Origin of the sequence: Halorubellus litoreus, from assembly GCF_037081675.1 — an archaeon.
Classification (GTDB): Archaea; Halobacteriota; Halobacteria; order Halobacteriales; family Natrialbaceae; genus Halorubellus; species Halorubellus litoreus.
The window spans coordinates 114,348-339,175 of sequence record NZ_JAZAQL010000003.1 but is presented as its reverse complement, the minus strand read 5'-3'; the positions used below and the strand labels follow the sequence as shown (position 1 = coordinate 339,175).

The following is a 224,828-nucleotide window of genomic DNA, read 5'->3' as shown; positions in this document are numbered from 1 at the left end:
CGCCGCGATGAGGTACGGTTTCAGTGCGGCGGTCGACGTGTGGAGTATCTCGGCGAGGATGACGTCCATCCCGGCGATCGAGGCCACCATCACGAACGTCACGCCCGCGATACCGACCGCGGTCGGGAACGGGCGCTCCAGGGGGTTCGCGGTGAAGTGCACGGGTTCGGGTTCGCGGTCGACGAACGGCCAGACCGCGACCGCCGCGAACACGAGCCCCGGGAGCGCGAGGCCGCCGACGAACTCCGAGCTGACGTGGACGCCGAGGACGTCGAAGCTCAGCCACGACGGCGTGAGCTTCAGGAACCCGTACCCCCACATGAGGAACCAGTCCGGCATGATGAGGCTCGGCGTCGACGCCGGATCCTGCGGGCCGTACTCCGCGATGTTGTGCACCGGGAGGAATCCCGCGAGCAGCGAGAGGGTGGCCATCGTCAGGAAGAACACGACCGCGCTCACCGCCGTCTGGTTCGGGAACGCCGGCAGCCCCACGACGACGGTGTCGTCGTCGCGGTCGACCCTGGTCGCGGTCCCGCCGTCGCTGGCGGTGGCGTCGCCGCCGGTCGCCCCGTCGCTCGCGGCGGCCGGTTCGGGCCCGACGACGTCCTCGTCGCGCTGGGCCTCCGTGTGCTTCTGTTTCAGGAGGATGAGCATGTGGACGCCGATGAGGCCCGCGATGACGACCGGGATGACGAGCACGTGCAGGAAGAACAACCGCGGGATGGTCGCGCTCGACGGGAACGACCCGCCGAAGACGATCTGCGCGAGCGGGTCGCCGACGAGCGGGATGGACTTCGCGACGTTGAAGCCGATGCCGACCGCGGTGCTCGCGAACTCGTCGAACGGGAGCGCGTACCCCGTGTACGCCGCGAACATCGACATTCCGGCCAGTCCGGTCCCGACGAGCCAGTTCGGCTCGCGGGGGTTCCGGTACGCGCCCGTGAAGAACACGCGCAGCATGTGCAGCGCCATGGAGGCGACGAACAGGTGCGCCGCCCAGTGATGCATCCGCCGGATGAGCATCCCGAACGGGACGTCGTACGTGATGTTCAGGACGCTCTTGAACGCCGCTGGGAGCTCCTCGCCCTGGTACTGCGCGACGCTGCCCTCGTACTCGACGGCGGTCGTGCTCGGCTCGAAGAAGAACCCGAGGAAGACGCCGGTGGAGACGAGGACGAGGAAGCAGAACAGCGCGACCTCGCCGAGGAGGAACGAGTCCTCGGCGGGGAACGCCTTCCCGAGGTAGTCGCTGGCGTCGTCGAGGTCGAGCCGGGAGTCCGCCCACTCGTAGGCGGCTTCGAGTCGCGACATCGCTACCCACCTCCCGCGCCGACTGGCGCGTCGAAGTCGCCGGTGGCGACCAGGTAGCCGTCGCTCGACACCGTGATGGGGAGTTGCGGGAGGCCGCGGGGCGGCGGGCCGCCGACGACGCTCGCGCCCGTGGTCGGGTCGAACCGCCCGGAGTGACACGGGCAGACGAGGACGTCGCCGTCGCGGTCCGCGACCATGCAGCCGGCGTGCGTGCACACCTTCGAGAACGCGGCGTACCCGCCGACCGTGTACTCGCCCTTGACGTCACCGCCGTAGACGTCCTCCTCGAACCGCACGAGGATGGTGGGCGCGTCCTCGATGCCCGGCCGAGCTTCGGGGAACACCGTCAGTTGCTCGCCGGGCTTCAGCCGGCCCTCCTCGATGCGGTTCCCGTCCGCGTCGACGAGCGCGATGCCGTCGGAGTACACGGGGCCCTCGTACTTGCGGTCGAACACCTGCGTCAGCCCCGAGACGGGCGCGACGAGGCTGCCGAGCGCGGTGAACCCGCCGACGGTCGCGAGGACCTTCGCGTAGTCCCGGCGGCGAAGTTCGGCGCGAGCGTCCTGCCAGAATCGCTGGTAGATGCTCGGCTGAATACTCGAACCGTCGCCGTGCGGGCACGCGTCGCAGTCGCCGCCTTCGCTCGACGCGAACGCGCTACCGTCGGCGTCCTCGCCATCCGGGCGGGGGTACGATTGGTCGAGGAGGTGTTCGCGAGTCGGTTCCGGCGCGTCCGCGTGGTTGTCTTCAGTCATCAGTGATCCCTCCGTTCTGCGACCTCGACGTGCGGCATGAACCAGGCGTAGTACGACACCGTGAGCCCGGTGAGGCTCATGAACATCCCGAAGACGTAGATGCCGAAGAACTGGGTGCGGGCGAGCGTGAGGTACTCGGCGGTGAACAGCGCCGCGAACGTGATCGCGAGCACCGTCAGGCCGCCCATCGCGACGAGGCCTTCGATGGCGTCGCTCGGCGCGTGGTACTCGACGACCCAGCGGTCGCGCGTGGCGAGCCACGGGAACGTCGTCTCGGTGCCGCCGTCGGCGGCGGCGACGTCGGTCGTCGCGGGCTCGGTGGCATCTGGCCGCGCGGCGTCGTTCATGAAGCGGTGGAAGAACGCCAGGAGGGCGACGAGCGCGAGCAGCGCCACCCACACGATGACGCCGACCTGGCTCGGCGAGAGCTTGTTCGGGGTGTCGACGAACCCCTCGAGGGGCCGTATCTCGTTCACGCTGTGGTCGATGCGTATCTCCTCGCTCGGCGGTTCGCCGTGCGCCGCGACGTACCACGTCGGCGCGAGCACGGCGAGCACCACGAGGACGATTACGAGCGTTCGTCTGTCCATAGGTCTGAGTGTGTCATTGGTGGTTGGCGAGCGGTCCGCGACCACGTCAGTGCGACGTGGTGGTCCTCGTCGCGCCGCCCTCGGACGCCCTCACACCGGACTCGTGTCCGGTCGTGACGCGTGAGGGCCGGGTGGCGCGACGTCCTGCGTGCGTTCGTACACTCGCTGCCGTCGGGTGTTGGAGATGGGACCGCACTATCGCGGTGTTTTATAAGCGCTCACGCGTGGTCGTGCGCTCGTCGGGTGCTCGAACGACTGTGCCGTCCGCGGGTTTCTCGACCACCTACGGGTAGACGTCGGGAGCGAGACCCCGTCGGTCTCTCGGCGAACATCTTCGGCGGAACGCCCGTGCTCGACGGCACACGACATGGAAGTATGTTCGGTATCGGCCGCGAGCGCGACGACGACACGTTCGACCGCGCGGACGTCTTCGAACCGGCGCACCTCCCCGACCCGGGGTCGTTCCTCGGCGACGTCGACGTCCTCGTCGGCGACGAGCACCTGGCCGTGCATCGGCTGGCAGCCGAGCTCTTCGAGGAGCGCGGCGTCTACGACGTGACGTTCGGGTACAACCTCGCGCGACTGAACCGCGACCGCCGGCATCCCGACGCCGGGTTCCGGTACGGGACCGAGGTCCGTCGCGCCGATGGCACCGCGGACGACGGCGACGAGTCCGCGGACGACGCCACCGTGAAGGGCGACGACGCGGCGCCGACGCGAGTCCTCCGCGCGGAGTTCACGCCGACGACCGAGTTCTGTCCGCAGAGCGAACAGCTCGCGACCGGCGCGTTCCGGGCGTGGAACGGCCTCGGTGAGCGCCACGAGTTCGACGTGGTCGTCGTTCGCGTCGACGGCATGCACCAGGAGAGCGCGCGCATCAACGCCGCGCTCGCCGAGTTAGACCCCCGGAGCGTCGACGCGAACGCACCGTCGACGGCGAGTGCGGACGGCGGACGCGACGGCGAGTCGTCGCCTGCAGGCGGGTTCGAGTCGCCGTTCTAACGCTAGGCAGGTTCGAGTCGCCGTTCTAACGCTAGGCAGGTTCGAGTCGCCGTTCTAACGCTAGGCAGGTTCGAGGCGGCGTTCTAACGCTAGGCAGGTTCGAGGCGGCGGTCTAACGCTAGGCAGGTTCGGGTTGCCGTTCTAGCGGTCGGTATCGACCTCGCCGCGGGTTCGTCGTGGCGCGAGCGCACCGAGGACGACGGCGTGGACGCCGCGGGCGGCGTGGTGGTGGACGACGCCGACGAGGTTGCCGGCGAACGCGAGCACGCCGACGGCGGCGAGCGTTCCGGCGAGTGCGACGAGCGCGTCGGGGACTGTGAGGACGCTGGCGGCGAGCGCGCCGAGGAGTGCGACGACGACGAGCGCGAGTTCGCTGCGCGCGACCCGCGCGTCGTAGAGGTCGTCGATGCTCGGCACGGGCTCGTACCCGAGGCGGTCGCTGTAGCGTTCGACCCAGACGAGGAACGGGACGACGTGATAGCTCGTGCCGGCGACGACGAACCCGACTGCTGCGACGAGCAGGAGCGGGCCGACGTCGGGTGCGCCGAGGAGCGCGTCGGGCGCCGTCGGGTCCGAGAGCCACGCCGGGGCGCTGGCGGCGGCCCAGGCTGCGAGCGCGAGCGCGGCGACGGCGTACCGGCGCTGGAGGGCACCGGGCTCGACGCGAGCGTGCCAGAGCCGACGCGCGAAGACGACGGCGAACGTGAACGCGCCGAGGACGACGAGGACACCGCCGATTCGGGCGACGACGACGGCGTCCGCGAATCGACCGGCGGCGAGCGCGAGCACGCCCACGGGATGTGCGACCGACTCGACGCGGCGGCAGCGGTGGTCGAGCGCGTCGAGGTCGGACTGCGTGAACATCGGCGCGAGCTGGTAGAGCGCGCCGTAGACCGTCGTGAGAATCGCACCGAACACCGCGAGGGCGACGTGCGCGCCGCGAGCGGCGGCTTGGTCGACGCCGAGCGCGGCGAGGACGCCGGTCGCGTAGTTCCCGGCCATGAGGACGCCGAGCGTCGAGAGGAGGACGAACGCCACGAGTGCGACCGCGAAGTGGCCCTCGGTCGTCCCCGGGTCGTCGACGGTCAGGAGCGTCCGCGCGAGGTTGTACGCGAACGCGAGGAACCCCAGCCACATCGCGAGCGCGCCGGCGAGTAGGAGCCACCACGAGGTCGTCGCGAACGCCACCGCGAACGTCGCCACGCCACCCCCGACGAGGACGAGTTGGAGGTTCGCGAGGCGTCGCGAGTACAGCGTCGTGCCCGCCCACACGGGGACGAACTGCGTCATCGCACCGAGGATGGTTATCGCGATCCAGCCGACGAACAGGAGGTGGACGTGCGCGAGGTGCGCTACGCCCGGAACCGCACCGGCCGCGTCCGCGGCGCCGACGAGCACGCCGGCGACGAGGAACGCGAGCGCGACGACCACGTGCCGGAGCGGTACGGCGGTCGGCGGCCCACGCGTCGCGTCCACGGACCCGAGTATCGCGCTCATGTACCACGGTACGCTCGCGACGACCCTCCCGGTACTCCCGAACGCGTTCGGCCGCAGCCGGCGATTCCACCACGAGCCCCGGTCGTCGTGGACGCCAATCGCCGCAACCGCTACCTGCCTGCGGTTCAGGTTCGAAATCGACCCATGGGTTTAACCACGTAATTGATAAGCGGCGACGGGCTAGCGGCGCACCACATGCGACACACAGGCCTGAAGGTACGGATGGCGGTCGTCGGAACGCTCCTGTTCGCGTTCTACGCCGCCGCCGGTGCAGTCGTCTACGCGATGTTCGGACAGGGCGCGATACCGCTCGTGCTCGTCGGCTCGGTGGTCCTCATCGGGTTCCAGTACAAGGTCGGGAAGTGGGCGGCGCTCCGGAGCGTCGGCGCTGAGGACATGCCCGAGAGTGGCGAGTACGCACGCATCCACCAGCAGGTCGAATCGATGAGTCGCGACATGGGCATCGACAAGCCGCGGCTGATGGTCGCGGACATGGGCGTCCCGAACGCGTTCGCGGTCGGCCGCAAGGGCGCGGGGACCGTCGTCGTCTCCCGCGAACTCCTCCACCTCCTGGAGGACGACGAGGTCGAGGGCGTGCTCGCGCACGAGCTCGCGCACATCGCGAACCGCGACGTCGTCATGATGGTGCTCGGGCAGGGCATCGCGAGCATCGTCGGGCTCGTCGCGCAGTTCGTCGTGCTGCTCGCGGGCGACAACGACCTCGCGGACTTCTTCCTCGCCATCATCGTCGGGAACGTCGTGCAGTTCATCGTGATGCTGTTCGTGCTCGCCATCTCGCGGTACCGCGAGTACGTCGCCGACGCGGACGCCCGCCGCGTCATCGGGAGCGGCGACCCGCTCGCGCGAGCGCTCTCGAAGATCAGTCGCGGCGCGGAAGGCCGCGAGTCGAAGATCGACGAGGACGTCTCCGCGCTCTGTATCTTCGGCACGGGCGGCGGGTTCCTCTCGAAGCTCGTGTCGACGCACCCGCCGATGGAGAAGCGCATCGAGCGGCTCCGTAACTGATGGTCGAACCGGGTCTCACGGAGGCGCTGTCGGCGGTCCTCGGCGTCGGGTTCGGCGCGTTCATGATCGCGAAGCCAGGGATCGTCCTCGCGGTGCAGACGGCGGGGACGCGCCCGGACCGCCAGCCTGGGCCGAGCGGCGACGCCCCGAGCGAGGGCAGCGTCTGGGAGACCCTTATCCGCGTCGCCGGCGTCGGGTTCGTCCTCGCCGGCCTCTACTTCGCGTCGCTGTTCCTCTGACGACCCACCACCCCGTCTTCGGGGAGGCCTTTCTCGGTCGGCGAGGCCCGCGTCTCACGGTCGGCGAGCGTGCCGTCCCCCGCTCGGCGAGCGTGCCGTCCCCCGCTCGGCGAGCGTGCCGTCCCCCGCTCGGCGAGCGTGCCGTCCCCCGCTGGCGCGTGCAGGGGTTGCACGCTGTGCACGGGGTGCACTGAAACGCCGTCGGTTCCTTCGTCGGGGTGCGGGCCACGAACGGGGACCCGGCCCGACGAGGGGGGAGTGTCGATTGAACGGGCTTGAAGCGCCGCGTCGGGGTTCGGGGGAGCGCCGACGCAGCGGCACTTGGTCGGTCGGCTCGGCGTCTGGTTACTCGCGGAACGAGTCTATCTTCGCTCGCGCCCAGTCGCGGACCGCGGGCGTGGTCGACTCGATGAGCGCCCGTGGTTCGCCGTCCTCGTCGACGCCGACCTGCACCACGTCGTCGAGGACGCCGACGTAGAACGGGACGTCGGCCGGCGCCCGTGACAGCGTGAACCCGTCCGCTGCCTGGAGATCCGCCGCAAGTGCGGCGTACCCGGGGGCTTCGAGGAGGGTCTCGACGACCCGTGGGCCGGCGACGAGTTCGACGGTCGCGTCGCCGTCGACGACGGACTCGTGGACGGCCTCGGTCGCGTGCAGGCCGAGGAACGGGACCGCGGCGAGGACGTCGGTGCTGCGTTGTATCGCCGCGACGTGCGCGTTCACCATCGCGAGCGGATCGCCCGGTTCCGTGACGGTGACGGTTGCCTCGTCGAGGAGTCCGAGGTCGACGTCGAACGCGTCGTCGTCGACGTGCTCGAGGAACGGCCGGAGGCGGTCCGCGATGCCGACCGTCGACTCGAGGTCGAGGAACCGGTCGACGATAGCGTCGGTGCCCGGAGTCAGCGCGTACTCGCGGTCGGTCGCGCGCACCCAGCCGCGGTCGCAGAGCGCATCGAGGTTCCGCGAGACCGTGGTGCGCGACGCCGAGAGCGCCTCGCGGAGGTCCTCGCGGGTCGCCGGCCCGCGTTCCCGGAGCGTCTCGAGCAGTCGAATGCGAGTGGTCGACCGGGCCAGGAACTCGACGTCCTCGATCCTCGCTGTCCGTTCGTCCATGGTCGTTCCAAACGTTCGGAGTGAGACCTATCAGTCCTGCGGCGTGTTGCAGCGGGTGCGACGCGGGGCGGCGAGTGCGATAGCGTCGTCCAACCCGGGAGTTATGCCGTCGCCGCGAGTAGCGCCGTGTATGCTAGTGGTATCCAACAGGTTCCACGTCCACGAGGACCACGTCGAGGAGTTCGAGGAGCGCTTCCGGAATCGCATGGGCGAGGTCGAGTCGATGGACGGGTTCGTGCGCTTCGAGTTCCATCGCCCGGTCGACCACGGCCACATCGACACGGGGACGCACGCGGCGGTGACGTACTGGGAGTCGATGGACGCGTTCGAGGCGTGGACGGAGAGCGAGGCGTTCCGGGAAGCCCACCGGAATCCGGCGCCCGAGGAGTGGTTCGAGCAGGAGGGTAACGTGGAGATACACGAGGTCGGGTTCGACGCCGGCGGCGACCGGTAAGCGGGTTCGACAGCGGACGCGAGCGCTAGCGAGGCGGTCGGTCCTCGCGGACGTCGAGTGCGGCGGCGAGGACGTCGGCGTGGTCGAACCCGAGTTCGGGCGGGTCCCGTGGGTCGAACGTCCCCACTTTCGTCGCCTCCTCGCGTGCTTCGGGGGTCGCGTCCGGGTCAACGGGCTCGCAGACGTAGGCTGCGCTCGCGGTGTGTCGCGGGTCGCGGTCGGGTGCGTCGAACAACCCGACGAACGCGGTCGGTTCGACCGCCATCCCGGTCTCCTCCTCGACCTCGCGCGCGGCGGCGGTCGCGGCGGTCTCCTCGGGTTCGACGAACCCACCGGGGAGCACCCACGAACCCTCGTCTGGCGGGTGGTTGCGTTCGAGCAGGACGACCGCGTCGTCGACGAATACGACGCCGTCCGCGGTGAGTGCGCGCACGTCGTGACTCATGCGTCGGCGTTCGCGCCGACGAGCGTAAAAGACACGTCATCGAAACCGTCTTTCCCGAGCGCCGTATCGGTCTGGTTCCATGAGCGAACGCATCAACGAGGGGTTCGTCGACAAACGGACGGGTGCGCTCCAGGAGCGGTACGGCGCGGTGGACGTCGTCGAATCGACGATGGAGGTGCCCGCGGCGAAGTTCGACGAGTGCGTCGCGAACGCCCGCGACGGCTACGTCGGCGGGGCGTACGCGTGGGTGTCCCGGGAGCCGGAACAGGCGGGCTACCCGAGCGAATCGTACGTCGGCGACGGGATAGAGCGCGAGCAAGCGCTGCTCGTCCTGCCCCGCGGCGACGACGAGTGGGGCATCCCCGGCGGTGGCGTCGAGGACGACGAGTCGTTCGAGCGCGCCGCCCGCCGCGAGACCCTCGAAGAGACCGGCGTCGGGTGCGAGATTTCTGGACTGTGGCTGCTCGACCGGAAGACGTGGCAGAGTACCGATCCAGATGAAGACCGCGAGACGGTGTCGCTGCACGCGTTCTTCGACGCGGACTACGTCGGTGGCTCCATCACCGTCCAGCCCGGCGAGGTCGACGGCGCCGCGTGGTTCGCCGAACCGCCCGCAGCGCTGATGGAGGAGACCGCGATGCGTGCCGACTCGTTCTTCTGAAGAGGGTCACGCGACCGGTATTGGTCTCCACGCACCGACGTCACTCGCCGCTACCAGCGATCAGGTGCCGGCGTCGGTCGACGGCGCACTCCACGGCATCGCAAACGGCACCGCCGCTACCGCACTCCCGCTCGACGCGGTCTACAACGAGTTCCTCGCGTAGCCGTGGTTCGGGAGACAGCCCGAAGGCTCGAAGCAGCCCGAAACAGCCAGTAAGCGCCCCGATTACGCAATATCACCTTATCCACCCAGGGCGCGACTAGAAGCAGTGAGAACCATCATGAAGCAATTCAAAATGAACGTCCTCGATTGGATCGTACTCGCCCTCGTCATCGTCGGTGCGGTCAACTGGGGGCTCGTCGGCATCGGGTACTTCGTGGACTCGGCCGCGAACTGGAACCTCGTGAACATCGCGCTCGGGTCGATTCCCGAACTCGAGTTCCTCGTGTACGCCATCGTCGGCCTCGCGGGCATCTACGGCATCTACTTCGCCACCCGCATCTCGGGCGTTCGCGTGGACGACATCGACGAGATGACCGACGAGATGACCGAGCGCGTGTCCCCGAAGTAATTCGGGCTCGAACGGTTCACGCGGATTTTTCCAACTCGACTCCGACTCCGTTTTTCGTCGGTATCAGTCCGTAGAGCGAACGCGCCCATCCAGCGGTTCGTGGCTAGTGGTTCGTGGCTAGAAGTTCTCGACGTGCGGGCGGACGTCCAGTTCGAGCGTCCACGACGACCGGTCCTGCTCGACGAGGTGCCAGTACTCGGCCGCGATGCTGTCGGGGTCGAGGTAGGTGTCGGCGTCGCCGTCGGTGTCGCGGCCGGCGACGTCCGGCGGTCGTATCTGGCCGTCGATGACGACGTGGGCGACGTGGACGCCGTCGGGGCCGAGTTCGCGCGCCATCGACTCGGCCATGCCGCGGGCGGCGAACTTCCCGGCGCTGAACCCGACTGCACCGTCGCGGCCGCGGACGGCCGACGTCGCGCCGGTGAAGATGACGGTGCCGCCGTCGCCATCGAGCATGTCGCCGACTGCCTCCTGTGAACACAGCAGCGCGCCGCGTGCTGAGACCGCGAGGGCGTCGTCGAACTCGTCGACCGAGATGTCCTCGAGTCCCTTCCACGCGCCGCCGCTGGCGTGATTCACGAGGACGTCGACGGGCCCGAACGCGTCGCGGACCGTCTCGAACCCCTCGCTGACTGCTCCGGGGTCGGTGACGTCGACCTGGACGGCGATGGCGGCGTCGCCGAGTTCGTCCGCGAGCACGTCGACGTAGTCGCTGGACCGGGCGAACAGGGCAACCTGGCAGTCCTCGTCGACGAATCGTCGAGCGAGCGACGCGCCGAGACCCGGGCCGACGCCCGCGATGACGACAGTACGTGTCATGCGTTCACGCAGGACCGCCAGCGGGAAAACGCTGTGCGTGGCTCGCACGCACCCGGTGGTGTCCGGTCTGCCCTGACCCCTGGTTCGGTCGCTGTCGGTTCCTACGTCGACGTGACGCGGTCGACGAAGTCGAGGGTGTGCTCGACGGTGCGTTCGAACCAGGGGTCGTCGGTGAAGAAGAAGTGGTCGCCGGGCGGCGTCTTCAGTTCGACGTCGACGCCCGCGCAGTTGAGGACGTCGCGATAGGCGCGAGTTTCGCGACGCGTGAGCCACTCGTCGTCGTCCGCGTGATAGAGGAGCGCGGGTGGATGCTGGCCGTCGGCCTGCTCTCGCGGCGAGGCCGCTCGGTATCGGTCGGGGACGTCGGTCGGATCACCGCCCACGAAGTCCGCGGTCTCGCTCCCGGGTTCTGCACCGAAGAGGTCGTAGGGGCCGTCGAAGCAGACGACGCCATCGACGGCGGTGGATGCCTCACCGTACGGGTCGGTGGGCGTTGGCGAGTGCGCCGGCTGTGACGCTGTCGCGGCGGTGAGGGCGGCGAGGTGCGCGCCCGCGGAGTGGCCGACGAGGACGACGGCCTCCGGGTCGAATCCGAGCGGACGTTCGCTACGAACCCACCGGACTGCGCTCCGGACGTCCTGGAGGGCGGCGGGGTACGTCGCTTCGCCGGAGAGCCTGTAGTCGACGGTGACCGCCGGGAGGCCGCGGGCGGCGAGTGCACGACAGCGGTCGTCGAAGAACTCGCGGTCGCCGCGATTCCAGACGCCGCCGTGGACGTGCACCGCGACCGCCCCACGTTCGAGGTCCTCGCTCGACGCACTCGGACGGAAGCAGTTCGCGTGGAGGTCGCGTTCGGGCGTCGACTTGAACGAGACGTCGCGGTCGACGATACCGGAGGGCATAGCCACCACGTCGAATTGACTGGTTGTAAGCACCACGAACATCGGCGATTGCGCGGGGACGGACCACGGGCCAGCGGTGGAATCGCACGGCCAGCGGTGGAATCGCACGCGTCGTTCGCTTCGACTGGTCCCGGGCTCTGGAGACATGCTTTTGGGGCCCGCGAGAGTGGTCGGCCGTGATGGCAGACGGCGACGCGACGTCGACCGACGACCGTCCCGCAGCGGGCGGTCTGGACGTCCTCGACCCGTTCCGGCAGTTCCTGTCGCTGCGCCGGGACGTGCTCGTGTTGTCGGTGGCGATGCTCGCGTTCAGTCTGGCGTTCCAGATGACGAGTCGGTACGTCCCGGAGTACATGCGCGTCCTCGGTATCAGTCCGGTCCTCATCGGCGTGTACCTGAGCGTCGGGAACCTCGTGAGTGCGGTCTACCCGTACCCGGGCGGGTGGGTGAGCGACCGCGTGGGATCGCGGACGGCGCTGACGGCGTTCGGCGTGCTGTCGACGCTCGGGTTCCTCGTGTGGTACGCCGTGGAGTCGGTGTCGGCGTGGACCCCACTCGGGTTGGCTTTGCCGGCGTTCGCCGTGATGACTGTCGGCCTGCTGTTCACGCAGGCGTGGAAGTCCTTCGGGCTGGGTGCGACGTTCGCGGTCGTCAAGCAGGCGACCGAGCCCGAGCACCTGGCCGCGGGGTTCGCGAGCACGGAGACCTTCAGGCGGATCGGGTTCCTCGTCGGGCCGCTGCTCGCGACGGCGCTGCTCGCGGCGACGACCGGGTTCGTCGAGGGGTTCCAGCGCATCCTCCTCGTCGCCGTGGCGTTCGGCGCGGTCGCGACCGTCGCCCAGCACTACCTGTACGACGCGAGCGAGGACACCGTCGGGGACTCGTTCGCGGGCGTCTCGCAGGTGCTCGCGGACCTCCGCGGCCTCCCGGACCTGCTCCGACCGCTGCTCGTCGGGGATACGTTCGTCCGGTTCGCGAACGGGATGGTGTACGGGTTCTTCGTGCTGTTCGTCACCGACGAACTCGGCGTGGGATTCCGGGCGTTCGGGGTGGCGCTGCGGCCGGACGCGTTCTTCGGTGTGCTGCTCGCGGTGGAGATGGTGGTCGCGCTCGCGTCGATGATTCCGGTGGCGACGCTCGCGGAGCGCGTGGGCCTGAAGCCCGTTGTCGCGCTCGGGTTCGTCGTGTACGCGGTCTTCCCGACGCTGCTGGCGTTCTCGCCGGCGGACCAGTGGGCGCTCGTCGCGCTGTTCGCGTTCTCGGGGCTGCGGTTCGCGGGGCTGCCGGCGCACAAGGCGCTCATCGTCGGGCCCGCGGAGGCGGACGCTGGCGGCCGCGTCACGGGGACGTACTACTTCGTGCGGAACGTGGTCGTCATTCCGAGCGCGGTGCTCGGTGGCGTGCTCTACGAGGTGTCGCCCGCGCTGGCGTTCCAGGTGGCGTCGGTCGTCGGCCTCGTCGGGACCGGATACTTCCTGCTGCGGGGCGGCGAGTTCGAGCCGTACGCCTGACCGGCCGCGCCCAGCTATGGATAATTCCCCGGCCCCTGGAGAACGTTTAGATTCCCCTATAGATACCGTTAATATGATAAAGTTTGGTTATGTAATTTATATCTATGTCGAGTATGGGGCACGTTCGCGCCGACGACGACGAGAGTCGCGTCGCCGTGTCGTCGGACGGCGTGCAGGTACGGAAGTGGGTGGCGACGAACGCGGCGGCGGTGCCGGTCGTGAAGTACGAGCTCGCGTCAGCCAGGGACGACGCGGTGGCGGTTGCGGTGAACGACGTCGTCCCGGACCACCTCGACGCGGACGACGTCGGGTTCCACGACGACCACCACGGCGACTGCTGGACGCGCCCGGGACCGGACGCCCTCCGGTTCGAGGTGACGCTGGACGGGGGCGAGGAGGTGACGACGGTGTACGGCATCCGGCGGGATTCCGTCGACGACCCGGCGCCGTACCTGGACCGACCGTCGCTCGACGTGACGGTCGATCCAGGCGTCGAGGACGCGAGCGACGATGACGCGTCGACGTCGGCGGCGTCGCCGGACGCGGTCGACGAACGACTCGAGCGGGCGCTCGAGGATGCCGCCGCCGCGTCCGAGTCGCCTGAGACTCCGGGCGGCGCGGACGACGGGTCGGCGTCGAGTGACGCTCAGGCCGAAGCATCGGGGAAGTCGGACGAGGAGCCGACGGAGACGCTCTCGCTCGCGGACCCGAAGGCGAACGAGGCGGCGGACGACAGCAGCGAGGAGGCCACGGCCACCGACTCGGGTCCGGTGTGGGAAGGTGGCGAACCGGAAGCGGCGCTAGCGACGGAAGACCCCGTCGCGCTGGCGACGAACGACGCGTCGACCACCGTTGCGGCCACCGAGGAGGACCCGGAGGACGTCGGCGAAGCGGACCCAACGGCCACGGGAACAGCTGCTCCGACGGACTCGGCCGCTGACGCGACCGGCGCGAGCGCTGACGCGACCGTCGGGTCCGAGGACGCCGCAGCCGCGGTCGGGAGCGAGAGCGAGGGCGTGGTGGCGTCGCTCGCGACCGAGTTGCAGTCGTCGGACGTGGACGCCGAGACGAAGGAGGCGCTGGCGCGCGAACTCAACCTCCAGTTGTCGGCGTCGTCCTCGCAGTTCGTCGAGCACCTCCAGTCGCGGATGAAGGAGAAGCGCGGCCAGCTCGAGGCCGACATCGAGCGGTTGGAGGACTCCATCGCGGAGCTCTACGGGCTGAAGGCGGACTCGTCGACGCTGTCGTCGGTTCGCGCGGAGAAGGCGGACGCCGAACGGGTTTCGACGCTATCGGAGTCGGTGTCGGCGCTCGAGGACGCGAAGGCGGACGCTGCGGCGGTGGCGGCGCTCGAGGAGGAGCTGGCGTCGGTGGAGTCGACGGCGGCGACGACGACGGACCTCGCGGACGCCCGGTCGTCGCTCGAGGACCGTATCGCGGCGCTCGACGCGACGCTCTCGAACGTCGACGAGCGCGCTGCGAGCGAGGCCGGCGTCGAGGAGCTCGCGCGCGGCGTGCGGGACCTGGACGACCGAACGCCGAGTACCGACGCGTTCGAGACGCTCCAATCGGACCACGAGACGCTGCGCGAGGACCACGAGCAGCTCCGCGACGCGCACGAATCGCTCGCCGAGGACGCGGCGAGGGACGCGGACCTGGCGGGCGTGGAGCGGGAGCTCGCGTCCCTCGACGAGTCGCTGTCGGCGGAACTGGAGCGCGTGACGTCGCGGCTCGAGGACCGCGTCGACGAGGAGGCGACGATGCGGGCGGACGCGGTGGCGGACGTCGAATCGGAACTGGAGCGCGTCGAGTCGACGAGTGCGACGGCCGAGCGCGTCGGGAGCGTCGAGGCGGACCTGGAGCGGCGGTACGTGACCGAGGCGGACATCACGGACGCGCTGGAGTCGCGGTTGCGGACGAGTCTGTTCGCGCGCACGCTCCTGCTGGGGGCTGGTGGCGCGGTCGGTGCCGGTGGTGCGTTGCTCGCGTCCGGAACGACCGGTGGCGTGGTGCTGGTGGTGCTCGGGCTCGCAGCGCTCGCGTACTGGTGGTGGTTGAACGACGGGGAGCTCGGCGAGGGCACCGACGAGTAGCGCACGGGAGCAGTAGCGCACGGGAACGGTCGTCCAGGCGGACGAGACGCGGATGGGTGGCGACGTTGGCTGCGAGTTCGCGGCTTCGACGGACCGGAGCACGCGTTTCGAAAGTTATCTCGCAGATTTAGTTTCGCATCTGAACGTATCGGGTATCTAATCGGCAAGATGATAACAGTGCATTCGGTAATTACCGTAGATGAGTGGGTCAGAGCACGCGTCCGTCGACGCGGACGACGACAGGGTGGCAGTCACCGCAGGTGGCGTCCACGTCTCGAAGTGGATGGCCGAGACGGGGTCCGCCGTCCCGATAGTGAAGTACGAGATCAGATCCGTTCGCGAGGACGACGTCCGGGTCGCCCTCACGGACCGCATCCCGGACGGACTCGACCTCGACGACGTCGGGTTCCACGACGAGTACCGCGGCGAACACTGGCAGCACGCCGGAGCGAACGCGCTCCGGTTCGAGACGGAGCTACCGGCGGGAGAGACGGTTACGACCGTCTACGGTGTCCGGCGAGAAGCGGTCGAGGACCCGTCGACGTTCCTCGCTCGCCCGGAGCTCTCCATCTCCTCAAGCGCCAACGTGACCGACGGCGCCGACGAGGACGCCACTGGTGGTGATGACGCGGCCGGTGCCGACGACGACGGCGAGAACGCGGCCGGGGACGACGACGACGAGAACGCGGCCGGGGCCGACGACGGCGAGAACGCGGTCGACGGCTCGGACGCGACTGCTCCGTCCGTCGACGCTGTCGTGCCCGAGGACGACAGCGAGTCCGGAGCGGAGTCCGACGAAGACGAGGACGGCTCCGGGGGCGGCGACGGCAGTCCGCGGTCGACGCTCTCGCTCGCCGACCCGACGGCCGAGGGGGCAACCGCCAGCGACGCCACGACCGATGGGGACGACGACGGCGGCGGCGACGAAGCGCTCGACGACGAGAGGGGCCCGTCGATTCTGGAGACGTCGACTGCGGACGAGGAAGAGAGCGACGACGCCGGTACGGCGGACGCAGCCGCGGACGAGCCCCCGGGCCGCGAAGGCGCTGGTGACGGCGACGCGGCGGTGGTGGAGCGGTTCGTGGCGGCGCTCGAGTCCGAGTCGGTCGACGAGGAGACGCGTGCGGCCCTCGGGCAGGCGCTGAACGTGCAGTTGTCGGCGTCGACGTCGCAGTTCGTCGAGCACCTCCAGTCGCGAGCGAAGGAGAAGCGCGGACAACTGGAATCGGACCTGGAGTCCCTCGAGGACTCGGTCGCGGAACTGTACGGAACGAAGGCGGACGCGTCGACGGTGGCGTCGCTCGACTCGCAGAAGGCTGACGCGGACACCGTGGACGCGCTCGCGTCGGACGTGACGGCGCTCGCGGACTCGAAGGCCGACGTCGAGGACGTAGAGCGGGTCCGTGACGCGCTGGAATCGTTGGACGACGCTGCGGCGATGGAGAGCGACCTCGAAGCGACCGAGGACGCGTTCGACGAGGAAGTGGACGCGCTCCGCGCGGACTTGGAGGCGCTCGAAGCGTCGGCGGCGACCGCGGACGCACTCGAGAAGCTCGGCGAGGACGTGGAGTCGCTGGACCGGCGGACGCCGGCGCTCGACGCGTTCGAGTCGCTGCGCGCGGACCACGACGACCTCGAATCGGTCGTCGACGACGTCGAAGCGACGCTGGAGGCGGACATCGAGACGGTCGCCGACGACCTCGAAGCCGAATCCGCGTCGCTCGCGGACGACCTCGAAGCCGAGTCCGAAGCGCTCCGTTCGGAGGTCGACGACCTGGAGACGCTCCTGTCCGACCGCATGGAACGCGAGCGCGCCGAGGTCGACGACGAGTTGGGGGAACTCGAGGAGTCGAAGGCGGACGCTGCGGCGTTGTCGGACACGTCGAGTCGCGTTGACGACCTCGCGGCGTCGAAGGCGGACGCGGACCGGGTCGCCGCCGTCGAGTCGACGCTCGAGGACGAGTACGTGACGGAGGCCGACATCACGGACGCGATCGAGGCGCGGATGCAGCGGTCGTTGCTCTCGCGCACGCTCCTGGTCGCGGGTGGCGCCGCAGCGGGCGGTGGGACCGCACTGGTTGCGACGGGCGTCTCGGCCGGCGGCGGTCTCGTCGTCGCCGCACTCGTCGCGTTCGCGGCCTGGTACTGGCTGCACCGCCGCGAACTCGCACCGCAACCGTCTACCGAGCCCGTTCTCGATGACCGCGACGGGGCGGAGACGGAGGAGGCACCACCGGAACTCGCCGCAGCAGAACACACCGAGACCGCTGACGCCGAGGCGACCGAATCCGACGACGCAGACGAGACCGAATCCGACGACGCAGACGAGACCGAATCCGACGACGCAGACGAGACCGAATCCGACGACGTCGAGGGCGACGGCGAGCCCTCCGAGGCCGTCAACGCCGACGACTGACGGCACCGACGACTCCAGGAACTCCTTCTCTGCCGAGAGCGAGCCCATCGCTGAGCGTCGAGCGATCGCGTCGCAGTCGTCCCCTGGGACCCGTCGAAAGAAAGACTGGACGTCAGCGGAAGTGGGAGGGCCGCACGTCAGCGGAAGTGGGAGGGCCGCACGTCAGCGGAAGTGGGAGGACTCCACGTCAACGGGGGCCTATCGAGGGAATCGCGGCTGTGCGCCGTCAGACGGGGTGGCGTTCGAGGGCGGGCTCGAACCCGCCCGTGACGAGGGAGGTGTCGGGGTCGACGGCGCGGGACTCCCATTCCTCTCGCTCGTGCGCGGTGAGCGTGTGCCAGCGCTCGCGGAGCCGGCGGTTCGACGTCGAGAGCGCGCCGCGTTCGTCGCGCACGAGCGCCTTCCCGAGTGCGACCGCCTCGGCGGCGGGTGTCGAGCGCGCCAGGCACGCCCGGCGGACGACCGTGTGGTTCGCGCGGCACGACGGCGCGTCCTCGATGCGGTCCGAGAGCACGTGCCGCGTCCACGCCTCGCGGCCCGTGAGCGGCAGTCGCTCCACGGCGACGCGCGGGTCGCACGTCCACGTCGGGAACTGCGGTGCCTCCCGATACGTGTCGCCGAACGTGCCGAGGTCCTCGCAGCACCGCGTGGACAGTACGTCGTAGCACGGCTCGCAGACCGCGACGAGGTTCGAGAGCGCCCACTCGGGCTCGCCCTCGGCCGCGACCGAGTGCACGTACCCGAGCGACGTCTCCTCGTCGGACTGGCGCGCGACCTTCGTCCCGCAGCGACCGCAGCGGTGGCCGTAGAACGCGAGGATGGCCTCGCGGCGCGCGGGATAGTCGACGGGAGCGTCCCTGTCGGAATCGACTGCTCCGGTGTCGCCGTTGCGGTCGGGTGCTGCCGGTCCGTGGTCGCGGTCGCGGTCCACGTCGTACTCGTGGTAGAGGTGCGACCGGTCGTCGACGAGGTACGCGACGTTGTACGGCGCTACGCTCGGGTCTGCGATGAACGCTGGCTCTGACATTGGATTGGTGACTTGCTGGTGTGCGGTCGGGCGACGCGATTCCCCTCGTGTATCCACCAGCGGGCGCGAGGGCCGAGGCTGGTGGATACAGGGTTCGCGGGTCGACGCGGGCGGGCGTCGACGGTCAGAGCTCGATGAGGATGCGTGACGTGACCGCCGGCTCGTCGCCGTGTGCGGCGTACTGGTGGTCGCCACCAGTGCGGGCCTCGTTCCGGGTGGGAGCGCGGCGGGTCATCTGTATTCTCACATTGTGAGACTGAGTACTTAATTTTTACTATTATGACCCCCGTTCGGAAGCATACGGCTGTCGATTGGTTTCATTCTCCGAGAATCGTCAGGTTCCAGGAGAGATAAGCGGAGATTCCGGTAGCAGCCTGCTACGGCGCGGAGCGGTCGATAGCGAGGGCGGCGCGGGCGGCGACAGCGGCTCAGGCGTCGGGTCACCGACTCGGTCAGGCGCCGGGTCACCGACCCGGTCAGGCGTCGGGTTTGATGCGGCCGAGCCGGAGGGCGTTCCCGGTGACGCCGAGGGTCATGCCGGCGTCGCCGACGAGGACTGCGAGCGCGAGACTGACGTTCACGTACGGGACGGCGACGCCGACGGCGAGCGCGGCCTTCACGCCGAGGCTCGCGTAGATGTTCTGGCGGATGACGCCGTTCGCGCGATGCGAGAGGTCGTAGAGGTACGGGAGCTTCGCGACGTCGTCGCTCATCAGCGCGATGTCCGCGGTCTCGATGGCGGTGTCGGTGCCGGCGGCGCCCATGGCGACGCCGACGGTCGCGGTGGCGAGCGCGGGCGCGTCGTTCACGCCGTCGCCGACCATCGCCACGCCGCCGTCGTACTTCGCGTCGAGCTCGCGGACGGCGTCGACCTTGTCCTCGGGGAGGAGACCGGCGCGGTAGTCGTCCACGCCGACCTGTTCGGCGACCGCGGCGGCGGTGCGCTCGTTGTCGCCGGTGAGCATCACGACCTCCAGGCCGAACGATTGGAGTGCGCTGACGGCCTCGCGAGCGCCGGGGCGGACCTCGTCGGCGACCGCGACCAGGCCCTCGAGTTCGTCCTCGGTCCCGACGAGGATGACGGTCTTCCCCTCGCCCTGGAGGCGCGGGATGGTCTCCTCGGCGAGGTTCAGGCACCCGTGGCGGTCGCAGAGGTCCGTGACCTCCGCGGAGACGCCCGCGCGGCCGTCGTCGCCGCTGGCGCCGGCGGTGCGTTCCGCGCCCTCGGCGCCCTCGGCGCCCTCGGCGTGCTCGCTGGCGGCGTCGACGACGTGCGCGTGCTCGAGTTCGAACCCGAGGTCGTCGAACCACGCGGGCTTGCCGGCGTAGTGCGCGGTGCCGTGGAGCGCGCCCGTCACGCCTTTCCCGGTGACGGACTGGAAGTCGTCCGCGCCGGAGCTGTCGGCGTCGACGCCGACGGTGCCGTCGGCAGCGGCGACGATGGCGTCCGCGATGGGGTGCTCGCTCTTCGCTTCCAGGCCGCGCGCGCACCGGAGGACGTCCGCTTCGGTGCGGTCGCCGAGCGGGACGACGTCCGTGACGGTGAGTTCGCCCTTCGTGAGCGTCCCGGTCTTGTCGACCGCGATCGCGTCGACGGCACCCATCGCCTCCAGGTGGTTCCCGCCCTTGACGAGCACGCCGTTCCTGGCGGCGGCGGTGACGCCGGAGACGACGCTGACGGGCGTGGAGATGACGAACGCGCACGGGCAGGCGAGGACGAGCATCGTGATGCCGTTCACGAACCATTCGGTCCACGGCGCGCCGAACGCGAGCGGCGGGACGACGGCGATACCGATGGCGAGCGCGACCATGACGGGCGTGTAGTAGTTCGCGAACCGCTCGACGAACTGCTCGCGCTCGGTCTGGTTCGCCTCCGCGTCCTCGACGAGCGAGACGATGCGCGAGAGCGTCGAGTCCTGGGCTTCGGCGCGGACCTCCACCTCGACGTAGCCGGCCTCGTTGATGGTGCCGGCGTACACCTCGTCGCCGACGGTCTTGTCGACGGGGACGCTCTCGCCGGTGACGGGCGCCTGATTGATCGCGGTGTCGCCGTCGACGACGACGCCGTCCGCGGGCACCTTCTCGCCGGGTTTCACGACGACGACGTCGCCGACCGCGAGCTCCTCGACGGGAACGGTCTCCGTCTCGCCGTCCGCGCGTTTGACCGTCGCCTCGTCGGGGGAGAGTTCGACGAGTTCCTGGAGGCTGTTCCGGGTTCGGTCCATCGCGTAGCCTTCGAGGAGTTCGCTGACGCTGAAGAGGACGGCGAGCGTCCCGGCTTCGAGGTAGTAGTGCTCGCCGAACCCGACGCTCGCGGTGATGGCGGCGACGATGGCGGCGCTCATCAGGAAGTCGATGTCGAGCTGGGTGTTCTTCGCGGAGTAGTAGCCGCCGCGGAGGATCTCCTGGCCGGCGGCCGCGGTGGCGGCGAGGAACGCGACGTCGGCGACGGTGAACGAGGCGCCGAGGACGGTCGCGACGGTGGCCAACCCGTCGAACCCGAACTGCGCGAGTAGGCCGACGGCGAGGAAGGCGGCGCCGGCGTAGGTCTTCTTCGCGCGGGTGCTCCGCCAGACGCTCCGGTCGTCGCCGCCGTGGTCGTGCGCGCCGTCGCCGGCGTCGTCCTCGGTAGCGTCGCTCCCGGTGACGTCGTAGCCGGCGGATTCGATGGCGTCGCGGAGCGCGGTTACGGCGGTGTCGTCGTCGTACTCGATGCGGACGGTCCCGGACGTGGGGCGCGTGCTCACGTCGAGGACCCCGGCGCGGCCGTCGAGTGCGGCCTCGACCTTGTCGGCGCACGACGAGCAGTCCATGTCGGGGACGTCGAACGTGACCGTCGAGACGCTCGTGGCGGCGACGTCGTAGCCTGCTCCCTCGACGCCGCTCGCGACGTCGTCTGCGGTGGCGCGCGATTCGTCGTAGGTGACGGCGACCCGGCCCTGGGTGGGACTGGTCTCGATGCGTTCGACGCCGTCGACCCCGGAGACGCCGGCTTCGACCTTGTCGGCGCACGACGAGCAGTCCATGTCGGGGACGTCGAGGTCGACGGTTCGACTGGTCGAGGGCCCGTCCTCGCGCTCGTCGGGTGGTTCGTCGGGTGGTTCCGAGGCGTCCGCACGTGTCATATGCGAGGGTAGACGACGACCGTATATTAATCCCGCTACTACGAGAGCGCCGCTGATGGCCAGATATTAACAACTCGACGCCCGTAGGTTAGTAACGTCGGGCGCAAGCGCCAAGTGAACGCGTTGCTAGTTTCGAGTATGGGAGACGCCGTCATCGTCGACGCCGTGCGGACGCCCTTCGGGGACCGCGACGGCGCGTTCAGAGACACGCACCCGCAGGACCTCGCCGCCGCACCGCTTTCCGCGCTCGAATCCCGCGTCGGCTTCGACCCCGCGACGGTCGAGGACGTCGTGTACGGCTGCGTGACGCCGAAGGGCGACCAGGGGAGCAACATCGCTCGCATCGCGCCGCTCGTCGCGGGCTGGGGCGAGGACCTCGGCGACGACCCCGAGGCCGGGGACTCTTACTCGGGGCGGCACGGCCCGCCGGGCGTCCAGCTGAACCGGATGTGCGGGAGCGGCCAGCAGGCCGTGAGCTTCGCCGCCGGCCAGGTCGCGGCCGGGTTCCAGGACGTCGTCGTCGCCGGCGGCGTCGAGCACATGACCCGCGAGCCGATGGGGAGCGACGGCGGGTCGATGGCGGACACGTACTTCGAGCACTTCGAGGAACTGATTCCGCAGGGCGAGTCCGCGGAGCGCATCGCGGAGCGCTGGGGGTTCTCGCGCACGGACCTCGACGAGCTCGCCGCGGAGTCCCAGTCGCGCTGGAAGGCGGCGTGGGACGCCGGCCGGTACGACGACCAGGTCGTGCCCGTGGACACCGACCTCGACGGCGAGGCCGTGACCGTCGAGGAGGACGGCCACCCGCGCCCCGAATCCACCGTCGACAGTCTCTCCGGGGTGCCGCTCGCGTTCCGCGAGGAGGGCGAGGGCGTCGTGCACGCCGGGAACTCGTCCGGTATCGTCGACGGCGCGAGCGCGCTCCTCGTGACGAGCGAGGCGACCGCCGAGGCGAACGACTGGGAGCCGCTGGCGCGCATCGTGGACACGCAGGTCGTGGGCGTCGACCCGACGACGATGCTCACGGGACCGATTCCGGCGACCGAGCAGCTCCTGGCGGCGAACGACCTGGGCGTGGACGACGTGGACCGCTACGAGGTGAACGAGGCGTTCGCGAGCGTGCTCGCGGCGTGGCTCGAGGAGACGGGCGCGGACTGGGACCGCGTGAACGTCGACGGCGGCGCCATCGCGCACGGCCATCCCCTCGGCGCGACCGGCGCGGCACTGATGACGAAGCTCGCGCACATGATCGACCGCGGCGACGCCGACACCGCGGTGTCCACGATGTGCATCGGGTTCGGGCAGGGCGTCGCGACGCTGCTGGAAGCGCCGTAGGCACGACCGAGCGTCCACGGCGGGTCGTCGGTCCCGGGGAACCGACGGGCCGAAGCGTACTTGCCTCGGTCCGCCTATTCAGCTGACATGAGTGACGCGTCCTGGTTCGCGTTCGGCGTCTGCCTGTTCCTCTACGGCGCGTGGCTGGTGGCGAAGCCGCGAGCCTGGGCGAACTTCAGCGAGCAGCTCGACGCGATCGGCAGCGACCGCGACGGGACCGACGTCGAGGCCACGGAGTCGCACGTGACGGCGAACCGGTACGGCGGGTACGCGTTCGCGCTCGTGGGGCTTGCGATGATTTCGAGCGTGGTGTTCTGAACGCCGCTGGGAACGCGGGGCTTTTGTCCGCCTCGGCCGTCTCGTCGCGCATGACGCTGTCGTCGCTCCCGGACCGCCCGATGACGGGCGGGGAGGTCCAGTCGCTGAACGAACAGGACAACGAGCTGTCGGTGGCGCCAGCGAACTACGTGCCAGAGCAGGACCGCGTGTTCGCGGTGTACTTCATCCGGAGTACTCGTGGGCACGCGGTCGTGTTCGACGAGGGCGAGGAGGGCTGGCGGGTGCTGGAGGCGGTGGACGACGACGTGGAGAACGCGTTCGCGGTCCTCCAGGACGCGGTTCGCGAGTGGGCTGACGACGCCGAGTTCGACGACGAGTACGTCGAGGGCGAGACGACGGTGGACTTCGACGACCCGGACGCGGTCGTCGACGACCTGGACGAACGGTAGCGCTCGCGGCCCGGTCGCGGGGTGTCACCGCTCGGACACCGAAGACGTTTCAGTGAGGCTGAACGAAGGGAGGTATGGTCTCACCGGACGGCCTCGCGTACGGGCTGGCGACGGCGGTTCTCGGCGGCGGAGTCGTCCGGTTCGCGCACGTCATCTCCATGCTAGCGGGCGTCCTCCCGGTCGTGGAACCCGAGGGCGATGCCAGGACCGCGACGGGGATGCGGACGCTCCTCCTGAAGGGCACGGGCGTGTTCGTGGCCGGGGTCGGCGTGCTCGTCACGCTCCTCTCTGTCGGGAACTGACCGGGCGAGGTCGTCGGTGGAGACCGCACGACTGCGGTCCGACGGATGCGAACGTTCAAATTCGACGACCGACTAGGGCGAGCATGAACTCGCTGCTGAGTGTCGTACTCGGGTTCGCCATGATCGTCGGCGGGCTGCTCGTCTATCGGTACGCCGACGGTATCGCCGGCGTGCGGACGCGAGCGCTGCCCGCTGGCGTCGCGGGCGCCCCCGGTGACGGACAGGAGTTGAAGGTCGCACTGAACCGCGCGTTCGCGCTCGGTGCGGTCGTCCTCGGCGCCGCGACCGTCCTCGTCTCGCTGACGTGACGCCGCGGGCGGCAACGGCCTCGTCTCGCTGACGTGACACCGCGGGCGGCAACGGCCTCGCCTCGCTGACGTGACGCCGGTACCGGTCTCGGCGGTCGCCGACGGCTTCTTGCGGGTTCGGGTTCGACGCTTCGTGCATGAGCGATAGCGACGTGGTCGCGCTCGCGGACGCGCTCCGCGACGCGCGGTCGGCGGTGGCGTTGACCGGCGCGGGGCTCTCGCGGGCGTCGGGCGTGCCGACGTTCCGCGGCGAGGACGGCCTCTACGAGGAGTTCGACGAGTCCGCGTTCGCGCTCCGTCGGTTCCGCGCGGACCCGGACGCGTTCTGGCGGGACTGGCTCGCGCTCCACGAGCACTTCTTCGACGAGACGGTCGCGCCGAACGCCGCGCACGACGCGCTCGCGGCTCTGGAGCGCGACGGATTCCTCGACGCGGTAGTGACGCAGAACGTCGACGGGCTGCACGTCGCGGCGGGCAGCGAGTCGGTCGTGCACCTGCACGGGACGGGGTCGACCGCGACCTGCGAGGGCTGCGGCGACGAGGTCGACGTCGAATCCGCGAACGCGGTCGTGGAGGCCACTGACTCTGCTCCCGAGTGCGACTGCGGTGGCGTCTACAAGCCCGACACCGTCCTGTTCGGGGAGCGACTGCCGGAGGCCGCGCTCGCCGAGGCCCGGCGACGCGCTGCACGCGCGGACGTGCTCGTCGCCGCCGGCTCGTCGCTCACCGTCGACCCCGCAGCGGGTCTCCCGGCGGTCACGCAGCGCGAGGGCGGGACGGTCGCGGTCGTGAACCTCGACGCGACGCGGTACGCCGACCGCGCCGAGTTCGTATTCCGCGACCGCGTCGAGGACGTCCTCCCCGCGGTCGTCGACGCGCTCTGAAGCACGAGCGCGCGCCGCACCGACGACCCGGACACCACCGCGTCCGCAGTAAACCACGGGCGGTGGAGCCGGGGCCGGGCTCGTCAATCGAGGACCGACTCCGTCCGCCGAACGAGCACGACGTCGTACGCCTCGTCGCTCGCGACGCTCGTCCCGACGCTCTGGAGGCTCGTGACGATGCCGCCGGCGTCCGTGCTCCCGATGAACACCATCGTCGCGTCGACGTCGCGAGCGAACGCGCGGATCTCGTGGCTTATCTTCCCCGTCGGCGCGTACCGGTCGACGGTCGTGTGCTGGAACGACACCGCGTCGCTGACGTCGTGCGCGCGCTCCTGGAGCCGCGAGACGACGAGTTCGTTCCCCCAGGACTCCCCGGGGTCGAGGAGGTCACGCTCGCGCGCCCACTCCCCGTGCTTGCGCGGGACGACGCTGAACGCGACCACGCGCACCGACCGCGGCGCCAGCTCGACCGCGCGTCGGATACCGACGCACGACTGTTCCGTACCGTCGAAGGGAACGACGAAGCTCATGGTCGACGCTTGGACACCGACCGGTAACAATCGCTCGGCCGTTCTCGAAACCGAGGAAGCGGCCGGGTTTCGCGCCGCGGTGCGACGGCACGAGAGGGACAGCCGTCAGTACGAGTACGTGTCGACGGTGGTGCCGGCGTCGTCGGTGAGCGTCGCGGTGTCGCCGCCGTTGTTCCAGACCGCGGACTCGTAGCCCCAGTAGAGGTCGGTGCTCGTGTCGGTGCCCTTCCCCGTATGGACTTTCACCGTGGAGTTTACGTCTAACGTAAACCCACTCGGGAACTGGTACGTGTAGCCGGCGGCGTCCGAGAGCGTCCACCCGCTCATGTCGACCGCGCTACTGCCGCCGTTCTCGACGACGACGTACTCGTCGTTCAGCGTCGCGCCGTCCTCGCTGACGTTCGTGATAGCCATCCCGCTCGGGGACGTGCCGCCGTCGTCGCCCGTGTCGTCGAAGCCGTCGTCCTCGTACGTCACCGAGAGGACGGTCGACCCGGCGTCGTCGACGACCGTCACCGTGTCGCCGGTGTTGTTCCAGACGCCACCGCTCTCGCCCCAGTAGACGTCAGTGCTCGTGTCGGTGCCAGAACCGGTGTGGAGCGTGACCTGCGCGCCGGCGTCGAGCGAGAACTCCGAGAAGACGTACGTGTTGTCGGCGGCGTCGCTGACCTCGTAGTTCGTCAGGTCGACCGCGGCGTCGCCGACGTTCTCGAACACGACGTACTCGTCGTTGAGGTTCTCGCTCTCCGTGCCTTCGGCGTCCGCGTGCACCTTCACGAGGTCGACGTCGCCAGTCCCGGTACTGCCGCCGCTCGTCTCGAGCGCGGAGAACAGCGGGAACGACGTGTCGAACCGCGTGGTCGTCGGAACGGTCGCGTCCGAGTTCACGTTGTTCGTCGCGTCCTCCACCTGGTCGTCGCTCAGGCGGAGGTCGCTCCCGAGCGCGCTCGCGACCTCGTGGAGGTTCGAGCGCGCGGTCGCCGTCGTCTCGCTCCCGCCGACGAGGACGACCGCGCCGCCGTTCGCGGCGAACGACGAGAGCGCGTCGAGTTCGCTCGACGTGAACGCCTGCGGCGGGGAACTGACGACGACGGCTTTCGCGTCCGCGAGGTTCGTGCTCGTGACGTCGTTCACCTGGTCGTAGTCGGTGTCGACGCCCTCGAGGAACCGCTGGAAGTACGCGGTCTCCTCCGCGGAGAGCGCGTAGCCCGCGGAGAACTGGCCGTGCCCGCCGTCGACGACGACCTTCCCGGACTTCGAGCCGAGGTAGTTCGCGAGGTTCGCGGTGAACACGAAGTTCTCGTACGTGCTCGTGTCGACCGCGTAGTCCTCGGCCTGCTCGTATGACTCGTCGACGAGGGGTGCGCCGACGAGCGCGACGTTGTTCGGTTCGTCGAGGCCGGCGAGCGGGACGTCGCTATACGTGACCGACGGACTCCCGGTCTGGGTCGCCTCGCTCTCCGCGACCACCGGGACGCGGCTCGCGTCGATGGCGCCGCTACTGGTGCGGACGCTCGCCGCGGTCGGGAAGAACAGGTCGTCCGCGTCGCGGTTCCGGATGGGGTCCGAGGCGTCCGGGTCGCTCGCGCCCCAGACGTTCACGGCGTCGGCCTGCGCCTGCGATTCCGCGCTCATGAACGCGTCGTGCTTGCTGAACGACGACGAGTACACGCGAGCGTACCCGTTCTGGACGGTGCGGAGGTTGTAGAACTCGCTCCGGGTGCCGTCGCCCGTGCCGTCGTAGTAGATGTACGCCAGAAGGCGGTCGAACTGGTCGAAGATACCGGGTTCCGCGTCGTCGAACGCGATCTCGACGGTCTTCCCGGAGAGCTCGCCTTTCGCCCAGTCGGTCGCGTTCGCGCCCCAGTCGGCGAGGTACGTGAGCGACTCGAGGCCCTCCCACTCCTGGGTGCGCTCGTACTGCTGGTACTGCTCCTTCTCGGGCGTGTCCAGCCCGAGGACGCGGATGTTCTCGCGACGGCCGCTGTCGAACTCGATGTCGACCGTGTCGCCGTCGGTGACGTCTTTCACGTCGACGACGTGGTTCGCGTTCGGGTCGATCTCCATGCCCTTTCGGTCCGCGAAGAAGTCGAACGTCGCGTCGAACCGCGTCGTCTGCACGCGGTAGGACGTCCCGTTCGTGTTCGACTCGGTGTCGAGCACCTGGTCGTCGTTGAAGCGGAACGCGAGGTCGAGACCGTTCGCGAGGTCGTTCAAGTTCTGGGTCTCGTCGAAGTTCGAGTAGTCGGCGGTGTCGTGGACGAACGCGACGCCGCCGTCGTCCACGAAGTCCTTGAGCGCCGATTGCTCGCTCGCGGTGAACGCCGCGGACGGGCTCGTTATCCAGACGGCGTCGGCGGTGGAGAGGTCGTCGGCGAGCGTCGACGTCGCCGAGACCGCGTAGCTCTCCTGGGTCTCGGCGTAGTTCGCCATGTTCGAGAACGTCGTGAGGGTGTCGTACTGGTCGTGGCCCTCGTCGTAGAGCACGGTGCCGGAACCGCCGAGGTACGCGTCCCAGACGTTCAGGAGGAACTCCTCGTTCCCGCTCTGGAAGTTCGCGCCGTCGCTGACGAGTTCCGCGCCGAACCCGACGACTGCGCCGCCGCCGCTGCGTTCGTCGACGGCGACCAGCGGGATGTCCGTGGAGCCGTAGTCGACGGCGTCGCCGTTCCCGTCGTCGTCGACGTTGAACGCGGACGCCTCCGCTTTCACGGCGACGAGCGCATCGTCCGTGAGCAGGTTCCGGTTCGCGTCCAGCAAGCTCGCCGAGGAGTCGAACTCGAGGAAGTCGACGGTGCCCGAGGCCGCCGCCGCTGGCTGACTGCCGAGTGCCCCTGTCAGCCCGAGTGTGGTTGCAGTGCCCGATAACGACGCCAGGAAGGTACGTCGTCGCATACCATCAACCGGAACGCGAGGATTAAAATTCTTGGTAATTACTTTTGGTATCCCTCCATAGCCAAGGTTCGGCCGGTTGACCAATCAGGATAAGTAAAACCACGTCGGGGCAGGGTGGGCGCCCGGACGCTCCACGCCCCGCCCTCGCACACGGAACATCCTCGCACACGCCCCGGCCTCGCTACCGCCGCGCCGACGCCGCCCGTCAGTTCCCGCGAACCACGCCCGCCGTCAGTTCCCGCGAACCACGCCCGCCGTCAGTTCCCGCGAACCACGCCCGCCGTCAGTTCCTCGACACTCCCCGTGGTCGACCACGCGGGCGTGTCGACGCGCAGTCGCGTCTCCGGGGTGACGTCGACGAACTTGCAGTGGAGCGCGAACGAGCCGTCGGCGGCGACGTTCGTCGATTCGAGCTGGTCGGAGTCGACGGGCGTCACCCACGCGTTCTCGCCGGCGTGCTTCGCGTGGACCTCGCCGCGGACGACGAACTCGCTGATACCACCGCTGTTCCCGGTGACGGGATACCCGCGGTCGGTCCACTCGAAGAACCCCTCGTCGATGACGTAGACGTTCTCGAAGCCGGCGTTGATGAGCTGGCTCGCGCGGATCGAGGAGAGGTGGTGCGGGCACCCGCAGTAGCAGATGATGCGGTCCTGCTTCCCCCACTGCTTCGTCGGGTCGTCGCTGTCGCGGAAGCGTTCGGCGGCGGAGCTGAACACGGCGCCCTCGATGTGGCTGTTCTCGTACTGGTCGGGGCCGCGCGCGTCGGCGAACCGAGCGCGCCTGTACGCCCACCAGACGTGCGCGTCGTCGACCGGCAGGAGCGGGACGTCGACGCCGTTCTCGGTGACGGTCTTCAGGTTACTCGTGTCGACCTCGCGGTCCTCCGGCTTGGACTCGACCTCGTCGGGGTAGCCATCGACGTCCGCGGGTAGGCCCGAAGCCGTCCCCGGCGACCCGCCCGAGCCGGAGGAGCCGTCGTCGTTCGACCCGCTCGTCGTCTCGCCGCCCAAGCCGAACTGGCCGCCGAGGCAGCCAGCCAAGCCCGCGAGCGACCCTGCGGCCGCCGTTGCGAACGTGCGTCGCTTCATAACTTCGCCTAGGAATCGATGTGAAAAGAGGGTTCTGGTACGGGAACCGAACGGTTCGACCGCTGACAACCGTCCACCCACCCCACCGCGTCCGGAGTTCTCGCCGCGCCGTCGCGCGCCGAGTCCGACGTCAATCCGTCCGGGCGAGCGCGCCGTCGTCGACCTCCCGAGCCGCGTCGTACCCCGTGAGCGCGAGCGAGAGGTCGAGGTCCGCGCGGACGTTCGAGACGACCGCGCGGACGCCGTCCTCGCCGTCGACGGCGAGCCCGTAACAGTACGGGCGCCCGAGGAGGACGGCGTCCGCGCCGAGCGCGAGCGCGACGAGCGCGTCGGCGCCACGACGAATCCCGGAGTCGAACAGGACCGCGGCGTCCGGGTCCGCGTCGCGCACGGCGTCGGCGACCGCGGGGAGTTGGTCGAGGGCGGCGACGGCGTCGTCGACCTGGCGGCCGCCGTGATTCGAGACGACGACGCCGTCCGCGCCGGCGTCGATGCACCGGCGGGCGTCCTCGGGGTGAAGGACGCCCTTGCAGACGACGGGGAGGTCAGTGCGGTCGAACAGCCAGTCGAGGTCGTCAAATTCGAGCGTCGGGTCCGCGAAGACGTCCACGAACTCGCGGGCGGCCTCCCTGGGGTTCTCCTCGGGGTCCGAGTCGAGTCGGTCGCGGAACGCGGGGTCGGTCGTGTAGTTCGCGATGCCCTTCCCGTCGAGGAACGGGAGGTAGCCGCCCTGGAGGTCGCGTTCGCGCCACCCGAGGTGTGGCGTGTCGAGCGTGAGGCAGATGGCGTCGTAGCCGGCGTCCTCGGCGCGGTCGACGAGCGACGCCGTCACGTCCCGGTCCTTCGACCAGTACAGCTGGAACCAGGTCGGCGGGCCATCCTCGCTCCCGGCGTCGAGTTCCGCGGCGACGTCCTCCAGTGGATAGCTCGATTGCGTCGACGTGACGTAGGGGACGCCCTCGGCGGCGGCGGCGCGGGCGCTCGCGAGGTCGCCGTCGTCGTGCATCACGCCCTGGACGCCGATGGGGGCGAGCGCGAACGGCACCGGCCACGTGTCCCCGAGGACGTCGACGCGGAGGTCGCGCTCGCTCGTGTCCCGGAGGACGCGCGGGACGAGTCGATGGTCGTCGAACGCGCGGCGGTTCGCGCGCTTCGTGGACTCGCCGCCGGCGCCGCCCGCGACGTACGCGTACGCCTCGTCGCTCATCGCGTCCTCGGCCGCGGCCTTCAGGTCCTCGTAGGCGACCGGGACGTCCGGCGTGTCGCCGGTCAGCATCCCGGTCGTGAACACCTCCGTCTGTCGGTATCGACCGTACGGCGTGGACGCCTCGAAGTCGTCGTCGCTCATGGCTGGCCTCTCACGGCCGAGCGTGTTGGTTGTTGGCATGACGGCAGCGTGCTGCGCGCAGTCGTGCCAGGGCAGCGTCGCCGGTCGTTTTCATCGAGTAGGAATCACCGCCTGGTCGTTTATATACCGGACGCGTAGGGAGGAATAGGTGAAACAGGATGTACCAGGACTCGGCCACCGGAACCCGGACGCCCCAGACCCAGCAGACGCAGTCGACCGAACGCACGGAGAGCCCGCTCCCTGACGTCCCCTTCATGGGCATCGCCGCGTTCCTCGGGTTCCTCGTGCTCGTGCTCATCGCCGCGGCCGCGTACAGCCTCTCGTCGAGCCTCCAGGGCTTCACGGTCGACCCGCAGCTCTGGGCGCCCGCGGCCTTCATGCTCCTGGTCGCAGCCCTGTTCTGGGGCATCGACCGCTACCAGCCCCGCTCGCACACCCGCTGAGAGTCCCGATCCTTCAGGCTAACACGTCATAGAGCCAGGGTCTCGAACCGTACATCACGAACCCGACTTCTCCGACAGCTATCCCCTCCACGGAGCGTCAGCAGCGGCCGCGGCGAGTCACGCGAGGACGATAGGCCAGAGCGTGTAGCCGAGCAGGAGCGCCATCGCCGTCGCGAGGACGACGACGACGACGTCGAGGAGGACGCCGGCGCGCAGCATGTGCTCGCGTTCGACGTACCCGGCGCCGTACACGATGGCGTTCGGTGGCGTGGCGACGGGGAGCGCGAACCCGTAGCTCGCGGCGACCGCGCCGGTGACCGCGAAGAGGACGGCGGCGAGGTCGTTCGTGGTGCCGAGCGCGCTCGCGTACGTCGGCCCGACCTCGACGAGGAGCGGGGCGAGGATGGCGGCCATCGCGGTGTTCGACGCGAGTTCGCCGACGAGGACGACGAGCGCGACGACGCTCAGGAGGACGACGACGATGCCGGCGTCGCCGAGCGCCACGAGGGTGACGTCCGCGAGCCACGCGGTCGCGTTCGTGTCCTTGAGGGCGTTCGCGAGCGAGATGCCGCCACCGAGGAGGAGGAGCGTCCCCCAGTCGACGTCGAGGAGGTCGTCGAACTCGTTCGCGCCCGTGACGACGAGCGCCGGGATGGCGAGGACGCCGACGAGGACGTAGAAGAGGACGCCTTCGTGACCCGTGGTGCCGAGGGCGTTCGCGCCGTCCCCGCCGAAGACGGTGACGTACCACTCGGTGGGGAGGACGCCCGCGAACGCGAAGTCGAAGCCACCGAGCAGCCACAGGCCGGCGGTCGCGACGAACACGGCCACGGTGCGTTTCGCGGCCGGTGACAGCGCGCCGAGTTCCGAGCGGCGTTCGCGCGCGGTCTCGCGGGCCGCGGAGACGTCGTAGGACTCGGGCGGGTAGACGACGTACGTGAGGAGCGCCCACGCGACGGGGAGCGTGACCGCGACCATCGGGAGGCCGATGGCGAGCCAGTCGACGAACGATATCTCGACGCCGACGAGGTCGTCGAGCTGGCCGACGACGATGGCGTTCGGTGGCGTGCCGACGAGCGTGCCGACGCCGCCGAGGCTCGCGGCGTACGCGACGCCGAGGAGCATCGCGATCTGGAGGTTCGACGCGGCCGCGTCGGAGTCGGCGGCGGCGTCGGCGCTGGTGAGGTCGGTGACGCTGTCGACGATACCGAGGACGATGGGGACCATCATCGCGACCGTTGCGGTGTTGGAGACGACCATCGAGAGGAGCGCGGTCGCGACCATGACGCCGCCGACCAGGCCGCGCGCGCTCGTGCCGAACCGGACGAGGACGACGAGCGCGACCCGGCGGTCGATGCCGTGCGCCTGGAGCGCTTCGGCGAGCACGAACCCCGCGAGCAGCAGGAAGACGACTGGGTCCGCGAACCCGGCGACGGACTGCGCGAACGACGGGTAGACGCCGAGGACGGTGAGCGAGACCGGGACGAGGAGCGCGGTGAGGGCGAGCGGGAGTGCGCCGGTGACCCAGAGCACGGCGGCGAACGTCATCGTCGCGAGCGCGTACTGCCCGGCGAGCGTCAGCCCGGCCGGCGTCGGGAGGCCGGCGACGACGACGGTCGCGAGGACGGCGCCGAGGAGCGAGAGCGTGCGAGTGCGCGAGAACGACACCAGTGAATCCTCCGAACGGGCCGTCGAACGCGTCCGCCTTCAGCGTATCCCTCCCCGAGAACGCGACCGCCTCACGCGGTGGACGACGCCAGCGGTCACACGACGAACGACGGGAGGTAGAGGAGGAAGCAGACGACGGCGGCTCGCCGGTCGATACCTCGACGCCAGTAGAAGAGGCCGAGGACGACGATGGAGACGACGAGCATGTACACGAGCGACGGCTGGAGCGCGGCGACGTCGGTGACGACGACGTCGAAGAACACCGCGCCGATACCGAGCGAGAACACGGGGTCGGTGATGTTGCTCCCGAGGATAGAACCGACGCTGATGCCGCCGCGGCCCTCGTGGGCGGCGATTCCGGCGACGACGATCTCGGGGAGCGTCGTCCCGAGCCCGGTCAGCAACCCAACGACGTACTCGGGGATGCCGGCGAGTCGGGCGAGCGCGACGCCGTTGGTCACCATCAGTTGCCCGCCGACGACGACGAGAACGAGCCCGACGACGATGAGCGGGACCGCCTCGCGCGGGGACTTCCGATCCTCGACGACCTCCTCGGCGATCTCCTCGCCGCCCTCGTTCGTGTAGAGGACGTAGACGAACTGGACGTACGCGAGCATCATCAGGAAGCCCTCCGAGCGGCCGACGACGCCGTCGTCGAGCGCGAGGAGCATGACGATCATCGCGAGCAGCATCGCGCTCCCGTAGACGAGGACGTTCCGTCTGTCGGTGACGAACGGCGCGACGAACGCGACGACGGCGATGGCGAGCGTTATCTGCGCGGTCTCCGAGCCGACGATGTTCCCGACGACGAGGTCGCCGGCGCCGTAGTACGCCGCGTAGACGCTCGTCACCATCTCCGGGACGCTCGTGCCGACGGAGATGAGCGTGACGCCGATGAAGAACTGCGAGACGCCGTAGTAGAGCGCGAGGTCCGCGGCGGCGGTGACCGCTCGGTTCGCGCCGGCGACGAGCGCTGCCAACCCTACGGCGAAGAGGATGGCTTCGAGGTACACGGTCCGTGGTTCGTCTGGTGAGCGCGTAAACCTGATGCGTGAGTGCTCCTGGCGGTTCCAGAGGTCCGAGTGCGCACGTCCACGGTCTCGGCGGGCGTGAAGCGACTAGTCGACGGTCGCGAGCGCGGTGACGGCGACGAGGTAGACGACGGTGGCGGCGTCGTACGCGGCCCCGCCGACGCCACCGGTGGCGCCGAGCGCACCGGTGAACCCGACCGTGACGCCGGTGCCGCCGAAGACCGCGAGCAGGCCGGAGACGCCCGCTGCGACGCACCCGACGCACGTCGCGGGTCCGAGGACGGCGGCGGCGAGCCCGCGGGTCGCTCGCGTGAGCGCGACGTACGTCAGGTACGCGAGCGCGGCGTAGCCAGCGACGACGAACGGGACGACGCTCGCGCCGACGGGGCCGACCATGAGCGTCACGATTGGCGCCCACCCGGGGAGGCCGCCGAAGGCGGAGAGCGAGTACATCCACTCGGGCATCACGTAGACGGTGCCCGTGAACCAGAGGAGGACGGCGAGGTACGCGAGTGCCACCGCGGCCGCCAGCGCGCGCCGGCGGCGACTCCCGGCCGCGCTCGGGGCGTGCCAGACCGCTGCGGCGCCGACCGTGAGCCACACGACGGGGTAGAACGCGTACCGTGGTTCGGTGACGGCGACCTCGGCGACGACCGCGTACCCGAGGACGACGACGAGCTGGACGACCGCGAGCGCGAGCCACGGCGTCGACGCCGCGAGCGCGCTCGCCGCGCGGTCGAGGACGGCGGCGACGCGGTCGGTCGAGTCCGTCCGGGCGTCGCTCACGACGCCCGCACCTCCGGCGTGTCCGCCGTTCCGTCCGCGACCTGTGCCGCGGTCTCGTCGCCCGCGCGGCCCGCGGTGTCGTCCCCGTCCGCGGCGCTGGACGCGTCCGCGGCTGCCTCGTCGTCGAGGCCCCAGTCGCGGCGCGTGTTCGCGACGACGAGGAGACTGCTCGCGGTCATCGCGACCGCGGCGACGAGGGGGTTCAGGAGGCCCGCGACGGCGACGGGGATGGCGACGGCGTTGTACGCGAACGCCCACGCGAGGTTCCCGCGAACCCGGCCGTGGGCCGTGGTCGCGAGGTCGAACGTCGTGCCGACGGACGCGAGGTCGTCGTCGACGACGACCGCGTCCGCGGCGTCCGCGGCGAGCGCGGTCCCGGAGCCCATCGCGACGCCGACGTCGGCCGCGGCGAGCGCGCCCGCGTCGTTCGAGCCGTCGCCGACCATCGCAACGTCACCCTCGCTCGCGAGCGCCCGGACGATCTCCGTCTTCGACTCCGGGCGGACGTCCGCGTACACGTCGCTGACGGCGTCGTGGCGTTCGAACCGCGAGGCCGCGGCGTGGTCGTCGCCCGTGAGGACGACGACGTCCCGGCCGTCGTCGGCGAGTCGCTCGCAGGCGCGCTCCCAGCCGGGTCGCGGGTCGTCGTGGACGACGACGAGCCCGTGGGCTTCGTCGCCGCGAACGACGAACACGGGGAGGGCGCCGTCGTCGCGAGCCGCGTCGGCCGCGTCGGCGAGCGCGCTCGGGAGCGCGACGTCGTGTTCGGCGAGCAGGTCGCGGTTCCCGACGAGCACGCGCTCGTCGTCGACGCGACCGGCCACGCCGCGTCCCGGGTGGCGTTCGACGCCACTCGCCGCCGGAATCCCGTCCAGGTCGGTGGCGTCGTCGGCGCGGTCGACGATGGCTTCTGCGGCGGGGTGGTCGGCGTACGTCTCCAGCGCCGCGGCCGACGCGAGCACGTCGGCTTCGGTCGCGTCGGGGGTCGCGACGACGCGTTCGGCGGTCATCTCGCCGGTCGTGAGCGTCCCGGTCTTGTCGAACACGACGGTGTCGACGTCCGGGGCGCGCTCGAAGACGCTGGCGTCGCGGACGACGACGCCGCGGTCCAGGCCACGAGAGACCGCCGAGGCGACCGCGAGCGGCGTCGCGAGCCCGAGCGCGCACGGACAGGAGACGACGAGCACGGCGAGCCCGGTGAGGAGCGCGGTGGCGACGTCGCCGGTCGCGTACAGCCAGTACGCGGTCGCGAGCACCGCCGCGGTGACGACGAGCGGGACGAACACGGCCGCGAGCTTGTCCGCGAGGCGCTGCGCGCCCGAGCGCGACGCGGCGAGGTTCCACGTCGTCTCGACGAGTCGGTCGAGCGTGCTCGCCGTATCGGGGTCCGGTTCGAGGACGACGCCGCCGTCGACGACCGTGGACCCGCCGACGACGCGGTCGCCCGGCGCCTTCGCCACCGGCTTCGATTCGCCCGTGAGCAGGGACTCGTCGACCGCTGCCTCGCCCTCGACGACCGTGCCGTCGAGGGGCACGCGGTCGCTCTGCCCGACGACGACCGCGTCGTCGGCGGCAACGGCTTCGACCGAGACCGTCTCGGTCGACCCGTCCTCGCGGCGGACCGTCGCCTCGGTGACGCGCTCCTCGGCGAGCTCGCCGACGCGGTCGGCGGCGCGCTCGGTCGCCCGCCGTTCGAGGTAGTTCCCGATGGAGACGACGAGGACGATGGCGACCGTGACGTCGAAGTACACCTCGGTCCGGCCGAGGAGGAGCGCCGCCGTCGAGTACACGTACGCGTTCACCGCCGCGATGGAGACGAGGAGGTCCATGTTCGGTTTCCCGGCGGCGAGACTGACGTACGCGCCGCGGAGGATGGGGTAGCCGGTGTACGCGAGGACGATGGTCGCCATCACCCAGACGTTCGCGAGCAGGTACGTGCCGGCGCTCCCGCCGACGTCGAGGAAGGAGACGTCCCACCCGAGGTAGTCCGGGTAGAGGAAGAGGACGTACCAGAGCATCGTCATCATCCCGAAGAACCCGCCGACGATGAGGCGGCCGCTCGAACGCTCGACGTCGTCCGCGTCGTCCATCCCGCGAGCGCGGTAGCCGTACCCGGTCAGGCGCTCCGGGAGCGCGTCGGCCGCCAGCGCGCTGGAGTCGTACGCGACGCGGACGAGCCGCGAGCCGTAGGACGCGTCCGCGGCGGCGACGCCGGGTTCGCGTTCGGCGACGCCCTCGACGAACGTCTCGCACGTCGTGCAGTGCATGCCGTCGACGCGCAGGTACGTCTCCGCGTCCGCTTCCGCATCCGCCATCGCGTCAGCCCCAGCACCCCCCACCGCGTCCGCTGTTCCGTCAGCGTCCGATTCGGGTGCAGCGGCCCCATCGAGCGCACTCGCGACGTCCCCGGAGTCGACGGGCCCGTCGACGGCGACGTCGCCGACGGTCTCGTGCACCTGCTTGCAGCCCTCGCAACAGTACGTTCCGTCCGGACCCGAAACGGGCGCGTCGGGGACGTCCAGCCCGCAGAGCGTGCAGGTCTCGTCGTCGCCGACGGGAGGCCGGGTCTCGTTCACGGCATCACCCACGGGTGGAGCGGATGCATCGGGACGTCGACGCCGAGCGCGGCGAGCCCGGACAGGAGCGGCATCGTCCCGAGCGCGACCATGAGGACGCCGAGGACGCGGTGGAGTTGCTGGCGACGGGACGCACCGATGGAGCCAAGCGCCGCGCCGTACGCGAACACGAGCGGGAACGTCCCCAGACCCAGTGCCGCGAGTGCGAGGCCGCCACGCGTCGGCGACCCCGTCGCGAACGCGTACGCGAACGCCGGGTACAGTATCGGACACGGGAGCGCCGCGTGCGCCGCACCGAGAACAGCCACCTTCGGCCCACGAACCCACTCGTCGAGCCGCTCCGCGCTCGCCCCCACGACCCGCTGGAACACGCCCGTCGACGGCACGTGCCCGCTGACCTGCCGACCGAGCACGTACCACGCGCCGACGCCGACCACGAGGACGCCCGCCAGGACGCCGACGAAACCGCGCGCCGCCTCGCCGACGACAGCGACGCCACCAGCGACCACGAACCCACCGAGGAGACCGAGGACTGCGCCGACCGCGGCGTACGCCACCGTCCGCCCGGCGTTGAACAGGAACTGCTGGCGGACCGCGAACCACGACACGTCACCGCGGTCCCCGACGCGGTCGGCGTACAACGTCACGACGGGGCCACACATCCCCAGGCAGTGCACGCTCCCGAGCACGCCGAACGCGAAGAACCCGACGAGCTCCAGCGACGGCAGCGAAGGCGCCGCCATGCAGTCAGTGCTTCGCGCCGCTCGTATCCGGTTCCGTCCCGTCGAAGAGATACCACATGAACACGCCGATGACAGCGATACACGCGAACGTCCCCAACGCGAGCCACTCGCCGTTACTCACGAACAACGCCGCCGGCAGGGCCGCCAGGAGCGCGATGGCAGTCGCCATGATTCCAGGCCGGAGATTCATACGGGTCCCTATCGGTCGAATCCTCCTTAAACCCAATCCCGTTCCCATCCCGCGAGAACGCCGGGTTACAATTATTAACCACGGCTCAAACATCGCATCCGTAATGGTATCTGGCGTCTACCTTCCAGGGAGGTTGGGGTAAGATGAGTACAGACACGGAGACTCACGACGCAGAGTCGTTCGATCCCATCGGGACTGCAACCCTCATCGGCATCTACATGGCTATCGTCGTCCTGATGTGGATCTTCACGTACTTCATCGAGTTCCTCGGTCGTGGACTGACCATCGTGGGGTGATCGAGACGTGCACATTCATCGGTTCGAGAAGGTCTGGCTCGCGCTCGCGCTCGTGTTCATCCTCGGCCTCATATCGAGTATCGTGTACGGTGCCGTCGGCCCGGGCATCGAGATGATCGACGCGGAAGGCGGCACGGTCGACCCGCAGAACCTCGACGAGACGGAGTTCGCCGACCCCGGCGTCGAGCAGGTCGGCGAGAACGAGTACGAGGTGTACGTCGTCGCGAAACAGTTCTCGTTCGACCCGGGGACGCCAGCGAACGGCGTCATCCGGGTGCCCGCGAACTCCGAGGTGACGTTCTACGTGACGAGTAGCGACGTCGTCCACGGGTTCGAGGTCGTCGGCACGAACCTGAACACGATGGCGATCCCGGGGCAGGTCAGCAAGATGACCGTCGAGTTCGGTGACCCGGCGACGTACGGCATCGTCTGCAACGAGTACTGCGGCGCCGCCCATCACGCGATGGAGGGCCGCATCGTCGTCGTCCCCGAGTCCGAGTACGACGGCCCCGGTGCGACGAACGCGACCAGTGGGAACGAGACCACGACGAACGCCTCGGTCGCAGCGACTCCCCAGATAGTCGGGAGCGCCACGGAGGTGACGGCATGAGCACCGAACGCATCGAGGGGGAACTCGGCGCGTTCCGCGACGAGTACCCCCAGACCGCGAACGTCGTCCGGAAGCTGTTCGCGGTGTCGTTCGCGGCGCTCGGCGTCGGCGGCCTCTTCGGCCTCATCCAGGCGCTCCACCGCACCGGCGTCTTCCGGTTCATCCCATCGAAGGACTACTACACGGTCCTGACGGGGCACGGCGTCCTGCTCGCGCTCGTGTTCACCATCTTCTTCCTCTGCGGGATATTCACGTGGTCGATCGTCGACAGCCTCGAACGACCGCTCGAGAGCGTGACGTTCACGAAGACGTGGGTGGCGATCATGAGCGCCGGGTCGACGATGGCGGGCGTCGCCATCCTCGCCGGGTTCGTCGGCGAGATCCCGTTCCAGGCGGACGTCCTGTTCACGTTCTACCCGCCGCTGCAAGCGCACCCCATCTTCTACATCGGCCTCGCGTTGTTCATCATCGGGACGTGGCTGGCGGGCATCGACTGGTTCCGCACGTACTGGAACTGGCGCGGCGACAACCCGAACAAGTCCCCGCCGCTGCGGACGTTCATGGTCCTGATGACGATGCTGATGTGGTACCTGAGCACGCTCGGCGTCGCCGTCGAGGTCGTGTTCTTCCTCATCCCCTGGAGCCTGGGTCTCATCCAGACCGTCGACCCGCTCCTGATGCGGACGCTGTTCTGGTACTTCGGGCATCCCGTCGTGTACTTCTGGCTGATGCCCGCGTACCTCATCTGGTACACCATCCTCCCGAAGCTCGCGGGCGGCCGCCTGTTCAGTGACCCGCTCGCACGCATCGTCTTCGTCCTCTTCCTCGTGCTGTCGACGCCGGTCGGGTTCCACCACCAGTACATGGACCCCGGCATCCCCGAGGGCTTCAAGTTCCTCGCGATGTCGAACACGATGTTCCTCCTGCTTCCGAGCCTCCTGACGGCGTTCACGGTCGTCGCGAGCATGGAGTACGGCGCCCGGAAGAACGGCGGCACCGGGTACCTGTCGTGGCTCCGGAACCTCCCGTGGGGCGAACCCGCGTTCGCGGCGATGGCGCTCGCCGGCCTGATGTTCGCCGCCGGCGGGTTCAGCGGGATGGTGAACGCCGGCATGAACGTGAACTACCTCGTGCACAACACGCTCTGGGTGCCGGGGCACTTCCACCTCACCGTCGGCACCGCGGTCGCGCTCACGTTCATGGGCGTCACGTACTGGCTGTGGCCCCAGCTCACCGGGAAGCGCCTCCAGCATCGGACGCTCGCGACCATCCAGCCGTACCTGTGGTTCGTCGGGATGACGCTGATGTCGAACGCGATGCACCGCGGCGGCCTCGCGGGCATCCCGCGTCGCACCGCGGAACCGCAGTACGAGAACTTCGAGTTCGAGGCGCTGTTCGGGACCATCGGCGAGATCCGCTGGCAGATCGCGCTCGGCGGCATCCTCTTGACGCTCTCGCTCACGCTGTTCCTGATCGTGGTCGTCGGGACGTGGCTCGTCGACCGGAGCGCCATCGCGGTCGACGGCGACCTCCCGCCGGCGCTCTCGGGCCCCGAGGAGGCGCCGAAAGCGATCAACAACCTCCGCCTGTGGCTCGTCATCGCGGTCGTCCTCGTCGCGCTCGCGTACGGCCCGCCGCTGTACACGATGATACAGGACGGCCTGTTCTACCCGGGACAGCCGCCGCAGCCGACGGCGCTCGAACCGCTCTGGGAGGTGCTGCCGTGAGCGAGGACGCGCCCGAGCGGTCGGGAGACGACGCAAGCGCCGAGCCTGGCGAAGCCGACCCTGCCTCGCGAGACGCCTGGACGGACGGCGGTCAGCCCGTGCAAGCCGGGCAGATGTCGAGCGACCGCCGGAAGTACCTGAAGTACCTGATCGCGCTCGCGGTCGGCATCCCGGTCGCGCTCGAAGCCGGGACGTTCTTCGGGCTGCTGCAGGGACAGGTCGGCGACGAGCAGGGGCTCTCCGTCGGCGAGGACCTGCTCGCGGAGACCAGTCGTCCCGAGACCGTCGACACCCTGGCAGTCGCGGGCGGGACGTTCGAGCTGTCGGTGACCGTCGAGAACACCGGCGACGTCGACTATGGCGTCTCCATCTCCGAGGTCAAGCTCTCGAACGGCGAGACGCTCAGCGGTGACGCGTCGGTCGGCCCCATCGCCCCCGGCGACACCGCGACGCTCGCCGGCGAGTGGTCGCTCCCGGACGGCGTCACGCCGACCGCGCTCGTCGTCACCGCCCGCGAGTACCGCGACGGCACCGCCGAGGTCGTCGCCGCGAGCACCGTCGACCTCGCGTTCGACGGCTAGCGACGCGGGCAGCGGCTTCTCCGAATCGTCCGGATCAGTCGTCTTCGAGGCTCGGGTGCGTCTCCTGCTCCTCGGGATGCGGCTTGGCGAACCGTTCCCGCATCACGTCGAGCGACTGCTGCTCGCGGTCGGCGCGCTCGGCGTCGTCGATCTCCTCACAGCCCGGCGGGAGGTCGCGGCCGCGGTCGGTGAAGTAGCCCTCCGGCGCGACCCAGTCGTGGTAGAACGGCCGGTCGTCGTCCTCGAGGAGCGTCACGGCGACCTCCGCGCCGTGGCCGGCGCAGACGATCGCCTGATGGGGTTTCTCGGCGAGACGCCCCGCGGCGTAGAGGCCGTCGACGCCGGTGCGGCCGCGTTCGTCCGTGTCGACGTACGCCTTCCCGCGGTCGATGACGCCGACGCCGTCGACGCCCCGGAGGTACCCGACCTCGTTCTTCGTCGCCGCGACGACGTACTGCGACCGATAGCGCTCGCCGTCACCGGCGCCCTCGCCCGCCTCGGCCTCGCCGCCCTCGGTCTCGACGGCGAACCCGTCGTCGGTCGTCTCGACGCGCTCGACGGTCGCCGTGACCTGCTCTGCGCCCGCCTCGCTCGCCTGTTCCTCCAGGAGGTCGAGCAGTTGGCGGGCGTTCACGCCCGCGGGGAATCCCGGGAAGTTCTCCAGGTGCGCGTTCCGCCGGAGGATGGACTCCCCGGCGTCGACGACCAGCGTATCGAGTCCGTGGCGCGCGGTGAACGTCGCCGCGGAGAGCCCGGCGACGCCGCCACCGACGACGACCACGTCCTTCGGGACGGTGCTCGACATCGGTCAGACCCCCTCCGTGTCGATTTCCGCCGCTCGGTCGCGGTAGCCCCCCCGGCAACGGGTGTGGGACTGGGCGCGAGTGCGGGCGTCCGTCCACGAGTCCGCCCGTGGGGCGGCGTTCCCGTCGTCGTGCGTGCGTCGTTCGATGTCGGCGTTCGATTCGCTGACGTCGTCTTCCATGGACGCTAGGCGCCCGCTAGAGCTGAAAAGCCCTTCGGAAATTAGGCGGACCTAAATATTCGGTCGCGTCGGGCGGGAACGCGCGAGCGGAGACGACCGCGCTCGACGAGACCACCACCGAAACCGCTAGCGTGATGACCCCGGCGCGAGTTCGTGCTGGTATGCTGGATGCGTTCTCGCACGCGACAGGCGCGCACTGCGGGTCGACGTCGCTGCACGACGTCGCGACGTACGGCGCGTGGGACCTCCCCGAGCCGGTGTGTTTCGGTATCGGTGGCGGGCTGGGGTTCAGTTACTACGAGCGCGACCGCTCGCCGAGCCGGGAGTTCGTCGGACGGACGCCGTGGCTGGAGACCGCGTTCTTCGACCACCTCGGGGTCGACGTGGACGAAGGACGAGGCGACGACGCGGAGACGGCGTTCGCGGACCTTCGAGCGTACGTCGACGGTGGGCGTCCCGTCGTCGCGTTCGTCGACATCTTCTATCTGCCGTACTTCGACTCGGACGTCCACTTCAGTCCGCACGTCGTCGTCGTCGTTGACGCCGACGAGGACGGCGTCTCGCTCGCGGACAGCGAGTTCGACGACCTCCAGCGGGTGTCGCGCGAGGACTTCGACGCGGCGTGGAGTAGCGACGTCGGCTTCTACGGACCGCTGGACCGCCGGCGGATGGTCGCTCGCGGTGAACCGGACGCGACGAAGGCAGCGGCGATGCGCGCCGGCATCCGCGCGACCGCCGACGGCCTGCTCTCGCCTGGCGATGCGTACGACGGCATCCCGGACGCCGGCGACGGCACGAACGGCCTCGACGGGATGCGCGCGATGGCGCGGGACCTCCCGGAGTGGCCGGCGCTCGAGGACGCCGACTGGTGTACGCGGTTCGCGTACCAGAACGTCGAGAAGCGCGGCACGGGCGGCGCGGCGTTCCGCGGGCTGTTCCGGCCGTTCCTCGAGACCGCGAGCGACGTCGTCGACGGCGTCACGGACGCAGACGTCGAGGCGATGCGCGACGTCGAGGACCGATGGCACGCCGTCGGCGAGGACCTGAAGCGCGCCGGGCTTGCCGACGACCCGAGCGATGCGCAGGCCGCGTACGAGGACGCCAGCGACGAACTCCTCGCGGTCGCCGACGAGGAGGAAGCGCTGTTCTCGGGGCTCCTCGAGCGCGTCTGAACGCGACGGAGCTACTCCTCGCCGGGCGCTTCCTCGTAGGGTTGCACGACCACGAACCCGCTGGTTCCGTCGAAGCTCATCTGGTAGGTCTCGTCGCTCGACGTTCCGATGGCGTCGCCCAGACTCGTGTTCCGCGAGATGCTCGGCGAGAGGTCGCTGCTCCAGGCGACCGTCGCCTGCGGGTCCGTGTTGACGGGCGGTGAGAGCACGAGCGGGTCACCGTGGGTCGTGATGGCGACCATCCCCGGTCCCGTGAGGTAGACGTTCGTCAGCCCGCCGGCGGCGGCGCCGCCGATGCTCCCGATGGTCTTTATCTCGTAGTCGACGGCGTTCTCCCAGGCGAGGACGTCCGGGCCGTTCACGGAGATGGACTCGCCGCCGTCGAGCTTCAGGAGCTGGACCCGTTTGCCCTGGTCGGCGACGTAGAGGTGGCCGTTGCCCTCGACCTCCATCACGGGGCTGCCTTCGCCGGTCGCCTTCTGCTTGATGAAGCCGGTGAGGCCGCCTTCGGCGTTCGACGTCCCCGTGAATTTGAGGTCGCCGTCGTACGCGACCATCGCGCCGGCTTTCGTCATCACCGACCCGTCGACGTCGATGTCCAGTAGCTTGCTGTTCTCGAGTTCGAACGTCTCTGTACTCTCCTCGGGCGCGTTCTCGTTGACGAATCGTTGAACGTCCATGGTGGTATCACGAGCCACGGTCTGGCGGCTCACTGCCTCGGTTCGCCCACCTGCAGCATAACTTTCGTCGCGAATATCTGACACTTTCTCGGAGGGCGCCGGACCGTCAGCGGGCGGTGTCGCGGTCGGTGTCACCACCGGCGTCGTCGAGTTGCGTCTCGACGAACGCTCGTGCCTGCTCGGCGTACGCCTGGACGTCCTCCAGGTCGACGCCGTCTTCGGGGTCGCGTTCCCCGGCCCCCCAGAAGTACGGTTTCGCGGGTGCGAGCTCCTCGACGAGCTTGTAGTTGAGCGCGGCTCCTACCAGGAGGGCGACCGGGAACAGCCAGTGCGGGAGGACGATGACGAGCAGGACGGTCAGGGGCGCGTACGCGAAGTACGACACGAGCTTCACGGGCGAGGACACGACCGGGAGCGCTTCGACGTAACAGTAGACGCCGTACGCGCCGAGGAGCAAGCCGACGTCGAGGTAGAGCCCCACCCAGAGCGCGCTCTCGTCCGCGAACAGGACGTGACTGAACAGCGCGAGCGCGCCGGTGATGGTCGTCAGGCGGTTGACGTACGTTCGTTCGAGGAGGACGCCGACGACGAGGAGCGAGAGCTGGAGGAGTGGCGCGCCGACCCACTGGGGCAGGTTCTCGGCGACGAATACGGGGAACATTTCGCCGTGTCAGGTCGGAACCTCGCCCGCCGACCGCTAAAGCGTTCGTTCGAACTCAGCGTTCGATACGCGGAGCGTCGACGACGCCAACCACGGTGACAGCCCCTCGACCACAAGAGGTTAATTTTATCAACACACATTACTGAATAGTGAGTAGTTATGTGTATGTCCCACCGATCCAGAATCGGCGGTGAGCGACGATGAAGTCGACGACCGTCACCGTCGAGAAGATGGACCTCCTCTTCCTGAAGTGGAACTCCCACATCAACGCGTCCGGACTCTACCGCGAAGCGATCCGCGAAGTGATGCAGGAGCACGACGTCACGCCGCACGAACTCCGCGAGCTCGTCGAGCGCGCCGAGGACGCCGGGTTCGACCTGGACGACATCGTCGAGGAGACCGACCGGTTCGACGACCTGGAACGGCTCGTCGAGGAATCGCAGGAGATTGCCTGATAAGTATACGGGCGACCGCGTGGCGCGTGGCCCGCTCGTTCCGTGGTAAGCGCCGTCTACGGGTTGTTCGGGCGTTCGTGTGAGAACGAATAACAGCACCTTTTATATTGGTCGGGAAACTATCGAACTTCAACATGAGGCGACGGCGTCTTCTGGGGGCACTCTCCGCGAGCCTCGTCGCGACCAGCGGGTGCCTCAGTACCGTGGAGACGCCGTCGTTCCGCGGCGAGGAGTCCAGGCCGCCGCTCGCTCGCGAGGACTTCGTCACCGACGACGAGAACGCACAGCGAGATGCCGTCGTGCCGAACATCTCGCTCCTTCCGGTGTCGACGGCCGCGGGCGGCCCGGACGATGAGACGGCTCGCGTCGCACCGGCGCCAGGGACGGAGACGGTCGACGAGGAACGGGCCGCGGCCACGTCGGGGAACGAGTCGACGTCGTCGACCACACCTCCGCCCACGGTCGACGCTCCGGACCGCGATCTCGGGAAGCAAGGCCTGTACGTGACCGACGACTTCTGGCGGTACCGCACCCACGTGCATCGGTACGCGCTCGACGAGGTGACGACGACGGTGTTCCCGACGGAACCGTCGACTGACACGCCGGTGAAGGTGGTCGTCGCCGCGTCGGTGTATCCGCGCGGTGGATTGGTCGATAGCGCGTCGAGCGACCCGGTCCGTCCGGAATCGTCCGCCCAGCAGGTGACGGTCCCGATGGACCTCTCCGCGGCGCCGGAGGGCGTTCCGTTACAGTACACCGCCGCGGTCGTCCCGGAGAGCGTCGACCGCACTGACGTCGAGCAGGACGACCTGTACGCGTTCATGGAGACGGACCCGTTCGTCGTCACGGACGACCACATCGAGCGAGCGGACCGACGCGGGCAACTCGACGCGGCGTCGGGGAGCGCGTTCGAGCGGGAGCCGGTCGAGGGCGGATACGTGCAGACGCTGCGTGGACGGACGAACGGTCGGTCGTGGGCGGTGAGTTACCTGGCCTTGGAGAGCGCGTACGCGGCGGCGTCGCTGCGGTCTCGAGGGCGGGCGCGAGCGGAGTACGTCTCGTTCGAACTCCTCGAGGGGGCGGCGAACGAGATCGCGGAGTTCCTCTACGAGGCCGCGGAGAACAACGGGTTCACGGGCGAGTTCGAACGCATCCAGTTCGCGTTGAGTTTCGTGCAGCGCCTGCCGTACGTGGAGGATTCGGTGTCGAGCGGGTACGACGACTACACGCAGTTCATCATGGAGACGCTCACGATGCTCTCCGGTGACTGCGAGGATACGAGCATCCTGTTCGCGTCCATCCTCGAGTCCGAGCCGTTCAACTACGACGCCGTCCTCCTGGAGCCGCCGGGGCACATGGCGGTCGGACTGCTGATGCAGAAGGACTTCGACGGGTTCGCGTACATCTACGACGAGCGCAAGTACTACTACGTGGAGACGACGACGGAGGGCTGGGGTATCGGGCAGATCCCGGACCAGTACCGCGAGTCGAAGGCGAGCGTCTACGACGTCTGACGGCGCGTCCGAGCCATCGGCCGTTCCGCGTCGCCACGACGCGTCTTCGTGTAGGGAAAGATACAACCTGTGGGGGTGTCTGTCTGCGCGTAATGAAGCCGGGTGCCTGGGTGAACGTCGATGAGTGAGACGCGGACGATCCGCGTGGGGGAGACGGTCGACGGCGACGCCGTCGAGCTACCGGTCGTGGAGCTGTTGACCGGTCGCGGGTTCGTCACCGGGAAGTCCGGGAGCGGGAAGTCGAACACGGCGAGCGTCGTCTGCGAGGAACTCCTGGACGCGGGGTTCCCGATGCTCATCATCGACTGCGAGGGCGAGTACTACGGGTTGAAGGAGGAGTACGAGCTCCTGCACGTCGGCGCGGACGAGGAGTGCGACATCCAGGTCGCGCCCGAGCACGCCGAGAAGGTCGCGGACCTCGCGCTGAACGAGAACATCCCGGTCATCCTCGACGTCTCCGGGTACCTCGACGAGGACGTCTCGAACGAACTCATCCTGCAGACCGCCAGACACCTGTTCGCGAAGGAGAAGAAGCTCAAGAAGCCGTTCCTGCTCGTCTGCGAGGAGGTCCACGAGTACATCCCGGAAGGCGGTGGGATGGACGAGACGGGGAAGATGCTCATCAAGATCGGGAAGCGCGGCCGCAAGCACGGCCTGGGCATCGTCGGCATCAGTCAGCGGCCCGCGGACGTCAAGAAGGACTTCATCACGCAGGCGAACTGGCTCGTGTGGCACCGGCTGACGTGGGAGAACGACACGAACGTCGTCGGGCGCATCATCGGGTCGGAGTACGCCGACCGCGTGACGGACCTCGACGACGGGCAGGCGTTCATGCAGACGGACTGGGCGGAAGCGGACCTGCGGACCGTGCAGTTCCGTCGGAAGCGGACGTTCGACGCGGGCGCGACGCCGGGGCTCGACGACTTCGAACGCCCGGAGTTGAAGTCGGTGAGCGACAACCTCGTCGGCGACCTCCAGTCCATCACGGAGGACAAGGAGGAGCACGAGAACCGCATCGCGGAACTCGAAGCGGAGATCGAGAAGAAAGACCAGCGGATCGCGACGCTCGAGGACGAACTCGAGGACGCCAGGGACATCTCGCAGGCGGCGAACAAGATGGCGGACGCCATCGCGGGGAACACCGGTATCACGGCGCCGAGCGACGACGACCAGCAGACGCTCGACGAGGTCGAGGGCGACAAGGAAGACCACGAGAAGTCGAACGCGGAGATCGAGCACGAGCGCAACGAGTTCCGGAAGCGAGCGCGCGAACTCGAGGAGCGACTCGACGACCTCGCGACGACGAAGGCGGACCTCGAGGACCGCGTGGAGGCGCTCGCGGCCGAGAAGAGCGAGCTCGCCGACGAACGCGACGAGTTACGCGCGGAGCGCGACGAGCTGGCGACGCGCGTGGACGAACTGGAAGCGGAGGTGGAGTCGATGCACGCGGAACTCGGGGACGAACGCCAGAAGACCGAACAGCTCGAGTCCGAGACGGACGAGGGCGAGGTCATCTCCGACCAGGCCGACCGCATCGCGTTCCTCGAGATGGCGCTCGAGCAACTCCAGCGACGGCTGTCGGACGACGACGGCGCGGGCGGCGACCTGGAGTCGGTGTCGACGATCGACCTCCTGCACGAGGACCCGATCGAGGAGAAGGTCGAGGCCGCCATCCGCGAGTCGAACTGTCGCCGCGAGCACGCGTGGGACGTCATCGCGGTGCTCGCCGACCGCGGCCCCATCCGGACGCGCGACGTCGAACCGCTCGTCGATGCAACCGGCCATCACATCTCGAGCGCCATCATCGAACTCCGGAAGGTGAACGTCCTCGAGCGCGACGAGAAGGGCCGCCACGAGATCAACCGCCGGTACGTCGAAGGCATCCTGGAGACGAAAGCCGAACGCGAAGGGCTGGCGGCGTTGAAGAACCGGTCGCGGCAGTAGTCGGTCGTGCTCGAGTGGCGTCGATACTGCGTTTCGTCAGGCGCCGCCGCTGACGCTGTGGAGGCCGACGATCCCGCAGACGATGACTGCGATGAACCCCATCCTGGCAAGCGACGCCGGTTCGTCGAAGAGGACGACGCCGAGCGTCGCGGTGCCGACGGCGCCGATACCCGTCCAGACGGCGTACGCTGTTCCGATGGGGAGGTTCTGGACTGCTTTCGCGAGGAGCACCATGCTGATGACGAGCGCGACCGCGGTCGCCGCGGTCGGGACGGGTTTCGTGAGGCCGTCGGAGTACTGGAGGCCGATTGCCCACGCGATCTCGAACAGGCCGGCGACGACGAGGAGCGTCCAGGACACGTTCGTTGGTTCGCGACCGTCGGCTTCAGTCCTGCGACGTCGCTGCTTCGGGTGACCCTCGCAGTCCAGGGGTGACTTCGCTCGTAATCGCCCGTCACCGTTATGCCCTTGCCGTCGTTCGTTCCGCTCGAATGAGACGACGTGCGTTGCTCGGGGCGCTCGCGGTGGGGGGAACGGCCGGCTGTCTCCGGCTCGAAGGGGGCAGTGGGACGACGAACGCGACGGGCACGGACGGTGCAGGAATGGGGACCGTCGAGACCGCCACGGCGACGGCGACGGCGACCGAGACCGAACCGGAGACCACGACGGAGCGCGGCGACCCGACGTATCCGTTCGGATTGAGCGACGACGGCGTCGAGTCGTACCTGTACTCGACGTGTGATTCGGCGGTCGCGGAGCTGTCCTACCGCGCGCAGTACACGAAGGTCGACGTCGAGAGCGGGAGTCAGAAGTGGCATCGCGAGTACGAGGCCGCGGACGGTATCGCGCTCGGGCACTGGAATCGGAAAGGTGGTGGACCCGTCGACGCGTTCCATACCATCGGCGGCGACATGCTGTGGCGAGAGGAGGTGGCCGACGGCGATACGTACGGGTTGAGCACGCGACCGTCGTTCGAGGAGATATTCTGGGCCGAGGAGATCCAGCCGCTCCTGAAGGGGCCGGCGTGGGGGTCGCCCGAGCGCGTGAACGACGATCGGCCGGCCGTGTGGGAGGTGCGCGCCGATTCGGTCGGGGAGACCGTGCGGTCGCCGGGCCACAGCGAGGGAGAACTGAAGTCCATCGAGGGCGCGCGGATGCGCGTCGACGAGAACGGTGTCATCCGACGAATAGAGGCGGTGTACGACTCGTCGAACTTCGAGGGTGAGGTGCGCCGGCATCGGTTCCGGTTCGAGGTGTCGGACGTCGGGGCGGTGTCGCTCTCCGCGCCGTCGTGGGTGGAGACCGCACGAGAGGAACGACCTGACTTCTCCGCGCAGTTGACCGACGACCGGAAGTACGTCCGCCTGACGATGGAGTCGGGGTCGATAGCGTCCGACTCGCGCATCTCGGTGTTCCAGCAGCCGGACGCGGCGCGAAAGTACGTCGCGCGCACCGACCGCGAGGTGTCCGCCGGTGACGAACTCTACATCCACGCGAAGACGGATTCCGGGAAGTTCAACGAGGCCGGCATCGGGTACGGGACGCGGTCGTCGGTCGGAACGCCGCCGACGCTCGACGAACGGTATCACGTGGTCGCGTTCCGCCGAGACACGAAGTACGAACCCGGCGTCGACGTCGCACCGCCGAGCTAGGTCGCTACAGCGGTCGCGGTCGTCGCGGTGGTCGTCGACGGCTCAGTACTCGTACTCGACGACGGTCGTGCCGTTCGGGGTTTCGACGTAGACGACGTCGCCGTCGTTGTTCCAGATGGGGCTGCTCGCGCCCCAGTACAGCGAGTCGGCGGTCGCGTCACCGCTGCCCGTGAACAGCGTCAGTTGCTCGCCGGGGCGCAGCGCGACGCCGTCGGGCACGGTGTACGCGTGGTTCGCGTCGTCGCGGACCGTGTACCCGGAGAGGTCGATGGTGCGGTCGCCGCGGTTCTCGAGGACGACGTACTCGTCGTTGAGGTTGTCGCCGTCCGGGCCGTCGGCGTCCGCGTGCACGGTCGCGACCGCGAGGCCGCTGTCGCCGACGGCGCCACCATCGTCGCTGGCGGCGCCCGCGCCGTCCGTGTACGCCCAGAGGCCGGCGTTCTGGGATTGCGCGCTCGCTTCGAGGCTCGCGAACCGGTCGCGTTCCGTGAACTCGCTGTCGTACATCCGCGCGTACCCCTGCTCGAGGAGTTCGGCGTTCACGTTCTCGCCGTCGACGTAGACGTAGACGAGGAGGCGCCCGTACGAACCACGGCGGTCGGCTTCGGGGTCGGTCGCGATGCGGACCTCGGCGTCGGCGACGCGCTGAATCATCCACTCGCTGGCCCTGTGCCCCCAGTCGCGGAGCCATTGGCGGCCGTCCTCGGTCTCGGGAATGCCCTCGAACTCGTCGGGCGTGACGCCCGTGTGGACCTCGGGGGTGTCGACGCCGAGCAAGCGGACGTTCTCGACGCGACCGTCCGGGAACTCGACCTTGAGGGTGTCGCCGTCGACGACCTCGACGACCTCGACCGTCCACTCGGTCGCCGTCCCGACACCGCCTCCGTTCGCGTCGTTCGAGCCGCCAGCGCTCGCGTCGATACCAGCGGAGAGACAGCCACTGAGAGCGACGAGAACGACGAGGGCGACGACGATGACGGACCGCTGATGCATGTACGGATGGTGGTCCCCTCGCGAGATGAGTGTACCGCCGACGCGACCGGTACGCGTCTTCCCGCCGACGCGGCCGAGGCGCCCATTCCCGCCGACGCGGCCGAGGCGCCCATTCCCGCCCACGTGGCCGAGGCGCGTCCGCAGTCGCGGGAAGTACTGCGGACGCGGTGGTGTGGCCGAGCCGCGATTCGCGGGGTATCCCGTCCTCTGCTGTGGGTTTTCTCCGGACGTGGCGGGGTGGTGCGTTCGCTGGGCGGCGTCGAACCGCGGACCGGGCGGTGTCGACGGGCTACTGGCGTGGAACAGCGGACGGGGTGGGGGTCGAACCCGTAACGGGCGTCCCCGTGGCGCGCGTGAAGAACCGTGTGGAACAGCGGACGGGGTGGGGGTGGGAGTGAGGGTGGGAGTGGGGGTGGGACGGGGAAGGTTCCTTGTCGCTGCACGCCCTCGGTACGCTCGTGCCTACGTGTAGCGAGGAAGACTGCGAGCGTGGTGCGGCGTTCGAACTCCACGTCCCGTGGGCCGAGAACCGTCTGGTCTGCGCGCCGCACGCTCGCGTGCTCGCTCGCCAGGACGGCGTCGTCGCGGACGCCCTCCCCGACGCGAGCGACGAGCTTCCCTGAGCGGTCGCGGCCGCCCAGCCGATGCGGTCGCTCTCGTGCAACCTCCGAAAGAAGTCGTTCGACCGTGGTCGCCCGATCGCGTCAGACGAGGTGCTTCGCCATCATGACCTCGTCGACGTACGCGTCGTCGATCTTGTAGTGGTCGTCGCGGACCGCTTCGGTCTGCCAGCCCTGGCCTTCGAGGAACTCGATCGCGCCCTCGTTCGTCGCCGGCACCGAGTTGTAGAGGCGTTCGTAGCCGCGACTCGCCGCCCACTCGACGCCTCGCTCCAGCAGGTGCGAGCCGATGCCGTGCTCGCGGTACTCCTCGAGGACGCCGACGGTGAGTTCGGCGGTGTGACTGAGTTTCTCGACCTCCGGGTGGTCGATGTGCACCCAGCCGACGACCTCGTTGTCGACGCACGCGACGAAGAACATCCGCGTCTCCAGTTCGTTGCGTCGGAGGAGGACGCCTTCCTCCTCGAGGATGTGCGCGACGGATTCCGCCTCGACGTAATCGCCGCCCTCGACGGTGCGACGCATCGCGCCGACGAGCCCCGTGAGGTCCTCCTCGCGCGCCTGCCGGATGGTGAACGCCACCTCGCCGCTCTCGTACTCCTCCTCGGCGCCGGACTCGTACGCGATACGGAGGTGGTCGCGGTCCGCCTCCTCCAGGACGCCGTTTCGCTTCAGGATGGCGATGTGGTGCCCGAACGCGCGCTCGTCGAGCCCGACGGACTTCCGGAGCTTCTCGTAGCGGACGGTGCCGTGTGACTCCACGTAGTCGTAGATCGCCTCGCGGTCCGCGTGGTCGAACTCGAGCTTGCCAGTCAGTTCCATGCCATCTGGTACCACCCCGCAGTACTTAATGGTTGTTCGGAATACTACGACGTGAAACCGGCGACAACTACTTGATGCGGGCGGGCGACGCGGCAACCATGCCCGCCGCCCCCGTATCACCACCCCGTCGGTGGTGGCAGTGGTAGACGCCGTCTTCTGGGCGCTCGTCGCGCTCGCCACCGTCACGAGCCTCGTCACCGCGTGGGCGCTCGGCGCGAACTCGAACTCGCCACCGTTCGCGCCCGCCATCGGCGCGAACGCCATCTCCACGATGCGCGCCGCGTTCCTCATCGGCATCCTCGCCGCCCTCGGCGCCCTCACGCAGGGTGGCAGTATCTCCGAGACCGTCGGCAGCGGCCTCGTCGACGGCGTCGCAATCACGAGCCTCGGCGCGACCGCCGGCCTCCTCACCGCCACCGGCTTCATGGCGTTCGGTATCTACAGCGGCTACCCGGTGCCCGCGGCGTTCGCGACCACGGGCGCGATGGTCGGCGTCGGCCTCGGGCTCGGCGGCGACCCAGCCATCTCGACGTACCAGCGCATCGCGACGTTCTGGGTGCTCGTTCCGCCCGTCTCCGGCGGGCTCGCGTACCTCACCGCGACGCTCCTCCGCCGCGACGACGTCCCCGACACCGTCGGCATCCCGCTCCTCGCGGCCGTCGTCGGCGGCATCGTCGCGAACGTCCGGCTGAGCATCATCCCCGCGCCAGGGGACGCGACCCAGGGGAGTCTCGCCGCATACGGCGCGAGCTTCGTCGACACACCGAGCGTCGAAGGCGTCGACGTCCTCGTCGTCGTCCTCACGCTCGCGTTCGCGGCCGCGAGCTTCCAGTTCATCCGCCGCCGCACGCAGGCGTCGGTCGACAAGGGCGTGAAGACGTTCCTCCTCGTGCTCGGGAGCATCGTCGCGTTCTCCAGCGGCGGCAGCCAGGTCGGGCTCGCCACCGGGCCGCTGGAGAACCTCTACGGCGTGGAACTCGGCCTCCCGAGCATCGTCCTCCTCGGGCTCGGTTCCGCCGGCATCCTCGGCGGCGCGTGGATGGGCGCGCCGCGACTCCTCCAGGCGACGAGCCGCGAGTACGCCCAGCTCGGCATCCGACGCTCCATCGCCGCGCTCGTCCCCGGTTTCATCATCGCGCAGGCCGCGATCGTCCTCGGCATCCCCATCTCGTTCAACAACATCATCATCAGCGGCGTCATCGGCGGCGGTCTCGCCGGCGGGAGCGCCGGCGTCTCACGCCGGAAGCTCCTCACGACCGTCGTGTTCTGGCTCATCACGCTGTTCTCGTCGGTCGCGGTCGGGTTCGGCGTCTACACCGCGTTCGCCACCGTCCTCGGGTAGCGTCGAACCCACCCGGACGAGACGTGCCGGCGGGTAGGCGCGCTCCAGCGTCCCGATTGCTACGCGCGCTCCAGCGTCCCGATCGCCATCTCGACGCCCGGACTGTAGTGGACGAGCGACGGCTCGCCCGCGGGGTCGATACCGGCGGCGTCGAGGAGCGAGCGTTCGGTGACCGTCGCGTCCGCGGGCTGGACCGGCCACGGTGGATGCCCGACGGACCCGACGAGCCGCGAGCCCAGCGGGCCGGTCGCGACGTACCGCTCCCGCTCCACGAGGAACGACGAGAGCGTGTCCGGAGCCGTCCGCCCCGGTTCACCCGCGGGCGTGAACGTCACCGCCAGTCGCGCCCGGTCGTCGCCGCGACGACGCGTGAGGACCTCCGTGCGGTCGCCCTCCTCGCGACGCCCGACCGACGCGTGGTGCGCTGGCAGTCGGAACAGGTTCCGCATCGCGTCCGCCACGAGCCGGTCGTTCACGTCCAGTGAGAGGAAGTGTATCGCTCGCTGTCCCGCCGGCGTGATGACGTACGTCCGGAGGATGACCGCCTCGACGTCTCGCCGCACCGGGAACCCGAACGCGTCGAACCGGTCGATAGAGACCATGATCGCCGAGACCCACGCCGAGTCGTCGAAGCGATCGGGTTCGGTCCAGTCCGGGATTCGACTGCGGATCGTCCCGGTGGACACCGGCCAGTGCGCCAGACAGGCGTCGGAGAGCGCGAGCGAGAGCGGCCGGACTGCTATCGGCATACTCCACCTATCGGGTTCCAGGGGCTTGAGGTATCGGCCGCGCGATCGGCCGGTTCCACGTTCGAGTGCGACGGTACGCGCGGTGATCGCCGGCCCTCAGTCGCGAACGACGGTGACGGTCGTCGGCGCTTCCGCGACGACGGTGGTCGCGACCGTGCCGAGGAGTCGGCTCGCGAGCCCGGAGTTCCCGCCGTGGCCGCCCATCACGACGTGGTCGATCGCGTGGTCCTCGGCGTACTCGACGATCGTCTCGGCGGGGTCGCCGGATTCGACGACGGTGTCGACGTCGCGGCCCGCTTCGGCGGCCGTGTCCCGAGCGCGTTCGACGAGACGGTCCGCTCGCTCGCGCGCCTCGACCTCGCGGTCGCTGTCGGTGACGTCCTCGAGGATGCCGCCCTCGCTCATCGGCGCGTCGATGGGGACGACGACGTTCAGGACGGTGATCTCGCAGTCGAACGTCTCCAGAGCGTGTGCGAGCGCCGCGTCCGAGAGCGGAGACCCGTCTAGCGGGACGAGCACGTTCGAGGGAGCCATTTGTTCTTCATCCGAGCGGACGCGCTAAGTAACCTCGCCCTCGCGCTCGTCGGCGACCGGTCGGGCAGCGACCCCTCGAGCGTTCCGCGACCGACCCCACGCCCGGACCAAACACCGCCCAGACCAGACACTTCCCGGATACGATTGCGAATTTCGAATCAACACCCGGTTTCTCAAAGCCATAAACCAATATACTAGGAGGTATATTTGTATAATCGAACCATCGAGGCGTTTTCAGATGAGAGACAAACCAGCCGACCACCGGCTCGACGACATCGACCGTCGCATCCTCCACGCGCTCATGGGAGACGCGCGGCACACGACCGCCGCGTCACTCGCGGACGCCCTGAGCGTCTCGGGCGCGACGGTTCGAAATCGCATCGCGAAACTCGAGGAGAGCGGCATCGTCCGCGGTTACCACGCGCAGGTCGACTTCGAGCGAGCCGGCGGCAAACTCACGAACCTCTACATCTGCAACGTCCCCATCCCCGAGCGGGAAGCGCTCGCACGCAAAGCGCGGTCGGTGGCGGGCGTCGTGAACGTCCGCGCGCTCATGACGGGACGGGGGAACCTCCACGTCCTCGCGGTCGGCGAAACGACCGCCGACCTCCAACGGATATCGCGGACGCTCTCCGGGTACGGCATCGAGATAGAAGACGAGGACCTCGTTCAGGACGAGTTCCACTCGCCGTACGAACCGTTCGGGCCGGACACCGAGCGCGCGGACGCACCGACCGACTTCATCAGTCTCACCGGCGAGGCGGATGTCCTCGAAGTGGGCGTCCACGCCGATGCCCCCATCGCAGGCCTCTCGCTCGCGGCCGCGATGGACCGCGACGTCATCGACGAGGACACCCTCGTCATCGGCATCGAGCGCGACGACAGGGAACTCACGCCCCACGGCGACACGGTCGTGTCCGCCGACGACATCGTGACGGTCCTCTCCCGGAGCGCGTCGCCCGAACCGGACCTCGACGCGTTTCGCGCACGACCAACGACGACCGGGGACGGGTGAGTTCGAGATGCGACACCTCCTGCGTCGACTCCTCGGCGCCACGCGCGACGTCGTCGTGGTCTCCGAGTGTCGGAACTGCGGAACGACCGTCGAACCGACCGTCGAACGCTGCCCGGTGTGCGGAACCCGAGATATCAGTCACTACGAGATTCACTGACCATGCCCGAATCACTCACCGGCCGCGTCGTCGTCCCGGTCGCCAACGAGGACGACGCGCGCGAGACCGCGACAGCACTCGAACCGTACGACATCGGCGACGTCACCGTCGTGCACGTCGTCGAGAAAGGCGCCGGCGTCCCGGACAAGACGCCGGTCGAGCAGTCCGAATCCGTCGCCGAGGACGCCTTCAGCGCGTTCCGGAGCGTGCATCCCGCGGCTCGCACGCGGACCGCGTACGGCCGTGACGTCGTCCAACGGATCGTCGACGTCGCGGACGACGTGGACGCCACCGCCATCGCCTTCCTCCCCCGGGGTGGGAACCGCATCGTCCAGTTCCTCGCCGGCGACCGCTCACTCAGGCTCGTCACCGAAGCCGACCACCCCGTCGTATCACTCGCCAGACCAGACGCTTCGGACGATGCATGAGCACGCCCGACTAATTTCGGTCGACGGACGCGAACGCCTCGTCCTGTCGACCACGAGCGTCGACGCGACGTTCGACGACGGACCGCACCCCCGCATCGAACTCCAGCGATGAGTGCCGCGACCGAGATCGTCGGTATCGTCGTCACGATAATGGGCGTCGGGGTGGCCGCGCAGGTCCTCGCGGACCGACTCCGAATACCGAGCGTCCTCTTCCTCATCCTCGCGGGCGTCGTCGTCGGCCCCGAGGGCCTCGGCCTCGTCGACCCCGCCGTGTTCGGCGACGCTCTCCCGGCAATCGTCGGGCTGAGCGTCGCCATCATCGTCTTCGAGGGCGCGTTCCACCTCCACGTCGACCGGCTCCGGGAAGCACCCCGCGAGACGCTTCGGCTCGTCACCGTCGGCGCCCTCCTCTCGCTGGTCGGTACAGCCGTCGTCGTCCGGTTCGCCCTGGGGACTTCGTGGGCGCTCGCATTGCTCGTCGGGGCGCTCCTCGTGGCGACCGGGCCGACGGTCATCACGCCGATCATGGACGTCGTCCCAGTCCGGGATCGGGTGGCGTCCGCCCTCGAGACCGAGGGCGTCGTCAACGACGTGACCGCGGCGATACTCGCGCTCGTGACGTTCGAGTACCTCCTCCTGGGTTCGAGCGGCCTCCCCACGCTCGTCGGGATGTTCGCGACGCGACTCGCGCTCGGGGTCGCCGTCGGGTGTCTCGTCGCAGCCGTCGTCTGGTACCTCCTCAACGACGTCGGTCTCTCCGTCGAGAACGCCCCGCAGAACGCGCGCCTCATCGTCCTCATCGCGGCGCTCGGCGCGTACGGAGTCGCGGAGATACTCGCGGCGGAGCTGGGTGTCGCCGGCGAGCTCGGGTCCGAGTCCGGGATCGCCGCAGTGGCCGCGGCGGGCTTCCTCCTCGGGAACGTCTCGCTCCCCTACCGGGAACAGATAGAGCAGTTCAAGGGCGACCTCACGCTCGTCGTCCTGACGTTCGTGTTCATCACGCTGGCGTCGCTCCTCACGCTCGACGACCTCCTCGCGCTCGGCGTCGGAGGTATCGTGGCCGTCGTCGCCATCACCGCCGTGGTTCGCCCGGCGCTCGTGATGCTATGCACGGTCGGTGACCGGTTCGCGTTCGCGGAACGACTCTACATGAGCGCCATCGGCCCGCGAGGTATCATCCCGGCGAGCGTCGCGACGCTGTTCGCGCTCGAACTACGCCCGGCGAACCCGCAGGCGGCGACGACGCTCGTCGGCGCGGTGTTCCTGGTCATCCTCGTGACCGTCGTGTTTCAAGGGGGACTGGCGCGTCACATCGCACAGGGTCTGAACGTGATTCCAATGCGAGCTATCGTCGTCGGCGGCGGGCGAGTCGGCCGCGCGCTCGGCGAGCGGCTCGAGGACCGCGGCGAGGAGGTCCTCCTCATCGAGGCCGACGGCGACGTCGTCGAGAGCCTCCGCCAGGACGGGTTCTCCGTGCACGACGGCGACGGCAGCGACAGGGACGTCCTCGACCACGCTGGGGCGGACAGCGCGAAGGTCATCGCGGCGGCGACAGGCGACGACGACGTGAACCTCCTCGTCGGACAGCTCGCGAAGAACACCTTCGGCGTGGACACCGTCGTGGCGAGGGTCAACGAACCGGACAACGTCGAGGCGTTCGAGAACCTCGACATCGAAGTGATATCCACCGGGATGTCGGTGGCGTGGTCGATGGACAACGTCATCGAGCGACCCGGTATCGCGCGTTGGATGACGGAACAAGACCGCGAGGGGGACGTCCAGGAGGTCGAGGTGACGAGCGACCGAGCGGTCGGGCAGTCGGTGGCGGAGCTCCGCGCGGCGCTCCCGAACGACTGTCACCTGGCGTTGGTCACGCGCGGCGGCGACAACCGACTCCCGGAGCCGGAGGACGTCGTCGAACGCGGCGACCACCTGACGTTCATCGGCGGGAAGGCGGCCGTGCGAGAGGCACAGGACTACTGCGACGACACCGGCGTCCTCTGAGCGTCCTCGGCTCAGTCGTCCCGCCAGGTGACGTCGACGTCCGTGAGGACGGCCGCGGTGTCGACCGCGTCGTGCGTGTCGAGCAGGGTCTCCGCTGCCGTTCGGGCGGTGACGTCGGGGTTGCAGTCGACGCCGTGGCACGCCGCGAACAGTTCGAGATACGTGTTCAGTCCGACTTCGAGCGCGTCCCAGGCGTCGGACTCGAAGTACACCCACGAATCCTCGGTGCGAGCTTCGATGTACGTCGCCGCGGCTTCGCCGACGCCGTCGCGAGCGAACGCGAGCGCGCGCTCTTCGTCCGGGGGCGCGGTGGGCGCGCTGAACTGCTCGCGCGCCGTCGTCGCGCGCTCGCGGAGCGCGACCGCGCGAGCCTCGTAGTCGCGGCGCTCACTCGACCGCGCGTCAGTCCACTCGTCTCGCGACGCGTCGGCCACGCTCGGTCACCCCTGCTTGAACTCGACGCCCTTGTTCCCCGCGGGATGATTCCAGTCGGTGTCCGCGACGACCGCGCACGTCCCGCACTCGACGCAGGGCTGCGTGTCGAGACTGACGACCCGCTCCTCGCTCCCGTTCGTCTTCACGGTCTCCGAGCGATAGCAGCCACCGCCGAAGTCCTGCGCGCTCACCGGACACGCCGACACCGCAGCGCCGCTGGCCGCGTAGGACTCGTCGAGCAGTTCGATGTGCGGGTCGCCGACGTCGTACGTGAGGTCGCCGATGCGGTCGTCGAGCGCCGGCGGCTCGATGGTGTTCTCGCCGGTGACGCGGTCGCCGAGCGTCTCCCCGATGACCGTCGGGAGCGTCACGTACGGCGTCTTCGTGTCCGGCATCAACATCGACATGAACGGCGACGAGTACGCGCGCTCGACGACGCCGAGCGAATCCGCGACCTTCAGCCCGACCTTCCCGACCGGCGACTGGAGCAGTGAATCCGTGATGTCCGTGACGGCGTCGCGCTCGCCGAGCGCGGCCGCGACCTCGTAGCGCTTCGGGCGGAGCTTCCCCATCACGCCCTCGGTCTTGAGCTTGCGCTCGTAGAGTTCGCCCGCGGTCGGCTCGGACTTCCGGCTCTTGCGAGCACGGGACTCCACGAACGCCTCCGCGGCGAGCGCGCCCGCGGTGACGGCGTGGTTCATCCCCTTGATGATGGGGCCCTGCGCCTGCATCTGCCCGGCCGCGTCACCGACGAGCACGAGTCGCCCGCGATGGGGCGAGGTGTGCGCGACCTTCTTCGAGTCCGGCACGAGCTTCGCCGAGTACTCGAGCTCGTCGTACTCGCCGTCGAAGTACTCGTCGAGCATCGGGTGCGTCAGGAGCGCGTCCAGCAACTCGTGCGGTTCCGCCTCCTCGGCGACGAGACTGTCGAGGTGGAAGACGGTGCCGACCGAGAGCGTGCTCTCGTTCGTGTACACGAACCCACCGCCGCGGACGCCCTCGAAGAGGTCGCCCGAGAACAGGTGCGCCGCACCCTCGTCCTCGCCGATACCGAACCGGTCCTCGACCGCGCCCTCGGGGAGGTCGACGACCGCCTTCACGCCCTGGAACCACTCCTCGGGCTCCTCCCAGTCCATCAGATTCGCCTCGCGCGCCAGCTCGCTGTTCACGCCGTCCGCCGCGACGACGAGGTCCGCCTCGATGGGGTCGAGCTCCTCGCACGTCACGCCCTTCACCTCGCCGTCCTCCTGGATGAGGCCGTCCACGTGCACGCCCGTGACCACGCCACCGCCGGTCTCCCGAGTCCGCTCGTGCACGCGCCGCTCGAGCCACGAATCCATCTTCCGACGCAGGACCGCGTCCGACCACTCCGTGTCGTGGTCGTGGAGGTCCGTGATGTCGTAGCTCTTGACCTTGTCCCCGGCGACGTTGTGGATGTGGTACTCCGTGATCGGTCGCTCGCTCGCGTACTCACGGAATCCCGGGTAGAGGTCGTCGATCGTGTACGGCGCCGACTCCTCCGCGTAGATGAGCCCGCCGGAGACGTTCTTCGACCCGGCTTCGACCCCGCGTTCGAGGACGAGCGTCTCGACGCCGTTGTCGGCCAGTACCGCCGCCGCCGCGGCGCCGCCGGGACCGCACCCGACGACGACCGCCTCGTAGTGTTCTCTGTCGTCAGTCATTGTAGTCAGTCGTCTCCGGCCGCTATCTCCTCAAGTCGTAACTCGCCCGATTCGACCGCTTCGGTCAACCGCGGGAGGACCTCGAAGAGGTCGCCCTGAACGTAGTAGTCCGAGAAGTCCCGGATGTCCGCGTCCGGCTCCGTGTTTATCGAGATGATGACGTCGGACTCGTCCATCCCGACCTTGTGCTGGATGGCGCCGCTGATGCCCGCAGCGATGTAGACGTCGGGTTCGACCACCTGGCCGCTCTCACCGATCTGGCGGTCCTCGCCGATGTACTGCTCGACGTGCCCGTCGAAACTGTACGAGGACGTGATGACGCCCCGCGAGAGCCCGAGTTCCGCGTCCTCGAACGCGTCACGCAGTTCGAGGCCGAGTTCGATGCCCTTCGTCGGGTCGTCGCCGATGCCGCGACCGAGCGCGACGACGACGTCGTACCCGGTCAGGTCGATGCCTTCCTCGAGCGTGTCGAAGTCCTGGACGTCCACGCGGAACCACTCGTCGGGCGCCTCCAGGTCGCTGTGCACGACCTCGCCCTCGCGCTCCGCGTCGGCCTCGGGTATCTCGAAGCTCCCGGGGATGACGCTCCCGCCCTGCGGGTGGAAGTCCCGATGCGGTTTGTCCAGACAGAGGATCGTCGAGTACTCGAACCCGGAGAAGTCCGGGCGCTTCATGTGGAGGACGCGCTCGAACTGGCGCTTGCCCTCCCCACCCGTCTTCGCGGGGTTCGAGATGACGGTGTCCTCGATGTACAGCCCCGAGCAGTCGCTCGCGAGCCCGGAATCCAGTTCCGCCTGCACCTGCGCGGACAGGTCCCGGCCGTTGTTCGTCGCCGGGAACAGCACGTACCGCGGTTCGTCGTAGTCGTGCCAGTCGCGCTCCTCGCGGTCTTCGCGGCCGAACTCGTGGCCGTCGCCGCGCGCCACGTCGCAGAACACCTCCGAGTACGCCTTGTGCTGGAAGCGCGCCATGCGTTCGTCCTCGTGAACGACCACGAGGTCCGCGCCGTACTCGATACAGGTCTCGGCGTGCCCCTCGACGTCGTCACCCATGAGGACCGCGACGACGCGCTCCTCCTCGTCGTACTGGTCGTTGTAGTCGTCCATCAGCTGGCGAGCCTTCCCGAGCATCTCCAGGCTCACGTCGACGAGGTCGCCCTGCTGGGTCTCGCAGTACACCCACATGTCGCGGTACTCGCCGTCGTCGATACCGTGGACGTACTGCTTGTCCGCCGTCGGATGGTCGAGTTCGGGGTACTTCTCCTCCGGCGGCACGTACTCCTCCTCCTCGCCGTCGTCGTCGCTCGACTCCAACTGGTCGAGACGCGACTGGATGCGGTCCTTCGCCGTCGACCGGTCCTCGCCCGCTTCCTCGCGTTCGAGCATCCCGCGGAGCGCGTCCGCGTCGTCGACGTCGCGCACGAGGTTCGCCATCTCCGCGACCGTGTACTCGCCGGGGTCGAGCGCCTCGTAGTCGATTGCGTCCTCGTCCTCGTCGTGGAGCTTGTCGATGCGGCTCTGGACGAGCGTCTTCACCGCGTCCCGGTTCTTCCCCTCCTTCTCGCGTTCGAGGACCTCCTCCAGGTCGTCGGCGTCCTCGACGTCCTTCACCTTCGGGCCGAGTTCGCTGATGTCGAAGTCGTTCGGGTCGAATACAGCCATGGTCAGTCACCTCCCGCGTACGGCGCGAGTTCCTCGACGACCTGCTCCATTCCCTGAGAGTCAGTGGGGTCGACGTCCGTCGCCTCCCGCTCGCTCGGCGCCTTCGGGATGGGGTCGACGCCGCCGACGATCGTCGGCGACCCGTCCAGCCCGATGTAGTCCGGGTCGAGATTCAGGTCCTCGTGGTCCCACACCGTCATCACGGACTCGTGGTCAGCCGCGCGCGCCTGCGTCTCCTCGCGGAGGTCCTTGTGCTTCAGGCGGTGCTCGGCGCGCCGGTACGTCGGCTCGAACTCCGGGTCCGTGACGACGAACGCCGGCAGCTCGGCCTCGACGGTCTCGATCTCCTCGACGTCGCCCTGCACGAGTCGCTTCGCGCGGACGACGCCCTCGTCCTCGTCGACGTCCAGCGAGATCACGTGCGTGAGGATCGGCCAGTCCATACACCACGCCGCCTGCGGGCCGGTGTGGCCGGTCTCCCCGTCAGCGGTCTTGAACCCCGCGAACACGAGGTCCGGTTGTTCCTCTAACTTCTGGATGCCGGTCGCGACCGTGATCGCGGTCGCCCACGTGTCAGCCGCCGCCATCTCGCGGTCCGAGAGGAGGACGCAGTCGTCGCCGTAGACGTCTTCCATCCCCTCCCGGAGGACGTCGCCGTACCCCGGCGGCCCCATGCTCATGAGTGTCACGTCGCCGCCGTGGCGGACCTTCGTCTGGAGCGCCGCGCGCGCGGCGTGCTTGTCGTTCGGGTTCATCACCGTGGGGGTCTCCCCGCGCTCGAGGTGGCCGTCCTCGTCGAACGACACCACCCCCTCGCGGAAGTCGGGGACCCCTTTCGTCAGTACGACTGAATACATGCTATCTATCACCGAGGGTGTGTTCGACTAGCAAGGCGGAGGGAGGGATTATCACTGTGTCGGTGATTATCACGTGACGCGACCGTTCCGTCGGCTACGAGAGGACACGGCTCGAAGCCGCGTCCGCTTCAGGCCCGCAGAACGTACAGCGTCCGCTTCACGACGTCAGTAGACGCACCGTTGCGACGACCGACCGGTGGTCGTGCACGCCGTCGAACCGATCGGAGAGGGCGGCAGGATAGCGTCCGTCAGCTCCGACCGGCGCGCCCGGGGTCGACGTCGATGGCGTCGACGGGGCAGACGTCGACGCAGAGCATGCAGTCGATGCACTGGCTCTCGTTCGCCGGGTCCGCCTTGATCTCGCTCTCGGGGTGATCGGGCGTGTCAACCCACTCGAAGACGTCCACCGGACAGTCCTCGACGCACGCGCCGTCGGCGATACAGATGTCGAAGTCCACGGCGACGTGCGTCCCGTGGATTCCGAGTTCCTCGGGTTCGTCCACCGGCCCCCACACGTCGTGACCGTCGTGCTGCTCCACGACGTCGCGATTCTGCTCGAAGTTCGGGTCTATGGCCATTGGTACCCTACACCACTCAGCCCTAGTACTTAAAACTTCGACCAGGAACATCCCGTGACCGCAAGCAAGCGCGGCGGCCGAATCAGTTCGGGTGGCGAATGTCGGCGGACCGTTCGTACACGTCCCTTCGCGTCCACCACCCTGAACCTCACGGTTCCACCGCCACGCACACCGTCGGCGGCGCGGACTGACACGCGAACCCCACGGACTGACACGCGAACCCCACGGACTGACACGCGAACCCCACGGACTGACACGCGAACCCCACGGACTAACACGCGAACCCCAGACCCACTGCCGAATCCGGAACGACCGTCCGCCGAGACAAGCCTTTACGGCCGTCGCACCTACGTTCGGGTATGAGCGAGACAGCGACGTTCGGCGGCGGTTGCTTCTGGTGCGTCGAGGCCGCGATGAAGGAACTCGAAGGCGTCCACGAGGTCACGTCCGGGTACGCGGGCGGGCACGTAGAGAATCCATCGTACCGCGCGGTGTGCTCGGGCGATACCGGACACGCCGAGGTCGTTCGCGTCGAGTTCGACCCCGACACCATCGCGTACGAGGACCTCCTGCGCGTCTTCTTCACCATCCACGACCCCACCCAGTTGAACAAACAGGGCCCGGACGTCGGCACCCAGTACCGCTCCATCGTCCTCTACGAGACCGACGAGCAGCGCGAACTGACCCAGACGTTCATCCAGGGGCTCGCGGACGAGGACGTCTACGACGACGACATCGTCACCGAGGTCGAGCCACTGGAGACGTTCTACGAGGCCGAAGCGAAGCACCAGGACTACTACGAGAAGAACCCGAACGACCGGTACTGCACGTTCCACGCCGACCCGAAGATCAAGAAGGTCCGCGAACAGTTCCGCGACCAGGTCAAAGCGGACTAACAACGCGGCCGCGTCGAACCGGCTGCTGTGGGCCAGCCGCTGGCAAGCGGTCACGGCGGCGAGCGTTTCTCTCAACCCGAGAACCACTCTCTCTTTATATGGGGACGGGTATCGTCTCTCTACTCGTTGAACTAATATGGCATCCATCCCCACCACCAAACAATCCGCGAACAAGTTCGAGAGCACCATCGGCGGCATCACCGTCAACGGTCAAGCCCACTCCCTGAGCGCGTGGTTCGTCCTCGCACTCCGACTCATGTTCGGCTACGCGTTCCTCAGCGCCGGCCTCAGCAAGGTCCTCGAGGGCGCCTGGACCGCACAAGGCTACCTCGCGTTCGGCGCCGCAGCGAACGGCAACCCCCTCGCGGGGATGTACGCGTGGATGGCTGACACCACCTGGTTCCTCGCGTTCATCGACATCGCCGTCCCGTTCGGCCAGATCGCGATCGGCCTCGGCCTCATCGTCGGCCTCCTCGTCCGCCTCGCGGCGTTCTTCGGGGCCTTCATGATGACGATGTTCTACTTCGGGAACTGGGCCGTCGAACACGGCTTCGTCAACAGCGACATGGCGTACGTCCTCGTGTTCCTCGCCATCGCCGCGTTCGGCGCCGGCCGCATCATCGGCCTCGACCGCTACGTCGAGACCTACGAGTTCGCGGACGGCCAGACGCTCCTCGAGAAGTACCCGCGTCTCGACTACATCCTCGGCTAAGTCGCCGAGTCTTCGTTCGGCTCTTTCGGCCCGTTTTCAGCTCGCTTCACTGACCGTCCTCGAGCGGCCGCTCTTTCACTCCGAATACAGCGAGTACGTGATGATAGCGAACCCGATGGCCGTCAACGCCGACTCGATGACGAGCGCGGTATTGCGCTCGAATCCGGTCGGGAACTGGTCGAACACGCCCGCGAGCAGCGACCCGAGCGTGATGACGCCGAACCCGAGCGCGAGATAACCGAGTGCTCGCGCGTCCGTCCGCCGGTACGCGCGATACGAGAGGTACGAGATGAGGCCTCCGAGAGCCAGCGTGATTGCTTTCAGTGCGACGACCAGAGCCGGTGTGTGACTGCTCATGTTTCCTTACGTACCTCGTTCCAGAGTTGTGCGAGTTGCTCGTCCGCCGACTGCGCGGGCCGCGAGATATCGACAGCGAACTCGCGGTCCTCGGTCAACCCGATCTCGACCGCCTCGAACGCGAGCACGTACTTCGTCGTATGGTGGCCGTCTGACCGGATCTCCGTGCGTTCGTCGAGAATCGACGCCTCCGTCAGGAGGTCGAGTTTGCGGTACGTCGTCGACAACGGGATGTCGGTCGCGTCCGACACCTCGTTCGCCGTCATCGCCCCCGACATCGCCTGGACTATCTTCCGACAGTTCGGGTCGTCGAGCGCGTCCAGGACCGCCTGCAGGTCCGGCTCGGCGTCGTCAACGAACGGGTCCCGCACCATCTGTTTCGGCCTCCTCGGGGAGTCCTCAAAAACCTGCCGACGTCCCGCCCCGAACGCGTCGGCCGAATTCACCACCTCGCGACGCCGGTTCCACGACCTTCCCGGGGTCGAATCCGAACGGGTTCGGGTCGGCACCCCGCCCGTTCCAATCTCGTGAGAACGGTTTTTCGGCGTCGAGAATCAGCGAAGCCGGGTTCAAGTAGGGGTCGATAGGTGTAGGTGTACAATGACGGAACGTATCGGCGCTCCCGGCACTGGCGTATCGCGACGCGAATTCGTAGCGGCGACCGGTGGCATGGGCGCGGTCGGCCTCGCAGGGTGCACGACCGCGTTCGAAACTGACCAGACGACGACCACGACGAACGACGTCGGCGCGACGACCGCGGACCTCCCGGAGACCAGTCCGCCAGAGGTCGTGAACGTCGACGAACAGGGCGGGGCCGTGACCATGAAGTCCCAGCCCGCCGTTCACAAGCCCCACCCCGGCGACGCCATGGGTGGCCCCGTCGAATTGCCGCGGGTGTGGGCGTTCTCCGCCGACGACGGCGACCCGAGCGTCCCCGGCCCCATCCTCCGCACTACCGAAGGCGAGGACATGGCTGTGACGCTCGACAACACGGACGGAAAGCGCCCGCACACGCTGCACTTCCACGGCGTCTCCAAGAAGTGGGAGGACGACGGCGTCCCGACGACCACGGGCATCCGCGTCGACCCCGGCGAGAAGCACACGTACACGATTCCCGCGAACGTCCCCGGCACGCACATCTATCACTGCCACTACCAGACCCAGCGGCACATCGAGATGGGGATGTGGGGGATCTTCCGCGTCGACCCGAAGGGCTACGAACCCGCTGACAAGGAGTACTTCCTCGGGTTCAAGGAGTGGGATTCGCGGCTCTCCCGCCAGATGGCGGGCGAAGACGTCCAGTACGACCCACGGAACCGTAGACCCGACGTGTTCACCGTGAACGGGAAGTGCGCACCGCGCACGCTCCACCCCGAGGACGGAAGTCCGATAATCGTCGAACAGGGCGACACCGTCCGCCTCCACCTGGCCAACGGCGGTTACATGAGTCACCCGATGCACATCCACAACCATCGGTTCACGCGCGTGGAGAAGGACGGCGGGACGATTCCGGAAGCGGCCCGACACGAGATGGACATCACGAACATCGCGCCCGCTGAACGCCACACCATCGAGTTCGAGGCCGACGCCGACCCCGGCATCTACCTGATGCACTGTCACAAGGTCAACCACGTGATGAACGGGAACTTCTACCCCGGCGGGATGCTCGGCGGCCTCGTCTACAAGGAGGCGATGGGGACGGACATCTTCAAGCAACTGATGGAGTACGCCGGCTACGACGGCTGAACGCGCGTCGTCCGCGACGCTCCACGCACACCTTCGAATCACGGAACGGGACGCCCACCACGGACCAAAGAAACGGACCAGAACTCAACTGATGACCGACGAATTCACTGGCCGCGCAGCGCGGTACGACAGACGCACCGTCATGAAAGCAGGGCTTGCAGCGGCCTCGACAGCTGCCGTCGGCGCCGCCCCGGCTGCCGCGAGCGGCGGATCCGCGAGTGCGAGCGCGGACGCCTCGCTCGAGGATTGGCTGAAGAACGTCGGGAACTTCGACGGTATCGTCGACGAACGCGGGAAGTCGACGGTCACCGTCGAGGTCGGTGCGAAGGGGAACAACGGCTCGTACGCGTTCGGACCGGCCGTCGTCCGCGTCGACCCGGGGACGACCGTCGTCTTCGAGTGGACCGGGAAGGGCGGGTCGCACAACGTCGTCGCGGAGGACGGCAGCTACGAGTCCAAGATGCAGGGCAACGACGGTGATACGTTCGAGCAGACATTCGAGGAAGCCGGCGCCAGTCGGTACTACTGTGGGCCGCACAAGCCGATGGGGATGAAGGGCGCCGTCGTCGTCGGTGACGTCGAGGTCGCGGTTCCGTCCACGGGCGGCGCTGCGAGCGACGCCGAGAACGGTTCCGGTGCTGGGGACGACAGCATCGACTACGACGGGTGGTTCGAGAACGTCGCGAACTTCGACGGGACGGTCGACCGTACCGGCGAGAGCGAGGTCACGATAACGGTCGGTGCGGAGGGGAACAACGGTGCGTACGCGTTCGGGCCCGCGGCAGTCCAGGTCGACCCCGGAACGACGGTGACCTGGGAGTGGACCGGCGCCGGCGGGTCGCACAACGTCGTCGCGGAGGACGGCAGCTACGAGTCCAAGATGCAGGGCAGCGAGGGCACTACGTTCGAGCGGACGTTCGACGCCGCTGGCATCTCGAAGTACTACTGTGGGCCACACAAACCGATGGGGATGAAAGGCGCTGTCGTCGTCGGCTCCCCGAACGCCGCCGGGGGACAGGAGAGCGACGGTGCTACAGACGGCGGTGACGACCTCTGGCTGTACGGTCTCGTCGCTGGGTTAGTAGGCGCACTCCTCTCCCCGCTCCTCTTCGGTGCGTTCCTGCACGCGAAAGACGACGTCACGGAGACGTCCGAACCACCCCGGGGCCACAGGTCGCACTGACGTCCAAGACTACTGACCGCACTGACGTATGAGCTCTTCGAGGGACCGTATGAGTCCGTCGTGGGACCGTATGAGTCCGTCGAGGGACCGTATGAGTCCGTCGGGGAACCTGTGAAATCGTCTGATGAATCGCGATCGCGCGCGGTTCGCGGGCCGTGGTTCCGGAGCGGTCGAACCACCGGCGGACGTCGAAGTAGTTGCTAGCTACTCGATTATTTCGATTCCCGGTCATTCGAACGACGGTGAAAGAGGACCACCTGCTGGTCGGTTCCTCGCCGACCGCGTCTCGCGTTCTTCGACGGTCCGAGCTAACCGTACAACGCGAGCTCGCTCCGCTGTACAGCACGAGCGAGGTCGTTCAATGTGGGCTCGTATACCGTGTCCGAGAGAGCACAGATGGCGATTCCGTGACAACTGTCCTGGATTCCTCCTCAGTCGTCGGTATCCAGCCAGTATGAGGTACTTACTCACGTAGGTAGAGCAACAATCGAGGGACATGGCCGACCAATCGTTCGTGAAGCAGTGGGAGCCGCTCTCCCGTCCAGCCATCCCGTTCGTCGTCGCGTTCGTCGTCCTGGCGATCCGCTACCTCGCCGGTGCAATCACTGGCAGCCCCGCGCACGGCGTCACCATCGTCGGAATCGTCGCTGGGACCGTGGGCGCAGTCATCGCATCGGGCTTCTTCAAGCACCAGTACCCCGATGGAGTGTCACCGACCGAACGGTTGGTCGCTCGCTACGTCGGCGGTGTCTGGAACGACGCTCGCGGGAACGTCAGTTACGCGGTTGCGCTCGTCGCCGGCGCGCTCGCTGGCGGCGTCTTCCCGACGCTCTTCCACGGCGTCTTGGGACTCGAGAGTCAGTACATCACGCATCTGTACTACGCCCACCTGACCGCTGTTCTCTGGGGAATTGGACTCTTCTTCGTCACGTACGAAGTCTACGAAGCCCTGGGGGCGTTCCCGAGAGAAGACGCGGCATCGATCGGTGTGTTCGCCAAGCGAGTCGCGGTCTTCACCGTCGCGTTCGCGGTCATCGTCGGCTTCTCCCAGTTGCTCTGGCTCCCCTTACTGGGGTACTGAGGCACTGCCTGCTCGATTGTTTCCTGTCGCTGTCGAGTCGCGCTTCGACCATCACCTGTCGAGTTCCCATCCAACCACCACCCCCCACCGCGTCCGCTGTTCCACGTTGGCTGGCGGTGTAGGAACAACGGACATCGTGGGGTGTCGGCTGGGATCGCACAGCGATAACTGCGGACGTCGTGGTGTTATTGCGGATATCGTGGTGTTATTCGATCGTTGGTGCAACCGGTCGTGCCGGATGGATCGCGTTCGCGTCCGGCGGAAGCTCCGGCCGCGACGGAAGGTTCCGCCTGCATCAGCGAGAAGGAGAGCGGATTCTGGAGCGTAGAACGATATCGAGCAGCGCTGAGAGGACGGTTCTGCCGTTCACTCGCCAACGCCCGTTCGTAGCGGGTCACCGTTCGTCCGACCCCGAGGTCGACCGGGTGACGACAGCTGACGTCCACCTGGAGTCACATCGCGGGCGACTGGATTGTCGACGAACGACTTCTGACACACCCACCCCACCATGTCCGCAGTTCTCGGTGAGTGGAGTGGGGGTGGGGTGCTGACGTTGCGTTCGTACAGGACGACAGCAACGAAACAGGACGGGGACGTGAAAACAGAAAGACACTTCCTGCCGTTAGCTGCTAGCTCTCTTACCATAACTTCTTATCATAAAACTGGATTTGGAGAGGCTACGGACCAATAGCCTAGCAGGGGTAATAAACTTTACCGTCATTCAGAGTTCCTCTATGACCCCTCCCCCCACCTCTCCCACCGACAACAGCGGACACAGTGGGGGGAGTGTGTTCGCGGGGCTGACTTAAAGAAACGAGAACAGCGGAAACCGCGGACACTCCGGACACGGTGGTTTTATGGTATCCCCTCACATCCTTCCGTGTAAGATGGCGCTGTTCGAGCGAGACACGAACATCTACACCGACCGGGATGCGCTCCGGGAGGACTACCAGCCCGAGGAACTGGTCGGACGGAGCGACGAACTCGACACGTATCAGGCAGCCCTCCAACCCGTCATCAACGGAGAACAACCTGACAACATCTTCCTCTACGGGAAGACCGGCGTCGGGAAGACCGCCGCGTCCCGATACCTCCTCGCGCACCTCCGAGAGGACGCCGCCCAGTTCGACGACATCGACCTCACCGTCGCGATGCTGAACTGCGACGGCCTCACCTCGTCGTACCAGGTCGCAACTCGACTCGTCAACGAGTTCCGCGACGAGACGAACCAGATCTCGACGACCGGGTATCCGCGAGCGTCCGTCTACGAGATGCTGTGGAGCGAGTTCGAAGAAGCCGCCGGCACCATCCTCGTGGTCCTGGACGAGGTCGACCACCTCGAGGACGACTCCATCCTCTACCAGCTCCCGAGAGCGAGAGCGAACGGGAACCTGGAGACCGCGAAGATCGGTATCATCGGTATCTCGAACGACTTCTCGTTCCGCGACGACCTGTCACCGAAGGTCCGCTCGTCGCTGTGCGAACAGGAGATCCACTTCCCGGCGTACGACGCGAACGACCTCAGACAGATCCTCTCGCAGCGCGCGAACGTCGCGTTCCACGACGACGTCCTCGCGGACGAGGTCATCCCGCTCTGTGCAGCTTATGGTGCGAAGGACGCCGGGGACGCTCGCCAGAGCCTCGACCTCCTGATGAGCGCGGGCGACATGGCGCGCGAAGCAGGGACGGAGACCGTCACCGCGGATCACGTGGAGGCTGGACGGGACGAACTGGAACGCGGCCGCATCCAGGAGGGTATCGGTGGCCTCACCGAGCACGGGCATCTCGTCCTGTACGCGCTCGTCACGCTCGACCTCGAGGGCGATACGCCGGTGCGGTCGAGAGACGTCCGCCCGCGGTACACGCGGTTCGCCGAGCTGGCGAACCGCGATCCGCTCGTTCCACGCCGGATGCGCGATCACCTGAGCGAGCTCGCGATGCTCGGCATCATCAGCGTCACGGAGCGGAACGAGGGGCGTCGCGGCGGGACGTACCGCGAGTACGCGCTCGACCTCGACCCCGCACTCGTCCTCTCGGCGCTCGAGGAGACCGTCGAATCGGTCGGTATCCACGACTCAGTGATGGACTTCGTCGACATCGACCCGCGCGAGGTCGTGACCGACGGCGAGAACGCGACGCTCACCGAGTACTGAACGGGCTCTCGAGAGAACCGCGGTGTTCTGGATGCGAGGGCGTCACCGGAGGATGCGAGGGCGTCACCGGATGGTGTTCGGCGGGCGACGATACGTGTCGTCGAGGTCGGCGCCGCCGAGTGCGGTGTAGAGGTCGACGAGGTCGGCGACGTCGCTCCGACAGTAGTCTTCGAGAAGGCGAGTGAGTTCCCTGTGGACGCTGGTCGCTTCGATGCCGGCGGTGACGTTGTCGACGTAGCGTTCACCTATGACTCGACCGATGTGTTTCCCCTGCATGGCGTTGCCGTCGATCTCGTCGAGGTACGTGTCGGGGAACTCGTAGTCGTCGTACCAGACGCTGTCGTTGTCGATGCCTGCGAGGTCGTATGCTTTCCAGTCGGGGAGGATGTGTTGGTCGTCCCAGAGTTCGTCGGCGTACTCGTCGGCGGCGGCGAGTGCGACGTCGACGTGATTCTCGAAGAGGCGCTCGGTTCGGGCGTGTATCTCGTTGTCGGAGGTCGCGTCGAGGTCTGCGGCCCAGTTGAGGAGGTGCTTGGCGTCGAACCACGCACCGTTGTACGTGAGGACTCGGTCGACGGTTCGCTGTTCGCAGTAGTCGAACAGTCGTTCGAAGAGGTCGGTCGTGTGGGTGTCAGCCCAGTCGCCGCGGCGGAACAGGACTGCGGTCTCCGGGGTGTCGTCGAGGTCGTCGACGTACGCGAGTGCGACGGCGAACCATTCGAAGTACCGCGTCTCGTTCGCGTTCTCGGGTGGTTCTTCGAACGGGCTCGCGGTCTCGATGTCAAGTACCAGTGTTCCCATTGGCGGTTCAGTCCTACGCTGTCGTTCGGTTCGGGCGTAGATGTGACTTTGCATCCGGTCCGTCGTAGCAACCGGGGGACCAATCCCGTTGTTCCGGTCGAATCGGGAACGGGGTGTCTACTCCTTCGAATCCGTCGGCGTGGTGTCGCGGTCGAGCACGACGTCGGCGAGTTCGGCCCCGCTGACCGCTCTTAGTGCCTGGTCGAGCCGATGGAGACCGTCTGCACGCGCATGTGGGTCGGCCGTTCGGAGCGTGTTCGCGGCTCGCGAGAACGTCCGCACCGCTGAGTCGTCACCCCGAACTGAGTCGTCACCTCGATCTGAGTCGTCACCTCGATCTGAGTCGTCACCCCGAACTGAGTCGTCACCTCGATCTGAGTCGTCACCTCGAACGAGTCCGTCGGCACGCGCCGTCTCGAGGGACTCACGCACGGCGTCGACGCACGCGGAAACCGTGGAATGACGCTGCGCGTGCGTGGTTCGTTCGACCACCACGTCGGCGTACGTGGCTTCGAGGAACTCGCCGGGTTCATCGAGGTCCGCTCGTTCGGCGTACGTGTGGAGTTCGGCGTCGAGACGTCGACGCCACGCGTCGTTGCTGTCGTCGACCGCGTCCCCGTAGGCACGTGCGATGACGTTCGCGACGAACGCAGCCGGGTCCTCTGGTCGCTCGCGGCTCGCGGTCGCTACGAGGCGCTCGACGACGACGTCCAACCATTCGGCGACGTTCACGTGCTCGCTGTTGGTGCGACCGACGACCACGAGTGCCCGTGCGTACACTCGCTCGAGAGCGTCCACGCTGTCGTCGGTGAGGCGCTCCATGGTGTCTTGGTCCTCGAGGCTATCGAGGACTGCTGTGACGCCGAACCTGACCGATTCGGCGTTCGTTTCGACCGCGAGCGCGAGCGCGGTTCCGAAGACGGTACTGACGTACGCGACGGGATGTGGAGGGTTGTCCACGGCGATCGCCGCCGTCCGAACCAGTTCCAGGACGCGTCGTCTCAGTCGGTCGGCAGTCCGTTCGCCGACGTCGGTTCGCGCCAGTACCGCTCGGAGGACGGCTGCGTCGGTCTCGGCGAAGGCGTCGAACCACGCCACCTTCGAGGGCCCGTCGATCCGCCAGCGGCACTCGCGGAACGCGGCGACGAGGGAGTCGACCCACTCCTGAGTCCGACTCGACGCCCCGTCGCCCGCCCAGTTCGCTGCCGCACCGCCGAAGACGTCACCGAGGAACGTCACGGGATCCCCGACCGCGGTGGTCGAGACGGCGGTGGATTCGATGCAGTCGGTGAGTGCGTCGAACCAGACGCGCTCGCCGCGCGGCGAGATGCCCGTCGTGGAATCGTCGTCGAACCCACTGACGTGCGTCGACAGCGCCCCGCGATAGACGGCGGCCAGGGCACGGGTGGCCGGCTGCGTACGGGTGGCCGGCCGCGTACGGATGGCTGTGGTACTGGTTCCACGCTCCGGACTCGCACCGGTATCCACCGACCGTCGTAGCGCTCGGTCGTACGCCTCGATCCAGTCCTCGACTCCCGGGGCGTCGGGGAACGGCAGTGCGCCCGAGCCGAACGCGCTCTCGCCGGCGCCGTCCGGGTCGTCCCGTTCGACGCGAGCGAACGCCGCGAACGCCGCTGCGTGCAAGCGCACTCGAGCGTCCTCCTCCGGCTCGAACGGTCGAGATTCGTCCGCTGTCTCGACGAGTCCCGAAGCCGCGAACGCGTCCGCGAGTCGCTCGGCCGCGTCGAACAACGACTCCGCGCGGTCGCGCTCTCGGGAGTCGACGACGCGACGGATCGCCTCCTCGTGGACGTCGACGACGAACGAGGCGGGGTCCTCCGGGGCAGCGGTCGACGCAGAACGGCAGAGGTCCGAACCGACCGCCTCCAGCCACGGTTCGAGGCGGTCGCCGGGACCGTCGTACTCGAATGCCCAGCCCCCGATAGCGTCCGCGTAGGCGGTTCGGAGGAGTCTCGTTCGGTCCTCCTGTCGCTGCACGAACGCGACCGATTCCCTGATTCGCGCGCCCACCGCGTCCACCCACGTCGACAGGTCCTCGGGGTTCGCGGACGACCCGGCAACGGCGCCGAGCGTCGAGCCGAGACTGGTCCCGATGACGAACGCCGCGAACCGGTCGTCGTTGGTCGCAGCTGCCTGCTGCACGAGCGCCGCGACCGGTGCGAGCGCGCGCTCCGCGGTCGACGCGTCCCCCACGTCATCGACGACCTGTCGTGTCAACTCGCCGTAGACCCTCGCGAGCAGCGTCAAATCCGGCTCCTCCGTGAGTGCGCCAGCGTCGACCGTTCGATGCAGGACGTGGTCGACGCACGCGAGCGCACCGTGCTTCGGTCCCGTTCCGTCCGTCGGCCGTGCGAGCGTCCGCAAGGCGAGCGCGAACGCGTGCACGAACGGCTCGCGGTCCCCGCCGACGGCGTCGCGGCCGTGCGGGGTCGCCGTCTCGTTCGTCAGCGCGACCGCGCGGTCGGCGACTGCTCGAACCCACTCGTCGGTCGTCGCGTCCGCCGCCGCCACGGCCGCCATCGCAGTCCCGTAGACCGACCCTCGGTACGTGATGGCGCCGTCGGAATCGCACCGGTTCCGTCCGACGTCCGCGACGAGGTCATCGACCAGTTCGAGCCACGTCGCTGCGGCGGTCGGTCGAGCCGTGCGCGCGACGACGCGGATGGCGTCGGCGACCACTCGACCCACGAACGACGGGTCGAGAGACGCGTCCGGGATGCCGACGATCGCCGCGAACGTACTCTGCGCGGCAACGCCGTCGACGTCGACCGTGTGGCGAGACGGGTGCGTGGTCGTCGGCCAGTCCATCGCCGACAGCAGGTCGTCCGCGACGGACCGAGGAGTCCGCGCGGCGTCACCCGCAAGCTGGGCCAGCGCGAACTCGCTTCGGTCGCGCCAGCTCGCGACGTCACCACAGTCGGTGCGTTCGACGGCAGCGGCGAGCTGCTCGCGGTACTCGTCGTCACAGATGAGTAGCGCGCCGGAGCACGTTCCGTCGGTCACCCAGTCCGCTAGCGCTCGAACGCCCGCCTGGTTCACGATCTTCGCTGGTTCGGCGCCGTACGTTGCGACCACGACCGCGTCGGGCGTCGCATCGACGGCAAGCGCGATACGGTCGGGCTGGCGGAGGTCGGGGAGTCTGACCGTCGAACCCCTTGCAGCGAGTGCCGTGGTGACGCGCGCCGCGAGGCGCCGCTTCCCGCTCGCGTTCGGCCCAGAGACGACGACCAATCCGCCATCGAGGGCGTCGACTACCTCGTCGACGGTCACCCCTCCCACGCCGTCTTCATCCGGGTCGTCGACGTCAGGGTCAGGGAAGGCTCGGGCTTCGGCAGCCGCGTGTAGCGCGTCGGGGTCGTCCCAGTGCCAGGCGGCAACGAGCGGCCACGAGCCGTACTCGTCGGGGCCTATCGCACTCTCGTCGAGCGTGGCACCGACCGCTCGCATCGCCGCTCGAACCGCGCCGACCGCTTCACTCGCATCTGCGAGCGCGCTCTCGCTGTCGTCGGGGGGACACTCGCTGGTTGCGTGGGCGGCGAGTCGCGCTTCGATACTCGCCCGCGTCGATTCGGCGCCGAAGGCGCGGAGCGCCGCGACCGTTCCCGGTGCCAGGCCGACGGCGTCCTCGATCGCTTCGGCAGCCCCGGCCAACGGTCGATGTCGAACGAACGCGTCGAGCCACGCGGTATCGTCCGCGAGTATCGAACTCGCGACGAGCGCGAGCGCTGTGGCGTCCGCCGACCACCGTCCACTCCCCGGGCGTCGCTCGCCGTCGGAACGCGGATCGAGCGCGGAGAGGGCGTGGAACGTCGCTTCGTCGACCGGGTCGACGGTGACGTCGTGGTCGTCGACCGCTGCTCTGATGTCCGACCCGACGAGGACCGTCTCCGACCCGTGCTTCGAGAGCGACAGGAACGCCGCGGGGACGACCGTCTCCTCGACGACGCCGACGCCTTCACGGAGTTGCTCGTCGACGAACGCGTACCTGGGGTACGTGGCCCGTTCGACGAGTGCGGACCGCTCCGCCGGCGTCAGTCCAGGAGGGCTTCGCTCGCTGAGACGGTCCCGGATCTCGTCGACCGCCTCGTCGCTGTCAGCGGGCGGCGTCCGCACGACGAGCACCGTGTCGAGGGACTCGAGCAGGGCGCTGGAGTCGATGAGTCCCCGCTGGCACAGCCAGTCGAGGCTCCGGGGGCGCGTCACGAGCACGACGCCTCCCGGGTGAGCGAACGCGGTCCGCAGCTCGGACCGCGCTTCGTCGACCGACCACGGGACGTCGCGGGGACGCATCACTGCGGAGGCGAGGTCGTCGACGATACCGAGTTCGTCGTCGTCCACGGCAGTCAACGCATCGAAGCGCTCGACTGACGCGCCGAGACCCCGCAATCGATACGACTTCCCGACCCGCGGCGCCCCGAGGACGAGCGTCGCCTCGCCGGGGGTGACCGCCTCGCACAGTTCCGCAGGTGTAACCGTCTGTATGATGCCTTCCATGACTCCTCCGCGACCGACTCCGTCACGCGCGCCGACCGGACGGAGCCCGCCGAGTATATCCTTCGACATCTCCGCCACCGAATATAACTGTTCGCTGTTCCGCGTCTCCGCAACTCGGATTGGACCGAACCGGGTCGAATGGTGGCGAACCGGATCGAAGGGTGGCGAACCGGATCGAAGGGTGGCGAGCGGGGCCGAACCGGGTCGCGAACGGGAGGGCGTCCGCGTCTCGATGTCGTTGCCGGCGATAGCTTATGTCGGTGGAGGCCAGTACTGCCGACATGACGTGGTGGCGCAATCCCGCGACCCGGACCACCGTGTCCGGGTCGTTCACGCGAGGCGATGGTCGCTGTGAGTGACCGGCTTCCCGCTGAGTACCTGCCGCCGCTCCCGGCGGAGGTCGACGCGGTCCTCGCAGCCGTCGGCTACGAGCTGGCGACGGCCATCGATGCGATCGACGACGCGGTCCCCGGATACGGTGGGTTGTTCGACCCGGGGACCTCGCACAGCGAGCTTCGGGACGCCCTCGACGACTTGCAATCGACGGACCTCGCGCGACCGGCGGTTCCCGAAGCGACGGGTGACGCGTTCGTCCTGTACGTCGACGGGAGTTCGCGTGGGAACCCGGGGCCGGCGGGAGCGGGTGCCGTCATATTGGACGCCGAAGGCGCGGAACTCGCGCGACTCGGCCGACCTGTCGGGTCGCGAACGGGGAACAACACCGCCGAGTACGTCGCACTCCAGCTCGGCCTCACGGAGCTCATCACGCGCTACGACCCGCGGAGCGTGGAGGTCCGCATCGACTCGATGACGGTCATCCGCGACGTCTGGGGCGGCGACGACCCGACCGAACCCGGCGTGGATGCGTACAGCGACGCCGTCACCGAACTGCTCGCGGGCATCCCCGACCACCACTATACGCATCTCGCGGATAGCGACCCGAACCCCGCTGACGCGCTCGCAACGGTCGGCGCCGACATCGCAGGTCTCGGCCCGCAGTGAGGCGAGTGCGGGCAGTGTTGAGTGGGAGTCGGTTCGACCGACCGCATTCGGAACCTCGTCGAGGGGGCGTCCGCGAGGACTGCTTCAACGTCGGACCCCCACCGCGTCCGGAGTTCTTCTCGTCGCCGTCACTCGTCGCTCCGATACGGGAGTGCGACGCCCGCGACGCTCGCGAAGCCGGTTGGAATGACGCTGAACGGGCCGAGGGCTGCCGCCGACGAAATGGGCCGAGGGCCGACGACGACGCAGGCTCTGGCGCTCGTGACGAGGACGAGAAACGCCACGAGTGCGGTCGCCGTGCGGGAGCCGTTCGTGGCTCTACGCCACCCGTCTTGGGGACGCCCTCGGTCGGTGAGAGGGGTACAGCGAGATCGGCGAGGGGCCGGTGAGGGGCCGGTGAGGGGCCGGTGAGCGGACGGTGAGGAGACGGCCGCGAGTCGGCCGAAAATTCGGCACGGTTCCTGGAGCAACCGCACTCGCGTTTCTGCGGACGCGGTGGTGTTCGACTCCAGCGCCGGCTGGGGTCGTGCCGGTCAGACGACGCCGGTCGCGTCGTCGGCGTCGACCTTGTCGCCGTCTGCGTCCCTGACGAACGAGACGGTCTGGGAGCCGTAGACGTCGTCGACGTACTTCAGGTAGCCGCTGGTGGAGACGTAGACCACCTCGCTGGACGCGTCGCCGTCGACGTCCGCGATGGTGACGGGTGCCTTCGCCGCGTCGACGCTCGGGATGGTCGTCTTGCCCTCGCCGCCCTGTGCGGTGGGTTCGCCGACGACCTTGAGGTCGTTGCTGCCGTCGATGGTGACGACGGTGACGACGCCGTCGTCGTCGAAGTCGGCGACGGAGCCGGAGCCGATGCCGTTGTTCGACCCGGTCTGGCCGTTGTCGACCTTCTCGACGCCACCGCTCGGTTCGACGTACCGGAGCTGTTGGCTGCCGTCCGCGAACAGCAGTTCGCGGTCGCCGTCGCCGTCGACGTCGCCGGGGCCGAGCACTGCTTGTGCGCCGTCGCTGGGGCTGGCGACGACGGTCGGGCTCTCGCCGGGGGCGACGCGGTAGATGGTGTCGTGGTTCTCGTCGACGAAGTAGACGCTCGGGGTGTTCCCGTTCCACGCGGCTGCGGTGACGCGCGTCTTCGCGCCCTCGATGGTGCCCGAGATGTCGCTGCTGGTCGCGAGCGTCGTCGTCTCGTTCGTACCGTTCGTGATGGCGATGGCGTCGCCGGTGGTCACGTACGGGACGTCCGAGCGGCCGTCGCCCGTGACGTCGACGTCCGCGGTGCCGAGCGCGTCCAGGCTGGACGTGGCGCTCAGCTCGATGGGGTTCTCGCCGGGTCGGAGGACGGTGATGTGACCGCTGGCGTCGCTCGTGAGGACGGTCCCGCTCGTGCACGCCCACCCGCTGGTGACGCTCGGGTCGACCTCGAACGTCCGGAGGACGTGGTCGGTGTCGCCGTCGGGTGCACTCCAGACGACGCGGACGGTCGATTCGGTGGGGTCGACGGCGACGGCGTCCTCGGCGGCGAGGCGTTCGCCGGCGAGCGCGTCCGGGTCGTCGAGCCCCTGGACGGTGATGCGGTCGCCGTCGAGGCGGTCGCCGCCGCGGTGCGTGAGTTCGAACTGGCAGGACCCTGTCGGTTCGAGCCGGAGTCGTGCGGTCGGCGCGGGCGGTTCGTCGTCGGCGATACCGAAGACGATGGCGCCCGTGACGGTCGCGAGGAGGACGACTATCGCGACGAGCAGCGCTCCGCCGACGACGGGAGAGATGGCACGCTCGCGAGAGAAGAGACCAAGGCGACGCGACATATCAGCAAGCAACTGATTCGTGCGGGTATGTCTTACGGGCGAGGACGAGTTCGGGCGACCAGTAGGGCCGCCGAGACCCGGTTTGAGAGTGTGCGGGACGCGTGCCGCCCGTCGACCTGTTCGATACCAGTAGCGTCGTGGGTGTCCCGCTCGTAGGTGGCGGGGAGGTGGTGTGACGACACCATCGCGGTGACACCACCATGTCCGCGGAAGCCCCGAAGGGTTATGGTCGACGAGCGAGCACGACGGCACATGGTCCACTGTCCGGAATGCGACACGACGCTCGACTCGATGGACGACGTCGCGTTCGACGACACGGAGTCACGGATCGGGATCGTTCGCGCGTCGAAGCGGTTCTACGTCGTCGAGTGCGCGCATTGTGGGTACTCGCTCGGGAGCGGCGTCGCCGGTGCGGGCGGCGGTGGCGGCGGGGCGGCGGGCGCGCACTGACGACAAAGCATTTGTATCAGGTGCTGGAACGGTTTCCTATGGTTCACTGTCCGGAGTGCGACGCGACGCTGGAACGACAGGAGGACGTCGAGTTCGCGGACATGGGTGCAGAGACCGGGTTCTTCAAGGCCTCGAAGCGGTTCTACCTCGTCGCCTGCGGCGACTGCGGCGCGGCCATCGGGAGCGGCGTCGCGGGCGCGCGCTGACGTCCACGATTCGATCGTCGACGGACCAACCCGACCGTCGGAAGACTCGACCCGACCGTCGAGGTACTCGATTCTGAATTGCGTACGTTCAAGAGTGGGGCGCGTGCACTCGGAGGTATGCCTCGCGTCTCGCTCCCGGACATCGAGGCGGCGCGCGCCCGCGTCCGGGACACGCACATCGTCGAGGAGACGCCCATCGAGTACTCGCGGAGCCTCTCGGAGCGCGCGGACGCGGACGTCCACCTGAAGATGGAGCACCTCCAGCGGACGGGGTCGTTCAAGACGCGCGGTGCGCACAACAAGATCAGTCTCCTCGCCGATGACGACGCGTTCTCGGGGCGCGTGGTCGCGGCGAGCGCGGGGAATCACGCGCAGGGCGTCGCGTTAGCAGCAACTACTAACGACATCGAGTCCACGATCGTGATGCCGGAGACGGCGCCGCAGGCGAAGGTGGACGCGACGCGGAGTTACGGAGCGGACGTCGAACTGGTCGGGCAGACGTTCCAGGAGGCCGTCTCGCACGCACGAGACCTCGAGACCGAGCACGGCTGGGAGTTCGTGCACGCGTACGACGACCCCGCCATCGTCGCGGGCCAGGGGACGCTCGGTCTCGAACTCTACGAGCAGTTCCCGGACGTCGACACGGTCGTTGCACCCATCGGCGGGGGTGGTCTCATCTCCGGGGTCGCCACCGCGATCAAGGAGCGTGACCCGAGCGTCCGCATCGTGGGCGTGCAGGCCGAGGACGCGGCGACCGTCCCACAGAGCCTGTTGAAGGGTGAACCGGTCGGGAACGACGACCCGCAGACGATCGCGGACGGCATCGCGACCGGCGGCATCTGCGACTTGACCTTCGAGCACATCGACGCGTACGTCGACGAGGTGGTGACGGTGAGCGACGACCGCATCGCGCAAGCCATCCTCCTCTTGCTTGAGCGCGCGAAGCAACTAGTCGAGGGCGCGGGCGCGGTGAGTACCGCCGCGTTGCTCTCCGACGACCTCGACGTCGCGGGCGAGACGGTGATACCGCTCCTCTGCGGGGGGAACATCGACGTGTCGGCGCTCCAGGGAGTCCTCACGCACGCGCAGGCCGCACGCCACCAGCTCCTGCATCTCCGCGTCCGCATCCAGGACCGCCCGGGGAAGATGGCGGAGGTGTCGCGGGTGCTCGCTGACCAGGGCGCGAACATCCGCTCGGTCCGCCACGAACGCGCCGTCGACGACCTCAACGTCGGCGAGGCGTACCTGATGTTCCGCGTCGAAGCGGCCGGCCGCGAGCACGCCGACCAACTCCTCGCGGGCATCCGCGACGCCGGGTACGACGTCGAACGCCTCGCGCATCCGGAGTGAGGGGCGGGACGACTCGCGACCCGGTGGGTCGTCGTGGCTTCGTCCCTCGGTTCGTTTAACCGGTCGCCCGTCCTCGGTGGTTGTATGCGTTCGTCTCCGGGGTCGCGGCTGGCTGTCGTCGGGCTGCTCGCCGGGAACGCGATCCCGCTGGTCGGCGTCGCTTTCTTCGGGTGGGGGGTGCCGGCATTGATGCTCGTGTACTGGCTGGAGAGCGCGGTCGTCGGTGTCGGATCGGTCGCGAAGATACTCCGCGCAGCGGGCGAGGACGACCCGGCGGAGTTGCCCGAGATGAGCTTCAACGACCGGTCGGTCGCGTCGTTCGTCGGACGGTCGAAGCGGTCGGTCGCGGGGTTCTTCGTGCAGCATTACGGCGTGTTCTGGCTCGTCCACGGCGTGTTCGTGCTCACGGTCTTCAGGGGGTTCGCGCCGCTCGTCGACGGCGAGTGGGCGTCGGTGGTGATTCCCACGGTCGGGTTCGTCGGGTATCACGCGCTCTCGTATCGGTTGAACTTCGTCGGGTACGGCGAGTTCGAACGAAGTGGTCCGGTGACGTTGATGGTGGAGCCGTACCGGCGCGTACTGGTCCTCCATCTGACCATCGTCCTCGGCGCGTTCGCAGTCGGCGGGGTGGGCGCCCCGGTGGGCGCCGTCGCCGTGATGGTGCTCGTGAAGACCGTGCTCGACCTCCGCGGGCACTGGCGGGCGCACGACCGGGCGAACCGGCGCTCGAGTTCGACGACGGCGACGGGCGTCGAGTGACGTTCTCGACGATGTCCGTCGTGTCGCTCCGCGCGGCGGACGCTCGCTGGGTCGACGACCCGGTGGCGCCCTGGGTCGATGGGCCGCAGACGGAGTCGGCTGGCTGCGGGGGAAGTCGGCTGGCTGCGGACGGAGTCGCGGGGCCGCGGACGCGTCGTTCACGTGCGCGGGCTGGCGGTGCGGGCGTTCCCGACCCGTTCAAATAGGCCTCTAGTTATAAATCACCGCCGGGTGAAGGTGGCTTTATGCATCGTGTACTCCTTCCGGTTCATCTGAACGTCGAACGGGCACTCAGTCAGGCGAACTTCGTCGCGTCTCTCGCTGACGACGGTATGGACGTGGAAGCGTACGTGCTGTTCGTGTTCACGGGCCGCGAGCGCTCGCCGGATACGCCCGACGAGATGAAGCGGTTCGATTCGCCGACGCGCATCGACGCGGTTCGACGCGTGATGGAGGTCCTCGACGAGGCGGGCGTCGACTATCACATCCAGGAGGACAGTGGCGAGGTCGCCCAGGACATCATCGACGTCGCGGACTCGGTGGACGCGGACCAGATAGTTCTCGGTGGACGGAAGCGGTCGCCGGCGGGGAAGATCCTGTTCGGGAGCGTCACGCAGGAGGTCCTCCTGAACACGGACCGGCCGGTGACGGTGACGACGGCCGAGGAAGAGGAGGAGTAACGCGCGGAGCCGTTCCGCGGGGGGCTGTCGGCGGTCGCGCATCAGCGGGTGCGTCGGCGGTAGAATTCGCGGGTACGTCGGGGGTAGAGGACGACGAGCACGGCGTCTGACCGGTCAGGGGTCGCTGTCGGGCGCGCTTCTCTTCTAGATCGACTCGGGCGAAGCTCCGTGGCTGTCCCTGGGACGTTCCGGGGGAGCGTTTTTGAGGGCTCCGGGAGTTGGGGGAGTCATGTTCACACGACGCACGCGATGCGGTGGTGGGTGGCGGTGACGCGGACGACGGACGTCGTCGTCGAGGCGTTCGAGGCGGCGGGCGTGGAGACGGTGTTCGGATTCCCGTGCGAGCAGATGGACCCGTACTACGCGAGTCTCGCCGAGAGCGACCTCCGGCACGTCCTCGCGCGCAGCGAGGCGAGCGCGGCGCTGATGGCGGACGGGTACGCGCGGGCGGCGCGGACGCTCGGCGTCGTCGACGGCGTGAGCGGGCCGGGCGCGGCGTACATCGGCGCCGGGCTCTCCGAGGCGTCGGGCGCGTCGTCGCCGGTGCTCGCGCTCACGGGCGGGAACGACCGGGCGACGCGCGGGAACGGCGTCATCCAGGACGCGGACAACGAGGCGGTCCTGGAGCCGTGGACGACCTCGACCGCGGACCCGGAATCCCCGACGCGAGCGGTCGAAGCCGTCCAGCGCGCCGTCCGCACCGCGACCGCGACCGTCCCGTCGCCGGCGCACGTGAACCTCTCCGAGGACGTCCTCGGTGGGGACGTCGCATCGAACGAAGCGGCGGACGACGCGAGCGACGAGCCGGCAGCGAGTTCGTTCCTGCGCGGTGACGTCGACGCGTCGTATCCGCGCGAGCGCCCCGAGCCGAGCGCTGACGCGGTCGTGGACGTCCTCGACCTGCTCGCTGGCGCGGAGCGTCCGGTCGTGGTCGCGGGCGAGGGCGTCGTTCGCGCCGACGCGACGGCGGCACTCGCGCGGTTCGCGAGGACCGCGGACGTGCCGGTGGTGACGTCGATGAACGGGAAGGGCGCGGTCGCGGAGACGGAGCCGCACGCCCTCGGTGTGGTCGGCCGCTGGGGGTTCTGTCGGGTGGCGAACGACGCGCTCGCCGACGCGGACCTCGTGCTCGGGTTCGGGACGCGATTCGGCGAGCTGACGTCGGTCGGGTGGTCGCTCGTCCCCGAGGACGCGCCGCTCGTGCACGTCGACCTCGACCCGGAGTGGCTCGGCCGGAACTACGAGCCCGCGGTCGGTATCCGCGCGGACCTGCGGGCGACGCTCGACGCGCTCGCGGACGCGGTCGACGCGGACGCCCCGGCTGGCGCCGACGCTCGCGCGGACCGGGTCGCGTCGCTCGCCGCGGACCGCGAAGCGTGGCGCGAGGAGCACCGCGACGACCTGACGAGCGACCGCTCGCCGATCCAGCCCCAGCGCGTCGTCCACGAGTTGAACGAACGGATCCCCGCCGAGGGCGTGCTGGTGAGCGCGACGAGTTTCCCCGGGTTCTTCTCGGGGGCGTTCTACGAGACCGAGGAGCCGGGACTGCGGTACCTGCAGGCGCGCGGGAGCGACGGCATCAACGCCGCGCTGCCCCAGGGCCTCGGGGTGCAGGCGGCGCGCCCGGACGCCCCGGTGGTCGTGCTCTCCGGGGACGGCGGCATCGGCTACCACATTGCGGACCTCGAGACGGCGGCGCGCGAGGACCTGCCCGTGACCGTCGTCGTGACGAACAACGAGTCGCTGGGGTCGTCGAAGATGAGTCAGATGGCGACGCACAGCGTCGACCAGTCCACGGACTTCGACCCGAGCGTCGACTACGCGCAGGTCGCGCGCGGGTTCGGCTGCGAGGGCGAACGCATCGAGGACGCCGAGCGCGTCGGGCCAGCCATCGAGGACGCCATCGCGTCCGAGGAACCGACGCTGCTCGACGTCCACGTCGACCCGTTCGCCGCGCCGCCGCTGCTCGTCGATTGAGCCCCGCGGCGTCGTGGCACCTCAGAATACGGCGTCGTACACGGCCGCCTCCGTTTCCTCGTATCGGGCGTCGAGGACGTCGCGGAGGTAGTCGGCGCCGAACGTCGCTTCCAGATCGAACGGGCCGACGTCGCCCCCGCTGCCGCGCTTGAGGACGTCGTTCACGGTGTCGCGGTCGCCGACGCCGTCGTCGACGAGGCGGTGCGCTTCGTTGACGAGCGCGGCGAGCACGGGCGTGACGTCGTGCGGGTCGTCGACCTCGGGGAGGAGGCACGTCTCGCCGTCCCACTCGAAGAACCCATGGCCGCTCTTCTTGCCGAGGTCGTCGCGGTCGACCATCGCGTCCATGCGTTCGCGGACGGATTCGGGCGGCGCGTACCGGTCGCCGTACGCGTCGGCGAGGTTCTCGACGGTGTGCAGGTGGACGTCGACGCCGATGAGGTCGACGAACTCGATGGGGCCGCGGTCGAACCCGACGTTGCGCGCGCCGCGGTCGACGGCGGCGGGGTCGGCGTCGAGCAGCTCCCACGTGCCGGCGCACTTGATGCTGGCGGAGAGCCTGCTGAGGCAGTTCGCGCGGTACTCGGCGCCGAGGACGACGGGATGGCGGTCGATGGCGTCGGCGACGGCGCGGGCGACAGCGATGGCGCGGTCGGTGGCGTCGTCGCCGGCGATCTCGACGAGGTCGCGGGAGAGTGCGGGGTTCGCGAAGTGGAAGAGGACGACGCGCTCGGGGTGGGTGGCGTCGGCGGCTATCTCGCCGGGCGTGAGCGAGGACGTGTTCGTGCCGACGACGGCGTCCGCGTCGAGGACGCGTTCGAGGTCGGCGAGCACCGCGCGCTTGAGGTCGAGTGTCTCGGGGACCGCCTCGACGACGAACCCGCAGTCGGCGAGTGCGTCGACGTCGGTCGCGTACTCGATGCGGGCCGTGAGGTCGTCGTCGGGGTCGAAGCCGCCGGCGCGGAGCGCGTCCGCGAGCGCGGTCTCGTGGTAGTCGCGGGCGGCGTCGAGGGCGTCGGAGTCGACGTCGACGAGCGTGACGTCGAACCCGGCGTTCGCGAGGAGGCCGGCGACGTCGCGGCCCATGAGGCCCGCGCCGACGACGCCTGTTCGTTCGAGGTCGAGTGCGTCGGTGTGTCTCTGTTGTGTCATCGGTGTCGTGTGGTGTCAGTCCGCGTCTGGGTCGGTCGTGAGTTCGGTGCGACTCGTGCTGGCCGTCCGGGTGCGGACGAGGTAGTACCCGCCGAGGACGGCGAGTGCGGCGAGCCACGCGACGAACAACGTGGGCGATTGCGTGGCGAGGAGGGCGAGCAGGAGGCAGTTGAGTGGGACGGCGAGCGCGGCCATGGCGGCGAGTGCACGGCCGGGGAGGGGGAGGGTGTCGGCGACGTCCTCCGGGTGGTCGCGGACGGCGACGATGGCGGCGAGCATGACGGGGACGACGAGGGCGGCACCGCCGAACCCGAGGAGGGCGCCGAGGTCGGCGATGGGGAGCGGGGAGACGAGCGCGGCCGCAGAGCACGCGTAGACGAGCGCGGTCGCCCAGTGTGGGGTGCCGAAGCGGTCGTTGGTCGCGGCGAGCGCGTTCGGGGCGAGGCCGTCGGCGGCGAGCGCTTCGAGGTACTTCGGGGTGATGATGTAGACGGCGTTGATGCTGGTCGCGATGGCGAACAGCGCGCCGCCGACGACGAACAACTCCTCGAAGCCGCGGGGGAGGATGGCTTCGGCGGGGACGGCGAGCGTCGCGCCGGCCATGGCGTCCGCGCCGACGGTCCCGACGGCGACGAGCCCGATGCCGGCGTACGTGACGAGGACGAGTGGGACGGACACCGCGAACGACTTCGGGATGGTGACGGTGGCGTCGCGGACGTCGCCGCCGACGTCGACGACGAAGTTCGCGCCGAGGCAGACGAAGTAGAGGACGCCGGCGGCGGTGAGGACGCCGACGGTGCCGCCGGGGAACGCGGGCGTCAGGTTCGCGGGGTCGACGGCGGGGATGCCGAACGCGACGAACGAGGCGAGGGCGGCGACGAGTCCGACGAACATGACGAGCTGGGCGGTGGCGGCGGGACGGAGCCCGAGGAGGTTCACGGCGAAGAACAGCGTGAGGAGCGCGAACCCGACTGCGGTGGGGCTGACGGGGAGGAGGGCGTCGACGTACTGGCCGGCGGTGAGCGCGTACAGCGGGAGCCCGCCGGTGAACATGCTGACGCCCAGTCCCATGGCGGCGAGGAACGCGAGCGGCCGGGAGACCAGGGCGGCTGGGTAGCGGTAGTTCCCGCCCGTGGTGGGGTAGGCGGCGCCGAGCATCGCGGTGGGGAGGAGGCCGAGGATGGCGATGCCGAACGCGACGCAGAACGCGAGCACGACTCCGGGGCCGGCGAGACCGACGGCGACGCCCGTGAGACTGAAGAGTGCGCCGCCGACGATGAGGCCGACCTCGATGCTCACCGCGTGCAGCAGGCCGATGTCACCGTCCCCACCCTCGGTTCGAGCCATTCGGTATCACGTCTCATGCGGGTGCGGGTGAAAGTAGTTTTCCCGCGACGAGCGTCTCGCCGGGGGGCATCGAGCGGAGCGTCGAACCGGGGCGTCGGCGTGGTCGTTCGTACTCGGGCGCGGGGCCTGGTCGGACGCGCTCAGGCGCGTGCCTGCTCGACCGTGTCGGTTCGGTTGTCGGCGTCCCCGCTGCGGCCGTCGAGGACGACCGCGTTGTAGGTCGCGCCGAGGAGGAGGACGACGCCGGTGAAGTACAGCCACGTGACGAAGAGGAGGATGCTCGCGATGAGGTTGCTCTCCTCGCCGCCGAGCGAGGCGTACACCTGGAACCCGATCTGGAGGAGCGTCCACCCGACGGCCGCGATGACCGTCCCGGGGAGGGCGTCGCGTGGTTCGTGGTCGACGTCCGGGAAGAGGTAGTACATCGGGAGGAACGCGAGGACGAGCGCGCCGAGGAGGACGAACGGGACGAGGAGCCCGAGGAACGGGATGGTGGAGATGAACGAGACGACGCTGGTTGCGCCGACCATCGCGACGACGCCGAGCGTGAGCGTGGCGAGGACGAGCAGGCTCTTCTTGATCTGGTCGAGGAACGTGTCCTCGGCGGTCGTCTCGTAGATCGTGGAGAACGCGGTGTCGAGCCCGCGGAACACCTTGATGGCGCCCCAGACGAGGACGAGCGCGCCGATGACGGTCGCACCGAGCGTGGACCCGGTGCTGGCGTCGCGCTGCGAGTCGATCATCACCTCGATGACGCCGCCGACCGCTGGCGAGACGCTCTGCGTTGCGACCTCGACGATGCGAGCCTGGAGCTCGGGCGCGCCCAGGACGGAGACGACGAGGAAGAGGAAGAGCAGGAGTGGGACGAGGGAGACGAACGCGCTGTACGCGATGCTGCCGGCGAGAAACGTGACGTTCTTCTCGCCGAAGACGGTCTTCACCTCCTTTGCGCGTGAGACGACCAGGTCGAGGTCCATGGGTACAGTATGGTCGCGAGGCGCCGTAATGCCATGGCTTCAGTGGGGTGGTCGCGACTCAGGGGGTGGCGTACTCGCTGAGGGTGCGGTTCTCGTAGTTCCGGTTGGCTTTCCCGATGGCGAGGAGTTCGAAGTCGTGGACGTCGACGCCGCTTCGGTCGCGGATGTCTGCTTTCGCGGTGTCGGGGAGCGAGACGGTGTCGACGACGGTGAGCGCGTGGCCGTGGAGGAAGTAGGAACTCGCCATACTGGTCGCCCGGAGCCCGAGGACGGCGTCGCTGGGCGTCGATTCGAGGATTCGTTTCGCGTCACGGCGCTGGTAGACGTCGCACGGGAGGTCCTCGACGGGGAAGACGCTGGACGCGGCGCCGTGTGGAATGCGCGTCCCGACCAACTTCTGATGCTTCTCACTCATACAAGGAAACAATAGTATGCTTCCTGCTTATTTCTTCTGGTGGGTGGTCGTCCGCGACGCGGCCGCCGTTCCCGCGAGCGTCCAGGCTCGGGCTCGGATGGCGGATTGCGAAGGAAGGAGCGCGGGGCAGTGACCGCTCAGTTCGACTGGTCGCTCGCCGCATCGAGGGACGCGAAGAACCCGTAGTGAGCGACGACGCCACCGGCGAGCGTCAGGTGGTAGACCCACCGCGGGCCCTGCAGCACGTCGAACAGGAGCGTGACGACGGCGACCCAGACGACCGCGAACGCGAGGTCCGCGAGCACCGTCTCCCGGTTCTCGACGACGTGGTCGCGGACGCGGTCGAGGCGGGACGTCGCGGTCATTCGCCGTCGCCTCCGCGGTCCTCGGCGTCCTCGCCGGCGTGCCCGGTGTCGACGACGAGCACCGACTTGTGGGTCTCCCGAAGGACGTGCTCGGTGACGCTCCCGAGGACGACCCGGGAGAGGCCGCTTCGGCCGTGGCTCCCCATCACGATCAGGTCGACGTCCGCGTCGTCCGCGAAGTCCGCGATGACCGACGCGGGCCGCCCGGCGCGTGCATGCTCTTCGACGTCGACGCCGCGTTCGCGAGCGCGCTCCGCGACGTACGCGGTCGCGTCGCTCGCTCGCGCCTCGAGGTCGTCCATCTCGCCGAACCGCCCCTGGCGGATGCGGTCGACCTGCTCCGCGCCGAGACTGATACCGACGGAGTCCGTGTCGACGACGTACAGCGCCGACACCGTCGCGTCGAACCGCGAGGCAACCTCCAACGCTTCGTCGACCGCGTGTTCGGACGTCTCGCTACCGTCGGTCGGGATGAGTACGTGCTCGTACATCGGTCACACCTCCTCCGTCGCCGCGTCGTCGTCGGTGGCCGCGTCACGACTGCCGTCGGTCGCGGCGTCGCGGCCACCGTCGGTCGCCACACCACCGTTTCCGCTGTTCCCGACGACGTCCTCGGCGGACTGCTGTTGCCCCATCGGTTCGGGGCTGTGGCACTGCCGGACGATGCGCTTTATCTCCTCGCTCGGTTCCTCCGTCGCGTACGACACCGCGATGGTGACCGCGAACACGACGGGCGTTCCGGCGAGCGCGGCGCCGATGGCGGGGAACACGTCCGCGTAGACCGGGACGATTGCGCCGGCGTCTCCGGCGGCGTCGCCGAGGAACCCGACGTAGTTCGGGAGCACCTCGTTGATGATCGCGGTGAACCAGATGAGGAGGCCCGTGGTCATCCCGGCGAGCGCCCCCTGCCGGTTCGTGTTCTCCCACCAGAGCCCGAGGAAGAACATCGGGAACAGCACGAGGCCGGCGAGCGAGAACGCGTACGCGACGAGTTCGCCGACGAGCGCGGGCGGGTCGAGCGCGGTGACGGTGACGACGGCGCCGAGCGCGACGATGGTCGCGCGACCGACGAGGAGCTGCTGGCGCTGGGTCGCGTCGGGATTCACGATGTTCGTGTAGATGTCGTGCGCGGCGGCGGAGGACGCGGCGATGAACAATCCGGCGGTGGTCGCGATGGCGGCGGCGATGCCGCCGGCGGCGACGAGACCGACGAACCACGTCGGGAGGTTCGCGAGCTGGCTCGCGATGACGACGATGACGTCGCCTTCGGCACCGCTCATGCCGTTCGCGCCGTAGACGGCGCCGACGTTCTTCGCGTAGAGGTCGGTGCCGAACGCGGCGAACGCGGGCGCGGAGAGGTACAGCAGGCAGATGAAGAACAGCCCCCAGACGGTCGACCAGCGCGCGGTCCGCTCGCTCTCGACGGTGTAGAACCGCACGAGCACGTGCGGGAGCCCGCACGTCCCGACGATGAGCGAGAAGGCGGTCGCGATCCAGAGGTAGTAGCTACCGGAGGTGAACGGTTCGGTGAACTCGCGGCCGAGCTGGTCGAGGAGCATCCCGTACTCGACCTGCGGGAGCACCGTCGAGTACCCTTGCGTGAACCCGACGGCGTAGAGGCCGGCGAGGAACGCGACGATGAGGATGACGTACTGGACGGCCATGTTCTTCGTCGCGCCGAGCATCCCCGACAGGGCGAGGTACCCGACCGTGATGGCCATCAGGAGGACGACCATCGTCGCGTAGTCGCCGCCGAAGACGTAGATGCCGACGAGCCCCATCCCGCGTGCTTGCCCGACGGCGTACACGAACCCGATGAGGATGGTGGTGAGGGCGGCGATGGCGCGGGCGGTGTCGGAGTCGAAGCGGTCGCCGACGAAGTCCGGCGCGGTGTACTTCCCGAACCGCCGCATCTGTGCGGCGAGGAAGATGAGGAGGATGAAGTACCCCGTCGACCAGCCGACGACGAACGCGAGCCCGTAGTACCCCGAGAGGGCGATGAGCGCCGCCATCCCGAGGTACGACGCGGCGGACATCCAGTTCGCGCCGATGGCCATGCCGTTCTCGACGTTCCCGATGGAGCGCCCGGCGACCCAGAGGTCGTCGGTGTCGGCGACCCGGAACGCGTACCCGATGCCGAGGAACAGCAGGAGCATCCCCGTCACCATGATGGCGGGGACGAGCTTGAACGAGCCGTTCAGGGCGTCCGGGAGGAGCTGGAGCGGCGTCGCGGTCGCGTCGAGCGCGAGGCTGGCAGCCGCGGCGGTCGGTGCGGTGGCGAGCGTCATTGTTCGACCCCACCGTCGGCGGCGGTCGGTTCGGCGGGTGCGTCCTCCTCGCTCTCACCGGCGGCGTCCGTGCCGTGGTCGATGCCGTACTCGTCGTCGAGCTGGTCGCGCTTGCGAGCGTAGACGAACGAGAGCACGAGCGCGCCGGTGGGCGCGCCGATCGCAGTGGTGATGTAATGCAGCGGGAACCCGATGACCGTGATGCTCGTCATCGCGTCCGGCGCGAGCGCGGTCGCCGTCACGGGCCCGAAGACGACGACCGCCCACGCGGCGAACATCGCCCAGACCACGCGGAGGTGGTCGCGCATGAACGGCGTCGACGGCTTGAAGATGTTCACCTCGCGTTCGAGGTAGTCGACGTCCTCGCCGCTGTCTGTGGCGGGTGTGTCGGTGGTGACGGTGCCGCCGTCGGTCCGCGGGTGCGGTGCGGCCGGGTCGTGGGGGTGTTCGGTCGGCGCGTCGGTGGCTGCGGCGTCGCCATCTTCGGTGGCTGCGCCGTCGCGTTCTCCGCTCGATGCGTCGGTCGTAGTCGAGCCGCGACCCGTGGTCCGGTCGCGGGCCGTGGTCGACTCGCGTTGTGAGTCAGTGTCTCTCATGCTGTGTGCGTTGTCTGGTCGGTGGTCGGTCTGCGGTCGTCGCGGAAAGCGTCGGGGGTCGGCTGTCGATTCTCCTGGGGCTGCGGCGCGTGACGGGGCGAGCGTGCGCTCCTCGGTCAGTCACCTCCCGCGTCCACGGCGGCCTGGATGTCCTCGACGATGCCGGGGTTCCGGAGCGTCGAGGTGTTCCCGAGGTCGTCGCCGTTCGCGATGTCCTCCAGCAGGCGCCGCATGATCTTCCCGGAGCGCGTCTTCGGGAGTTCGGGCGTGAAGACGACGCTTTCGGGGCGGGCGATGGGGCCGATGGCGTCCTCGACGCCCTCGATTATCTTCCCGCGGAGTTCGCTCCCGCCCTCGGCGTCGTCCTCGGTGATGACGTACGCGTGCACGGCCTCGCCCTTCACCGGGTGGTTCCCGCCGACGACGGCGGCTTCGGCGACGCCTTCGACGCCGACGATGGCGCTCTCGATCTCCATGGTGCCGAGGCGGTGCCCGGAGACGTTGATGACGTCGTCGACCCTACCGAGGACGGTGATGTAGCCGTCGTCGTCTATCTTCGCGCCGTCCTCGGGGAAGTACGTCCAGTCGTCGGGGTCGTCGCTGTCGGTGTCCGAGTACTCCGCCCAGTACTCCTGGACGTAGCGTTCGTCGTTCTGGTAGAGCGTGCGGAGCATCCCCGGCCACGGCTTGTCGACGGTGAGGTAGCCGGCCTCGCCGGCGTCGACCTCGTCGCCGACGGCGTCGACGACGTTCACGTCCATTCCCGGCAGTGGCGGGCCCGCCGCTCCCGGCTTCATGTTCTTCACGCCGGGGAGCGTGGTTATCATCATCCCGCCGGTCTCGGTCTGCCACCACGTGTCTACGACGGGACAGGATTCGTCGCCGACGTGCTCGTAGTACCACTTCCACGCCCGCGGGTTGATGGGTTCGCCGACGGTCCCGAGCAGGCGGAGGCTGGAGAGGTCGTGCTCGGCGGGATAGCGCTCGCCCCACTTCATGAACGCGCGGATGGCCGTCGGCGCGGTGTACAGCTGCGTGGTCTCGTACTCCTCGACGATGTCCCACATCCGGTCCTTCTCGGGGTAGTCGGGCGTCCCCTCGTACATCACCGTCGTCGTCCCGAGCGAGAGGGGCCCGTAGACGATGTAGGAGTGCCCCGTGATCCACCCGATGTCCGCCGAGCACCAGTACGTGTCCTCGGGCTTGACGTCGAGCACGGCCTGGCTCGTCCACGTGACCCACGACAGGTACCCGCCCGTGGTGTGCTTCACGCCCTTCGGCTGGCCGGTCGTCCCGGACGTGTACATGAGGAAGAGCATGTCCTCGGCGTCCCGACTCACGGGGTCGACCTCGGCGCCCGCGTGGTCGTCGACGAGCGCGTCGTAGTCGTGGTCGCTACCGGTCGCACCCCCGTTCCCGCCGTCGCGCATCGGGTGGTCGTACGCGTCGCCGAGGCGGTCGACGACGACGCCCGTCACGTCGTGGTCGACGCCGCCGAGCCCGTCGTCGGCCTTCGCCTTGTGCTCCAGGGCGTCGCCGCGACGGTAGTAGCCGTCGCACGTCACGAGGTACTCGCTGTCCGCGCTGTTCATCCGCGTCGCGAGCGCGTCCGCGGAGAACCCCGCGAACACGACGCTATGGGGGGCGCCGATGCGAGCGCACGCCAGCATCGCGACCGGGAGTTCGGGCACCATCGGCATGTACATCGTGACGACGTCGTCTTCGCCGACGCCGAGGTCCCGGAGCGCGGCCGCGAACTCGTTGACCTCGCGGTGGAGTTCGCGGTACGTGTACGTGCGGTTCGCCTCGTCAGTCGGCTCGCCGATCCACTCGATGGCGGCCTCGTCGCCGCGCTCGTCGAGGTGGCGGTCGAGCGCGTTGTAGCTCGCGTTCAACTCGCCGCCGGTGAACCACTCGAAGAACGGCGGGTTCGAGTCGTCGAGCACCGTGTCGTACTCGGTGTCCCAGTCGAGGAGGTCGGCAGCCTGCTCCCAGCACTCGGGCCACTCCGATTCGAAGTCGTCGTATATCTCCGGGTCGGTGACGTTCGCCTGCTCGACGAACGACGCCGGTGGTTCGAACTCGTCGGCGTCCGCGATGCGCGCCTCGATGCTATGTTCGGTCTCGCCCGACATACCTCGCACCGCGACACCCGACGTAAAAAGGACGGTAACTAATCCGAGGAACGACCGTGATGGAATCCCGGAAGCCGCGAGAAACGCAACGAAACGGGCTCGACGTTGGGGAACGTGCGTTCTCGATGGCGACCATGGTCGGCCGGCGTGGTCGACGGGACGCGACGGCCGCGCCTAAACAGATAGTCACTCGTTCGCGGCGGTCGCCGGTGGCGTCCCGCGAGCGCTCAGGATTCGAAGAACGCGTCCAGGAGCTTGCGTTGGGCGACCCGGAGGTGGTTGTGGAGCGTCGGCGCGGCGACGTCCAGCGAATCGGCGAGTTCCTCGCCCGTGGACTCGCGAGGCCACTGGAAGTACCCGCCGTGGTACGCGGACTGGAGAACCGCGAGCTGGCGGTCGGTGAGGTCCTCGCGGAGTCGGTCCTGGAACCCGCGGGCGTGCTCGACGGTTCGTTCGACGGTCTCCTGGCCGACGAGCGCCGAGTCCGGCCACGCGTCCCGGACGCGGTCGCGGACGGCTCTGACGTCGGCGTCCGCGGGCACGACGGCGGTCAGTCGACCGCCGTCGGCGTCGACGCGGTAGGACTGGACGCGTGCGTCGAGTTCGACGAGCGTCCGCGCCGGCGAGTCCTGCACGACGAACTCGAAGACCGGGCCGTCGTCGCCGTCGTCGACGTACCGGACGCGAGCCACGCCGGCCGCGTCCTCGTCGTCGGCCGCGTCGACGACGTCCTTCGGTGCGACGTCGGCCACCTCCGCGTACAGCACGAGCCCGGGGCCGCCCGGGACGACGCCGGTGACCTCGACCGTGGTGTCGAGCGAGTCGGCGAGCGCGACCAGGACCGCGTCCCGGTCGTGGACGTCGAACCGGAGTTCCGTGACGACGTCCGCGACGAGCCGCCGGCGGCGACGGGTCGCCTCGAACGCGCGAGCGACGAGCGCGCCGAGCGCATCGTGGAGCGCGGCGACCGTCCCGGCCGCGTCGGGGACGTGCTCGACGCCGAGGCCGAGCGCGTACGCGACGCCCTCGAACTCGCCGAGAGGGAGCGTGAGGACGCCCCCGCGGTCGCGGTCGAAGCTGCGGACGCCACCGCGCTCGCCACCGGCCGGTTCACCGTCCTTCGCGGTGCTATCGCCACCGCCGGCGTCCCGGATTTCGGCTGCTGCGACGGCGGCGTCGACACCGGCGTTCGCGACGACCTCGGCGGTCGCGTCGTCGTCGGTCCACCGGCCGACCCACGCGTACCGGTAGCCGTCCGTGCTCGCGACCCGTTCGACGACCGCGTCGAACAGCGCCTTCGGTGACTCCTGGTCGCCGAGTGCGTCGCCGACGGCGGCCAGCAGGCTCGCGGCCTGCCTGACGGGCTCGGGCGTCCCGTCGTCGGCCGCGACTGCCGCGGCGTCGTCGACCGCGGCCGCGACCTCCGCGGGGCTCGGGTCGTCGAGGTACGGTGCGAGGCCGGCGACGCTCTCGAACCCAGCGACCGCGGCGACGACGCGAACGTCGACGCCCTGCCGGAGGAGTGAGACGACGAAGTGCTCGCGGAGCGACCGCGAGTCGACGTCGGCGAAGCGGTCGTCGCCGGTCGCGGCCGCGGCGCGGTCGGCGACCTCGCGGACGAGCATCTGGACGCGCCGCGCGGAGACGTCGACGAGCGATTCGCTCTCACCGACGTCGTTCGACGCGGCGTACTTCTCGACGTCGTGCGCGACCGCTGGCGGGAGCACCGTCGCGTGGTCGTCGACCGACGCCACCGTCGTTCCATCCACCGAACCGACGTCGCCGGGGCTGAGGGACGCGATCTCGGCGGGCCGCAGGCCCGCCTCGCCGCAGAGGCGGACGACGAGGTCCTCGCGGTGCGTGCGGGCGTGCCGGCGGAGCCGCGCGTAGTCGGCGTCCGAGAGCGGGTCGACCACGTTTCGCGCTAGCAGACGAAGCGCAATAGTTCTAGGGTTCAAAAACTGCTATCCTGGCGTTCGAGAGCGGGACTGCTCGAATAGATGCGCCGATTTGTTTCGCTTCTCTGTTGACCACGAAACGATGGGTGGGGGGCGGGGGGTCGGCTCGCTGGTCGTCGAGAAACGTGTCCGAAGCGAGGAGGCCGGCCGTGAGAACGTGGTTCTCGGCGTCGACCGTCGTCAGTCGTCGTGGCGCGCTTCCAGTTCCCCGACGACCTCGGGGTTCCGGAGCGCGCTCGTGTCGCCGTAGGACTCGCCGTTCGCGATGTCCTCGAGGAGGCGACGCATGATCTTCCCGGAGCGCGTCTTCGGGAGGTCCGGCGTGAACACGACCTGGTCGAGGCGCACGCCCGCGCCGATGGCGGCCGCGACCGCGTCGTCGAGCGCGTCCCGGAGCGTCGACACGTCGGTGCGGTCGTCGTCGGTCGTGACGTACGCGACGAGCGCGTTCCCCGAGTCCGGGTCGTCGCGCGCGATGACCGCCGCCTCCGCGACGCCGTCGACCTCGACGAGCGCGTGCTCGATCTCGCCCGTACTGAACCGACGCCCGTCGACGTTCACCACGTCGTCCGCGCGACCCAGCACCGTCACGTACCCCGCGTCGTCCACGACCGCTTCGTCGCCGACCCGATACCACCACCCGTCGGCCGCGCCGCCGCCACCGTCCTCCTCGGAGCCCGCGTCCCCGTCGTCGAGCGCGCCCGACTCCACCGCCACGCGCTCGCCCCACGCCGTCCCGGTCGCGAGCTCGCGCGCCATCGCGGGCCACGGCCGGTCCACGGTCAACCAGCCGCGAACGCCCGGCTCGACCGGGTCGCCCGCACCGTCGCGGACGGAGACCGACACGCCCGCGAGCGGCCGCCCCACGGACCCCGGTTTCGCGTCGTCGACGCCCGGGAGCGTCGACAGGAGGACCGCGCCCGTCTCCGTCTGCCACCACGTGTCCACGACCGGACAGTCGCCGCCGCCGACGTGCTGGAAGTACCACGCCCACGTCTCCGCGTCGAACGGCTCGCCGACGCTCCCCAGGACGCGGAGACTCGAGAGGTCGTGCCGCTCAGGGTACTCCGCGCCCCACTTCGCGAACGACCGGACGACCGTCGGCGCGGTGTAGAACACCTCCACGTCGAGGGCCTCGACGAGCGCCCACGGGCGGTCGCGGTCGACCGCGTCCGGACTCCACTCCGTCAGCACCGTCGTCGCGCCGAGCGCGAGCGGCCCGTACACGCCGTAGGAGTGCCCCGTGATCCACCCCGGGTCCGCCGTCGACCACACCGTCGTGTCCGCAGTAACGTCGAGGACGCGCCCGGTCGACCACGCCACCTGCGCGAGGTACCCGCCCGTCGTGTGCGTGACGCTCTTCGGCTCGCCGGTCGTCCCCGACGTGTAGATGCGGAACAGCGGGTCCGTCGCCGCGCGCGCCACCGGCGCCACGGTCGCGTCGCGGTTCGCGTCCACGAGCGCGTCGTACGCGTACCGGTTCTCGCGGTCGACGTCCGGGTCGGTCCCGAGGCGGTCGACGACGACCGTCGCGTCCAGGTCGTACGACAGCGACATCGTCGCGTTGTCAGCGCGACGGCGCTGGTCGACCGCCTCCCCGCGCCGATAGTAGCCGTCGCTCGTCACGAGGTACCGCGAGTCCGCGCGCTCCATCCGCGTCGCGAGCGCGTCCGCGGAGAACCCCGCGAACACGACGTTGTGGACCGCGCCGAGGCGAGCGCACCCAGCATCGTCACGACGACCGCGGGCACCGCCGGGAGGTACGTCGTCACCACGTCGTCCTCGCCGACACCGAGGTCGCGGAGTCCGGCGGCGACCGCGTTCACCTCGCGGTGGAGCTCGCGGTACGTGTACGTCCGGGACTCCCCCAGGTGACCGTTCCACTCCAGCGCGACCGCTTCACCGCGGTCGTCGAGGTGGCGGTCGACGCAGTTCGCACACGCGTTCAACTCACCGCCCTGGAACCACTCGAACGGCGGGCCGCCGTCGGCGGCCGAGGAGAGAACGCGCTCGTAATCGACGGTCCAGTCGAGCGCGTTCGCGGCCGTCGCCCACGCGTCCGGCCAGTCCGCGTCGAACGACGCCCTGTCGTCCGAGGTCGGCGTTACACGCCCCTCGAACGCCGCCGGTGGCGGAACGAGCGTCCGGTCGTCGGGCGAAGAGCCGTCGGATGCCGTCATCACTCCTGCTTACTCGCTCGCTCGCTTAAGGATTGGCCTCCCTCTGGCGATACGGCTCGCGTTCGGCCGCGAGACCCGCGGGTATCGACGACGGGTAACGACGAAGAGTGCGGTCGCGTCGACGCGGCGGGCAGGGCAAGTGCGCCGCGTCGACGCGGTGTGTCAGACAGGCTGGTGCTCCGTCTGGCCGAGGCGTCCTGGCAGGCGCCCCAGCCGCTTCCCCCGGAGTCGATGGGCGGTCGACTCGGGCGTGCGGCCGGCAGCGATGGGCTGTCGCGCCGGCGATTCGGTCAGGCGGACCGAAGCACCACCTGATGCTACCACGGCATCTCACTTCAAGGACACGTTCACTCAAACGGTCGTTTGAGTCCGCTCGTCCCGACGGACGGCGGGAACGGGTGTCGAACGAACGACCGCCTCGTGGCGGTCACGTCATCGCGTCGTTCCCGACGTGCGGATGCCGTCGGACGTAGTCGACGAGCCGGGGCGCGTACTCGCGGAAGTCCGGGCACTCGATGCCCTCGTCGGCGAGGACCGCGCTCGCTTCGGTCGTGTCGTAGCGCGTCGGATGCGTGAAGTAGTCGACGATAGCGGGGTCGATACCCGTCCAGTCCCGGAACGCGTCGACCTCGCGGAGCAACCACTGGAACGCGGCCTTCGAGAAGCGGACGTCGACGGTCCACGTGTTCGCCGCCGCGGCGAACGCGGCCTGCATCTCCGCGACCGAGGGCGGGTCGGGGTCCGCGAGCTGATAGACCTCTCCGCGGGTGTCCTCGCGCGCGCTGATGGCGTCGATGGCGTCGACGACGAAGTCCCGGGGGACGACGTTCACCTCGACCGCACCGGGGTCACCGAACTCGGGGACGACCGCGACCCCGGGCTGGTCGAGGAAGTACCTGATGACGTGATAGGGGCCGTCGTACTTCTGGGTCTCGCCGGTCTCGCTGTCGCCGACCGCGATACTCGGCCGGTACACCGTCGCCGGGAGGCCGTCGTCCATCGCGTCCTGTACGCGGACCTCCGCGAGGAACTTCGTGGACTCGTAGTGGTTGTTGAACGATTGCCCTTCGACGAGCATGTCCTCGGTGAACTCACCGGGATAGCGGCCGCTGACGTAGCACGTGGAGACGTAGTGGAGTCGGTCGAAGGGGTCGCAGGCGCGACAGAAGTCGAGGACGCGCTCGGTGCCGTCGACGTTCACGGCCATCGCGAAGTCGCGGTCGACGCCGAGGTCGTAGACGGCCGCGAGATGATACACCTCGGTCGTCCGGTCCGCGAGCGCGTCCCGGGCGAACTCGCCGTCGTCGGGGAGTCCGAGGTCGGGCTCGGTGATGTCGCCTTCGACGAGCGCGATGGCGTCGTCGACGCCGTGCTCGCGTTCGAGGTCGTCGCGGCGGTCCTCGGCGAGGTCGCGGAACTTCGACTGGACGAGGCAGGTGACGTGCTCGCCGCGAGAGAGGAGACGGTCGACGAGCGCGCTCCCGAGGAATCCCGGGAAACCGGTGAGGAAGACCGTATCGTCTGACATGGCCGTGTCGTCGGCCGCCCGTGTGAAGGGTCTGTCGCCGGAACCGCGTCGACGCCGCCGACCGCGGAGGTGCTGTCGCCGGAACCGCGTCGACGTTACTGCGCGGACCGGAACGAACCGAGCGCCTTCAGGGCCGTCCCCTGCGTGGTCGCTGCCGTACTGTACTTCGGCCCACCCCAGTTGTACATGACGAGGCTCACCGGCCACGAACCGTCGTCGCGCTGCGTCTCGAGGAGGTAGTTCACGCCGTGCTGGACCGCGTCCGAGTTCGGTGACACGCCCGCGGCGAACAACGCCTGGAGCGCCCACGCAGTCTGCTCCGGCGTCGACTCGTCCGGCTCGTACGGGACGTCCATCGGGTCGTCCTGTTCCGCCGCGTAACTGCTCTCCTCGCCCCATCCACCGTCGTCGTTCTGCTTCTCTCGGAGGACCGAGACGGCGTCCTGTACGACGTCGCGGTCCATGTCGACGCCGACCTCGCGGAACCCGCGGAGCACGCGCGCCGTCCCGTACGTGAACGCCTGCCCCCAGATGGCGACCCACATCCCGTTGTCCGAACGCGCGTCCTCCAGCCACGAGACCGCGTCGCGGACCGCCTGCGAGTTCCCGACCGTGTACCCGAGTTTCCCGAGCGCCGAGAGCGCACCGCCCGTGACGTCCGTCGCTCGGTTCCGACCGAAGAACCGCCGGAAGACCGCGGGATGCAACCGGTCGCGGACCGCGTCCTCCACGGCGTCGTCGAGCGGGTCGAAGTCCTTCGCGAACGTCGACCAGCTCCCGTCGCTGTTCTGGACGTCAAGCAGGAACTCCGCGTCAGCGCCCATCTGGGGCGCCATGAACGGCGCGAGCGCCTCCATGCACATCGACGTCGTGTCCCAGTCGCTGTAGATGTTCTCCCGGTACCCCCAGCCGTCGCCCTGGTGATTCCTGTACGTCGCCATCGGCCGGTCGAGCTTCGCGTTTATCGGTTTGGCGGCGTGTTCGGGGACGCGAGCGTTGTACAGCCACTGTGCGGCCTCGCGGACGCGCTCGTCGTCCGTGTCCAGTCCGGACGCGAGGAGCGCGTCGATGACCTTCGCGGTGTCCCACGTCGGGAGGTTCCATATCTCCACGCGGCCCGCGTCGGTCACGCGGTTCCGCGCGATCCAGTCGACGGGATACCGGACGGCGTCCTCGCCGGCAGGCGACACGCCGGTCTCGCGGAGCGCGAGGATCGCGAGAACCGACACCATCGACGTCGCCCACACGCCGCTACTGAGGCGGCGACTGATGAGCACGCGCTTCAGGAGCGGGCGGAGCTTCCGGTCGCGTTCGCTCAACGACCGCTTCTTCTCCGAGGCGATGAGGAAGTGCGCGCAGATGGCGGCGACGAACGACTGCCGGAAGCTCTGACCGGTCGCAGAGATGGTGTCACCGTCGAACGCCTCCGTGTACGCCATGAGTCGACCGATCTCGAGGGGTGCGTCGAGCGGAAACAGCTCCTCGTAGCTGTACGCGTCGGAGAGCGCCGCGTACATCACTCGCATGTCGTAGGTGAGTCCGGTGTCGACGTCGTCGCCGTCGGACACCGTCGGCGCGAACTCGAACCCTTCGCGTTCGTTCTCCGCTTCGATGTCCGCGACCACGTCGTCGTACCGCGAATCGTCGGCGAGGTCGAACAGGAGCAGCGCGCCGTAGTTCGTCGTGACGTCCCCCCAGCCACCGCCGTCCTCGCGAGCGTCGAGCAGGAACGAGATGCAGCGTTCCTTCACGTCCTCGCGGCGGTCGAGATGCTCGAGCAGTATCGCGTAGTACAGCGTCTGTCTGTACTTGCCGTTCTCGTTGAGGCCGAGGATGTGGGTCTCCCAGTGGCGGAACGTCCGTCCGCCCAGCTGGTTCGTGCCGCGACGGTTCGAGAACAGGTACTCGTGCGAGGCTTCGATGGCGTCCGCGACGTCGCCGTCGGAGACGTCGACCGACCCGGTCGGTCCTCCATCGGCGGTCGTGTCGTCGTCGGTCCCCTCTCCTTCGAACGTCGCGACGTCGACGTTCGGGATCGTGGTCGCGACCCCGCCGAGGAACGCTCGCCGGGGGATGCGAGGTGCGTAGTGCATGCCGCGAACATTTCATAACGCAGCAAATAACCTTACGATTACGCTCTGCACTATGAATAAAAACTCAGAGGGGGCGCGTTGGCGGTCAGACGTCGGGTCCGAGGTCGTCGAGGACGGCGTCCACCAGCTTCGCCTCCGCACGCTGGAGGTGGTCGCTGGCGGCCGCCGGCGAACAGTCGAGCTCGGCCGCGACGTCCTCGTGGGTCGCGCCGCGTGGCTGCCCGTAGTACTCCAGGCGATGCGCGGCCCGGACGGCCTCGAGCTGGCGGTCGCTCAGCGCGTTCCGCGGGTCGTCGAGCACTCCACGGAACGACCCGACCTCGTCGATGCGGACCTCGAACGCGTCGGGCGCGACGTCCAGTGCAGCTTGCAGCGGCGCCGGGTCGCCGACCGCGCGACACTGGACCTCGCCGTCGCGGTACACTATCGGCGTCCGGATGACGAGCCCGGCCTGTGGACCGAGTCGCTGGAGCGCGCCGAACAGCGGCGTCTCGGCCGGCCGCATGACGACGAGCGCGTACGCCCACTCGCCGTCGCTCGAAGCGACCTCCACGGACTCGATGCCCGGCGAGTCGGTGGCCTCGCGCTCGAACGTCGACGTGTCCCCGTCGATGGCGAACAGGAGCGTCTCCACGCCGTCCATCGTCGTGTTCACGTCCAGAAGCCGTGCCTCGTCGACGTCCCGCGAGTTCGCGAGGAGGTTGTAGAACTTCGGTGCGTCCTCGGCAGCCATCCGGGCGGTTGCTCGCAGGCGCTTCATCGCTGCCACCCACGAGAGACGTCCTTAAAAAACCGGTTTCTATGCCTCGCAGAACGTTCTCGTATCCCGAACCGATACATTATTCCAACAGATGGCCGACCAAGAATTAATGACTGGGACGAACGACACCGACCGCCCGACCGACGAGGCACCTGCCATCGACGTCGAAGACCTCACCTTCCGGTACGCCGACGGCACGACCGCCGTCGACGACATCACGTTCTCCATCCCGGAAGGCGAGTTCTTCGGGTTCCTCGGCCCGAACGGCGCCGGGAAGACGACGACGATAAAGATACTCGCGACGCTACTGGAACCGACCACGGGCACCGTCCGCGTGAACGGCTACGACGCGACCGAGCAACGGACGGCGGTACGAGGGTCCATCGGGTACATGGCCCAAGCGGTCAGCGTCGACGAGGAACTGACCGCCCGCGAGAACCTCCGGTTCGCGTGCGAGGCGTACGGCGTCCCGAGCGAGCACCGCGACGACCGCATCGACGAACTCCTCGCGCTCGCCGACCTCGCGGACGTCGCCGACCGGCCAGCCGAACAGTTCTCCGGCGGCATGAAGAAACGTCTCGACGCGGCGACGGCACTCGTCCACGACCCCGAACTCGTGTTCCTCGACGAACCGACCACCGGCTTGGACCCGAAGGCCCGCAACCGCCTCTGGGACTACTTCCGGCGGATCAACGACCAGGGGACGACCGTGTTCCTCACCACGCAGTACCTCGAGGAGGCGGACTCGCTGTGCGACCGGCTCTCGGTCATCAAGGACGGGGAACTCGTCGAGGACGGGTCGCCGGAGTCGCTCAAGCGCCGCGTCGGCGGGCAGGTGCTCCGCGTCGACCTGGCTGGTGACGAGTCATCGGTCACGGCCGCGGCGGACGTCGCCCGCGACTGCGACGTCCTGGACGCCGACTCGACCGTCGAGTGCGGTTCGGGGAGCGTTCGCGTGACGACCCAGCGCGCGAACGAGGTCGGGACCGAACTCCTCGTCGAACTCCGCGACGCCGGCCATACGGTCACCGGGTTCGACATCGAGGAGGCGACGCTCGACGACGTGTTCCTCGCCATCGCGGACGAGGACGTCGCCGACCTCGACGCGGACGCCGAGCCGGCGGAGGCGAGTCGATGAGTACGCCCGACGCAGACGTCGTCGGCCCGAACACGGGGAACTCGGTCCTCGGCGATGCCTGGGTGAACTTCAAGCGCTGGAACCGGAAGACGGTCCGGAACCCGACGGCGTTCGTCCTCGAGATCGTCGTCGCGGTGTTCTCGCTACTCCTGTTCACCGCGGTGTTCGGCGACGTCGGCGGGTTCGCGCTGGAACGTGCGGGGTTCGCGGGCGTGGAGTACGTCACGTTCCTGCTGCCCGCGGTCCTCCTGCAGGCGACGATGGGGTCCGCGTTCACGTCCGGGATGGGGCTCGTGAGCGACCTGGAGAGCGGGATGTTCGAGAAGGTCGTGGTGACGCCGATGACGTGGACGGCCGTGTTCGCGGGGAAGGCCGCGTCCGAGCTCGCGCGTATCGTCCTCCAGTTGCTCGCCGTCCTCGGCCTGGGGGTGCTGATGGGTGCGGACGTGACGACCGGCGTGCCGGGGGTGCTCGGCATCGTCGTCGTGTGCCTCCTCGTCGGGCTGCTGTTCATGTCCATCTCGAACGTCATCGGGCTCGTCACGCGCGACGAGGAGGTTTTGAACGCTGCTTCGATGCTGTTCATGTTCCCGCTGTTGTTCCTCTCGCCGGCGTTCATCCCGATGTCGTCGGAGGTCGAACTGATAGCGACGTTCAATCCGGTGACGTACGCGGTGGACGCGGTCCGCGCGTTCGTCCTCGGCGAGGACGTCATGACCGTGGTCACCGTCTCCCGGTTCGGCGGGATGTACGACACGCTCGTCCCGGCGTTCGCGGTACTCGTCGGGTTGAACGTCGTGTTCGGTGCTATCACGGTGTCGTTGCTCTCGCGAGCGAGCAGCGCCGAAGCGGAGTGAGGGCCATCGAACGCGACCACGGCATCGAGCGCCAGACTGGCGCCATCTGGAACGCACCACTGGGACGAAAACTTCTTATTTGAGAAGTAAAATAACTTGAAATATAATGGGGAGAAAATTCGCATATAGTCGCCTGCGCTGCGGCCGTGCTCGCCAGGAGCGAGCGCGACGCCGACCGACACCAGCGACGCACCGACCAGACGGACAGTCCGACGCGACCGTGACGAACCAGGTGAGTACCGGCCATCGATGTCGACGATAGACAGACTCGCGTCGGTGGCCACCGACCATCCGGCCATCGTCGTCGCCGTCATGCTCGTCCTGACCGGGGTCTTCGGCGCCGGCCTCGCCGACGTCGAGGAGTCCTCGTCGATAAGCGGGTTATCCGGCGACTCACCCGCCAGAGAAGCGTACGACGAGGTCGAACAGCGGTTCTCCGACCAGGGGTCGAACACGACCGTCACGATGGTCGCGGTCCGCAACGACACCGGGAACGCGTTGTCGAGAGGGTCGTTGCTCTCGACGCTCCGTTACCAGCGGTCACTCCACCAGAACCGAACGCTGAACCGGACGCTCGCTGGCGATCAGGCGACCGCGAGCGTGGCGAACGTCGTCGCTCGGGCAGCGGTCGCAGCGGAGCGCGAGCGAACGCTCCCAGACCCCGTCCTCACGGACTGGACGGACTCCGAGCGCACGGACATCGACGCGAGCGAGAACGCGTCTGCTCGCCCGGAGCCGCCGACGCTCGACGAACAGATAACGCAACTCGAATCGATGAACGCGTCCCAGGTGTCGACGGTCGTGGAGCGCGTCCTCGACCCGGACCGGTCGTCGCCGGGGAAACGCGCGGCACTGCGCTTGCTCCCGCAGTCCTACGAGCCCGGGTCGACGACCGCGGATACGCACCTCGTGGTCGTCGTCCAGGAGACCGGCGGTGACGTCGCCGTCGAGGTCGCCCTCCCCGAGCGCGTGACCGACGGGCAGGTCGCGGCGAGAGAACTCGCGAAGGACCGGTCGGACGGCCAGCAGTACTACCTCTACAGCGGCGGCCTGATGAGCGGTCAGCAGTCGACGGCCATCTCGGATAGTCTCGCGATACTCGGCCCGCTCGCACTGCTGTTCGTCCTGGTCGTGCTCTCGATAGCCTACCGTGACCCCGTCGACATCGTCCTCGGCCTCCTCGGCATCGGCGTCGTCCTCGCGTGGACGATGGGGCTCATGGGGTGGCTCGGTATCGCGTTCGGACAGACGATGATCGCGGTGCCGATACTCCTCATCGGGCTGTCGGTCGACTACGCGCTCCACGTGGTGATGCGGTACCGCGAGGAGCGAGCGGACGAGGCGGCGTCGCCGGCCACGGCGATGCGTCGGTCGCTCGTCGGGGTCGGGCCCGCGCTCGCGCTCGTGACGGCGACGACCGCCATCGGATTCCTCGCGAACCTCACGAGTCAGATGGGGGACATCCGGATGTTCGGCGTGGTTTCGGCGATCGGTATCCTGGCGACGCTCTGCGTGTTCGGCCTGCTCGTGCCGGCACTGAAGGTCGGCGTGGATTCGCTGCTTGCACGCGTCGGACTGGACCGGCGGCCGTCCTCGCTCGGGTCGAACGAGACCGTCAGCGGACTCCTGCGTGGCGGCGCGTCGGCGGCAACGCGGGCGCCGGTCGCGGTGTTGGTGCTGGTCGCGCTCGTGACGGCCGGCGGTGCGGTCGGCGCGACCCAGGTCGACATCGCGACGCCGGAGACGTCGTTCATGGCGGACGACCCGCCGGCGTGGACGGAGGACCTCCCGGAGGCGGTCCAGCCGAGCGAGTACTTCCTGAAGGAGAACCGCCGGTTCATCTACGGGAACTTCCAGACGCCGGACAAGCAGGGGTACGTGTACGTCGAGGGGAACGTGACGTCGGCGGCGGTCCTCGACGACGTGACGCGTGCGACCGACGTCGCGGAGTCGTCAGACGCCGTGTTGACGGGGCCTGACGGCGACCCGGTGGTCGTGACGCCGGTGACGGCGATGCGGACTGCGGCCTCCCAGAACGATTCGTTCAACGCGACGTTCCACGCGGCGGACACGGACGGGAACGGCGTTCCGGACCGGAACGTCGCGTCGGTCTACGACGCGTTCTACGAGACGACTCCGCGCCTCGCCGCGCGGACGCTCCACCGGAGCGACGACGGCACCTACGACGGCTTGCTCGTCCGTATCGCGGTGAACGGGAACCTCGACCGGGATGCGGCGGTGGCGCCGCTGTACGGTGCTGCGGAGACGATGGAGGACGCGGACGGCGTGTCGGTCATCGCGACCGGGTCGCCGGTCACGTCGAAGAACCTGAACGACGGACTGGCGACGACTGTCATCGAGAGTCTGACGTTGACGCTCGGTGTCGTGCTCGTGTTGCTGACCGTCATCTTCCACGTCCGTGAGGGGGCGGCGTCGCTCGGTCTGGTCACGCTCCTCCCCATCTTCTGTAGTGTGACGTGGTTGCTCGGGACGATGTGGTTGTTGTCCATCCCGATCGGACTCACGACGGCGCTGGTCGGAAGCATCTCGGTCGGGTTGGGCGTGGACTACGCCATCCACGTCAGCGAGCGGTTCGCCGAGGAGTTCGAGGGGGAGACTGATTCCGAGACGGCGTTGCAGCGGACGAGTACTGGGACCGGCAGTGCGTTGTTCAGTAGTGCGATGACGACCGCGGCCGGGTTCGGCGTGCTCTCGTTCGCGCTGCTGCCGGCACTCCGGCAGTTCGGTATCGTGCTCGCCATCGGTATCGTGTACTCGTTCGTCGCGAGCGTGTACGTGCAGCCGAGCCTCCTCGAACTCTGGTCGCGGTACCGGTCGGAGACCACTCTCCCGGCGAAGGCGACGCCTTCGGCTTCGGACGACTGACAGTATCTTCTCGGTATATATTTTTACATACTAGTATTAATTTATTTAATAACTAGCCTACTATCCAACAGATACAAATAGTGATTGTTATTACTAGCTCTCGCTGTGAAATTAAAAGGGTGCGGGTGTGCGAACTCGTGGGGGATAGAACCGAAAGAGGGCTCTGGGGCTGCTTCGCCGAACTGGCCGACGGCCGACGGCGAACCGGGGGGCACGGAACGATGAGGGGGCCGAAGTACACCGTGAGCGATATCTACGACCTCGTCGTCAGTTGCAGCCTGTACCTGAACGTCAACTCGGTGCTGATACTCGTCATCTCGGCGGTGTACCTCGGCGGCGGGTACTTCGCGGCAGGCGAGGGGTTCGTGACCGCCACCGCCGTGATGACGCTCATCTACGTCGTCGACAGGCTCGACGTGACCGAGGAGGACGAGATAAACAACCCGGGGCGAACAGCACTCGTCCGAAAGTACCACGCGGAACTCGTCGGGCTCGGAGTGGTGACGTTCCTCCTGTTCGAACTATCGCTGTTCGCGACAGTGTTCTCCCCGGACGTGACCGGCGTCGCGACGGTCGCGCTCGCGCACGTCCCCCTCGTCGTCCTCGCGCTCTACGACGAGATAAAGACGGTCCCGCTCCCCCTCGACTCGCTCGCGGTCGCGTTCACGTGGGGGTACATGCTCGTGTTCATCTTCGTGTTCATTTCGCCGCTGTCGGTCTCCGTAGCCGACGCCGCCGGACTGTTCAGTGGGTGGTTCCTCATCGTCTTCGCCGGTCTCGAAGCGCGGAACGCGAAGGACGTCGAGGGCGACCGGGAGGCGGGGAAGGTCACGCTCGCCTCGCGGTTCGGGTGTCGACGGACCAAGCAGGCCGAGGTGGCGCTCAAGTCCCTCGGCACGCTCGTCCTCGTGGTGCTCTCGGGGAGTCCCGTCGTCCTCGCGCTGCTGGCCTGCCACCTCGGGTCGCTCTGGTTCTTCGGAACGCTCGAGACGAACTTCCGAGGGGAACGGGACGGCTCGGGAACGGCGTCGACGTGACCGAAGACCCGACACGAACATAATTTCAACGCTCCTATATCAGTAGTAATATACGGTTCCGTCCGGTAGCCCGTTCCATGTCAGACGCGCAGTCCCCGCCGAAGCCCGAGGGCACGCCGTTCTTGGGGCACGCCCTGGAGTACGCACGGGACCCTATCGACGCGATAGAGACGTTCGGAAACAAGGGCGACATCGTCGAGGTGGACACGCCCATACAGTCGTTCTACCTCGTCACCGGCCCGGACATGATTCAGGAGATCCTCGTGAAGAAGCACGGGAGCTTCACCATCGGTCCCGCTCAACAGGAGAGCTTCGCTGGCATCACGGACAACGCCGTGAACATGTCCACGGGCGAGGACTGGCGGCGACGCCGGAAAGCGATGGGACCGGCGTTCACGGGGGACACCGTGGAGGCGTACCGACAGCGGATGATCGACGAAGCCGTCGAGTCGGTCCGCGCGTGGTCCGACGGCGAGACGTTCGACCTCCACAAGGAGATGCGCGTGTTCACGATGCGGATGCTCACCGATACGCTCCTCGGCATCGACATCCGCGGGGACGAGGACGTCGTCATCTCCGCGTCGGACGCACTCATCGACCGCGCGAACCTCCGGCGGATCGGTCGCTACCTCCCGGACTGGGTGCCGACGCCGACCGACCGCCGGTTCGAGCAGTCCGTCCGCACTCTCGACGAGTACGTCGAGGAGTGCATCCAGGAACGACGAGGGGAATCCGAGGGTGAAGACGTCTGCTCGCTCCTTCTGAAAGCAGCAGACAGGGGCGTGCTCTCGACGGTCGAGGTGCGACACAACCTCGTCGGACTCCTCCTCGCCGGAACCTCTTCCCCGGGCGGGTCGCTCATGCACGCCTGGCGGTTGCTCGACGAGCACCCGTCGGTCCTCGAGTCGCTCCGCGACGAGTACGACCGCGTCGTCGACGGGGACGCCCTCGAACCCGCAGACGTCGACGAACTGGAGCTCGCCCAGCACGTGCTCTCGGAGACGCTCCGGCTCTACCCGCCGACCGTCGGCGTCAACCGGATGGCGACCGAGTCGGTGACCGTCGGCGGCTACGAGTTCGACGAGGGAACGCAGTTCATCCTTCCGCAGTGGGTCCCCCATCGCGACGAGCGCTTCTGGACGGACCCGGAGTCGTTCGATCCGTCGCGATGGCAGGGCGACTTCGACAGACCGCAGTTCTCGTACTTCCCGTTCAGTGGCGGCCCGCGGTTCTGTCCGGGGAAGAAGGTGGCGCGTCAGGAGATGGTCATCGCACTCGCGGAGATGGTCGGTCGCGTCGACCTGGACGTGTCCGTCGACGGCGACATCGAGTTCACGCCGTCGATGACGCTTCGGCCCGCGACCGAACACGTGGCGACCGTCCAGCGGCGATGACCTCCATTCGAGGACGCGGCTGGGGACCCGCGAACCGAGCTCGCGAGGACGACTGGCCTGCGACGGGGGTGGTCGCGCGGTGAGTTCGCCGCGTGCGGACGCGTCGGAGTCCGAGACCGTGGGTGGTTGCGAGCGGTCACTGCGGCGGGACGTGGTCGCGAACTTCCGCCGGTGGAACGTGAAGACGATGCGGAGTCCGTTCGTCATCATCGTCTCGCTCGTCCAACCGATACTGACGCTCTTGATGTTCGGATTGGTCTTCGGCGGTGCCGCGTCGATCGTCCTCGCTGACACCGGGTTCGAGGGCGTGAACTACGTGACGTTCATCGTGCCGGCGGTCGTCATGCAGGTGTCGCTCGCGTCTGCGTTGACGTCCGGTATCGGACTGGTGACGGACATCGAGAGCGGGATGTTCGAGAAGGTACTCGCCAGTCCGATGCGGACGACGGCGGTGTTCGCGGGGAAGGGCATGTCCGAGTTCCTCCGTATCGTCGTGCAGGTGCTCGTCGTGCTCGCGCTCGCGGTTGCGGTCGGTGGAGAGGTCGCGACGGGTGCGTTCGGTGTCGTCGCCGTTCTCGTCATCTGTCTGCTGGTCGCGCTCTGGTTCATGATCGTCTCGAACGCGCTCGGGGTGGTGACGACCGACGAGGAGTCGATCAGTGCGGGGACGAACCTCCTCCAGTTCCCGTTGTTGTTCCTCTCCTCGGCGTTCCTCCCGCTGTCGGCGCTGCCGGGATGGATTCGCGCGTTCGCGACGGTGAATCCGGTGACGTACGCGGTGGACGCCCTTCGCGCGCTCGTCCTCGGTCGTCGCGTGCCGATGGTGGTCGAGGTGTCGTGGTTCGGTGGCATCCTCGATCCGGTCTTGGTCGCGGTTGTTGTCCTGGTCGGACTGAACGTCGCGTTCGGCGGGCTCCTCGTGGCGTACGTCGACCGGGTCGACGCGTCGACGTTCGTCTGAGCGCAGTCGCCCTCGGGGGGTGTCGAGCGCGTCAGATTGGACCGTAACCGTTGTATGATTACGGAGGAAAGAGGTGTGTAGAAAAGAAGATGGACGTGTTCAGGCTGGCCGATCTGGCGACGCAACCGCGGTTCCTGCTCCCGATGCTGTTCCCGGTGATGGCGTACCTCGGGTGGCGATGGGGGGGCGGCGGTCGCTTACGGAATCATCTCCTCGCGGTGCTGGGCATCGACGTGGCCGGCTTCCTGCTGGCGATGGCGCTCGAAGCGCAACCGATCGACGGGGACCTGGTGAACGTTCTCCAGGGCGTGGCGTTGCTCGCGGTCGCCGTACTCATGTACGCGGTCTGGCGCTGGTTCGACTGGTCGTCGCTCGTTCAGGGATGGGCGCTCGTTGCCGCGGTGAGTGTGCTCGTGTGGCTCCCGGCACGGACGGTTTTCACGCTCTCCGGTGGCGTCATCATCCCCACCGCAACGTTACTGTATCTCGCGACGCAGCGTCGGGTGCTCGCGGTTCTCCTGCCGATACCGGCGTTCAGGGTCGTGGTCGCCGTGACCCGGGAGGGATTCGGCGCGGTGGACGTCCTGGTTGCGCTGTCGCTGGCGGCTGGGGCGGTCGCGTTCGTGTTGCTCGGCTGGGACTCGGATGCGGACAGTCCGTTCGCGGTCTCGCTCGAGAACTGACGCCGGACTACTTCCGAGCTGCGGGACGCCAACTAGGTATTTTTCGAAGGGTCTTAACGGGAAGAATACGTGTTTGTCGACGATGTTGAAGCTTGGGGACGTGAATCCGGAACAGGAACGGGGACGGGAACGCTCGACGCGACCGACCGAGAGCGAGGTCACCGGGCGACCATGAGCGGGACTGCGGCGACAGCTGGCGACGACGGCCCTGCACCACGGGACGGGAACTCGTTCGTCGGCGACGCGTGGGCGAACTGCAAGCGATGGCATCGGAAGGCGCTCCGGAACCCGTTCGTCATCGTCGTCGTCCTCGTGCAACCCATCGTGGCTCTCCTCTTGTTCACGGAGGTGTTCCGCGCGGTCGGTGCTGCAGCACTCGCGGAGACGGGGCTCGAATCCGTCGAGTACGTCACGTTCCTGCTGCCGGCGGTCGTCGTGCAGGCGGCGCTGGCGGCGGCTATCTCGTCTGGGGTCGGGACGTTCGACGACATCCGGTCGGGGATGTTCGAGAAGGTGCTCGTGTCGCCGATGAGTACCGGGGCGGTGTTCGCCGGGAAGGCCGCGGCGGAACTCGCTCGGATCGTCGTCCAGGTGCTCGTCGTCGTCGCGCTCGGCGTCGCTATCGGCGCGCGGATCGAGACGGGGTTGCTGGGCGTCGTCGGCATCGTCCTCGTCGCCGTGCTATTCGCGCTCTGGTTCATGGCGGTCTCGAACGCCATCGCGCTCGTCGTGGAGACCGAGGAAGTCATCATCGCGGTCGCGAACCTCCTCCAGTTCCCGTTACTGTTCCTCTCCTCCGGGTTGCTGCCACTCGGAGCGTTCCCGGATTGGGTTCGAGCGGTCGCCGCCGTGAATCCGGTGTCGTACGCGGTCGACGCGGTTCGCGCGCTCGTTCTGGGCGGGGACGCAGTGACGGTCGTCTCTGTGTCCGGCCTCGGGCCGATTCTGGGCGCGTTCGTTCCCGCGGTGTGTCTCCTTGCGGCGCTGACGTTCGTCTGTGGTGCGTTCACCGCGTCACTGATGGCTCGTTTCGGCGACGACGCTGGCGCGTAACGACCGAGTGCGAGGATTGTGCGTGCCCCGGGTTCTTCGTTGGGAGTTAGCGTGAGGCGTGCGCTGTCGTTTCGGGCGTGGGTTCGACCGCTTCAGTGTCGTCCTTGACGTCGGTCGTGTCCATCGGAGAGCGAACGGGGACGGTCGTCTGGAAGACGTGCGTGGCAGCTCCACGATGGGCAGCGGCGTGGATCTCAAACGGATCCCATAGACGGCTGTCTTGTTCGAGCGGCCGTCCGGGACCGTCAGTGATTTCGACGGCGACGCCGTCCTCGTCGGCGCTGGCTCTCCGCGTGCCCGCGAAGGTGTCGAGCATGACGTCGTCTGCGTCGACCTGGTCGAGCGCCCACGTAGCAGCGTGGACCGTCTCGTTCGTGGTTGGGTTGGTCGCGCCCCCGTCCTTGCGGACGGCGGTGACAACGGTCCTGGGCGGCGAGTATTGGGGTTCCAGCGCGCAGAAGAGCGCGACTGCGGCACCGTTCGTTGCTGCGTCTGGATGGGTGACGCCGCTGTCGCGATGACAGTGATATCTGGTGAACGCGTGCCGGTCGGGGACGTACTGTGTGGCGTCGACGACGAGTGTGTCGTGCTTGTTGCAGCGGTATTTGTCCACTGTGACCGTTCTCATCGATGGCCTCCGTCGTCGGTAGCGAGGAAGAAGGCTGTCCGCGTTCGGGGTGGCGTCGGCTCGGGGCGACCGACACGAAAACCAGTCGTCCAAGACATTGATTCAAATACAATTAGCACGAAACAAAAGCGTTCGGTTCCTGTCATGCCTCCTGGCCGGGTGAATGCTTCCTCGTCGTGCTGGGCGAGCTTTGGGGGGATGGACCCCGGAGCGAAGGAATTTTATAATTGGGTCACACCGGCTGTGGTGTAAAGCATACTTTACGACAAACGAGCTTTCCACTACCGCCATGTTCGAACGCGAACTCGACCACGACCCGCTCGTCGCCCGGAAGCGCAACAGGCGCGTCATCTGGGGGCTCGTCGCCCTCGGGTGCGTCGCGTACCTCGCCGGCCTCGCGCTCGACTACCCGCTCGTCAGCGTGGGCCTCTACTGGTTGTGCTACCTCGGGTTCATCGCGTACGGGTCACTCACCGACGCGGACTCGTACGACGAACGAGACCACGAGATCATGGCGAAGGGCGCTGGCACGACGCTCACCGTCGCCGCGTTCGCACTCATCGCCGGTGCACCGGGGATGGCTGCACTCCAGGCCGCGGACGTCGCGGCCGCTCCCGAGGCGTTCTGGGGGGCGATGTCCGCGCTCGCCGGCGTCTTCGGCGTCTACATAATCGCCGTGCAGTACCACCAACGACTGATATGACGAACTCACTCACTTCCATGCTCGGAGACGACGACTCGGACCCGCTCGCGAACCGCCGCCGCGACAGACGCCTGTTCGCCGCTCTCGTCGCCGCCGCGATGACCTCGTTCCTCACGCTCGACCTCCTCGGACATCACGTGGTCGCCGTCGCGACGTACTGGACGCTCTCCGTCGTCGCGTTCGCCGTTCTCTACCGGAGCGACGTCGTCGTTGACGAGCGCGACGTGGCCCTCGAACAACTCGCGAGCCACCACACGATACTCGCCGTCGTCGCTGCACTCGTCGTCCTCGGCCCCGGCCTCAGCGCGCTCGCGGATGCCGGCATCTACGACGCACCGCCGCTCGTCGACGGCGCCCTCCTCGGCTGGGTGGCCGTCCTGGCAGCCTGGGGGCTCGCGTACGGGGTGACGCGACTCCGCCGATGAAGAACCACGTCCGCGAGCACCGGACCGACGCCGACATGAGTCAGGCCGACCTGGCCGCCGCCGTCGACGTCAGCCGGCAGACCATCAACAGCATCGAACGCGATCGCTACGACCCGTCGCTCGAACTCGCACTGAAGCTCGCCGCGTACTTCGACTGCCTCGTCGAAGACCTCTTCGAGCTCGAGGCGGACGCCGAGACCGCCTGATCACCGACCCGCCCGAGAAACGAACGCAAACGGACCGCCAGAGAAACCATCGCTCGCTCGACAGCGAGTCGTCGAATAACGGAGACGCTCACCAGCCACGCGACCGCCTCGCTCGACACGCCACGACACGGATTCACCCACCGATGACCGACGCACACACCACCACGTCCGGAGTTGCATCGCCCACCAATTCGACCGGTCCGTCCCCGCCCTCAGCACCCTCCTCTGGGTGGTCGGCAAGTTCCCCATCCGCCGCGGCCTCATCGCGCCGCTCGTCGCGTACGTCTTCGTGACTATCCACACCCGCACCCCTCTTTCTCCCCGCACCCCTCTTTCTCCCCGCACCCCTCTTTCTCCCCGCACCCCTCTTTCTCCCCGCACCCTCCCCGCACCGCCCCATGACGCCCTCGCGCCGCGCCGCCCGTTGCGTCCCGGGCGTCGCGAGCCCGTGGTCGAGGGCTCGGCCGCGGTGCGGTGCGCACTAGCCCTGGGGGGTGCCCAAACGATTTGTGCGATGGGTTGGTGGTGGGTGGTATGAGTGCGCGGACGCGGGTGACGAGCGTGGAGGCGGTGCACGAGTCGGGGTCGTACCTGTTCGCGGTTCGGGATTCGTACGGTGACGATGGTGAGGTGGTGGTGGTGCCGTGCGAGGATGGGGTGGCGGCGTTCCGGAACTTCTGCGTGCACGAGCCCGATCAGCGGCTGGCGCGGGAGGGTGTTGGGGCGGTGGTGCGGGATGGGGAGATGATCTGTCCGCGGCATGGGTCGACGTTCGATACGTGTTCGGGGGACTGTGATAGCGGGAAGGCGGAGGGGATGACGCTCGCGGACGTGGACGTGGTGGTGGAGGACGGGCAGGTGTACTTGGTGGACGAGGAGTTGACGTATCTCTACGAGGGGCCGGTGCAGGGTGACGACGACGATGACGACATGCCGTCGTCGACGTCGCACATCAACCTGTAGGGGGGTATTGAGGCGTTAATCGGGCGCTGTCGCTCGGGTATCTACTCAGTGTAACTGGTCAGTGTGACTCGTATTCGCGGTGTGGGTGCCGGTCTGGTCGCCCGTCCTCGATGTATCTCGTGGCGTGCTAACAGCTACCGGGCGGTGTATATACGAGTGGTGCTAACCCGAGGTTAGTTCGGCGGCGACGACGAGGTGCGTGGTCGTCGGCGACCCCTACCACATGGACGAGGAAACCACGTACGCGGCGCTGTATCGGGAGACGATTCCGTCGGTTGTGTCGGTGTACCTGACCGCCGACGCCGACGACCCCCGGTCGAGCGGTGGTGCCGGGTCCGGGTTCGTGTTCGACGAACGCGGGTTCGTCGTGACGAACGCGCACGTCGTCCGGGACGCTGACGCAGTCGACGTGCGATTCAGTGGCGGCGAGTGGCGGACGGCGACCGTCGACGGCGTGGACCCGTACACGGACCTGGCGGTCCTGTACGTCGACGACCTGCCCGTGGAGGCGGTGCCGCTCCCGGTCGCTCGCGAGAACCCAGTGCCGGGGACGGCGGTCGCGGCGTTCGGGAACCCGATGGGGTTGGATGGGACGATGACGCGCGGTATCGTCTCCGGGACGAGTCGGTCGTCGCCGTCGGGGAACGGGTTCGCTATCCCGGACAGCATCCAGACCGACGCGGCGATCAATCCGGGGAACAGCGGCGGGCCGCTCGTCGACCTCGACGGGCGCGTCGTCGGTGTGAATCGCGCGAGGAGCGGGGACAACATCGGGTTCGCGATCAGTGCCCCTATTCTGCGTCGGGTCGCGCCGTCGCTCGTCGAGTACGGCGAGGTCGGGCACTCGTACGCGCGCATCCGGACGCTCGACGTGTCGCCGACGGTCGCGGCGGGGAACGACCTCGACGAACCGGGTGGGGTGCTCGTCGTCGACGTCGGTGACGGGCCGGCGGCGGGCGTCCTCGTGCCTGCGAGTGGAACGCGGACGGTCCGGGGGCGCGAGGTTCCGGTCGGTGGGGACGTGGTCGTCGGTATCGACGGGCGGCCGGTGAACTCCCACGAGGAGCTCACGCGGTACCTCGTGACGGAGACCGAGCCCGGGCAGGTCGTCTCGGTCGAGGTGCTCCGGGACGGTGAGCGCGTCACCGAGCGGTTCGCGCTCGACGAACGGCCAGCGCCTGGTGAGCGGTCGCGGTGGCGTGGGCGCCGCCGGAGGGGCGCGAGCGGGTGAGGTGGTCGCGGTGGTGTCGACGACGACAGACCGCCGCGAGGGCCTGGCGCGGTAGCGAGTAGCTCGAGCGGGTTCGGTCAGTGTCGGGTCTGCATGCGGCCGTGTTCGCGGACGGTGGCAGCGAGTTCGCGGTAGAGGTGCGCGCAGGAGTCCTCGGGGGTTCGGTGTGGGGCGACGGTGCCGAGGGTGTCGAAGTCGCCGACGAGGACGAGGCGTTTCCGGGCGCGTGTGAGGGCGACGTTGAGACGGCGTGGCCCGACGGTCGGCGTCTCGAGGAAGCCACTGTTCCCGGTGTCGTTGCTGCGGACGAACGAGACGACGATGGCCTCGCGTTCGCCGCCCTGGAAGGAGTCGACGGTGTCGACGGTGACGAGGCGGCCGCCGGGGACGTCGCCGTTCGCGAGTCGCGAGCGGATGCGGTCGGCCTGCGCGGCGTACATCGAGATGACGCCGACGTCGGCCGGGTCGAGTGCGCCGTCGACGAGCGCCGTGACCTCGTCGGCGACCGCGTCGACCTCGGTCGGGTTGTAGTAGGAGTCGCCGCCGTCCTCCTGGCGCTCGGGGCCGTGGACGTCGACGGCCACGAGCGGCTCGCGGTCGTCGACGCGCCAGTCGGCGTTCCTCGCGGCGGTCTCGAGCCGGCCGTCGTAGAACGCGTCGTTCGGGAACGCGGCGATGGCGTCGTGCATCCGGTACTGGCGGCCGAGGAGGACGGCGACGTCGTCGCCGTACGCGTCGAGGACGTCCTCGAACCACGACCGTCGGAGGTCGGGGTCAGTACCGGCGTCGGTTTCGTCGGCGTCGGCGTCGACGGCGGCGTACGGCGGGAGTTGTCGGTGGTCGCCGGCGAGCACGACGCGCTCGGTGGCGTCGAGGACGATGGCGGTCGCGGCGCGACTGGCTTGGGTCGCTTCGTCGACGACGCCGACGTCGAACGCGTCCGCGTCGAAGCGCGCGGCGCCGTTCGTGGTGGCGGCGACGACGTCGGCGGTGGCGACGGACGCGCTCGCGTACTCGCGGTTCACGACGTCGTTCGTGGACTGCCGGCCGACGCGCGCGACGTCGACGTCGATGTCGCCCTGTGCGCCTGTCGCGAACGCGTGGAGCGTCCCGGCTTCGGGCGAGTCGAGCGTGCTGTCGCCGACGAGGAGGTTGTCGACGGCCTGGTTCGAGTGCGCGGTGACGAGCACGCGTTCGCCGCGGCTCGCGGCGTGCAGGACGAACGCGGTGAGCGTCCGGGTCTTCCCCGTTCCGGGTGGGCCGTGAACGAGCGCGACGTCCTGGGCGTCCGCGGCCCACTTGAGTGCGCGTTCCTGGTACTCGTTCAGGTCGAGTGGCGTGCTCGGCGTCGACATGGTGTCGCCGTCGAAGCGGATCGGGCGTGTCGTCGCGAACAGCGCGCGTTTCGCGTCGCGTTCGGCGACGGCGTCGAGCGCGTCCGTCCGGCGTTCGAACGGGACGGGGTTCAGGAGCGGGGCGAGGTAGAAGTCGCGGTCGCGGTCCGTGAGGAGGTCCTCGAATCGCTCCAGTGGAACGTCCCCGGCGCGTGCGGGTTTGACGCGGACGACCGGGTCGTCGACGCGGGTCGTGCGCACGGCGAGTGGCAGGTCGGGGTCGTGGTCGTCGCTGTCGACGAGCAGGACGCTGTCGCGATGCAGCGTCGGTCCCGTTCGCCCGTCGTGCGCGCCGGTCGTGGTTCCCTCGGGGCGTTGGAGGACGAACTCGCCGATGTGGTCCTCGCGGTTCGCGCGCCCGAGCGACACGAACGGCCCGGCTGCGACGCCTTCGTTCGCGAGCGCGCGCAGGGTCGCGTTCCGGTGCCGGGCGCGATTCGCGCGTCTGGCTGCGGCGCGCTCGGCGGTCACGGTCGCCCGGAGGTCGTCGAAGAACGCGTCCACGTCGTCGGGCGACCGCGACGCGTCGGGGTCGACGACCGTCGGCGGCACCGCGCCCGCATCCTCGTCGGCGTCGTCGCTATCGCTGGCCTCGCTCGACGTGGGTTCCACGTCGCCCTGCTCGTCGGGATGCCACAACCGCAAGCGGTCACAGACCGTCGTTCGCGCGGCGTCGGCGACGTCGACGAACCGGACCGTGCCGTCGATACCGAACCCGGTGTCGTACCACCCGAACTGCTCGGATTCGGGCCGCCAGAGCACGTACTCGTCGGTGACGCGCGGGCCGTCGGCGTCGTGGAGCGGGACCGCGTATCCCTTCGCGTCCGGCGGGGATTCCCGAACCGTCTCCGCGGCGCGGTCCAGCGCCGTCGCGAGCGCGCTCGCCCCCATCGTTCCCCCGAATCGCTCCGGGTCGCCAGGGTCGTCGTCGGCGCGGTACAGCGACGCGCCCGCGACGCTCCACGCGTCGTCGAGGTCGTCGACCCGGTCGTCGCTCGGGCCGTGGTCTCCTTCCGTCATGGCGAGTCGTCTCGTCCGTGCGGAATCGACCGTTCGGTATAGGCGCTCCGTTCGCGGCCGGCGACTCGCCCGGCGCGTGCGAAGATCCTCGCTCGCGGTGCGTGCGAAGAACCCACTCGCGGTGCGTGCGACGACCTCACTCGGTGCGGGCGCCGTGGATGGAGAAGCGCGCGCCGCCTGCGTCGCTCTCGTCGACGCTGACGGTCCAGCCGTGCTCGCTGGCGACGTCGGTGACGATGGCGAGCCCCAGTCCGGTTCCGGTCTCTGAGGTCGTGTGGCCGGTGTCGAAGACGCGCTCGCGGTCGGCTTCGGGGATGCCGGGGCCGTCGTCGGCGACGTAGAATCCGTCGTCGAGCGCGCCGACCGTGATCGTCACGTCGCCGCTGGCCGCGGTGTCCTCGACGGCGCTCCGAGCGTCCGAGTCCCCCGTCGCGTCGCGGTCGGTGGTCGTTGCTTCGTGCTCGACGGCGTCATCGGCCCCCGGCCGATTGCTCGTGGAACCATGTTCCACGGCGTTCCCGGACTCCGTCCGGGAGCAGGGAGAGCCGTGCTCGACCGCGTTCCGGAGGAGGTTCTCGAGGAGTTGACTGAGTCGTCGTTCGTCGGCCCAGAGCGTCGTGTTCTCGCCGAAGTGCACGGTCGCGTCGCCGAGGTCGAGCGTTCGGAGGGAGCGGTGGACGGTCTCGTGGAGGTCGACCGGTGCCGTGTCGAGGTGGTCTTCGCCGTGGCGCGCGACCGCGAGGACGTCCTCGATGATGGCGTCCATCCTGTCGAGCGCGTCGGATGCTCTGTCCAGATGCGGGTCGTCGCAGTCCATCGCGACGAGGTCGATGGCGCCGACGGCGACCGCGAGCGGGTTCCGGAGGTCGTGGCTCACGACGCTCGCGAACCGCTCGAGGCGTTCGTTCGTCGCTTCGAGCTCGCGCTGTCGCTGGTGCCGTTCGGTCACGTCCCGGTTCACGGCGAGGATGCCTTCGACGTCGGGGTCCTCGAGGAGGTTCACGGCGCGGTTCTCCATCCACCGCCAGTCGCCGTCCTGGTTACGGTAGCGGTACTCGGTCGTCACCGCTTCGGTCGGGTTCGCGAGGAGGTACTCGAAGTCCGCGAGGACGTCCTGGCGGTCGTCCGGGTGGATGTACTGGAGGACGCTCTCGCCCTCGAGGTCTCGCCGTTCGTACCCGAGGACGTCCGCGGACGGATGACTCTGGAACGTTATCTCGCCGGCTGCGTCGGTGACGTAGAACGCGTCCGGGCTGTTCTCGAGGAGTGCCTCCTGGCGGTGCAGGCGGCGTTCGCGAACGCGGCGCTCGGTGACGTCGCGCGCGAACCCCTGGACGATGTGGACGTCGTCGCCGCGGTACACGGGGCTGGCGCTGACCTCGGTGTCGATACGGACGCCGTCTTCGCGTCGCAGGACGACGGGGAGGTCGTGGACGACGTCGCCGTCGAGGACGCGCTGGAACCCCGAGACGGCCGTCTCGAGGCTGTCCGCGTCGACGAGCATTTGGAATTGCTCGTCGACGAGGTCGTCCGGCGCGTACCCGAGCAGGCTCTCGACGGCGGGTGAGACGTACCGGATGGTGCCGTCCGCTTCGATGCGGAATATCGCGTCGGGACTCAGTTCGCTTATCTCGCGGAACCGACGTTCGCTCTCGCGACGACTCGACGGGTCGAGCGAGACGCGGTCGGTTCGGATGCTCGTGGTCTGCGTTCGTTCGACGGCTTCGCGGACGCGCCGTGCGAGTTCCCTGGCGGTGCGGCGACCTGGCGGGGACGGGACGTAGTCGGTGACGCCCCGGCGGACGGCCTCGCTCGCGACCGCTTCGCTGCCCTCGTCGGTCGCGAGCACGAACGGAAGGACGGGATGGTGGTCGCGGACGGCGGCGAGGAACTCCGGGCCGGTGGCGTCGGGGAGTGGGTGGTCGGCGAGCACGCAGTCGTACACGTCCGCGTCGAGTCGCGCGAGCGCCTCCTCGGCGGTCGCCGCGACGTCGACCTTGAGGAAGTCCGATTCGCGTTCCAGGGCGGCGCGCAGTCGCGCTGCGCTCTCGCTTGCTGCCGGCACGAGCAGCACGCGGACGGGTAGTGTCATGGAAGACGTACGACGCCGTTCGTCAAAAGCAGTGGGCCTGTATTGCCGGAATCGGCCGCGAGGGCGACAGGTTACGTCGTTCTGCTGGCCGGCGTCGGTAGCGTGCCTCCGGTAACTCGTTCTGCTGGCCGGCGTCGGTAGCGTGCCTCCGGTGACTCGTTCACTCGCCGGCGTCTTCGTGGTCGGTGCCGGAGTCCATGCCGGACTGCATGAACTGCGCGAGGATGCCGCCGATGCGGGAGTCGGCGGTCCACATCGCTTCCTCGCCGAGCGGGTCGTCGTCGGTCTCGACCGCGAGCAGGACGGTGCTGTCGTCGACCATGAGCGCGCGTCCGGCGAAGTCCGCGGGGTTGTCCTCGGACATGACGACGACCTGCACGGGATCGTCGGCGAACCGGTCGTTCACCGACCGGTCTGCGGTGAGGACCGTGACGCGTCGGCCGCGGGCGGCGGCGTCCCGGAGCGACGCGGTGACGCGCTCACTCAGGGAATCGCCTTCGGGGGCGACGAGGACGACGAACGCGTCGGCGTCCTCGACGAGGGAGACGATGCGGTCGTCGATGGGTTGGCGACCGCGGAGCGTGGAGACGTCCTGGCCCTTCGAGTGGTCGCTGCCGGTCGCCTGGATGGCTTCGAGGTTCTCGAACGCGCGCGAGCGCTCCCGGTCGAGGCGCTCGGTGAGGAGGTCGCGTGCGGTCGCCAGGTCGACCGGCCGGTACTCCTTCGGGCTGGATTCGACGACCTCGACGAGTCCGCGTTCGGCGAGTTCGTCCGCGGCGCCGTACACCTGCGAGCGCGGGACGTCGGAGCGGTCGCTGACGGCCTGTGCGGTCCCGGCGCCGAGTTCCTGGAGGGCGACGAACACGCGCGCCTCGTAGTTCGGCAGGCCGAGTCGTTTCAGTGCGGCGACGGCGTCCTGTGCGCTCATGGTGAGTGGCGGAGTCTGTGTCGGGTGGCGTCGCGAATCGCGTTCGGTCGCGTATCGCGTTCGGTCGCGACGATGCGACCGCGTGCTCGGTCGTCGAACGCGGTCGCGTCCGGTGGTATCGGGTCTACGGGGAGGGGTCGTATCAGTCCCCCGGTCCCGAATCCAGTGTTTGTTGTAGGATTCTACAATACTTATTTGCTCCGGCGTCGTAGGGACGCCCAGATGACACTCCCGGCACGCTACGCGGCCTTCGTCACCACCTACAGCAAGACGGTGGTCGCGCTCATGCTCGTCGCGACGCTCCTCGTCGGCGCGGGCGCCGCGAACCTCGACGGTGGCCTCTCCATCACGAGCTTCGAGAGCGACTCCGCGGCCGCACAGAAACTCGACTACGCCGAGGCGAACTTCACGACCGACGGCGAGAACAGCACCGTCGTCCAGGTCGTCGTCCGCGGCGACGACGTCCTCACGAAGGAATCGCTCCTCTCGACGCTCCGATTCCAGCGCGCGATACGCGACGACTCCGACGTGAACGCGACGCTCCGCGCCGACCAGCCGGTCGTCGGCCTGTCGAACGTCGTCGCGACCGCCGCCATCAGGGCGGAGGCCGCCCGGAACGGGAGCGGCGGCGGACCCCCCGGGGGTTCTGACGGGTCGTCAGGTGGTGCCGCTGGCCCGCCGAGTCAGCCGACGCTCGACGAGCAGATCGCGCAACTCGAGTCGATGTCGCCCGCAGAGGTCGAGTCCGTCGTCGCGGACGTCCTCGACCCGGAGCGCGAGGACCGCGGGCCCGTCGACCCGTACACGCTCCTCGCGACCGACTACGAGGCCGGGTCGACGTCCGCGAGCGGCCGCATCATGTTCGTCTTCCAGGACACGAGCGGGGCCGCGTCCGACGACCTCCCCGCGGCCGTGACCGACGGGCAACTCGCTATCCAGGAATACGCCGAGGACGTCATCGAACCCGAGGCGTTCGCGTTCGGGCTCGGTATCGTCGACGAGGAGGCCGGGACCGCGACCGGCGAGAGCTTCGCGTTCATCTCGCCCGTCGCGCTCCTCCTCATCGTCGCCCTCCTCGGGGTCGCGTACCGGGACGTCCTCGACGTCGCGCTCGGCCTGCTCGGCGTCGTCCTCGTCCTCGTCTGGATGGGCGGCGCGATGGGGTGGCTCGGCATCGGCGTCACGCAACTCATCATCGCCGTCCCGTTCCTCCTCATCGGGTTGAGTATCGACTACGCGCTCCACGTCGTCATGCGGTACCGCGAGGCGAAACTCGACGACTCCGACCGCGACGTCCGGCAGGCGATGACGCGCGGGCTCACCGGCGTCGTCGTCGCGATCGGCGCGGCGACGTTCTCGACCGCGGTCGGGTTCGGGTCGAACCTCGTCAGTCCTATCGTCTCCATCCAGCAGTTCGGGACCGTCGCCGCGGTCGGTATCGTCTCCGCGTTCCTCGTGTTCGGCGTCCTCCTCCCACCGCTGAAGGTCGAACTCGAGGAGGTCGCGGAGCGTATCGGGTTCGCTCGCAAGAAGCGCCCGTTCGGCCGCGGTGGCGTCGCCGGCCGCGCGCTCTCGACGGGCGCGACGGTCGCACGGCGGGCGCCCGTGGTCGTCGTCGCGCTCGCGCTCGTCCTCAGCGCCGGTGGCGGCGTCGCCGCGACCGACATCGACACGAGCATCGACCAGGTGGACTTCCTCCCGCGGGACACTCCCGACTGGATGAGTTCGCTCCCCGAGCCGTTCGCGCCGAGCGACTACTCGCTCCGGTCGAACGCGGTCTACATCAACGAGCAGTTCGTGCAGTCACGCGACCAATCCAGGGCGATATTCCTCGTCGAGGGCGACGTCACCGCGCCCGACACGCTCGAACGGCTCGCCGCCGCCGAAGGCGACCTCGAGGGCACCGAGACCGCGGTCACGCTCGCCGACGGCAGCCTCCGCGTCGACGGCCCGCTCGAGGTCGTCCAACGGACGGCCGCCGCGAACGAGACGGTCGCGGACGTCGTCGCCCGCAACGACGCGGACGGCGACGGCGTCCCGGACGGGAACCTCACTGCGGTGTACGACGCGGTCTACCGCGCGAACCCAGACGCCGCGGAAGCCGCGTTCTACCGCGAGGGCGGCGAGTACCGCGCGCTCCGCGTGAGCGTCGCGCTCGTCGGCGGCGCCGACACCGGCACCGTCACCGCGGAGATGCGCGACGTCGCCACCGCGATGGAGTCCGGGAGCGACCTCACCGTCACCGCCACCGGGACGCCCATCGTCCAAGAGCTCGTCCAGCGCGGGCTCCTGGAGACGCTCGTCACCGGGTTCGCGATAACGTTCGGCGTCATCATCGTCTTCCTGACGGGGGTCTTCTGGCGGCGGTACGACACGCTCTCGCTCGGCGCGGTCGTCATGACGCCGGTCGTGTTCGCGCTCGCGTGGCTGTTCGGGACGATGTACCTCGCAGGCATCTCGTTCAACACCGAGACCGCCATCATCGCGAGCATCGCCATCGGTATCGGCGTCGACTACGCCATCCACATCGGCGAACGCTTCGTCGAGGAACTCGGCGAGCAAGGCGACGCCGTTCCGGCGCTCGAACGCACCCTCCAGGGGACCGGCGGGGCGCTGCTCGCGAGCGCCGTCTCCACCGCGGGCGGGTTCGGCGTCCTCATGCTCGCGCTCGTCCCGAGCCTCCAGCGGTTCGGGTTCGTCACCGCGACCGCCATCATCTACGCGTTCCTCGCGAGCGTCTTCGTCCTCCCGAGCCTCCTCGTGCTCTGGACGCGCTACGCCGACGTGGACATCGAACCAGCCGCTCGCCCCGCGCCGGGCGACGACTGACCGACATCGCCACTCGCAAGGCGACGACTGACCCACGTCGCCACTCGCCCACGGACGTCCGTCGACCGGTCGACCCTCACGCGGCGGAAGCGGGATCGCGTGGCGGAAGCGGGATCGCGTGGCGGAAGCGGGATTGGACGGAGGAAGCGAGAGTAGGGGAGTGTGCCGACCTGCGAGCGAGGGGCGCGAGTCTCGGGCCGGTCGAACGACTGGTGGGACGAAGAACCTGCTAGCGTGGCGCGAGGCCGACTGGTCGTCGGCGGCCGCGTCCGGGGACTGACGCCATCACGTCACCGTGTCAGTTACTGACCGAGACCGAGCCGCCGGCCGCGACGTACACGGTGTACCCGAGGTACTCGAAGGACATCTCGAGGCTCGGTTCGTCCGCGTTGGTCTCGTTGGACGAGACCAGCGCGTTCAGGAGGTCGCCGTCGAGGACGTCGAACAACGGCGGGTCGAGGTCCACTGGCTCCACGCCCTCCGCGTCGGCGATGGCCTGTACGATGCGCTGCGTCGGTTCCGCCCACGTTCTCGTCTCCACATTCATCGAACCAGATACGTGAGGGGTTAGCATAAACATTCGCGAACTTCTATGCGGGATCCCCGTGCACGAAACGCGTTCACCGCCAGAATACGTCGACGCGGGCCGGAGTGCGTCGATTCAGGGCGTTCCGACGTCGTCCGGCAGACCGGGAGCATCGACTCGTTTCGAGCGGGCGAGCGTCTCGTCGCCGACGCGGAGACCGAGCGCTCGCAGCCCCTGGGCGGTCTCGGTGAGTGCGTCGGTCGACCGCGCCACGGTCTCGACGTGAACGTTGTCCGCTCCACGCACGAGTTCGAGGACGTTCACGACGCCCGGAACGTCGAGCGCCGTGGACCTGGAGGGCCTACAGGATACGGCGGTCGGTCTCGTCGAGGGCGCCCGCTGTCATGCGAGGACTACGTCCGCTGTGCGACGAGCGTGTGACGGTTATGCACGGTGGGCTCCTGCGGCCGTCAGACGTGGTCGACGAGTGCGCCGACGACCTTCTCCTCGGCGAGCCGGAGGTGTTCCTCGAACGTGCGGCGGTCGACGCCCATCGCGGCGGCGAGTTCGGTGGTGGTCGTGCGACGCGGCACGTCGTAGTAGCCGTCGGCCCACGCGGCGCGGATGGCTTCCGTCTGGCGGTCGGAGAGGTCGGGTGCGGCCGACGCGATGCTCGCACCTGCTTGCGGGACGGCGTCGACCTCGCGTTTCTCGCGTACCGTCACGTCGAACGACGCGCGGACGTCCTCGTAGAACGCCGCGAGGTTCCCGGCGTCGAGCGTGAGGACGCGCACGAGTTTCCCGCCGTCCTCGTACCGGAGTGGCGGGAGGAGCAGGCAGTCGTGGCGCTCGAGGTAGCCCTCGACGTTCCCTTCGGTGTGCGGGCGCAGGCAGTCCTCCGTGACGACGACCGCTTCGGTGCCGCGTTCGACGACGTCCGCGACGCCGACCGCGGCGTCGACCGCCTCGCGCACCGCGTCGGTCGCGTCACCGCGGACGTGCAGGAGGTCGCAGTGCTCGTTGCACCAGAGTTCGACGCGTGCAGCGCCGTCCGCGGTCGCGTCCGCGTAGGGGACGTCACCGCGGATGTGGAACGTCGCCTCGTACATCTCGTCGACGATGACGCCCCGGCCGTACTTTAACCCCACTCCGTGTGGAGGTGAACGCGGCGGGTACCTACTATCGACTGGACATATCGGAATCCGTAATCGAGTGACGGCGGGTAGGCTCGCACGATGCCGAACTCGAATCTCTGGATGGCCGTGGCACTGCTGGGATTGACGTCCATCGGCTTCGGCGTGGTCCTGGCGTTGAACGTCATCTCGGGCGGTGTCGGCGTCGGATTCGTCGCCGTCGGTCTCGCGCTCCTCCTCGTCTCGCAGGGCGCGCTCTCGGTGTACGTCGTCGTCGCGAACGACCCGAAGACGCGGGGCGGTGCGCTGGACGGCCAGTAGCCGTCCCGTCTGCGGTTCGCTCGTCCACAGCGACGTCTGCGTGGACCTGTTCGCCGCGAGCGTTTATGTCGACCGCCGCCGACGTTCGTGGTATGACAACACCACTCAAGACGGCGCGGCGCGAGGTCGCGCTGGACGCCGGCAACCCCGGCCGCCTGCCGACCACGCGCGACAGTCCGAACCCCGGACAGAACACCGCTGTCGTCGACATCGACGCCAACGACGACTGAAGAACGCAAGGACGATGCCAGCCACGAACGACGGCGCGTACGCCGAACGTGCTCGCGGCGACGACTGCGTGCTGATAGCCGACGAGACGGGCGTCATCCGCTGGGCGTCGCCGACCGTCGAACGCGTCCTCGGGCGACCGCGGAGCGACCTCTCGACGGAGACCACCGTCGCGGACCTCCTCGGTGCCACGTTCGTCGACCGCCTCGACCCCGGTGACCCGGACGACGACGCACCGACGCGGCGAGAGACGACCGTCTCTGGCCCCGACGGTCGCGACATCCCCGTTACTGTCACCGTAGAGGACGTCGACCCGTCGAGTTCGCTGGTGGCGTACCACTGCCGTCGTGCAGGCCCCGAATCTCCGGACGTGGCGACGGTCCTGTCGCGCGTCACCGACGGCGTCGTCGAACTCGACGCCGACTGGCGGTACACGTTCGTGAACGACAAAGCCGCGGCACTCGTCGACGAACCACGCGAGTCCCTCCTCGGTCGCTCCATCTGGGACGTCTTCGAGGTGGTCGCGGGCACGCGGATGCAGGCCGCGTTCGAGCGAGCGATGACGCGACAGGAACCGGTGACGATGGAGTGGTACGCCGACACCCTCGACACGTGGTTCGAGATCCGCGCGTTCCCGTCACCGACCGGGCTCTCGATATACTTCACGGACGTCGCCGAGCGCATCGAGCGCGTGCGCGCGCTCCGACACGAACGCGACGTCTTCGACGAACTCCTCGAACTGGCGCCGATGGGTATCGCCGTGCACGACGCCGACGGACGGTTCGTTCGCGTCAACCAGCGCGGCGCCGAGATACTCGGTCTCCCGCCCGAGGCCCTCGTCGGATCGACGCTCACCGACCGCGCGTGGAACGCGCTCGACGCCGACGGCGACCCGCTGCCCGTCGAGTCGTTCCCGCTGAATCACGTGCTCGAGACGGGTGACGCGGTACGGAACGTCGAACTCTCCCTCGGTCATCCCGACGAGTCACGTCTCTGGTTGGTCGTCGGCGCCGCGCCCGTCTTCGACGACGACGGTGACGTCTCCAGGGTCGTCGTGACGTTCGAGGACGTCACCGACCGCAAGCGCGCGGAGACGAAGCTCAGAGAACGCGAGCGCCTGTTCAGCGGCGTGTTCGAGGGCACGCTCGACGCGCTCGTTCTCGCCGACGACGACGGAAACTACGTCGCCGTCAACGAAGCGGCGTGCGACCTCTACGGGCTCCCCGAATCGGAACTCCTCGGACGACACCCGCGCGACTTCGCGCCGCCCGAGATGGACGTCGACGCGGTCTGGGAGACGTTCCTCGAGGACGGGTCGATGCGCGGCGAGTTCACGCTCGTCAGACCGGACGGCGACGTCCGCATCACGGACTTCGCGGCGACGGCGAACGTCCGCCCCGGCCAGCACCTCTCCGCGCTCAGGGACATCACCGAACGGCGGGAAGCGACGGCGCGACTGGAAGCCCAGCGCGACGAGCTCGACAGACTGAACCGCGTGAACGAGATCATCCGGGACGTCAACCGAGCGATCATCGCTGCGACGGACCGCGACGCGGTCGAGGAGGCGGTCTGTCGGACGCTCGGCGCGACGGACACGTACCCGCTCGCGGTCTCCGCTCGCGTGACGTTCGGCGACGAGATCCAGTTCGAGCACGCCGCCGGTGCGACGCCAGCGGAGATGAACGCCCTCCAGGCGTCGACAGCCGGCACGCTCAAGGACGCGATCGTGGAGGCCGTGGAGACGGTGACGCCGACCGTCGTCGACGTCGAGCGCGACGACCGACTCTCGCAGGCCTTCGACGAGTACGCTGCGACCGAAGCCGTCCGTGCTATCGCGAACGTCCCGCTGTCGTACGAGGGCGTCGTTCACGGCGTCCTCACGATCGGCGCGGCCGACGAGGACGCGTTCGCGTCGGAGGAACTGGCCGTCCTCGCGGAACTCGGGCAACTGCTCGGCACCGCGATCGACTCGATACGCACGAAGCACCTGCTTCACGCGACCGTCCTCGAGGAACTGGAGCTCGACGTCTCCGGCGACCCGGCGCCGTTACCGACGCTGAACGAACGCGTCGGTGGGACGTGGACGCTGGAGGGCGTGGTTCCGGTCGAGGACCACGAGTACTTGCTCTACCTCACCGCCGTCGATACCGACGACGACGCGCTCGAGCGCGCCGCCGCCGACCTCGACGTCGTCGAATCCGTTCGTGTCGTGGGCGCGGACGGTGACCGGTTCGCGTTCGAACTCCGGGTCAGCGAGGCGTCACCGGTCAGCGCGCTCCTGGACGCCGGCGGCTGGATCCGCGGTGGGACGATCGAGGGCGGCCGCGCCCGGTTCGTGGTGGACGTGACCGCGGGGTCCGACGTCCGAGCGTACCTGGACCGCGTCGAACACCGCGGCGTCGACGCGAACCTCGTCGCGAAGCGAGAGGTGGAGCGAACCGTCCCGGGCGCGCTGTTCGACACGATGACCGAATCGGAACTCACGGACCGCCAGCGGAGCGTCCTCGAGGCAGCGTACCTCTCGGGGTACTTCGAGTGGCCGCGTCGACGCACGACCGGCGAGGAACTGGCGGTCGCACTAGATATCTCGTCGTCGACGCTCCACCAGCACCTGCGGATCGCCATGGCGAAGGTGCTCTCGCAGTACCTCGGGCTCGACTCGGTCGAATCGTCGACGGACGACCCGACCTGACGTGGCGGTGACAAACCGGCTTGTTCCGGTAGGACGCTCTTGAGCGTGAGGCGTGTTCACGCTAGTGATGACAGTGGAGTACGGGGTTCGACGGGCGCCGGAACGTGTCGCGTGGTCGGTGCTGGCGAGACCGCTCACACGGTCTGTGCTCGCGATCCTCACGACAGCGAACGAACCGCTCGACCGCTCGACGCTCGCCGAGACCATCGCGGAGCGAGCAGCGGCCGGGAGGGCCCCGGACAGCCCGCGCGACGACAGGGACGTCGAGGTGTACCTCCATCACTCCGTCCTCCCGAAACTCGACGCTAACGCCCTCCTCGAGTACGACCCAGTGAACGGCATCGTCGTGTGCGAGGACCTACCAATCACGGGCGACGAGTGGCTCGAACCGACGGTCCTCGACGACTTCGCCGACTTCGAGACCCGGTCCTGAGTACGCCGCCGTCGTCGCGACTCGCGTCGAGCGCGAACGACGCGACTCGAGAGAACAGACCGCACGAGCCTTCTTCAGAAACTACAACCGGCCAAGCAGAGTTCGACGACGCCGGAGCTCCCGTCGGTGAAGTAGAACGTCACCCTGAGGTCCGCGCCCTTCATTTCCGCGTTCTTCCCGCTACTATCTCTGAAACGGTCGAACTCGAAGGACTTCGTCTGGCCGGCGTTCAGCGGAACGGACTGGTCGAAGTCGACCCGCGTATCGCTGCTCGGGTCACTGCTATCGACGGGTATCTCGTTGGAGACGACCGACCCTCCCGGTGCGATGAGGATGCCGCCCCCGTCGACCTGGGTGGCGTTCGGGTTCGTGGTCTCGTTCACGCCCACGCCGACGAGACTCACGTCGACGTTGCCCGTGTTCTCGAGTTCGAACTCGTACTTCCCGCTGTTCCCGGCGGCCTTGGCGCTCCCCGCTATCTCCTGGACGACGTTCGACTGCGGGACGTCGATGACGCGCTGGAGCTCGATGCGCCCCGTCGTGGTGCCGTTCGCGGAGCGTACCGCCGTGATGTCCGCGGTCACCTCGTCAGCGCCCTTGACAGCCAACTCGGTCGACGACCCGCTCCCCAGCGTGAACGTGACCGGGTCGGTGACGTAGGTACCGTCGTCGCCGAGGTCCCACTCGATACCGGTCTCGACGGCGTCCAGCGTGACGTCCATCGTCGCCGAGGACCGGTTCGTGAACGTCGGCGTGACGCTCGTATCAGTCAACCCCTCCATGCCGAGGACGGCGTTCGGGTCGTCGGTGACCGCCGCGTTCGCCCCGCGACCGAGGACTGCGGACGTGTACGCTTCGGGTTTGAGGACGTTCAGGCCGATTCCGATGCCGGCGACGCCGGTGGCGACCGCTGCGAGCAGGTTCCGGCGGCCCGTGCCCCCGTTGCGGCGAGGGTGTCGTCGTGGCATCCGTGACTCACCTCGTCGTCAGTCGCTCGGTCGTTCCCGGTTCTCGGCGGCTTCGAAGTTCTCGAAGTTCGGGAACTCGGTCTCCTCTAAGTCCTCCTTGCGGAGCCCGAACAGTTCCGTGCTTCCGGCGTCCTCGCCGACGTCCGGCGTGAACTTGTACATCACGTCGTTCTCGACGACGATGTACTCCTCGACGGGACGGTGGAAGAGCACGCGGCGGTTCGTGTCGATGGCGAGGTTCACGAGGTCGTTCAGGTTCGTGACCTCGACCGTGTTCACGTCGCCCTGGGGCGTGTACGACTCGACTTCGGTCACCCAGTCCCGGAACCGCTGCCACTGTATCTCGCGAGCGACCTCGTCGGCGTCGATGAACCGACCGCTCACGACGGTCGCGACCCCGAACACGACCGAGGACAACAGGGCGATGATGGCGAGCCAGTTCACGAACGGCGACACGCCACCGCTCGCGTCCGGATTCGCCCCGGTGCGGTGGGTCGCGCGGTCGCTCCCGGTCGGGAGCGCGTACAGCTGGCCGACCGGCTCGATGCCGCCGCCGGTCTGGATGGTGCGCGTGACCGTCCGCCCGGTCGGCGTCTCGTAGGAGTACGTCGCCGTCGCCGCGATGGACACCGACACGGACACGCCGTCGCCGAACTCCGCTTCCAGGTCGTCACGCATCTCGAAGACGTCCTCGATGGGGATGTCGGCGGTGACGTTCGCCGAACTCCGGGGTCGGTCGACCGCGGCGACGACGACGTCCTTCTCGTAGAACCCGCTCCCGTCTCCCGCGGCTCGCGTCGCGGTGTACGTGAGCGTGACGTTGAGGGCATCGAGCGACCCGCGGTCGACGGTCGCGGTCGCGTTCACGGTCGGGTCGCTCGCGTTCCGGCGCGGGTACAGCGACGCGTCCCGGAGCGTCTCGCCCTTCTCGTACGCGTCGGTGTCGTTGCGGACGGTGACGGTCGCGTGCTGTTCGACGCTCGCCGCGTGGAACGACGTCGCCTCGTCGTCGTCGGCGAGCGGGCTGAGTGCGCTCGCCTCCGTCACGAACCCCGTCGTGAGCATCGTCGTGGTGAAGAGCGCGACGACGACGCACGCGACGACGATCGCTTTCGTGTTCGTGGCGAGCGCGTGCTTGAACCGGAGCCACGAGTACGATTCCATCATCGTGGGTCACCGTTCCGTGTCGGGGTCCGCGTCGACCGCGACGGGAACTCGCGACCGAACGTCGCGGACGTGGAGGGGCTTGGATGAGTCATGTCAGTCGAGGTGGGGCGTGTCGGTTCGCTTGCGGCGCCGGCGTCGCTGGATGGCTTTCCGACTCGCTCGAAGCGGGAGTCGCGGGTCGATGAACAGGAGTGCGGCGACGAGGACGGTCCCGCCGATGGGGAGCGCGGCAGCGAACCCGGCGACGAACGGATGCACGTCGACGAGCGTGGCGAGCACCGGCTTGGGGAGCGTCGCCGGGAACGAGTAGACGGTGATGGTGCCCCGCTGCACCTGCGGGTCGTCGACGGGGTCGTTCACCACGGTTACCTCGCGCGTTCCGCCGCTTGCAGCGCTGACGGAGCGGATTCGGAGGTCGCCGTCGACCTCGGCGGTCGTCTCTAGCCCCCAGATGACGGGCGAGGACACCTCGATGGTGCGCTCGCCGACCTCGCCGGGCGCGACGATACCGGGGTTCTCGCCGGTCGCGGTGGTCGTCGTCAGTATCTCCGCGTCGACGCTCGCCGGCGCCGCCACCGTCGCCGCCGGGACGACGACGAGGATGGCGACGGCGAGCACGACGACGTGCACGCGGACGGGGACGGCCGCGACGGTCTCGCGGACCGCCTGCCCGCCCGTCGTCGTGTACAGGAGCGACGCGCCCAGGAGCGCCCAGACGCCGAACGCGAACACCGGATTCGTCAAGACGAGCCCGGCGTAGGGTATCACGAGCGGCTGGCCGAATATCGTCGGGACGGTCCCATAGACCTGGTCGGGCGACACCGGCGGGTCGCCCGCCGCCTGGTCGCTCGCGGCGTTCGCGTCGCCCTGCGTGACGAACGCCTCGCCGTCCGCGGTCCGATCGACGAGCCGATGCAGGACCGCGCGGTCCCGCGTCGGCGTCTCGAACAGCGCGATCTCGCCGACCGTCGGCTCCGTGTCGAGCACGACGACGAGCGAGTGCGTCTCCGCCGTCGGCACCATGCTCCCCGACTCCGGCGTCGCGACCACGACCGGCGCGATACCCGGCGCTATCGCGCCGAGCGTGAGCAGCATCCCCAACGCCATCACGGCGAGTACCGCACCTCGGTTCATGAAGAATGTCTACTGTTAGGCGGTGAACTTCATCGCCCCGGTGATGTCGGAGTTCGACGTCGGGGTCTGGATCTCGATGACGGCGTAGGCCTCGTCGGTGGTCTCGCCGCTCGCGTCGAGCGGGATGTCGAGGGACGACCCGGGCGACGCGGTGCCGACCTTGTTCGAGGAGGACGTGTGGACGTGGATGTTGAAGACGGCGTTGGTGGGGAGGTTCATCGCGCTGCTGGAACCGTCGGTCAGCGCGAGCGTGATGGTCTCGGAGGAGTCAGAGTTGTTCGAGATTTTGAACGCGTACGTCGAGGTCGGTGAGCTGTCGTCGCCGTACCAGAACGTCGAGTCGACGTTGAGTCCGCTGGAACTCGCGTCCGTGTTGATCTGGAGTTTGCCATTGGTCTTGCTGACGGCACCGACGCCGCCGTCTACGAGACCGATGATCGCGCTCGCGTCCGCAGCGACGCTCGAGGTCACGTCACGTTCGACCGTCGCGCTTGTGTACGCTATCGAGCCGACTGTGCTGGCGCCGACGATGCCGGTGGCGCTGAGCAGGAATTCTCTCCTGTGCATTGTCGAACCATATTATCTCTCTTACTGACTTAATCATGTTGGCCAAATCGTGGATTTCTCCTCGATTTAGGCAAATTACAGACGACGTGGCATGGGATACCATGGTCTGCAAAACGGGAAAATTGGGGGTTCAGCCGCTCTCAACGGGAATCACCGTTAAGGACGCAGCTCGAACCGAACGCTCGATACAGTCGGCAAAAATTGCTGACACGCTAAAACGTCGAGAGTCCGGCCTCGAGTCGGTCCAGTCCTTCGCGGAGTCGGGCCCTCGAGTTCGCGAACGACAGCCGGAGGTGGCCGCGGCCGGCGTCGCCGAATCCGCTCCCCGGGGCGAGGACGACGCCGTGCTCGCGCAGCAGGTGCTTGGCGAGCGCGAGCGAGTCGTCGACGCCCGGGTCGAGGAACGCGTAGAACGCGCCCTCGGGGCGCGGTGCGGTCACACCAGGTATCTCTGCGAGGCGGTCGTGGACGAGGTCGCGGCGCTCCTCGAACGCCGCGTACATCTCCTCGAAGGGTTCCTGGGGCCCGGTCAGTGCGGCTTCGGCGGCGGCCTGCGCGACGCTCGACGGGCACGCGGTCGTGGACTCGCGAACCGTCACGACGCGTTCGAGGACGTCCGCGTCGCCGGCGAGCCACCCGAGGCGCCACCCCGTCATCGCGTACGCCTTCGAGCACGAGCCGACCGTGAGGACGTGGTCGGGCTGGCCCGCGTACTCCGCGACGGCGCGAGCGTCGCGGTCGTAGCACAGCGAGAGGTACACCTCGTCCGCGACGACGAACGCGTCGTGGTCGCGGGCGGCGTCGACGACGCGCTGGCAGTCAGCGGGGTCGTAGACGCGCCCCGTCGGGTTGTTCGGCGTCGTCAACACGACGGCGGCGGTGTCGTCGCTCATCGCGTCGACGACCAGGTCCGGGTCGAGGTCGTACCCGGTCTCCGCGGGGAGTTCGACCTCGGTGAACGTGCCGTCGGCGAGCGCGGCCTGCGTCTCGTAGTTCGGCCACGTCGGCCCCGGCGCTAGCAGTTCCTCGCCGGGACCGACAGTGGCGAGAACGGCGAGGAGGAGCGCCTCCATCCCGCCGACGGTGACGCAGAGCTCGTCGACGCCGTAATCGAGGTCGTATCGGTCGGCGAGCACGGTCGAGATGGCGTCGCGGCACGCGACGGTGCCGGCGTTGGGCGTGTAGTGCGTGTCGCCGTCGCGCGCCGCTCGCATCGCGGCGTCGACGACGTGCTCGGGCGTGTCGAAGTCGGGTTCGCCGACCTCGAGGCGGACGAGGTCGCCGTCGTGGGCCTCGGCGAGGTCGTACATGACGCGGATCGAGGAGCGCTCCGGTGCGCGGACGCGCGCCGTCAGCGGTGGCATACGCGCAGCGTCGACCGCTCGCGTGAAAGCCGTTCGCATGGCTCACGGGATTCGCCGGATTCCGACCGCGTTCGGTCCAGACCGCGGATTCAGCGGTTCGAACCGGTCGCGAAGTACGCCGCGCTCGCGTCGTCGAGCGTCGACGTCACGTCGTCGAACGCGGCCGCTCCGCGACGACCGCATCGCCCGCACTCGCCTGGCGGGTCGACGTCGGCGTGCACGGCGTCACAGCGCTCGCAGACGTAGTATCTGAGGGCCAGCACGACCGACTGAACGCGCTGGAGGGGGAAGACGGCACCGGCGACGCGGTCACTTTTGGCGCTGCACGTCGTCGCATTCGGTATGCAACCCGACTTCGCCGACCGACTCCGCGACGGCGACGCGCTCGTCGGCGCGTGGTGTACCGTCGGCCACCCGGTCGTCGCCGAGGTGCTCGCTGCCGAACCCGTCGACTTCGTCGTGCTCGACGGCGAGCACTCCGAGAACGCCATCGGTGACCTCGCGGACTGCGTTCGCGCGGTCGACGCCGCGAACCACCGCGCCAGCCAGCGGAACCCAGATGCGACCGCCACCGCGACCGTCGTGCGCGCGAGCGGCCCTGACCGCGCGGAGATCAAGCGCCTCCTCGACCTCGGCCCTGACGGCATCCTCGTCCCACAGGTCGAGTCGGTCGCCGACGCCCGCGAAGCGGTTCGAGGAAGCCAGTACCCGCCAGAGGGCGTCCGCGGCGTCGCCGGTGGCCGCGCGGCTGACTACGGCCGGACGCTCGACGACGCGGTCGAGACCGCGAACGACGACGTCGCGACCATCCTCCAGATGGAGACCACCGGCGCCATCGACGACGCGGACGCCATCGCCGCGCTCGACGGCCTCGACGCCCTGTTCGTCGGGCCCGCGGACCTCTCCGCGCGCCTCGGCGACTTCGGCGCGTTCGACAGCGACGCGTTCCGCGCCAGCATCGACACCGTCGTCGACGCCGCAAGCACGGCTCCAGGGTCGGTCGCGGTCGGCACGCTCGCGACGAGCCACGAGAACGCGACGCCGCGCCGCGACGACTGGGGGATGGACTTCGTCGTCGCCGGCGTCGACGTCGCGTACCTCCGCGACGGCCTCGCCGGCTACCTCGACGCGCTCGCTAGCGGGGACGAGGCGCCCGATGGAGGTGACGACTGAGTGGTCGACGAGTCGTCGACGGCCGACGACGCTGCGGTGCCTGCGAACCGCGAGCGAGTCGAGCGCGTGCAGGTGTCGACAGCGTACGGGTCGGGGCCGGAGGGCGGGAATAGCGCGTGGGTGCTTCCAGACGCGGGCATCGTCGTCGATCCGGGACCGCCGGGTGATTCGGCGTTCGATAGCCTCCGCGATGGACTCGCTGACGTCGGCCTCCCGGTCGCGGACGTCGAGGACGTGCTCGTGACGCACTGGCACGTCGACCACGCGGGGCTCGCGCCGCGGCTCGCGGACGCGGCGGATGCTACCCTCCGCCTCCACGAGCGTGACGCGCCAATTATCGCGGACTACGCGACTGAGCGAGCGCGACGCGTGGACCGCGACGCGGCGGCGCTCTCGCGGTGGGGCGTCCCCGAGGAGGACGTCGCGTCGCTCCGCAACGCGGACTCGCCGTCGCCGCTGCCCGACGAGACGCCGGTCGAGGCGCTCGCCGCCGGTGACGCCGTGGGGCCGCTCTCCGTCGTCGAGACGCCCGGCCACACCGCCGGACACGTCGCGTTCTCCCTCGACGCCGCGGTCGACGGGGGCAGGGCGGACTCGCGCGTGCTCGTCGGCGACGCGGTCCTGCGGACGGTGACGCCGAACGTCGGCGGCGGCGACACCCGCCAGACGGAACCGCTCGCGGACTACCGGCGCGCGCTCGACCGGCTCGCTGGCGCGGGCTGGCGCGCGCTCCCCGGGCACGGCACCGCGTTCGACCTCGCGCCGCGCCTCGCGGAACTGCGCGCGCATCACCGCGAGCGCGCCGGTCTCGTCGCGGACTCGCTCGCCGAACTCGCCACTGCCGGGGACGACACGGCCGGCGACGCCCCCGGTGTCACCCCGTGGACGGTCGCCCGGGACCGCTTCGGCGACATGAGCGGCTACCACGTCAAGTTCGGTGCGGGCGAAGCGTTCGCGCACCTCCAGGACCTCACGGACCTCGGCGTCGCCGAACGCGTCGCGGACGACCCGTTACGGTTCCAGGCCCGGGACGTCGCCGACGTGAGCGGTCGGATCGACGACGTCTGGCGACGCGAGCACTGACCGGGGTCGCGTCTGGACGCCGCCTCACTTCTCGGCGACGACGAGCAGTCGCTCGGCCTCGTGGTCGTACGCGTCGGCGTCGAGCGTCCCGTACGCGTTCACCGTCTCGAATCCGACTCGTTCGAGGAGCGACGTGAGTTCGTACGCCGAGTAGAGGCGGTGGGAGACGTCGTACTCGCGGACGTCGCCGTCGACGACGAGCCGCCAGGAGTTCTCCATCCACGACCAGTCGTCGGTCACCGTTCGCTCCTCGAGGACGTACCCGTCCTCGAATTCGTCCCACGTGCGGGCTCGGAAGTCGCGAGCGAGCGTCTCCTTGGACGCGAGGTCCATGACGAGCGTGCCGCCGGGGGCGAGCGACGCGTGGAGGTGCTCGGCGACGCGTTCGTCGTCCGCGCGTTCGTCGAAGTATCCGAACGACGTGAAGAGGTTCAGCGCGAGGTCGAACGCGCCGGGTCGCGTGAACTCGCGCATGTCCGCGTCGACGAACGAGACGCGGTCGGCGACGTCCGCGTCGCTGGCGCGCGTTCGGGCTTCGTCGAGGTACGCGGGGGTCGCGTCGACGCCGGTGACGTCGAACCCGCGCTCGGCGAGCGCGACGCTATGCCGCCCCGGTCCGCACGGGAGGTCGAGAACGGAATCGCCCGCGGTCACGTCGACGCCGGGGAGCGCGAGGATGCTGTCGAGTTCCTCGCCGGCGCGCTCGAACTTCTCCTCGGGGAACATCGCGTCCCGGAACGCCTCCCAGAATCTGTCGTCCTCGTGCCACGGTCGGGTGTCGCTCATACCGATAGCGAGGGCGCCCACCGTCCTCCCCTTTTCCACCGTGCAGGTGACTGGTGTCGGACGTGCAGAGCCGGAGCTTTACCGTGCCGTGCCACGGTTGGTCGTCCATCATGGTCGACCAGACGACCGTTCTGACCGTACGCTCGTGATGGTGCAGGTCGGGGTGCTGGACGGGAATCGACGAACGCTACGTGACTGAGAGAACGTCTCCGTTCCCGTCTAGGGTCACCGTGAGCGCGTCGTCGTCGATCTCCAGTTGGACCTCGAGTTCGAACGGGTCCTCGGTGACGACGGTCTGGGCGGCGATGGTCTCCGTCGCGACGCGGAGCCACTCGGGGCCGAACGGGTCGTAGCCGTGGTCGTGGTAGAACGCGGTGACGGTCGGATGCACGACGAAGTGTCGGTCGAGGAATATCCTGGGTGAGAACCCGCAGACTGCACATCGGTGGCGGTACCAGACGAAGAAGATGGTTTGACAGCTCTCGCAGACGGTTCCGTCACCGGGGTCGTGGTCGTCGCAGACCTGTGGTTCGGCGGTCATCCGTCCAGCGCAGTGCGGACAGACGCCGTCGACGATGGTCCGGAACTGATTCCCGACGAAGCTGAACGTGGCGAGGTAGGTCTCGATGGGGTCTCGCGTCTGCATCCCGATTGGTGGCATGGCGTCGGTCAACGAGAGCATCCCTGGTGGTCGTCCGGTACCTGACATGACGCCTTCGCAGTTGGTGCAGCGGACGACGAGGTAGTCCAGGTACGGTTCGACGTTGTAGTCGAGGACGACGTCGCCACCACAGATGGCACAGGGCGTAGGAATCGGTTCTGCGTCGTAGACGACGGCGTCGGCGTATTCGCCCGCGAGGACTGCGGTGACGATGCGTTCGCCTGCTCGCCGGAGCACGTACCCGTCCTCCGTCTGGGTGACGAAGGGGCCGACGAGCTGCTTGAGGTGGTAGTTGAACTGCGAACCGTCCGCCATCCCGACGCGTTTTCGGAGTTCGCTGAAGGGAGTCGGGCGAACGTCCGGGTGTCGGTCGGTGTCTCGCGCCAGGTAGAGCGCTTCGAGGATGCGAAGCCGGGTCTCGTCACCGACCGCGGCGAGAGCCGCTTTCGAGAGAGTTCTGTCGCTATCGACGTCGGGGTGCTGGGTTGCTCTCTCGTTCGGGTTCATCTCTTGGTGTACGTCGCCGTGGAACATAACTCTCGTCGACCGTTCGGGCGGGTAGCATGAAGTGCGCGTTCGGTACTGAGGAGTTACGCCCCGTTCGTGGTACGTATTCGACCTGTCGGTCAGCGAAGGGACGAGAATTTCCGTCCAAATCCCTATAGAAGTTATTTTCAGCTGACACTTATCCTGTTGCGTGCCCTACCCCCACACGAGCATCCATGAGCTATCACGACACCAAACGAATCACGCTCGCACTCGGACTCGCGCTCCTCCTCGCACTCGGAGCAGGCATCGCGAACGACGCCCTCGGAACGAGTTCGGATCACGTCCCGCTCCGTCTCGTCGAACCCCCGGACGTTGACGACCCAACTGGCCGCAACAGCGCCAACTCGACTGATACCGAGGCAGTCCCTGCCGACCCGGCCCGGTCAACGTCGAACGGCGCGCTCGGCAGGTCCACCGAACCCGGCGCAGACGATGCGGGAACGAACGAACCGATCGCGCACGACACGCAATCGAACGACTCGTACACGAATACGGTCTCGTTCACGCACGCTCACGCGACGGTCACGCTGGACTGTGAGGTGCTCGTGGTCGCGGTCTCTCCAGCGAACGTCTCCTACGACCTCGCGCTGACGTACGTCGACAGGACGACCGGGACGCCCATCTGGATGGCTGTCGGGCCACTCAACGGCACCATCGTCGACCCCTTCGGTGAGACCGACTTCCGTCTCCTCGAGGTGAACGTCCAGATGTACGGCGACCCCTGGGCCGGTGTCCAGACGGCAACGGTCGTCGGACCGGACGACTGCGAATCCGTCCGAGGCTCGTCGACGAACGACTCCACCTGAACCCCCCTCTCATTCACCCTCCGCTCGGAGCCGCCGTTTATCCCGACCGCCCCATCCTTCACCGAATACCGCCGGACCGGCCGCGACCGGTCCACGCTCGAAACCGTGACCCGGGACTCGTCGACCGCCGTCGACGCCGACCCCGGACTGGCGACGATGACCAGCATCCCGACGTCGTACTCCCGTCAGGAATGACTCCCGACCCGAGCGGTGACGGCACCGACACGGCCGAGAACGCCCTCGGAGCGGCGATCGAGTACTCGCGAACGCTCGACCGTGAGTGGCCTGCGGTCGCCGTCGCGAGTATCGTCACGTTCATCGTGCAGTTCAGCGTACCCGTCCCGTATTGACCACGCGATGACGGCCGACGAAGACGCCACGTCGTCGGCGCGGTCGACCGTTCGACGGGTAGCACCAGGGGTGGCGTTCCTCGCCGTCCTCGCCGGGGTCGCTCGCGCGGCAGCGGGCGTCGTTCCGGTCGCGAGCGAGCTCGTCGTCGCGGTCGCGCTCGGGCTCGTCGTCGCGAACACGGTCGGCGTCCCCGAGTCGCTCGCGGCGGGCGTGGAGACGCACACGCGCTGGCTCGAGCTCGGTATCGTCCTCATGGGCGCCAGGGTGTCGCTATCGACGCTGCTCTCGACGGGGCCGACGCTCGCCGTGCTGGTCGTCGGCGTCGTCCTCCTCACGCTCGTCCTCGTCGAGGCGCTCGCGAACGGCGTCTTCGGTGTCCGCGGGAAGCTCGGGTCGCTGCTCGCTGCGGGGGCGAGCGTCTGCGGCGTCTCCGCCGCCGTCGGCGTCGCCGGGAGCATCGGCGCGAACGAGGACGACCTCGCGTACGCCGCCGGCACCATCCTCCTCTTCGACGTCGTCACCCTGTTCGCGTACCCCGTCGTCGGCAGTGCGCTCGGGCTCACCGAGCGCGTCTTCGGCGTCTGGGCGGGCCTCACGATGTTCTCGACGGGCCCCGTCACCGCGGCCGGGTTCGCGTTCGGCGACGTCGCGGGGCGCTGGGCGACCGTCACGAAACTCACGCGGAACCTCCTCCTGGGCGTCCTCGTCGTCGGGTACTCGCTGTGGTACGCGAACGCCGATACCGCAGGGAGCGAACGCGACGACGACACCGAGACCGGGCGCGACGACGCCACGACGTCGTCGTCGTCCAGCTTCGCGGGCTCGCTGCGCGCGATCGCGTCGTCGTTCCCGACGTTCGTCCTCGGGTTCTTCGCGGTGGTCGTCCTCACGTCCAGCGCGGTCGTCCCCGACGCCGCGACCGCGAGCATGGAGCGCGCATACCAGGGGCTCTTCCTCGTCGCGTTCGCCGGACTCGGCCTCAGCGTGGACGTCGACGACCTCCGCAGTACCGGCGGCGCACCCATCGCGCTCGTCCTCACCGCCCTCCTCGCGACGAGCGCGGTCGCCCTCGTCGCCGTCCAGACGCTCCTCGGCCCGTGAGCGAATGCGTGCGCGCCCTCGGCCGGAGTCGCCCCTCTCGGTCTTGCTGGACGACGACGTCCTCGGCACGCGGGCCCTCCAGAGAATCGAGCACCACCCGATGGCGGTCGCTGGCGCAGTTCCCGCTGATTGCTCGGCATCACGCTGGACGCCGGGCTCGCACTCCCTCGTCGCGCCGGTCAGCGCTTGTGCGTGAAGATGACGGTCTTGTCGTCGACGTTCCCGACGCAGAGGTCGAGTTGTCGCGAGATGTTGAGGCTCGTCGGGTTCTCCTTGCAGACGACGAGGTCGTCGAAGGGGTCGTCGCACGCGGGGCAGACGACCGAGACGGTGTTCTGGTAGCTCTTCAGGGCGGTGTTCTCCTCGCGGAGCGTGAGCGAGGCCACGAGTTCGTCGAAGTCGACGTCGTCCATACCGGCCTTTCCTGTTGCGTCGACATAAATCCGGGCGGGAACGCCTGGCGTTGCGGGTGCGGGGAGCGCGCTCGTCGCCGCGATCCCATCAACGGAGCGCCTGGGTGCTGCTCGGTCACCTCGGCGGTCCCCGGCCCTGCGTGTAGCTGGCCGGGAACTCGTACTGTTCTCCCGCGACCGTGAGGTCCCGGTAGTACGCGTCGAGCTTCGAGGGCCCGTAGTAGGGGTCGCCGCGACTGATGCCCACGCCGACGACGAGCGCGTCCTCGTACGTCGTCGCGACGCTCGAGTCGAGTCGTTCGAACCGTCTGCCCTCCAGGTCCAGTTGCTTCCACCCGGATGCGTCGAACTCGGCGGTCACGTCGCGCGTGTTCCACTCGCCGAGCTCCCAGTCCTCGGTGAACCCGCCAGAGTCGTCGTTCCGGTCCGCGTACAGCGTCCTGAACACCGCCTGGGTGTCCCTGAACTGCGGCCACGCCCCCTGGGCGTTCGACCCGCTGTTGTCGGGGTCAGTGTCGAGGAACAACCATACGTCGTCGGGCGAGCCGACGCCCTCGTGGTCGGTGTCGACGCCGACGACGTCGGCCTCGGTCGTCCCCCAGTCGTACGCGAATCCCGACGGCGAACCCCCGTCGTCCGCGATATCGGACACGGTCAGCTCGCGCTCGCTGACGTCCACGAGCGACAGCCCGATGTCGAACGTCACCTCGGGCTCCGACGCGCCGCGCCCCTGTCCCGGGGCCGAGGAAACGTGCAGGACGTCGTTCCCCGGAGGAGCGTTGCCGTCGTTGCCCTGTCCGTCGCCGTTGCCCTGTCCGTCGCCGTCGCTGTTCCCCGGCTGCCAGGGGTCCCGGACGCGTTCGAGTGTGGCGGTTCGACTGAGTCCTCTGAACTCCCGGTCGTCGTTGACGGCGATGGCGACGCCGACGCTGTTCGACGAACTATCCTCGACGAGGTTCCATCCGAATTGCCAGAAGCGGTCGCCAAGCGCTGCCAGTCCGGCCGTCCCGACCAGTACCGACCGACGGGTCAAATCCATGGACTGGCTTCGCCGGCCACATTGATTGTTATACTCTTGATAGATGACTCGGACGAGGGGTAAGCACCGCCTCAGTCACATCGCGGACGCGTCGCGACGCGTCGATGACGATTGGTTGTCGAATGTGCCGCGAGAGCGTACTGAGAACCTCCGAACCGTTCACGCCGTCGACACCGGTACGAGTCTCATACGACTCCCCCCGCGGCAACTGAACTCTCGCAAAAGTTCCCGAAAACCTATACTTACATCGGGATACCGACGAGTAGCCATACCACCCCACCCCGCTCGGTTCCGACCGGTCTCCAACACTCGAGGTTCGACCGTGACGAACCGTCACGTGGACGGGGACTCGCCGCACGACGCACCACCGAATGTCGTCACTCCGAAGCTATGACCGTCCGTGCGTTCGCTCCGGGGCGGTGACCGTCCGCACGTGTGCTTCGGCCGCGACGAGCAACCCGGGTGCGAGCACGCTCTGGCCCGAACGACCAGCCGTACTACTTGAATGCCCCTCCTCTTGGTGGGTGAAGGACCAACGGGTTCCCGGTCGAAGTCGAGAGCATGGCTGACAATTCCGGCGGCGGGAACCTGGACGTCGGCGACGTGAGCGAGCAGTACCGCGAGTACGAGGGCGCACCGACCGGGACCGACATCGAGTGCGAGGGCTGGCGGCAGGAAGCCGCGCTTCGCATGCTGAACAACAACCTCGACCCAGAGGTCGCCGAGCGACCCGAGGACCTCGTCGTCTACGGCGGGACGGGTCGTGCGGCGCGGAGCTGGGACGCGTACGACGCCATCATGGCCGAGTTGCGCGACCTCCCCGACGACGAGACGCTGCTCGTGCAGTCCGGGAAACCCGTCGGGCGGTTCGAGACGCACGAACGAGCGCCCCGAGTCCTCATCGCGAACTCGAACCTCGTCGGCGCGTGGGACGACTGGGAGCACTTCCACGAACTCGAGGCCGAAGGGAAGATCATGTACGGCCAGATGACCGCGGGGTCGTGGGCGTACATCGGCACGCAGGGCATCATCCAGGGGACGTTCGAGACGCTCGCGGAAGCGGCGCGACAGCACTTCCCCGAGACGGAGGGCCTCCGGGGAACCATCACCGTCACCGCCGGGCTCGGGGGGATGGGTGGCGCGCAGCCGCTCGCGGTGACGATGAATCACGGCGTCTGCATCGCCGCGGAGGTCGACGACGCCCGCATCGATCGCCGCATCGAGACCGACTACTGCATGACGAAGACCGGCGACCTCGACGAGGCCATCGCGATGGCCGAGGACGCCGCGGAGAGCGGCGACCCGCTCAGTATCGGGCTGCACATGAACGCCGCGGACATGTTCGAGGGGATGCTCGAACGCGGGTTCGTCCCGGACGTCGTCACCGACCAGACGAGCGCGCACGACGAACTCGAAGGGTACTATCCGAGCGGGTACACCGTCGAGGAGGCCGACGCGCTCCGCAGCGAGGACCCCGACGCGTACGTCGAGGAGAGCCTCGACACGATGGAGCGCCACGTGCAAGGCATCCTCGACATGCAGGACGCCGGCGCGATAGCGTTCGAGTACGGGAACAACATCCGCGGGCAGGTCCAGACCCACCGCGGGTTCGAGGAGGCGTTCGACTTCCCCGGGTTCGTGCCGGCGTACATCCGCCCGCTGTTCTGTCGCGGGAAGGGTCCGTTCCGCTGGGCGGCCCTGTCGGGGAACGAGGCCGACATCGCGCGCACCGACGAGGCGGTCCTGGAACTGTTCCCGGAGAAGGACGACCTCGCACGCTGGATCGACCTCGCCCGCGACCAGGTGTCGTTCCAGGGGCTCCCGAGTCGGGTCTGCTGGCTGGGGTACGAGACGACGCCCGTGAGCGAGACGCCGCTGGACGCGACGCACGTCGACGCGGACGCGGAACTCACCGAGCGCGCGCTGTTCGCGCTCCGCATCAACGAACTCGTCGCGAGCGGCGAGATAGCGGCGCCGGTCGTCGTCACGCGCGACCACCTCGACGCGGGCTCGGTCGCGAGCCCGAACCGCGAGACGGAAGCGATGAAGGACGGAACGGACGCGGTCGCGGACTGGCCGATACTGAACGCGCTCGTGAACACCGCCGCTGGTGCGGACATCGTGAGCGTGCACGACGGCGGCGGCGTCGGCATCGGGAACTCGCTGCACACGAACAACCACGTCGTCCTCGACGGGACCGACCTCGCCGCGGAGAAGGCCCGGCGCGTGTTCACGACCGACCCCGGGATGGGCGTCATCCGGCACGCCGACGCTGGCTACGAGGACGCTATCGACGAGGCCGACCGGAGCGGCGTCGCGGTCCCGATGCGCGACCGGAACGAGTCGCCACGCGACTCGGAACGCGCGAGCGGCGGCGCCGCGAGCGAGAGCGGGGGGTCGGACTGATGCCGGGCGGTGAACTCCAGACGGTCGTCCACGACGCTTCGGAGGTCGTCGTCGGGAAACGCGACGGCGCGTGGCCCGGCGAGGGCAGCGAACTCCTCGAGACGTACGAGGACGCAGCGGTCGCGGTCGTCGACGGCGAGATCGCGGCCGTCGGTCCGACCGACGAGGTCCTGCGCGAGTACCCCGCGGAGAACGCCGAGGAGGCGTACGACGCGACCGGGCAGGCGGTCGTCCCGGGGTTCGTGGACCCGCACACGCACGCCGTGTTCGCCGGTGACCGGAGCGACGAGTTCGAGGCGAAGCTGAAGGGGAAGACGTACCAGGAGATACTCGCGGACGGCGGCGGCATCCTCCGCACCGTCCGCGCGGTCCGGGAGGCGACCGAGCGCGAGCTCGCCGCGAACCTCCGCGAGCACCTGGACGCGATGCTCGCGTACGGCACGACGACCGTCGAGGTGAAGTCCGGGTACGGGCTCGACGCCGAGAGCGAACTGAAGCTCCTCTCGGCGGTCGAGACGGTCGCCGCGGACCACGTCGTCGACGTCGTCCCGACGTTCATGGGCGCGCACGCAGTCCCGGAAGGCCAGGATACCGACGACTACGTCGACGACGTCGTCGACGAGCAGATTCCGGCCGCCGCCGAGCAGGGCGTTGCCGAGTACTGCGACGTCTTCTGCGAGGAGGGCGTGTTCTCCGTCGAGCAATCCCGGCGGGTCCTCGAAGCGGGCCGCGACCACGGGCTCACGCCGAAGGTGCACGCCGAGGAGCTCGCGCACATCGGCGGGACGAAGCTCGCGGCTGACGTCGCGGCGACGAGCGCGGACCACCTCCTGCATTCGACGCGCGAGGACGTCGACGCGCTCGTCGACGCCGACGTCGTCCCGGTCGTCCTCCCCGGGACCGCGTTCGGGCTCGGCGCGGAGTACGCGGACGCCGCGGAGATGCTCGACGCGGGCGCTCCGGTCGCGGTCGCGACCGACTTCAACCCGAACTGTCACAGTCGCTCGATGGGGTTCGCGCAGTCGCTCTGTTGCGTCGAGATGGGGATGACGCCCGCGCAGGCGCTCGTCGCCGCCACCGAGCACGCCGCCATGGCGCTCGACCGCCCCACGAAAGGTCGACTCGACGAGGGCGCGCCAGCCGACATGGCGATAGTGGACGCGCCCAGTCACGTCCACGTCCCCTACCAGTTCGGCGAGAACGTCGTCGACGCCGTGTTCAAGGACGGCGCGCGCGTCGCCTGACCCCGGGATTTCTCTTCGCTCCGGGATTCTCGACGGACTCTAGACGGAGTTTGATAAATCGCTTTCATATCAGGTGGCGTCCGAACGGGTATGAAACGACGGACGCTCCTCGGCGCGGTCGGTGGTGTGACTCTCCTCGGCGGCGGGTACCTCGGGTGGGAACTGTTCGCGCCCGAGCGGGCGACCGTGGTCGACGAGGACCGCGTCGCGGGGAAGAGCGACGACCAACCGCAGGAATCGATGAACGACACGACCACGACTGGCGACGGCGGCAGCGAGGCGGTGGTGCGACGGTCCTGAAGCGCGGCGAGTTCGCGGGGAAGGACGGCCACGAGTGCTCGGGGACGGTCGAACTCGCCGAGGACGCCGAGGGGCGATTCCTCCAGTTCCGCGACTTCCAGATGACGCAGGGCCCGGACGTCTACTGTTACCTCACCCCCGACGCGGACCCGGACACGAAGGCCCAGATAGCGGCCGGGAGGAGAGTCCGCATCGACGGTGGCGCGGACGGTGGCGAACTGACGAAGACCGGGACGTTCGCGCAGTCCCTCCCCGCTGGCGTCGACGGCGACGACGCCAACGGCGTCGCCGCGTGGTGCGACGACTTCTCGGTTCCCTTCGGCGCCGCGACGCTCGAATCCGTCTGAGCGCGCCGCGCTATCGGTGCTCCCGGCTGCCGTCGCGGTCGCCGGAACGCTATAGACGGCTGCCCGCCTCACTCGAGGTATGTCGCCGGACCTCCCCCGCCAGCGGTTCGTCCTCGACACGTCGCTGTTCATCACCGAGGCGATACGGCGAGACGGCGAATCGATGGAGGACGCCGTCCTCCGACTCCTCGACCTCGTCGCGACCGCACGACTGGAGCTCAACATCTCCTGTTACGTGCCGCCCTCGATCCACGACGAACTCTCCGCGATGCTCCGCGAGCGCGACGTCGCGGACGAGGTGTTCGAACGCCTCGACACGTGGGTCGTCAGGAAGAGCCCTGACCGCTACGGCGTCACCATCCCGGCGGACATCGTCTACGAGTTCATCGACGAGATGAGCGATCGCGTCGACCGCGGCCTCCGCGTCAGCGAGGAGGCCTTGCGCGAGGTCGAGCAACTCGACCCGGAGGCGCTCGCGGCCGACGAGAACAGTGGGGATTACATGACGGAAGCCGACCGCATCCTGTCGTCGATGCGGGACAAGTACCGGCGTGCGCTCCGCAAGGGCGTCCTGGATTCGCGCGAGGACTTCGACCTGCTCGTGCTCGCCCGCGAACTCGACGCGGGCGTCGTCACCGAGGACCGCGGCATCATCTCGTGGGCCGACGAGTTCGGTCTCCGGTACGTCCGCGGCGGACAGTTCCCGACGCTCCTCGAGGAGTACCTCCGCGCGACCGGCGTCGACGGCTACGACGACGCCTGACGCCGGTTCTCAGACCGCCGGGTACGTGCCGTTCCGGTACTCGCCGACGACCTGCCGGATGCGGTCCGCGAGCAGGTCGAACTGCGCCGCGCCACCGCTCTTCTGGAGGTACGCACTCACGCCGTGGTCGGACGCCTTGAGCCGCGTCTCCTCGGTTCCCTTCCCGGTGTAGATGACGAACGGCACGGTCTCGTCGACGCGACGGATGGCCTTCAGGAAGTCGAGCCCGCTCGACCCCGGCATGTCGTAGTCGCTCACGATGCAATCGAACACGGTCGACTCCAGGGCGTCGAGCGCGCTCTCGGGGTTCGACGCGGTCGTCACCGAGATGTCGTCGTGGTCGGACGCGAACTGGTCGACGAGTACCTCGCGGAGCGGTTCGTAGTCCTCGACGAACAGGACCTCGATGCCTTCGGCGTCGCCCAGTACCGCGACGTCGTTCGTCCCGGTCGCGCCGTGAACGCTCTCGGCGAACGAGAGCTCGAGCCAGTCGTCGAGCCGGTCGGGCTCCGCGCGTAGCACGACGTCGTTCGTGTCGCGGTTCCAGTCGACGACGCCGAGCAGCTGGAGTTTCGGGAGATGGAGGTGAAAGAGCGCGTTCTCGACGGTCGACCGGACGTCGTCTGCGTTCGTTCGGTTTCGCGGCGGGACCGTGGCGACGACGACGTCGACGAGGTCGTCGAAGGAGGCTGTTCGGTGACGTTTGAGGTGGAAGAGGACGTTTCGACGACTCGGGTCGCCGAGGGCGACCCCGAAGTTCTCGGCGGAGACCGTCTCCCGTCCACCGGTCTCGTTGTCTTCGGGCTGTTCGTGTGCCATAACTGCGTGAGATAGGGTTTCTGGTCGCTTAGCTGTACCGTTGGGGTCGTCGATGGGCGAGGTGAACGCCTCCGGTCGCTTCTCGCGAAATATCAACGCTAAAGGTGGCCGACCGGCGTTCTCTACCAGATGCTCGTCCTCGGCGACGCACACGCGGTCGAACCGGACCGGCGACGAGCGCTTCGCTCGGCGTACGAGGCGTCGGGCGCGGCGACGGCGCTCCAGCTCGGCGACCTCATGTACTACGATCTGCCGGTCCCGACGTGGTTCATCGCGGGGAACAACGAGGACCTGGACGTCATCGAGGCGCTCCGCGCCGGCGAGCACCCGCCGGGGACGGAGAACGCGAACCTCCTCGCCAGCACGACCGTCGACCTCGAGGGCGTCCGGTTCGCGGGGCTCTCCGGGAACTTCGCGCCGACGCAGTACCACAAGTCGCGAGCGAACCTGCACGGCGACCGCCGCCGACATTTCGTCCGCGACGACGTCGACGCGGCGAAACGCCTCGAGGACGTCGACGTCCTCCTCTCGCACGAGGCGCCGAACGGCCTCCTCCAGTACGAGCACTACGACCCCGGCTGCGACCAGGTCGACGACATCCTGGACGCGCTCGACCCCGACCTCTGTCTCGTCGGGCACCACCACGAGCACCTCGAGATGACGTACGGTGACACGCGCGTCGTCGGCCTCGACGCCGCCTGGCGGAGCTACTACGACCTCGACACGTCGAACCTGACGCTCGAACGGTTCGAGACGCCCGACGCCTGAATCGTCGCCGACCGGTGCGTCGACGTTCGCCGAGAGCGCTGCCGAACCCGCAGACGCCGCGAACGAGGACGACGAGGGTCCGCGGCTTCCGTCCCCGGACCACCGGCCGAACACGCACCACCACCTGTCCTGTCGGTATCCAGTTAGAGACTCCCCGCCAGTGAGAATCATGCCCGTCGCTTTCGACCACTGATACCCCTCATCAGGTATGGGAGAACTCGAAACGGAAGAACAGAAGACGCGTGCGGAGGTCGCGTCGTCCCTCCGAGACCTGGCCGAGCAACTCGACGGTGACGGCGGCGTGACGCTCGACCTCGGCGGAACGACGGTGCAGTTTCGGCCGACGGACCCCGTCACGTTCAAGCTCGAAGGAGAATCGGACTGGTCGCAGGGAGACACGGAAGCCAAACAGAGCATCGAGCTCGAACTCGTCTGGTGGCGAGCGGCCGCTTCCGCCGAGGAGGGGGCACTCGACGTCCGCGAGTGACCGGTGGCCATCGGTCGTGTTCCGGGCGAAACTCGGATGCACGACCGACTCGCTCTTCGTCTGCAGTATCGTCGTCGAGATGACTCTCAGCGGCGGATTTCGACGACGGCAAAGAAGCCGAACGCGGCGTGGTTGGGGTGGACTCAGCCGCCGAGGTAGAGCCGCGACACCTCGGGGTTGTCGAGCAGGCCGTCGGCGTCGTCGGCGTACGCGACCGTCCCCTGGTCGAGCACGAAGCCCTTGTCGCTGATGGCGAGGCCCTTCCGGGCGTTCTGTTCGACCATCAGGATGGCGGTGCCGAGTTCGTTCACCGCCTGCACGTCCGCGAACACCTCGTCCGCGGTGTTCGGTGCCAGGCCCGCCGAGGGTTCGTCGATGAGGAGGACGTCCGGCTCCATCACGAGCGCTCGCGCGAACGCGAGCACCTGCCGCTGACCGCCCGAGAGCGTCCGCGCCTTCGCGGACTGCTTCTCGGTGAGCAGCGGGAAGCGGTCGTAGAGCTGGTCGATGATCGGGTCGAGGTCGTCGCTGCGCGCGACCCCGCCCATGCGGAGGTTCTCCTCGATGGTGAGGTTCCCGAACACGTTCTCCGTCTGGGGAACGTACCCGATGCCGGTGCGGACGATGTCCTCGGGCGCCATCCCGCCGATGTCGTCACCGTGGTACTTCACGTGGCCTTCCCACGGCGTCAGCATCCCGAAGACGGTCTTCAGGACCGTGGACTTCCCCGCGCCGTTCGGGCCGACGAGGCACGCGATCTCGTCCTCGGCGAGCGTCATCGACAGGTCGTCGAGGACCTGGACGTCGCCGTACCCGGAGTCGACGTTCTCGACGGAGAGGACGACGTCCTCGTCCGCGTCGCGTTCGATGACGCCAGTGCTTGCGCTCATGCGGACGCACCTCCCGTCCCGGCTGGGTGCGTGAGCCCGGTCATTCGCCCGGTCCTCCGAGGTACGCGTCGATGACGCGGTCGTCGTTCCTCACTGCGTCCGGCGTCCCTTCGACGAGGACGCTCCCCTGGTCGAGGACGATGATGGGGTCTGCGAGGTTCATGATGAAGTCCATGTCGTGTTCGATGATACAGAACGTCACGCCCTCTTCGTTCAGGCGCGCGATCTGGTCGCGGAGCTTGTTCGCGAGCGTCGGGTTGACGCCGGCGACGGGTTCGTCGAGCAGGAGCACTTCGGGTTCGGCGAGCATCGCGCGAGCGAGCTCGACGAGCTTCATCTGCCCGCCGGAGAGGTCGGTCGCGGCCTGCGTCGCCAGGTGCCCGATCTCGAACTCTTCGAGGATGCGCTGGGCGTCCTCGAGGTTCTGCTTCTCCTGGTCGTGGACCTTCCCGGGGTTCGTGAACAGCGAGATGAACGACTCGCCGTCCTGCGCTTGCGGGCCGACGAGCATCGCCTCGCGGACCGTCATCCCTTCGAGCTTCCGGGGCGTCTGGAACGTCCGGATGAGGCCGTGTTCGGCGACCTCGTGCGGTTCCGCGTTCGTGACGTCCGCGCCGTTCACCCGGACCGCGCCGGAGTCCTGCTCGTAGAACCCCGTGATGAGGTTGAACAGCGTGGACTTCCCGGCGCCGTTCGGGCCGATGAGGCCCGTGATGGTGCCGCGCTCCACCTGGAACGAGGCGTTGTCGGTCGCGACGAGGCCACCGAACGTCTTCCGGAGGGTGTCGACCTCGAGGACGACGTCCTCCTTCTCCATGTTCGGGCCGTCGAGCAGCCGTTCCTGGGGCTGTTGTTCACTCATCGCGACCACCTCCGTTGGCTTGCACGTCGTCGCCGGACGAGGGCGCGTCCCCGCCGGAGTCGTCGGTCGCGTCCTCGGTCACGTCGTCGCTCGCGTCGTCGAGCGATTCGGGGTCGTGGACCGACCCGGTCTCGTTGTTGTTGTCCGTGACCTTCGCTTCGCGAGCGGCTTCGCGACCCGGGACGTCCGCGTCGGCGAGCGCGCTCGGCCAGATGAGTTCGCGCTGGGGCGGCAGGACGCCTTCCGGCCGCCAGCGCATCACGAGGATGATGATGACGCCGACCGCGAGCAGGCGCGTGCTCGCGAAGTTCCCGACGATGGTCGCGTACGTCGACTCGATGACGCCAAGGAGCGCCGGTAAGTCCACGGGTAACGTGTCGGGGAGTGCGCCACCGAGGAAGCGCGTGCCCTCCTGGATGGCGATGATGACGAACCCGCCGAACATCGCACCGCGGTTCGACCCGCTCCCGCCGAGGATCACCGCGATCCAGACGTAGAACGTGTTGATGGGTTCGAGGTCGCCCGGGCTCACGAACAGGTTCAGGTGCGCGTAGAACACGCCCGCGAGCGCCATGATGACGCTCCCGAGCACGAACGACTGCATCTTGAACGCGTACGTGTTCTTCCCGAGCGCCTCCGCGAGGTCGTCGTCGCTCCGGATGGTCCGGAGGACGCGCCCCCACGGGCTCTGGTGGACGTGCCGGAGCAGCAGGTAGACGACGCCGACGAACACGGCCACGACGAACACGTTCAGGAGCGCCTGCCAGAACGACTGCCCGATGGTGAACCCGAGGATGCGGACCGTGAAGATGCCCGGGATACCGACCTCCAGTTGCTGGAAGCGTAGCCCCGGCATCGTCTGCGGGAACGTCGCGAGGAACGGCCACCCCTCGAAGAACCCGGGGATGCCGCGGAGTCCCGCGCTCCCGTTCGTCAGCCAGCGTTCGTTCAGCATGAGCAGCCGAACGACCTCTGCAAGACCGAGGCTCGCGATGGCGAGATAGTCCGTGCGCAGTCGTAGCGTCGGGATGCCGATGATGACCGCGAGTACCGCCGCGAGCACGAGCCCGAGCACGAGCCCGACGAGCGGATTGAAGCCGCCCGCGAGCGGCGAGGAGTCCGCGGTCAGGAGCGCGGTCCCGTACGCGCCGAGGCCGAAGAACGCGGCGACGGAGAAGTTGATGAGGCCCGTGTACCCCCACTGGACGTTCAGTCCGAAGCTCAGCAGGATGTACATGCCGACGAGCCCGACGAGGTACAGGAAGTACGCCGGGCCGAGGCCACCCGTGATGAGGCCGTAGAACAGCAGCGCCATGAGGGTGACGACGAAGCCGGCGACCCCTTTCTCCGCGCGCGTCATCTCCGCGACGTACCCCCGCGGGTCGCCGAGGAACGTCGCTCGTTCGGTCATGACGCGGCCTCCCCCACGATACCCGTGGGGCGTGCGAGGAGCACGACGACCATGATGACGAACGCGACGGCGTTCGCGTACTCGATACCGATCGGGATGCCGATGTCACTGAGCAGTGGCGTCATCTGGTTGATCATCCCGATGAGGAACCCGCCGAGCATCGCGCCGTAGACGCTCCCGATACCGCCGAGGATGACGGCTGCGAACACGACGAGCAGGATGTCGAACCCCATGCGTGGCGACAGCTGGTTGAAGAGGCCGAGGAAGCCGCCGCCGGCGCCGGCGAGTCCGGCGCCGATGATCCACGTCCAGATCTCGATGCGGTTCGTGCGGATGCCCGAGATGCGTGCGAGGTCCGGGTTGTCCGCGGTTGCGCGCATCTTCCGGCCGAGGTCCGTGTACTGCAGGAGCGTGTGGAGGCCGGCGACGAGCACGACCGCGGACCCGACGATGGCGACGTCGTGCAGCGTCACGCGGACGCCGTACGGAATCAGCCACTCGATGGGTCGCAGGACCTGGATGCCGAACTCGGTGAAGTCGGCGCCGAACCCGAGCCTGATCGTGGCGCGGTAGACGAACGCGACCCCGATGCTCGTGATGAGCAGGCCGATGGAGTCCAGGTCGATGGGCTCGTAGATGATCTTGTGCGTGACGACCGCGACGAGTGCCGCGACGACGACGCCGACGAGTAACGCGACGAAGAACCCGTACGGGATGCCGAGGACGACGCCGCCGAGGGTGCCGACGGTGCCGAACGTGACGAGCGTCGCGTACGCGCCGACGGTCATCGTGTCGCCGTGCGCGAAGTTCGCGAAGTTCGCGATACTGTACACGAGCGACAGCCCGATACTTGCCAGTACGATGATGCTACTGAACACCAACCCGTTCGCTGCGTATTCGAGAACGGACATTGTCGGAGGGTGTTACTCCGAGGAGATGGTGCCCGTCGTGACGTACTCGTGATCTTCGACCGTGAAGATCTGGAGGAAGCCAGCGGGGTCGCCGTTCTCGTCGAAGTCGATGGGGCCGGACACGCCCTGGTAGTCGATGTCCGACGCGGAGCCGTCCTCGCCGAGGACCTCGACCGCTTCCGCGTACGTCGAGACCTGTTCGCCGTCCGGACGCGTGACGTCGCGGACGGTGTCCTGGAGCGCGCTCGGGCTGAAGTCGTCCGCGGTGTGGATGGCGAGCGCTGCCGTGATGACGCAGTCGTACGCGTACGCGGACCACGCCGTCGGCGCGCTCCCGTGCTCCTCCTCGAAGCGGGACGCGAACTGCTGGTAGTTGTCCTGGTCGATCGCCGCGCTCGGCGCGACGACCTTCATGCCGTCGAGGCTGCCCTCGGGCGTGTTGTTCAGGACTTCGGGACCCTTCACGGAGTCGGCGCCGTAGAACTGCGCCTCGTACCCGCTGGAGTACGCTTCCTGGGCCATCGTCGTGAACTCGGGCTGGTACGTGATGAACAGCCACGCGTCCGCGCCGGAGTTCGCCATCCCGGAGACGACGCTCGAGTACGACGACTGTCCCTGGTCGTGGCTCTGGTTGTACGCGACCTCGCCGTCCCACGCGCTCGTGAAGGCGTCAGTGATGCCCTGGCCGTAGTCGTTGTTGATCCACGTGATCGCGACGGAGTCGTGGCCGTCGTCGGCCATGATGTCCGCGAGCGCACCGGACTGGACGCGCCCGGTCGGGCTCATCCGGAGGAGGCCGGGGAAGTCGCTGAGCGCCGGGCTCGTGGAGTTCTGACTGAGCTGGACGACGTCCGTGTTCTGGATGACGGACTGGTAGATCGCCAGCGAGACGCCGGAGCCGACGGCGCCGATGACGAACGGAACCTCGTCCTGGTTGACGAGCTTCTGTGCGGCGGACACGCCCGCCTGACTCTGTGATTGGGAGTCCTCGACGACGATGTCGAGGTCGCCGCCCTTGATGCCTTCCGCGTTGACGTCCGCGAGCGCGAGGTCCTTCCCGCGCTGGTTGCGTTGCCCGAACGCGGACAGCGAGCCGGTGACGGAGTCAACCATCCCGATCTGGTAGCTGTCCATTCCGCTGCCGCCGTCGCCGCCGTCGCCGCCGTCGCTCCCGTCGCCGCCGTCGCCGCCGTCGCCCCCACTGCCGCCGTCGCCGCCGTCGCCTTCGGTCTCGGTCTCGTCTGTCGAGGTGACACAGCCGGCGAGCAGTCCGATACTGCCAACGCCCACGCCTTTCAGTACGTCTCTGCGAACCTTTCCGCGCTTGTCATCAGGTGCCATAGCGGTGTGCAGAATCAATAATGAACTACAGGCCTATAGTACCGCCCGACCATGGTCGGAATGCAGCCAAAATCGCCTGAGGACGGCGATAAACCGCCGTAAACGTTATTTGCTGACCATTCGGCCGTGAAACGGCTGGTCGGGTGCCCCTATACCACGACACAGCTATGGACTACACGCATGATTCCGCCGATAGCGAGTAACTTCGTCGCGGGGAAGACGCCCGCGACCGCACTCGACCACGCGGCCGAGACGAACCGGGACGACGTCGCCGTCATCCTGAACCTCCTCGGCGAGCACTATCACGACCGCGAGCCGGCCGACGCGGACGCGGACGCCTACGTCTCGCTCGCGAAGGACCTCGCGGCGAGCGACGTCGAGGGCTGTATCTCGGTGAAACCCAGTCAGATCGGGTTGGGTATCCGCGACGAGGTGTTCGAGGAGAACCTCGCTCGGATCGTCGACGCTGCCACTGACCGTGGCGTCTTCGTGTGGATAGACATGGAGGACCACGAGACGACCGACGTGACGCTCGACGCGTTCGAACGGCACGCCCGGGAGACCGACGGGAACGTCGGCGTCTGCATCCAGGCGAACCTCAAGCGCACGAGCGACGACCTGGAGCGCCTCGCACCGCTCCCGGGGAAGGTCCGCCTCGTGAAGGGCGCGTACGACGAGCCGAAGTCGATCGCGTACAAGGACAAGGCTCGCGTGGACGAGTCCTACCGGGAGCTCATCGCGTACGCGTTCGAGCACTTCGAGGACGGGGTCGCCGTCGGGAGTCACGACCCGGCGATGATCGAGCACGCTCGCGAGCTCCACGAGGAGTACGGGACGCCGTACGAGATCCAGATGCTGATGGGCGTCCGCGAGGACGCGCAGCGCGACCTCGCCGCCGAGGACGTCGACGTCTACCAGTACGTGCCGTACGGGAGCAAGTGGATGCAGTACTTCTACCGGCGGGTCCGCGAGCGCAAGGAGAACCTCCTGTTCGCTGCACGTGCCGTGTTATCATGAGTGCCGCGGGGCTCTGGCGGTCGGCTGGTGACCGGTCCGCAGAAGGGACGGGCGCCACCCGGTGGTACCGCGGACGGGCGGTTTCCTCCCTAGAAAAACCGGTTAACAGTTCAAAGTTGCAGTCTCTAAGTAGTCCCGAACCCTGTAACCGACAATGAATCCGATAGTCGACATCGTCAGTACCGTCGCGGAGGCCACGGGTGAGTCCCACACGGACCTCCCACCGCTCCTGGAGACCATCGACCCGGACGCGATCGTCGCGTTCGTCGACTCGGCCGCCGACGACGCCAGTCTCGCGTTCGACTATCACGGGCACCGCATCACCGTCGACGGAAGCGGTGCCGTCGAGACGGCGCGCCTCAGCGAAGCGGCACTGGACTGACCGCACCGGGCAGACCGCCGTCGCTGACTCTTCTCGCGTCGTTCGACCGTTTTACTCGGTCGTGCTCGTCGCTTCGGCCCGTGTTACTGTCCGGTCTTCTTTGGGGCGCTTGCCCGGTTCCGTCGGCCGCCAGATGGTGCAGCGAGTGTCCCCGAGCCACGAACCGGTGGATTTAGGTCTGCCTAACTTAGAGTCGTAGTCGACGGTTCCCGGACCGACCGATGGACCCGGCGTCGGACGACCATCTGGCTGCGTGGCCAGGCGTCGAACGACGACCCGTCGAGTGCCCCGGCGTCGGTTCGGCCCTCGCTCGTTCGCGTTCGCGTTCCTGCCTCCGACCCATCGACGCCCCATACGACACCGAACACCTGATTTAGGCCGGCCTAAAAATCGAAAGCCATTTAGTTGTTTAGGGTTGCCTAAATCGTATGAGCGACGAAGACGGTGCACGTCACACACGACGCGCGTATCTCCTCGGCGGGAGCACACTGCTCGCGAGCACGCTCGCCGCAGGCTGCATGAGCACGGGCGACCAGGGCGCGACCGACGACGAGAGCGACGCCACCGCCACCACCGAACCGACCACCACCGGTGAAACGACGACCCAGGACGACGGCCTCGACACCCCCTACAGCGTCTCCATCGAGCCCGTCGGCGAGGTCGAGTTCGACAGCGTCCCCGAGACGTGGGTCGCGAACAACGGCTCGTGGGCGGACATGGGGGTCGCGCTCGGCCTCGAACCCCCGAAGGCGCTCTGGCTCACGTCGCGCTACCACACCCAGTACTACGACGACGTCGACGGCGTCAGCGTCGACGCGAGCGACATGGTCTCGCTCTACCAGGACGGCGTCAGCAAGGAGCTGTTCTACGAGCTCGACGCCGACGTCCACGTCATGGACCCGAACTTCCTCCAGAACCGGTTCCAGGGATGGGACCAGAGCGACGTCGACGAGGTCGTCGAGAACGTCGGCCCCGTGTTCGGGAACTGCATCTACGCCCAGCACTACCCGTGGCACGAGGACTACCGGTACTACTCGCTGTACGAGGGCTTCGAGAAGCTCGCGCAGGTCTTCGGGCGCGTCGACCGCTACGAGGCGTTCGAGGCGCTCCACGACGACTTCCAGGCGAACCTCGCACCGGCGGTCCCCGGGAGCAGCGAGCGGCCGTCCGTCGCCGTGCTCTGGGGCGTCGGCGACCAACCCGAGCAGTACTATCCGTACATCATCGGCGACGGCACCGGGTTCAAGCACCTCCGCGACCTCGGCGTCCGCGACGCGCTCGCCGAGACGAGCATCAAGGACTTCCACGGGAGTCGCGCCGCCATCGACCTGGAGACGCTCCTCGACGTCGACCCCGAGGTCCTCATGCTCCGCGGCTACGAGTCGAAGACCCGGAGCGAGTTCGAGGACACCGTCGTCTCGTTCCTGGAATCCCACGACACCGCGAGCGCGCTCACCGCCGTCGAGAACGACGACGTCTACCGCGCCGGCGGCCTCTACCAGGGCCCCATCACGAACATGGTCCTGACCGAACGCACCGCCGAACAGCTCTACGGCGTCGAGAAGCAGCTGTTCGACCGCGACCGCGTCGCCGACATCGTCGCGGGGGACGTCTGAGATGGCAGCGACCGACGACACGGGAGACGACCGACCGACCGACGGTGTCGCCGACAGTGAGGCGACGAGAGTCGTCCAGGACGGCGCGGGAGCCGCGGACGCGGCCGCAGCGGTCCGGGAGGCGCGAGAGACGATTGCCGACCTCGCGGCCGACGACGGCGAGTTCGTCGTCGTCGGGAAGGACACCGGCGTCAGCCCGGACCCGGTGTCGTCGGTCACGTTCGACGCGTACGAGGCCGCGGAGCGAGCGCGCGACGCGGCGGCGCGGTATCGCGCCGCGATGCGCGACGTCGACCCGGACCTCCCGACGTACGACCTCGTCGTCTGCGAGCGCCAGACCGAGGCGGTGGAGCTCGCGACCGTCCGCGAGTCGACGGACGAACGCCGCAAGAACGGCGTCCCGCGCGCTCGCCAGACCGTCACGGTGACCGGTGACAGACGCGACGAGTGGCTGCGCGTCGAGAACGCACCGCTCGTCCATCTCTCGGGGCCCGAGTCGCTGCTCGACGACGAGTTCGTGACCAGACAACTGCAGTCGAAGCTCTGAGCATGACCGACGAGCACGCGAACGGCACGGGCGACGGGTCGGGGACGGAGCCCGACGCGGGCACCGTCGACGGCGCCGAAGTGGACGAGACGACGGTCGACGTGGTCGTCGTCGGCGGTGGCCCGGCAGGCTCTTCGGCGACCGTGTTCGCGGCCCGGTACGGCCTGGAGACGGTCGTCTTCGACCGCGGGAACTCCGCGCTTCGACGGTGCGCGTACCTCGAGAACTACCTCGGCTTCCCGGGGGGCGTCGACGTCGACGTCTTCCACGACCTCGTGCACGCGCACGTCGCCGAGATGGGCGCGCGCCGCGTCGAGGAACTCGTCGACGCCGTCGAACGGCTGGGGCGATCCGAGGACGACCAGGCGGTCGACGGCGCCGGCGATGCGAACGACCGCGACGACGCGCGCTTCCGCGTTCGGACCCAGGAGGGGACGACCGTCCTGGCGACCGACGTGGTCGCGGCCGCGTGGTACGACGGGTCGTACCTCCGGCCGCTCGAGGCGACGGCGCCCGACGGCGGCGGCGACCTGTTCGTCGAGCACGAGCACCACGGCGAGGTCGAGGAGCGATTCGACCCCGAGTACGCCGACGACGGCGGCCGCACGCCCATCGACGGCCTGTACGTCGCGAGCCCGTCGGGTGCGCGGAGCGCGCAGGCGGTGGTCGCGGCGGGGAACGGGGCGCACGTCGCCCGGTCACTCATCGAGGACCGGCGGCGCGCCCGCGGGCTCTCCGGCGAGGTCGCGCCGGAGTACGATTGGCTCCGGCAGGCGAGCGAGTTCAGCGGCGAGTGGGCCGACCGCGACCGCTGGCGCGAGTGGTTCGAGAACGAGCTCGGGGACGACCACGACCTCGACGACGACGAACTCGCCGACCTCCGGGACGACTACGTCGAGGAGGCCTTCGAGACGCGCGTCGACGACGCTACGGTCGACGAACGTGCCGAACGCGGGCTCGCGGCGTTCGTCGACGTCGTCGGCCTCGAACGCATCACGGACGCGGTCGGTGCGGAGGCGGTCGTCGACGCGGTCGGTGCGGAGGCGGTCGTCGACGCGGTCGGCGCCGACGCGGTGCTCGACGCGGTCGACGACGAGGCGATACGCGAGCGCGCCGCCGTAGACGATGCGATCACGGAGGCGAGCGACTAGTCATGGCGAGCGAGACCCAAGAGGCGCGGAGACGCTCCGAACAGAGCAAGGGCTACTTCGGGTTCGTCGACGCGTCGCTCGTCTCGCTGTGCATCGCGAGCGTCGGCGTGGTCGTGCTCGGCGGGCTCGTCCAGGTGAGCTTCGGTGCGTTCTCGATGACGCTCGTCGAAGCCTGGCAGGCCGTCTTCAACCCACAGGTCGTGTTCGATCTCGACGCGTGGAACGCGTTCGTCTTCGGTGGGGAACTCCCCGAGATGAACAAGCGCAGCCTCATCGTGTGGAACATCCGGCTGCCGCGCGTGTTCGTCGCCGTCCTCGTCGGCATGAACCTCGCGATATCGGGCGCTATCTTCCAGGCGGTCACGCGCAACGAGCTCGCGAGCCCGTTCATCCTCGGCGTCTCCTCGGGGGCGGGCCTGATGATCCTCGTCACGCTCGTCCTGCTCGCTGGCGCGAGCGTCACCGTCCCGTTGCTGTTCCTCGGCGAGTTCGTCCTCACCCCGTCGGCGTTCCTCCCCATCATCGCGTCGGTCGGTGGTATCGTCGCGTTCCTCGTCGTGTACGCGATCGCGTGGAAGAACGGGACGAGTCCCGTGAGACTCGTGCTGGCGGGCGTCATCGTCGGCACCATCTGTCAGTCGCTGCAGACGGGCCTGTTCTTCTTCGCGGACGACCTCGGCGTCGTCCAGTCCGCGATTGCGTGGACGACCGGGTCCTTGACAGGCACGGACTGGGAGCAGGTGCGGATGGCGCTCCCGTGGACGCTGTTCGCGGTCACCGCGGCGTTGTTCGGTGCGCGCCAGCTGAACGTCCTCTTGCTCGGCGAGCGCACCGCGAACGCGCTCGGGATGAACGTCGAGCGCGTCCGGTTCGCGCTCTCGGGCGTCGCGGTCCTCGCCGCGGCGGCGAGCATCGCCGTGGCGGGTATCGTCGGGTTCGTCGGGCTCATCGTCCCGCACATGGTCCGGAACGTCGTCGGGAGCGACTACAAGAAGCTCGTCGTCGGCTGCCTGTTCGCCGGCCCGGCGCTCATGGTCGCCGCCGACGTCGGTGCGCGCCTCGCGCTCAACCCCGTCCAGATCCCGGTCGGTATCGTCACCGGGCTCGTCGGCGGGCCGTACTTCCTCTACCTGATGCGGAAACAGGAGGCGATGGGGGAGATATGACGCGCGAACGAGACCACGCCGACGGCGGCGAGCGGACGCAGGCTGCGGACGGCGGACGCGAGCGGACGGACGGTGGGCCCGGAGCCGCCGCGCGACCGTCGGCCGCCGACGGCGAGCACGAGTCCCGGGACGAGACCGCAGCGTCCGGTCGCGACGCGACCGCTGACGCGAGCGAGCTCGTCGGCGAGCAACTGGAACTCGGGTATCCGACGACCGAGGAGCCCGTCGTCGAGTGCGAGCACGTCGTCCTGCCAGCCGGGGAGGTGACGGCGCTCGTCGGCCCGAACGGGAGCGGGAAGTCGACGCTCCTGAAGTCGATGTCGAACCAACTGGACCCGTGGGCGGGCGGCGTCGTCCTCGACGGCGAGCGCGTCCGGTCGTTCGACGCGAAGGACCTCGCGCGCAAGCTCGGGTTGCTCTCGCAGCACAACAACGCGCCCGAGAGCATCACGGTCGAGGACCTCGCGTACCACGGCCGGTACCCGCACCGCGGGTTCTTCGAGTCGGTGTCGGAGACCGACCACGAGGCGGTCGACCGCGCCATCGACCTGGCGGGCGTCGAGCACCTCCGCCACAGCGAGATGAGTAACCTGAGTGGTGGCCAGAAGCAGCTCGCGTGGATCGCGATGGTGCTCGCGCAGGAGACGGACGTCCTCCTGCTGGACGAGCCGACGAACCACCTCGACCTCCACCACCAGCTTCGCGTGATGGAGGTCCTGAACTCGCTGAACGAGGACCACGGCGTCACCATCGGCATCGTCCTGCACGACGTCGGGCAGGCGGCGCGGTTCGCGGACAACCTCATCGCGATGGCCGACGGCGAGCTCTACGACTGGGGGCCGCCGCGGGAGGTCCTGACCGAGGAGTTGCTCGCGGACGTCTTCCACGTGGACGCGACCGTCGACCACGAGAGTCCGACGGGCCCGCACATCTCGCCGCACGCCGCGCTCGAGAACGGTTGAACTGCTCAGTTTCACATTCACTCCGGTTTCCCTAGTATTACACCAGTTCGCAACTAAGTCCGTACCAAGTACGCCCCGGTTGCGTTCCCGGTCAAGCCATCTGTCGCATGCCGGCAGCTGGAATATACAAAGATCGCAGCCCGCACAGGTTGTCGCAAGGCAATCAGACCTCGCTTGCCGAATGGCAATGAGCCCACTCTCGGGGGCAATAGGAGGCTGACAAAGTACACCGAAGTGTGCGGCCCAGCATCCGTCTTGCTGGAGTCGACGGCGCGAGCCCTCGGCTGTTCGCGATGCTCAGGCAACCAGGTCTAGCCATGCGTATCCCTCTCCGTTGGCTACGGTCCCAGACCGAAACGGTTGATGCGGTGTTGTAGCGGTGCGGGATGCGGTGGTGAAGCGGTCCGAATTGTGGTGGAGTAGTAGTGCGAGTGCTGTGTGGTAGGTTGATCGTAGTGATGCGCAGAGTTGGTTTCTCGAATCTTCGTGGTTCGAAAAGTAGCTCCGTCTGTCATGTTTGGTTTCGCGGTCTGTCGCGCAGGACGCACTTAAACCGCATCGGTTGCGTCTCTCGACGGACCGAGTGGGAATAAGCGCGTCCTGCGGCGACGGTCGACCTGCGAAACATGACAGACGAAGTTCGTTATCTGTCCGGTAGTGGTAACGCTGACGACCAATCTAGTGGTGAGGACCGAGAGCTCGATACTCTCAAGGAGGTGTTCCTGATCTTGATTGGGGACGTGGAGCTTATCGCGGCCGATTCGCTTCCGTTACTGCTGATGCTGTTCGGGTATCTTGCACTCGTCGTGTATCGGTATCGTGTACGCCAGTCGGTCACTGAATCGGATACTCACTAACATTTCACTCCAAACGACAATGTCATCAACAGCGACAGCTACGTCCAGTTCCGAGACGAAGACAGTCTACATCCTTGCCCTGGCCGACGACACGTACTACGTCGGGGCAACGAACCAGCTCGCCCGCCGACTCCGGCAGCACCGAGACGGTCACGGTGCAAAGTGGACGCAGCGACACGAGGTCGTTGAACTCGCCGCGTTCAACGCGAACCTATCCCGCTGGCAGGCAGTCGAGAAGGAGACCACTTTACGCATGATGGCAGCGTACGGTTGGCGGAACGTCCGGGGCGGTCCCTGGACACAGCGCGATCTCTCGTCTCCGCCAGCGGCGCTCGACCAGTAGTCGGCGGGAGTCCCGTTGGATTCTCCGAGTCACGACTCAACTACCGTTGCTTCGGAATGCTCGCGTATTTACGGACTTTTAGCAGCGAAGCATCGGCTAACCGCTATTGAGAACGTGGGCTATGACGCTCTCCTTCGAAGATTGGTTCGGGTTCGGTCTCCTCGCTCGCGTCACAGATACGGATTCGACCGTCGTAACTCACGAAGATGTTCCACTTGTCTATCAGCAGCCCCAGGAGCAGTTCACCGTCTGAATGGTCACTATACCTCTGCATTAATTGCGTAATCGCGTCGAAGTCGACTGATTCGTACAATGGCGGCAAGTCCAGTGGGGCAACGCCTTCGGCTTCGGCGACTGCATCCACGAACGCTTCCGTGAACGTTCGCTCCCCGTCTTTCTTGAACGTCGTATCGCTGACCACTGTGCAAGTGCGATACAACGCCATCTCCGGTTCTCTTGCCATGACATAGTTACGCTCGGTGAATATATACTCCTTTGTTACTTTCTGAGTGACTGAGAACTGTGTGTGACTGGGGACGATGGGCGACAGGATCACACCGGAAACGTGCGATAACGGGGTTCTGATTGACGAAATCACCTATTCGTGTGGACGCCGGCCGAACGCTCACCTTGCGGCACGAATCAGCCGACTCGTCAAGAAGCCGTCGTCGTCGACCTGGGAGTCACTTGGTCGAAGCGTCCCGTCAGTAGCGACGTCACGCAGCGTGAACTGAACTCAGAGATCCTGTGGGTCGAGGAGCTTCGATTCGGCCTTCCGGAGGTGCTCGAGGAGCGTCGTCTTCGAGACGTCGAGGTCGTCGGCGAGGTCGCGCGTCGAGCAGCCGCGAGGCCACTGGTAGTAGCCGGCTTCGCGAGCGTGCTCGAACACCTTCCGTTGCGTGGGGGTGAGCGAGTCGAGGCGGCGTTCGCGTTCGCTGCGCGGGCTCCCGCTGTCCGGGCCGGTGATGGCGGCGATGGTGACCTCGGCGCCGGCGTCCTCGCGGACGCCGTCGAGCGCGTCCTCGATGTCCTCGCGTTCGCCCGTGAAGCACACCTGCCACTCCTCGCCGCCGTCCTCGATGCGGACGGGCGCGCTGTGGACGAACCCGTGCTCGAGTAGCGTCGGACACACCATGTCCGCGGGGTCGTACTCGAGGAAGAACTCGCGGACGACGTTCCCGGGGGCGTCCCGGGCGCGCCCGAATCGCTCCTGGAGTTCCAGGAGTTCGCCGGCGTACTCGGACTCCTGAATGGTCTCGAGGAGCGTGTCGACCTCTTCTTGGGTGTCGCCGAACGCGGTGAACAGTCCGTTCACCGATTCGGGCGCCGTCATCGGGGTGTTGTAGATGGCGTGTGCGAGGACGCCACCGTCTACCTGTTCGGTGGCCTCGATGGCCCAACAGTTCGGGTGCCAGAGCGAGAGCGTGAGCCGCGTCCCGGCGTTCGCCGCTTGACTCATCCTCGTATCGTACATGCTCAGCGAATATGTTTGTGACGGCCTGACAACCCGGGCGACCATGGTCGGCCTTCGGCAAGTATTGCTAGCCTGGGTTTCCATCCCGGTGGCGGCAACTACCGGGGCGGACCCCACGTGGTCTCCCACATATTCAAGCACCCGGGCGTTCCAGAGACGGTGACCGTGCGCCGCACGCCTCTCGAATCGATGCGGTCGTCGCTGTTCGCGCTCCTGCCACTCGGAGCGAGCGCGCTCTGGGGCGGCATGTACGTCGTCTCCAAGTGGGGGTTCGACGCCATCCCGCCGGTGACGCTCGCCGCACTCCGCGTGGCCGTCGGCGCCACCACGCTCCTCGTCGCCGTCGCGATCACGTACCCGGCCCGCGACTTCTCGCGGCGCGACTGGCGCGGGTTCACCGTACTCGCGGTCTGGGTGTCCGTGACGCTCGTCACGCAGTTCGTCGGCACGGACCTGACGACGGCGAGCGAAGGGTCGCTCGTCACCGTTCTCACGCCGGTTGCGACGCTCGCACTCGGCGTGCTCGCCCTCGGCGAGCGGTTGACTCGCCGGAAGACCGGCGGGATGCTCCTCGCGCTCGTGGGAACCGGTGTCGTCCTCGCGAGCAGGTACGGCCTCGATTCCCTCGGCGCCGGCGCCGCCTCCGGTATCGTCCTCCTCGTCCTGGCAAGCGTCGGCTGGGCCGCCTACACCGTCTGGGGGAAGCGACTCGTCCGCGAGTACTCCGCGCTGGAGACCGCGACGTACTCGTCGCTCCTCGCGACGCCACTGCTCGCGGCCGCCGCGGCCGTCGAACTCGCGGTCACCGACACCGCCCTCGCGAGCATCCCGATCACGGCGGGGACCGTCGGCGCGGTCCTCTACCTCGGCGTCGGCGCGACCGCCGTCGCGTGGTACGCGTGGTACAAGGGCGTCGAGTACGTCGACACCGGAACGGTCGCCGTCTACTTCTTCGCGCAACCCGTCGTCGGCGCCGTCCTCGGCGCGGTCTTCCTCCGGGAGACTCTCGGACTCGGATTCGTCGCCGGCGGCGTCGTCATGGCGGTCGGTATCTACGTGGTCACCACCGCGAACGCGCAGTCGGCTGGAACTAACGAGCCGCAGCGGACCGTCGACTGAGCGAAACGGGAACGCGGGCGAGGACGCAGCCACCGCGGCGGGGAGTCCTTCACTCCGCTATCGCTGGCGCCTCGGCTTCCTCGTCCTCACCGCGCTCGCCGCTGTCGGTAGCTTCGTCGCGCTCGCCGCTGTCGGTAGCTTCGTCGCGCTCGCCGCTGTCGGTGGCCTCGCCGCGCTCGCCGCTGTCGGTGGCCTCGCCGCGGTCGTCGGGGTCCTCGTGGTCGTCGGCGTCGTCGAGACCCATGGTGTCCCGGTACTGGTCGCGGGTCACCGTGTACCGGTGGACGTCCTTCGGGCCGTCGTCGGTCGGCAGTCGGTTCCGGATGACGCCGTCGTACTGGCCGCCGAACGCCTCGACGCCGTTCTGGAAGATGCTCCGCGCTCGCGCGTTCCCCTCGACGGCGTCCGCGATCATGAGCTCGATTCCGAGTTCGGTGAACGCGACGTCGAGGAGCTCGTAACTGCTCTCGGCGAACAGGCCCTGGCCGTAGAACGGCCGGCGGAGGAAGATGATCTGTTCACCGGCCTTGCGCTCCCAGTACGTCTCGAGGGAGGTGATACCGACGAGCGTGCCCGCGTCGACGTCCATCGACTCTCGGGCGCGCATGAGGTACGTCGCGCCGTCGCACTCGCGCCAGCGCCGTTCCTGCTCGTCGACCCACTGTTTCGTGTCGTACACGGTCTCGTGTGGCTCCCACGGCAGGTACTCGAACTCGTCCGCGGCGCCTTCGCGGTCCGCGTCGAACACCTCGAAGAGCCGCCGGAGGTCGACGTTCGCGTGCGTACAGCGCTCCAGTTCCAATCTCGCCGTCGTGATCGATTCGTCGTACACGCTCTCATCGATATATTCTAAATGCAACGACTTAAATTTTAATAGACTGAACTCAAATCGACATGCGAGCGTGTTCTTCCCGGTCTTGGTGGCGGGAACGACGCGACCCACGCCAAGCCAATTACTTGGTGGTACCACCAGTTAGTAACGCTTTTCTTCGACTGGGTGGTTGACTCAGCCGATGTCATTCACCGCCGACCTCGAACCCGAGGCAGACGCCTACTGGGACGCCATCGTCGACCACCCGATGGTGCAGGCGCTCGGCGCCGGCACGCTCGACGACGACCCGTTCCGGTACTGGGTCCGACAGGACTACGTCTACCTCGTCGACTACGCTCGCGTGTTCGCCCACGGCGCCGCCACCGCCCCGGACCTCGACCGGATGCGGACGTTCGCCGACCTCCTCGAATCGACCGTCGAGACCGAGATGGACCTCCACCGCGAGTACGCCGCCGAGTTCGGCATCGGCGAGGCCGCACTCGAGGCGACCGACCCTTCGCCGACGACGCGCGCCTACACCGACTTCCTCGTCCGCACCGCCACCGACGGCGACTTCGGCGACCTCGTCGCCGCCGTCCTCCCCTGCATGTGGGGGTTCAACGAGACCGGGAAGCGCCTCGCCGCGGACGGCCTCCCCGACGACGACCGGTACGCCGAGTGGATTCGGACGTACGCCGGCGACGAGTTCACCGAACTCACCGAGTGGTGCAAGGACCTCGCGGACGACGTCGCCGCCGAGCGCACCGCCGCGGACCGCGAGCGCTACTGCGACCTGTTTCGGACGTCCGCGCGCTACGAGTACCGGTTCTGGGACGCCGCGTGGCGCCAGGAGGACTGGACGCTATGACCGACGGCCCCGAATCGTTCGCTGCGTGGGCGACAGGCCGCGAGAACCCTCGCTTCTCGAACTGGCTGCGCGCGCGGAGCCAGCCCGCGTGGGAGGACGCCACCCGCCACCGGTTCGTCACCGAACTCGGCGCTGACACGATCGACGACGCGGTCTTCCGCCGGTACCTCGTACAGGACTACGCGTTCGTCGACGCGCTCGCTGGCGCGTTCGGGCACGCGGTCGGCGACGCACCGTCGATGGCGGCCCGCGGCCGCCTCGTCGACTTCCTCGCGACCCTGACGAGCGACGAGAACGACTACTTCGAGCGGGCGTTCGACGCGCTCGACGTCCCACCCGAGGACCGCGAGCGGCCCGCGCTCGCCGAACCGACGCGCGCGTTCCGGGACTGCATCGGTCGCGCGACCACGGGCGGCTACCCCGAACTGCTCGCCGTTCTCGTCCCCGCGGAGTGGGTGTACCTCGACTGGGCGACCCACGTCGCCGACCGCTCGCCGGACCGCGCGTACCTCGACGAGTGGATTCGACTGCACGCGAACCCCGAGTTCGAGTCGTTCGTGTCGTGGCTCCGCGCGGAACTCGACCGCGAGGGCGCCGCCGTCTCGCCGCGTCGGCAACGCGAACTCGCCGCCATCTTCGAGCGCGCCGTCGACCTCGAGGTCGCGTTCTTCGACGCCGCCTACGACGCCACCGCGACCGACACCGAAAGCACCGCGACCGAAAGCGACGCCGAAAGCACCGCGACCGACAGCACCGCCGAGCCGACGGCTGGAGGTGACGGCGCGTGGTGACGACCACGGTCGCGCTCGCACTCGCGGTCGTCGTCCTCGTCGGGTTCGCCGCGCTCGGTGTCTGGGGGTCGCGGGGCCAGGTCCGGTCCGTCGAGGACCTCGTGAGCGCGCGGAACGCCACGGGCCGGCGGCGGACGACAGCGTCGCTCGTCGCGAGCGTGATGGGCGTCTGGATACTGTTCTCCGCGCCCGAGGCCGGTGCCGGGTTCGGTATCGCCGCCGTCATCGGGTACGGGGTCGGCGAGGCCGTGCCGATGCTCGCGTACGCGAAGCTCGGGCCGCGCATCCGCGAACTCGTCCCGGACGGCCACTCGCTGACGGAGTACGCGCACGCTCGCTACGGCACCGCGTTCTACGCGTTCGTCGTCGCCGTCAGCGCGCTCTACATGTTCGTGTTCCTCGCCGCCGAACTCACCGGCATCGCGAGCGCGCTCTCGCTCGTCGCGGGCGTCCCACAGTACCAGACCGCGGTCCTCGTCGGCGGGTTCGTGCTCGCGTACACGACGTACGGCGGCCTCCGCGCGAGCCTGTTCACGGACGCCGTCCAGGCCGTCTTCGTCCTCCCGCTGCTCGCGCTCACCGTCGTCGCCGCCGTCCTCGTACTCGGCGGCCCTCTCGCGGTCGTCGACGGCGTGCAGACGACCGCGCCCACGCTCCTCGACCCCGGATTCCTCCCCGGCCTCCAGTTCGGGTTCGGGCTCGCGTTCGCCATCCTCGGCGCGGAACTCGTGAACCAGACGTGGTGGCAGCGCGTGTACGCCGCCGACGGCGACGACACCGTCGTCGCGAGCTTCAGGCGAGCGGCGGGACTCAACGGCCTGCTCGTCGTCGCCGCCGCGCTCTTCGGCGTCGTCGCGGTCGGGCACGCCGACGTCGTCGCGGACGTCACGAGCAGCGCGTACAACGCGGACGTCGCGTTCTTCGTCCTCCTGGAGGCGACGTTCCCCGAGTGGGCGGTCCTCGCGGTCGTCCTCCTCGCGCTCCTGCTCGTGATGAGTAGCGTCGACACGCTGTTCAACGCGCTCGCGAGCCTCGTCACCGTCGACCTCGCACGCCTCCGACCGAGGACGTCGGACCGTCGACTCGCGCTCGCCGCGCGAGCGGTCACGGTCGTCGTCGCGCTCGCCGCCATCTACGTCAGCCTCCGCGCTCGGAGCGTGCTCCGACTGTTCTTCCTCGCGGACCTGCTCGGCGCCGCCGTCGGCTTCCCGCTCGTCTACGGGCTCTACTCGCGCTCGCTCACCGGCCGCGGCGCGCTCGCCGCGAGCGCGTCCGGGCTCGCCGTCGGCCTCGCGTACTTCCCCGACCTCCGCGGGTACGTCACCGCCATTCCGGTCGTCGGCGACGCCCTCCCCGCGGCCGACCCGCTCTACCTCACGTCGTTCGCGGGCGCGTTCCTCGTCTCCACCCTCCTCGCGCTCGCCGCCGCTCGCGTCTCGGACGCGACCATCGACCTGGACGCGCTCGCCGACCGCGTCACCCGCCTCGACGACGTCGCTACCGACGGCGGCAGCAGGTCCGACGAGGTGCCGGCGGCGCGCGACCGAAGGTAGGGCACGGCCGCGGGCGACTCAGTCGAGGCGTTTCCGCTCGCCGTCCTCGGCGGCCCGGTGGATCGCGTCGATGGCCTGGAGGTCGACGAGGCCGTGGGCGCCGTCGAGCGAAACCGGTTCGTCGGTCAGGACGGCGTGCGCGAAGTAGTCGAAGAGCTCGCGCATCTGGTCGCGCTGGCGCCCTTCGACGGCGACCGTCGACCCGTCGACGGTCAGTGAGAGGTCGGTCTCCATGTGGAACGCGGGGTCGAGTCGGAGCGTGCCCTCGGTGCCCGTTATCTCGAGGAACGTGTTCGAGTGCGCGTTCTGGCTCGCCGTGCACGTCGCGTACGTCCCGTCGTCGAACTCGACGATGAACGCGGCGTGCTCGTCCGGGACGTCGTCGAACGCGTCGTGGTTCGACTGCATCGACGCCTGCACCGCGACCGGGTCGGCGTCCAGGAGGAATCGAGCGGTGTTGATGGGGTAGACCCCGAGGTCCATCACGCTCGTCCCGTACCCCGTCAGGTCCGGGTCGAGCCGCCACTGGTCGGGAGAATCGAAGATGTCGAGCAACCGCTGGGTGTTCGCGCCGTGGACGAACCGCGGGTCGCCGATGGCGCCCTCCCGTACGAGTTCGCGCGCTCGCCGGACCGCGGGCTCGGTCTGCATCCGGTACCCGACCGCGAGCCGGACGTCGTGCTCGTCGCACGCCGCGACCATGCGCTCGGCGCGTTCGACCGACGCCTCCATCGGTTTCTCGCAGAGCACGTGCTTCCCGTGCTCGGCCGCCGCCTCGACGTACTCCAGGTGGAGGGCGTTCGGCGTGCAGACGTAGACCGCGTCGTACTCGCCACGCGCGTCGCCCTCGCGGAACTCGTCGTACGAGAGGCCGCGCGGGCGGTCCGCGACGACGCCGTCGCCCCCTCCTTCGCCGCCCTCTCCAGCGACGTCGGCGGCGACGCGCTCGGCCTTCGCCGTCGAGCTACTGACGAGAACGGCGGTCTCGCAGTGGTCCGAGGCCGCGATCGCCGGGATCGCCTTCTCGATGGTCCACCACCCGAGGCCGACGAGCGCGAGTCGAAGGGTTCCGTCGCGCGTCGTCTGCCAGTCTCGCTCGTGGAAGTCGGTCAGGGCGTCGTGGACTGTCATCGTCGAACGTCCGTCCAGCAGCGGCAAAAACACACCGCCACGGGCAGGTGTCGCGAACCCCAGGCTGGCTGGGTGGACGAGCCCGCGGGCTCAGGGTCTCGCGGTCAGGTAGCCGCCGACGCCGACGAGGACGATTCCGAGTGCTGCGGCGCCGAACCGGAGCACGGCCGGCTGACTCGTCACCCCCGGCTTCGTCGTCCGGGTCTGCATCACGTCGTAGCGCGCGACCTGTCGGCGTATCTCGGCCTCGGACCGGGTCGTCCGCGACGCGGTGCTGGTCGTCCTCCCCTCGCCCTCTCGGTCTTCACGGGCTTGCTGGCGCTCCTTCACGATCTCGACCGCGTGCTCGACGTCCTCGTCGGCCGGCGGGAGGCTCGCGTTCTCGGGTCGCTCGATGACGACGTGAGACAGTTCGACGCGGGCCTCGTAGCTCCCCTGGGCGTCGACCTCGGCCTCGGTCGGATACCGGAAGTCGGACGCCCCCTCGCCGGTCGGAACGGTGTACGTACCCTCGTTCTGGAGGGTCTGCACGTACAGCGCCTTCCCGCGCTCGGAGAGGGCTTCGTACTCGACGACGCGGTACCCCTCCTCCTCGAGGACGGATTCGTTCTCGAAGGTTCCCCGACGCGTGTCGTGTTCGAGCACCGGCTGGAGCGGCGCGAACGCGGGCGCGACGAGCAGGAGGAGGCCGACCGCGAGCAGTGCGTGCGAGCGAGTCAGACGCGAGGTCATAGCGGGCATGGGTCGTGTTCGATGGGGCTCGATTGGCGAGTGATCATTGGAGGTCAGCGCGAACGAACCGCCAGTACCCGACCGCGAGCGGGACGACGATCCACGCGGCGAGGACGACGAGCGCGACCTCGTCCCGGAGGTACGCGGGGAGGTCGCCGGCCGCGTCGCCGTAGCGACGGAACACCGTCGTCTGGCGGTCGGGCGGCAGCAGGAGGTTCGTCGCCTTCCGGTAGGCGACGTACGGACTCGTGAACGTGATGGCGTTGTAGAGGTCGACGTTCGGGTCGAACCCCAGGAGCTGGGTGTGGAGCCAGCGGACGATCGCGGTGATGCGGACGCCGGGCACGACGTACAGGAGGACGAGCAGGAAGTAGCTCCCGATGGCGGCCGCGATGGCGCGACTCCGCGTGGCGAACGTCGCCGAGAGCGAGATGGCGATGCTCACGAACGCACCGCCGTACGCGAGCGAGAGCGCGAGCTGGCCGAGGACGAGGTCGGCGTGCACGACCCCGTGCTTCGCTGCGGCGACCGTCGTCGCGGCGAGGAACGGCACGGACAGGCCGGCGGCGACGACGAGGAATCGGCTTGCGAGCTTCCCGAGGAAGACGTCGCGGCGGGTGTTCGGGAACCCGAGGAGGAACTTCACGCCGCCGCTCTCGCGCTCCCCGGCGATCGCCATGTACGCGGCGACGAGCGCGACGATGGGGAGGAGGAAGGCCATCAGCATCCCGAGGACCTCGAACAGCGCGACGACGGTCTCGCTCGCGGAGAGCGCGTACCCGCTGAACCCGTACGCGATGGCGGCGAACAGGAGCGCGAGCAGGGTCCCGAGCACCCAGAGCCCCCTGGAGCGACTGGTGACCGCGAGGTCCTTCGTGGCGACCGCCCGGACCGTCATCGCGACACCTCCACGTTCCGCGCGTCCGCCTCCGAGCCGGACGAGTGCGCGCTCTCGCCGCGTTCGTCCGCGGTCTCGTCCCGGCCGCCCTCGGTGAGCTCCCTGAACAGCGACTGGAGGGAGGCGGCCTCTGAGCGGATGTCGTCGATGTTCGCCCGCGCCGCCAGGTGCGTCACGACGTCCTCCTTCACGCCCGGACCCGTACACGTCACCTCGACGGTGTCGTCCGCGACCGCGACGTCGACGACGCCGTCGACGGTCTCGAGGGCGTGGTCGGCCGGCAGGACGCTGCACTCGAGCGTGATGCTCGCGCGGCCACCGAGGTTCGCCTGGAGGCCCTCGATGGTGTCGACCGCGACGAGCCGACCGTCGTTCATGACGCCGACGCGGTCGCACACCGACTGGACCTCCGAGAGGATGTGACTCGAGAAGAAGACGGTCGTCCCGTTCGCGGCGCGCTCGCGGACGACCTCCCGCATCGTCGTCATCCCGTTCGGGTCCAGGCCCGTCGACGGCTCGTCGAGCACGAGGAGGTCCGGGTCGTCGACGAGCGCCATCGCGAACGCGAGCCGCTGCTGCATGCCCTTGGAGTACTCGGTCGCGTACCGGTCGGCGTCGTCCGCGAGACCGACGAGGTCGAGCAACTCGTCGGGGTCGTCGTCCGCGTCCTTCGTCTCGATCGCCCATTCGAGGTACTCCCGACCCAGCAGCGGGTCGAACCCGTAGCCTTCGGGGAGGACGCCCACGCGCTCGCGGACCGCGAGCGGGTCTTCCTGCACGTCCGTCCCGAACACCTCGATGCGCCCGTCGGTCGGCCGGATGAAGTCCAGGAGTAGATTGATCGTGGTGGACTTCCCCGCGCCGTTCGGCCCGAGGAACCCGAACACCTCGCCCTCCTCGACGGTGAGGTCGACGTCGTCGACCGCCACCGTGTCCGCGCCGAACTCCTTCCGTAACCCCTCAATCTCGATAGCGGCCATTCACGACCGATTCACCGACCGCCTGCGGTAAGTGTCTTCCAGTAGGTACGACGCCGCTTTCAGCTACCAGCCCCTTCGGTCTCGCGCTCTTCGTCACCGCCCTCGTCGTCGCTCGTGTCGATGGCGGGGTCGTGCCCGCGGAACCACTCGGTGACGGTCTCGAGGCGGTGCGTCGCGGTCTCCGGTGGCCCGTACGCGTGCGGGAGTTCGGGGTACACGACGAGTTTCGCGTCCACGCCCTGTTTCTTGACGCCGAGATACATCTGCTCGGCCTGCGTCGGCGGGCACCGCCAGTCGTTCTCGCCCGCGGTGAGGAGCAAGGGGTCCTCGATCTGGTCGACCTTCGTGACGCTCGAGAGGTCGTAGTAACTCTGGGGGTCGTCCCAGGGTTCGCCGAACTCCTCGTCCCACCAGACGTGGCAGTCGTCGGTTCCGTAGCTCGAGTAGAAGTCGTAGATGCCGTGCTCGGCCGCGCCAGCGGTGGCGACGTCGGTGTACGCGAGCACGAACGCGGTGTTGATGCCGCCCTGGCTGAAGCCGGTGACGAACACGCGCTCGGGGTCGACCCACCCGCGGTCGACGAGGTGCTCGACGCCCGCTTCGACGTCGCGAGCCTCTCGCGGCCCCCAGTCGCCGCTGATGGCTTCGGCGAACTCGTGCCCGAAGCTCGTACTTCCGCGGTAGTTCACGGTGAGGACGACGTACCCCTTCGACACCCAGTACGCGTAGTTGAACCGGAACCACGGCTGGTCGTACACCGTCGGGCCGCCGTGGATGTCCACGATGACGGGATACTTCGCGTCGTCGAGGTCCGCGTCCCCGGCGTGGTACGCGAGGCCGTCTATCTCGACGCCCTCGTCGCTCTCGAACGAGAGCCGCTCGCACTCGACGTCCACGCGGTCGCGGAACGCCTCGGTCGCGCTCGTGAGGCGCGTGAGCGGCCCCGTGGACTCGGCGCTCGCGGCGTCGCGGTCGCTCGCCACCGGCGCGTCTGCTGTTGCGGCGTCGAGGTCGAGCGCGTGCACGTTCCGCTCGTCCGCTCGCGTCAGCACGAACGCGGCCGTCGAGCCGTCGGCGGCCACGTCGACGCCCATGAACAACGCGCTCGTCATGCCGTCGTCGCTCGCGGGGAACAATCGCGTCCGTTCGCCGGTCGTCGCGTCGACGCGATGCAGGACGGTCTGGCCGCCGTCGCCCGTCGGCACGACGAGCGAGTCCTCGCCTACCCAGTGCGCGCCCCACTCGGGGAGTTCGAGGTCGTCCGAGAGGACGTTCGGGTCGGCGTTCGGGTCGTCCGCGCCGACGACGAGGTCCGCGGTCGTGTAGTTGTTCCTCGGGTCGCCGACGCTGTACGCGAGATGGTCGCCGTCAGGATGCCACGCCGCCACGCTCGCGCGAACCGAGCCGTCCGTGAGCACGCGGTGGTCGGTTCCGTCGGGCGCGACCGTGTGGACGTCCATCGCCCACGTCTCGTCGGCGTCCTCGCGCTGGTAGCTCGCGAACGCGATGCGGTCACCGCTCCCCCAGTGTGGGTCCATGGAATCCCCGCTCAGCGCGCTCGCCGCCCCACTCGCGTACGCCTCGTCCAGTCGCTCCGCTTCGCGGGAGTCGACGTCGACGACGAACAGGTACGTCCGCGCCTCGTTCGTCCACCCGTGCCCGTTCGCCTTGTGCTGCGTGCGCTCGATCTCGATGGGGCCGCCGTCCTCGCGCTCCTCGAGGTACTCCGCCTGGTCGTCCGTCGGGTCGAGTGCGGCGACGACGACGCGCTCGCCCTCGGGACCCCAGTCGAACGCCGAAACGCCGTGCTCGCGGGTCGTCACCTGCCTGGCGTCCCCGCCGAGCGCCAGGTCGAACACGAACACCTGCGACTGCTCCTCGCCGAGCGACGGCTCCTCGTCCTCGTCGTCACCGTCGCCGTCGCTGTCATCCGTCTCGTCGCCCTCTGCGTCGTCCGCTCCCTCGTCGTCTCCGTCCGCCTCCTCGTCCTCCTCGTCCTCCTCTTTCTTCTCGCGCGCTGCGCGCAGTTCCGGGTCGGGGTCCCGCGCCGCCAGGAACGCGAGTTTGTCGCCGTCTGGACTCCACGATGGCGAGCTCGCGTCGCTCGCTCGCGACAACCGATGCGGGTCGCGGCTGCCGTCCGCGGGCGCGACGAACAGCGACGTCACCGACTCCTCCTCCGCGCCGTCGAACTCGGTCGCCGTGAACGCCACCCGGTCGCCGCTCGGCGACACTGCGACGTCACCCACCTGCTGCTGGTCGTAGTAGTCAGCGAGCGACAGGCCTCGGTCCTCGTCGCTGCCTGCTGGTTCCGTCATGTACCAGACAGTGAAGGCACTCGACAAGAAGCTTCGGAAGGAAGCGACCCACTCACTGGCGGCGAACCCGGCGAAGTCGAAGGACTGATATCGCGTTCGACGCGAAAGCCTCGGGTATGTCCGTCGACTTGGACGCCGTCTCGCACGTGACGAAGGTCGACCCCGCCGAACCGCTCCCCGGGGACCTCTCCATCCTCGAACGCACGGACCTCGTCATCGTCGGCGGGTCGGACGGCGTCACCGAGTCGAACTCGCTTTCCGCCATCGAACGCATCAACGACGAGGTCGCTGGCGTCCCCGTCTTCCAGGAACCGTACAGCTCCAGTCACGTCTCCCGCGAGACCGTCGACGCCGCGGACCGCCTCGCGGTGCCCGCGGTGTTCAACGGGGACCGCGAGAACTTCGTCGCGAAGCACGTCGACTTCTTCGCCGAAGCCGCCGCGAAGCCAGCCGAGGCGATGGCGTCGAAGGTCCCGCTGCTCGGCGGCGTCGTCGAATCGAAGGGTCGCGAGGCCGTCGCGGAGATGGCCGCGGACGTCATCGGCGAGGGGTACGTCGTCCAGAACCTCGACTCGAAGGCTGCCGGCGAGTCCGGCGTCACCCGCACGTACAGCACCGACGAGGTCGCGGGCGCGGCGCTGGCGACCGAGTCCTTCTACGGGTTCCCGATCTTCTACGTCGAGTACTCGGGGACGTACGGCGGGCCCGCGGACGTCGAAGCGGCTGCGCAGTACCTCGACGACACGACGCTCTTCTACGGCGGCGGCATCCGGTCCGCGGAGCAGACCGCGGAGATACTGGACGCGGGCGCGGACGCGGTCGTCGTCGGCGATTGCTTCCACGACGACCCCGAGGGCTTCCGCGACACCATCCCCGAGTGACGCGATTGGGTTCTGCGACGCCATTACGGAGTGACGCGAGTGGCTCCGCCGCGGAGGACTCGCTCGGTCAGGCGTCGAACGCGACGAGGTAGCCGTCGTCGGTGACGGCGTAGCCGCGGCCGTCGTGCGCGAGCGCGGCGAGCAGGCCGCCGCGGGCGTCGTGCCCGAACCGCTCGCCGCCGTCGTGGTCGTAGCCGCGGACGCGGTACGCGTCGTCGCCGCCGGCGCGACCGCTCGCCGCGAGCACGACCACGCCGTCGCGGGTCGCGTCGAGCGCGCGACTCGGGAGTCGGAGGTCGACCGCCCACGCGCGTTCGCCGGTCGCCGCGTCGAGCGCGTGCAGCCGCCCCTGGGTGTCGGTGGCGTACACGCGGCCGCCGGCGACGACCGGGCCGTCGACGACGCGACCCGACAGCGTCGTCCGCCAGCGCGCCGCACCGCGAGCGACCGCCCAGAGCGCGCCGCTCGTCCCCGCCACGTACACCACCGCGTCCGCAGTTCCGTCGTCGTCGTCGCCAGACTCTCGGGTCGCGGACACCGGCGTGAACGCTTCGTCACCACTCCCTGCGAACGTCCACCGCTCGCGGCCCGTCGCCGCCGACAGCGCGACCAGCGGGTGCCCGCCCGCGCCGGTCCGTCGGTTCCGCGCGACGAACACCACGTCGCCCTGCACGCGCGGCGTCCACGTCGGCGGCGTCCCGCGATACGACCACACCGTCTCGCCCGTGCGGACGTCCAGACACCGCGTCTCGCGGGTCCCGACGGTCAGGTACGCGCGCCCGCCGCTGCCGACGCCAGCGAGCACGTCGCCGCTCTCCACGCGCCACCGGAAGCCACCACTGGGGGACCGCGCGGTCAACCGCTCGCCGGTCAACGCCACGCGCTCGTCGCGCGTCCCCGTCACCACCGCGTCCGCCGTACTCGCGGCGAGGAACCGGTTCGCGTCCGTCGTCGCGTCCGCCCACCGCGGCACGCCCCGCGTCACGCGCACCAGCCGATGGTCGACCCCACCCGGCCCACCGTACCACCCGAGGACCGCGTACGCACCCAGTCCCGCCGCGCGAGCGCCCGCCGTCCCGCCCGCACTCTTGCCTGCGTCGTCGCCGGCGACCGGCGCCACGTCCAGCACCGGCGCCGGCGCCGCGTACTCGAAGCGGCGCTCGCCATCAAGGCCGACGGCGTGCACGTACCCGGGGAACAGCGGCCGGAGTTCGTCGTCTCGCGCTGGCCGCTCGGCGGCGTCGTGCTCGCCCGTCCCAAGGAACATCGCGTCCCCGGCCACGACCGGCCGCGCCGTCACTGGTACTCCAACCGGTATCGACCACGCGACCGCGTCACCGGACGGCGGGTCGCCCGACGGCGACGCGTTCGGCTCCGAGCGCGTCGTCTCCACGCCACCGTACTGCGGGTCCGGCCCGAACGCGTCGTACGCCGTCGTCGACGTCCCCGCAGCGCCGTCGCCACCGTCGCCATCGCCGCCACCCGTCAGCACGCCACAGCCGGCCAGCGCGACCGCTCCGAGCGTCGACCCCGCGACCGCCAGGAACCGCCGTCTCGACGTCACTACCGCCGCTAGCGACTCACCGAGCGAAAACCTTCCGGCGACCGTGGTCGAGCGCGGTCAGCCTTCACGCGGGAGGTACGGCAGTGCGCTCGTCGGGCAGCACTGCGGGGTCTCCGCGAGGAGGTGCCGCAGCACGTGGACGTGTCCCGACCCGACGATGAACAGCACGCGCTCGTCACCGTCGTCGATCGCCTTCCAGACGTTGTGAACCATCCGGAGGTTTCGTCGGTACCACTTCGCGAGCGCGTCCGGCCCGGCGTAGTTCTCGCCGTCGCCGTACCTGACGTAACGGTCGAACATGCCGTCGTTCGCGTGCAGTGCCGCTTCCTCGTTCAGGTAGCGGTGGAACTCGGTGAGCGTCGACTCGGCGAGCCGCTCGTCCATCGCTTCCTGTAGTGCGGTCGGGTCGATGCGGGGGACGTCGACCTTCGTCGTCGGCTCGTAGCCAGCCGATTCGAGGTCGTCGAACGCGTCGTCGTCGCCGAGGGACTGCGGGACGTCGACGGGGACGACTTTCTCGTGGCCGAGTCGCTTCGCCAACCTGAATCCGACCTGGACGACCTCGCTCCGGCACGCCAGCTCCTCGTCGTCGCGCTCGGGGTGTGCCGGGTCGAACGCGTGTTCCTCGTCGAACGCCACCTCGTCGTCGCGATAGCGAGCGTACACCTCGTTGACGGCGTCGTCGCGTGCCGCTGGTCGTTCGACGGCGACGTGGTCGGGGTCGACGGCCTCGAGGTACGTGGCGAGCGTGGCGAGTTCGGCTTGCCGGGACGGTTCGAGGACGTCGCCGATGTCGAGGCTCACCTCGTCGAGTTCCGGGCGGTCCATGTGGTAGGTGCCGAGGAGGACGACCTCGACCTGTTCTGGGGTCGGGGTCGGCCACGTCGGCGTCTTTCGTGCGGTTGCCTTCGGTCGAAGCATGGTGGGCGGGTCGACGACCGCCGCCCGGTTAACTATTCGTAGAAATACACTTCTATCGGGTGGGTGATTGAAATCGATTCCAACGCCTACGCCCTCGCACACTACCGTGGTTTCAGTCGTGGTCGACGTCGACGAGCGCGAAGTCGCCGTCGAACGTGAACGTCCGCGCGTCGCCGTCCAGCGTCAACGCCACGTCCACTCGCCGCGGGTCGTCGGTGACCGGACACTCGCCGAGCGGCAGGTGGTCGAGCGTCCACCACGGTCGCTCCCGGAGGTCGATACCGTGCTCGTGGTGGAACCCCACGACCGCCGGTTCCGACAGCGCCGCGATCGGGGCGCTCGCGTGCCACCAGAACCCACACCCGCGGCACGCCGTCACGACGAGCGCGTCGGCGTCCTCGCCCTCGAACCACGCCGGTGCCGCAGGCCGCCCCGCCGCCGCTGGCTCGTTCGGACGTCGAACCCCACGGTCGACGCGGCCCTCGCAGTTCGGACAGAACCCGTGACTCGCTGCTAGCTCCCAGAGGCGGACGTACCGTCCAACGACCCTCGGAATCTCGTCCCGAGGCCACCCCGCGAGCACCCCTGCCGGGACGTCGGGATTCGTCTGCACGAACCCGCACTCGACGCACTCGATGGCGACACCGCCCTCGCGGAGTCGAGCCATCAGGTCACCCGAGCACTCAGAGCACGTCCCAGCCGCCGGAACGGACGCCGACTCCAGCGAATTCGTCAACCCACCCGAGACGATGGCGCCGACGAGCCGCCACCCGGCGGGCGACAGCACGTACCCGTCCTCGGTCCTCCGGACGAACCGACCGACGAGCCTGTCCACGTGATAGTGGCACTGTCCGGGGTCCTCGACGCCGACCGCGGTCCGTATCTCACCGAACGACAGCGGACCGCCGTCGGCCTCGCGGAGCGCGTCCAGCACGCCGATGCGCGTCTCGTGCGCCACGAGTTCGAACGCGGACGCCGCCGAGACCGCCTCCGTCACGACGCCGTCCCCTGCCTCCGTCTCGCGCTCGATCCCGTCTTCGCTCATGACGCACGATCGGTCGCGTACCGAGAAAAGTCCCCGCTTCCTCGCGACGATACCACACCGTCACCGACGGGAACCGTTCGAAGCACGCACCGTCGAGGAGGTGGTCGGACGAGTGCATCCTCGCCTGGGACGACCGGAAACTGCACCCGGTCTCCGGATGCTTGAGCACCTAGCGTCCGCGTTACGAAACCGAACGAGGCGGCTCGTTCCGGCGGTAACCCCCGCTTCATTCGCGGTAGGTGCCTCATTGTAACGACACCAGCAAGCGAACCGCATCGTATGCGAACCGTACCAGTCGTCGCCGTCCTCGGCATCGCGCTCCTCGCCGCGTCGATGGGTGGCGTCTCGCAGGTCGAACCGCCCGACGAAGGCACCGTCCTCGGGAGTCCGAGTCTGAGCGTCGCCGCACAGGACAACTCGTTCGAGTGGGGCGACAGACGCGACCTCGCCGTCACCATCGCGAACGCCGGCGACCTCGTCCGCGGCGGGCCCGAACGGTTCGAAGACCGCGTCACCACTGCGAGGAGCGTCGAGGTTTCCGTCGCGACGGACAGACTCCCGCCGGCGCTCGCGGGCCGCCTCCAGGTGGAATCCGGGCGCGTTCTCCTCGGTGAGCTCCCCGAAGCCGGCGCGAGGACGGTGAACTTCAGCGTCGGCGTCTCGCAGTCCGTCCCGCCGGGCACGTACCAGCTCCCGGTCCGAATCAGCTACGAGTACACGTCCTTCGTGCGGTACGGCCCGAACGAACCACAGTACAACGACGCCGACCGAGAGGTCGTCGAGCGCGTCACGATCGTCGTCGTCGACCGCCCTCGGCTCTCGCTGTCGGCCGTCCGGAGCACCGACGTCGAACCCGGAACGACGGGCTCGTTCCGGTTCACGGTGGCGAACACGGGCACGCGGGTCGCGCGTGACGTCGGCCTCACGCTCGCAACCGAAGGCACCGCCGTTGGATTCGGCGCCGAGTCGTTCAGGCGGTCCACGGTCGGCGTGTTCGTCGGGGACCTCGAACCGGGGGAGTCCGCGAACGTCACGGTGACCGCGAGCGCCGCGGAAGCGACGGCACCGGGAACGTACCTCGTCGAGACGACCGCTCGGTACACCGCTGTCGGGGGATTCCAGCGCGTTCAGACGGATCTCCGCAGCGGTCTCCGGGTCGCGGACCCGAACGTGACGACCCCCGACGAACGGCCGGCAGGCGATACGCCGTGGATCGACGGTGGCGTGGTCGTCGCGGCGGTCGGATCGGCCGGGGCTTCCCACCAGTCGGTCCTGTGCGGCCGGGACCCCGGCCCATCGGGGCGACTCGTCGACCGAACGACCGCCCCCTCGAGTTCTCGGAGAACACTCTCGTCTACTTCGAGGTTACCTGAGCACGACCGGACCTACTTCACCGTCGACGGCCGGTAGGACTCTTCGATACTCATCGCCCTCGGGATTACGGGACGTTACCTCCCTTCTATTCCGGTCGAAAGCCCGGATTTCGAGCGTCTCGGTGCGTTGTTACTGGTTGCCAATCGAAGCGAAGCGACGACCGCTCGGCAATCCAGCCAACTGGTCGCCGGTCGATTAGAGTAACGGACCGACCGTTGACGGATAACTTACGCCCTCTAATTTTCCCGGTTCTCGGGGGGAGTAGACAACGCCGCATTACGAACTGTCGTCTCATCATAACAATCCCTGTTCGAAACAAACTCATGGCCACCCCACACGGGGGTGAGAAGTAACCAAGGAAACCACGACACTCAGACGCGATGACGAGAACGTACACACAACGTTAAAGAAAATTAACACGAGAAAACCACTCCAATATGACAACCAACGCTGACCAATCATCACGGAAACTCGGCGCCATCACGATGGTGCTCCTGCTCGTCGCAGCCCCAGCTGTGGCGGGCCTCGCCTTCGGGTTGACCGTCCAGCGCGGCGGAAGCGCGGGGAACTTCAACCCAGGCGTCGGCGGACCGAACGACGTCCAGATCGCCACCGAGAAACCAGTCGTCTTCCAGGGCGAAGAGGACATCAACTTCCTCGGTGAAGACGGCACACCGATCGACTCGTCACAACTGACCGGTGTCTCGGGTGACGCGGAGGGCATCCCGCTCGAATCACCCATCCCGCAGGATCAGGAACGCGGGCAATATACGCTCACCGGGTCGGGTGACGCCGCCGGCGTCGTCGTCCAGACGCCCCGCGTCACCGAACTGGAAGTACTGAACGAACGCGGCGTGGACGTTGAAGGCTCCACGGTCCAGGAGGACGAGACGCTCCTCGTGCGCGCCGAATGGAACTTCGAAGAGGCAGAGGACCTCGAACTCGTCATCCGGGACTCCAACGGCGACGAGGTCACCGGCGAGGTGCTCGCTGACGCCGATGCACTCTCCGAACAGCAGAGAAACGAACTCTCCGGCCCGTACGCGGCGAACCCACAGAAGGTGACGAACCCCGGCCAGCGCGGCACCGGAACCGGTATCGTCTACCTGCAAGGCATCGGGCAGTTCGAGGAGGGTGAACTCGGCAACTCCTCGGTCGATGCAGCGTACTGGGCGCTCGACGTCAGCGACGTGGACGTCAACGACATCTCGATCACGGTCGAAGGCTGGGACGACCTCGACTTCGGTCCCGCCAGCCAGTCCACGTCCGTCAGCGTCCAGAGCGACGACGACGTGAACCTCGACCTCGAGGCTGACAGCGTCACTCGCGGCGAGAACGTGCGGTACGCCATCCGCGGATCCACCGCAGGTGCGAACCACTACGTCGTCATCGAGGACAGCGAGTTCCGGAACGACGTCGTCGACGCGGACGTCTTCCGTGACGTCCAGGACGTCGTCGACAAAGGCACGTTCGACACCGACGGCGACGGGACCGCCGACTTCGCGTGGGCGCAGATCGAGATCGACGAGGACACCGGTGTCGGCGTCGGTCAGATCGACACCAGACTCCTCGACGACGCATCGATCAGTATCGACCTCTTCCAGGCGGACCGGTCCCTCGAGGACGTCGCAGCGGACCTCGGAGACACCGAGGACGACAGGACGCTCGACGTCGACCAGGGCGACCTGAACTTCGACAGTCCACCCGGCGTCTACGTCGCCGGTAGCGACGAGGACGTGCGCGGCACCGCCGCGCTTGGCGTGGACGAAGTCGTGATCTACGCGCGCGACCAGGGCGACTGGGAGCTCCTCGACATCAACGAGGACGGCTCGCTGAACGCGGACGACACCCTCAGCGTGGACTCGACCGGCGAATGGGAGCGCGAAGACGTCGTGCTCTCGCAGGCCAGTGACATCTTCTCGATCCCCGGCCGGTACCGGATCGGCGTGGTCGAGGCGGACGACGTCATCTCGGACGGCGAGATCGCGACGACGCTGAGCACGTCCGACTTCTCGAGCGCCACGAGCTCGCAGATGTCGCTCGTCGTGCAGGAACCCGGGCTCGACGAAGCGCGGACGTTCCAGACGATTAACGCACAGGTCGCCGTCGAAGACGGGACCGTCGACGTGATCGGCACGGCGTCGGGTCTCGATGCCGTGCTCGCCGTGATGATCGACTCGAGAGGTCGCGTCGCGACCGAGCGGATCACGGTCGACGACGACGACACGTTCGACGAGGACGACATCTCGCTGACGACGATCGACGGACGGCAGCTCAACGAGGGCCAGATCCGCGCCTTCGTCATCGGCCTCGGTCGGGACGGCGTCGCCGGTGACGGCGTGCTGCCCGGTCAGCCGAACGCGGAACTCGCCTCGCTCGAGAACTACGTCCAGAGCTTCGGTGCTGGATTGACCCAGTCACAGATCGTCGCACGCCTCAAAGACGAGACCACGAACGAGGTCGCGAGCGACGACCTCGCCATCGAGGAGGCGTTCCGGCTCACCGACGGCGCGACGTCGATCGAGACCGTCGGGCCCGCAGGGAGCGTCTCGGATGGTGACATCCAGGATGTCCCCGTCGGCGACCAGATGATCGTCGCCGGGCTGACGAACCGGAAGCCGGACGATAACTCCATCTCCGTCGAGGTCATCAGTGGCCCAAGTGCGAACGACTTCGAGACGAACTCGACCGACGAGTGGGGTCTCACCGGTCGCTGGACGCTCGCGCTCTCCACGGACGGCGTGGAGCCCGGCACCTACACCATCGAGGTGGACGACGGCGACAACACCGACACCGTCCAGGTCGAGATCGTCGCGGCAGATGGAGACAACGGTAACGAGACGACTGAACCACCGGCGACGACGACGGAAGCGCCGGCCACGACTGCAGTGAACGAGACCGAGGGGAACGAGAGCGCGGCCGTCCAGCCCGCGGGTGACGCGAGTCCCGCTCAGAGTGGCCTGTCCGGTCTCGTCCTGCTCGCTCTCGCGCCGATATCGCTCGGCTACATGGTCGTCCGTCGCAGGAACCGGAGCTGACGACCAGCGCATCGTCTCCTTCTTCTTTCAGGCGCCCGGCGACGGAAGGTCGTCGTCGACGACCTCGTACACGCGACTGCGACTGGAACCGCTCGCGAGGAGGAGGTCGTACTGCTGCATCTTCGAGAGGTACGAGCGCACCGAGCGCTCGCTCTTGGGGTCGTCGACGCGCTCGCAGTACGCGTCGTAGATGTCGCCGGGGCTGACGGGGCCGTGATCGCGGACGACCTCGAACACCGCGACCTGGTCGGGCGTCAGGTTCGCGACGTCGGCGTGGCGCATCTCCGTCTCCGCGGTCGGCACCGCCTCTTCGATGATGGCGTCGGTTATCTCGTCGGCGTCCTCGCGTTCCGCGGCGCGCGCCGCGCTCCGAAGGATGCCGATGGCGAGCCTGGCGTCGCCCGCTGCCGCGTCCGCGATGCGCTCCAACTGGTCGGTGGTGACGACGTCGCGCTCCAGGCCGTTCTCGACGCGCGACCCCAGGATGGAGACGAGCTGGTCGGCGCCGTACGTGTCCATGCGGACGTGCTCGCTCGCCTGCAATCGCGACCGGAGGCGGTTCCCCTCGGGCGCGTACAGGTCCTGTTCGCGGTTCGCGACCACCACGACCGCGTACTGCGGGAGCCCGTGGAGGTCGTAGACGATACCGGGGTCCTCCAGTTGGTCCGCTTCGTCGAGGACGACGACCGCGCGCTGGTCCGCGTTCTCCACGCGGTCGACGAGGACGTCCGTCGGCGTCGACTGTCGATGCACGTCCACGGTCCGCCCGACGTGCTCGAGGACGCTGTAGAGCGCTCGATACCGCGTGTAGTTCCGCCAGCAGTTCACGTACACCGTCTCCACGTCGAGCGTCGCCTCCCGGAGCTTCCCGGCGACGAACCGCGTCAGGCACGTCTTCCCCGCACCAGAGGGCCCGGTGACGACCGCGGTATCGGCGGACTCGCCCCTCGTGAGCGGGTCGAGCACCGACGAGAGGTGATTCACCTCGCCGTCCCGATGCTCGACCTCGCTCGGCACGAAGTCCGTCCGCAGCACGCGCGCATCCCGAATCACGCCACGGCCTTCGAACGGGCCGGACGTAACTCTTCGCCCGTCGAACCGTCAGGCGCCACCGGGAACCACCGAAGGGAAGCCCCTGGGAGTCCACGTGTCCGACGAGATGACCCCGGACGCTCCCGTCGACGGAACCGACCCCGCGAACCGACGCATCGACGCGGTGATATTCGACATGGACGGCGTGCTCGTCGAGTCAGAGTCGTACTGGACCGAGGAGATGCACGACATCATCGACGCCGCGTACCCAGAGGGGGCGGACGTGACGCCCGCGGACCTCACCGGCGTCAGCATCTACGACCAGTACGACACGTTCGGCGCGGACCACGAGATGCTGGTGAGTCGCGAGGAGTACTTCGAGCTGTACGACGACGTCGCGGAGTCCATCTACCTGGAGCGCGCGAGCGTCACCGACGGGGCGGCCGACCTCGTGCGCGAGGTGAAGGACGCCGGGCTGCCGGTCGGGCTGGCGACGTCGTCGTTCCCGCAGTGGGTCGCGTGGACGCTCTCGCGCCTGGACCTCGAAGGCGTCTTCGACGTCGAAGTGCTCGCGCCCGAACTCGACGAACCCGGGAAGCCCGAGCCGTTCATCTACGAGGAAGCGGCGCGACGACTCGGCGTCGACCCCGTGCGCTGTCTCGTCGTCGAGGATTCGGCGAGTGGCATCGAGGCTGCGTCTCGCGCCGGCGCGTACGTCCTCGCGTACCGGTCGCCGGACTCGGACGGCGAGCAGGACGTCTCGCGCGCAGATGCGGTGGCGGACGGGCCCGCGGAACTCCGCGAACGCGTTCGCTCGCTCGCGCTCGACGCGTAGGACTCGGCGCGCGCACCGATTCAATTCGACCGCGAACCAGATGCATGGAAAGAACTAAATCCCCAGCGTGCGAAAATGTAAGCGGAGAAGACTGTAAATCGAAATAACAATTCTTTTCCGTAGCGACTGCTTCGATTCTACCGCACCAACCCGACCGCCACCAGCGCCACGGTCACCGACCGCGGCCACCTGTCGAGCCCCCGACGCATCGCGCGCCGACCGCACCACCAACCCATCATGACAGACGATAACGACGCCCAACAGGCCACGACGCGCCGCGCAGGAAGCGACGACGACACACTCGAGGCTCTCGCGTCCCTCCCCGAGTTCTACCATCCGACGGTGAGTCCCGACGGCGACCGGATCGCGTTCTACCACGACGAGACCGGACGGAACGAGCTCTACGTCCTCGACGTCGAATCGGGCGAGCGCACGCAGGTCAGCGACGGGAACGTCCCCGAGAACGCGATGTACCCCATCGCGTGGGACGCCGACGGCGACCGCGTGTTCTTCCACCGCGACCAGGACGACGGCGACGAGCAGAACGATATCTACGCCATCACGCTCGACGGGGACGTCGACCTCGTCGTCGAGACCGACGGCCAGACCAACCTCCAGGACGTCTCCCCGGACGGTTCGCGGCTCCTCTACTCGACGACCGCGACCGGCCAGATGAACCTTCACGTTCACGACGTCGCGACCGGCGAGTCGACGCAACTCACCGCGTACGACCGCCCGGCCTCCTTCGGCCAGTTCTCGCCCGACGGTGACCGCGTCGCCTACCGGACGAACGAGCGGGACGACCTCGACAACGAGGACCCGTACGTCGCCTCCCTCGCGGCCCTCGACGCCGACCGCGACGAGGGCGTCGCCCCGGCTGGCGGCGAGGACGCGGGCGCGTCCGGCGACGGTGACGCCGCCGTCGACGCGCACCGTCTCGACGTCGGCGACGTCGGCGCGGAGACGACTATCGCCGACTGGTTCCCGAGCGGCGACGCCGTCCTGCTCTCGGACGACAGCGAGGACACCACGCGCCCCGGCGTCTACGACCTCGAATCCGGGTCGGTGACGTGGTACGGCTCGCCCGACCGCGAGGAGGTGCCCGCGTTCGTCCTCCCCGACGGCGACGGGTTCCTCGCGCGTCGAGCGCGCGACTGCGCGGAGGTCGCCGTCCACTACGAGCGCGACGACACCGACGCCGCCACCGAACTCGACCTCCTCGAGGGCGTCGCCCGGTTCCCCGGGTCGAGCGCCGACGACGGCGTCCTCGCCGACGGCCGCGTGCTCGTCACGCACGAAACCCCGACCACGCGCCAGCGCCTGCTCGCGCACGACCTCGACGCCGACGCCTCCGACTCCCTCGTCGACGCCGAGTACGGACGGTTCGACCCCGACGACTTCGCGCCCTGCGACGTCGTCACGTACGAGTCCACCGACGGCCTCGACATCGAGGCACTCGTCTACGACTCGGGCGAGCGGCCGTCACCCGCCATCGTGATGGTCCACGGCGGCCCGAGCGCGGCCGAGTCCCGGCGGTTCAACGCGCGCGTCCAGTTCCTCGTCGACGAGGGCTACACCGTGATGCTCCCGAACTACCGCGGGTCCACGGGCCGCGGCCGCGAGTTCAAGCACCGCATCAACGGCGACTGGGGTGGCATGGAACAGGTCGACGTCGCGGAAGCCGGCCGCTGGCTGAAGCGCCGAGACTGGGTGGACGCCGAGCGCGTCGCCGTCTACGGCGGCTCCTACGGCGGGTACTCGACGTACATGCAGCTCGTGCAGCGTCCCGGGTTCTGGAGCGCGGGCGCGGCGTTCGTCGGGATGACCGACCTGGAACTGCTGTACGAGAAGTCGATGCCGCACTTCCAGTCGTACCTCGAACAGCTCGTCGGCGACCCCGACGAGGACGCCGACCTCTACCGCGACCGCTCGGCGATCACGCACGTCGACGACATGGAGGACCCGCTCCTGATGGTCCACGGCGTGAACGACCCGCGCTGTCCGATATCGCAGGCGCGGACGTTCCGCGACGCGCTCCTCGAACGCGGGTGGGAGGAGGGCGAGGAGTTCGAGTACGTGGAACTCGGCGAGGAGGGCCACACGTCGACGGACGCCGACCACAAGATCCGGACGTTCCGGCTGACGGCGGACTTCTTCGACCGACGACTCTAGGCGCTCGCGTCCCACGTCCGCGGCCGCGTTCGCAGCGCTCACCGCGCTTCTCGAACGCTTCCAGTTCCTCCCGTGACACCTTCGCCCGGTCAGTGCGAGACTCTGACCGTTCGACACCGACGGAATCGGGGACTCGGGCCGGATTCGGGTCGGATTCGGGCCGTCGTTACCCCGGAGGCTTTTTGCCGCGGGGCCCTTTTGGTCGGGTATATCTGATGAGCGGGCGTGAGTGTTATCGTGGTGATGTCGACGAGGCGTGGTGTCACGAGGCCGTACAGGGCGTGTCGCGGACGTTCGCCCTGACAGTCGACGTACTGGAGGAACCGATGTCGACCCACATCTGTCTGGGGTATCTCCTCTGTCGAGTCGCTGACACGGTCGAGGACGCGGGGCATCTCCCGCCCGAGGAGCAGGCGGCGCTCCTCCGGACGTACCGGGACGCGGTCGACCCCGACGCGGACGCGACCATCGAGGAGTTCCGCGCGGACGTCGACGCGTACGTGCCCGCCGAGGGCGAACGGAACGACGACTGGGAGGTCGTCGCGCGGTCGCCGACCGTCCTCGCGACGTTCGCGGCGCTCCCCGAGGACGTCCAGTCGGCGGTCGTCGGCCCGGTCGTCGAGATGGTCGACGGGATGGCGGCGTTCGTCGAACGGTACAGCAACGAGGGCGGGCTCCGCATCGGCGACGCCGAGGAACTCGAGGAGTACTGTCACTACGCCGCCGGGACGGTCGGCGAACTCGTCACGAACCTCCTGACGCGCACGGACGTCGACCAGGACCGCGCCCGCCGCATGCAGGGGACCGCCGAGGAGTTCGGGCAACTCCTCCAGTTGACGAACGTCTCGAAGGACGTCTACGACGACTACGTCGACGAGAACAACGTCTACCTCCCGAACGAGTGGCTCGAGGCCGAGGGCGTCCCCCAGGAGGAGGTCGTCGAACCCGAGCACCGCGGTGCCGCGGCCCGGGTCGTCCAGCGGACCGCCGACCACGCTCGCGGCTTCCTCGACGACGCGCAGACGTACCTGGAGTCGATGCCGCTCGTGCACGGGAACACGCTTGAGGCGTGGAGCGTCCCGTTCCTGCTCGCGGTCGGTACCCTCCGCGAACTCGGGGCGCGACCCGAGGACGCGCTCACCGAGCGCGGCGTGAAGATCTCTCGCGAGGAGGTGTTCGCGGTCACGCACGCCGCCTCGACGACGGGGCGGGAGGCGCTCGCGGACCTCCGCGAGACCATCTCGCGGGAGCCCTACGAGGGCGTCGAGCAGCACGCCGACTGACCCGCTGTCGTGGTCCGCGGCGACCCGGCCGCAGACGACCGGAACTAATCGTGTTCTGACACGCCCGGGATTGGGCGTTATCTGGGCTTTCGGCTCCTTTACTCTTGCTTAGCGTGGGGTGTGCTTCTCGACGACGCCGAGCTCTCGAAACACGAATGTTTATCACCAAGTGGTATCACCTAGTGGTGAATGGTTCGAACGCAACTGCAGCGCGCACGAGACGGCGAGATAACGGACGCGATGGAACGCGTCGCCGAACGAGAACAGGTCGACCCGCGATACGTCCGCGAACAGGTCGCCGACGGCCAGGCTGTCATTCCGGCGAACGTCCACCACGACGCGCTCGACCCGATGGTCATCGGGCGCGAGTTCGCGACGAAGGTGAACGCGAACATCGGGAACTCCGAGACGACGAGCGACCGCTCGGGCGAACTCGAGAAGCTCCACGCCGCCGTCCACCACGGCGCCGACACCGTCATGGACCTCTCCACGGGCGACGACCTCGACGCCATCCGCGAGGCGAACGTCGCGCACTCGCCGGTCCCCGTCGGCACCGTCCCCATCTACGAGGCACTCACGCGCGTCGACGGCCCCGCCGACCTCACGCACGAACGCCTCCTCTCCGTCGTCGAGAAGCAAGCCGAGCAGGGCGTGGACTACGTGACGCTGCACGCCGGCGTCCGCATGGAGCACCTGCCGCTCACGGACGACCGCACCACCGGCATCGTCTCCCGGGGCGGCTCCATCCTCGCGCAGTGGATGGAGGAGAACGCGATGGAGAACCCGCTGTACGCGAACTTCGACGACTACTGCGACGTCCTCGTCGAGCACGACGTCACCGTCAGTCTCGGCGACGGCCTCCGACCGGGGAGTCTCGCGGACGCGAGCGACGCCGCGCAGTACGCGGAACTGGAGACGCTCGGCGAACTCACCGCGCACGCCCAGGACCGCGGCGTCCAGGTGATGGTCGAAGGTCCCGGTCACGTTCCGATGGACGAGATCCGCGAGAACGTCGAGCGCCAGCAGGCGGTCTGCGACGGCGCGCCGTTCTACGTCCTCGGCCCGCTCGTCACCGACGTCGCACCCGGCTACGACCACATCACGAGCGCCATCGGCGCGACCGAGGCCGCGCGCCACGGCGCCGCGATGCTGTGCTACGTCACGCCCAAGGAGCACCTCGGGCTCCCCGAGGCCGAGGACGTCCGCGACGGCCTCGCCGCGTACCGGATCGCCGCACACGCCGCCGACGTCGCCAACGACCGCCCGGGCGCCCGCGACTGGGACGACGCCCTCTCGGAGGCCCGCTACGACTTCGACTGGCGCCGCCAGTTCGACCTCGCGCTCGACGGGGACCGCGCTCGCGACTACCACGACCAGACCCTGCCCGGTGACAACTACAAGGACGCCAGGTTCTGCTCGATGTGCGGCGTCGAGTTCTGCTCGATGCGCATCGACCAGGATGCGCGGGCGGTTGCGGACGGCGAGATGACCGACGAGCGCGAGCACACCGACCTCGCGGCGAGCGACGCCGCCGTCGTCAACCGGCCGCCAGTCGGCCAGCACGACACCAGTCGCGTCCCCGATCTCCCCGCGGACGTCGACGAACGCACTACCGTCGGTGACGACGCGGACGTGGACACGGACGCGGATGCGGAGGTCGAGCGCGGCGACTGAGAGCGACGCCCCCTCGTTCGCTCGGTTCGCTCGCGACGACCGGCGCGTCCGCGCCGTCACCGCCGTAGCGACAGCGAGTACGCGATACAGAGCAGGCCCGCGAGCTGACAGCAGCGGACGACGAGCCGGAACGCGTCCTGCGCGGGGAGCGCGAGCACCTCGAACCGGAGGAGGACCGTGCCCGCGAACGCCGTCGCGTACGTCACGACCGTCAGGAGGATGAGGCCGACCGCGAGGTAGAACATCGACCGGTCGTCGTACAGTTCCAGCGCCCGATACGCCTGATACCCGATGTAGAGACCGACGAGCGTCGACGCGCCCGCGGCCGCTATCACCGCGAGTTCGACGAGATTGAAGCCGTACACGTAGATCATCGTTTCAGGTCATCCCAGCGGCGCGCGAGCCGTCCCGCGACGTCCTCGCGCCGCCGCCGTAGCTCGAACTCCATGCCGTCGTCCGCGAGCGAGACCGTGAACTCGTCGAGGTCCGCGCTGTACACAGTGTCGTGGTGGCCGTCGGCGCGCGGCCGCGTCCCCTCGACGACGAGTCCAGCGTCGTGTAACCGCTCCAGTCGCCGGTAGACCGTCGAGAGCGAGGCGTCGAGTCGCTCCCCGAGCTCCGTCGCCGACAGCGACGCGGTGCTCGTCGCGACCAGGATGTCCCGCGCGCACTCGTCGTCCAGCAGCGAGACGACGGTCGCCAGGTCCACGTCCTCACTCACAGTTCCTTGCTGACACGTCCACGCTCGTAAACTGTCCGGAGTCGCGGGACGCGACCAGTTCGTCGTCGACGACCTCGAACTCGCGCGGCTCCGATTCGTCGACGCCGTCGCGGTCACGCATCCTCGCCGTCGAGTTCCACCGATAGCACCGTGCTGATCGAGTCGCTCTCGGGCGGTGACGCCGTGACGTTCAGTTTCCGCGCGTCCGCCGGGACGTCGTCGCGGTCGAGCGTCGCCACGTCCCCGGGACCGACCGTCCCCGACTCGAACAGCGCCGGCGGCGACTCGACCTCCGGGAAGAACGAGACGTCGAGCCAGCCGGCGTCGACGGGGTCGCCCGCCGCGTGCCGGACGCTCACCGACCGCTCCTCGCGCGTCACGCCCCACGTGACCTGCGGCCAGTCGTCGAGCGCGGCAGGGCTATCCCGTCGGTACGCCGCCCACGACAACTGTATCTCCACCTCGACCATCGCGTCCCCGACCGACACCTCCGTCGCCTCCGACTCCAGCGCTCGGTCGCGCTTCTCCATCGCGTCCCGAGCCGCTCCCACCGTCGGCGTTCCGCCGTCATCGAAGTAGAACGTCAGCACGAAGTAGACGCCGTCGTCGTCGGCGGTCGTCCCCATCCCGACGTGGGTCGCCTCCGGGAACGTCCGCTCGATATCGTTCGACTCCTGCTCGAACAGCCACGTCGAGGGGTGTTCGCCGACTGCGTCGACCGCGGTCGCGAACCCGTCGTCGCGCTCGTAGCGCGTCGGAATCCGGCCGTCGCGAGCGTCAAGGACCGCACCGACGTCCGTCCGCGCGGTCGACCCGTGCGCCCACGCGACCACGTCGTCGCCGACGAACGCCGCGCGCGCCACGTCGTCGCGTTCGTACACGTCGTAGGACTCGTAGCCGTCCGCTCGCTCGTACCCGCCGTCGACGGCGGTCCGCCCGACCAGTTCGCGGTCGACGTCGCCGACGAGCGCGACCACGGGCCCGTAACTGAACGCGCCGCGGTAGGTCTCGAACCCGTGCCCGAAGTAGTCGACGCGCGTCTTCAGGAACGTCGCCGGGAACGACGCGTGCCGTCCGAGCTCGGACGCGTGGAGCGCCGCCGGTGCGACGGACATCACGTCCATCGAGGCGTCGAGCGTCGTCTCCCCGTCGATCGCGTCGCCGTCGGGCGCCCACGTCGCGTACGTCGCGTCGTCGGCCGCTGGCGCGTCCACGCGACCGAACTGTACGCGTTCACCGAGCGGCGGGAGCGTCGCCAGACACCCCGCGCTCGCGCCGAGTCCACTCGCCGCGACGCCCGCCGCCGCCGTCCGGAGGACGTCCCGTCGCGTCCGCGTCCCATCGTCGTCGTAGCCACCAGCCATGCGTGTCCTCCCCTCTATCCTTCGACAAGTAATACCCGGGTCGCGTTCGTCACCGCCGACAAGCCGTCGGAAGGTTCAAGTACGGAACTCGAAGCGGGCGCCGCCGTCGGCGCTCTCGGTCACCGAGACCGACCACCCGTGCGCGTCCGCGACGTCCTCGACGATACGGAGCCCGAACCCCGTTCCGTCCTCGGCCGTCGTGTACCCGGACTCGAACACGCGCTCGCGCTTCTCCGCCGGGACTCCCGGGCCGTCGTCGGCGACGAAGAACCCTGCGTCGTCCGGGAGCGCCCCGACCGTCACCGAGACGTTCGCTCCAGCGTGCTCGACCGCGTCGTCGGACTCCGTCCGACTGCTCGTGGAACCATGTTCCACGGCGTTCCGGAACAGGTTCTCGAGGAGCTGGCGCAACCGGGACGGGTCCGCGTCGACCGTCGGCACGTCACCGACGGATACCGACGCCGTCGTCGACGACACGGGCGCCCACGCTTCGGTCACCGCCATCGCAACGTCCACCGGCTCGGTCTCCGCAGCGCCCTCGCCGGCGCGAGCGAGCGTCAGCAGGTCGTCGATGAGTGCGTCCATGCGCGTGATAGCGTCCCGGACGCGCTCGAAGTCCTCCGGGTCGCCGCGCTCCTCGGCCATCTCGAGTTCCGCCTGCATGAGCGTCAGCGGGTTCCGGAGGTCGTGACTGACGACGTTCGCGAACTCCGACAGCCGCTCGTTCTGCTCGCGGAGCTGCGCCACGCGGTCGATGCGTGACAGCGCCGTCGCCAGGTGTCTCGCGAGCAACTCCGCGAGCTCCAGGTCCGTCTCGTCGAACGCACTCGGCGCGTCCGCGACCGCCTGGAAGACGCCGTACTCGCCGACCGGCACAGAGATGAGGCTGTGGAACTCGCCCTTCGGGTCCGCTTCCTCGAACGCGTCGAGTTCGTCCACGCGGAACGACCGCCCCGTCCGGTAGGTCAACCCCGCGACGCCCTCGTCGACCGACATCCGCATCGTCCACGTCTCCTCCAGTTCGTCCGACGCCGCGACGATGTCCAGGTAGTCGTCGTCCTCGATGAGGCTCACGCCACAGAACTCCATGTCGAGGACCTCGGTCGCCGCGGCGACCGTGCGCTCGCTCGCCTCCGTCGGCGTCTCGCTCGTCTTCAGGTCCGACCCGACCGTGTTCAGCGTCCGGAGCGCTCGCTCCCGACGCACTCGCTCGCCGACGTCCTGGCCGACGCCGACGACGCCGACGACGTCGCCGTCGTCGTTCTCCACGGGCCGCAGTCGGAACTCGCAGTCGATCGGCCCACCGGTCGCCGTCGACACGCGCGTCTCGAACGCCACCGCGTTCCCGTCGAGCGCCGTCTCGAGCGCGTCCACCGCGGCGTCCCGGTCCGCGGACGGGAACAGCGACGTCGGGTCGAGCGACTTCACGGTCGCCTCGTCGTACCCCAGGAGCTCTCGCAGGTGCTCGTTCCCGAACTGGACGCGCCACTGTGCGTCCGCGACGAACAGGAGGCCCTCGAGGCCGTCGAGCGCGGCCGGAAGCACCGCACCGCGTCGCGTGAGCGCCCGAACCGGGTCGTGACGGTCCGTCACGTCCTTTGCGACCGTCTGCGCCACCAGTTCGCCGTCGTAGTACGCGGGCGACGTCGTCACGGCCGCGTGCCGTATCTCTCCGTCCGCGGTCAACAACCGCAACTCGACCTCCGCCGTCGACGTCCCGCCCTCGAGGACGTCGTACAGGCCGAGCATCGTACGTTCACGGTCCTCGGGGTGGACGAACGACTCCACTCGCTCGCCGATCATCGCTGGCGCGTCCCCGTACCCGAGGTACGTCGCCGCGCCACCGGTGGCGTGCACGACGCGCCCGTCGTCTCCGACCAACAGCACGGGGACGCTCGCCTCGTCCAGCAGTGCGTCCCGGCTCTCGTAGGTCACGGACGCCTGCCGCGCGTTCCGCCGTCGCCGAACCGCGTTCTCGACGCGGTTCGCGACCACGCGCGTCCTGACGTCGCCGTTCCTTTCGTCATCGTCGCTCCCGCCGTCGTCGCTATCGTCGCTCGCGCCGTCGTCGCTCCCGACCGGGACGAGGTCGTCGGCGCCCGCTTCGAGCGCGTCCACGGCGACGTCGTCGGTCGAAACGTCGACCGCGGCGAGCACCGCCGCCGAATCGTCGATGGCAGCGAGCTCCGTGACCGCGTCCGCGACCGTCGACCCCGTTCCGGCGACGACCACGCACGCGACCGTGCTATCGGCGAGGACGTCGACCGCGGTCGTCACCGTCGATACTCGGCGCACCGAGAACCCCTCGCGTACGTCATCCGGGAGTGCTCCACCGCCGTTCGACGTCCCCGCGAGGTTCAGGAAGAGGACGTCGACGTCCACCCTGCCCCCATCGGTCATACCCTAGTCAGTGAGTCTCACTCAAAGAGTCTTCCGGGGCGACCATGGTCGGGCCCCCGCGCACCCGCGGCGTTCGCGCACTACCCGCGCTTTCGAACCTCGACGGTGACGATGTCGCCGTCGACGCGGACGTAGAGCGTCGACGAGTCGACGCCACTGCCGACGTTCACCCTCGACCGGTCGGTTATCGTCCCGTTCACTGCCACGGACTCGTTCCGGTCGTGCGCCGCGACCGCCGCCTCGCGGACCGGATGGCCCGCCTCGAACTCGGAGACGTCGTACGTTTCCGGCGGTGGATTCAGCGGTGCATCGCGGGGTTCGGCGGTCGCCGTCACCGCGACCGGGCCACCGCTCCCGACGAGGAGGAAACCGCCGATAGCGGCGACGATCAGGAGGACGGCGGCTATCGGCATGAGCGTCTTCACGTCGTCCGCGTTCGGGTCGGGGACGTGACGCATGGGTGACTGTTCCGTTTTCTCGCTTAGGTATCTTGTCCCGGAACGACCGCGTCCTCCCTCGCCCAAGTACCTCGTCCCGTCGTCGCCGCGACCGCCGCCGGCCGTGGACGCTTTCCGGAAACGACGATTCGGCCTCCTCGCGGGCGCTCGCGGTCGACGAGACGGCGCCCGGCGCTTTCCGGAAGTTTCCGGAAACGACACGCCTCGCGTTAACCCGACCGCGGTCGTTCCCTCGACCATGCAGGACTCGACCCAGCAGGACGCGCCGACCCAGCCCGAGCGCGGCGCCGACCGGAACGAGCGCGCGCTCGCGGCCGACGACCACCTCGACCCCGTCCTCCCGTCGCTCGACGACGGCGTCACGCTACTGGACGTCGACGGCCGCGGCGTCCCCGTGCTCCAGTCACTCGCGCTCGACCACCTGCTGACTCGCGACGGCCCCGCGCTCTGGGTGGACACCGCCGGCTGCGCGCGCACCACGACGCTCGCCAGGGTCGCGCCGACGTGGCGGCTCCTCGAACGCGTCCACGTCGCCCGCGGGTTCACGCCCTACCAGCATCACGCCGCCGTCGCCGACGTCCCCGACGCCGCGACCGACCTCGTCGCTCGCGACGACACCGCGGCCGACGCGCCCGCGCTCCTCGTCGCCCCCGTCGTCGACGGCCGGTACCGCGACGCCGACGACCTCCCCCGCGAGCACGCCCGCCAGCTGCTCGCGCGAACGCTCGCCCGCCTCCGCCGATACAGCGACGCGTACGACGCGCCCGTCCTCCTCACGCGCGCCGGCGGCCGGGACGCGACCGTCGCCGACGCCACCGACGCCGCACACGACGGGAGCGACGCGTTCGCCGACGTCGTCGCCCGCACCGCCGACCACCGCCTGCGCTGCGAGCAGACCGCGCAGGGCCCGCGGTTCGTCGGCGACGACACCGAGACGCTCGTCTACCCGCAAGCCGACGGCACCCTCCAGACGACGCTCTCGTACTGGCGGACCGTCCTCCACCAGCGCGCCAGCGCCGCCGGCGTCCAGCCAGCAAGCGCGACGCCGAGCGCGAACGCCGACACCACCCGGTCGTCCGGGCCGAGCGCGGCCTCGACGCGGTTCGGCGACGCCGACAACACCCTCGCCGCCAGCCCCCACGGACACGGCGCCGCACACGAACACCTGCTCTCGCCCTGGCAGCACGGGCGCTGAACGAACCACGCCGCTAGCAGCCGCGGGACCGTTCTTTATCAGGCTGCCCGCGCAAGGCGACGCATGGGCGGCGTCTCCCTCCGCGACGGCGAACTCGTGGTCGAACGACCACCCAACGAACTCGACGACCTCGCCATCGCGTTCTCCACGATTCTCTCGCGGCTCGACGTCGAACACGCGTTCGTCGCGGGGTACGTCGCGATTCTCACCGGGAGAGCGCGCGCGACCGACGACATCGACGTGCTCGTCGAACCGCTCGCCGCCGACGAGGCCGACGAACTCGTCGCGACCCTCGAGGCCGAAGGGTACTGGGGGCCGGCGGCACCGCTCGACGACCTCCACGGGAACCTCGACGCCGGGACGAACATCTGGGTCGCGCCCGACGGGCAGATGACGCCGCATCTCGAGGTGAAGTTCCCGACCGACGAGTTCGACCGCGCGTCGCTCCGGAACGCCATCGACGCGCACGTCGGCGACGCGACGATACCCGTCGGCCCGCTCGAACTCCAGATCGCGTACAAGCTCCGGCTCGGCGCGCAGAAGGACTTCGAGGATGCGGCGCACCTGTACGCGCTGTTCGAGGAAAGCCTTAGGACGACACACCTCGAAACATGGAGCGAGCGGCTCGGGGTGAGTAACGAGTATGAGCGACTCAAGTCGATCTGACGCGCTCGACGCGAAGCATCGCGCGAATCGAGCGTCGCGGCTGGAGGACGTGAAGCGCTGGGTCGAGTACGTCCGCGAGCAGCCCCCGGCGGTCTGGGGCGCGGAACAGAACCGCGTCGTGAACGCGCAACTGGAGAGCGCGCGCGAGACCGAGACGCCGCCGGGTCACGAGCGTCGCGTCGCGGCGTTCGGCGAAGCGATGACCGCCGCCGACCGCGAGTCCACGGACGCCGCCGACGGCGGAACCGGTGACGCGGACCTCGTGGACGGCGAGGACACCCCGGTCGACGAGTAGCGTCGAGCGGCACGCTCGTTCTGCGGTCCGCGGTCGCGACCGCGTGCCGTCGCCGCCCCACGGCGGCACGCGGTCCGGTACGCTACTGGTCTGGTCGCGGGAACCGGACCGTCGCACGCGTCCCGGCGACGTCGACGGCGTCGGTGATGGTGAACGAACCCCCGGACTGGCGGACGATGAGGTCGACCAGCCACAGCCCGACGCCGGAACCGTGCCTGAGCGCCGTCTCGGTACGCCGGTCGAGCGCATCGAGCTCGCTCTCGTCGATACCCGGGCCGTCGTCCTCGACGTATACGACGCTCTCGTCCGGGGTCGACCGGACGCCGACCGCAATCTGCGGGGGTTCGGGGCCGGTATGATGCTCGATGGCGTTCTCCAGGAGCTCCTCGATGGCGTTCGTGACGAGCGGATGCCCCTCGGCGGTGACGTCGTCGTCGATCTCGGTCCGGACCGTCGCCGGCGTCTCCGCGGCGACGCGCGACGCGTGCCCTCGGGCGAGCGTGGAGAGGTCGGTCCGCTCCGACGGCTGGTCCTCGTTGATGAGGTTCCGGAGCACAGTCGCCTTCTCGCTGTGCGCGAGCAACTGCTGGCTCGTCTCCTTGATGTGCTCGACGGAGGTCGCGTGCGCGTCGGCACAATCCGCGTTCCCGATCCGGGTCGCGTGCCCCTCGATGAGGTTGAGGCTGTTCCGGAAGTTGTGCCGGAACACGCGCGCGAACACCTCGTTCAGGAGCTCGAGGTCCGTCTCGCGTTCGCGAAGCTCCGTCACGTCCCGGAACACGTACAGCGTCCCGACGCTCCGGTTGCCGCGCGTTATCGGCTGTCGTTGCGGGACGAACTGCCTGGTGTCGCCGCCGGCAGCCACGGTCAGCTCCGCGGGGTCGTCGCCGTCCACCAGCAGCGGTCGGAGCGCAGGATACGTCCGGCAGAGGGCGTCGGTACTGTTCCCGACGAGTTCCGTGTCGGCGCCGAAGAACGCCGCTGCGGCCTGGTTCGCGTCGACGACCTGCTCGGATTGGCCGACCGTCAGCACGGGGTCGGTGAGGGTCTCGACGGCGGTGCGACGGCTCACCGGGACGAGACTGAACAGCTGGTGCTGTTCGAGCGCGAGCCCCCAGAGGAGCGCGGTCACGAGGAACGCCATCGGTGTCAGGTCGACGTAGGTGGGGATGGCGTCGATGTGCCTGAACAGGTGCGTGTGGAGCGCGCCCGGGAAGCCGATGACCCAGCCGGCCATGAGGAAGACGAGCTGTTGGCGGTGGACGCCGTGCGCGCCCCGGAAGTCGGCGACGAGGAGGCCAATTGGAAGCATCGCGAGGACGCTCGCGAACGCGATGTGGACGTAGTACCACGGGTTCAGGACGAACTCGCTGATGCCGGTGGGGTTCGTGGGCGTGGCGGCGTCGACGACGAGGTGATGCATGGGGTTCGTCACCGAGAGCGCGAGCGTGATGACGGGGATGACGAGTGCGATGGGAACGATCCAGCGCGGGATTCGGATTCGGTCGCGGCGCAGGTACTCGAGGACGAACAGCGGCCACCCGAACGTCACGAGGAGCTGGAAGAAGAACCGGACGGTGATGTTCAGGTGCACCGGGAGGATTCGCGTCGGCCACGTGATCAGCATCAGCAGCAGCGACCACCCGATCATTCCGACCAGACAGAGCAGTAATCCACTGGCACCGGGCTGTCCACGGTTGCGGAAAACGTAGACGGTCACGCCGATGATGGGGATGGTCGAGAGGAACATCAGGAACGCCATCGACTGTGCCCCCTGACTCATGACTCATCCCCGTGCAAAGGTGTGGCATACACGTGTATGCTCGGGTACAATACCGTTTCGGCCGTCGGCGGAGCCGGCGGCGTACCTCGCGTGCGAGTCGCCGACGAACGAGTTCGACCGCGCGCCGCCGTCGAACGCCATCGACGAATCGCTTTCCGGAAACCCTGGAATCGAACGTAGAACGCTCAGCGTCGGCGTCGTCGCCGGAATAGCGTTTTCCGGAAGTTTCCGGAAACGACACGCCGTCGGTTACGTGCGTGGTGGTCGTCGCCTCGAGTATGCAGTACTCGTCCCGCGACGACGACCGCCTCCACTCGCCGTCTCGCATCGCCCGTCCGACAGCTAGCAGCGCGCTCGCCCGCGGACCACCCCGCCGTGCGTTCGCCAGGCCGACCGCCCGCCGCGCTCGCGGGGGTGGTGCGTGATGGGTCGCACGAACCCGACGTACCGCGACGCGCTGTCGGCCATCGAGGAGCGCTGGTCGCCGTACCGGCGCGCGCTCCGGCGCCGGGACCGCGAGCGCTTCGACCGGTTGTTCGGGTACGCTCGCGAGCACGCCGACGCCGCCGGGGCGCGCAACCACCGGAACCCGCTCGTCGCGGCGCTCGTCGGTATCGCGCTCGAACAGGAACGCCGGCACGACGACGCCGAGCGCGAGCGCGAGGGGCTGGCGGACGAACTCGCCGCGGTCGCGGACCGACTGGACCGCATCGACGGCCGACTCGACCGTCTCGAGGGACGGGTCGACGACGTCGAGGCGGCGGTGGACGCGGCGGCGCTCGACCACGAGCTCGACGCGGCGGACTACCCGCCGGCGGTGACCGCGCTCGCGAACCGGCTCGGCGACGCCGAGGTCCCCGACCTGGACCGTCCGGACGACGCCGACTGCGCGGACGACGCCGACTGCGCGGACGACGCCGAGCCCTCGGGCGACGCGGACGACGTCGATGGGGGTGCGTAGGCGTGGCGTTCGTCACGGACTTCCGCGACGACGGCCGCGTTCGAGCGTGGACCCTCGACCCCGAGGATGGTGCGTCGGCGGTGACGCGAGCGTACGCGCCGCGGTTCTACGTGGGCGTCCGCGGGCGTCGCGACGGCGACGGCCGGCTGCGGGACGGTGCGGACGACCGCGGGCGGTTCGTGGACCTGCGCGCGCACTACGAGGCGCACCCGGACGTCCTCGGGACGTCGTTCGTCCACAAGCGCACGTACTTCGGGCGGCCACCGGAGCGCTTGCTTGCGGTGGACGCGACGCACGTCGACCGCGTGCGGTCGCTCGCGCGGCAAGCCCACGAAGTCGCGCCGACGGGGGACTTCGCGTGCTACGACGTCGACCTCTCCCCGGGCTTTCGCTACCATCTGGACGCGCTCGGCGAGGGCGGCGGACGGGTCGTCGGGGGCGCCGGGTCCAGCCGGCGTGCGCGGGCCGCGGACGGCGAGTTCGCGTCCGCGCCCACGAACCCGACGCCCGCACGCGACCCGGAGACGTTCGCGGTCGAGGTCCCCGAGGGCGAGCGCGGGAGCGACGCGTACGGCGCGCTCGTCGTCGACAACGTCGCGTCGTCGACGCGACGAGCGGACGGAACCGCGACCGGCGGTTCCGTCGAGGGCGACCGCGTCTCTGGCGACCCCGCGCACGTCGCCGCAGCCGTCGAATCCCGAATCGAAGCGGCGGACCCGGACGTGCTCGTGCTCGACACCGCGAAGCTCGTCCCGCGACTGGCGGCAGCCAGCGACGCGCCCGCTGGCGAGTACGCGCTCGGGCGCCGCCCCGGCTATCGCGAGCTCGCGGGCGAGTCGACGTTCACGAGCTACGGGCAGGTCGGGCACTCGCCCGCGCGGTACGCGGTCCCGGGGCGTGCTATCGTCGACCTGTCGAACACGTTCTTCGTGAACGAGACGAGCATCGACGGCGTCCTCGACCTCGTCGCGCGCTCGCACAAGCCCCTCCAGGAGGCGGCGTGGGCGAGCATCGGGAACGTCCTCACCGCCATCCAGATCCGCGAGGCCCGCGACCGCGGGGTCGTGGTGCCGTGGCACGCGTGGCGTCACGAGGAGTTCGCGTCGATGCGGACGCTCCACGACGCGGACCGCGGCGGCCTCACGCTCTCGCCCGCCGTCGGCCGCCATCGGGACGTGCACGAACTGGACTTCTCGAGTCTCTACCCGAACGTCATCTGCACGCGGAACGTCAGCCCGGACACCATCCGCTGTCACTGTCACCGCCACCGCGAGGACGTCCCCGGACTCGGGTACGCGGTCTGCGACCGCGACGGCTACCTTCCCGACGTCCTCCAGCCGATCGTCGACGACCGCGACGACTACAAGGCCGCCATCGCCGCGGAGCGCGCGAGCGACGACCCCGACCGCGAGCGCATCGCCGACCTCGAGGGGCGGTCGTCGGCGCTGAAGTGGATCCTCGTCTCGTGTTTCGGCTACCAGGGGTTCTCGAACGCGAAGTTCGGCCGCATCGAGTGCCACGAGGCCATCAACGCCTACGCTCGCGAGATACTGCTCTCCGCGAAGGAGCGCCTCGAAGCGGGCGGGTGGCGCGTCCTCCACGGCATCGTCGACTCCATCTGGGTGACGCCCGCGCCCGACGTCGACGACGCCGCCCGCGAACCGCTCGACGCGCTCGCGAGCGAGATAACCGACGCCGTCGACGTCCGCCTGGAGCACGAGGCGCACTACGACTGGGTGGCGTTCTGCCCGCTCGCCGACAAGGAGGGCGGAGCGCTCACGAAGTACGTCGCGAAGCGCGCGGACGCCCCCGACGCGGTCCCCGCAGGCGACCGCGACGCGTTCAGCGACGCGTTCAAACTCCGTGGCGTTGCCGCGCGCCGCCGGAACACCCCCGAGTTCGTCGCGGACGTCCAGCGCGAGTGCCTGCGCGTCCTCGACGCGACCGACGACCCCCGAGCGGTCGCCGAACGCGCACGGGAGGCCGTCGACCGCCTCCGCCGGGGCGACGTCGACCCCGACCGCCTCGTCGCGCGCCGCCGCACCAGCAAGCCCGCGGACGCCTACCAGCGGTACACGGACGCCACCGCCGCGCTCGACCGCGCCCGCGAGCAGGGCGTCCCCGCTGGACCCGGCCGCGACGTCGAGTACGTCGTCGTCGACGCCGACAAGACGACCAGAGAGCGCGTCCGCCTCGCCAGCGAGGACGTCGACCGGTACGACGCCGACCACTACGCCACCCAGTTAGTGCGCGCCGTCGCGGACGTCCTCGGACCGCTCGACTGGAGCCGCGAGGACGTCCGGGACGCCATCCACGGGCACGAGAACGCGAGCATCGGGAGCTACAGCGAGGACTGAGCGCCGACGGCTTCGAGAGCCAGCCCGCTCCCGGACGTCGAGTGGGTCGCCCAAAACTCCTATATCGCGTCCTTCGGTGGGGTTCTCCATGAAGCGACGGGCGATGTTGACGGCGGCCGGGTTGGGGGTCAGCTTGACGGGGTGTCTGCGGTTGAACGACGGGGGAACCGACACTGCAGCGTCGACGGAGCGCGAGTCGGCGACTCGAACGGCGACGGATCCGGCGACGGCGTCGACGACGGCCACCGAGACCGAGGAGTCGACGGAGACGTCCCGGGCGACGCTCGAGGATCTGGCGTGTCCGGCCGACCGGTCGCTCTCGGGAGCGGCCACGGACGACTGGGGCCAGCCACAGAGCGACGCTGCCAGCACGGGGTACGTCCCCGAGGAATCGGTGGGGACGTCCGCTGCCTGCGTCGCGTGGCGACAGGAGGACGTGGCCCCGGTATCGACGGCGGTCGTGCTCTCGGACTCGCACGTCTTCGTCGGTGGGGAGGGACGAGAGGGGCTTCGTGCGTTGGACCGTACGACCGGCGAGCAGGCGTGGACGACCGACTCGTCACTGTCGGGCGTCATCAACGTCCGGAATCCACTCGTCGTCGACGGGACGGTGTACTTCACCGCCGAGATCGGCGCGGAAGGCGGGCGCGTCTTCGCGTTCGACGCGGAGACGGGGGAGGAACGGTGGCGCATGGAACCCGCGGCGGGCGTGGGAAACATGGGTCCCGTTCGGCACGAGGACGGGGTGCTCTACGGGACGTCGTGGATCGCCGATACCGACGCGGAGAGCGTCGTCTGGGCTCTCGACACCGCTGCTCGGACGACGCGCTGGAAGACGAGACTCGACGGACGGGGCCTCGAGTCGTGCGCCGTGGGGAACGGCCGCGTCTACGTCGCCGGGGACAAGCGGGCGGCGGCGGGCGTTCAGGCACTCGACGCGAACACTGGCGAGGTGCTGTGGCGCGCCGTCGACGCGCAGGTCGCTGGGGCGCCCACCGTCACGGGCAACGCGGTCTACGCGACGACGAACGACACCCGGGACGCACCGTCGCTGTTCGCGCTCGACCCCGAAACTGGGGGGACGCGATGGACGTACGAGACGCTGAACGGGACCGACTGTTCGGTGATTGCCACGGACGACACGGTCACGTACAGGACGTCGGACGGCCTCTTCTGTCTCGGCACCGACGGCGCCGGCCGCTGGCGATACACCGGGCGAGGCGCTCGGTCCCAGAGGGGGTCGCCAGTTCGGGTCGGCGAGACGATCGTCGTCGGTTCGACGGGGAACGACCCCGGTCTGGTGGCGGTCGATGCGAACACGGGCGACCCGCAGTGGTCCATTCCGACGCCCGAGATTCCGATGACGCCCGCGGTCGTCGACGGCGACGTCTACGTGATGTACCGGACCAGCGAGGACTGGAAGTACCACCTGATGGCGCTCCGGACGACGTAGCTCGTTCCGCGACGGCGAACGTTGATAAGGGTCGACTGGAAGGTATCCGTATGAAGCGCCGACATCTCGTTGCTGCACTCTCCGCGTCGTCCGTCGCTGGCTGTCTCAGACTGGACAACGGTGGGGAGACGGCGACGGGGACGCCGACGGGGACGACGACACGACGGACGGAGAGCGAACCGGACGCCACGGCCACCAGCGAGGAGGACGGCGACTCCGACGACCTCTTCGCGACCGAGTCCGAGGCGCTCGAGTACGCTGGCGGATTCGCTGCGGAGGAGGCGGTCGTCGTCGAACAGTCCGTCGACCGGACGCCGGAGTTACTCGAACACGGTGGCGGTTCCGGGAGCAGCTGGGGGCCGGCGGACGGCGGCGGCACCCACACCTCGCAGGACCTCCACTTCGCGTCGATACCGGACGACGGGGTCGCGTTCGGTGGCGGCACGAATCGGTCGCTCCGCGTTCGGAACGTCACGCTCGACAAGGCAGCGACGTTCGAACCGGACGCCGACAGCGAACGGTTCAGCGTGTCGACCTGGAGCATCGACACCGAATCCGAGGGCGTGCCGCCGTCGGCCATCGAACTGGGGCCGGTTGGCCAACAGGAAGACGTCATGCTGGCGGGCGCGTGGCGGGGCGACACCGACCTGTTCCGGACGCAAGCGTTCGGCGAGTACGTGATCGAACTGCTCGAAGACGGCACGCGCATCGGGACGACGGACGGCTTCGTCTACGGAATCAACTACCACTGGGGGGCCGAACAGACGCGGGAGACGCTGTACGTCACGCGCCAGCCGTCGACCAACGAGTCGTGGAACGTGGCGCTGTACGTGGGAGAGAGCTACTTCGACCCTCTCGCGACGCAGGCGGGGACGCAGTCGCCCGAAGACGACGTCTTCGAAGTCGACCTCACCGCCCTGGACCTCGAGTCCGGGCAGTACGATTGGCGGCTGTTCGTCGGCGAGGGCCTCCAGATCGAACGGAAGCACTTCATCGCGCTGCAGCCGTCGTCCGGTGGACTACTGATCCCCTGATCCCGGATTTCGCACGCTCGAGAGGGACTGTTTCTTGGCTGCTGCCATCACCCTTCGAGAGGGGCTGGGAACGGGCTAACGCGACGGCTGTGGGCGCCGGTCGACACGGGTGATGGGGTGCGCTCGTCTTCTGGTGGTCGCCGTGGCGGGTGAGTGGACTGCGGGTCAGTTCGCGTGGCGTGCGACCACGGCGTAGAAGGGGTCGGTCGCGGGGCGTTCGCGCACGACGTCCGCGACCACGAGGCCGGCGGCCCGGCAGTAGGATTCGACGAGGGCGACGCGCTCGTCCATGGAAGCCCGGCGCCACGCGCGGACGGCTTTCGTGGGGAACATCCGGTTCGTGAAGCTGACGACGAGCGCGCCGTCGGGGGCGAGGACGCGCGCGAACTCGCGGAAGACCGCGGCGGGGTACTGGAGGTACTGCACGGAGAGTGCACAGCAGAGGAGGTCGAACGCGTCGTCGTCGAGCGGGAGCGCCTGGTCGTCGTTGAGGTCCTGGACGAACCACTCGTCGAGCGCGTCGTTCGCGTCGAGTTCCGCGGCGTTCAGGCCGTGGCCGACGACGCGCTCGTAGTCGCACGCCGGGAGGTGGGACACCCAGCTGCTCATCGCGTCGAACACGCGGTCGCCGTCGGTCGACACGGCCGCGTACAGGTCCGTGAGTCGGTCGAGGAAGCCGTCGTCGGCGTGCGTGACGAACCGCGGCCGGCCGTAGAACGCGTCGTCGTCGCTCGCGTCGACCTTCGTCCGGTCCAGGTCGGTGAGTACGTCGTCCACGACGACGAGTAGGCGTCGATCCGGCAAGTGGATTGCGTCGGTCGGGTCGACGACGACGGCGTGGCGCTCATGCCACCGGCTCCGCCGATAGCGAATCGGTGGCTGCCACGCCGCTTGCCGACCCGAGTTGGTCACAGCGTCGTGGACCACGATGTCGGACCCGACCTCGACATCCCCGCAGCGCGAATCCAGAAATATAAGAAACCATATATTCAAATCTGGATGGTAGGATTCGTTTTCAGTTCCGGTGACGACTCGACCCGTCGCCGCGAAGGGAGGCCACACTGCACCCTCGAATACCCCCGATATCGCGGAGAAGACGCTTCGAACGGATGCTGTCGCGTTCGGGGTTCCCTGCTCTCGGCAGCGTCGACACCGAGACGGTGCTCCCGCCGATCAGCATCGACAGCGAACACAGGTCGCTGCCGATACCATCCCCTGAATGTCACGGCTGGTGCGCGTTCTGGCGTCTTGCTGGCAGACGAGGATTCCCGCGGGTCGAACTTCACGGGCTGGAGCGCTACAGAGCCACCAATAAATATACGTTAACTGGGTGTTATGGAATCCAATCAGAGAAAAATAATGATTGGGTCCCCCGTGATAGACTCCCGCCTTCGGTCGGTGGACGGGCACGCTCGGGAGGTCTCCAGGAGGATTCGAAGCGGTCCGTGCCAGTCAGTGGTTCGTTCGCGAGTGTCGAATCGTCGGGCGCGAATTGTGACAGAACTATGTGCGTTCCACGGCCGGTCCGGTAGCCGTCCACCCTGGGTCAACCCGTGCCCCTCGTCGAGTACTCGGGCCGACGCTGTCCGTCGACTTCGACGCCGCGTGGACAGAGAACCGCGTTTCCGCTCGAACAGGGCCGGGCCGTCTCCACGCAAGCGATGGCGGCACGTGGTCGCGCTCGCGGCAGCGGCCGGCACGGGGCCCATCCCCATCTCGCGAATCGGACCGTGGTCTCGCTGGTATGGGTGCACGCATGCGGAGTCTCGCGTGCTGTCGCGCTCTCCGGCGCACCCGCTGCGGTTGTTCTCGGACGGCAACCCCACTTCGCACGGCTCGTAGCGCACGCCCGGGTGCGCCTCGATCTTGCCACAAATGCCCGACAGCGATACTGGCGGGGTCGCGTGGTGACGCCAGATGGACGCTGATAACATAAAATCCCGCAGAGACGAATCTTCCGGGAGTGTAAGCGCTCGATGCCCGGCCGCGACCGACGGCATCGACCCGTCGTCGCCGTGGGCGTCGTGGGAAGCGGGCCGTCGTCGCCGTGGGCGTCGTGGGAAGCGGGCCGTCGTCGCCGTGGGCGTCGTGGGAAGCGGGCCTCCGAGGTGTCGTAGCGCGTAGGAACATATTTCAACCCCGGGTCGGAACGGCTGGTGTGTATGCAGAGTGTGAGAGTTGCTGGCGTAGGGCTCACGCCGTTCGGAGACCACGGTGACCGGACGATACGCGAGCTCTTCGCCGACGCAGGCGTGGAGGCGATGAGTGACGCGGCCGTGGGCGGTGACGCCGTCGACGCGGTCTACTTCGGGAACTTCGTCGGGGAACTCGCGGACGGCCAGGGCCATCACGGCCCGCTGGTCGCGGAGAGCCTCGGCGTGTCCGCGCCGGCGACCCGGTTCGAGAGCGCGTGTGCGTCCAGCGGCGTGGCGGTCAGGCACGCGGTACGAGCCATCGAACACGGCGACGCGGACGTCGTGCTCGTCGGCGGTGCCGAACGGATGACCCACGTCGGGACTGGGGAGGCGACGGCGATGCTCGCAACTGCCGCGGACGCCATCCACGAGGTGGGTACCGGGGTGACGTTCCCTGGCGCGTACGCGCTCATGGCGGACGCCTACCTCCGAACGTACGGCGGGTCGTCGCGCGACCTCGCGCACGTCGCGGTGAAGAACCACGCCCACGCGGTCGAGAACGAGTACGCGCAGTTCCAGTCGACGGTGACCGTCGACGACGTGCTGGACGCGCCGACGGTCGCGGCACCCCTGGGCTTGCTCGACGCGTGTCCGGTGACCGACGGCGCCAGTGCGCTCGTCCTCGTCAGCGACGAGTACGCTGCTGCGGCGGACCTCGAGGCGCCCGTGGCGGTGACCGGGTCCGGGCAGGGGACGGACAGCCTCGCGCTCCAGAACCGCGAGTCGCTCAGTCGGACGCCAGCGACGGAACGCGCGGCGCGCGAAGCGTACGAGGACGCCGGCATCAGGGCGGACGACGTCGGCCTCGTCGAGGTGCACGACTGCTTCACGGTCGCGGAGGTGCTCGCGCTCGAGGGCCTGGGGCTCTACGAACCGGGCGAGGCGATCGGGGCCGCTCGCCGGGGCGAGACCTGGCGCGACGGCGAACTGCCGGTGAACTGCTCGGGTGGCCTGAAGGCGAAGGGGCATCCGGTCGGGGCGACCGGCGCGAGTCAGGTCGTCGAGATGACGCGCCTCCTCCGCGGCGACCACCCCAACAGCGAGTACGTCGCCGACGCCACGACGGGCGTCACGCACAGCGCGGGCGGGACCGTCGCCAGTACGACCGTTCACGTCCTGGAGGTGGTGTCATGAGCGAGCAGGAGACGCCTGTCCAGTCCTACGAGGCGTTCTGTGCGGCCATCGAAGCGGGTGAGGGCTTCTACCTCGAGTGCCCGGATGGTCACGGGTCGGTGCCACCGCGTCGCGTCTGTCCGGACTGTGGCGCGCAGTCGCTCACCACTCGCGCCATCCCCGAAATCGGGCGCATCCGGGCGCAGACGGTGGTGCACGTCGCCACGCCGGCCTTCGAGGACCGCGTGCCATACGTCAGCGCGCTCGCCGACTTCGGCCCGGTCACCTTGACGGGCGTCGTCGTGGAGACGACGCCGGACGCCGTCGAGCATGGGACCGAGGTGACCGTCGGCGTCGAGCGGTCCGACGACCGCGACCGGCCAACGCTCGTCTTCGAACCGCAGTAAGCAGTTCCTCCGGGAGCGACGCGCCGCTGCGGAGTGAGGTTTCCGGACCCCGGGTCGACGCGGACCGGGATGCACGTACGTTCAAGTGGACCGGCCGCGTTCCTCGCACGTATGCAACGAGATGTCATGGGCGAAGGGCCGTCGGTCGCGGATTCGGCGTTCGTCTCGGAGATGGCGTACCTGGTCGGTGACGTCGCGGTCGGTTCTCGTGCGAGCCTCTGGCCGTTCGTCTGCCTCAGAGGCGACCGCGAAGGCGTCGTCGTGGGCGAGGAGACGAACGTGCAGGAGTTCTCGATGCTCCACGGCGCGACGCTCGGCGACGGCGTCACCGTCGGACACAACGTCGTCATCGACTACGCCACGGTCGAGGACGGGTCGCTCGTCGGGATGTCGAGCACCCTCCAGCAGGACGCCCACGTCGAGTCCGGCAGCATCGTCGCCCCCGGCTGCGTCGTCACCGAAGGCCAGACGATTCCAGCGGGTCACGTCGCCTACGGCGTCCCGGCGTCGACGCGACCGCTCGAGGACGCCCAGCAGGCCGAGATCGAGCGCGTCCACGAGCTCTACGTCGAGCACGCCGAGACGTACAAGCAAGCCGGGCTGGAATAGGGCGGCTGGTCGGAGGAGGCGGGCTGGCTGGGGGAGGCGGGCTGGTCGGAGGAGGCGGGCTGGTCGGAGGAGGCGGGCTGGTCGGAGGAGGCGGGCAGGCTGGGGGAGGGCCAATATTGCGCTGGGGGCGAAGAATTAAGCGGCTCTCCGGAGACACTTGCACCTGTAAGCTCATGGCCAGTGAGACACTCGCGGATATCGAGGAGGTCGTCCACGAACCGACGCAGTCGGACGTCGAGTCGACGAACGTCTGGGCGTTCATGCAAGCGCACGACATCGACGACTACGAAGAACTCGTCGAGCGCACGACGACCGACGTCGAGGGCGTCCCCGAATCGGGCGTGGACTGGTTCTGGGACGAACTCGTCGACTACCTCGACGTCGAGTTCTACGAGGACTACGACTCGGTTCGAGAGGATAGCGGGGCGCGACGCGCCCCGGAAGGTGCGAGCGGCGAAGCCGCGAGCCGCGACGGCCCGCAGTTCACGGACTGGTATCCCGGTGGCAGCATCAACGTCGCGCACAACGTCCTCGACCGCCATGCGGCGCGCGAGAGCGAGCGACGGAACAAGGTCGCCTGTATCTGGGAGGGCGAGGACGGAACCACCCGGGACGTCACCTATCACGAACTCCAGCGCCAGTCGAACATGGTTGCGAACGCGCTCCGGGAGCGCGGTATCGAGCAGGGCGATACCGTCGGGCTCTACATGCCGATGGTCCCTGAAGTCATCTCCATCCTCTACGGGTGTTTCAAGATCGGCGCCATCGCGGTCCCGATATTCTCCGGGTTCGGCGTGGACGCGACGGCGACGCGCATCGAGGACTCGGGGTGCAGCGTCGTGTTCAGCGCCGACGGGTTCTACCGTCGCGGGAGCGAGATCACGCTGAAGGACGCGCTCGACGACGCCATCGACGACGTCCCGACCGACGTCTCTTCGGTCGTCGTCTACGAGCGAACCGGGACCGAGGTGCCCTGGACGGCCGGCCGCGACGAGACGTGGAGCGAGGCCGTCGAGACCCAGGACGACGACTTCGAGACGGTCGAACTGGACGCCAGCGACCCGTCGATGCTCCTGTACTCGTCGGGCACGACGGGGAAGCCGAAGGGCATCGTGCACACGCACGCCGGCGTCCAGATGCAGTGCGCGAAAGAGGTCTACTTCGGGTTCGACCTCAAGCCCTCGGACCGGTTCTTCTGGGTGAGTGACATCGGGTGGATGATGGGGCCGTGGACGCTCGTCGGGAACCACACGTTCGGCGGCACGGTCTTCATGTACGAAGGCGCGCCGGACCACCCCGAGCCCGACCGGTTCTGGGAGATGATCGACCGGCACGACCTCACGCAGTTCGGCATCTCGCCGACGGCCATCCGCGCGCTCAGGAAGCAAGGGGACGACTGGGTCGAGGGTCACGACCTCTCCAGCCTCCGGATGCTGGGGTCGACGGGCGAGCCGTGGGACCCCGAGAGCTGGCAGTGGTTCTACGAGACGGTCGGGAACGGCGAGACGCCCATCATCAACATCTCGGGCGGCACCGAGATCTGTGGGTGCTTCCTGATGCCGATGCCGACGCAGCCACTGAAGCCCTGCTCGCTCGGCGGTCCCGGCCTCGGGATGGACATCGACATCGTCGACGCCGACGGGAACTCCATCGCGGACACGAACGAACGCGGGTACCTCGTCGCTCGAGACTCCTGTCCGTCGATGACGCGCTCGCTGTGGAGCGGCGACGACCGCTACCTCGAGGAGTACTGGTCGACGTGGGACGACGTCTGGGACCACGGCGACTGGGCACAGCAGGACGAAGACGGCTTCTGGTTCCTCCACGGCCGCGCGGACGACGCGCTGAACATCGCCGGCCGGAAGGTCGGCCCCGCCGAGGTCGAAGGGGCGGCGATGGACCACGACGCCGTCAACCAGGCCGCCGCCGTCGGCGTCCCCGACGACACGACGGGGACCGCGGTCGCACTCTACGTCGTCACCGAGGACGGCGTCGACGAATCCGACGCCCTCCGCGACGAGGTCCGCGCGCTCGTCGGCGAGGAACTCGGCAAACCCTTCCGCCCACGAGAAGTCCGGTTCGTCGACGCCTTCCCGGTCACGCAGTCCGGGAAGATCGTTCGCCGCGCCATCCAGGCGCGCCACACTGGCGAGGACATCGGCGACCTCTCCAGCGTCGAGAACCCCGAGGCGCTCGACGCGATCGACGCCGCGCGGTAGACGGCTACGGGGGCTGTGTCGGTACTCGTCGGTCGCTGCGGAAAACGGAGAACGAGTGCTCGTCGCGTCCTGTCGACGCCAGTACGGGCGGGTAGTGGCTGCGGTCCGGTGTGGTGGGATGGGGCGCTCAGTGCACGATGGTCACCGGGCAGCGCGCGCTCAGCGTGACCTTCTGTGCGGTCGACCCGAAGATGGCCTTCCCCGTCGGCGAGCGCCTGCGGCCGCCGATGACGACCTGGTCGACGTCGTGGTCGTCGAGGTACTCGATTATCTCGCCGGACGGTGACCCGTCGACGATAACGGTCGTGACGTCGCCGTCGTGGTCGATATCCGCGAGGAGCTCCTCGAAGAGCGCCTCGGCGTCCTGCTGCGCCTTGGCGTACCAGCCTTCGGCCTTCTTCCGCCCACCTCGTTCCGGGTTCGTGAGCGATTCGCTGTACTCGATGACGTGCAACAGGACGAGTTCGTCCCCGTGGTGGACCTCGCTGGCGTGGTTGAGCGCGGCGCTCGCCTGCGACGACTTGTCGACTGGAACGAGTATCCGTCGTGGCATGGCTGTCACTCGGAGCGTTCCGCGTACGGCTCGATACCTGCCTCCTCGATGCGACGCTCGAAGCGCTCACGGCGCGCGCGACGCTCGTCCTCGGCCATCCGGTCGGCGGTCCATATCTCGCCGCTGGTCACCTGGTGGACGTCGACGGTTTCGACCGCTTTCAGTTCGGTTACGCGCTCGCAGATCTCGTCGTCGATGTCCAGGAAGTACGTGCAGCGCTGGGATGTCAGGAGGAGGTGGACGGTGACCGTCCGCGTCGCCTCGTCCCATTCGATGTCGTCCACCAGACCGAGGTCGACGATGTTCACCGGGTGCTCGCTCATGCAACTACACGGGTCGAGCACTTCTTCGAGTTCGGCTTTCACGGCCGCCTTCACGTCGCTCTGGAACTCCGTCTCGGGGAGGACGTGGTCGGGTGCTTCGACACTCATACGTACCTCTTGCGCTCCTTCGATGCCTCCTCGGTCGGCTCCTCGTACGTCGACCAGGGCGGCGCGGGGTACTCGCCGCGCTCCTTCAGCTCCTGGATCTTCTGATCCCACTTGTCGCCCTCGATGTCCTTCTTGACCTGCTCGGGGTCCTTCCCCATCAGCCGGAGCTTGTTCTTCCCGAGGATCTTCTCCTTGTCCTCCTGGGTGACCTCGGGGTAGTCCTCGCCGGCGCGGAGGTCCTCGGGCATCTCGAAGTCCCAGATCGCGTCGATCGGCGGCTGGGGATGCAGCGCGGTCGCGCCACTGGAGAACACGATGCGCTCCGGGCCCGCCCAGTACAGCATCTCGCCGAGGCTGCGCGCGAACTTCTTCGGGCGACTGCACGCCATGTGCGCGGTGTTCTCGATGTTCGCGTACACGTTGTCGTGGCTCGCCATCGCGAACACGGTCTCCTCGAGGAACGAGAACCCGGCGTGGATGACCTCGAAGTTGAGTTCGGGGAACGCCAGCGCCGCCTCCTCCACGTCGTCGATCTTGAAGTACTTCACCGGCGCCGTCGCGAACGGGATGAACTTGTGGATGCCGACGGTTCCGATGTCGAGGTCCGCGGCCTTCTCCAGGACGGGTCGGACCGTATCCTGGTTCAGCTGCAGGGAGAGGTCGCGTCCGTTCTGGTAGCGCGCGGGGTAGAGCTTGATGCCGTCGACGTCCTTCTCCTTCGCGTAGTACTCGACCTGCTCGACGGCGTCGTCCTCGAGCGGGTTGATGTCGACGATCATCCCGACGCGGTTCGGGTTCCGGTCGCGGAGCTCGAAGCCCTTCTCCCGGGAGACGTAGCCGTCCTTGAAGTAGTCGTCCAGCGGGAGCGAGTGGTACACCGAGTAGTCGATCTGGCTCTCCAGGAAGAGCAGTCGTTCGAGCTCCTCGGGTTGATGGTTCCGGTAGAATATCTCTTCCGGGAACACGTACTCGTCGGGCATCAACTGCTCGCCGAGTTCGTACGTCTCGTCGTCCCATCGCTGGGAGTGCGGGTGGAGGTGATTGTCCTCCGCGTGGTTGAAGCAGTGCGACACTGCGTCTACAACCAGCTCGCCATTGTCTAACATACGTGTCCTCCTTCAAATCTATGAGTATTAAACGTTCGGGAGGGTCCGGTTGGATGAGTCCTTCAGCGGCGGCTCTCGGCGGTTCCATCGGGCGCGTTCGCGGCCGAATCCCGCGCCGCAACGTCCCCGATACACCCTGCCAGACCGCCGTTCGGGACTCGGTCAGTCTACCGCGCGACCGCCAGTCACCAGGTCGAGCCTGGTTGCGCGGTCAGTTCGAGATGTCGAGACAGACGTTCTTGATCTGCGTGTAGTTGTGGATCGCTTGCGTCCCGTTCTCGCGGCCGACGCCGCTGTCCTTGAAGCCGCCGAACGGCGTCTCGTTCCCGCCGGCGAACCACTCGTTGACGTAGATCTGGCCCGCGTCGACGTCGCGCGCGAACCGGTGGGCTCTGCCCATGTCGGTCGTGATGACGCCCGCGACGAGTCCGTAGTCCACGTCGTTCGCTCGCTGGATGGCCTCGGCCTCGTCGGCGAACGTACTCACGGTGAGGACCGGCCCGAACACCTCCTCCTGGAGGATGCGGGCGTCCTGCGGGACGTCCGCGAACACGGTCGGTTCGACGTAGTACCCGTCGCGGTCGAGGACGCGCCCGCCGGTCACGGGGTCGCCGACCTCCTCGCGACCGACGTCGAGGTACTCGGCGACCTTCTCCATGTGGGACGCGGAAGCGAGCGGCCCGACGTCGTGGTCGTCGAGTCCCGGACCGATACTGAGGTCCTCGACCGCACTCACGAGCTTCTCGACGTACTCGTCGCTCGCGTCTTCGTGGACGACGACGCGCGAGGACGCCGAACACACCTGTCCGGTGTTCGTCGCGAAGATGCCCTTGACGGTCTCCTCGACGGCGACGTCGAGGTCGCCGTCCTCGTAGACGACGAGCGGGCTCTTCCCGCCGAGCTCCAGGTGCGGTTCGGTGAGGTTCTCGATGGCGGCCTTCCCGACCTCGCGGCCCGTGACGGTCGACCCCGTGAACGTGATGGTCCCGATGTCGGGGTTCCCGGAGAGCGCCGCGCCGGCCTCGGCACCGTCGCCGGGGACGACGTTGACCGCAGCCTCCGGAACGCCGTTCTCGTGGAGGAGCTTCGTCAGCTCGATCGCACCGATCGGCGTCTCCTCGGCGGGCTTGATGACGGCCGCGTTCCCGGCGGCGAGCGCGGGAGCGACGCTCCGCGCGAAGAGATATATCGGGACGTTCCACGGGACGATGTGGCCCGTGACACCGAGGGGCTCCCGGATCGTGTAGTCCACGTGGTCGTCGTCGAGGGGGATGCTCTCGCCCTCGACCTTGTCCGCGAGGCCGCCGTAGTACTCGAAGTGACGCGCCGCCCGCGTCACCTGCCCGCGCGCCTCCGAGATCGGTTTCCCGTTCTCCAGCGTCTCGATGCGAGCGAACCGTTCGTGGTCGTCGCGGATGGCGCGAGCGACGTCGTTCAGGATGCGGCAGCGCTTCGCTGGCGTGTACCCGCGCCACTCCTCGAAGCCGTCCCCCGCCACGTCGACGGCCTCGTTCACGTCGCCTTCGGTCGCCGCCGCGACCGTCGTGAGCTGGTCTCCAGTTGCCGGGTCGAAGACGTCGATCGTCTCTCCCGAGGAGGACGCTCGTTCCGTCCCGTCGATGAGCACGCCGTACTGGTCGGCGAGTGCCCCGCGCTCGTCAGTCTGCATTGTGTACGGTAAACTGTCTGCCACTCGCATAATAGTTTTTGACAGCGTCTGGGAACGAACCTGCTGGAACGTCACTGTCAGTTCGTTCGCCGTCCTCCTGTCAGGATTCCTCATAAATGTTTAATCCCGACGCAGGGGAATCTGGAGGTGAGAACATGTCAGACCGATTCAGCGGGCAGTCAGTACTGGTGACCGGTGCCGCGTCGGGGAACGGACGCGCCATCGCCCGGAAGTTCGCCGAGGAAGGCGCCAGCGTCACCGTCAGCGACATCCAGGAGGAACCCCGGATGGGCGGCGACCCGACTCACGAACTCATCGCCGACATGGGGCGCGAGGCGCAGTTCGTGGAGTGCGACGTCAGCGACCCAGCGGCCATCCACGACGCCGTCGACGCGCACGTCGAGCGGTTCGGGTCGCTCGACGTCATGGTCAACAACGCCGGCATCGACCGACAGATGCCGATACTCGACGCCGACCCCGAGGACTACGACGTGCTCATGGACATCAACCTCCGCGGCGTCTACTTCGGCTGTCAGGCCGCGCTCGACGTCATGGCCGACCAGGACGACGGCGGCGCCATCGTCAACATGTCCTCCATCGCCGGCCTCGGCGGCATCGACAACTCCTCGCTGTACTGCACGTCGAAGGGCGGCGTCACGAATCTCACGCGCCAGCTCGCGCTCGAACACGGCGAGAACGGCGTCCGCGTCAACGCCATCAATCCCGGCATCATCGAGACCGCGATGACGCTGGAGGACGGCGACACTATCGACGGCCTCCTCGAGGAGACGCCGCTCGGTCGCGCGGGCCAACCCGAAGAGGTCGCCGACGGCGTGCTCTTCCTCGCCAGCGACGACGCGTCGTTCGTCACCGGCCACAACCTCGTCGTCGACGGCGGTTTCACCGCCTGACCGGACGGCACGGTCGCTTCGAACCGACGGGAAAAACGGAGCGCGGTTCGACGAAGAACCGAAACGATTCGAGCCTGTCCGTCAGCACCGAAGGGGGAGCGTGAACCGGGCCACCCGGCCCGAGTTCACTTCACGACGTCTATCTTGTCGCGGTCGATAGAGAGTGCGACGGCCGAGACCACCACGAGGCCCAGGATGATCTCCTGCACGAAGGAGTCCACCGCGAGCAGGTTCATGCCGTTGTTCAACACCGCGATGACGAGCACGCCGAGTATCGTCCGGTGCGGACCGCCGACCCCGCCGGTCAGCGCCGTCCCGCCCATGACGATGGCGGCGATGCTCGGCAGCAGGAGCCCGCTCCCGATGTTCGGGGACGCCGAGGAGATGCGGAGCGTCAGCAGGACGCCGGCAACGCCACAGAGCAGCCCCGACAACACGAACGGGTAGATCTTGTACCGGTCGACCTTCGCACCGGCGAGCTCGACGACGCGCTCGTTCTCGCCGAGCGCGAAACAGTACCGGCCGAACTTCGTGCGGAACGCCAGCAGGATCGTTCCGACGTAGATCAACAGTCCCCAGATCACGAGGTTGGGGATGCCGAAGTCGGTGAAGGGGATGACGACCTGGCCGGTCGAGATCGCGCGGATGGACTCGTTCCGGAACGTGATGGTGGACCCACCGGTGATGATCTTCCCAACGCCGGCCATCACCGATAGCGTCCCAAGCGTGACGAGGAACGACGGGACCTTGAGCTTCGTGAACACCAGGCCGTTGAACAGGCCAGCGAGCATCCCAGCGCCGATCGCGAGCGGTATCGCCAGCAGGCCGAGCTGGAACTCGGAGATCAGGATGACGGTGACGACCCCGGTCAACAGGACGACGGACTCGACCGAGAGGTCGATGCTCTGCTGGAGGATCGGGAAGGTCCCAGCGAGTGCGACCAGCAGGAGGGTCACGGCGTTCTTCGCCACGTTGTCCAACAGGTTCCCCTCGGAGAGGAAGCGATCCGTGGTCAGGCTGAAGATGACCATCAGGCCGAACAGCATGACGAACGGCCCGAGGTCCTGGATCCAGTCCTGCAGGGTGCGCTGCTCCACTTGGTCGGCGATCCACTCGTTGACGTCGCTCGTACTCATCGTTATATCATCTCCTGTATCAGGTCTTCTTCGGTTGGTTTGTTTCCAGCGGAGGCGTCGAACGGCTCGCCGACGAACTTGCCTCTCGCCATCACGCCGATGCGGTTCGACATTCCGATGACCTCCGGCAGTTCGTCGCCGATGAAGACGATCGAGACGCCCTGCTCGGTCAGTTCCCGGCAGAGCCGATACACCTCCTCTTTCGCGCCGACGTCGATGCCGCGCGTCACGTTGTCCATCACGAGCACGGGCGTGTTCTGCGCGAGCCACCGCGCGATGACGACCTTCTGCTGGTTCCCGCCGCTCAGGCCGTGGACGAGCGCGTTCGGTCCCGGCGTCTTGATGGAGAGCTCCTCGATCGCTCTCGCGGTCGCCTCCTTCTCCGCGTCGAGGTCCAGGGTGGGCATGTTGCCGTTCATGTCGCGGACCATCGCGAGCGACGTGTTCACCAGCACGGACTGGTAGAGGAGGAGTCCCTCCGACTTCCGGTCCTTCGGGATGTAGCCGACACCGGCGTCTACCATGTCCGAGACGGACGGGTCCTCGAGCTCGGTGTCACCGACGGCGAGAGAGCCGCCGGTCATGTCGAGGTCACCGGCGAGCAGCCGACCGAACCGCTGCTTGCCCGACCCTTCCACGCCGACGACGCCGAATATCTCGCCCTCGCGGACCGAGAACGACACCGGACCGACCACGTCCTGGTGAGTCACCGAGTCGACCGATAACGTGACCTCTCCCAGTTGGTCCTCCGGGCGCTGATCGGGGACGCGGTAGTACTCGTCGGCGGTCTCCCGACCGACCATCGACTGCTGCAGGGAGTCCGTCGTCGCATCTTCGACGCGCGTCATGTCGACACGCTCGCCGTCTTTCAGCACGTAGATGCGGTCGGATATCTGCAGCACTTCGTCGAGTTCGTGCGACACGAACACGAACGTCGCCCTGTCCCGGAGGTCGTTCACGAGATCGAAGAGGATCTTGCGGCCGCTCTCCTCGAGCCCGGCGGTCGGCTCGTCGAGCAAGATGACGGGATTCTCGGAGTTCTGCGAGACGTGGAACGCCTTCGCGATCTCGAGCATCTGGCGCTCGTTGAACGTGTAATCCCGGACCTGGTCGTTGACGTCGATGTTGATACCGAGGTCGTCGACGAACGCCTGCGCGTCCTCGCGCATCGTCTCCATGTCCAGCACGCCGAAGCGCTCCTTCTCCCGGCCGAGGTAGAGGTTCTCGTAGCCCCTGAGCGTCGTGATGACGTCCTGCTCCTGGTGCACCAGCGAGACGCCGTACTCGGCCGCTTCGCGCGGGTTCGTGAACGTGACCGGTTCACCGTCGACGTAGAGCTGTCCCTCGTCCGCTTCGAGCACGCCCGTCAGGATGTTCAGGAGCGTGCTCTTCCCGGCACCGTTCTCTCCGACGAGACCGATGACTTCCCCTCGCTCGACCTCGAGCGAGACGTCGTCGAGGGCCTGCACGTGCCGGAACGACTTCGAGATACCTTCGACGCGGAAGCTACTCGAGTCGCTACCGGGGGCGTCTGCCTTCGTCGTGGCCGCGTCTGTCTCTGATGACATTGGTCGCGTTCCGAGTCACCCCAGGGGGTTCGTCTGGAACTGCTCCTCGTACAGCGTCGTGATCTCCTCCTGCTGTGCGTCGTCCGTGTAGACGTCGGGGAGCGAGTACCCAGAGGGCTTCTCGTCGTCGGACCAGTCCAGGACCTCCTTGATGTCCGCGAGGTTCATCGGCGACATGTCGATCTGGGGGTCCCAGGCGTCCTCGCCGGCCTCGACGACGGACATCTTCTTCCAGTCGTACGGCGTCTCGCCCGAGAAGATGGCCTCGTTGTAGTCGGCGGCGTCGACGACCGGCAGCCGGTCGATGACGTCCTCCCACTCGCTCGGGTTCTTCACGCAGACCGGCGCGTTGAACGACATCATCTTCTCGGCGCCACTGACCTCGTGCCCGTTGATGTAGTCGTGGCACTTCGCGACGGACCACCCCGCCTGCCACGGCCCCATCCCGGAGACGGTGCCGGTCATCCGATCTTCGGCGATGGCCGCAAGTCCGGGTTCGCTGGCGTCGATGCCGACGACGGGGACGTCGATGTCGTTCTCCTCGAGGATGGTGAGTCCACCGAGCGCGACGGCGTCGTTCTGGCCGAAGAAGCCGTCGATGTCGTCGCCGAACTGCGAGACCTTGTCGTTCATGACGCTGCGGGCGTCCGAGCGGATGAAGTTCCCCGGCTGGCGGGGCCCCGCCATCTCGATGTCGGGGTACTCCTGCATCGCCAGGTCCACGCCCTTGTTCCGACCGATGTTCGGGGCGGTGCCCCGGTTCCCCTCGATGTGGACGAACTTCCCGCTGCCGTCCATCGCCTCGAACAGCATCTTCGCGGCGCTGTACGCGTGGTTGACGAAGTGCGGCGTGAAGAACGTCACGTACTCCTTGCCGGCGTCCTGCGGGACGTACCAGTCCGCGATGGTCACCGCGAGCACGCCCGGAACGCCGCTGTCGCGCAGCGTCTCCGCGAGCGATATCGCGGCCGCGTTCGTGTACGTCTGCCCGACGATGAAGTCGGCGTCGTTCGAGACGGCGGTGTCGAACTGCTGCTTCTGGGTCGACACCTCGCCGTTGTTCGTCTGGACGTTCGTCTCGTACCCGAACGCTTCGGCGGCCTCTAGGTAGCCCTTCTCCCAGCTCAGCCAGTAGGAGTTGTTCCGGTTCGCGATCGACCCCATCGAGGTCAACGAGCCATCGCCGCCGTCCCCGCTCGACCCGTCCGACCCGTCCGACCCGTCCGACCCGTCCGACCCGTCTCCGCCATCGCCGCCGCCCCCGCCCGAGGTGCTGTTACAGCCCGCGAGCGAGGCCATTCCTGCGACGCCGGCAGTGCCGGCGAGTTTACTGACAAACGACCGCCTAGTGTCTGGCGACTGCTGACCTGACATACGCCTACACTGTCAGACCGTGCATATATAGTTTTTGTTTATGAAGAATCATATGCCGTCTTTTGACGGGTTCTGCGCCGCTCAGCGTCCGGTTCTCGCGTCTGGGCACCCGGCGTCGCATCGTTCGTTCCGCGCGACACCGGACCGCATCTTTCTCGCTCGCGTTCGGCCGCGCCCGGTCCGATGCCGCACTCAGTACATCACCTTCCCCGCGGAGACGTTGATGTCCTGTCCCGTTATCCGCTCGGAGTGCTCGGAGCAGAGGTATCCGACGAGGTCCGCGACGTCCTCGCTGTCGACGAGCTCCCCGCGGGCGGCCTCGCGCTCGACGTCCCCACGGATCTCCTCGTAGTCCCTCCCGGTCTCGGCGGCCTGCCGCTCGAACACTCGTCTGATGCGTGGGCCGTCGACCGACCCGGGACACACCGCGTTGACGTTGATGTTCGCGTCCCCGACCTCCGCGGCGAGCGTCCGCGTGAAACCGATGACGCCCATCTTGCTCGCCGCGTACGGCGTCCGGTTCGGTAGCGGTCGCTTCCCGGTGACCGACGCGATGTTGACGATCCGACCGAAGGACTCCGCTCGCATGTGCGGGACGACCTCGCGACACATCTGGAACGGGCCCTTGAGGTTGACGGCGAGCGTCTGTTCCCAGTCGTCCGTGGACACGTTCTCGCAGGACGCGGTGGGCCCGGCGATGCCGGCGTTGTTGACGAGGTACTCGACGGACCCGAACTCGTCGACGACCCATTCGACCGTCTCCTCGACGTCCTCGCTGGAGCCGACGTTCGTCTCGATGGGCTCGCA

Annotated in this window: 208 protein-coding genes and 2 pseudogenes (2 of these 210 cut by a window edge); 105 read left to right on the top strand and 105 right to left on the bottom strand. The window is 68.5% G+C overall.

Annotated elements, in window-relative coordinates:
• The 3 genes in view from VYJ16_RS16505 to VYJ16_RS16495 are tightly spaced (at most 2 nt apart) and all read right to left on the bottom strand, a layout consistent with a single transcriptional unit that may run on beyond the window.
• Window positions 1–1,311, bottom strand: the 5' portion of a protein-coding gene (locus tag VYJ16_RS16505) for a cytochrome b (protein WP_336351413.1). The gene continues 138 nt to the left of window position 1, outside the view; only the first 1,311 of its 1,449 coding nucleotides appear in the window; its start codon is at window positions 1,309–1,311; its stop codon lies beyond the left edge, outside the window.
• 2 nt (window positions 1,312–1,313) lie between these two features.
• Window positions 1,314–2,066 (bottom strand): QcrA and Rieske domain-containing protein, encoded by a 753-nt coding sequence (locus tag VYJ16_RS16500; protein WP_336351412.1) that lies wholly within the window; start codon window positions 2,064–2,066, stop codon window positions 1,314–1,316.
• Entirely contained in the window at window positions 2,066–2,656 is a 591-nt protein-coding gene (locus VYJ16_RS16495; protein WP_336351411.1) for a hypothetical protein, read from the bottom strand. The genes VYJ16_RS16500 and VYJ16_RS16495 overlap by 1 nt, the downstream gene beginning before the upstream one ends.
• Before the next feature lie 375 nt (window positions 2,657–3,031).
• Here VYJ16_RS16495 and VYJ16_RS16490 point away from each other — a divergent pair, with 375 nt between their 5' ends.
• Entirely contained in the window at window positions 3,032–3,658 is a 627-nt protein-coding gene (locus tag VYJ16_RS16490) for a DUF7998 family protein (protein ID WP_336351410.1), read from the top strand.
• Between the two features lie 141 nt (window positions 3,659–3,799).
• Here VYJ16_RS16490 and VYJ16_RS16485 read toward each other — a convergent pair whose 3' ends face one another.
• Window positions 3,800–5,155: a hypothetical protein gene (locus tag VYJ16_RS16485; protein ID WP_336351409.1), complete on the bottom strand. Its 1,356-nt coding sequence runs from the start codon at window positions 5,153–5,155 to the stop codon at window positions 3,800–3,802.
• 222 nt (window positions 5,156–5,377) lie between these two features.
• On the opposite strand from VYJ16_RS16485, the gene VYJ16_RS16480 reads away from it, so the two are divergent.
• Together VYJ16_RS16480 and VYJ16_RS16475 are read left to right on the top strand one after the other, a co-directional pair.
• Window positions 5,378–6,181, top strand: coding sequence for a M48 family metallopeptidase (locus VYJ16_RS16480; RefSeq protein WP_379762717.1), 804 nt, complete (start codon window positions 5,378–5,380; stop codon window positions 6,179–6,181).
• Window positions 6,181–6,420 (top strand): DUF6199 family natural product biosynthesis protein, encoded by a 240-nt coding sequence (locus VYJ16_RS16475; protein ID WP_336351407.1) that lies wholly within the window; start codon window positions 6,181–6,183, stop codon window positions 6,418–6,420. Before VYJ16_RS16480 ends, VYJ16_RS16475 begins: the two co-directional genes overlap by 1 nt.
• Window positions 6,421–6,765: 345 nt before the next feature.
• Here the strand turns inward: VYJ16_RS16475 and VYJ16_RS16470 are convergent, their stop codons facing one another.
• A complete protein-coding gene (locus VYJ16_RS16470) occupies window positions 6,766–7,533 on the bottom strand; it encodes a helix-turn-helix transcriptional regulator (protein WP_336351406.1) in 768 nt (255 codons plus the stop codon).
• A 130-nt stretch (window positions 7,534–7,663) separates the two neighbouring features.
• Between VYJ16_RS16470 and VYJ16_RS16465 the strand changes: the two genes are divergently transcribed.
• Window positions 7,664–7,987 carry an antibiotic biosynthesis monooxygenase family protein gene (locus VYJ16_RS16465; protein WP_336351405.1) on the top strand — a complete coding sequence of 108 codons (324 nt, stop codon included), beginning with the start codon at window positions 7,664–7,666 and terminating at the stop codon, window positions 7,985–7,987.
• A gap of 25 nt (window positions 7,988–8,012) precedes the next feature.
• On the opposite strand, the gene VYJ16_RS16460 is transcribed toward VYJ16_RS16465, so the two are convergent.
• Window positions 8,013–8,432 carry an NUDIX domain-containing protein gene (locus VYJ16_RS16460; RefSeq protein WP_336351404.1) on the bottom strand — a complete coding sequence of 140 codons (420 nt, stop codon included), beginning with the start codon at window positions 8,430–8,432 and terminating at the stop codon, window positions 8,013–8,015.
• Between the two features lie 79 nt (window positions 8,433–8,511).
• On the opposite strand from VYJ16_RS16460, the gene VYJ16_RS16455 reads away from it, so the two are divergent.
• Window positions 8,512–9,093 carry an NUDIX hydrolase gene (locus VYJ16_RS16455; RefSeq protein ID WP_336351403.1) on the top strand — a complete coding sequence of 194 codons (582 nt, stop codon included), beginning with the start codon at window positions 8,512–8,514 and terminating at the stop codon, window positions 9,091–9,093.
• Window positions 9,094–9,373: 280 nt separating this feature from the next.
• Window positions 9,374–9,664 carry a DUF378 domain-containing protein gene (locus VYJ16_RS16450; protein ID WP_336351402.1) on the top strand — a complete coding sequence of 97 codons (291 nt, stop codon included), beginning with the start codon at window positions 9,374–9,376 and terminating at the stop codon, window positions 9,662–9,664.
• Between the two features lie 117 nt (window positions 9,665–9,781).
• Here VYJ16_RS16450 and VYJ16_RS16445 read toward each other — a convergent pair whose 3' ends face one another.
• Both VYJ16_RS16445 and VYJ16_RS16440 read right to left on the bottom strand, forming a co-directional pair.
• A complete protein-coding gene (locus tag VYJ16_RS16445; protein WP_336351401.1) occupies window positions 9,782–10,483 on the bottom strand; it encodes an SDR family NAD(P)-dependent oxidoreductase in 702 nt (233 codons plus the stop codon).
• A 101-nt stretch (window positions 10,484–10,584) separates the two neighbouring features.
• Window positions 10,585–11,427 carry an alpha/beta hydrolase gene (locus VYJ16_RS16440; RefSeq protein WP_336351400.1) on the bottom strand — a complete coding sequence of 281 codons (843 nt, stop codon included), beginning with the start codon at window positions 11,425–11,427 and terminating at the stop codon, window positions 10,585–10,587.
• A gap of 137 nt (window positions 11,428–11,564) precedes the next feature.
• Between VYJ16_RS16440 and VYJ16_RS16435 the strand changes: the two genes are divergently transcribed.
• The 3 genes from VYJ16_RS16435 (at window position 11,565) to VYJ16_RS16425 (ending at window position 17,405) form a co-directional block, all read left to right on the top strand.
• Window positions 11,565–12,896, top strand: coding sequence for an MFS transporter (locus VYJ16_RS16435; protein WP_336351399.1), 1,332 nt, complete (start codon window positions 11,565–11,567; stop codon window positions 12,894–12,896).
• A gap of 113 nt (window positions 12,897–13,009) precedes the next feature.
• Entirely contained in the window at window positions 13,010–14,989 is a 1,980-nt protein-coding gene (locus tag VYJ16_RS16430) for a hypothetical protein (RefSeq protein WP_336351398.1), read from the top strand.
• Between the two features lie 199 nt (window positions 14,990–15,188).
• Complete coding sequence (locus VYJ16_RS16425; protein WP_336351397.1) at window positions 15,189–17,405, top strand: coiled-coil domain-containing protein; 2,217 nt, start codon at window positions 15,189–15,191, stop codon at window positions 17,403–17,405.
• A gap of 226 nt (window positions 17,406–17,631) precedes the next feature.
• Here VYJ16_RS16425 and VYJ16_RS16420 read toward each other — a convergent pair whose 3' ends face one another.
• Window positions 17,632–18,432: an HNH endonuclease gene (locus tag VYJ16_RS16420; RefSeq protein ID WP_336351396.1), complete on the bottom strand. Its 801-nt coding sequence runs from the start codon at window positions 18,430–18,432 to the stop codon at window positions 17,632–17,634.
• Window positions 18,433–18,908: 476 nt separating this feature from the next.
• Window positions 18,909–21,557 (bottom strand): heavy metal translocating P-type ATPase, encoded by a 2,649-nt coding sequence (locus tag VYJ16_RS16415; protein ID WP_336351395.1) that lies wholly within the window; start codon window positions 21,555–21,557, stop codon window positions 18,909–18,911.
• A gap of 138 nt (window positions 21,558–21,695) precedes the next feature.
• Between VYJ16_RS16415 and VYJ16_RS16410 the strand changes: the two genes are divergently transcribed.
• From VYJ16_RS16410 to VYJ16_RS16385, 6 genes are all read left to right on the top strand, one after another.
• The gene (locus VYJ16_RS16410; RefSeq protein WP_336351394.1) at window positions 21,696–22,892 is read left to right on the top strand and encodes a thiolase family protein; all 1,197 of its coding nucleotides are present in this window, start codon (window positions 21,696–21,698) and stop codon (window positions 22,890–22,892) included.
• Between the two features lie 87 nt (window positions 22,893–22,979).
• Complete coding sequence (locus tag VYJ16_RS16405) at window positions 22,980–23,210, top strand: DUF6199 family natural product biosynthesis protein (protein ID WP_227132963.1); 231 nt, start codon at window positions 22,980–22,982, stop codon at window positions 23,208–23,210.
• Between the two features lie 50 nt (window positions 23,211–23,260).
• Window positions 23,261–23,620 (top strand): DUF7964 domain-containing protein, encoded by a 360-nt coding sequence (locus VYJ16_RS16400; protein ID WP_336351393.1) that lies wholly within the window; start codon window positions 23,261–23,263, stop codon window positions 23,618–23,620.
• Window positions 23,621–23,694: 74 nt separating this feature from the next.
• Window positions 23,695–23,922 carry a hypothetical protein gene (locus tag VYJ16_RS16395; RefSeq protein WP_336351392.1) on the top strand — a complete coding sequence of 76 codons (228 nt, stop codon included), beginning with the start codon at window positions 23,695–23,697 and terminating at the stop codon, window positions 23,920–23,922.
• Window positions 23,923–24,005: 83 nt separating this feature from the next.
• A complete protein-coding gene (locus tag VYJ16_RS16390; protein ID WP_336351391.1) occupies window positions 24,006–24,230 on the top strand; it encodes a hypothetical protein in 225 nt (74 codons plus the stop codon).
• A gap of 137 nt (window positions 24,231–24,367) precedes the next feature.
• Window positions 24,368–25,114: an NAD-dependent protein deacylase gene (locus VYJ16_RS16385; RefSeq protein WP_336351390.1), complete on the top strand. Its 747-nt coding sequence runs from the start codon at window positions 24,368–24,370 to the stop codon at window positions 25,112–25,114.
• An 83-nt stretch (window positions 25,115–25,197) separates the two neighbouring features.
• Here VYJ16_RS16385 and VYJ16_RS16380 read toward each other — a convergent pair whose 3' ends face one another.
• The 4 genes from VYJ16_RS16380 to VYJ16_RS16365 all read right to left on the bottom strand — a co-directional run bounded on the left by VYJ16_RS16380 (window position 25,198) and on the right by VYJ16_RS16365 (window position 30,978).
• Window positions 25,198–25,644 carry a universal stress protein gene (locus VYJ16_RS16380; protein WP_336351389.1) on the bottom strand — a complete coding sequence of 149 codons (447 nt, stop codon included), beginning with the start codon at window positions 25,642–25,644 and terminating at the stop codon, window positions 25,198–25,200.
• A 105-nt stretch (window positions 25,645–25,749) separates the two neighbouring features.
• Window positions 25,750–28,539 (bottom strand): lamin tail domain-containing protein, encoded by a 2,790-nt coding sequence (locus tag VYJ16_RS16375; RefSeq protein WP_336351388.1) that lies wholly within the window; start codon window positions 28,537–28,539, stop codon window positions 25,750–25,752.
• 257 nt (window positions 28,540–28,796) lie between these two features.
• Window positions 28,797–29,630 carry a rhodanese-like domain-containing protein gene (locus tag VYJ16_RS16370; RefSeq protein ID WP_336351387.1) on the bottom strand — a complete coding sequence of 278 codons (834 nt, stop codon included), beginning with the start codon at window positions 29,628–29,630 and terminating at the stop codon, window positions 28,797–28,799.
• A gap of 130 nt (window positions 29,631–29,760) precedes the next feature.
• On the bottom strand, window positions 29,761–30,978 hold the full coding sequence (locus VYJ16_RS16365) for an alpha-hydroxy-acid oxidizing protein (protein WP_336351386.1): 1,218 nt from the start codon (window positions 30,976–30,978) through the stop codon (window positions 29,761–29,763).
• Window positions 30,979–31,136: 158 nt separating this feature from the next.
• Here VYJ16_RS16365 and VYJ16_RS16360 point away from each other — a divergent pair, with 158 nt between their 5' ends.
• Window positions 31,137–31,421 carry a hypothetical protein gene (locus VYJ16_RS16360; RefSeq protein WP_336351385.1) on the top strand — a complete coding sequence of 95 codons (285 nt, stop codon included), beginning with the start codon at window positions 31,137–31,139 and terminating at the stop codon, window positions 31,419–31,421.
• 117 nt (window positions 31,422–31,538) lie between these two features.
• Here VYJ16_RS16360 and VYJ16_RS16355 read toward each other — a convergent pair whose 3' ends face one another.
• The 6 genes from VYJ16_RS16355 to VYJ16_RS16330 all read right to left on the bottom strand — a co-directional run bounded on the left by VYJ16_RS16355 (window position 31,539) and on the right by VYJ16_RS16330 (window position 38,415).
• Complete coding sequence (locus VYJ16_RS16355; protein WP_336351384.1) at window positions 31,539–33,089, bottom strand: SLC13 family permease; 1,551 nt, start codon at window positions 33,087–33,089, stop codon at window positions 31,539–31,541.
• Window positions 33,090–33,184: 95 nt separating this feature from the next.
• Window positions 33,185–34,102, bottom strand: a complete 918-nt coding sequence (locus tag VYJ16_RS16350; protein WP_336351383.1) for a sodium:calcium antiporter — start codon at window positions 34,100–34,102, stop codon at window positions 33,185–33,187.
• 105 nt (window positions 34,103–34,207) lie between these two features.
• The gene (locus tag VYJ16_RS16345) at window positions 34,208–34,906 is read right to left on the bottom strand and encodes a DUF7546 family protein (RefSeq protein WP_336351382.1); all 699 of its coding nucleotides are present in this window, start codon (window positions 34,904–34,906) and stop codon (window positions 34,208–34,210) included.
• Window positions 34,903–37,482: a heavy metal translocating P-type ATPase gene (locus VYJ16_RS16340; protein WP_336351381.1), complete on the bottom strand. Its 2,580-nt coding sequence runs from the start codon at window positions 37,480–37,482 to the stop codon at window positions 34,903–34,905. The genes VYJ16_RS16345 and VYJ16_RS16340 overlap by 4 nt, the downstream gene beginning before the upstream one ends.
• Complete coding sequence (locus VYJ16_RS16335; protein WP_336351380.1) at window positions 37,479–38,225, bottom strand: sulfite exporter TauE/SafE family protein; 747 nt, start codon at window positions 38,223–38,225, stop codon at window positions 37,479–37,481. Before VYJ16_RS16335 ends, VYJ16_RS16340 begins: the two co-directional genes overlap by 4 nt.
• Before the next feature lie 4 nt (window positions 38,226–38,229).
• Window positions 38,230–38,415, bottom strand: a complete 186-nt coding sequence (locus VYJ16_RS16330; protein ID WP_336351379.1) for a hypothetical protein — start codon at window positions 38,413–38,415, stop codon at window positions 38,230–38,232.
• A 143-nt stretch (window positions 38,416–38,558) separates the two neighbouring features.
• Between VYJ16_RS16330 and VYJ16_RS16325 the strand changes: the two genes are divergently transcribed.
• From VYJ16_RS16325 to VYJ16_RS16310, 4 genes are read left to right on the top strand one after another with little or no spacing between them, the layout of a single operon-like run.
• Complete coding sequence (locus tag VYJ16_RS16325; protein ID WP_336351378.1) at window positions 38,559–38,711, top strand: cytochrome oxidase; 153 nt, start codon at window positions 38,559–38,561, stop codon at window positions 38,709–38,711.
• 7 nt (window positions 38,712–38,718) lie between these two features.
• The gene (locus VYJ16_RS16320; RefSeq protein WP_336351377.1) at window positions 38,719–39,321 is read left to right on the top strand and encodes a cytochrome c oxidase subunit II; all 603 of its coding nucleotides are present in this window, start codon (window positions 38,719–38,721) and stop codon (window positions 39,319–39,321) included.
• Window positions 39,318–41,048, top strand: a complete 1,731-nt coding sequence (locus VYJ16_RS16315) for a b(o/a)3-type cytochrome-c oxidase subunit 1 (protein ID WP_336351376.1) — start codon at window positions 39,318–39,320, stop codon at window positions 41,046–41,048. The genes VYJ16_RS16320 and VYJ16_RS16315 overlap by 4 nt, the downstream gene beginning before the upstream one ends.
• Window positions 41,045–41,629 (top strand): hypothetical protein, encoded by a 585-nt coding sequence (locus VYJ16_RS16310; protein WP_336351375.1) that lies wholly within the window; start codon window positions 41,045–41,047, stop codon window positions 41,627–41,629. Before VYJ16_RS16315 ends, VYJ16_RS16310 begins: the two co-directional genes overlap by 4 nt.
• A gap of 34 nt (window positions 41,630–41,663) precedes the next feature.
• On the opposite strand, the gene VYJ16_RS16305 is transcribed toward VYJ16_RS16310, so the two are convergent.
• On the bottom strand, window positions 41,664–42,434 hold the full coding sequence (locus tag VYJ16_RS16305) for an FAD-dependent oxidoreductase (protein WP_336351374.1): 771 nt from the start codon (window positions 42,432–42,434) through the stop codon (window positions 41,664–41,666).
• 3 nt (window positions 42,435–42,437) lie between these two features.
• Window positions 42,438–42,614, bottom strand: a complete 177-nt coding sequence (locus VYJ16_RS16300; RefSeq protein ID WP_336351373.1) for a hypothetical protein — start codon at window positions 42,612–42,614, stop codon at window positions 42,438–42,440.
• 161 nt (window positions 42,615–42,775) lie between these two features.
• On the opposite strand from VYJ16_RS16300, the gene VYJ16_RS16295 reads away from it, so the two are divergent.
• Window positions 42,776–43,786, top strand: a complete 1,011-nt coding sequence (locus tag VYJ16_RS16295) for a BtrH N-terminal domain-containing protein (protein ID WP_336351372.1) — start codon at window positions 42,776–42,778, stop codon at window positions 43,784–43,786.
• Window positions 43,787–43,797: 11 nt separating this feature from the next.
• Here the strand turns inward: VYJ16_RS16295 and VYJ16_RS16290 are convergent, their stop codons facing one another.
• A complete protein-coding gene (locus VYJ16_RS16290) occupies window positions 43,798–44,466 on the bottom strand; it encodes an AIM24 family protein (RefSeq protein WP_336351371.1) in 669 nt (222 codons plus the stop codon).
• 106 nt (window positions 44,467–44,572) lie between these two features.
• Window positions 44,573–45,127 (bottom strand): hypothetical protein, encoded by a 555-nt coding sequence (locus VYJ16_RS16285; protein WP_336351370.1) that lies wholly within the window; start codon window positions 45,125–45,127, stop codon window positions 44,573–44,575.
• 200 nt (window positions 45,128–45,327) lie between these two features.
• Here VYJ16_RS16285 and VYJ16_RS16280 point away from each other — a divergent pair, with 200 nt between their 5' ends.
• From VYJ16_RS16280 to VYJ16_RS16270, 3 genes are all read left to right on the top strand, one after another.
• Window positions 45,328–45,582 carry a hypothetical protein gene (locus VYJ16_RS16280; protein ID WP_336351369.1) on the top strand — a complete coding sequence of 85 codons (255 nt, stop codon included), beginning with the start codon at window positions 45,328–45,330 and terminating at the stop codon, window positions 45,580–45,582.
• 134 nt (window positions 45,583–45,716) lie between these two features.
• The gene (locus VYJ16_RS16275; RefSeq protein ID WP_336351368.1) at window positions 45,717–47,096 is read left to right on the top strand and encodes a hypothetical protein; all 1,380 of its coding nucleotides are present in this window, start codon (window positions 45,717–45,719) and stop codon (window positions 47,094–47,096) included.
• Window positions 47,097–47,216: 120 nt separating this feature from the next.
• Window positions 47,217–49,040: a helicase HerA domain-containing protein gene (locus VYJ16_RS16270; protein WP_336351367.1), complete on the top strand. Its 1,824-nt coding sequence runs from the start codon at window positions 47,217–47,219 to the stop codon at window positions 49,038–49,040.
• A 36-nt stretch (window positions 49,041–49,076) separates the two neighbouring features.
• On the opposite strand, the gene sugE is transcribed toward VYJ16_RS16270, so the two are convergent.
• Window positions 49,077–49,400, bottom strand: coding sequence for a quaternary ammonium compound efflux SMR transporter SugE (gene sugE / locus VYJ16_RS16265; RefSeq protein WP_336351366.1), 324 nt, complete (start codon window positions 49,398–49,400; stop codon window positions 49,077–49,079).
• Window positions 49,401–49,531: 131 nt separating this feature from the next.
• On the opposite strand from sugE, the gene VYJ16_RS16260 reads away from it, so the two are divergent.
• A complete protein-coding gene (locus tag VYJ16_RS16260; RefSeq protein ID WP_336351365.1) occupies window positions 49,532–50,692 on the top strand; it encodes a hypothetical protein in 1,161 nt (386 codons plus the stop codon).
• A 42-nt stretch (window positions 50,693–50,734) separates the two neighbouring features.
• Here VYJ16_RS16260 and VYJ16_RS16255 read toward each other — a convergent pair whose 3' ends face one another.
• The gene (locus tag VYJ16_RS16255; RefSeq protein ID WP_336351364.1) at window positions 50,735–51,685 is read right to left on the bottom strand and encodes a thermonuclease family protein; all 951 of its coding nucleotides are present in this window, start codon (window positions 51,683–51,685) and stop codon (window positions 50,735–50,737) included.
• Between the two features lie 458 nt (window positions 51,686–52,143).
• On the opposite strand from VYJ16_RS16255, the gene VYJ16_RS16250 reads away from it, so the two are divergent.
• Window positions 52,144–52,308, top strand: a complete 165-nt coding sequence (locus tag VYJ16_RS16250; RefSeq protein ID WP_336351363.1) for a DUF8014 family protein — start codon at window positions 52,144–52,146, stop codon at window positions 52,306–52,308.
• 81 nt (window positions 52,309–52,389) lie between these two features.
• Here the strand turns inward: VYJ16_RS16250 and VYJ16_RS16245 are convergent, their stop codons facing one another.
• The gene (locus tag VYJ16_RS16245; RefSeq protein ID WP_336351362.1) at window positions 52,390–53,127 is read right to left on the bottom strand and encodes a GNAT family N-acetyltransferase; all 738 of its coding nucleotides are present in this window, start codon (window positions 53,125–53,127) and stop codon (window positions 52,390–52,392) included.
• Window positions 53,128–53,266: 139 nt separating this feature from the next.
• Here VYJ16_RS16245 and VYJ16_RS16240 point away from each other — a divergent pair, with 139 nt between their 5' ends.
• Window positions 53,267–54,469 carry an inorganic phosphate transporter gene (locus VYJ16_RS16240; RefSeq protein ID WP_336351361.1) on the top strand — a complete coding sequence of 401 codons (1,203 nt, stop codon included), beginning with the start codon at window positions 53,267–53,269 and terminating at the stop codon, window positions 54,467–54,469.
• Between the two features lie 59 nt (window positions 54,470–54,528).
• On the opposite strand, the gene VYJ16_RS16235 is transcribed toward VYJ16_RS16240, so the two are convergent.
• Window positions 54,529–55,218 carry a YqjF family protein gene (locus VYJ16_RS16235; protein ID WP_336351360.1) on the bottom strand — a complete coding sequence of 230 codons (690 nt, stop codon included), beginning with the start codon at window positions 55,216–55,218 and terminating at the stop codon, window positions 54,529–54,531.
• A gap of 96 nt (window positions 55,219–55,314) precedes the next feature.
• Complete coding sequence (locus VYJ16_RS16230) at window positions 55,315–55,752, bottom strand: universal stress protein (protein ID WP_336351359.1); 438 nt, start codon at window positions 55,750–55,752, stop codon at window positions 55,315–55,317.
• 238 nt (window positions 55,753–55,990) lie between these two features.
• Here VYJ16_RS16230 and VYJ16_RS16225 point away from each other — a divergent pair, with 238 nt between their 5' ends.
• The 4 genes from VYJ16_RS16225 to VYJ16_RS16210 all read left to right on the top strand — a co-directional run bounded on the left by VYJ16_RS16225 (window position 55,991) and on the right by VYJ16_RS16210 (window position 59,356).
• Window positions 55,991–56,767 carry an Lrp/AsnC family transcriptional regulator gene (locus tag VYJ16_RS16225; protein ID WP_336351358.1) on the top strand — a complete coding sequence of 259 codons (777 nt, stop codon included), beginning with the start codon at window positions 55,991–55,993 and terminating at the stop codon, window positions 56,765–56,767.
• Between the two features lie 7 nt (window positions 56,768–56,774).
• Entirely contained in the window at window positions 56,775–56,924 is a 150-nt protein-coding gene (locus VYJ16_RS16220) for a zinc-ribbon domain-containing protein (RefSeq protein WP_336351357.1), read from the top strand.
• A 2-nt stretch (window positions 56,925–56,926) separates the two neighbouring features.
• Window positions 56,927–57,352, top strand: coding sequence for a universal stress protein (locus VYJ16_RS16215; RefSeq protein ID WP_336351356.1), 426 nt, complete (start codon window positions 56,927–56,929; stop codon window positions 57,350–57,352).
• Window positions 57,353–57,460: 108 nt separating this feature from the next.
• The gene (locus tag VYJ16_RS16210) at window positions 57,461–59,356 is read left to right on the top strand and encodes a cation:proton antiporter domain-containing protein (protein ID WP_336351355.1); all 1,896 of its coding nucleotides are present in this window, start codon (window positions 57,461–57,463) and stop codon (window positions 59,354–59,356) included.
• 11 nt (window positions 59,357–59,367) lie between these two features.
• On the opposite strand, the gene VYJ16_RS16205 is transcribed toward VYJ16_RS16210, so the two are convergent.
• The 5 genes from VYJ16_RS16205 to VYJ16_RS16185 all read right to left on the bottom strand — a co-directional run bounded on the left by VYJ16_RS16205 (window position 59,368) and on the right by VYJ16_RS16185 (window position 64,569).
• Window positions 59,368–59,790 (bottom strand): DUF8055 family protein, encoded by a 423-nt coding sequence (locus tag VYJ16_RS16205; RefSeq protein WP_336351354.1) that lies wholly within the window; start codon window positions 59,788–59,790, stop codon window positions 59,368–59,370.
• Between the two features lie 6 nt (window positions 59,791–59,796).
• Window positions 59,797–61,473, bottom strand: coding sequence for an FAD-dependent monooxygenase (locus VYJ16_RS16200; RefSeq protein WP_336351353.1), 1,677 nt, complete (start codon window positions 61,471–61,473; stop codon window positions 59,797–59,799).
• Between the two features lie 5 nt (window positions 61,474–61,478).
• Complete coding sequence (locus VYJ16_RS16195) at window positions 61,479–63,134, bottom strand: electron transfer flavoprotein subunit alpha/FixB family protein (protein WP_336351352.1); 1,656 nt, start codon at window positions 63,132–63,134, stop codon at window positions 61,479–61,481.
• Between the two features lie 2 nt (window positions 63,135–63,136).
• Entirely contained in the window at window positions 63,137–63,991 is an 855-nt protein-coding gene (locus VYJ16_RS16190; protein WP_336351351.1) for an electron transfer flavoprotein subunit beta/FixA family protein, read from the bottom strand.
• 248 nt (window positions 63,992–64,239) lie between these two features.
• Entirely contained in the window at window positions 64,240–64,569 is a 330-nt protein-coding gene (locus VYJ16_RS16185) for a 4Fe-4S dicluster domain-containing protein (protein WP_166042126.1), read from the bottom strand.
• Between the two features lie 359 nt (window positions 64,570–64,928).
• On the opposite strand from VYJ16_RS16185, the gene msrA reads away from it, so the two are divergent.
• Together msrA and VYJ16_RS16175 are read left to right on the top strand one after the other, a co-directional pair.
• Window positions 64,929–65,465 carry a peptide-methionine (S)-S-oxide reductase MsrA gene (gene msrA, locus VYJ16_RS16180; protein ID WP_336351350.1) on the top strand — a complete coding sequence of 179 codons (537 nt, stop codon included), beginning with the start codon at window positions 64,929–64,931 and terminating at the stop codon, window positions 65,463–65,465.
• Between the two features lie 136 nt (window positions 65,466–65,601).
• A complete protein-coding gene (locus VYJ16_RS16175; protein WP_336351349.1) occupies window positions 65,602–66,177 on the top strand; it encodes a DoxX family protein in 576 nt (191 codons plus the stop codon).
• Between the two features lie 75 nt (window positions 66,178–66,252).
• Here VYJ16_RS16175 and VYJ16_RS16170 read toward each other — a convergent pair whose 3' ends face one another.
• Window positions 66,253–66,534: a DUF7521 family protein gene (locus VYJ16_RS16170; RefSeq protein ID WP_336351348.1), complete on the bottom strand. Its 282-nt coding sequence runs from the start codon at window positions 66,532–66,534 to the stop codon at window positions 66,253–66,255.
• Window positions 66,531–66,908, bottom strand: coding sequence for a helix-turn-helix domain-containing protein (locus VYJ16_RS16165; protein WP_336351347.1), 378 nt, complete (start codon window positions 66,906–66,908; stop codon window positions 66,531–66,533). The genes VYJ16_RS16170 and VYJ16_RS16165 overlap by 4 nt, the downstream gene beginning before the upstream one ends.
• A gap of 226 nt (window positions 66,909–67,134) precedes the next feature.
• On the opposite strand from VYJ16_RS16165, the gene VYJ16_RS16160 reads away from it, so the two are divergent.
• From VYJ16_RS16160 to VYJ16_RS16145, 4 genes are all read left to right on the top strand, one after another.
• A complete protein-coding gene (locus VYJ16_RS16160) occupies window positions 67,135–68,280 on the top strand; it encodes a multicopper oxidase domain-containing protein (protein ID WP_336351346.1) in 1,146 nt (381 codons plus the stop codon).
• A gap of 91 nt (window positions 68,281–68,371) precedes the next feature.
• Entirely contained in the window at window positions 68,372–69,463 is a 1,092-nt protein-coding gene (locus VYJ16_RS16155) for a halocyanin domain-containing protein (RefSeq protein WP_336351345.1), read from the top strand.
• 496 nt (window positions 69,464–69,959) lie between these two features.
• Entirely contained in the window at window positions 69,960–70,544 is a 585-nt protein-coding gene (locus VYJ16_RS16150) for a hypothetical protein (protein WP_336351344.1), read from the top strand.
• Window positions 70,545–71,431: 887 nt separating this feature from the next.
• Window positions 71,432–72,697: a Cdc6/Cdc18 family protein gene (locus VYJ16_RS16145; protein WP_336351343.1), complete on the top strand. Its 1,266-nt coding sequence runs from the start codon at window positions 71,432–71,434 to the stop codon at window positions 72,695–72,697.
• A gap of 63 nt (window positions 72,698–72,760) precedes the next feature.
• Here the strand turns inward: VYJ16_RS16145 and VYJ16_RS16140 are convergent, their stop codons facing one another.
• The gene (locus tag VYJ16_RS16140) at window positions 72,761–73,498 is read right to left on the bottom strand and encodes a hypothetical protein (RefSeq protein WP_336351342.1); all 738 of its coding nucleotides are present in this window, start codon (window positions 73,496–73,498) and stop codon (window positions 72,761–72,763) included.
• 117 nt (window positions 73,499–73,615) lie between these two features.
• The gene (locus tag VYJ16_RS16135) at window positions 73,616–78,013 is read right to left on the bottom strand and encodes a hypothetical protein (RefSeq protein WP_336351341.1); all 4,398 of its coding nucleotides are present in this window, start codon (window positions 78,011–78,013) and stop codon (window positions 73,616–73,618) included.
• A 342-nt stretch (window positions 78,014–78,355) separates the two neighbouring features.
• Between VYJ16_RS16135 and VYJ16_RS16130 the strand changes: the two genes are divergently transcribed.
• Window positions 78,356–79,015, top strand: coding sequence for a ribonuclease HI family protein (locus VYJ16_RS16130; protein ID WP_336351340.1), 660 nt, complete (start codon window positions 78,356–78,358; stop codon window positions 79,013–79,015).
• A 533-nt stretch (window positions 79,016–79,548) separates the two neighbouring features.
• On the opposite strand, the gene VYJ16_RS16125 is transcribed toward VYJ16_RS16130, so the two are convergent.
• Complete coding sequence (locus VYJ16_RS16125) at window positions 79,549–80,820, bottom strand: type IV pilin N-terminal domain-containing protein (RefSeq protein ID WP_336351339.1); 1,272 nt, start codon at window positions 80,818–80,820, stop codon at window positions 79,549–79,551.
• 252 nt (window positions 80,821–81,072) lie between these two features.
• Between VYJ16_RS16125 and VYJ16_RS16120 the strand changes: the two genes are divergently transcribed.
• The 6 genes from VYJ16_RS16120 (at window position 81,073) to VYJ16_RS16095 (ending at window position 86,242) form a co-directional block, all read left to right on the top strand.
• On the top strand, window positions 81,073–81,270 hold the full coding sequence (locus tag VYJ16_RS16120; RefSeq protein WP_336351338.1) for a hypothetical protein: 198 nt from the start codon (window positions 81,073–81,075) through the stop codon (window positions 81,268–81,270).
• Between the two features lie 38 nt (window positions 81,271–81,308).
• Entirely contained in the window at window positions 81,309–81,476 is a 168-nt protein-coding gene (locus tag VYJ16_RS16115; protein ID WP_323676093.1) for a hypothetical protein, read from the top strand.
• Window positions 81,477–81,593: 117 nt separating this feature from the next.
• The gene (gene ilvA / locus VYJ16_RS16110) at window positions 81,594–82,826 is read left to right on the top strand and encodes a threonine ammonia-lyase (RefSeq protein ID WP_336351337.1); all 1,233 of its coding nucleotides are present in this window, start codon (window positions 81,594–81,596) and stop codon (window positions 82,824–82,826) included.
• An 84-nt stretch (window positions 82,827–82,910) separates the two neighbouring features.
• Window positions 82,911–83,585 (top strand): DUF6498-containing protein, encoded by a 675-nt coding sequence (locus VYJ16_RS16105; RefSeq protein ID WP_336351336.1) that lies wholly within the window; start codon window positions 82,911–82,913, stop codon window positions 83,583–83,585.
• 245 nt (window positions 83,586–83,830) lie between these two features.
• Complete coding sequence (locus tag VYJ16_RS16100; RefSeq protein ID WP_336351335.1) at window positions 83,831–84,265, top strand: universal stress protein; 435 nt, start codon at window positions 83,831–83,833, stop codon at window positions 84,263–84,265.
• Window positions 84,266–84,532: 267 nt separating this feature from the next.
• Window positions 84,533–86,242, top strand: a complete 1,710-nt coding sequence (locus VYJ16_RS16095; RefSeq protein WP_336351334.1) for a thiamine pyrophosphate-binding protein — start codon at window positions 84,533–84,535, stop codon at window positions 86,240–86,242.
• A 21-nt stretch (window positions 86,243–86,263) separates the two neighbouring features.
• On the opposite strand, the gene VYJ16_RS16090 is transcribed toward VYJ16_RS16095, so the two are convergent.
• From VYJ16_RS16090 to VYJ16_RS16020, 14 genes and pseudogenes are all read right to left on the bottom strand, one after another.
• Window positions 86,264–87,394 carry a 3-hydroxyacyl-CoA dehydrogenase gene (locus VYJ16_RS16090; protein ID WP_336351333.1) on the bottom strand — a complete coding sequence of 377 codons (1,131 nt, stop codon included), beginning with the start codon at window positions 87,392–87,394 and terminating at the stop codon, window positions 86,264–86,266.
• A 15-nt stretch (window positions 87,395–87,409) separates the two neighbouring features.
• Complete coding sequence (locus tag VYJ16_RS16085) at window positions 87,410–88,741, bottom strand: APC family permease (protein WP_336351332.1); 1,332 nt, start codon at window positions 88,739–88,741, stop codon at window positions 87,410–87,412.
• A 140-nt stretch (window positions 88,742–88,881) separates the two neighbouring features.
• Window positions 88,882–89,718, bottom strand: coding sequence for a YihY/virulence factor BrkB family protein (locus tag VYJ16_RS16080; protein ID WP_336351331.1), 837 nt, complete (start codon window positions 89,716–89,718; stop codon window positions 88,882–88,884).
• Between the two features lie 58 nt (window positions 89,719–89,776).
• Complete coding sequence (locus tag VYJ16_RS16075; RefSeq protein WP_336351330.1) at window positions 89,777–90,133, bottom strand: DUF8165 family protein; 357 nt, start codon at window positions 90,131–90,133, stop codon at window positions 89,777–89,779.
• 137 nt (window positions 90,134–90,270) lie between these two features.
• Window positions 90,271–90,498 (bottom strand): DUF8119 family protein, encoded by a 228-nt coding sequence (locus VYJ16_RS16070; RefSeq protein WP_336351329.1) that lies wholly within the window; start codon window positions 90,496–90,498, stop codon window positions 90,271–90,273.
• Window positions 90,495–90,989, bottom strand: coding sequence for a universal stress protein (locus VYJ16_RS16065; protein ID WP_336351328.1), 495 nt, complete (start codon window positions 90,987–90,989; stop codon window positions 90,495–90,497). Before VYJ16_RS16065 ends, VYJ16_RS16070 begins: the two co-directional genes overlap by 4 nt.
• Before the next feature lie 3 nt (window positions 90,990–90,992).
• Window positions 90,993–92,666, bottom strand: coding sequence for a VC_2705 family sodium/solute symporter (locus VYJ16_RS16060; RefSeq protein ID WP_379762715.1), 1,674 nt, complete (start codon window positions 92,664–92,666; stop codon window positions 90,993–90,995).
• A 116-nt stretch (window positions 92,667–92,782) separates the two neighbouring features.
• Window positions 92,783–93,382 carry a DUF4212 domain-containing protein gene (locus VYJ16_RS22210; protein ID WP_379762616.1) on the bottom strand — a complete coding sequence of 200 codons (600 nt, stop codon included), beginning with the start codon at window positions 93,380–93,382 and terminating at the stop codon, window positions 92,783–92,785.
• 116 nt (window positions 93,383–93,498) lie between these two features.
• The gene (gene acs, locus VYJ16_RS16050) at window positions 93,499–95,517 is read right to left on the bottom strand and encodes an acetate--CoA ligase (protein ID WP_336351326.1); all 2,019 of its coding nucleotides are present in this window, start codon (window positions 95,515–95,517) and stop codon (window positions 93,499–93,501) included.
• A gap of 227 nt (window positions 95,518–95,744) precedes the next feature.
• A complete protein-coding gene (locus VYJ16_RS16045; RefSeq protein ID WP_336351325.1) occupies window positions 95,745–97,433 on the bottom strand; it encodes a bacterio-opsin activator domain-containing protein in 1,689 nt (562 codons plus the stop codon).
• Between the two features lie 222 nt (window positions 97,434–97,655).
• Window positions 97,656–99,655, bottom strand: a pseudogene (locus VYJ16_RS16035) (acetate--CoA ligase).
• A 427-nt stretch (window positions 99,656–100,082) separates the two neighbouring features.
• Complete coding sequence (locus tag VYJ16_RS16030) at window positions 100,083–101,183, bottom strand: SDR family oxidoreductase (RefSeq protein WP_336351324.1); 1,101 nt, start codon at window positions 101,181–101,183, stop codon at window positions 100,083–100,085.
• Window positions 101,184–101,278: 95 nt separating this feature from the next.
• Window positions 101,279–103,276, bottom strand: a complete 1,998-nt coding sequence (locus VYJ16_RS16025; protein WP_336351323.1) for a prenyltransferase/squalene oxidase repeat-containing protein — start codon at window positions 103,274–103,276, stop codon at window positions 101,279–101,281.
• 85 nt (window positions 103,277–103,361) lie between these two features.
• Window positions 103,362–104,036: a helix-turn-helix domain-containing protein gene (locus tag VYJ16_RS16020; RefSeq protein WP_336351322.1), complete on the bottom strand. Its 675-nt coding sequence runs from the start codon at window positions 104,034–104,036 to the stop codon at window positions 103,362–103,364.
• Window positions 104,037–104,145: 109 nt separating this feature from the next.
• Here VYJ16_RS16020 and VYJ16_RS16015 point away from each other — a divergent pair, with 109 nt between their 5' ends.
• The 8 genes from VYJ16_RS16015 (at window position 104,146) to VYJ16_RS15980 (ending at window position 114,045) form a co-directional block, all read left to right on the top strand.
• On the top strand, window positions 104,146–105,174 hold the full coding sequence (locus tag VYJ16_RS16015; RefSeq protein WP_336351321.1) for an ABC transporter ATP-binding protein: 1,029 nt from the start codon (window positions 104,146–104,148) through the stop codon (window positions 105,172–105,174).
• Window positions 105,171–106,031 carry an ABC transporter permease gene (locus tag VYJ16_RS16010; protein ID WP_336351320.1) on the top strand — a complete coding sequence of 287 codons (861 nt, stop codon included), beginning with the start codon at window positions 105,171–105,173 and terminating at the stop codon, window positions 106,029–106,031. Before VYJ16_RS16015 ends, VYJ16_RS16010 begins: the two co-directional genes overlap by 4 nt.
• Before the next feature lie 249 nt (window positions 106,032–106,280).
• Window positions 106,281–108,917: an efflux RND transporter permease subunit gene (locus VYJ16_RS16005; RefSeq protein WP_336351319.1), complete on the top strand. Its 2,637-nt coding sequence runs from the start codon at window positions 106,281–106,283 to the stop codon at window positions 108,915–108,917.
• 221 nt (window positions 108,918–109,138) lie between these two features.
• Complete coding sequence (locus VYJ16_RS16000) at window positions 109,139–109,954, top strand: UbiA prenyltransferase family protein (protein WP_336351318.1); 816 nt, start codon at window positions 109,139–109,141, stop codon at window positions 109,952–109,954.
• 77 nt (window positions 109,955–110,031) lie between these two features.
• Entirely contained in the window at window positions 110,032–111,348 is a 1,317-nt protein-coding gene (locus VYJ16_RS15995; protein ID WP_336351317.1) for a cytochrome P450, read from the top strand.
• Window positions 111,349–111,427: 79 nt separating this feature from the next.
• Complete coding sequence (locus VYJ16_RS15990) at window positions 111,428–112,309, top strand: ABC transporter permease (protein ID WP_336351316.1); 882 nt, start codon at window positions 111,428–111,430, stop codon at window positions 112,307–112,309.
• 89 nt (window positions 112,310–112,398) lie between these two features.
• The gene (locus VYJ16_RS15985) at window positions 112,399–112,992 is read left to right on the top strand and encodes a hypothetical protein (protein WP_336351315.1); all 594 of its coding nucleotides are present in this window, start codon (window positions 112,399–112,401) and stop codon (window positions 112,990–112,992) included.
• Window positions 112,993–113,163: 171 nt separating this feature from the next.
• Complete coding sequence (locus tag VYJ16_RS15980) at window positions 113,164–114,045, top strand: ABC transporter permease (protein ID WP_336351314.1); 882 nt, start codon at window positions 113,164–113,166, stop codon at window positions 114,043–114,045.
• Window positions 114,046–114,091: 46 nt separating this feature from the next.
• Here the strand turns inward: VYJ16_RS15980 and VYJ16_RS15975 are convergent, their stop codons facing one another.
• Window positions 114,092–114,766, bottom strand: coding sequence for a hypothetical protein (locus VYJ16_RS15975; protein WP_336351313.1), 675 nt, complete (start codon window positions 114,764–114,766; stop codon window positions 114,092–114,094).
• Between the two features lie 196 nt (window positions 114,767–114,962).
• On the opposite strand from VYJ16_RS15975, the gene VYJ16_RS15970 reads away from it, so the two are divergent.
• From VYJ16_RS15970 to VYJ16_RS15960, 3 genes are read left to right on the top strand one after another with little or no spacing between them, the layout of a single operon-like run.
• On the top strand, window positions 114,963–115,376 hold the full coding sequence (locus VYJ16_RS15970) for a DUF2178 domain-containing protein (RefSeq protein WP_336351312.1): 414 nt from the start codon (window positions 114,963–114,965) through the stop codon (window positions 115,374–115,376).
• 17 nt (window positions 115,377–115,393) lie between these two features.
• A complete protein-coding gene (locus VYJ16_RS15965) occupies window positions 115,394–115,801 on the top strand; it encodes a hypothetical protein (RefSeq protein ID WP_336351311.1) in 408 nt (135 codons plus the stop codon).
• Window positions 115,798–116,007: a helix-turn-helix transcriptional regulator gene (locus VYJ16_RS15960; RefSeq protein WP_336351310.1), complete on the top strand. Its 210-nt coding sequence runs from the start codon at window positions 115,798–115,800 to the stop codon at window positions 116,005–116,007. The genes VYJ16_RS15965 and VYJ16_RS15960 overlap by 4 nt, the downstream gene beginning before the upstream one ends.
• Window positions 116,008–116,140: 133 nt before the next feature.
• Here VYJ16_RS15960 and VYJ16_RS15955 read toward each other — a convergent pair whose 3' ends face one another.
• Window positions 116,141–116,407 carry a hypothetical protein gene (locus tag VYJ16_RS15955; protein ID WP_336351309.1) on the bottom strand — a complete coding sequence of 89 codons (267 nt, stop codon included), beginning with the start codon at window positions 116,405–116,407 and terminating at the stop codon, window positions 116,141–116,143.
• A gap of 134 nt (window positions 116,408–116,541) precedes the next feature.
• Here VYJ16_RS15955 and VYJ16_RS15950 point away from each other — a divergent pair, with 134 nt between their 5' ends.
• Together VYJ16_RS15950 and VYJ16_RS15945 are read left to right on the top strand one after the other, a co-directional pair.
• A complete protein-coding gene (locus tag VYJ16_RS15950; RefSeq protein WP_336351308.1) occupies window positions 116,542–116,970 on the top strand; it encodes a Rieske (2Fe-2S) protein in 429 nt (142 codons plus the stop codon).
• A 223-nt stretch (window positions 116,971–117,193) separates the two neighbouring features.
• Window positions 117,194–118,201 carry a S1C family serine protease gene (locus VYJ16_RS15945; RefSeq protein WP_379762713.1) on the top strand — a complete coding sequence of 336 codons (1,008 nt, stop codon included), beginning with the start codon at window positions 117,194–117,196 and terminating at the stop codon, window positions 118,199–118,201.
• A 77-nt stretch (window positions 118,202–118,278) separates the two neighbouring features.
• On the opposite strand, the gene VYJ16_RS15940 is transcribed toward VYJ16_RS15945, so the two are convergent.
• The 3 genes from VYJ16_RS15940 to VYJ16_RS15930 all read right to left on the bottom strand — a co-directional run bounded on the left by VYJ16_RS15940 (window position 118,279) and on the right by VYJ16_RS15930 (window position 123,635).
• Window positions 118,279–120,615, bottom strand: a complete 2,337-nt coding sequence (locus VYJ16_RS15940) for an AAA domain-containing protein (protein WP_336351306.1) — start codon at window positions 120,613–120,615, stop codon at window positions 118,279–118,281.
• A gap of 136 nt (window positions 120,616–120,751) precedes the next feature.
• Complete coding sequence (locus VYJ16_RS15935) at window positions 120,752–122,707, bottom strand: PAS domain S-box protein (protein ID WP_336351305.1); 1,956 nt, start codon at window positions 122,705–122,707, stop codon at window positions 120,752–120,754.
• Between the two features lie 160 nt (window positions 122,708–122,867).
• Window positions 122,868–123,635, bottom strand: coding sequence for a TrmB family transcriptional regulator (locus VYJ16_RS15930; RefSeq protein ID WP_336351304.1), 768 nt, complete (start codon window positions 123,633–123,635; stop codon window positions 122,868–122,870).
• A 222-nt stretch (window positions 123,636–123,857) separates the two neighbouring features.
• Here VYJ16_RS15930 and VYJ16_RS15925 point away from each other — a divergent pair, with 222 nt between their 5' ends.
• The gene (locus VYJ16_RS15925) at window positions 123,858–126,464 is read left to right on the top strand and encodes an efflux RND transporter permease subunit (RefSeq protein ID WP_336351303.1); all 2,607 of its coding nucleotides are present in this window, start codon (window positions 123,858–123,860) and stop codon (window positions 126,462–126,464) included.
• A 298-nt stretch (window positions 126,465–126,762) separates the two neighbouring features.
• Here VYJ16_RS15925 and VYJ16_RS15920 read toward each other — a convergent pair whose 3' ends face one another.
• From VYJ16_RS15920 to VYJ16_RS15910, 3 genes are all read right to left on the bottom strand, one after another.
• The gene (locus tag VYJ16_RS15920; protein ID WP_336351302.1) at window positions 126,763–127,011 is read right to left on the bottom strand and encodes a HalOD1 output domain-containing protein; all 249 of its coding nucleotides are present in this window, start codon (window positions 127,009–127,011) and stop codon (window positions 126,763–126,765) included.
• Between the two features lie 114 nt (window positions 127,012–127,125).
• Window positions 127,126–127,314 carry a hypothetical protein gene (locus VYJ16_RS15915; RefSeq protein WP_336351301.1) on the bottom strand — a complete coding sequence of 63 codons (189 nt, stop codon included), beginning with the start codon at window positions 127,312–127,314 and terminating at the stop codon, window positions 127,126–127,128.
• A gap of 146 nt (window positions 127,315–127,460) precedes the next feature.
• Window positions 127,461–128,138 carry a helix-turn-helix domain-containing protein gene (locus VYJ16_RS15910; protein WP_336351300.1) on the bottom strand — a complete coding sequence of 226 codons (678 nt, stop codon included), beginning with the start codon at window positions 128,136–128,138 and terminating at the stop codon, window positions 127,461–127,463.
• A gap of 87 nt (window positions 128,139–128,225) precedes the next feature.
• On the opposite strand from VYJ16_RS15910, the gene VYJ16_RS15905 reads away from it, so the two are divergent.
• From VYJ16_RS15905 to VYJ16_RS15890, 4 genes are all read left to right on the top strand, one after another.
• On the top strand, window positions 128,226–128,444 hold the full coding sequence (locus tag VYJ16_RS15905; RefSeq protein WP_336351299.1) for a hypothetical protein: 219 nt from the start codon (window positions 128,226–128,228) through the stop codon (window positions 128,442–128,444).
• Between the two features lie 92 nt (window positions 128,445–128,536).
• Window positions 128,537–128,674, top strand: coding sequence for a hypothetical protein (locus VYJ16_RS15900; RefSeq protein ID WP_336351298.1), 138 nt, complete (start codon window positions 128,537–128,539; stop codon window positions 128,672–128,674).
• Between the two features lie 14 nt (window positions 128,675–128,688).
• The gene (locus tag VYJ16_RS15895) at window positions 128,689–131,364 is read left to right on the top strand and encodes a PAS domain-containing protein (protein ID WP_336351297.1); all 2,676 of its coding nucleotides are present in this window, start codon (window positions 128,689–128,691) and stop codon (window positions 131,362–131,364) included.
• A gap of 67 nt (window positions 131,365–131,431) precedes the next feature.
• Complete coding sequence (locus VYJ16_RS15890) at window positions 131,432–131,797, top strand: DUF7344 domain-containing protein (protein WP_418934297.1); 366 nt, start codon at window positions 131,432–131,434, stop codon at window positions 131,795–131,797.
• A gap of 74 nt (window positions 131,798–131,871) precedes the next feature.
• On the opposite strand, the gene VYJ16_RS15885 is transcribed toward VYJ16_RS15890, so the two are convergent.
• The 6 genes from VYJ16_RS15885 to VYJ16_RS15860 all read right to left on the bottom strand — a co-directional run bounded on the left by VYJ16_RS15885 (window position 131,872) and on the right by VYJ16_RS15860 (window position 137,260).
• A complete protein-coding gene (locus VYJ16_RS15885; RefSeq protein WP_336351295.1) occupies window positions 131,872–132,765 on the bottom strand; it encodes a hypothetical protein in 894 nt (297 codons plus the stop codon).
• A gap of 18 nt (window positions 132,766–132,783) precedes the next feature.
• Window positions 132,784–133,932 carry a DUF5305 family protein gene (locus VYJ16_RS15880; protein WP_336351294.1) on the bottom strand — a complete coding sequence of 383 codons (1,149 nt, stop codon included), beginning with the start codon at window positions 133,930–133,932 and terminating at the stop codon, window positions 132,784–132,786.
• Window positions 133,933–134,025: 93 nt separating this feature from the next.
• Window positions 134,026–135,066, bottom strand: coding sequence for a S24/S26 family peptidase (locus VYJ16_RS15875; protein ID WP_336351293.1), 1,041 nt, complete (start codon window positions 135,064–135,066; stop codon window positions 134,026–134,028).
• A gap of 15 nt (window positions 135,067–135,081) precedes the next feature.
• Entirely contained in the window at window positions 135,082–135,633 is a 552-nt protein-coding gene (locus VYJ16_RS15870; RefSeq protein WP_336351292.1) for a hypothetical protein, read from the bottom strand.
• A 212-nt stretch (window positions 135,634–135,845) separates the two neighbouring features.
• Complete coding sequence (locus VYJ16_RS15865) at window positions 135,846–136,997, bottom strand: pyridoxal phosphate-dependent aminotransferase (RefSeq protein ID WP_336351291.1); 1,152 nt, start codon at window positions 136,995–136,997, stop codon at window positions 135,846–135,848.
• 89 nt (window positions 136,998–137,086) lie between these two features.
• Window positions 137,087–137,260: a hypothetical protein gene (locus VYJ16_RS15860; protein WP_336351290.1), complete on the bottom strand. Its 174-nt coding sequence runs from the start codon at window positions 137,258–137,260 to the stop codon at window positions 137,087–137,089.
• 79 nt (window positions 137,261–137,339) lie between these two features.
• On the opposite strand from VYJ16_RS15860, the gene VYJ16_RS15855 reads away from it, so the two are divergent.
• Both VYJ16_RS15855 and VYJ16_RS15850 read left to right on the top strand, forming a co-directional pair.
• Window positions 137,340–138,170, top strand: coding sequence for an HpcH/HpaI aldolase family protein (locus VYJ16_RS15855; protein ID WP_336351289.1), 831 nt, complete (start codon window positions 137,340–137,342; stop codon window positions 138,168–138,170).
• On the top strand, window positions 138,171–139,253 hold the full coding sequence (locus VYJ16_RS15850; protein WP_336351288.1) for an MBL fold metallo-hydrolase: 1,083 nt from the start codon (window positions 138,171–138,173) through the stop codon (window positions 139,251–139,253). It abuts the gene before it with no gap.
• 24 nt (window positions 139,254–139,277) lie between these two features.
• Here the strand turns inward: VYJ16_RS15850 and VYJ16_RS15845 are convergent, their stop codons facing one another.
• Both VYJ16_RS15845 and VYJ16_RS15840 read right to left on the bottom strand, forming a co-directional pair.
• Complete coding sequence (locus VYJ16_RS15845; protein WP_336351287.1) at window positions 139,278–140,039, bottom strand: SAM-dependent methyltransferase; 762 nt, start codon at window positions 140,037–140,039, stop codon at window positions 139,278–139,280.
• Window positions 140,040–140,226: 187 nt separating this feature from the next.
• Window positions 140,227–141,207 carry a winged helix-turn-helix domain-containing protein gene (locus VYJ16_RS15840; RefSeq protein WP_336351286.1) on the bottom strand — a complete coding sequence of 327 codons (981 nt, stop codon included), beginning with the start codon at window positions 141,205–141,207 and terminating at the stop codon, window positions 140,227–140,229.
• 215 nt (window positions 141,208–141,422) lie between these two features.
• On the opposite strand from VYJ16_RS15840, the gene VYJ16_RS15835 reads away from it, so the two are divergent.
• From VYJ16_RS15835 to VYJ16_RS15825, 3 genes are all read left to right on the top strand, one after another.
• Complete coding sequence (locus tag VYJ16_RS15835) at window positions 141,423–142,055, top strand: hypothetical protein (protein ID WP_336351285.1); 633 nt, start codon at window positions 141,423–141,425, stop codon at window positions 142,053–142,055.
• 191 nt (window positions 142,056–142,246) lie between these two features.
• On the top strand, window positions 142,247–142,405 hold the full coding sequence (locus tag VYJ16_RS15830; protein WP_336351284.1) for a hypothetical protein: 159 nt from the start codon (window positions 142,247–142,249) through the stop codon (window positions 142,403–142,405).
• A gap of 7 nt (window positions 142,406–142,412) precedes the next feature.
• Window positions 142,413–143,507: a YeiH family protein gene (locus tag VYJ16_RS15825; RefSeq protein ID WP_336351283.1), complete on the top strand. Its 1,095-nt coding sequence runs from the start codon at window positions 142,413–142,415 to the stop codon at window positions 143,505–143,507.
• A gap of 179 nt (window positions 143,508–143,686) precedes the next feature.
• On the opposite strand, the gene VYJ16_RS15820 is transcribed toward VYJ16_RS15825, so the two are convergent.
• Together VYJ16_RS15820 and VYJ16_RS15815 are read right to left on the bottom strand one after the other, a co-directional pair.
• Window positions 143,687–143,920 carry a DUF7385 family protein gene (locus VYJ16_RS15820; protein ID WP_336351282.1) on the bottom strand — a complete coding sequence of 78 codons (234 nt, stop codon included), beginning with the start codon at window positions 143,918–143,920 and terminating at the stop codon, window positions 143,687–143,689.
• 115 nt (window positions 143,921–144,035) lie between these two features.
• Window positions 144,036–144,959 carry a hypothetical protein gene (locus VYJ16_RS15815; protein WP_336351281.1) on the bottom strand — a complete coding sequence of 308 codons (924 nt, stop codon included), beginning with the start codon at window positions 144,957–144,959 and terminating at the stop codon, window positions 144,036–144,038.
• A 561-nt stretch (window positions 144,960–145,520) separates the two neighbouring features.
• On the opposite strand from VYJ16_RS15815, the gene hutU reads away from it, so the two are divergent.
• From hutU to VYJ16_RS15790, 5 genes are all read left to right on the top strand, one after another.
• Window positions 145,521–147,365: a urocanate hydratase gene (gene hutU / locus VYJ16_RS15810; RefSeq protein ID WP_336351280.1), complete on the top strand. Its 1,845-nt coding sequence runs from the start codon at window positions 145,521–145,523 to the stop codon at window positions 147,363–147,365.
• On the top strand, window positions 147,365–148,609 hold the full coding sequence (hutI, locus tag VYJ16_RS15805) for an imidazolonepropionase (RefSeq protein WP_336351279.1): 1,245 nt from the start codon (window positions 147,365–147,367) through the stop codon (window positions 148,607–148,609). The genes hutU and hutI overlap by 1 nt, the downstream gene beginning before the upstream one ends.
• 90 nt (window positions 148,610–148,699) lie before the next feature.
• Complete coding sequence (locus VYJ16_RS15800; RefSeq protein WP_336351666.1) at window positions 148,700–148,909, top strand: hypothetical protein; 210 nt, start codon at window positions 148,700–148,702, stop codon at window positions 148,907–148,909.
• Window positions 148,846–149,256: a DM13 domain-containing protein gene (locus tag VYJ16_RS15795; protein WP_336351661.1), complete on the top strand. Its 411-nt coding sequence runs from the start codon at window positions 148,846–148,848 to the stop codon at window positions 149,254–149,256. The genes VYJ16_RS15800 and VYJ16_RS15795 overlap by 64 nt, the downstream gene beginning before the upstream one ends.
• A gap of 79 nt (window positions 149,257–149,335) precedes the next feature.
• Window positions 149,336–150,019, top strand: coding sequence for an RNA ligase partner protein (locus VYJ16_RS15790; protein ID WP_336351278.1), 684 nt, complete (start codon window positions 149,336–149,338; stop codon window positions 150,017–150,019).
• A gap of 9 nt (window positions 150,020–150,028) precedes the next feature.
• On the opposite strand, the gene VYJ16_RS15785 is transcribed toward VYJ16_RS15790, so the two are convergent.
• Window positions 150,029–150,838: a response regulator gene (locus VYJ16_RS15785; RefSeq protein ID WP_336351277.1), complete on the bottom strand. Its 810-nt coding sequence runs from the start codon at window positions 150,836–150,838 to the stop codon at window positions 150,029–150,031.
• Between the two features lie 129 nt (window positions 150,839–150,967).
• On the opposite strand from VYJ16_RS15785, the gene VYJ16_RS15780 reads away from it, so the two are divergent.
• Window positions 150,968–151,606 carry a metallophosphoesterase family protein gene (locus tag VYJ16_RS15780; protein WP_336351276.1) on the top strand — a complete coding sequence of 213 codons (639 nt, stop codon included), beginning with the start codon at window positions 150,968–150,970 and terminating at the stop codon, window positions 151,604–151,606.
• 208 nt (window positions 151,607–151,814) lie between these two features.
• Complete coding sequence (locus VYJ16_RS15775) at window positions 151,815–152,093, top strand: amphi-Trp domain-containing protein (RefSeq protein WP_336351275.1); 279 nt, start codon at window positions 151,815–151,817, stop codon at window positions 152,091–152,093.
• A gap of 143 nt (window positions 152,094–152,236) precedes the next feature.
• On the opposite strand, the gene VYJ16_RS15770 is transcribed toward VYJ16_RS15775, so the two are convergent.
• From VYJ16_RS15770 to VYJ16_RS15750, 5 genes are read right to left on the bottom strand one after another with little or no spacing between them, the layout of a single operon-like run.
• Window positions 152,237–152,983 carry an ABC transporter ATP-binding protein gene (locus VYJ16_RS15770; RefSeq protein WP_336351274.1) on the bottom strand — a complete coding sequence of 249 codons (747 nt, stop codon included), beginning with the start codon at window positions 152,981–152,983 and terminating at the stop codon, window positions 152,237–152,239.
• A gap of 40 nt (window positions 152,984–153,023) precedes the next feature.
• Window positions 153,024–153,845 (bottom strand): ABC transporter ATP-binding protein, encoded by an 822-nt coding sequence (locus VYJ16_RS15765; protein ID WP_336351273.1) that lies wholly within the window; start codon window positions 153,843–153,845, stop codon window positions 153,024–153,026.
• The gene (locus VYJ16_RS15760; RefSeq protein ID WP_379762711.1) at window positions 153,838–155,205 is read right to left on the bottom strand and encodes a branched-chain amino acid ABC transporter permease; all 1,368 of its coding nucleotides are present in this window, start codon (window positions 155,203–155,205) and stop codon (window positions 153,838–153,840) included. The genes VYJ16_RS15765 and VYJ16_RS15760 overlap by 8 nt, the downstream gene beginning before the upstream one ends.
• Window positions 155,206–155,252: 47 nt before the next feature.
• Entirely contained in the window at window positions 155,253–156,167 is a 915-nt protein-coding gene (locus tag VYJ16_RS15755; RefSeq protein ID WP_336351271.1) for a branched-chain amino acid ABC transporter permease, read from the bottom strand.
• Between the two features lie 12 nt (window positions 156,168–156,179).
• Entirely contained in the window at window positions 156,180–157,508 is a 1,329-nt protein-coding gene (locus VYJ16_RS15750; RefSeq protein ID WP_336351270.1) for an ABC transporter substrate-binding protein, read from the bottom strand.
• A 180-nt stretch (window positions 157,509–157,688) separates the two neighbouring features.
• Between VYJ16_RS15750 and VYJ16_RS15745 the strand changes: the two genes are divergently transcribed.
• The 8 genes from VYJ16_RS15745 to VYJ16_RS15710 all read left to right on the top strand — a co-directional run bounded on the left by VYJ16_RS15745 (window position 157,689) and on the right by VYJ16_RS15710 (window position 165,549).
• Entirely contained in the window at window positions 157,689–158,525 is an 837-nt protein-coding gene (locus VYJ16_RS15745; RefSeq protein ID WP_336351269.1) for a proline dehydrogenase family protein, read from the top strand.
• Window positions 158,526–158,679: 154 nt separating this feature from the next.
• Complete coding sequence (locus tag VYJ16_RS15740; RefSeq protein WP_336351268.1) at window positions 158,680–158,907, top strand: HalOD1 output domain-containing protein; 228 nt, start codon at window positions 158,680–158,682, stop codon at window positions 158,905–158,907.
• A gap of 428 nt (window positions 158,908–159,335) precedes the next feature.
• A complete protein-coding gene (locus VYJ16_RS15735; RefSeq protein ID WP_336351267.1) occupies window positions 159,336–160,523 on the top strand; it encodes an ABC transporter substrate-binding protein in 1,188 nt (395 codons plus the stop codon).
• Window position 160,524: 1 nt separating this feature from the next.
• On the top strand, window positions 160,525–161,070 hold the full coding sequence (locus VYJ16_RS15730) for a DUF7552 domain-containing protein (RefSeq protein WP_336351266.1): 546 nt from the start codon (window positions 160,525–160,527) through the stop codon (window positions 161,068–161,070).
• A 2-nt stretch (window positions 161,071–161,072) separates the two neighbouring features.
• Window positions 161,073–162,221: an FAD-dependent oxidoreductase gene (locus VYJ16_RS15725; RefSeq protein ID WP_336351265.1), complete on the top strand. Its 1,149-nt coding sequence runs from the start codon at window positions 161,073–161,075 to the stop codon at window positions 162,219–162,221.
• Window positions 162,222–162,223: 2 nt separating this feature from the next.
• On the top strand, window positions 162,224–163,387 hold the full coding sequence (locus VYJ16_RS15720; RefSeq protein WP_336351264.1) for a FecCD family ABC transporter permease: 1,164 nt from the start codon (window positions 162,224–162,226) through the stop codon (window positions 163,385–163,387).
• Entirely contained in the window at window positions 163,384–164,349 is a 966-nt protein-coding gene (locus VYJ16_RS15715) for an ABC transporter ATP-binding protein (protein WP_336351263.1), read from the top strand. The genes VYJ16_RS15720 and VYJ16_RS15715 overlap by 4 nt, the downstream gene beginning before the upstream one ends.
• 876 nt (window positions 164,350–165,225) lie before the next feature.
• Window positions 165,226–165,549, top strand: coding sequence for a GIY-YIG nuclease family protein (locus VYJ16_RS15710; RefSeq protein ID WP_336351262.1), 324 nt, complete (start codon window positions 165,226–165,228; stop codon window positions 165,547–165,549).
• Window positions 165,550–165,652: 103 nt separating this feature from the next.
• Here VYJ16_RS15710 and VYJ16_RS15705 read toward each other — a convergent pair whose 3' ends face one another.
• Window positions 165,653–166,012 (bottom strand): HalOD1 output domain-containing protein, encoded by a 360-nt coding sequence (locus tag VYJ16_RS15705; protein WP_336351261.1) that lies wholly within the window; start codon window positions 166,010–166,012, stop codon window positions 165,653–165,655.
• Between the two features lie 273 nt (window positions 166,013–166,285).
• Window positions 166,286–167,008 carry a helix-turn-helix domain-containing protein gene (locus tag VYJ16_RS15700; RefSeq protein WP_336351260.1) on the bottom strand — a complete coding sequence of 241 codons (723 nt, stop codon included), beginning with the start codon at window positions 167,006–167,008 and terminating at the stop codon, window positions 166,286–166,288.
• A 204-nt stretch (window positions 167,009–167,212) separates the two neighbouring features.
• Here VYJ16_RS15700 and VYJ16_RS15695 point away from each other — a divergent pair, with 204 nt between their 5' ends.
• Window positions 167,213–168,142: a DMT family transporter gene (locus VYJ16_RS15695; protein ID WP_379762709.1), complete on the top strand. Its 930-nt coding sequence runs from the start codon at window positions 167,213–167,215 to the stop codon at window positions 168,140–168,142.
• Window positions 168,143–168,191: 49 nt separating this feature from the next.
• Here VYJ16_RS15695 and VYJ16_RS15690 read toward each other — a convergent pair whose 3' ends face one another.
• Window positions 168,192–168,974: a GNAT family N-acetyltransferase gene (locus tag VYJ16_RS15690; protein WP_336351258.1), complete on the bottom strand. Its 783-nt coding sequence runs from the start codon at window positions 168,972–168,974 to the stop codon at window positions 168,192–168,194.
• A gap of 181 nt (window positions 168,975–169,155) precedes the next feature.
• On the opposite strand from VYJ16_RS15690, the gene tenA reads away from it, so the two are divergent.
• The 3 genes from tenA to VYJ16_RS15675 are packed head-to-tail and all read left to right on the top strand — an operon-like array spanning window position 169,156 to window position 172,165.
• On the top strand, window positions 169,156–169,821 hold the full coding sequence (gene tenA, locus VYJ16_RS15685) for a thiaminase II (RefSeq protein WP_336351257.1): 666 nt from the start codon (window positions 169,156–169,158) through the stop codon (window positions 169,819–169,821).
• Entirely contained in the window at window positions 169,818–170,612 is a 795-nt protein-coding gene (locus VYJ16_RS15680; protein WP_336351256.1) for a TenA family protein, read from the top strand. The genes tenA and VYJ16_RS15680 overlap by 4 nt, the downstream gene beginning before the upstream one ends.
• Window positions 170,606–172,165: a sodium:solute symporter family transporter gene (locus tag VYJ16_RS15675; RefSeq protein ID WP_336351255.1), complete on the top strand. Its 1,560-nt coding sequence runs from the start codon at window positions 170,606–170,608 to the stop codon at window positions 172,163–172,165. Before VYJ16_RS15680 ends, VYJ16_RS15675 begins: the two co-directional genes overlap by 7 nt.
• Window positions 172,166–172,183: 18 nt before the next feature.
• Here the strand turns inward: VYJ16_RS15675 and gfo6 are convergent, their stop codons facing one another.
• The 5 genes from gfo6 to VYJ16_RS15650 form a co-directional block, all read right to left on the bottom strand.
• Window positions 172,184–173,296: a D-xylose 1-dehydrogenase Gfo6 gene (gene gfo6, locus VYJ16_RS15670; RefSeq protein WP_336351254.1), complete on the bottom strand. Its 1,113-nt coding sequence runs from the start codon at window positions 173,294–173,296 to the stop codon at window positions 172,184–172,186.
• Between the two features lie 90 nt (window positions 173,297–173,386).
• On the bottom strand, window positions 173,387–174,028 hold the full coding sequence (locus VYJ16_RS15665; RefSeq protein WP_336351253.1) for a hypothetical protein: 642 nt from the start codon (window positions 174,026–174,028) through the stop codon (window positions 173,387–173,389).
• 43 nt (window positions 174,029–174,071) lie between these two features.
• A complete protein-coding gene (locus tag VYJ16_RS15660) occupies window positions 174,072–174,926 on the bottom strand; it encodes an ABC transporter permease subunit (protein ID WP_336351252.1) in 855 nt (284 codons plus the stop codon).
• A complete protein-coding gene (locus VYJ16_RS15655) occupies window positions 174,923–175,906 on the bottom strand; it encodes an ABC transporter ATP-binding protein (RefSeq protein ID WP_336351251.1) in 984 nt (327 codons plus the stop codon). Before VYJ16_RS15655 ends, VYJ16_RS15660 begins: the two co-directional genes overlap by 4 nt.
• Before the next feature lie 59 nt (window positions 175,907–175,965).
• The gene (locus tag VYJ16_RS15650) at window positions 175,966–178,224 is read right to left on the bottom strand and encodes a S9 family peptidase (protein WP_336351250.1); all 2,259 of its coding nucleotides are present in this window, start codon (window positions 178,222–178,224) and stop codon (window positions 175,966–175,968) included.
• A 116-nt stretch (window positions 178,225–178,340) separates the two neighbouring features.
• Between VYJ16_RS15650 and VYJ16_RS15645 the strand changes: the two genes are divergently transcribed.
• A complete protein-coding gene (locus VYJ16_RS15645) occupies window positions 178,341–179,105 on the top strand; it encodes a geranylgeranylglyceryl/heptaprenylglyceryl phosphate synthase (protein WP_336351249.1) in 765 nt (254 codons plus the stop codon).
• 67 nt (window positions 179,106–179,172) lie between these two features.
• Here the strand turns inward: VYJ16_RS15645 and VYJ16_RS15640 are convergent, their stop codons facing one another.
• The 3 genes from VYJ16_RS15640 to VYJ16_RS15630 form a co-directional block, all read right to left on the bottom strand.
• On the bottom strand, window positions 179,173–180,669 hold the full coding sequence (locus tag VYJ16_RS15640; RefSeq protein ID WP_336351248.1) for an outer membrane protein assembly factor BamB family protein: 1,497 nt from the start codon (window positions 180,667–180,669) through the stop codon (window positions 179,173–179,175).
• 57 nt (window positions 180,670–180,726) lie between these two features.
• Window positions 180,727–181,590, bottom strand: a complete 864-nt coding sequence (locus VYJ16_RS15635) for a DUF5694 domain-containing protein (protein WP_336351247.1) — start codon at window positions 181,588–181,590, stop codon at window positions 180,727–180,729.
• A gap of 112 nt (window positions 181,591–181,702) precedes the next feature.
• Window positions 181,703–182,635 carry a winged helix-turn-helix domain-containing protein gene (locus VYJ16_RS15630; protein ID WP_336351246.1) on the bottom strand — a complete coding sequence of 311 codons (933 nt, stop codon included), beginning with the start codon at window positions 182,633–182,635 and terminating at the stop codon, window positions 181,703–181,705.
• Window positions 182,636–182,914: 279 nt separating this feature from the next.
• On the opposite strand from VYJ16_RS15630, the gene VYJ16_RS15625 reads away from it, so the two are divergent.
• Complete coding sequence (locus tag VYJ16_RS15625) at window positions 182,915–184,045, top strand: COG1361 S-layer family protein (RefSeq protein ID WP_336351245.1); 1,131 nt, start codon at window positions 182,915–182,917, stop codon at window positions 184,043–184,045.
• Window positions 184,046–184,446: 401 nt separating this feature from the next.
• On the top strand, window positions 184,447–187,047 hold the full coding sequence (gene csg, locus VYJ16_RS15620) for an HVO_2072 family ArtA-dependent S-layer glycoprotein (RefSeq protein WP_336351244.1): 2,601 nt from the start codon (window positions 184,447–184,449) through the stop codon (window positions 187,045–187,047).
• A 27-nt stretch (window positions 187,048–187,074) separates the two neighbouring features.
• Here the strand turns inward: csg and VYJ16_RS15615 are convergent, their stop codons facing one another.
• Window positions 187,075–188,100: a Cdc6/Cdc18 family protein gene (locus tag VYJ16_RS15615; protein ID WP_336351243.1), complete on the bottom strand. Its 1,026-nt coding sequence runs from the start codon at window positions 188,098–188,100 to the stop codon at window positions 187,075–187,077.
• Between the two features lie 94 nt (window positions 188,101–188,194).
• Here VYJ16_RS15615 and VYJ16_RS15610 point away from each other — a divergent pair, with 94 nt between their 5' ends.
• The 4 genes from VYJ16_RS15610 (at window position 188,195) to thiC (ending at window position 194,043) form a co-directional block, all read left to right on the top strand.
• Window positions 188,195–188,914: an HAD family hydrolase gene (locus VYJ16_RS15610; RefSeq protein ID WP_336351242.1), complete on the top strand. Its 720-nt coding sequence runs from the start codon at window positions 188,195–188,197 to the stop codon at window positions 188,912–188,914.
• Between the two features lie 237 nt (window positions 188,915–189,151).
• Complete coding sequence (locus VYJ16_RS15605; RefSeq protein WP_336351241.1) at window positions 189,152–191,086, top strand: S9 family peptidase; 1,935 nt, start codon at window positions 189,152–189,154, stop codon at window positions 191,084–191,086.
• 215 nt (window positions 191,087–191,301) lie between these two features.
• On the top strand, window positions 191,302–192,369 hold the full coding sequence (locus VYJ16_RS15600; protein WP_336351240.1) for a phytoene/squalene synthase family protein: 1,068 nt from the start codon (window positions 191,302–191,304) through the stop codon (window positions 192,367–192,369).
• A gap of 189 nt (window positions 192,370–192,558) precedes the next feature.
• Window positions 192,559–194,043 (top strand): phosphomethylpyrimidine synthase ThiC, encoded by a 1,485-nt coding sequence (gene thiC / locus VYJ16_RS15595; RefSeq protein WP_336351239.1) that lies wholly within the window; start codon window positions 192,559–192,561, stop codon window positions 194,041–194,043.
• A 56-nt stretch (window positions 194,044–194,099) separates the two neighbouring features.
• On the opposite strand, the gene VYJ16_RS15590 is transcribed toward thiC, so the two are convergent.
• From VYJ16_RS15590 to VYJ16_RS15565, 6 genes are all read right to left on the bottom strand, one after another.
• Window positions 194,100–194,417 (bottom strand): DUF7521 family protein, encoded by a 318-nt coding sequence (locus VYJ16_RS15590; RefSeq protein ID WP_336351238.1) that lies wholly within the window; start codon window positions 194,415–194,417, stop codon window positions 194,100–194,102.
• Entirely contained in the window at window positions 194,414–194,764 is a 351-nt protein-coding gene (locus VYJ16_RS15585) for an ArsR/SmtB family transcription factor (protein ID WP_336351237.1), read from the bottom strand. Before VYJ16_RS15585 ends, VYJ16_RS15590 begins: the two co-directional genes overlap by 4 nt.
• Window positions 194,757–194,885 (bottom strand): hypothetical protein, encoded by a 129-nt coding sequence (locus VYJ16_RS15580; RefSeq protein WP_336351236.1) that lies wholly within the window; start codon window positions 194,883–194,885, stop codon window positions 194,757–194,759. Before VYJ16_RS15580 ends, VYJ16_RS15585 begins: the two co-directional genes overlap by 8 nt.
• Window positions 194,878–196,128: a hypothetical protein gene (locus VYJ16_RS15575; protein ID WP_336351235.1), complete on the bottom strand. Its 1,251-nt coding sequence runs from the start codon at window positions 196,126–196,128 to the stop codon at window positions 194,878–194,880. The genes VYJ16_RS15580 and VYJ16_RS15575 overlap by 8 nt, the downstream gene beginning before the upstream one ends.
• Window positions 196,129–196,203: 75 nt before the next feature.
• Window positions 196,204–198,528 carry a PAS domain-containing sensor histidine kinase gene (locus VYJ16_RS15570; RefSeq protein ID WP_336351234.1) on the bottom strand — a complete coding sequence of 775 codons (2,325 nt, stop codon included), beginning with the start codon at window positions 198,526–198,528 and terminating at the stop codon, window positions 196,204–196,206.
• 80 nt (window positions 198,529–198,608) lie between these two features.
• Window positions 198,609–198,986, bottom strand: a complete 378-nt coding sequence (locus VYJ16_RS15565; protein WP_336351233.1) for a hypothetical protein — start codon at window positions 198,984–198,986, stop codon at window positions 198,609–198,611.
• A 238-nt stretch (window positions 198,987–199,224) separates the two neighbouring features.
• Between VYJ16_RS15565 and VYJ16_RS15560 the strand changes: the two genes are divergently transcribed.
• The 3 genes from VYJ16_RS15560 (at window position 199,225) to VYJ16_RS15550 (ending at window position 201,142) form a co-directional block, all read left to right on the top strand.
• On the top strand, window positions 199,225–200,181 hold the full coding sequence (locus tag VYJ16_RS15560) for a hypothetical protein (RefSeq protein WP_336351232.1): 957 nt from the start codon (window positions 199,225–199,227) through the stop codon (window positions 200,179–200,181).
• 63 nt (window positions 200,182–200,244) lie between these two features.
• Window positions 200,245–200,847 (top strand): hypothetical protein, encoded by a 603-nt coding sequence (locus tag VYJ16_RS15555; protein WP_336351231.1) that lies wholly within the window; start codon window positions 200,245–200,247, stop codon window positions 200,845–200,847.
• Window positions 200,825–201,142, top strand: a complete 318-nt coding sequence (locus VYJ16_RS15550; RefSeq protein WP_336351230.1) for a DUF8150 family protein — start codon at window positions 200,825–200,827, stop codon at window positions 201,140–201,142. The genes VYJ16_RS15555 and VYJ16_RS15550 overlap by 23 nt, the downstream gene beginning before the upstream one ends.
• An 82-nt stretch (window positions 201,143–201,224) precedes the next feature.
• Here the strand turns inward: VYJ16_RS15550 and VYJ16_RS15545 are convergent, their stop codons facing one another.
• Window positions 201,225–202,925 (bottom strand): histidine kinase N-terminal 7TM domain-containing protein, encoded by a 1,701-nt coding sequence (locus VYJ16_RS15545; protein ID WP_336351229.1) that lies wholly within the window; start codon window positions 202,923–202,925, stop codon window positions 201,225–201,227.
• A gap of 424 nt (window positions 202,926–203,349) precedes the next feature.
• Between VYJ16_RS15545 and VYJ16_RS15540 the strand changes: the two are divergent.
• From VYJ16_RS15540 to VYJ16_RS15525, 4 genes and pseudogenes are all read left to right on the top strand, one after another.
• A pseudogene (locus VYJ16_RS15540) lies at window positions 203,350–203,625 on the top strand (DUF8156 family protein); the annotation flags it as partial.
• 263 nt (window positions 203,626–203,888) lie between these two features.
• Window positions 203,889–206,243, top strand: a complete 2,355-nt coding sequence (locus VYJ16_RS15535; protein ID WP_336351228.1) for a type B DNA-directed DNA polymerase — start codon at window positions 203,889–203,891, stop codon at window positions 206,241–206,243.
• Window positions 206,244–206,331: 88 nt separating this feature from the next.
• On the top strand, window positions 206,332–207,696 hold the full coding sequence (locus VYJ16_RS15530; RefSeq protein WP_336351227.1) for a PQQ-binding-like beta-propeller repeat protein: 1,365 nt from the start codon (window positions 206,332–206,334) through the stop codon (window positions 207,694–207,696).
• A 50-nt stretch (window positions 207,697–207,746) separates the two neighbouring features.
• Window positions 207,747–208,730, top strand: a complete 984-nt coding sequence (locus VYJ16_RS15525) for a hypothetical protein (RefSeq protein WP_336351226.1) — start codon at window positions 207,747–207,749, stop codon at window positions 208,728–208,730.
• Window positions 208,731–208,895: 165 nt separating this feature from the next.
• On the opposite strand, the gene VYJ16_RS15520 is transcribed toward VYJ16_RS15525, so the two are convergent.
• Window positions 208,896–209,507, bottom strand: a complete 612-nt coding sequence (locus tag VYJ16_RS15520) for a methyltransferase domain-containing protein (protein ID WP_336351225.1) — start codon at window positions 209,505–209,507, stop codon at window positions 208,896–208,898.
• 1,385 nt (window positions 209,508–210,892) lie between these two features.
• Between VYJ16_RS15520 and VYJ16_RS15515 the strand changes: the two genes are divergently transcribed.
• From VYJ16_RS15515 to VYJ16_RS15500, 4 genes are all read left to right on the top strand, one after another.
• Window positions 210,893–212,059 carry a thiolase C-terminal domain-containing protein gene (locus VYJ16_RS15515; RefSeq protein ID WP_336351224.1) on the top strand — a complete coding sequence of 389 codons (1,167 nt, stop codon included), beginning with the start codon at window positions 210,893–210,895 and terminating at the stop codon, window positions 212,057–212,059.
• Window positions 212,056–212,445, top strand: a complete 390-nt coding sequence (locus VYJ16_RS15510; RefSeq protein ID WP_336351223.1) for a Zn-ribbon domain-containing OB-fold protein — start codon at window positions 212,056–212,058, stop codon at window positions 212,443–212,445. The genes VYJ16_RS15515 and VYJ16_RS15510 overlap by 4 nt, the downstream gene beginning before the upstream one ends.
• Before the next feature lie 111 nt (window positions 212,446–212,556).
• A complete protein-coding gene (locus VYJ16_RS15505; RefSeq protein WP_336351222.1) occupies window positions 212,557–213,054 on the top strand; it encodes a gamma carbonic anhydrase family protein in 498 nt (165 codons plus the stop codon).
• 173 nt (window positions 213,055–213,227) lie between these two features.
• Window positions 213,228–215,273 (top strand): AMP-binding protein, encoded by a 2,046-nt coding sequence (locus tag VYJ16_RS15500; protein WP_336351221.1) that lies wholly within the window; start codon window positions 213,228–213,230, stop codon window positions 215,271–215,273.
• Window positions 215,274–215,400: 127 nt separating this feature from the next.
• Here the strand turns inward: VYJ16_RS15500 and VYJ16_RS15495 are convergent, their stop codons facing one another.
• From VYJ16_RS15495 to VYJ16_RS15480, 4 genes are all read right to left on the bottom strand, one after another.
• Window positions 215,401–215,826 (bottom strand): universal stress protein, encoded by a 426-nt coding sequence (locus VYJ16_RS15495; RefSeq protein WP_336351220.1) that lies wholly within the window; start codon window positions 215,824–215,826, stop codon window positions 215,401–215,403.
• A 5-nt stretch (window positions 215,827–215,831) separates the two neighbouring features.
• Window positions 215,832–216,257: an iron-sulfur cluster assembly protein gene (locus VYJ16_RS15490; protein WP_336351219.1), complete on the bottom strand. Its 426-nt coding sequence runs from the start codon at window positions 216,255–216,257 to the stop codon at window positions 215,832–215,834.
• On the bottom strand, window positions 216,254–217,363 hold the full coding sequence (locus VYJ16_RS15485) for an amidohydrolase family protein (RefSeq protein ID WP_336351218.1): 1,110 nt from the start codon (window positions 217,361–217,363) through the stop codon (window positions 216,254–216,256). The genes VYJ16_RS15490 and VYJ16_RS15485 overlap by 4 nt, the downstream gene beginning before the upstream one ends.
• Window positions 217,364–217,574: 211 nt before the next feature.
• Window positions 217,575–219,032 carry an aldehyde dehydrogenase family protein gene (locus VYJ16_RS15480; protein ID WP_336351217.1) on the bottom strand — a complete coding sequence of 486 codons (1,458 nt, stop codon included), beginning with the start codon at window positions 219,030–219,032 and terminating at the stop codon, window positions 217,575–217,577.
• 155 nt (window positions 219,033–219,187) lie between these two features.
• On the opposite strand from VYJ16_RS15480, the gene VYJ16_RS15475 reads away from it, so the two are divergent.
• Window positions 219,188–219,943, top strand: coding sequence for an SDR family NAD(P)-dependent oxidoreductase (locus tag VYJ16_RS15475; protein WP_336351216.1), 756 nt, complete (start codon window positions 219,188–219,190; stop codon window positions 219,941–219,943).
• A gap of 125 nt (window positions 219,944–220,068) precedes the next feature.
• On the opposite strand, the gene VYJ16_RS15470 is transcribed toward VYJ16_RS15475, so the two are convergent.
• The 4 genes from VYJ16_RS15470 to VYJ16_RS15455 form a co-directional block, all read right to left on the bottom strand.
• The gene (locus tag VYJ16_RS15470; RefSeq protein ID WP_379762707.1) at window positions 220,069–220,989 is read right to left on the bottom strand and encodes an ABC transporter permease; all 921 of its coding nucleotides are present in this window, start codon (window positions 220,987–220,989) and stop codon (window positions 220,069–220,071) included.
• 92 nt (window positions 220,990–221,081) lie between these two features.
• Complete coding sequence (locus VYJ16_RS15465) at window positions 221,082–222,647, bottom strand: sugar ABC transporter ATP-binding protein (RefSeq protein WP_336351214.1); 1,566 nt, start codon at window positions 222,645–222,647, stop codon at window positions 221,082–221,084.
• 15 nt (window positions 222,648–222,662) lie between these two features.
• The gene (locus VYJ16_RS15460) at window positions 222,663–224,021 is read right to left on the bottom strand and encodes a sugar ABC transporter substrate-binding protein (RefSeq protein ID WP_336351213.1); all 1,359 of its coding nucleotides are present in this window, start codon (window positions 224,019–224,021) and stop codon (window positions 222,663–222,665) included.
• A 192-nt stretch (window positions 224,022–224,213) separates the two neighbouring features.
• A protein-coding gene (locus tag VYJ16_RS15455) for an SDR family NAD(P)-dependent oxidoreductase (protein ID WP_336351212.1) crosses the window boundary here: on the bottom strand, window positions 224,214–224,828 show its 3' portion. The gene runs 162 nt beyond the window's last position; 615 of the gene's 777 nt are visible here — the last part of the coding sequence; the start codon falls outside the window, past its right edge; the stop codon is at window positions 224,214–224,216.

What these genes read in the sequence shown, in the direction of transcription:
- gfo6 (WP_336351254.1), bottom strand. Translation starts at nt 173,296, where the DNA reads ATGACAGTCCACGACGCCCTGACCGACTTCCACGAGCGAGACTGGCAG.
- VYJ16_RS15470 (WP_379762707.1), bottom strand. Translation starts at nt 220,989, where the DNA reads ATGCTGTTCGGCCTGATGGTCATCTTCAGCCTGACCACGGATCGCTTC.
- VYJ16_RS15865 (WP_336351291.1), bottom strand. Translation starts at nt 136,997, where the DNA reads ATGCCACCGCTGACGGCGCGCGTCCGCGCACCGGAGCGCTCCTCGATC.
- VYJ16_RS15460 (WP_336351213.1), bottom strand. Translation starts at nt 224,021, where the DNA reads ATGTCAGGTCAGCAGTCGCCAGACACTAGGCGGTCGTTTGTCAGTAAA.
- VYJ16_RS16360 (WP_336351385.1), top strand. Translation starts at nt 31,137, where the DNA reads ATGTACCAGGACTCGGCCACCGGAACCCGGACGCCCCAGACCCAGCAG.
- VYJ16_RS16185 (WP_166042126.1), bottom strand. Translation starts at nt 64,569, where the DNA reads ATGGCCATAGACCCGAACTTCGAGCAGAATCGCGACGTCGTGGAGCAG.
- VYJ16_RS15495 (WP_336351220.1), bottom strand. Translation starts at nt 215,826, where the DNA reads ATGCCACGACGGATACTCGTTCCAGTCGACAAGTCGTCGCAGGCGAGC.
- VYJ16_RS15725 (WP_336351265.1), top strand. Translation starts at nt 161,073, where the DNA reads ATGACCGACGAGCACGCGAACGGCACGGGCGACGGGTCGGGGACGGAG.
- VYJ16_RS16380 (WP_336351389.1), bottom strand. Translation starts at nt 25,644, where the DNA reads ATGAGCTTCGTCGTTCCCTTCGACGGTACGGAACAGTCGTGCGTCGGT.
- VYJ16_RS16315 (WP_336351376.1), top strand. Translation starts at nt 39,318, where the DNA reads ATGAGCACCGAACGCATCGAGGGGGAACTCGGCGCGTTCCGCGACGAG.
- VYJ16_RS15755 (WP_336351271.1), bottom strand. Translation starts at nt 156,167, where the DNA reads ATGTCCGTTCTCGAATACGCAGCGAACGGGTTGGTGTTCAGTAGCATC.
- VYJ16_RS16160 (WP_336351346.1), top strand. Translation starts at nt 67,135, where the DNA reads ATGACGGAACGTATCGGCGCTCCCGGCACTGGCGTATCGCGACGCGAA.
- VYJ16_RS15705 (WP_336351261.1), bottom strand. Translation starts at nt 166,012, where the DNA reads ATGGCAAGAGAACCGGAGATGGCGTTGTATCGCACTTGCACAGTGGTC.
- VYJ16_RS16125 (WP_336351339.1), bottom strand. Translation starts at nt 80,820, where the DNA reads ATGTCGCGTCGCCTTGGTCTCTTCTCTCGCGAGCGTGCCATCTCTCCC.
- VYJ16_RS16475 (WP_336351407.1), top strand. Translation starts at nt 6,181, where the DNA reads ATGGTCGAACCGGGTCTCACGGAGGCGCTGTCGGCGGTCCTCGGCGTC.
- VYJ16_RS16210 (WP_336351355.1), top strand. Translation starts at nt 57,461, where the DNA reads ATGAGTGCCGCGACCGAGATCGTCGGTATCGTCGTCACGATAATGGGC.
- VYJ16_RS15525 (WP_336351226.1), top strand. Translation starts at nt 207,747, where the DNA reads ATGAAGCGCCGACATCTCGTTGCTGCACTCTCCGCGTCGTCCGTCGCT.
- VYJ16_RS15820 (WP_336351282.1), bottom strand. Translation starts at nt 143,920, where the DNA reads ATGGACGACGTCGACTTCGACGAACTCGTGGCCTCGCTCACGCTCCGC.
- VYJ16_RS16225 (WP_336351358.1), top strand. Translation starts at nt 55,991, where the DNA reads ATGAGAGACAAACCAGCCGACCACCGGCTCGACGACATCGACCGTCGC.
- VYJ16_RS15475 (WP_336351216.1), top strand. Translation starts at nt 219,188, where the DNA reads ATGTCAGACCGATTCAGCGGGCAGTCAGTACTGGTGACCGGTGCCGCG.
- VYJ16_RS15770 (WP_336351274.1), bottom strand. Translation starts at nt 152,983, where the DNA reads ATGAGCGCAAGCACTGGCGTCATCGAACGCGACGCGGACGAGGACGTC.
- VYJ16_RS16325 (WP_336351378.1), top strand. Translation starts at nt 38,559, where the DNA reads ATGAGTACAGACACGGAGACTCACGACGCAGAGTCGTTCGATCCCATC.
- VYJ16_RS15580 (WP_336351236.1), bottom strand. Translation starts at nt 194,885, where the DNA reads ATGCGTGACCGCGACGGCGTCGACGAATCGGAGCCGCGCGAGTTCGAG.
- VYJ16_RS15815 (WP_336351281.1), bottom strand. Translation starts at nt 144,959, where the DNA reads ATGGATTTGACCCGTCGGTCGGTACTGGTCGGGACGGCCGGACTGGCA.
- VYJ16_RS16275 (WP_336351368.1), top strand. Translation starts at nt 45,717, where the DNA reads ATGAGGCGACGGCGTCTTCTGGGGGCACTCTCCGCGAGCCTCGTCGCG.
- VYJ16_RS16260 (WP_336351365.1), top strand. Translation starts at nt 49,532, where the DNA reads ATGAGACGACGTGCGTTGCTCGGGGCGCTCGCGGTGGGGGGAACGGCC.
- VYJ16_RS15800 (WP_336351666.1), top strand. Translation starts at nt 148,700, where the DNA reads ATGAAACGACGGACGCTCCTCGGCGCGGTCGGTGGTGTGACTCTCCTC.
- VYJ16_RS15590 (WP_336351238.1), bottom strand. Translation starts at nt 194,417, where the DNA reads ATGATCTACGTGTACGGCTTCAATCTCGTCGAACTCGCGGTGATAGCG.
- VYJ16_RS15630 (WP_336351246.1), bottom strand. Translation starts at nt 182,635, where the DNA reads ATGAGCGAAGACGGGATCGAGCGCGAGACGGAGGCAGGGGACGGCGTC.
- VYJ16_RS15905 (WP_336351299.1), top strand. Translation starts at nt 128,226, where the DNA reads ATGCCGAACTCGAATCTCTGGATGGCCGTGGCACTGCTGGGATTGACG.
- VYJ16_RS15730 (WP_336351266.1), top strand. Translation starts at nt 160,525, where the DNA reads ATGGCAGCGACCGACGACACGGGAGACGACCGACCGACCGACGGTGTC.
- VYJ16_RS16480 (WP_379762717.1), top strand. Translation starts at nt 5,378, where the DNA reads ATGGCGGTCGTCGGAACGCTCCTGTTCGCGTTCTACGCCGCCGCCGGT.
- VYJ16_RS16285 (WP_336351370.1), bottom strand. Translation starts at nt 45,127, where the DNA reads ATGTTCCCCGTATTCGTCGCCGAGAACCTGCCCCAGTGGGTCGGCGCG.
- VYJ16_RS15655 (WP_336351251.1), bottom strand. Translation starts at nt 175,906, where the DNA reads ATGGCCGCTATCGAGATTGAGGGGTTACGGAAGGAGTTCGGCGCGGAC.
- msrA (WP_336351350.1), top strand. Translation starts at nt 64,929, where the DNA reads ATGAGCGAGACAGCGACGTTCGGCGGCGGTTGCTTCTGGTGCGTCGAG.
- VYJ16_RS15830 (WP_336351284.1), top strand. Translation starts at nt 142,247, where the DNA reads ATGACTCCCGACCCGAGCGGTGACGGCACCGACACGGCCGAGAACGCC.
- VYJ16_RS16330 (WP_336351379.1), bottom strand. Translation starts at nt 38,415, where the DNA reads ATGAATCTCCGGCCTGGAATCATGGCGACTGCCATCGCGCTCCTGGCG.
- VYJ16_RS15845 (WP_336351287.1), bottom strand. Translation starts at nt 140,039, where the DNA reads ATGAGCGACACCCGACCGTGGCACGAGGACGACAGATTCTGGGAGGCG.
- VYJ16_RS15605 (WP_336351241.1), top strand. Translation starts at nt 189,152, where the DNA reads ATGACAGACGATAACGACGCCCAACAGGCCACGACGCGCCGCGCAGGA.
- VYJ16_RS16365 (WP_336351386.1), bottom strand. Translation starts at nt 30,978, where the DNA reads ATGAGCGACGACGACTTCGAGGCGTCCACGCCGTACGGTCGATACCGA.
- VYJ16_RS16080 (WP_336351331.1), bottom strand. Translation starts at nt 89,718, where the DNA reads ATGGACCTCGACCTGGTCGTCTCACGCGCAAAGGAGGTGAAGACCGTC.
- VYJ16_RS15735 (WP_336351267.1), top strand. Translation starts at nt 159,336, where the DNA reads ATGAGCGACGAAGACGGTGCACGTCACACACGACGCGCGTATCTCCTC.
- VYJ16_RS15650 (WP_336351250.1), bottom strand. Translation starts at nt 178,224, where the DNA reads ATGACGGAACCAGCAGGCAGCGACGAGGACCGAGGCCTGTCGCTCGCT.
- VYJ16_RS16195 (WP_336351352.1), bottom strand. Translation starts at nt 63,134, where the DNA reads ATGGCTGTATTCGACCCGAACGACTTCGACATCAGCGAACTCGGCCCG.
- VYJ16_RS15505 (WP_336351222.1), top strand. Translation starts at nt 212,557, where the DNA reads ATGCAACGAGATGTCATGGGCGAAGGGCCGTCGGTCGCGGATTCGGCG.
- VYJ16_RS16030 (WP_336351324.1), bottom strand. Translation starts at nt 101,183, where the DNA reads ATGTCAGACGATACGGTCTTCCTCACCGGTTTCCCGGGATTCCTCGGG.
- VYJ16_RS15635 (WP_336351247.1), bottom strand. Translation starts at nt 181,590, where the DNA reads ATGCTTCGACCGAAGGCAACCGCACGAAAGACGCCGACGTGGCCGACC.
- VYJ16_RS15750 (WP_336351270.1), bottom strand. Translation starts at nt 157,508, where the DNA reads ATGGCACCTGATGACAAGCGCGGAAAGGTTCGCAGAGACGTACTGAAA.
- VYJ16_RS16190 (WP_336351351.1), bottom strand. Translation starts at nt 63,991, where the DNA reads ATGTATTCAGTCGTACTGACGAAAGGGGTCCCCGACTTCCGCGAGGGG.
- VYJ16_RS16200 (WP_336351353.1), bottom strand. Translation starts at nt 61,473, where the DNA reads ATGACTGACGACAGAGAACACTACGAGGCGGTCGTCGTCGGGTGCGGT.
- VYJ16_RS16375 (WP_336351388.1), bottom strand. Translation starts at nt 28,539, where the DNA reads ATGCGACGACGTACCTTCCTGGCGTCGTTATCGGGCACTGCAACCACA.
- VYJ16_RS15665 (WP_336351253.1), bottom strand. Translation starts at nt 174,028, where the DNA reads ATGACCTCGCGTCTGACTCGCTCGCACGCACTGCTCGCGGTCGGCCTC.
- VYJ16_RS15870 (WP_336351292.1), bottom strand. Translation starts at nt 135,633, where the DNA reads ATGCACAGGAGAGAATTCCTGCTCAGCGCCACCGGCATCGTCGGCGCC.
- VYJ16_RS15880 (WP_336351294.1), bottom strand. Translation starts at nt 133,932, where the DNA reads ATGATGGAATCGTACTCGTGGCTCCGGTTCAAGCACGCGCTCGCCACG.
- hutU (WP_336351280.1), top strand. Translation starts at nt 145,521, where the DNA reads ATGGCTGACAATTCCGGCGGCGGGAACCTGGACGTCGGCGACGTGAGC.
- VYJ16_RS15935 (WP_336351305.1), bottom strand. Translation starts at nt 122,707, where the DNA reads ATGACACTACCCGTCCGCGTGCTGCTCGTGCCGGCAGCAAGCGAGAGC.
- VYJ16_RS15680 (WP_336351256.1), top strand. Translation starts at nt 169,818, where the DNA reads ATGACCGACGGCCCCGAATCGTTCGCTGCGTGGGCGACAGGCCGCGAG.
- VYJ16_RS15790 (WP_336351278.1), top strand. Translation starts at nt 149,336, where the DNA reads ATGTCGCCGGACCTCCCCCGCCAGCGGTTCGTCCTCGACACGTCGCTG.
- VYJ16_RS16390 (WP_336351391.1), top strand. Translation starts at nt 24,006, where the DNA reads ATGAACTCGCTGCTGAGTGTCGTACTCGGGTTCGCCATGATCGTCGGC.
- VYJ16_RS16070 (WP_336351329.1), bottom strand. Translation starts at nt 90,498, where the DNA reads ATGACCGCGACGTCCCGCCTCGACCGCGTCCGCGACCACGTCGTCGAG.
- VYJ16_RS16415 (WP_336351395.1), bottom strand. Translation starts at nt 21,557, where the DNA reads ATGACACGTGCGGACGCCTCGGAACCACCCGACGAACCACCCGACGAG.
- VYJ16_RS16335 (WP_336351380.1), bottom strand. Translation starts at nt 38,225, where the DNA reads ATGGCGGCGCCTTCGCTGCCGTCGCTGGAGCTCGTCGGGTTCTTCGCG.
- VYJ16_RS16000 (WP_336351318.1), top strand. Translation starts at nt 109,139, where the DNA reads ATGAGGGGGCCGAAGTACACCGTGAGCGATATCTACGACCTCGTCGTC.
- VYJ16_RS16170 (WP_336351348.1), bottom strand. Translation starts at nt 66,534, where the DNA reads ATGAGCAGTCACACACCGGCTCTGGTCGTCGCACTGAAAGCAATCACG.
- VYJ16_RS16130 (WP_336351340.1), top strand. Translation starts at nt 78,356, where the DNA reads ATGGTCGCTGTGAGTGACCGGCTTCCCGCTGAGTACCTGCCGCCGCTC.
- VYJ16_RS16005 (WP_336351319.1), top strand. Translation starts at nt 106,281, where the DNA reads ATGTCGACGATAGACAGACTCGCGTCGGTGGCCACCGACCATCCGGCC.
- VYJ16_RS16140 (WP_336351342.1), bottom strand. Translation starts at nt 73,498, where the DNA reads ATGGGAACACTGGTACTTGACATCGAGACCGCGAGCCCGTTCGAAGAA.
- VYJ16_RS15895 (WP_336351297.1), top strand. Translation starts at nt 128,689, where the DNA reads ATGCCAGCCACGAACGACGGCGCGTACGCCGAACGTGCTCGCGGCGAC.
- VYJ16_RS15465 (WP_336351214.1), bottom strand. Translation starts at nt 222,647, where the DNA reads ATGTCATCAGAGACAGACGCGGCCACGACGAAGGCAGACGCCCCCGGT.
- VYJ16_RS15985 (WP_336351315.1), top strand. Translation starts at nt 112,399, where the DNA reads ATGGACGTGTTCAGGCTGGCCGATCTGGCGACGCAACCGCGGTTCCTG.
- acs (WP_336351326.1), bottom strand. Translation starts at nt 95,517, where the DNA reads ATGTCGGGCGAGACCGAACATAGCATCGAGGCGCGCATCGCGGACGCC.
- VYJ16_RS15500 (WP_336351221.1), top strand. Translation starts at nt 213,228, where the DNA reads ATGGCCAGTGAGACACTCGCGGATATCGAGGAGGTCGTCCACGAACCG.
- VYJ16_RS15855 (WP_336351289.1), top strand. Translation starts at nt 137,340, where the DNA reads ATGCAACCCGACTTCGCCGACCGACTCCGCGACGGCGACGCGCTCGTC.
- VYJ16_RS15945 (WP_379762713.1), top strand. Translation starts at nt 117,194, where the DNA reads ATGGACGAGGAAACCACGTACGCGGCGCTGTATCGGGAGACGATTCCG.
- VYJ16_RS16255 (WP_336351364.1), bottom strand. Translation starts at nt 51,685, where the DNA reads ATGCATCAGCGGTCCGTCATCGTCGTCGCCCTCGTCGTTCTCGTCGCT.
- VYJ16_RS15930 (WP_336351304.1), bottom strand. Translation starts at nt 123,635, where the DNA reads ATGAGCGCACAGGACGCCGTCGCCGCACTGAAACGACTCGGCCTGCCG.
- VYJ16_RS15785 (WP_336351277.1), bottom strand. Translation starts at nt 150,838, where the DNA reads ATGGCACACGAACAGCCCGAAGACAACGAGACCGGTGGACGGGAGACG.
- VYJ16_RS16385 (WP_336351390.1), top strand. Translation starts at nt 24,368, where the DNA reads ATGAGCGATAGCGACGTGGTCGCGCTCGCGGACGCGCTCCGCGACGCG.
- VYJ16_RS15980 (WP_336351314.1), top strand. Translation starts at nt 113,164, where the DNA reads ATGAGCGGGACTGCGGCGACAGCTGGCGACGACGGCCCTGCACCACGG.
- VYJ16_RS16410 (WP_336351394.1), top strand. Translation starts at nt 21,696, where the DNA reads ATGGGAGACGCCGTCATCGTCGACGCCGTGCGGACGCCCTTCGGGGAC.
- VYJ16_RS16155 (WP_336351345.1), top strand. Translation starts at nt 68,372, where the DNA reads ATGACCGACGAATTCACTGGCCGCGCAGCGCGGTACGACAGACGCACC.
- VYJ16_RS16430 (WP_336351398.1), top strand. Translation starts at nt 13,010, where the DNA reads ATGGGGCACGTTCGCGCCGACGACGACGAGAGTCGCGTCGCCGTGTCG.
- VYJ16_RS15760 (WP_379762711.1), bottom strand. Translation starts at nt 155,205, where the DNA reads ATGACGCGCGCGGAGAAAGGGGTCGCCGGCTTCGTCGTCACCCTCATG.
- VYJ16_RS16135 (WP_336351341.1), bottom strand. Translation starts at nt 78,013, where the DNA reads ATGGAAGGCATCATACAGACGGTTACACCTGCGGAACTGTGCGAGGCG.
- VYJ16_RS16470 (WP_336351406.1), bottom strand. Translation starts at nt 7,533, where the DNA reads ATGGACGAACGGACAGCGAGGATCGAGGACGTCGAGTTCCTGGCCCGG.
- VYJ16_RS15695 (WP_379762709.1), top strand. Translation starts at nt 167,213, where the DNA reads ATGCGGTCGTCGCTGTTCGCGCTCCTGCCACTCGGAGCGAGCGCGCTC.
- VYJ16_RS15700 (WP_336351260.1), bottom strand. Translation starts at nt 167,008, where the DNA reads ATGAGTCAAGCGGCGAACGCCGGGACGCGGCTCACGCTCTCGCTCTGG.
- VYJ16_RS15740 (WP_336351268.1), top strand. Translation starts at nt 158,680, where the DNA reads ATGAATCCGATAGTCGACATCGTCAGTACCGTCGCGGAGGCCACGGGT.
- VYJ16_RS15515 (WP_336351224.1), top strand. Translation starts at nt 210,893, where the DNA reads ATGCAGAGTGTGAGAGTTGCTGGCGTAGGGCTCACGCCGTTCGGAGAC.
- VYJ16_RS16175 (WP_336351349.1), top strand. Translation starts at nt 65,602, where the DNA reads ATGGCATCCATCCCCACCACCAAACAATCCGCGAACAAGTTCGAGAGC.
- VYJ16_RS16290 (WP_336351371.1), bottom strand. Translation starts at nt 44,466, where the DNA reads ATGGACGTTCAACGATTCGTCAACGAGAACGCGCCCGAGGAGAGTACA.
- VYJ16_RS15715 (WP_336351263.1), top strand. Translation starts at nt 163,384, where the DNA reads ATGACGCGCGAACGAGACCACGCCGACGGCGGCGAGCGGACGCAGGCT.
- VYJ16_RS16435 (WP_336351399.1), top strand. Translation starts at nt 11,565, where the DNA reads ATGGCAGACGGCGACGCGACGTCGACCGACGACCGTCCCGCAGCGGGC.
- VYJ16_RS16100 (WP_336351335.1), top strand. Translation starts at nt 83,831, where the DNA reads ATGCATCGTGTACTCCTTCCGGTTCATCTGAACGTCGAACGGGCACTC.
- VYJ16_RS15745 (WP_336351269.1), top strand. Translation starts at nt 157,689, where the DNA reads ATGATTCCGCCGATAGCGAGTAACTTCGTCGCGGGGAAGACGCCCGCG.
- VYJ16_RS15490 (WP_336351219.1), bottom strand. Translation starts at nt 216,257, where the DNA reads ATGAGTGTCGAAGCACCCGACCACGTCCTCCCCGAGACGGAGTTCCAG.
- VYJ16_RS16460 (WP_336351404.1), bottom strand. Translation starts at nt 8,432, where the DNA reads ATGAGTCACGACGTGCGCGCACTCACCGCGGACGGCGTCGTATTCGTC.
- VYJ16_RS15710 (WP_336351262.1), top strand. Translation starts at nt 165,226, where the DNA reads ATGTCATCAACAGCGACAGCTACGTCCAGTTCCGAGACGAAGACAGTC.
- VYJ16_RS15575 (WP_336351235.1), bottom strand. Translation starts at nt 196,128, where the DNA reads ATGGCTGGTGGCTACGACGACGATGGGACGCGGACGCGACGGGACGTC.
- VYJ16_RS15565 (WP_336351233.1), bottom strand. Translation starts at nt 198,986, where the DNA reads ATGCGTCACGTCCCCGACCCGAACGCGGACGACGTGAAGACGCTCATG.
- VYJ16_RS16020 (WP_336351322.1), bottom strand. Translation starts at nt 104,036, where the DNA reads ATGAAGCGCCTGCGAGCAACCGCCCGGATGGCTGCCGAGGACGCACCG.
- thiC (WP_336351239.1), top strand. Translation starts at nt 192,559, where the DNA reads ATGGTTCGAACGCAACTGCAGCGCGCACGAGACGGCGAGATAACGGAC.
- VYJ16_RS16215 (WP_336351356.1), top strand. Translation starts at nt 56,927, where the DNA reads ATGCCCGAATCACTCACCGGCCGCGTCGTCGTCCCGGTCGCCAACGAG.
- VYJ16_RS15950 (WP_336351308.1), top strand. Translation starts at nt 116,542, where the DNA reads ATGAGTGCGCGGACGCGGGTGACGAGCGTGGAGGCGGTGCACGAGTCG.
- VYJ16_RS15900 (WP_336351298.1), top strand. Translation starts at nt 128,537, where the DNA reads ATGACAACACCACTCAAGACGGCGCGGCGCGAGGTCGCGCTGGACGCC.
- VYJ16_RS16025 (WP_336351323.1), bottom strand. Translation starts at nt 103,276, where the DNA reads ATGCACTACGCACCTCGCATCCCCCGGCGAGCGTTCCTCGGCGGGGTC.
- VYJ16_RS15995 (WP_336351317.1), top strand. Translation starts at nt 110,032, where the DNA reads ATGTCAGACGCGCAGTCCCCGCCGAAGCCCGAGGGCACGCCGTTCTTG.
- tenA (WP_336351257.1), top strand. Translation starts at nt 169,156, where the DNA reads ATGTCATTCACCGCCGACCTCGAACCCGAGGCAGACGCCTACTGGGAC.
- VYJ16_RS15875 (WP_336351293.1), bottom strand. Translation starts at nt 135,066, where the DNA reads ATGAACCGAGGTGCGGTACTCGCCGTGATGGCGTTGGGGATGCTGCTC.
- VYJ16_RS16305 (WP_336351374.1), bottom strand. Translation starts at nt 42,434, where the DNA reads ATGTCGAGCACCGTCCCGAAGGACGTGGTCGTCGTCGGTGGCGGCGTC.
- VYJ16_RS16300 (WP_336351373.1), bottom strand. Translation starts at nt 42,614, where the DNA reads ATGGAAGACGACGTCAGCGAATCGAACGCCGACATCGAACGACGCACG.
- VYJ16_RS15480 (WP_336351217.1), bottom strand. Translation starts at nt 219,032, where the DNA reads ATGCAGACTGACGAGCGCGGGGCACTCGCCGACCAGTACGGCGTGCTC.
- VYJ16_RS16060 (WP_379762715.1), bottom strand. Translation starts at nt 92,666, where the DNA reads ATGGTGACGGGGATGCTCCTGCTGTTCCTCGGCATCGGGTACGCGTTC.
- VYJ16_RS15660 (WP_336351252.1), bottom strand. Translation starts at nt 174,926, where the DNA reads ATGACGGTCCGGGCGGTCGCCACGAAGGACCTCGCGGTCACCAGTCGC.
- VYJ16_RS15625 (WP_336351245.1), top strand. Translation starts at nt 182,915, where the DNA reads ATGCGAACCGTACCAGTCGTCGCCGTCCTCGGCATCGCGCTCCTCGCC.
- VYJ16_RS16425 (WP_336351397.1), top strand. Translation starts at nt 15,189, where the DNA reads ATGAGTGGGTCAGAGCACGCGTCCGTCGACGCGGACGACGACAGGGTG.
- VYJ16_RS15550 (WP_336351230.1), top strand. Translation starts at nt 200,825, where the DNA reads ATGAGCGACTCAAGTCGATCTGACGCGCTCGACGCGAAGCATCGCGCG.
- VYJ16_RS16010 (WP_336351320.1), top strand. Translation starts at nt 105,171, where the DNA reads ATGAGTACGCCCGACGCAGACGTCGTCGGCCCGAACACGGGGAACTCG.
- VYJ16_RS16370 (WP_336351387.1), bottom strand. Translation starts at nt 29,630, where the DNA reads ATGAAGCGACGCACGTTCGCAACGGCGGCCGCAGGGTCGCTCGCGGGC.
- VYJ16_RS16500 (WP_336351412.1), bottom strand. Translation starts at nt 2,066, where the DNA reads ATGACTGAAGACAACCACGCGGACGCGCCGGAACCGACTCGCGAACAC.
- VYJ16_RS16280 (WP_336351369.1), top strand. Translation starts at nt 45,328, where the DNA reads ATGAAGTCGACGACCGTCACCGTCGAGAAGATGGACCTCCTCTTCCTG.
- VYJ16_RS16105 (WP_336351336.1), top strand. Translation starts at nt 82,911, where the DNA reads ATGCGTTCGTCTCCGGGGTCGCGGCTGGCTGTCGTCGGGCTGCTCGCC.
- VYJ16_RS16065 (WP_336351328.1), bottom strand. Translation starts at nt 90,989, where the DNA reads ATGTACGAGCACGTACTCATCCCGACCGACGGTAGCGAGACGTCCGAA.
- VYJ16_RS16395 (WP_336351392.1), top strand. Translation starts at nt 23,695, where the DNA reads ATGGTCTCACCGGACGGCCTCGCGTACGGGCTGGCGACGGCGGTTCTC.
- VYJ16_RS15940 (WP_336351306.1), bottom strand. Translation starts at nt 120,615, where the DNA reads ATGACGGAAGGAGACCACGGCCCGAGCGACGACCGGGTCGACGACCTC.
- VYJ16_RS15840 (WP_336351286.1), bottom strand. Translation starts at nt 141,207, where the DNA reads ATGAACCCGAACGAGAGAGCAACCCAGCACCCCGACGTCGATAGCGAC.
- VYJ16_RS16465 (WP_336351405.1), top strand. Translation starts at nt 7,664, where the DNA reads ATGCTAGTGGTATCCAACAGGTTCCACGTCCACGAGGACCACGTCGAG.
- VYJ16_RS16145 (WP_336351343.1), top strand. Translation starts at nt 71,432, where the DNA reads ATGGCGCTGTTCGAGCGAGACACGAACATCTACACCGACCGGGATGCG.
- VYJ16_RS15645 (WP_336351249.1), top strand. Translation starts at nt 178,341, where the DNA reads ATGTCCGTCGACTTGGACGCCGTCTCGCACGTGACGAAGGTCGACCCC.
- VYJ16_RS15600 (WP_336351240.1), top strand. Translation starts at nt 191,302, where the DNA reads ATGAGCGGGCGTGAGTGTTATCGTGGTGATGTCGACGAGGCGTGGTGT.
- VYJ16_RS16230 (WP_336351359.1), bottom strand. Translation starts at nt 55,752, where the DNA reads ATGGCTCCCTCGAACGTGCTCGTCCCGCTAGACGGGTCTCCGCTCTCG.
- hutI (WP_336351279.1), top strand. Translation starts at nt 147,365, where the DNA reads ATGCCGGGCGGTGAACTCCAGACGGTCGTCCACGACGCTTCGGAGGTC.
- VYJ16_RS16440 (WP_336351400.1), bottom strand. Translation starts at nt 11,427, where the DNA reads ATGTTCGTGGTGCTTACAACCAGTCAATTCGACGTGGTGGCTATGCCC.
- VYJ16_RS15955 (WP_336351309.1), bottom strand. Translation starts at nt 116,407, where the DNA reads ATGGGGCGGTGCGGGGAGGGTGCGGGGAGAAAGAGGGGTGCGGGGAGA.
- VYJ16_RS15890 (WP_418934297.1), top strand. Translation starts at nt 131,432, where the DNA reads ATGACAGTGGAGTACGGGGTTCGACGGGCGCCGGAACGTGTCGCGTGG.
- VYJ16_RS15885 (WP_336351295.1), bottom strand. Translation starts at nt 132,765, where the DNA reads ATGCCACGACGACACCCTCGCCGCAACGGGGGCACGGGCCGCCGGAAC.
- VYJ16_RS16115 (WP_323676093.1), top strand. Translation starts at nt 81,309, where the DNA reads ATGGTTCACTGTCCGGAGTGCGACGCGACGCTGGAACGACAGGAGGAC.
- VYJ16_RS16420 (WP_336351396.1), bottom strand. Translation starts at nt 18,432, where the DNA reads ATGTCAGAGCCAGCGTTCATCGCAGACCCGAGCGTAGCGCCGTACAAC.
- VYJ16_RS15765 (WP_336351273.1), bottom strand. Translation starts at nt 153,845, where the DNA reads ATGAGTGAACAACAGCCCCAGGAACGGCTGCTCGACGGCCCGAACATG.
- VYJ16_RS16400 (WP_336351393.1), top strand. Translation starts at nt 23,261, where the DNA reads ATGACGCTGTCGTCGCTCCCGGACCGCCCGATGACGGGCGGGGAGGTC.
- VYJ16_RS15560 (WP_336351232.1), top strand. Translation starts at nt 199,225, where the DNA reads ATGCAGGACTCGACCCAGCAGGACGCGCCGACCCAGCCCGAGCGCGGC.
- VYJ16_RS15925 (WP_336351303.1), top strand. Translation starts at nt 123,858, where the DNA reads ATGACACTCCCGGCACGCTACGCGGCCTTCGTCACCACCTACAGCAAG.
- VYJ16_RS16450 (WP_336351402.1), top strand. Translation starts at nt 9,374, where the DNA reads ATGAAGCAATTCAAAATGAACGTCCTCGATTGGATCGTACTCGCCCTC.
- VYJ16_RS16075 (WP_336351330.1), bottom strand. Translation starts at nt 90,133, where the DNA reads ATGAGTGAGAAGCATCAGAAGTTGGTCGGGACGCGCATTCCACACGGC.
- VYJ16_RS15965 (WP_336351311.1), top strand. Translation starts at nt 115,394, where the DNA reads ATGCTCGGAGACGACGACTCGGACCCGCTCGCGAACCGCCGCCGCGAC.
- VYJ16_RS16220 (WP_336351357.1), top strand. Translation starts at nt 56,775, where the DNA reads ATGCGACACCTCCTGCGTCGACTCCTCGGCGCCACGCGCGACGTCGTC.
- VYJ16_RS22210 (WP_379762616.1), bottom strand. Translation starts at nt 93,382, where the DNA reads ATGAGAGACACTGACTCACAACGCGAGTCGACCACGGCCCGCGACCGG.
- ilvA (WP_336351337.1), top strand. Translation starts at nt 81,594, where the DNA reads ATGCCTCGCGTCTCGCTCCCGGACATCGAGGCGGCGCGCGCCCGCGTC.
- VYJ16_RS16270 (WP_336351367.1), top strand. Translation starts at nt 47,217, where the DNA reads ATGAGTGAGACGCGGACGATCCGCGTGGGGGAGACGGTCGACGGCGAC.
- VYJ16_RS16495 (WP_336351411.1), bottom strand. Translation starts at nt 2,656, where the DNA reads ATGGACAGACGAACGCTCGTAATCGTCCTCGTGGTGCTCGCCGTGCTC.
- VYJ16_RS16445 (WP_336351401.1), bottom strand. Translation starts at nt 10,483, where the DNA reads ATGACACGTACTGTCGTCATCGCGGGCGTCGGCCCGGGTCTCGGCGCG.
- VYJ16_RS15960 (WP_336351310.1), top strand. Translation starts at nt 115,798, where the DNA reads ATGAAGAACCACGTCCGCGAGCACCGGACCGACGCCGACATGAGTCAG.
- VYJ16_RS16150 (WP_336351344.1), top strand. Translation starts at nt 69,960, where the DNA reads ATGGCCGACCAATCGTTCGTGAAGCAGTGGGAGCCGCTCTCCCGTCCA.
- csg (WP_336351244.1), top strand. Translation starts at nt 184,447, where the DNA reads ATGACAACCAACGCTGACCAATCATCACGGAAACTCGGCGCCATCACG.
- VYJ16_RS15835 (WP_336351285.1), top strand. Translation starts at nt 141,423, where the DNA reads ATGAGCTATCACGACACCAAACGAATCACGCTCGCACTCGGACTCGCG.
- VYJ16_RS15570 (WP_336351234.1), bottom strand. Translation starts at nt 198,528, where the DNA reads ATGACCGATGGGGGCAGGGTGGACGTCGACGTCCTCTTCCTGAACCTC.
- VYJ16_RS15775 (WP_336351275.1), top strand. Translation starts at nt 151,815, where the DNA reads ATGGGAGAACTCGAAACGGAAGAACAGAAGACGCGTGCGGAGGTCGCG.
- VYJ16_RS15530 (WP_336351227.1), top strand. Translation starts at nt 206,332, where the DNA reads ATGAAGCGACGGGCGATGTTGACGGCGGCCGGGTTGGGGGTCAGCTTG.
- VYJ16_RS16295 (WP_336351372.1), top strand. Translation starts at nt 42,776, where the DNA reads ATGCTGGATGCGTTCTCGCACGCGACAGGCGCGCACTGCGGGTCGACG.
- VYJ16_RS16455 (WP_336351403.1), top strand. Translation starts at nt 8,512, where the DNA reads ATGAGCGAACGCATCAACGAGGGGTTCGTCGACAAACGGACGGGTGCG.
- VYJ16_RS15555 (WP_336351231.1), top strand. Translation starts at nt 200,245, where the DNA reads ATGGGCGGCGTCTCCCTCCGCGACGGCGAACTCGTGGTCGAACGACCA.
- VYJ16_RS15920 (WP_336351302.1), bottom strand. Translation starts at nt 127,011, where the DNA reads ATGAATGTGGAGACGAGAACGTGGGCGGAACCGACGCAGCGCATCGTA.
- VYJ16_RS15780 (WP_336351276.1), top strand. Translation starts at nt 150,968, where the DNA reads ATGCTCGTCCTCGGCGACGCACACGCGGTCGAACCGGACCGGCGACGA.
- VYJ16_RS15970 (WP_336351312.1), top strand. Translation starts at nt 114,963, where the DNA reads ATGTTCGAACGCGAACTCGACCACGACCCGCTCGTCGCCCGGAAGCGC.
- VYJ16_RS15510 (WP_336351223.1), top strand. Translation starts at nt 212,056, where the DNA reads ATGAGCGAGCAGGAGACGCCTGTCCAGTCCTACGAGGCGTTCTGTGCG.
- VYJ16_RS16085 (WP_336351332.1), bottom strand. Translation starts at nt 88,741, where the DNA reads ATGGCTCGAACCGAGGGTGGGGACGGTGACATCGGCCTGCTGCACGCG.
- VYJ16_RS16090 (WP_336351333.1), bottom strand. Translation starts at nt 87,394, where the DNA reads ATGACACAACAGAGACACACCGACGCACTCGACCTCGAACGAACAGGC.
- VYJ16_RS16120 (WP_336351338.1), top strand. Translation starts at nt 81,073, where the DNA reads ATGGTCCACTGTCCGGAATGCGACACGACGCTCGACTCGATGGACGAC.
- VYJ16_RS16405 (WP_227132963.1), top strand. Translation starts at nt 22,980, where the DNA reads ATGAGTGACGCGTCCTGGTTCGCGTTCGGCGTCTGCCTGTTCCTCTAC.
- VYJ16_RS15825 (WP_336351283.1), top strand. Translation starts at nt 142,413, where the DNA reads ATGACGGCCGACGAAGACGCCACGTCGTCGGCGCGGTCGACCGTTCGA.
- VYJ16_RS16165 (WP_336351347.1), bottom strand. Translation starts at nt 66,908, where the DNA reads ATGGTGCGGGACCCGTTCGTTGACGACGCCGAGCCGGACCTGCAGGCG.
- VYJ16_RS16235 (WP_336351360.1), bottom strand. Translation starts at nt 55,218, where the DNA reads ATGCCGATAGCAGTCCGGCCGCTCTCGCTCGCGCTCTCCGACGCCTGT.
- VYJ16_RS15720 (WP_336351264.1), top strand. Translation starts at nt 162,224, where the DNA reads ATGGCGAGCGAGACCCAAGAGGCGCGGAGACGCTCCGAACAGAGCAAG.
- VYJ16_RS16490 (WP_336351410.1), top strand. Translation starts at nt 3,032, where the DNA reads ATGTTCGGTATCGGCCGCGAGCGCGACGACGACACGTTCGACCGCGCG.
- VYJ16_RS16015 (WP_336351321.1), top strand. Translation starts at nt 104,146, where the DNA reads ATGACTGGGACGAACGACACCGACCGCCCGACCGACGAGGCACCTGCC.
- VYJ16_RS16245 (WP_336351362.1), bottom strand. Translation starts at nt 53,127, where the DNA reads ATGGAACTGACTGGCAAGCTCGAGTTCGACCACGCGGACCGCGAGGCG.
- VYJ16_RS15545 (WP_336351229.1), bottom strand. Translation starts at nt 202,925, where the DNA reads ATGAGTCAGGGGGCACAGTCGATGGCGTTCCTGATGTTCCTCTCGACC.
- VYJ16_RS15485 (WP_336351218.1), bottom strand. Translation starts at nt 217,363, where the DNA reads ATGTTAGACAATGGCGAGCTGGTTGTAGACGCAGTGTCGCACTGCTTC.
- VYJ16_RS16485 (WP_336351409.1), bottom strand. Translation starts at nt 5,155, where the DNA reads ATGAGCGCGATACTCGGGTCCGTGGACGCGACGCGTGGGCCGCCGACC.